The 230686-nt window shown below is 67.0% G+C and carries 213 protein-coding genes, 2 pseudogenes and 1 riboswitch (2 of these 216 running past the window's edge); of the genes and pseudogenes, 93 read left to right on the top strand and 122 right to left on the bottom strand.

Annotated features, from left to right (window positions below; all coding sequences use genetic code 11):
- Positions 1-3414: the 3' portion of a diguanylate cyclase domain-containing protein gene (locus G6N33_RS19365; RefSeq protein WP_101528537.1), read on the top strand. The gene continues 567 nt to the left of window position 1, outside the view; only the last 3414 of its 3981 coding nucleotides appear in the window; its start codon lies beyond the left edge, outside the window; its stop codon occupies positions 3412-3414.
- Positions 3415-3417: 3 nt separating this feature from the next.
- Here G6N33_RS19365 and G6N33_RS19360 read toward each other — a convergent pair whose 3' ends face one another.
- The 3 genes from G6N33_RS19360 to G6N33_RS19350 are packed head-to-tail and all read right to left on the bottom strand — an operon-like array spanning position 3418 to position 6469.
- Positions 3418-4461 (bottom strand): LLM class flavin-dependent oxidoreductase, encoded by a 1044-nt coding sequence (locus G6N33_RS19360; RefSeq protein ID WP_044507456.1) that lies wholly within the window; start codon positions 4459-4461, stop codon positions 3418-3420.
- A gap of 38 nt (positions 4462-4499) precedes the next feature.
- On the bottom strand, positions 4500-5630 hold the full coding sequence (locus tag G6N33_RS19355; RefSeq protein WP_044507457.1) for an FAD-binding protein: 1131 nt from the start codon (positions 5628-5630) through the stop codon (positions 4500-4502).
- Complete coding sequence (locus G6N33_RS19350) at positions 5627-6469, bottom strand: uracil-DNA glycosylase (protein ID WP_044507458.1); 843 nt, start codon at positions 6467-6469, stop codon at positions 5627-5629. Before G6N33_RS19350 ends, G6N33_RS19355 begins: the two co-directional genes overlap by 4 nt.
- A gap of 87 nt (positions 6470-6556) precedes the next feature.
- On the opposite strand from G6N33_RS19350, the gene G6N33_RS19345 reads away from it, so the two are divergent.
- From G6N33_RS19345 to G6N33_RS19330, 4 genes are all read left to right on the top strand, one after another.
- Entirely contained in the window at positions 6557-7804 is a 1248-nt protein-coding gene (locus G6N33_RS19345; RefSeq protein ID WP_044507459.1) for an MFS transporter, read from the top strand.
- Positions 7805-7819: 15 nt separating this feature from the next.
- Entirely contained in the window at positions 7820-9193 is a 1374-nt protein-coding gene (locus G6N33_RS19340; protein WP_044512184.1) for an FAD-binding oxidoreductase, read from the top strand.
- Positions 9194-9268: 75 nt separating this feature from the next.
- A complete protein-coding gene (locus G6N33_RS19335; RefSeq protein WP_163771597.1) occupies positions 9269-10513 on the top strand; it encodes a cytochrome P450 in 1245 nt (414 codons plus the stop codon).
- Entirely contained in the window at positions 10513-11094 is a 582-nt protein-coding gene (locus G6N33_RS19330) for a TetR/AcrR family transcriptional regulator (RefSeq protein WP_044507462.1), read from the top strand. The genes G6N33_RS19335 and G6N33_RS19330 overlap by 1 nt, the downstream gene beginning before the upstream one ends.
- Positions 11095-11117: 23 nt before the next feature.
- Here the strand turns inward: G6N33_RS19330 and G6N33_RS19325 are convergent, their stop codons facing one another.
- The 3 genes from G6N33_RS19325 to G6N33_RS19315 form a co-directional block, all read right to left on the bottom strand.
- Entirely contained in the window at positions 11118-11834 is a 717-nt protein-coding gene (locus tag G6N33_RS19325; RefSeq protein ID WP_044507464.1) for a siderophore-interacting protein, read from the bottom strand.
- Between the two features lie 64 nt (positions 11835-11898).
- A complete protein-coding gene (locus G6N33_RS19320; RefSeq protein ID WP_044507466.1) occupies positions 11899-13038 on the bottom strand; it encodes an acyltransferase family protein in 1140 nt (379 codons plus the stop codon).
- Positions 13035-14753 carry a DEAD/DEAH box helicase gene (locus G6N33_RS19315; RefSeq protein ID WP_044507467.1) on the bottom strand — a complete coding sequence of 573 codons (1719 nt, stop codon included), beginning with the start codon at positions 14751-14753 and terminating at the stop codon, positions 13035-13037. The genes G6N33_RS19320 and G6N33_RS19315 overlap by 4 nt, the downstream gene beginning before the upstream one ends.
- A gap of 319 nt (positions 14754-15072) precedes the next feature.
- Here G6N33_RS19315 and G6N33_RS19310 point away from each other — a divergent pair, with 319 nt between their 5' ends.
- Both G6N33_RS19310 and G6N33_RS19305 read left to right on the top strand, forming a co-directional pair.
- Positions 15073-15645, top strand: coding sequence for an LppP/LprE family lipoprotein (locus G6N33_RS19310; protein ID WP_044512186.1), 573 nt, complete (start codon positions 15073-15075; stop codon positions 15643-15645).
- A 56-nt stretch (positions 15646-15701) separates the two neighbouring features.
- On the top strand, positions 15702-19106 hold the full coding sequence (locus G6N33_RS19305; protein WP_044507469.1) for a TM0106 family RecB-like putative nuclease: 3405 nt from the start codon (positions 15702-15704) through the stop codon (positions 19104-19106).
- Positions 19107-19124: 18 nt separating this feature from the next.
- Here the strand turns inward: G6N33_RS19305 and G6N33_RS19300 are convergent, their stop codons facing one another.
- Positions 19125-21101, bottom strand: coding sequence for an MFS transporter (locus tag G6N33_RS19300; RefSeq protein WP_044507471.1), 1977 nt, complete (start codon positions 21099-21101; stop codon positions 19125-19127).
- 261 nt (positions 21102-21362) lie between these two features.
- Here G6N33_RS19300 and G6N33_RS19295 point away from each other — a divergent pair, with 261 nt between their 5' ends.
- The 4 genes from G6N33_RS19295 to G6N33_RS19280 all read left to right on the top strand — a co-directional run bounded on the left by G6N33_RS19295 (position 21363) and on the right by G6N33_RS19280 (position 28189).
- Entirely contained in the window at positions 21363-22151 is a 789-nt protein-coding gene (locus G6N33_RS19295) for a hypothetical protein (protein ID WP_044507472.1), read from the top strand.
- Between the two features lie 185 nt (positions 22152-22336).
- A complete protein-coding gene (locus G6N33_RS19290; protein WP_163771595.1) occupies positions 22337-26047 on the top strand; it encodes a multifunctional oxoglutarate decarboxylase/oxoglutarate dehydrogenase thiamine pyrophosphate-binding subunit/dihydrolipoyllysine-residue succinyltransferase subunit in 3711 nt (1236 codons plus the stop codon).
- Positions 26048-26410: 363 nt separating this feature from the next.
- On the top strand, positions 26411-27277 hold the full coding sequence (locus G6N33_RS19285) for an SDR family NAD(P)-dependent oxidoreductase (RefSeq protein WP_044507475.1): 867 nt from the start codon (positions 26411-26413) through the stop codon (positions 27275-27277).
- Between the two features lie 78 nt (positions 27278-27355).
- Complete coding sequence (locus G6N33_RS19280) at positions 27356-28189, top strand: SDR family NAD(P)-dependent oxidoreductase (protein WP_044507477.1); 834 nt, start codon at positions 27356-27358, stop codon at positions 28187-28189.
- 4 nt (positions 28190-28193) lie between these two features.
- Here G6N33_RS19280 and G6N33_RS19275 read toward each other — a convergent pair whose 3' ends face one another.
- Genes G6N33_RS19275 through G6N33_RS19265 form a run of 3 tightly spaced genes read right to left on the bottom strand, consistent with a single transcriptional unit; the run spans position 28194 to position 31262 of the window.
- Positions 28194-29066, bottom strand: coding sequence for a glycine betaine ABC transporter substrate-binding protein (locus G6N33_RS19275; protein ID WP_101528735.1), 873 nt, complete (start codon positions 29064-29066; stop codon positions 28194-28196).
- On the bottom strand, positions 29063-30235 hold the full coding sequence (locus G6N33_RS19270) for an NAD(P)-dependent malic enzyme (protein ID WP_044507479.1): 1173 nt from the start codon (positions 30233-30235) through the stop codon (positions 29063-29065). Before G6N33_RS19270 ends, G6N33_RS19275 begins: the two co-directional genes overlap by 4 nt.
- Before the next feature lie 37 nt (positions 30236-30272).
- The gene (locus G6N33_RS19265) at positions 30273-31262 is read right to left on the bottom strand and encodes a malate dehydrogenase (protein WP_044507481.1); all 990 of its coding nucleotides are present in this window, start codon (positions 31260-31262) and stop codon (positions 30273-30275) included.
- A gap of 251 nt (positions 31263-31513) precedes the next feature.
- On the opposite strand from G6N33_RS19265, the gene corA reads away from it, so the two are divergent.
- Entirely contained in the window at positions 31514-32614 is a 1101-nt protein-coding gene (corA, locus tag G6N33_RS19260; RefSeq protein WP_044507483.1) for a magnesium/cobalt transporter CorA, read from the top strand.
- A 7-nt stretch (positions 32615-32621) separates the two neighbouring features.
- Here the strand turns inward: corA and G6N33_RS19255 are convergent, their stop codons facing one another.
- From G6N33_RS19255 to G6N33_RS19230, 6 genes are all read right to left on the bottom strand, one after another.
- Positions 32622-33236, bottom strand: coding sequence for a suppressor of fused domain protein (locus G6N33_RS19255; protein ID WP_101528736.1), 615 nt, complete (start codon positions 33234-33236; stop codon positions 32622-32624).
- On the bottom strand, positions 33233-34414 hold the full coding sequence (locus G6N33_RS19250; RefSeq protein WP_044507489.1) for an ABC transporter ATP-binding protein: 1182 nt from the start codon (positions 34412-34414) through the stop codon (positions 33233-33235). Before G6N33_RS19250 ends, G6N33_RS19255 begins: the two co-directional genes overlap by 4 nt.
- 4 nt (positions 34415-34418) lie before the next feature.
- A complete protein-coding gene (locus G6N33_RS19245; RefSeq protein WP_044512189.1) occupies positions 34419-35252 on the bottom strand; it encodes a carbohydrate ABC transporter permease in 834 nt (277 codons plus the stop codon).
- The gene (locus G6N33_RS19240) at positions 35242-36165 is read right to left on the bottom strand and encodes a carbohydrate ABC transporter permease (RefSeq protein WP_044507491.1); all 924 of its coding nucleotides are present in this window, start codon (positions 36163-36165) and stop codon (positions 35242-35244) included. Before G6N33_RS19240 ends, G6N33_RS19245 begins: the two co-directional genes overlap by 11 nt.
- Positions 36162-37523: an extracellular solute-binding protein gene (locus G6N33_RS19235; RefSeq protein ID WP_101528737.1), complete on the bottom strand. Its 1362-nt coding sequence runs from the start codon at positions 37521-37523 to the stop codon at positions 36162-36164. Before G6N33_RS19235 ends, G6N33_RS19240 begins: the two co-directional genes overlap by 4 nt.
- 65 nt (positions 37524-37588) lie before the next feature.
- Positions 37589-38116, bottom strand: coding sequence for a general stress protein (locus tag G6N33_RS19230; protein WP_044507494.1), 528 nt, complete (start codon positions 38114-38116; stop codon positions 37589-37591).
- 76 nt (positions 38117-38192) lie between these two features.
- Here G6N33_RS19230 and G6N33_RS19225 point away from each other — a divergent pair.
- The 5 genes and pseudogenes from G6N33_RS19225 (at position 38193) to G6N33_RS19205 (ending at position 43371) form a co-directional block, all read left to right on the top strand.
- Positions 38193-38772, top strand: a pseudogene (locus tag G6N33_RS19225) (DUF4190 domain-containing protein).
- A gap of 59 nt (positions 38773-38831) precedes the next feature.
- Complete coding sequence (locus G6N33_RS19220) at positions 38832-40142, top strand: magnesium transporter MgtE N-terminal domain-containing protein (protein WP_044507498.1); 1311 nt, start codon at positions 38832-38834, stop codon at positions 40140-40142.
- Positions 40139-40644, top strand: a pseudogene (locus G6N33_RS19215) (DUF1003 domain-containing protein); the annotation flags it as partial. The gene G6N33_RS19220 and the pseudogene G6N33_RS19215, both read left to right, overlap by 4 nt.
- A 198-nt stretch (positions 40645-40842) precedes the next feature.
- Positions 40843-42168 (top strand): lytic transglycosylase domain-containing protein, encoded by a 1326-nt coding sequence (locus G6N33_RS19210; protein ID WP_163771593.1) that lies wholly within the window; start codon positions 40843-40845, stop codon positions 42166-42168.
- A 45-nt stretch (positions 42169-42213) separates the two neighbouring features.
- Positions 42214-43371, top strand: coding sequence for an Mrp/NBP35 family ATP-binding protein (locus G6N33_RS19205; RefSeq protein ID WP_101528264.1), 1158 nt, complete (start codon positions 42214-42216; stop codon positions 43369-43371).
- 16 nt (positions 43372-43387) lie between these two features.
- On the opposite strand, the gene tatB is transcribed toward G6N33_RS19205, so the two are convergent.
- From tatB to sigE, 4 genes are all read right to left on the bottom strand, one after another.
- The gene (tatB, locus tag G6N33_RS19200; RefSeq protein ID WP_044507505.1) at positions 43388-43777 is read right to left on the bottom strand and encodes a Sec-independent protein translocase protein TatB; all 390 of its coding nucleotides are present in this window, start codon (positions 43775-43777) and stop codon (positions 43388-43390) included.
- On the bottom strand, positions 43778-45304 hold the full coding sequence (gene htrA, locus G6N33_RS19195; RefSeq protein WP_044507506.1) for a serine protease HtrA: 1527 nt from the start codon (positions 45302-45304) through the stop codon (positions 43778-43780).
- Positions 45305-45461: 157 nt separating this feature from the next.
- On the bottom strand, positions 45462-45860 hold the full coding sequence (gene rseA, locus G6N33_RS19190; protein ID WP_044512190.1) for an anti-sigma E factor RseA: 399 nt from the start codon (positions 45858-45860) through the stop codon (positions 45462-45464).
- Between the two features lie 118 nt (positions 45861-45978).
- Positions 45979-46734 carry an RNA polymerase sigma factor SigE gene (gene sigE / locus G6N33_RS19185; protein ID WP_044507508.1) on the bottom strand — a complete coding sequence of 252 codons (756 nt, stop codon included), beginning with the start codon at positions 46732-46734 and terminating at the stop codon, positions 45979-45981.
- A 188-nt stretch (positions 46735-46922) separates the two neighbouring features.
- On the opposite strand from sigE, the gene G6N33_RS19180 reads away from it, so the two are divergent.
- From G6N33_RS19180 to G6N33_RS19160, 5 genes are all read left to right on the top strand, one after another.
- A complete protein-coding gene (locus G6N33_RS19180; protein ID WP_101528263.1) occupies positions 46923-47591 on the top strand; it encodes an O-methyltransferase in 669 nt (222 codons plus the stop codon).
- A gap of 111 nt (positions 47592-47702) precedes the next feature.
- Positions 47703-48341, top strand: a complete 639-nt coding sequence (locus tag G6N33_RS19175; protein WP_044507510.1) for a TetR/AcrR family transcriptional regulator — start codon at positions 47703-47705, stop codon at positions 48339-48341.
- Positions 48331-49251, top strand: coding sequence for an ABC transporter ATP-binding protein (locus tag G6N33_RS19170; RefSeq protein ID WP_044507511.1), 921 nt, complete (start codon positions 48331-48333; stop codon positions 49249-49251). Before G6N33_RS19175 ends, G6N33_RS19170 begins: the two co-directional genes overlap by 11 nt.
- Positions 49248-50882 carry an ABC transporter permease gene (locus G6N33_RS19165; RefSeq protein ID WP_179962642.1) on the top strand — a complete coding sequence of 545 codons (1635 nt, stop codon included), beginning with the start codon at positions 49248-49250 and terminating at the stop codon, positions 50880-50882. Before G6N33_RS19170 ends, G6N33_RS19165 begins: the two co-directional genes overlap by 4 nt.
- Positions 50879-51553 (top strand): methyltransferase family protein, encoded by a 675-nt coding sequence (locus tag G6N33_RS19160; protein WP_044507513.1) that lies wholly within the window; start codon positions 50879-50881, stop codon positions 51551-51553. Before G6N33_RS19165 ends, G6N33_RS19160 begins: the two co-directional genes overlap by 4 nt.
- A gap of 8 nt (positions 51554-51561) precedes the next feature.
- Here G6N33_RS19160 and glgC read toward each other — a convergent pair whose 3' ends face one another.
- On the bottom strand, positions 51562-52776 hold the full coding sequence (glgC, locus tag G6N33_RS19155) for a glucose-1-phosphate adenylyltransferase (RefSeq protein WP_044507515.1): 1215 nt from the start codon (positions 52774-52776) through the stop codon (positions 51562-51564).
- Between the two features lie 217 nt (positions 52777-52993).
- Between glgC and glgA the strand changes: the two genes are divergently transcribed.
- The gene (glgA, locus tag G6N33_RS19150; protein WP_044507517.1) at positions 52994-54157 is read left to right on the top strand and encodes a glycogen synthase; all 1164 of its coding nucleotides are present in this window, start codon (positions 52994-52996) and stop codon (positions 54155-54157) included.
- Positions 54158-54181: 24 nt separating this feature from the next.
- Here the strand turns inward: glgA and G6N33_RS19145 are convergent, their stop codons facing one another.
- The 7 genes from G6N33_RS19145 to G6N33_RS19115 form a co-directional block, all read right to left on the bottom strand.
- The gene (locus G6N33_RS19145) at positions 54182-54349 is read right to left on the bottom strand and encodes a DUF3117 domain-containing protein (protein ID WP_003406247.1); all 168 of its coding nucleotides are present in this window, start codon (positions 54347-54349) and stop codon (positions 54182-54184) included.
- 212 nt (positions 54350-54561) lie between these two features.
- Positions 54562-55140 (bottom strand): DNA-3-methyladenine glycosylase I, encoded by a 579-nt coding sequence (locus G6N33_RS19140; protein WP_044507519.1) that lies wholly within the window; start codon positions 55138-55140, stop codon positions 54562-54564.
- A complete protein-coding gene (locus G6N33_RS19135) occupies positions 55137-55490 on the bottom strand; it encodes a DivIVA domain-containing protein (protein ID WP_044507523.1) in 354 nt (117 codons plus the stop codon). The genes G6N33_RS19140 and G6N33_RS19135 overlap by 4 nt, the downstream gene beginning before the upstream one ends.
- Positions 55491-55550: 60 nt before the next feature.
- Entirely contained in the window at positions 55551-56543 is a 993-nt protein-coding gene (locus tag G6N33_RS19130; protein ID WP_044507525.1) for a glucosyl-3-phosphoglycerate synthase, read from the bottom strand.
- Positions 56540-57364: a dihydropteroate synthase gene (gene folP, locus G6N33_RS19125; RefSeq protein ID WP_101528275.1), complete on the bottom strand. Its 825-nt coding sequence runs from the start codon at positions 57362-57364 to the stop codon at positions 56540-56542. Before folP ends, G6N33_RS19130 begins: the two co-directional genes overlap by 4 nt.
- 181 nt (positions 57365-57545) lie before the next feature.
- A complete protein-coding gene (gene fadD6 / locus G6N33_RS19120; RefSeq protein WP_101528262.1) occupies positions 57546-59330 on the bottom strand; it encodes a long-chain-acyl-CoA synthetase FadD6 in 1785 nt (594 codons plus the stop codon).
- Between the two features lie 33 nt (positions 59331-59363).
- Complete coding sequence (locus G6N33_RS19115) at positions 59364-59927, bottom strand: TIGR00730 family Rossman fold protein (protein ID WP_044507529.1); 564 nt, start codon at positions 59925-59927, stop codon at positions 59364-59366.
- Between the two features lie 183 nt (positions 59928-60110).
- Here G6N33_RS19115 and G6N33_RS19110 point away from each other — a divergent pair, with 183 nt between their 5' ends.
- Positions 60111-62258, top strand: coding sequence for an AAA family ATPase (locus tag G6N33_RS19110; RefSeq protein ID WP_101528261.1), 2148 nt, complete (start codon positions 60111-60113; stop codon positions 62256-62258).
- Here G6N33_RS19110 and dapE read toward each other — a convergent pair.
- A complete protein-coding gene (gene dapE / locus G6N33_RS19105) occupies positions 62243-63319 on the bottom strand; it encodes a succinyl-diaminopimelate desuccinylase (protein WP_044507535.1) in 1077 nt (358 codons plus the stop codon). The two genes, G6N33_RS19110 and dapE, sit on opposite strands and share 16 nt — an antisense overlap.
- 38 nt (positions 63320-63357) lie before the next feature.
- Here dapE and dapD point away from each other — a divergent pair, with 38 nt between their 5' ends.
- A complete protein-coding gene (gene dapD / locus G6N33_RS19100) occupies positions 63358-64311 on the top strand; it encodes a 2,3,4,5-tetrahydropyridine-2,6-dicarboxylate N-succinyltransferase (RefSeq protein ID WP_101528260.1) in 954 nt (317 codons plus the stop codon).
- A 1-nt stretch (position 64312) separates the two neighbouring features.
- Here the strand turns inward: dapD and G6N33_RS19095 are convergent, their stop codons facing one another.
- The 4 genes from G6N33_RS19095 to G6N33_RS19080 form a co-directional block, all read right to left on the bottom strand.
- The gene (locus tag G6N33_RS19095; RefSeq protein WP_101528274.1) at positions 64313-65569 is read right to left on the bottom strand and encodes an MFS transporter; all 1257 of its coding nucleotides are present in this window, start codon (positions 65567-65569) and stop codon (positions 64313-64315) included.
- 226 nt (positions 65570-65795) lie between these two features.
- Positions 65796-67226, bottom strand: a complete 1431-nt coding sequence (locus tag G6N33_RS19090) for an acyl-CoA synthetase (RefSeq protein ID WP_044512195.1) — start codon at positions 67224-67226, stop codon at positions 65796-65798.
- Positions 67227-67263: 37 nt separating this feature from the next.
- Positions 67264-68172 carry an alpha/beta fold hydrolase gene (locus tag G6N33_RS19085; RefSeq protein ID WP_044507537.1) on the bottom strand — a complete coding sequence of 303 codons (909 nt, stop codon included), beginning with the start codon at positions 68170-68172 and terminating at the stop codon, positions 67264-67266.
- Between the two features lie 96 nt (positions 68173-68268).
- On the bottom strand, positions 68269-69762 hold the full coding sequence (locus G6N33_RS19080) for an aldehyde dehydrogenase family protein (protein WP_044507538.1): 1494 nt from the start codon (positions 69760-69762) through the stop codon (positions 68269-68271).
- Positions 69763-69932: 170 nt separating this feature from the next.
- On the opposite strand from G6N33_RS19080, the gene G6N33_RS19075 reads away from it, so the two are divergent.
- Genes G6N33_RS19075 through G6N33_RS19050 form a run of 6 tightly spaced genes read left to right on the top strand, consistent with a single transcriptional unit; the run spans position 69933 to position 73410 of the window.
- Positions 69933-70175 (top strand): hypothetical protein, encoded by a 243-nt coding sequence (locus G6N33_RS19075; RefSeq protein ID WP_101528259.1) that lies wholly within the window; start codon positions 69933-69935, stop codon positions 70173-70175.
- On the top strand, positions 70172-70723 hold the full coding sequence (locus G6N33_RS19070) for an FAS1-like dehydratase domain-containing protein (protein ID WP_044507540.1): 552 nt from the start codon (positions 70172-70174) through the stop codon (positions 70721-70723). The genes G6N33_RS19075 and G6N33_RS19070 overlap by 4 nt, the downstream gene beginning before the upstream one ends.
- Complete coding sequence (locus G6N33_RS19065; protein WP_044507541.1) at positions 70720-71142, top strand: Zn-ribbon domain-containing OB-fold protein; 423 nt, start codon at positions 70720-70722, stop codon at positions 71140-71142. The genes G6N33_RS19070 and G6N33_RS19065 overlap by 4 nt, the downstream gene beginning before the upstream one ends.
- Complete coding sequence (locus G6N33_RS19060; RefSeq protein ID WP_044507542.1) at positions 71142-71609, top strand: MaoC family dehydratase; 468 nt, start codon at positions 71142-71144, stop codon at positions 71607-71609. The genes G6N33_RS19065 and G6N33_RS19060 overlap by 1 nt, the downstream gene beginning before the upstream one ends.
- Positions 71606-72772, top strand: a complete 1167-nt coding sequence (locus G6N33_RS19055; protein WP_044507543.1) for a lipid-transfer protein — start codon at positions 71606-71608, stop codon at positions 72770-72772. The genes G6N33_RS19060 and G6N33_RS19055 overlap by 4 nt, the downstream gene beginning before the upstream one ends.
- 26 nt (positions 72773-72798) lie before the next feature.
- Positions 72799-73410 carry a TetR/AcrR family transcriptional regulator gene (locus G6N33_RS19050; protein ID WP_044507544.1) on the top strand — a complete coding sequence of 204 codons (612 nt, stop codon included), beginning with the start codon at positions 72799-72801 and terminating at the stop codon, positions 73408-73410.
- Between the two features lie 75 nt (positions 73411-73485).
- Here the strand turns inward: G6N33_RS19050 and G6N33_RS19045 are convergent, their stop codons facing one another.
- Positions 73486-74454 (bottom strand): proline dehydrogenase family protein, encoded by a 969-nt coding sequence (locus G6N33_RS19045; RefSeq protein WP_044507545.1) that lies wholly within the window; start codon positions 74452-74454, stop codon positions 73486-73488.
- A complete protein-coding gene (pruA, locus tag G6N33_RS19040) occupies positions 74454-76085 on the bottom strand; it encodes an L-glutamate gamma-semialdehyde dehydrogenase (protein ID WP_044507546.1) in 1632 nt (543 codons plus the stop codon). Before pruA ends, G6N33_RS19045 begins: the two co-directional genes overlap by 1 nt.
- A gap of 84 nt (positions 76086-76169) precedes the next feature.
- Between pruA and G6N33_RS19035 the strand changes: the two genes are divergently transcribed.
- The 6 genes from G6N33_RS19035 to G6N33_RS19010 all read left to right on the top strand — a co-directional run bounded on the left by G6N33_RS19035 (position 76170) and on the right by G6N33_RS19010 (position 83731).
- A complete protein-coding gene (locus G6N33_RS19035; protein ID WP_163771591.1) occupies positions 76170-77774 on the top strand; it encodes a PucR family transcriptional regulator in 1605 nt (534 codons plus the stop codon).
- 245 nt (positions 77775-78019) lie between these two features.
- Positions 78020-78823, top strand: a complete 804-nt coding sequence (gene stf0 / locus G6N33_RS19030) for a trehalose 2-sulfotransferase (RefSeq protein WP_044507547.1) — start codon at positions 78020-78022, stop codon at positions 78821-78823.
- Positions 78820-79734: a sulfate adenylyltransferase subunit CysD gene (gene cysD / locus G6N33_RS19025; protein WP_044507548.1), complete on the top strand. Its 915-nt coding sequence runs from the start codon at positions 78820-78822 to the stop codon at positions 79732-79734. The genes stf0 and cysD overlap by 4 nt, the downstream gene beginning before the upstream one ends.
- Positions 79734-81662: an adenylyl-sulfate kinase gene (gene cysC / locus G6N33_RS19020; RefSeq protein WP_081662040.1), complete on the top strand. Its 1929-nt coding sequence runs from the start codon at positions 79734-79736 to the stop codon at positions 81660-81662. The genes cysD and cysC overlap by 1 nt, the downstream gene beginning before the upstream one ends.
- Positions 81663-81838: 176 nt before the next feature.
- Positions 81839-82969, top strand: coding sequence for a YeiH family protein (locus G6N33_RS19015; RefSeq protein ID WP_044507550.1), 1131 nt, complete (start codon positions 81839-81841; stop codon positions 82967-82969).
- Between the two features lie 75 nt (positions 82970-83044).
- Positions 83045-83731, top strand: coding sequence for a GAP family protein (locus G6N33_RS19010; RefSeq protein ID WP_101528258.1), 687 nt, complete (start codon positions 83045-83047; stop codon positions 83729-83731).
- A gap of 2 nt (positions 83732-83733) precedes the next feature.
- Here the strand turns inward: G6N33_RS19010 and G6N33_RS19005 are convergent, their stop codons facing one another.
- Genes G6N33_RS19005 through fdxA form a run of 4 tightly spaced genes read right to left on the bottom strand, consistent with a single transcriptional unit; the run spans position 83734 to position 89001 of the window.
- Positions 83734-85020, bottom strand: a complete 1287-nt coding sequence (locus tag G6N33_RS19005) for an alpha/beta hydrolase (protein WP_101528257.1) — start codon at positions 85018-85020, stop codon at positions 83734-83736.
- Positions 85021-85067: 47 nt separating this feature from the next.
- Entirely contained in the window at positions 85068-87473 is a 2406-nt protein-coding gene (locus G6N33_RS19000; protein WP_408632736.1) for an amino acid permease, read from the bottom strand.
- 57 nt (positions 87474-87530) lie between these two features.
- Complete coding sequence (gene dapC, locus G6N33_RS18995) at positions 87531-88631, bottom strand: succinyldiaminopimelate transaminase (RefSeq protein WP_044507551.1); 1101 nt, start codon at positions 88629-88631, stop codon at positions 87531-87533.
- A gap of 43 nt (positions 88632-88674) precedes the next feature.
- Positions 88675-89001, bottom strand: coding sequence for a ferredoxin (fdxA, locus tag G6N33_RS18990; RefSeq protein ID WP_044507554.1), 327 nt, complete (start codon positions 88999-89001; stop codon positions 88675-88677).
- A gap of 441 nt (positions 89002-89442) precedes the next feature.
- Here fdxA and G6N33_RS18985 point away from each other — a divergent pair, with 441 nt between their 5' ends.
- On the top strand, positions 89443-89775 hold the full coding sequence (locus G6N33_RS18985) for a hemophore-related protein (RefSeq protein WP_044512203.1): 333 nt from the start codon (positions 89443-89445) through the stop codon (positions 89773-89775).
- Positions 89776-89778: 3 nt separating this feature from the next.
- Here G6N33_RS18985 and G6N33_RS18980 read toward each other — a convergent pair whose 3' ends face one another.
- From G6N33_RS18980 to mshB, 4 genes are all read right to left on the bottom strand, one after another.
- On the bottom strand, positions 89779-89976 hold the full coding sequence (locus tag G6N33_RS18980) for a hypothetical protein (RefSeq protein WP_044507561.1): 198 nt from the start codon (positions 89974-89976) through the stop codon (positions 89779-89781).
- 73 nt (positions 89977-90049) lie between these two features.
- Positions 90050-92704, bottom strand: a complete 2655-nt coding sequence (locus G6N33_RS18975; protein ID WP_101528272.1) for a bifunctional FO biosynthesis protein CofGH — start codon at positions 92702-92704, stop codon at positions 90050-90052.
- A gap of 84 nt (positions 92705-92788) precedes the next feature.
- Positions 92789-93247, bottom strand: a complete 459-nt coding sequence (locus tag G6N33_RS18970) for a DUF6113 family protein (protein ID WP_044507562.1) — start codon at positions 93245-93247, stop codon at positions 92789-92791.
- A gap of 92 nt (positions 93248-93339) precedes the next feature.
- A complete protein-coding gene (mshB, locus tag G6N33_RS18965) occupies positions 93340-94245 on the bottom strand; it encodes an N-acetyl-1-D-myo-inositol-2-amino-2-deoxy-alpha-D-glucopyranoside deacetylase (protein WP_101528256.1) in 906 nt (301 codons plus the stop codon).
- A 108-nt stretch (positions 94246-94353) separates the two neighbouring features.
- On the opposite strand from mshB, the gene G6N33_RS18960 reads away from it, so the two are divergent.
- Positions 94354-94977, top strand: coding sequence for a TetR/AcrR family transcriptional regulator (locus G6N33_RS18960; protein WP_044507564.1), 624 nt, complete (start codon positions 94354-94356; stop codon positions 94975-94977).
- On the opposite strand, the gene G6N33_RS18955 is transcribed toward G6N33_RS18960, so the two are convergent.
- The 5 genes from G6N33_RS18955 to G6N33_RS18935 all read right to left on the bottom strand — a co-directional run bounded on the left by G6N33_RS18955 (position 94974) and on the right by G6N33_RS18935 (position 101237).
- Entirely contained in the window at positions 94974-96887 is a 1914-nt protein-coding gene (locus G6N33_RS18955) for an ABC transporter family substrate-binding protein (RefSeq protein ID WP_044507566.1), read from the bottom strand. The genes G6N33_RS18960 and G6N33_RS18955 overlap by 4 nt on opposite strands.
- Before the next feature lie 61 nt (positions 96888-96948).
- A complete protein-coding gene (gene typA, locus G6N33_RS18950) occupies positions 96949-98835 on the bottom strand; it encodes a translational GTPase TypA (protein WP_044507568.1) in 1887 nt (628 codons plus the stop codon).
- Between the two features lie 115 nt (positions 98836-98950).
- A complete protein-coding gene (locus tag G6N33_RS18945) occupies positions 98951-99355 on the bottom strand; it encodes a (deoxy)nucleoside triphosphate pyrophosphohydrolase (protein WP_044507569.1) in 405 nt (134 codons plus the stop codon).
- Positions 99356-99361: 6 nt separating this feature from the next.
- Positions 99362-100294, bottom strand: a complete 933-nt coding sequence (locus G6N33_RS18940) for a TIGR03619 family F420-dependent LLM class oxidoreductase (protein WP_101528255.1) — start codon at positions 100292-100294, stop codon at positions 99362-99364.
- 76 nt (positions 100295-100370) lie between these two features.
- Positions 100371-101237 carry a cyclopropane mycolic acid synthase family methyltransferase gene (locus G6N33_RS18935; protein WP_044507570.1) on the bottom strand — a complete coding sequence of 289 codons (867 nt, stop codon included), beginning with the start codon at positions 101235-101237 and terminating at the stop codon, positions 100371-100373.
- Positions 101238-101402: 165 nt separating this feature from the next.
- Here G6N33_RS18935 and G6N33_RS18930 point away from each other — a divergent pair, with 165 nt between their 5' ends.
- The gene (locus G6N33_RS18930) at positions 101403-101687 is read left to right on the top strand and encodes a 4a-hydroxytetrahydrobiopterin dehydratase (RefSeq protein ID WP_044507571.1); all 285 of its coding nucleotides are present in this window, start codon (positions 101403-101405) and stop codon (positions 101685-101687) included.
- On the opposite strand, the gene G6N33_RS18925 is transcribed toward G6N33_RS18930, so the two are convergent.
- Positions 101684-102982, bottom strand: coding sequence for a mannosyltransferase (locus G6N33_RS18925; protein WP_044507573.1), 1299 nt, complete (start codon positions 102980-102982; stop codon positions 101684-101686). The genes G6N33_RS18930 and G6N33_RS18925 overlap by 4 nt on opposite strands.
- A 206-nt stretch (positions 102983-103188) precedes the next feature.
- On the opposite strand from G6N33_RS18925, the gene G6N33_RS18920 reads away from it, so the two are divergent.
- Together G6N33_RS18920 and G6N33_RS18915 are read left to right on the top strand one after the other, a co-directional pair.
- Positions 103189-103815, top strand: coding sequence for a hypothetical protein (locus G6N33_RS18920; RefSeq protein ID WP_084948794.1), 627 nt, complete (start codon positions 103189-103191; stop codon positions 103813-103815).
- Positions 103816-103880: 65 nt separating this feature from the next.
- Positions 103881-104960, top strand: a complete 1080-nt coding sequence (locus G6N33_RS18915) for an Rv1157c family protein (RefSeq protein WP_101528254.1) — start codon at positions 103881-103883, stop codon at positions 104958-104960.
- Between the two features lie 73 nt (positions 104961-105033).
- Here G6N33_RS18915 and G6N33_RS18910 read toward each other — a convergent pair whose 3' ends face one another.
- Entirely contained in the window at positions 105034-105180 is a 147-nt protein-coding gene (locus G6N33_RS18910; protein WP_007169078.1) for a hypothetical protein, read from the bottom strand.
- Positions 105181-105250: 70 nt separating this feature from the next.
- Positions 105251-105841 carry an HhH-GPD-type base excision DNA repair protein gene (locus G6N33_RS18905; RefSeq protein ID WP_044512207.1) on the bottom strand — a complete coding sequence of 197 codons (591 nt, stop codon included), beginning with the start codon at positions 105839-105841 and terminating at the stop codon, positions 105251-105253.
- A 102-nt stretch (positions 105842-105943) separates the two neighbouring features.
- Here G6N33_RS18905 and G6N33_RS18900 point away from each other — a divergent pair, with 102 nt between their 5' ends.
- Positions 105944-106471: a nuclear transport factor 2 family protein gene (locus G6N33_RS18900; protein ID WP_044512209.1), complete on the top strand. Its 528-nt coding sequence runs from the start codon at positions 105944-105946 to the stop codon at positions 106469-106471.
- A 36-nt stretch (positions 106472-106507) separates the two neighbouring features.
- Here G6N33_RS18900 and G6N33_RS18895 read toward each other — a convergent pair whose 3' ends face one another.
- Positions 106508-106702, bottom strand: a complete 195-nt coding sequence (locus G6N33_RS18895) for a DUF5302 domain-containing protein (protein WP_044507577.1) — start codon at positions 106700-106702, stop codon at positions 106508-106510.
- 18 nt (positions 106703-106720) lie between these two features.
- Positions 106721-107164 carry a PPOX class F420-dependent oxidoreductase gene (locus tag G6N33_RS18890; protein WP_044507578.1) on the bottom strand — a complete coding sequence of 148 codons (444 nt, stop codon included), beginning with the start codon at positions 107162-107164 and terminating at the stop codon, positions 106721-106723.
- 46 nt (positions 107165-107210) lie between these two features.
- On the opposite strand from G6N33_RS18890, the gene G6N33_RS18885 reads away from it, so the two are divergent.
- Together G6N33_RS18885 and G6N33_RS18880 are read left to right on the top strand one after the other, a co-directional pair.
- Positions 107211-107753, top strand: coding sequence for a DUF1697 domain-containing protein (locus G6N33_RS18885; RefSeq protein ID WP_044507580.1), 543 nt, complete (start codon positions 107211-107213; stop codon positions 107751-107753).
- 10 nt (positions 107754-107763) lie between these two features.
- Complete coding sequence (locus G6N33_RS18880; protein ID WP_044507581.1) at positions 107764-108600, top strand: class I SAM-dependent methyltransferase; 837 nt, start codon at positions 107764-107766, stop codon at positions 108598-108600.
- On the opposite strand, the gene G6N33_RS18875 is transcribed toward G6N33_RS18880, so the two are convergent.
- Positions 108597-108971: a GntR family transcriptional regulator gene (locus G6N33_RS18875; RefSeq protein ID WP_044507582.1), complete on the bottom strand. Its 375-nt coding sequence runs from the start codon at positions 108969-108971 to the stop codon at positions 108597-108599. The two genes, G6N33_RS18880 and G6N33_RS18875, sit on opposite strands and share 4 nt — an antisense overlap.
- Before the next feature lie 37 nt (positions 108972-109008).
- On the opposite strand from G6N33_RS18875, the gene G6N33_RS18870 reads away from it, so the two are divergent.
- Complete coding sequence (locus tag G6N33_RS18870) at positions 109009-109725, top strand: SIR2 family NAD-dependent protein deacylase (protein ID WP_044507583.1); 717 nt, start codon at positions 109009-109011, stop codon at positions 109723-109725.
- Positions 109726-109740: 15 nt separating this feature from the next.
- On the opposite strand, the gene G6N33_RS18865 is transcribed toward G6N33_RS18870, so the two are convergent.
- Positions 109741-110379 (bottom strand): class I SAM-dependent methyltransferase, encoded by a 639-nt coding sequence (locus tag G6N33_RS18865; RefSeq protein WP_044507584.1) that lies wholly within the window; start codon positions 110377-110379, stop codon positions 109741-109743.
- A 48-nt stretch (positions 110380-110427) separates the two neighbouring features.
- Positions 110428-112752: an MMPL family transporter gene (locus G6N33_RS18860; RefSeq protein ID WP_044507585.1), complete on the bottom strand. Its 2325-nt coding sequence runs from the start codon at positions 112750-112752 to the stop codon at positions 110428-110430.
- 303 nt (positions 112753-113055) lie between these two features.
- Here G6N33_RS18860 and G6N33_RS27770 point away from each other — a divergent pair, with 303 nt between their 5' ends.
- Positions 113056-113187, top strand: coding sequence for a hypothetical protein (locus tag G6N33_RS27770; RefSeq protein ID WP_101528271.1), 132 nt, complete (start codon positions 113056-113058; stop codon positions 113185-113187).
- Positions 113188-113343: 156 nt separating this feature from the next.
- Here G6N33_RS27770 and G6N33_RS18855 read toward each other — a convergent pair whose 3' ends face one another.
- Positions 113344-114108: a 3-hydroxyacyl-CoA dehydrogenase gene (locus G6N33_RS18855; RefSeq protein ID WP_044507587.1), complete on the bottom strand. Its 765-nt coding sequence runs from the start codon at positions 114106-114108 to the stop codon at positions 113344-113346.
- 44 nt (positions 114109-114152) lie between these two features.
- Entirely contained in the window at positions 114153-115235 is a 1083-nt protein-coding gene (locus G6N33_RS18850) for a CaiB/BaiF CoA transferase family protein (RefSeq protein WP_044512211.1), read from the bottom strand.
- Between the two features lie 112 nt (positions 115236-115347).
- On the opposite strand from G6N33_RS18850, the gene G6N33_RS18845 reads away from it, so the two are divergent.
- Positions 115348-116160, top strand: a complete 813-nt coding sequence (locus tag G6N33_RS18845; RefSeq protein ID WP_044507588.1) for an enoyl-CoA hydratase — start codon at positions 115348-115350, stop codon at positions 116158-116160.
- A 57-nt stretch (positions 116161-116217) separates the two neighbouring features.
- Positions 116218-117558, top strand: coding sequence for a DUF2867 domain-containing protein (locus tag G6N33_RS18840; RefSeq protein ID WP_044507590.1), 1341 nt, complete (start codon positions 116218-116220; stop codon positions 117556-117558).
- Here the strand turns inward: G6N33_RS18840 and G6N33_RS18835 are convergent.
- The gene (locus G6N33_RS18835) at positions 117555-118277 is read right to left on the bottom strand and encodes a CPBP family intramembrane glutamic endopeptidase (protein ID WP_044507592.1); all 723 of its coding nucleotides are present in this window, start codon (positions 118275-118277) and stop codon (positions 117555-117557) included. The genes G6N33_RS18840 and G6N33_RS18835 overlap by 4 nt on opposite strands.
- Positions 118274-119422, bottom strand: coding sequence for an NAD(P)H-binding protein (locus tag G6N33_RS18830; protein WP_101528253.1), 1149 nt, complete (start codon positions 119420-119422; stop codon positions 118274-118276). The genes G6N33_RS18835 and G6N33_RS18830 overlap by 4 nt, the downstream gene beginning before the upstream one ends.
- Before the next feature lie 80 nt (positions 119423-119502).
- On the opposite strand from G6N33_RS18830, the gene G6N33_RS18825 reads away from it, so the two are divergent.
- From G6N33_RS18825 to G6N33_RS18815, 3 genes are all read left to right on the top strand, one after another.
- Positions 119503-120600 carry a type III polyketide synthase gene (locus G6N33_RS18825; protein WP_044507596.1) on the top strand — a complete coding sequence of 366 codons (1098 nt, stop codon included), beginning with the start codon at positions 119503-119505 and terminating at the stop codon, positions 120598-120600.
- Positions 120601-120620: 20 nt separating this feature from the next.
- On the top strand, positions 120621-121121 hold the full coding sequence (locus tag G6N33_RS18820; protein WP_044507599.1) for an isoprenylcysteine carboxyl methyltransferase family protein: 501 nt from the start codon (positions 120621-120623) through the stop codon (positions 121119-121121).
- Positions 121122-121341: 220 nt separating this feature from the next.
- Positions 121342-122355 (top strand): NAD(P)/FAD-dependent oxidoreductase, encoded by a 1014-nt coding sequence (locus G6N33_RS18815; protein WP_101528251.1) that lies wholly within the window; start codon positions 121342-121344, stop codon positions 122353-122355.
- Between the two features lie 26 nt (positions 122356-122381).
- Here G6N33_RS18815 and G6N33_RS18810 read toward each other — a convergent pair whose 3' ends face one another.
- The 9 genes from G6N33_RS18810 to G6N33_RS18770 form a co-directional block, all read right to left on the bottom strand.
- Positions 122382-123185 (bottom strand): crotonase/enoyl-CoA hydratase family protein, encoded by an 804-nt coding sequence (locus tag G6N33_RS18810; protein ID WP_081662044.1) that lies wholly within the window; start codon positions 123183-123185, stop codon positions 122382-122384.
- Positions 123182-124330, bottom strand: a complete 1149-nt coding sequence (locus G6N33_RS18805) for a thiolase family protein (protein ID WP_044512218.1) — start codon at positions 124328-124330, stop codon at positions 123182-123184. Before G6N33_RS18805 ends, G6N33_RS18810 begins: the two co-directional genes overlap by 4 nt.
- A gap of 303 nt (positions 124331-124633) precedes the next feature.
- The gene (locus tag G6N33_RS18800) at positions 124634-126118 is read right to left on the bottom strand and encodes an aldehyde dehydrogenase family protein (protein WP_044507601.1); all 1485 of its coding nucleotides are present in this window, start codon (positions 126116-126118) and stop codon (positions 124634-124636) included.
- 145 nt (positions 126119-126263) lie between these two features.
- Positions 126264-127484, bottom strand: a complete 1221-nt coding sequence (locus tag G6N33_RS18795) for a cytochrome P450 (protein ID WP_044507603.1) — start codon at positions 127482-127484, stop codon at positions 126264-126266.
- A gap of 10 nt (positions 127485-127494) precedes the next feature.
- A complete protein-coding gene (locus G6N33_RS18790; protein WP_101528249.1) occupies positions 127495-128487 on the bottom strand; it encodes an SDR family NAD(P)-dependent oxidoreductase in 993 nt (330 codons plus the stop codon).
- The gene (locus tag G6N33_RS18785; protein ID WP_044507609.1) at positions 128480-129628 is read right to left on the bottom strand and encodes a spirocyclase AveC family protein; all 1149 of its coding nucleotides are present in this window, start codon (positions 129626-129628) and stop codon (positions 128480-128482) included. Before G6N33_RS18785 ends, G6N33_RS18790 begins: the two co-directional genes overlap by 8 nt.
- Positions 129628-130746, bottom strand: a complete 1119-nt coding sequence (locus G6N33_RS18780) for an ABC transporter substrate-binding protein (protein ID WP_044507611.1) — start codon at positions 130744-130746, stop codon at positions 129628-129630. Before G6N33_RS18780 ends, G6N33_RS18785 begins: the two co-directional genes overlap by 1 nt.
- 106 nt (positions 130747-130852) lie before the next feature.
- Positions 130853-131689 (bottom strand): CbbQ/NirQ/NorQ/GpvN family protein, encoded by an 837-nt coding sequence (locus tag G6N33_RS18775; RefSeq protein WP_044507613.1) that lies wholly within the window; start codon positions 131687-131689, stop codon positions 130853-130855.
- 137 nt (positions 131690-131826) lie between these two features.
- Positions 131827-133482, bottom strand: a complete 1656-nt coding sequence (locus G6N33_RS18770; RefSeq protein ID WP_101528270.1) for a nitric oxide reductase activation protein NorD — start codon at positions 133480-133482, stop codon at positions 131827-131829.
- Positions 133483-133768: 286 nt separating this feature from the next.
- Between G6N33_RS18770 and G6N33_RS18765 the strand changes: the two genes are divergently transcribed.
- From G6N33_RS18765 to G6N33_RS18750, 4 genes are all read left to right on the top strand, one after another.
- On the top strand, positions 133769-134923 hold the full coding sequence (locus G6N33_RS18765; RefSeq protein ID WP_044507616.1) for an acyl-CoA dehydrogenase family protein: 1155 nt from the start codon (positions 133769-133771) through the stop codon (positions 134921-134923).
- On the top strand, positions 134920-136029 hold the full coding sequence (locus G6N33_RS18760) for an acyl-CoA dehydrogenase family protein (protein WP_044507617.1): 1110 nt from the start codon (positions 134920-134922) through the stop codon (positions 136027-136029). Before G6N33_RS18765 ends, G6N33_RS18760 begins: the two co-directional genes overlap by 4 nt.
- Positions 136030-136173: 144 nt before the next feature.
- Entirely contained in the window at positions 136174-137475 is a 1302-nt protein-coding gene (locus tag G6N33_RS18755; protein WP_081662045.1) for a TetR/AcrR family transcriptional regulator, read from the top strand.
- A 97-nt stretch (positions 137476-137572) separates the two neighbouring features.
- The gene (locus G6N33_RS18750) at positions 137573-138415 is read left to right on the top strand and encodes an SDR family oxidoreductase (RefSeq protein ID WP_044507619.1); all 843 of its coding nucleotides are present in this window, start codon (positions 137573-137575) and stop codon (positions 138413-138415) included.
- A 62-nt stretch (positions 138416-138477) separates the two neighbouring features.
- Here the strand turns inward: G6N33_RS18750 and G6N33_RS18745 are convergent, their stop codons facing one another.
- Positions 138478-140034: a GMC family oxidoreductase N-terminal domain-containing protein gene (locus G6N33_RS18745; RefSeq protein WP_044512222.1), complete on the bottom strand. Its 1557-nt coding sequence runs from the start codon at positions 140032-140034 to the stop codon at positions 138478-138480.
- Between the two features lie 280 nt (positions 140035-140314).
- Positions 140315-141337, bottom strand: a complete 1023-nt coding sequence (locus G6N33_RS18740) for an AraC family transcriptional regulator (RefSeq protein WP_163771588.1) — start codon at positions 141335-141337, stop codon at positions 140315-140317.
- 240 nt (positions 141338-141577) lie between these two features.
- Here G6N33_RS18740 and G6N33_RS18735 point away from each other — a divergent pair, with 240 nt between their 5' ends.
- The 5 genes from G6N33_RS18735 to metE all read left to right on the top strand — a co-directional run bounded on the left by G6N33_RS18735 (position 141578) and on the right by metE (position 148100).
- Entirely contained in the window at positions 141578-142567 is a 990-nt protein-coding gene (locus G6N33_RS18735) for an aldo/keto reductase (RefSeq protein WP_231382662.1), read from the top strand.
- A 233-nt stretch (positions 142568-142800) separates the two neighbouring features.
- On the top strand, positions 142801-144072 hold the full coding sequence (locus G6N33_RS18730) for a TrpB-like pyridoxal phosphate-dependent enzyme (protein WP_231382445.1): 1272 nt from the start codon (positions 142801-142803) through the stop codon (positions 144070-144072).
- 100 nt (positions 144073-144172) lie between these two features.
- Positions 144173-144733, top strand: coding sequence for a TetR/AcrR family transcriptional regulator (locus G6N33_RS18725; RefSeq protein ID WP_044507625.1), 561 nt, complete (start codon positions 144173-144175; stop codon positions 144731-144733).
- 31 nt (positions 144734-144764) lie between these two features.
- A complete protein-coding gene (locus G6N33_RS18720) occupies positions 144765-145406 on the top strand; it encodes an NAD(P)H-binding protein (RefSeq protein WP_044507627.1) in 642 nt (213 codons plus the stop codon).
- A gap of 52 nt (positions 145407-145458) precedes the next feature.
- Positions 145459-145649, top strand: a riboswitch (cobalamin riboswitch).
- A 150-nt stretch (positions 145650-145799) separates the two neighbouring features.
- Complete coding sequence (gene metE, locus G6N33_RS18715; RefSeq protein ID WP_044507628.1) at positions 145800-148100, top strand: 5-methyltetrahydropteroyltriglutamate--homocysteine S-methyltransferase; 2301 nt, start codon at positions 145800-145802, stop codon at positions 148098-148100.
- Here metE and G6N33_RS18710 read toward each other — a convergent pair.
- Positions 148097-149881, bottom strand: a complete 1785-nt coding sequence (locus tag G6N33_RS18710; RefSeq protein ID WP_081662047.1) for a DUF3556 domain-containing protein — start codon at positions 149879-149881, stop codon at positions 148097-148099. The genes metE and G6N33_RS18710 overlap by 4 nt on opposite strands.
- 121 nt (positions 149882-150002) lie before the next feature.
- Between G6N33_RS18710 and G6N33_RS18705 the strand changes: the two genes are divergently transcribed.
- Entirely contained in the window at positions 150003-150224 is a 222-nt protein-coding gene (locus G6N33_RS18705) for a hypothetical protein (protein ID WP_044507630.1), read from the top strand.
- Here G6N33_RS18705 and G6N33_RS18700 read toward each other — a convergent pair.
- Genes G6N33_RS18700 through prpD form a run of 3 tightly spaced genes read right to left on the bottom strand, consistent with a single transcriptional unit; the run spans position 150221 to position 153704 of the window.
- Positions 150221-151363 carry a bifunctional 2-methylcitrate synthase/citrate synthase gene (locus G6N33_RS18700; RefSeq protein ID WP_101528247.1) on the bottom strand — a complete coding sequence of 381 codons (1143 nt, stop codon included), beginning with the start codon at positions 151361-151363 and terminating at the stop codon, positions 150221-150223. The genes G6N33_RS18705 and G6N33_RS18700 overlap by 4 nt on opposite strands.
- Positions 151345-152202, bottom strand: a complete 858-nt coding sequence (gene prpB, locus G6N33_RS18695) for a methylisocitrate lyase (RefSeq protein ID WP_044507634.1) — start codon at positions 152200-152202, stop codon at positions 151345-151347. The genes G6N33_RS18700 and prpB overlap by 19 nt, the downstream gene beginning before the upstream one ends.
- On the bottom strand, positions 152199-153704 hold the full coding sequence (gene prpD, locus G6N33_RS18690; RefSeq protein WP_044507636.1) for a 2-methylcitrate dehydratase PrpD: 1506 nt from the start codon (positions 153702-153704) through the stop codon (positions 152199-152201). Before prpD ends, prpB begins: the two co-directional genes overlap by 4 nt.
- 119 nt (positions 153705-153823) lie before the next feature.
- On the opposite strand from prpD, the gene G6N33_RS18685 reads away from it, so the two are divergent.
- From G6N33_RS18685 to G6N33_RS18675, 3 genes are all read left to right on the top strand, one after another.
- Complete coding sequence (locus G6N33_RS18685; RefSeq protein WP_044512225.1) at positions 153824-155248, top strand: short-chain fatty acyl-CoA regulator family protein; 1425 nt, start codon at positions 153824-153826, stop codon at positions 155246-155248.
- A 152-nt stretch (positions 155249-155400) separates the two neighbouring features.
- Positions 155401-156765 carry a flavin monoamine oxidase family protein gene (locus tag G6N33_RS18680; protein WP_044507638.1) on the top strand — a complete coding sequence of 455 codons (1365 nt, stop codon included), beginning with the start codon at positions 155401-155403 and terminating at the stop codon, positions 156763-156765.
- A gap of 158 nt (positions 156766-156923) precedes the next feature.
- Positions 156924-158285 (top strand): HNH endonuclease signature motif containing protein, encoded by a 1362-nt coding sequence (locus tag G6N33_RS18675; RefSeq protein ID WP_044507641.1) that lies wholly within the window; start codon positions 156924-156926, stop codon positions 158283-158285.
- Here the strand turns inward: G6N33_RS18675 and G6N33_RS18670 are convergent, their stop codons facing one another.
- Positions 158286-158798, bottom strand: a complete 513-nt coding sequence (locus tag G6N33_RS18670) for a DoxX family protein (protein ID WP_044507643.1) — start codon at positions 158796-158798, stop codon at positions 158286-158288.
- 139 nt (positions 158799-158937) lie between these two features.
- On the opposite strand from G6N33_RS18670, the gene G6N33_RS18665 reads away from it, so the two are divergent.
- Positions 158938-160560 (top strand): pyruvate, phosphate dikinase, encoded by a 1623-nt coding sequence (locus G6N33_RS18665; protein ID WP_101528269.1) that lies wholly within the window; start codon positions 158938-158940, stop codon positions 160558-160560.
- On the top strand, positions 160557-161171 hold the full coding sequence (locus G6N33_RS18660) for a helix-turn-helix domain-containing protein (protein ID WP_044507645.1): 615 nt from the start codon (positions 160557-160559) through the stop codon (positions 161169-161171). The genes G6N33_RS18665 and G6N33_RS18660 overlap by 4 nt, the downstream gene beginning before the upstream one ends.
- Position 161172: 1 nt before the next feature.
- Here the strand turns inward: G6N33_RS18660 and G6N33_RS18655 are convergent, their stop codons facing one another.
- From G6N33_RS18655 to G6N33_RS18645, 3 genes are all read right to left on the bottom strand, one after another.
- On the bottom strand, positions 161173-162414 hold the full coding sequence (locus G6N33_RS18655) for a WS/DGAT domain-containing protein (protein WP_101528268.1): 1242 nt from the start codon (positions 162412-162414) through the stop codon (positions 161173-161175).
- A gap of 16 nt (positions 162415-162430) precedes the next feature.
- A complete protein-coding gene (locus tag G6N33_RS18650) occupies positions 162431-163333 on the bottom strand; it encodes an alpha/beta fold hydrolase (RefSeq protein ID WP_044507648.1) in 903 nt (300 codons plus the stop codon).
- 157 nt (positions 163334-163490) lie between these two features.
- Complete coding sequence (locus tag G6N33_RS18645) at positions 163491-163982, bottom strand: VOC family protein (protein WP_044512229.1); 492 nt, start codon at positions 163980-163982, stop codon at positions 163491-163493.
- A 90-nt stretch (positions 163983-164072) separates the two neighbouring features.
- Between G6N33_RS18645 and G6N33_RS18640 the strand changes: the two genes are divergently transcribed.
- A complete protein-coding gene (locus G6N33_RS18640; protein WP_044507649.1) occupies positions 164073-164945 on the top strand; it encodes an alpha/beta fold hydrolase in 873 nt (290 codons plus the stop codon).
- On the opposite strand, the gene gnd is transcribed toward G6N33_RS18640, so the two are convergent.
- Positions 164938-165960 (bottom strand): phosphogluconate dehydrogenase (NAD(+)-dependent, decarboxylating), encoded by a 1023-nt coding sequence (gnd, locus tag G6N33_RS18635; RefSeq protein ID WP_044507653.1) that lies wholly within the window; start codon positions 165958-165960, stop codon positions 164938-164940. The genes G6N33_RS18640 and gnd overlap by 8 nt on opposite strands.
- Before the next feature lie 15 nt (positions 165961-165975).
- Positions 165976-167352, bottom strand: coding sequence for a glucose-6-phosphate dehydrogenase (locus G6N33_RS18630; RefSeq protein WP_456299200.1), 1377 nt, complete (start codon positions 167350-167352; stop codon positions 165976-165978).
- A gap of 201 nt (positions 167353-167553) precedes the next feature.
- Here G6N33_RS18630 and G6N33_RS18625 point away from each other — a divergent pair, with 201 nt between their 5' ends.
- Positions 167554-168336: an adenylate/guanylate cyclase domain-containing protein gene (locus tag G6N33_RS18625; protein ID WP_044512231.1), complete on the top strand. Its 783-nt coding sequence runs from the start codon at positions 167554-167556 to the stop codon at positions 168334-168336.
- On the opposite strand, the gene G6N33_RS27095 is transcribed toward G6N33_RS18625, so the two are convergent.
- Entirely contained in the window at positions 168333-168497 is a 165-nt protein-coding gene (locus tag G6N33_RS27095; RefSeq protein WP_101528244.1) for a hypothetical protein, read from the bottom strand. The two genes, G6N33_RS18625 and G6N33_RS27095, sit on opposite strands and share 4 nt — an antisense overlap.
- 131 nt (positions 168498-168628) lie before the next feature.
- On the opposite strand from G6N33_RS27095, the gene G6N33_RS18620 reads away from it, so the two are divergent.
- Positions 168629-169315, top strand: coding sequence for a hypothetical protein (locus G6N33_RS18620; protein WP_044507657.1), 687 nt, complete (start codon positions 168629-168631; stop codon positions 169313-169315).
- Here G6N33_RS18620 and G6N33_RS18615 read toward each other — a convergent pair.
- The 5 genes from G6N33_RS18615 to G6N33_RS18595 all read right to left on the bottom strand — a co-directional run bounded on the left by G6N33_RS18615 (position 169312) and on the right by G6N33_RS18595 (position 172053).
- Complete coding sequence (locus G6N33_RS18615) at positions 169312-169635, bottom strand: putative quinol monooxygenase (protein ID WP_044507659.1); 324 nt, start codon at positions 169633-169635, stop codon at positions 169312-169314. The genes G6N33_RS18620 and G6N33_RS18615 overlap by 4 nt on opposite strands.
- A 353-nt stretch (positions 169636-169988) precedes the next feature.
- On the bottom strand, positions 169989-170528 hold the full coding sequence (locus G6N33_RS18610; protein WP_179962641.1) for a peptidoglycan endopeptidase: 540 nt from the start codon (positions 170526-170528) through the stop codon (positions 169989-169991).
- Positions 170529-170657: 129 nt separating this feature from the next.
- The gene (locus tag G6N33_RS18605) at positions 170658-170960 is read right to left on the bottom strand and encodes a hypothetical protein (RefSeq protein ID WP_044507660.1); all 303 of its coding nucleotides are present in this window, start codon (positions 170958-170960) and stop codon (positions 170658-170660) included.
- 93 nt (positions 170961-171053) lie between these two features.
- Complete coding sequence (locus G6N33_RS18600; protein ID WP_044512235.1) at positions 171054-171605, bottom strand: VOC family protein; 552 nt, start codon at positions 171603-171605, stop codon at positions 171054-171056.
- 85 nt (positions 171606-171690) lie between these two features.
- The gene (locus G6N33_RS18595) at positions 171691-172053 is read right to left on the bottom strand and encodes a hypothetical protein (RefSeq protein ID WP_081662048.1); all 363 of its coding nucleotides are present in this window, start codon (positions 172051-172053) and stop codon (positions 171691-171693) included.
- Between the two features lie 131 nt (positions 172054-172184).
- Between G6N33_RS18595 and G6N33_RS18590 the strand changes: the two genes are divergently transcribed.
- Positions 172185-173075 (top strand): alpha/beta fold hydrolase, encoded by an 891-nt coding sequence (locus G6N33_RS18590; protein ID WP_044507661.1) that lies wholly within the window; start codon positions 172185-172187, stop codon positions 173073-173075.
- A gap of 11 nt (positions 173076-173086) precedes the next feature.
- Here the strand turns inward: G6N33_RS18590 and G6N33_RS18585 are convergent, their stop codons facing one another.
- Together G6N33_RS18585 and G6N33_RS18580 are read right to left on the bottom strand one after the other, a co-directional pair.
- A complete protein-coding gene (locus tag G6N33_RS18585; RefSeq protein WP_044507662.1) occupies positions 173087-173485 on the bottom strand; it encodes a VOC family protein in 399 nt (132 codons plus the stop codon).
- 147 nt (positions 173486-173632) lie between these two features.
- Entirely contained in the window at positions 173633-174061 is a 429-nt protein-coding gene (locus G6N33_RS18580) for a hypothetical protein (RefSeq protein WP_044507663.1), read from the bottom strand.
- A 216-nt stretch (positions 174062-174277) separates the two neighbouring features.
- Between G6N33_RS18580 and G6N33_RS18575 the strand changes: the two genes are divergently transcribed.
- Positions 174278-174916 carry a class I SAM-dependent methyltransferase gene (locus G6N33_RS18575; protein WP_044507665.1) on the top strand — a complete coding sequence of 213 codons (639 nt, stop codon included), beginning with the start codon at positions 174278-174280 and terminating at the stop codon, positions 174914-174916.
- Positions 174917-174946: 30 nt separating this feature from the next.
- On the opposite strand, the gene ychF is transcribed toward G6N33_RS18575, so the two are convergent.
- Positions 174947-176020: a redox-regulated ATPase YchF gene (gene ychF / locus G6N33_RS18570; protein ID WP_044507666.1), complete on the bottom strand. Its 1074-nt coding sequence runs from the start codon at positions 176018-176020 to the stop codon at positions 174947-174949.
- Between the two features lie 133 nt (positions 176021-176153).
- Here ychF and G6N33_RS18565 point away from each other — a divergent pair, with 133 nt between their 5' ends.
- The gene (locus tag G6N33_RS18565) at positions 176154-177383 is read left to right on the top strand and encodes a DUF6542 domain-containing protein (protein ID WP_044507667.1); all 1230 of its coding nucleotides are present in this window, start codon (positions 176154-176156) and stop codon (positions 177381-177383) included.
- An 18-nt stretch (positions 177384-177401) separates the two neighbouring features.
- Here the strand turns inward: G6N33_RS18565 and G6N33_RS18560 are convergent, their stop codons facing one another.
- The gene (locus G6N33_RS18560) at positions 177402-178400 is read right to left on the bottom strand and encodes a 4-hydroxy-3-methylbut-2-enyl diphosphate reductase (RefSeq protein WP_044507671.1); all 999 of its coding nucleotides are present in this window, start codon (positions 178398-178400) and stop codon (positions 177402-177404) included.
- Positions 178401-178489: 89 nt separating this feature from the next.
- Here G6N33_RS18560 and G6N33_RS18555 point away from each other — a divergent pair, with 89 nt between their 5' ends.
- The 5 genes from G6N33_RS18555 to G6N33_RS18535 all read left to right on the top strand — a co-directional run bounded on the left by G6N33_RS18555 (position 178490) and on the right by G6N33_RS18535 (position 182998).
- Entirely contained in the window at positions 178490-179080 is a 591-nt protein-coding gene (locus tag G6N33_RS18555; protein WP_044507672.1) for a lipid droplet-associated protein, read from the top strand.
- Positions 179077-180336 carry an exodeoxyribonuclease VII large subunit gene (xseA, locus tag G6N33_RS18550; RefSeq protein WP_044507673.1) on the top strand — a complete coding sequence of 420 codons (1260 nt, stop codon included), beginning with the start codon at positions 179077-179079 and terminating at the stop codon, positions 180334-180336. The genes G6N33_RS18555 and xseA overlap by 4 nt, the downstream gene beginning before the upstream one ends.
- Positions 180326-180586, top strand: coding sequence for an exodeoxyribonuclease VII small subunit (locus tag G6N33_RS18545; protein WP_044507674.1), 261 nt, complete (start codon positions 180326-180328; stop codon positions 180584-180586). The genes xseA and G6N33_RS18545 overlap by 11 nt, the downstream gene beginning before the upstream one ends.
- Before the next feature lie 62 nt (positions 180587-180648).
- A complete protein-coding gene (locus G6N33_RS18540; protein ID WP_044507675.1) occupies positions 180649-181758 on the top strand; it encodes a 3-beta-hydroxysteroid dehydrogenase in 1110 nt (369 codons plus the stop codon).
- Positions 181759-181831: 73 nt separating this feature from the next.
- Complete coding sequence (locus G6N33_RS18535) at positions 181832-182998, top strand: AI-2E family transporter (protein ID WP_044507676.1); 1167 nt, start codon at positions 181832-181834, stop codon at positions 182996-182998.
- Here the strand turns inward: G6N33_RS18535 and G6N33_RS18530 are convergent.
- The gene (locus G6N33_RS18530) at positions 182979-183776 is read right to left on the bottom strand and encodes a dienelactone hydrolase family protein (protein ID WP_044507677.1); all 798 of its coding nucleotides are present in this window, start codon (positions 183774-183776) and stop codon (positions 182979-182981) included. The genes G6N33_RS18535 and G6N33_RS18530 overlap by 20 nt on opposite strands.
- A 23-nt stretch (positions 183777-183799) precedes the next feature.
- Complete coding sequence (locus G6N33_RS18525) at positions 183800-184441, bottom strand: DUF4245 domain-containing protein (protein WP_231382664.1); 642 nt, start codon at positions 184439-184441, stop codon at positions 183800-183802.
- 116 nt (positions 184442-184557) lie between these two features.
- Between G6N33_RS18525 and glpX the strand changes: the two genes are divergently transcribed.
- From glpX to G6N33_RS18510, 3 genes are read left to right on the top strand one after another with little or no spacing between them, the layout of a single operon-like run.
- Positions 184558-185643 (top strand): class II fructose-bisphosphatase, encoded by a 1086-nt coding sequence (gene glpX / locus G6N33_RS18520; protein WP_101528243.1) that lies wholly within the window; start codon positions 184558-184560, stop codon positions 185641-185643.
- A 36-nt stretch (positions 185644-185679) separates the two neighbouring features.
- A complete protein-coding gene (locus tag G6N33_RS18515) occupies positions 185680-187083 on the top strand; it encodes a class II fumarate hydratase (protein ID WP_044507678.1) in 1404 nt (467 codons plus the stop codon).
- Positions 187084-187100: 17 nt separating this feature from the next.
- Positions 187101-188132, top strand: a complete 1032-nt coding sequence (locus G6N33_RS18510; RefSeq protein WP_081662051.1) for a hypothetical protein — start codon at positions 187101-187103, stop codon at positions 188130-188132.
- Positions 188133-188148: 16 nt separating this feature from the next.
- Here G6N33_RS18510 and G6N33_RS18505 read toward each other — a convergent pair whose 3' ends face one another.
- The 5 genes from G6N33_RS18505 to glyA form a co-directional block, all read right to left on the bottom strand.
- On the bottom strand, positions 188149-189615 hold the full coding sequence (locus tag G6N33_RS18505; protein ID WP_408632801.1) for an adenylate/guanylate cyclase domain-containing protein: 1467 nt from the start codon (positions 189613-189615) through the stop codon (positions 188149-188151).
- 120 nt (positions 189616-189735) lie between these two features.
- The gene (locus G6N33_RS18500) at positions 189736-190620 is read right to left on the bottom strand and encodes a polysaccharide deacetylase family protein (RefSeq protein WP_084948924.1); all 885 of its coding nucleotides are present in this window, start codon (positions 190618-190620) and stop codon (positions 189736-189738) included.
- 91 nt (positions 190621-190711) lie between these two features.
- The gene (locus tag G6N33_RS18495; RefSeq protein ID WP_044507681.1) at positions 190712-192013 is read right to left on the bottom strand and encodes a PhoH family protein; all 1302 of its coding nucleotides are present in this window, start codon (positions 192011-192013) and stop codon (positions 190712-190714) included.
- Between the two features lie 226 nt (positions 192014-192239).
- Positions 192240-193067, bottom strand: coding sequence for an acyl-ACP desaturase (locus tag G6N33_RS18490; protein ID WP_044507682.1), 828 nt, complete (start codon positions 193065-193067; stop codon positions 192240-192242).
- Between the two features lie 69 nt (positions 193068-193136).
- Complete coding sequence (glyA, locus tag G6N33_RS18485) at positions 193137-194426, bottom strand: serine hydroxymethyltransferase (protein ID WP_044507683.1); 1290 nt, start codon at positions 194424-194426, stop codon at positions 193137-193139.
- A gap of 114 nt (positions 194427-194540) precedes the next feature.
- Here glyA and coaA point away from each other — a divergent pair, with 114 nt between their 5' ends.
- On the top strand, positions 194541-195479 hold the full coding sequence (gene coaA, locus G6N33_RS18480; protein ID WP_044507684.1) for a type I pantothenate kinase: 939 nt from the start codon (positions 194541-194543) through the stop codon (positions 195477-195479).
- 29 nt (positions 195480-195508) lie between these two features.
- On the opposite strand, the gene G6N33_RS18475 is transcribed toward coaA, so the two are convergent.
- From G6N33_RS18475 to G6N33_RS18450, 6 genes are all read right to left on the bottom strand, one after another.
- On the bottom strand, positions 195509-195922 hold the full coding sequence (locus G6N33_RS18475) for a hypothetical protein (protein ID WP_044507685.1): 414 nt from the start codon (positions 195920-195922) through the stop codon (positions 195509-195511).
- A 157-nt stretch (positions 195923-196079) separates the two neighbouring features.
- The gene (locus tag G6N33_RS18470; RefSeq protein WP_163771581.1) at positions 196080-197168 is read right to left on the bottom strand and encodes a methyltransferase; all 1089 of its coding nucleotides are present in this window, start codon (positions 197166-197168) and stop codon (positions 196080-196082) included.
- A gap of 37 nt (positions 197169-197205) precedes the next feature.
- On the bottom strand, positions 197206-198294 hold the full coding sequence (locus G6N33_RS18465; RefSeq protein WP_163771579.1) for a methyltransferase: 1089 nt from the start codon (positions 198292-198294) through the stop codon (positions 197206-197208).
- Between the two features lie 28 nt (positions 198295-198322).
- Positions 198323-199411 carry a methyltransferase gene (locus tag G6N33_RS18460; RefSeq protein WP_044507686.1) on the bottom strand — a complete coding sequence of 363 codons (1089 nt, stop codon included), beginning with the start codon at positions 199409-199411 and terminating at the stop codon, positions 198323-198325.
- A gap of 170 nt (positions 199412-199581) precedes the next feature.
- Positions 199582-200973 carry a hypothetical protein gene (locus G6N33_RS18455; protein WP_044507690.1) on the bottom strand — a complete coding sequence of 464 codons (1392 nt, stop codon included), beginning with the start codon at positions 200971-200973 and terminating at the stop codon, positions 199582-199584.
- A 68-nt stretch (positions 200974-201041) separates the two neighbouring features.
- Entirely contained in the window at positions 201042-201830 is a 789-nt protein-coding gene (locus G6N33_RS18450) for a (2Z,6E)-farnesyl diphosphate synthase (protein WP_044507693.1), read from the bottom strand.
- A gap of 157 nt (positions 201831-201987) precedes the next feature.
- On the opposite strand from G6N33_RS18450, the gene trhA reads away from it, so the two are divergent.
- Positions 201988-202713: a PAQR family membrane homeostasis protein TrhA gene (trhA, locus tag G6N33_RS18445; RefSeq protein ID WP_044507694.1), complete on the top strand. Its 726-nt coding sequence runs from the start codon at positions 201988-201990 to the stop codon at positions 202711-202713.
- Between the two features lie 75 nt (positions 202714-202788).
- Here trhA and G6N33_RS18440 read toward each other — a convergent pair whose 3' ends face one another.
- The 3 genes from G6N33_RS18440 to mca are packed head-to-tail and all read right to left on the bottom strand — an operon-like array spanning position 202789 to position 205968.
- Positions 202789-204810: a thioredoxin domain-containing protein gene (locus G6N33_RS18440; RefSeq protein WP_101528741.1), complete on the bottom strand. Its 2022-nt coding sequence runs from the start codon at positions 204808-204810 to the stop codon at positions 202789-202791.
- Positions 204797-205099: a hypothetical protein gene (locus G6N33_RS18435; protein ID WP_044507697.1), complete on the bottom strand. Its 303-nt coding sequence runs from the start codon at positions 205097-205099 to the stop codon at positions 204797-204799. Before G6N33_RS18435 ends, G6N33_RS18440 begins: the two co-directional genes overlap by 14 nt.
- Positions 205096-205968 carry a mycothiol conjugate amidase Mca gene (gene mca / locus G6N33_RS18430; protein ID WP_101528740.1) on the bottom strand — a complete coding sequence of 291 codons (873 nt, stop codon included), beginning with the start codon at positions 205966-205968 and terminating at the stop codon, positions 205096-205098. Before mca ends, G6N33_RS18435 begins: the two co-directional genes overlap by 4 nt.
- Before the next feature lie 124 nt (positions 205969-206092).
- Here mca and G6N33_RS18425 point away from each other — a divergent pair, with 124 nt between their 5' ends.
- The gene (locus G6N33_RS18425; protein ID WP_101528742.1) at positions 206093-206554 is read left to right on the top strand and encodes a DUF4307 domain-containing protein; all 462 of its coding nucleotides are present in this window, start codon (positions 206093-206095) and stop codon (positions 206552-206554) included.
- 187 nt (positions 206555-206741) lie between these two features.
- Positions 206742-207236 carry a transcription elongation factor GreA gene (gene greA / locus G6N33_RS18420; protein WP_044507703.1) on the top strand — a complete coding sequence of 165 codons (495 nt, stop codon included), beginning with the start codon at positions 206742-206744 and terminating at the stop codon, positions 207234-207236.
- Between the two features lie 22 nt (positions 207237-207258).
- On the opposite strand, the gene G6N33_RS18415 is transcribed toward greA, so the two are convergent.
- The 4 genes from G6N33_RS18415 to G6N33_RS18400 all read right to left on the bottom strand — a co-directional run bounded on the left by G6N33_RS18415 (position 207259) and on the right by G6N33_RS18400 (position 211821).
- Positions 207259-208425: a cystathionine gamma-synthase gene (locus G6N33_RS18415; RefSeq protein ID WP_044507709.1), complete on the bottom strand. Its 1167-nt coding sequence runs from the start codon at positions 208423-208425 to the stop codon at positions 207259-207261.
- Between the two features lie 30 nt (positions 208426-208455).
- Positions 208456-209184 carry an RDD family protein gene (locus G6N33_RS18410; protein ID WP_044507710.1) on the bottom strand — a complete coding sequence of 243 codons (729 nt, stop codon included), beginning with the start codon at positions 209182-209184 and terminating at the stop codon, positions 208456-208458.
- Between the two features lie 85 nt (positions 209185-209269).
- A complete protein-coding gene (locus tag G6N33_RS18405) occupies positions 209270-210688 on the bottom strand; it encodes a cystathionine beta-synthase (RefSeq protein WP_044507711.1) in 1419 nt (472 codons plus the stop codon).
- Positions 210689-210753: 65 nt separating this feature from the next.
- Positions 210754-211821, bottom strand: coding sequence for an alpha/beta hydrolase (locus G6N33_RS18400; RefSeq protein WP_044507715.1), 1068 nt, complete (start codon positions 211819-211821; stop codon positions 210754-210756).
- A 233-nt stretch (positions 211822-212054) separates the two neighbouring features.
- Here G6N33_RS18400 and G6N33_RS18395 point away from each other — a divergent pair, with 233 nt between their 5' ends.
- Positions 212055-213014 (top strand): SGNH/GDSL hydrolase family protein, encoded by a 960-nt coding sequence (locus G6N33_RS18395; RefSeq protein ID WP_044507716.1) that lies wholly within the window; start codon positions 212055-212057, stop codon positions 213012-213014.
- A 93-nt stretch (positions 213015-213107) separates the two neighbouring features.
- Entirely contained in the window at positions 213108-214325 is a 1218-nt protein-coding gene (locus tag G6N33_RS18390) for an acetyl-CoA C-acetyltransferase (protein ID WP_044507717.1), read from the top strand.
- A gap of 160 nt (positions 214326-214485) precedes the next feature.
- Here the strand turns inward: G6N33_RS18390 and G6N33_RS18385 are convergent, their stop codons facing one another.
- Positions 214486-215346, bottom strand: a complete 861-nt coding sequence (locus G6N33_RS18385) for a Bax inhibitor-1/YccA family protein (RefSeq protein ID WP_044512244.1) — start codon at positions 215344-215346, stop codon at positions 214486-214488.
- 275 nt (positions 215347-215621) lie between these two features.
- Here G6N33_RS18385 and G6N33_RS18380 point away from each other — a divergent pair, with 275 nt between their 5' ends.
- Genes G6N33_RS18380 through G6N33_RS18370 form a run of 3 tightly spaced genes read left to right on the top strand, consistent with a single transcriptional unit; the run spans position 215622 to position 219245 of the window.
- On the top strand, positions 215622-216671 hold the full coding sequence (locus G6N33_RS18380) for an enoyl-CoA hydratase/isomerase family protein (protein WP_044507718.1): 1050 nt from the start codon (positions 215622-215624) through the stop codon (positions 216669-216671).
- A gap of 12 nt (positions 216672-216683) precedes the next feature.
- Complete coding sequence (locus G6N33_RS18375; protein WP_101528528.1) at positions 216684-217478, top strand: enoyl-CoA hydratase; 795 nt, start codon at positions 216684-216686, stop codon at positions 217476-217478.
- A gap of 9 nt (positions 217479-217487) precedes the next feature.
- Entirely contained in the window at positions 217488-219245 is a 1758-nt protein-coding gene (locus tag G6N33_RS18370) for an alpha/beta hydrolase (protein ID WP_044507722.1), read from the top strand.
- Here the strand turns inward: G6N33_RS18370 and G6N33_RS18365 are convergent.
- Together G6N33_RS18365 and G6N33_RS18360 are read right to left on the bottom strand one after the other, a co-directional pair.
- The gene (locus G6N33_RS18365; RefSeq protein WP_232069438.1) at positions 219140-219637 is read right to left on the bottom strand and encodes a rhodanese-like domain-containing protein; all 498 of its coding nucleotides are present in this window, start codon (positions 219635-219637) and stop codon (positions 219140-219142) included. The genes G6N33_RS18370 and G6N33_RS18365 overlap by 106 nt on opposite strands.
- Positions 219634-220233 carry a cysteine dioxygenase gene (locus G6N33_RS18360; protein ID WP_081662052.1) on the bottom strand — a complete coding sequence of 200 codons (600 nt, stop codon included), beginning with the start codon at positions 220231-220233 and terminating at the stop codon, positions 219634-219636. The genes G6N33_RS18365 and G6N33_RS18360 overlap by 4 nt, the downstream gene beginning before the upstream one ends.
- Positions 220234-220347: 114 nt before the next feature.
- Between G6N33_RS18360 and G6N33_RS18355 the strand changes: the two genes are divergently transcribed.
- Together G6N33_RS18355 and G6N33_RS18350 are read left to right on the top strand one after the other, a co-directional pair.
- Positions 220348-220803: a lipoprotein LpqV gene (locus G6N33_RS18355; protein WP_163771577.1), complete on the top strand. Its 456-nt coding sequence runs from the start codon at positions 220348-220350 to the stop codon at positions 220801-220803.
- 145 nt (positions 220804-220948) lie between these two features.
- The gene (locus G6N33_RS18350; protein ID WP_044507728.1) at positions 220949-221947 is read left to right on the top strand and encodes a patatin-like phospholipase family protein; all 999 of its coding nucleotides are present in this window, start codon (positions 220949-220951) and stop codon (positions 221945-221947) included.
- Here the strand turns inward: G6N33_RS18350 and G6N33_RS18345 are convergent, their stop codons facing one another.
- The 8 genes from G6N33_RS18345 to G6N33_RS18310 all read right to left on the bottom strand — a co-directional run bounded on the left by G6N33_RS18345 (position 221948) and on the right by G6N33_RS18310 (position 229908).
- Positions 221948-222817 (bottom strand): patatin-like phospholipase family protein, encoded by an 870-nt coding sequence (locus G6N33_RS18345; RefSeq protein WP_044507730.1) that lies wholly within the window; start codon positions 222815-222817, stop codon positions 221948-221950.
- A gap of 1 nt (position 222818) precedes the next feature.
- Positions 222819-223700 (bottom strand): class II glutamine amidotransferase, encoded by an 882-nt coding sequence (locus G6N33_RS18340; protein WP_044507731.1) that lies wholly within the window; start codon positions 223698-223700, stop codon positions 222819-222821.
- A gap of 46 nt (positions 223701-223746) precedes the next feature.
- Positions 223747-225378, bottom strand: a complete 1632-nt coding sequence (locus G6N33_RS18335; RefSeq protein WP_044507732.1) for a long-chain fatty acid--CoA ligase — start codon at positions 225376-225378, stop codon at positions 223747-223749.
- A gap of 123 nt (positions 225379-225501) precedes the next feature.
- A complete protein-coding gene (locus G6N33_RS18330; protein ID WP_044507733.1) occupies positions 225502-226611 on the bottom strand; it encodes a YncE family protein in 1110 nt (369 codons plus the stop codon).
- A 401-nt stretch (positions 226612-227012) separates the two neighbouring features.
- Positions 227013-227783 carry a DUF427 domain-containing protein gene (locus G6N33_RS18325; protein ID WP_044507734.1) on the bottom strand — a complete coding sequence of 257 codons (771 nt, stop codon included), beginning with the start codon at positions 227781-227783 and terminating at the stop codon, positions 227013-227015.
- Between the two features lie 3 nt (positions 227784-227786).
- Entirely contained in the window at positions 227787-228065 is a 279-nt protein-coding gene (locus G6N33_RS18320; RefSeq protein ID WP_044507736.1) for a DUF6295 family protein, read from the bottom strand.
- Between the two features lie 12 nt (positions 228066-228077).
- A complete protein-coding gene (locus G6N33_RS18315; protein ID WP_044512249.1) occupies positions 228078-228833 on the bottom strand; it encodes a dienelactone hydrolase family protein in 756 nt (251 codons plus the stop codon).
- A gap of 280 nt (positions 228834-229113) precedes the next feature.
- The gene (locus tag G6N33_RS18310; protein WP_044507737.1) at positions 229114-229908 is read right to left on the bottom strand and encodes a hypothetical protein; all 795 of its coding nucleotides are present in this window, start codon (positions 229906-229908) and stop codon (positions 229114-229116) included.
- Positions 229909-230013: 105 nt separating this feature from the next.
- Between G6N33_RS18310 and G6N33_RS18305 the strand changes: the two genes are divergently transcribed.
- A protein-coding gene (locus G6N33_RS18305) for a class I SAM-dependent methyltransferase (RefSeq protein ID WP_044507738.1) crosses the window boundary here: on the top strand, positions 230014-230686 show its 5' portion. It continues 548 nt past the right edge of the window; 673 of the gene's 1221 nt are visible here — the first part of the coding sequence; it begins with the start codon at positions 230014-230016; its stop codon lies off the right edge, out of view.

Raw genomic sequence — 230686 nt, 5'->3', positions numbered from 1 at the left:
ATGACGACGGCGATTCTGATGTTGTCGCGCGGGCAGCCTGGCGAGCGGCCGAGCCGGGCCCTGGTGGCCGGCGGCATCGCGACGATCAGCATCGCCGACATCACGATGGTGTTCGACACCGGGATAGGCAGTTACCACGTCAACGATCTGGGCGACCTGGGCCGGGTGGCCGGCCTGGCGATGATCGCGCTGGCCGCCCTGTCCAGCGTCAGTGAGCCCCCCGCCACCGATCCGGCTTCCCGAAGCGAGGTGCTGTCGCGCGCGCTGTTGTGGTTGCCCTACCTTCCGCTTTCACTGGCCGCGATCGTCGGCTGGCGCACGGTCGCCCGGGCCGAGCACGGGGTGCTGACGGCGCTGCTGGGCATCCTGGTCGCCTCGGTACTGGCCCGACAATTCATTGCGCTCGCCGAGAATCAGGATCTGCTGGCCGTGGTGGCACGCGAAGCGTTCCGGGACAGCCTGACCGGCCTGGCCAACCGTGCACATTTCCTGCATCGACTCGAAGAAGCCGTCGCGGCCCGGCAAGAAGAGGGCTATCCGATCGCCGTGTTATGCCTCGACCTCGACAACTTCAAAGCGGTCAACGACGGACTGGGCCACCCGGCCGGCGACGAACTCCTGATCCGGGTCGCCGGACGGCTCACCGCGGCGCTGCGCGACCGCGGGCTCATCGCGCGCCTGGGCGGCGACGAATTCGCGGTATTACTCGAGGGTTCGGTCGAGGAGTCCCAGGCGGCCGCGCACGACGTGCTCGAGGGTTTCCGCGCCCCGATCGTGATCGACGGCGTCCCCGTTGCCGTCCGACCGAGCATCGGTTTCACCGTCGCCACGGCCGGCTCGGCGTGCACCGTCGACCAGCTGCTGCGCCACGCAGACCTCGCGATGTACACCGCCAAACGCGAAGGCGGCCACTGCGTCCGTAGCTTCGTGCCCGATCTTCCGTTGTCGTATAGCTTTGCGCGCTCGACGGATACACCGGCACGTCCCGCACTCACCGACCGGGCCCACTGGTTGCCGATCTCGGCTGCCGCCTCGGGCTATCCGCCCTCGGTGCGGCCGACGAGCACCCCGGCACGGACCCCGCGGACCGAACCGCCGCAGGCCGCAACGCCCAGCCAGCAGCAGGACGCGGCCGGCGACACCCGCGAGTCGCCAATGCCGGTCCGCATCGCCTTGGTGTTGTTGACAGTGGCCGTGCTGGCTTTCACCGCGACCGCCTTGGCCGGGATCAACGCCAACGACGACACCCCCTTCACCAAGTGGTTTTATGCCGGCTTGGTCCTGGTCGCCGCCGGGTTGATCGTGGTGCGTGCATACCGAATCAGCGCCGACCGATGGACCTGGGCCCTGATCGCGGCCGCCATGACTTGTTCCGGCATCGGTGACGTGGTCTACACGCTGCGGGTACCGGCCGGGCAGTCCGCGTCGGTTGCCGACGCGGACTACCTTGCGTTCTATCCGTTCATCTACGCCGGCCTGGTTGTACTCCTGTACTCGCGCATGGCAGCCGTACCGATCCCGATCCGGCTCGATCCGTTGATCTGCGGCATGGCCGTCGCGGCGGTGGGCGTCGCGCTGCGCGCCGGGCCCTTCCGCGCGGTGGCCGCCCGCGCCCCCGAGACCGTCCCGGCTGGTTTCGGGTATCCGTGGAGCGATCTGATCCTGCTGACGCTGGCCGCCAGCATATTGCCAATAGTGGGTTGGCGCAATGAATTTCGTTTGCTCTTGATCGTTACGGGATTGCTCGGATTCGCAATCGCCCACACCGCCCAGCTGGTCGAGACCGCGGCCGGCGACTACCGAATGGGCACCATGCTGGATGCCCTATGGCCGGCCGCGGCGCTGCTGCTGGCGATGGCCAGCTGGGTGCCCGAATCGGTGCCAGCACCGAAGCTGCAACGCGGGGTTGGCTCCTATGCGGTACCCCTAGCGTGCGCCGTCGTCGCGCTGTGTGTTGCGGTGATTGACGAAAAGTCGCATTTGGCAACGATATTCGCGGCATTGAGTTTACTTGCCGCCGCGGTGCGATTCTCGCTGACGCTGCGCGATGCCAGCATGATCGCCGAGAACTACAAGCACGCCATGACCGACGAGCTGACAACCTTGCCCAACCGCCGTTCGTTGGCGACGGCGTTGACCTCGCTGGCCGAACCCGCGTCGCCGACGGATCACGAAACCGCGCACACGTCGTCGTCGTCACGCAAGGCGTTGCTGTTGATGAAGCTCTACGAGATTCAAGAGATCAGCGACGCACTCGGTCGCCGTTTCGGGGACGAGTTGTTGCGCCACATCGCCGAGCGCCTTGCCGCCAGCGTGCGTCAGGACGACCTGCTCGCCCGGGTGGGCGACGACGAGTTCGCCATCCTGCTGAGCGCTGGCTCCGACCTGATCGGCGCCCGCGCTCAGGCTGGTCGGCTGCTCGAAGCCCTGGGCGAACCGTTCGCGATGGATCCACTCACCGTCCGCGTCGATGCGCGTGTCGCCATTGCACTGTGCCCCGACCATTGCGAGGATCCGCAAGAACTCCTCAGCCGCGCCGAGGCGGCGATGCCGCACGCCAAGTCGGCGATGAGCAAGATTGCGGTGTATGACTCGGCGTTCGAGGTGTACCGCGATACCGACCCCAACCTCATCGAGGAGCTGCGCGCCGCACTGTTCGAGGGGGACCAGCCGACGCTGTACTACCAACCCAAGATCAACGGTGGCGACGGCAGTGTGCACAGTGTCGAAGCGTTGCTGCGCTGGCACCATCCCACCCGCGGCGTGCTGCTGCCAGAAGACTTCCTGCCCGCGGCCGAGCGCGCCGGGCTGATGCGCAAGATCGCCGACCGCACCCTCAAACTCGCGCTCGCACAGATCCAGTACTGGCGCGAGAGGGGCATCGTCTCGTCCGTCGCGGTAAACCTCGCCACCACGAACCTGCTGGACCTCGAGCTGGTCGACACCATCGAACGACTGCTGTGGGCCCGCGGTCTGCCCGCCAACGCGCTGATCGTGGAAATCACCGAAAGCGCGTTGGTCGATTCCGTGCGGTCCCGCAACACGGTGGCCGAACTGCAGCAACTCGGCGTCCGCGTCTCACTTGACGACTACGGAACCGGATGGTCGTCGCTGGCGCGGCTGCAGGACGTCTCGGTCGACGAGCTCAAACTCGACCGCATTTTCGTCGGCCGCCTGGCCCAGGACGCACGCTCGGTCGCCATTGTGCGCTCGACGGTCGCGCTGGCGGACAGCCTGGGCGCGGACTTGGTCGCCGAGGGCGTGGAGGACGACGTCACCTTGAACGCGCTGCACCGGTTCGGCTGCACCATCACCCAGGGATTCGTGCACAGCCCGGCGCTGCCGCCCAGCGAGCTCGAGCAATGGATCGCCGACCGAGCGACACGAACCGATCAGGCACACGTATCCGATTGAGCGTTAGAACAATTCCTTGGCCAGCAGCTCCAGCGTCGTGACCCGTCCCGGCGCGGTGGCCGGCTCGGTCCCTGTTCGGGCGGAGGCGACCGGGTTCACCATCACCTCGTCGACCTCGAGCCGCTCGGCGAGGCTGCGCACCTGGTCGGCCGCCTCGGCGGGGGTGCCGAGCACCGCACGCCGCAGCCCGCTTGCCACGATCTGTTCTTGCTGCGGCGTCAGCTCGGCGACCTGGGCCTCCTCCACCAACGGCACCGGCCCCAGCGGCGCACCGGTCCGCAGCCGCGCCATCATCTGCAGGTTCGGCAGCATCAAAGCCGTTGCCTCGTCGCGTGTTTCGGCCACCGTAGCGTTTACCGTCAAAAACGTGACGGGCTCAGGGGTCAGTGCGCTGGGCACGAACCGGGAGCGGTAGACCTCGAGCGCCTCTTCGGTTCCGTTGCCGGAGAAGTGATGTGCGAACACATAGGGCAACCCTTTGGCCGCAGCCAGATGCGCCGAATACAGCGACGAGCCCAGCAGCCACAGCCGCGGTTCGCCGGCCGCGGCCGGGGTGGCCTTGAGTCGGTAGTCGCCGGTGCGCAGCGGGATCGACACCCCGCGCGCGCTCATCAACGCGGCCACGTCGTCGAGGTACTCGGGAAAATTCTCGACGTCTCGATCCTGCTCGGCCGCCGAGCGGGCACCGCGCAGCGCGTACGACGTGACGGGATCGGATCCGGGTGCGCGGCCGATGCCAAGGTCGATGCGGCCGGGCGCGGCGGCTTCCAGCAATGCGAACTGCTCGGCGACCGCCAGCGGCGCGTGGTTGGGCAGCATCACGCCGCCGGATCCCAGTCGCAGTCGCGACGTCTGCGCGGCCAGGTAGGCCAGTACCACCGGCGGGCTGGTGGCCCCCACCGACGGCATGTTGTGGTGTTCGGCGACCCAGTAGCGGGTAAAGCCCAGCCGGTCGGCAGCCTGCGCCAGCTGCACGGTGGCCGCCAGCGCGTCTGCGCTCGATTGGTCGGTGCGCACCGGGACGAGGTCAAGGACGGAAAGACGCACGACCTGGACAACGCTCCCGGACGGGGGAACGTTCCCGATCAGTAGTTGCTGAGCGCGAGCGAGTTCACGATGGCCTCGAACTGCTCCTGGGAGATCGGCGCGCCGCCAGGAATGTTGTCGGTGGCCAGGAATTGGGTGCGCTCGGTGTAGCCGTGGAAGCGCTTGAAATAGTTCGTGAACGCCACGCCGTGGTCGACCCAGTCGCCCTGCGTCGCGCGTTTGAGTTCGCCGCCCAGGATGTAGGCGCCCAGCAGCGCGACGCTGGTGCCCTGGCCCGACAATGGCGAGCAGCAATACGCGGCATCACCCACCAACGCAACCCGGCCGATCGACCAGTGATCCATCACGATCTGGGCCATCTCGTCGAAGTAGAAGTCCGGCGCGCTGCGCATGAAGTTCAGCAGCTGCGGACGCACCCAGCCGTCGTCGGCCATCCGCTGCTCAACCTCGGCGTACTGCGCGTCAATATCGCGGTAGTCGATTCGCAGTTCGGTGTCCATGAACCCCAACATGGCGCGCGCCTCGGTGTTGTGCCGGGCGCTGTACACCCCGGCCATCGTGGTGTCGCCGTAGTGCCATTTCTGCCAGAAGTCCAGGTCCAGGAAGTTGGGCACCGTGAAGATCGCGGCGTACGTGCCCAACCTCTTGATGAACCGCTCCTCCGGACCGAAAACCAGCCGGCGCACGTTGGAGTGCAGGCCGTCGGCGCCGATCACCAAGTCGAAGCTGCGGGCCGGTGAGCGTTCGAAAGTGACGTCGACGGCGGCCCCGCGGTTGTCCAACCCGGCGATGGTGTCGTCGAAAAGGTACTCGGTGTCCGGCTGCGTTGCGCCGTAAAGCAATTCGACCAGGTCGTCGCGCAGCAGCTCGATGTCGGGACTGTCGATGGGACCGCCGGTGGGTGTCGACTCGGTGTCCCGGGAGAGCTCATTGCCGTCGCGGTCGACAACGGAAGACCCGCGGATGCCGGTCTTGCGGTCGGCGGCCGCACTCAGCAATCCCATCCGGTCGAGCACCGTCAGCGCCGGGCCGCGCACGTCGATCGCCTGCCCGCCCGGGCGCAGCCCCGGATGCCGCTCCACCACCGTGACCGAAAAGCCGTGCTTTCCAAGCCAATATGCCAATGTGGTACCGGCGACGCTGGCCCCGGAAATCAATATTTCGGTCACCGGATCCCTGCCAGCTTCTTCGCCTCAATGAAGATGTCGTCGAGCATTGCGGGCGTAAGCCTACCGGTGAACATGTTTTGCTGACTCGGGTGGTAGCACCCGAGCAGGCGCACACCGGACGGCAGCATGGCAACGATGCCGTGGCCGAACCGCGGCTTGGGCCCCGCCCGCAACGCTTGCATTTCCGGGGCCCCTTCCGGGGCGCCGGGTAGTCGCAGCGCGATCTGCCAGCCGAACCCGCCCAGCGCCACGACCACGCGGACGTGCTCGCGGACCAGCCGCCATTCGGATTCCAGCCACGGCCAGCAGGTGTCGCGTTCCACCGGGGTGGGCACGTTGGCCGGTGGCGCGCACCGAACCGGCGCGGAGATGCGAATCTGCTTGGTTCGCAAGCCGTCCGCGGCGTCCACGCTGGTCGGTTGGTTCACCAGCCCGGCTCGGTACAACGCGGCGTAGAGCTGGTCGCCGGACCGGTCACCGGTGAACATGCGTCCAGTTCGGTTGGCGCCGTGGGCCGCCGGCGCCAACCCCACGATGAAGATCCGCGGCCGCTGCGATCCCCAACCCGGTACCGGCCGGCCCCAATACGGTTGGTCGGCAAACGCGCGACGCTTGATGACGGCAACATCCTCACGCCAGGTGACCAGGCGGGGGCAGGCCCGGCACACGCTGACCACGGCATCCAGTTCCGGCACCGAACCGGCGGCCCCGGCCAGCGCCCGAACCTGCGCCGCGTCGGCCGCCGCGGCGGTCAGTGGCGTGGCCGGATCACCGGGCCACCCGCTGCCCGGGGGCACCGGTGACTCGAACGCGACGCCGGTGTTCGGATGAACAAGCACCTAGACATCCTGCATTCACCCTGCCGTGACGACGAAATTCGGTGGTTGCGGCCCCGCTTTTGCGGTTAGATTTCCCCGGCGATAGTCATGACACCTTCCAGCCGAGTTCCGACGCTACTGATCCTGTTCGCCACGCTGGCGGCGACGGCGGGTGCCGGCATTTCGTTGGTCGCCTTCCCCTGGTTGGCGCTGCAGCACCACGGCAACGCGCGCGACGCATCGATCGTGGCCGTCGCGATGACGCTGCCGCTGGTCGGATCCACCCTGATCGCGGGCACCGCCGTTGACTTCTTCGGGCGTCGCCGGGTTTCGCTGATCTCCGACACGCTGTCCGGCGCCGCCGTGGCCACCGTCCCCCTCCTCGGCTGGTGCATCGGCACAGACACGCTCAACGTCGCCGCGCTCGCGGCGCTGGCCTGCTGCTCGGCGGCCTTCGACCCGGCCGGGACCACCGCCCGCCAGTCGATGCTGCCCGAGGCATCGGCCCGCGCCGGCTGGTCGCTCGATCGCACCAACAGCGTCTACGAAGCCGTTCTGAACCTGGCCTACATCGTGGGACCTGGGATCGGCGGTCTGATGATCGCCGCGGTCGGCGGCGTCAACACGATGTGGCTGACGGCGGGCTGCTTCGGGTTGTCGTTCCTCGCGATCGGCGCACTGCGGCTCCAGGGCACCGACACGCCGCATCCCACCACCCGACCCGACGGGCTGGTGTCCGGCGTCGCCGAAGGCCTGCGATTCGTCTGGAACGTGCGGGTGCTGCGCACGCTCGGGCTGATCGACCTGGTGGTGACTGCCCTGTATCTGCCGATGGAAAGCGTGTTGTTTCCCAAGTACTTCAGCGACCATAACCAGCCCGCACAGTTGGGCTGGGCGCTCATGGCGCTGGGGATCGGCGGTGTGGTCGGTGCGCTGGGCTACGCCGCCCTGTCGAAGTACACCCGCAGGCGCACGGCGGTGCTGACCGCGACCCTCACCTTGGGCGCCGCCTCGGTGGGCATCGCGTTCCTGCCACCGCTGCGGGTGATCCTGGCGCTGTGTGCGGTGACCGGGTTGGTCTACGGGCCGATCCAGCCCATCTACAACTACGTAATGCAGACGCGGGCGCCGCAGCATCTGCGGGGCCGGGTTGTCGGGGTGATGACCGGGCTCACATTCGCCGCGGGCCCGGTGGGACTGTTGGTGGCCGGACCGCTCGCCGACACCGCCGGGCTGCGGGCGACGTTCCTGACGCTGGCGGTCCCCATCCTGCTGGTCGGCCTGGTCGCGTGCGGGCTGCCGTCGCTGCGCGAGCTCGACCGCGAAGCCGAGTTTGCTGAAGGTTCCGCACCGTAAAATCGGTCCGTGAGTATCACAGTCAACGCAGACATCTTGGCCGACCTGATCGCCAGCCTGCCCGAGGGGGTGGTGGTCACCGATCCGGCGATCACGGATGGCTACCGACACGATCGGGCCTTCGACCCCTCCGCGGGCACACCCCTCGCCGTGGTCCGGCCGCGCCGCACCGAAGAAGTACAGACGGTGATGCGTTGGGCCACTGCGCACAAGGTGCCCGTCGTGCCCCGGGGAGCCGGCACCGGCCTGTCCGGCGGAGCCACCGCGCTGGCGAACGGGATCGTGTTGTCGACGGAGAAGATGCGCGACATCACCGTCGATCCCGTCACCCGCACCGCGGTATGCCAGCCCGGCCTGCTCAACGCCGAGGTGAAGAAAGCGGTCGCCCAATACGGCCTGTGGTATCCGCCCGACCCGTCGTCGTACGAAATTTGCAGCATCGGCGGCAACATCGCGACCAACGCGGGCGGCATCTGCTGCGTAAAGTACGGCGTGACAACCGATTACGTGCTGGGCCTGCAGGTGGTGCTGGCCGACGGCACCGCCATTCGGCTGGGCGGCGCACGCCTTAAGGATGTCGCGGGGCTGAGCCTGACGAAGCTGTTCGTCGGCAGCGAAGGCACGCTGGGCATCGTCACGGAGGTGACGCTAAGGCTGCTGCCCGCCCAGAACACGTCCAGCGTCGTGGTGGCCACGTTCGCGTCGCTGGAAGCGGCGGTCGATGCGGTGCTCGGGGTCACCGCGCGGCTGCGACCGTCGATGCTGGAATTCATGGACCAGGTGTCGATCAATGCCGTCGAGGACACCCTGCGCATGGACCTCGACCGCAACGCCGCCGCGATGCTGGTGGCCGGCTCCGACGAGCGCGGCCGGACAGGCAACGAGGACGCCGAGCTGATCGCGGCTGTGTTCGCTGAGAACAAGGCAACGGACGTTTTCAGCACCAGCGATCCGGATGAGGGCGAGGCGTTCGTCGCCGCACGACGGTTCTGTATCCCCGCGGTCGAGGCCAAGGGTTCGCTGTTGCTCGAAGACGTCGGGGTGCCGTTGCCCGCCCTGGGCAGCCTGGTCACCGGAGTTGCGGACATTGCCGAACACCACGACCTGATGATCTCGGTGATCGCGCACGCGGGCGACGGCAACACGCACCCGTTGATCGTTTACGACGCAGCCGACGCCGAGATGACCGCGCGCGCCAACCTCGCGTTCGGCGAGATCATGCAGCTGGCTATCGGGTTGGGTGGCACGATCACCGGTGAACATGGGGTCGGCCGGCTGAAGCGGCCGTGGCTGGACGGTTATCTGGGACCCGACGTGATGATGCTGAATCAGCGCATCAAGCAGGCGCTCGACCCGCTGGGCATCCTCAACCCCGGGTCGGCGATCTAGTTCCCCAGGCGTTCGGCGGGCGCCCGCTGGCGATGGGCAGTTGACATCGTACGGTTGATGTCGTACCAATGAGACATGACTCCGGTTATGTCTCACAGCGCGCCGGTCATCTTCCGGCTGGCCACCGCCGAAACCTGGGCCGCACCATGGCCGATGTACCGCGCCCTGCGCGACCACGATCCGGTGCACCACGTGGTGCCCCCGAAGCATCCCGAGCACGATTACTACGTGCTGTCCCGGCACGCCGACGTGTGGTCGGCGGCCCGGGACCACGACACGTTCTCCTCGGCGCAGGGACTGACGGTCAACTACGGCGACTTGGAAATGATTGGGCTGCAAGATAATCCCCCATTCGTCATGCAGGATCCCCCGTCACACACCGAATTTCGTAAACTGGTCTCGCGCGGTTTCACGCCCCGCCAGGTCGAGGCGATCGAGCCCAGGGTCCGCCGGTTCGTCGTGCAGCGCATCGAGAAGCTGCGCGCCGACGGTGGCGGCGATATCGTGGCCGAGCTCTTCAAGCCGCTGCCTTCGATGGTGGTCGCCCATTACCTTGGTGTGCCCGAAGAGGATTGGGACCAATTCGACGGGTGGACCCAGGCCATCGTCGCGGCCAACACCGCCGACGGCGGCGTTGCGGGCGCGCCGGAAACCGCCGGTGACGCGGTCGGCACGATGATGGCCTACTTCACCGAGCTGATCCAGCGTCGGCGGACCTGCCCCGCCGACGACACCATCTCGCACCTGGTCGGCGCCGGAGTGGGCGGCACCGACAGCGACGTCTCCGGGACGCTATCGATTCTGGCATTCACCTTCACGATGGTCACCGGCGGCAACGACACCGTGACGGGCATGCTGGGCGGTTCGATGCCGCTGCTGCACGAGCGGCCCGACCAGCGAAAGCTGCTGGCGGACAATCCAGGACTGATCGGTGATGCGGTCGAGGAGCTGTTGCGGCTGACCTCGCCGGTGCAGGGACTGGCCCGCACTGCCACCCACGACGTGACGATCGGCGACACCACCATCGCGGCCGGTCGCCGAGTGCTGCTGCTGTACGGGTCGGCCAACCGCGACGAACGCCAATACGGACCGGACGCCGAGGAACTGAACGTCACCCGGCGTCCTCGCAACATCCTGACCTTCAGCCACGGCGCCCATCACTGCCTCGGCGCAGCCGCCGCCCGGATGCAGTCCCGCGTCGCGCTGACCGAATTACTGTCCCGCTGCCCGGATTTCGACGTGGACGAGAAGTCCGTCGTGTGGGCGGGCGGCAGCTATGTGCGCCGCCCGCTGTCGGTACCGATCACCGTGAACGCCTGATGCCAAGCAACGACTGGCTCGCCACGAGCCGCAGCGAAGCAGCTGTCGACCGAATCCTCGACGCGGCCGAACAGCTGTACACCCGGCGCGATTCCGATGCCATCGGTATGAATGAAATCGCAAGGGCTGCAGGCTGTTCCCGTGCGACACTGTACCGGTATTTCGACAACCGCGAGGCGCTGCGCACCGCGTACATACACCGGGAGACACGCCGGCTGGGCCGGGAGATCGCCGCGCGCACCGCCACCGTCGAGGACTCACGGGAACGACTGATCGAGAGCATTCTCGTCACTTTGGCGATGGTGCGGGATAGCCCCGCGCTGTCGTCCTGGTTCGCCGCCACTCGCCTCCCGGTCGCCGGTGAGCTGGCCGGAGAATCCGACGTGATCGCGGCGCTGGCCACGGCGTTCCTGCACTCGCTGGGGCCCGACGATCCCGCCCTGCTGCAACGCCGGGCCCGGTGGACGGTCCGGGTGATCATCTCGCTGCTGATGTTTCCGGGTCGCGACGCCGACGAGGAGCGGGCGATGATCGAGGAATTTCTCGTCCCGATCATCGCCCCGGCAAGCGCCCGCCGCTAGCTAGCGGCCATCCCCTCCGCGGTTCAGGCCACCCAATAGGCCTGCGCCTTAATGGATTTCCGTGGGATACCGAAGTCCTCCCGTAGTGCCCGGGCAACCGAGCGGGTAGTGCGACTGTCGCAGGCCACCCAGCCGAAATGGTCGCCGGCGTCGAAGGCAGCCGTCCGGACCGCATCCAGTAACCCCTGTCCGCCGTTCGTGCGCGGCACCCAGGTGATGTCGGCGCCCGGCGTCACCGGCAGGTCGCGGTCCTCCTCGCGAGCGGCCTCCAAGAACACGTGTGCCGGCGCATCATCGATTGCAGCGAGCAGCGAGTTGATCGCCGGCAACGACGCACAGTCCCCGACAACGACGTAGCCGGCCGGAGCTGGATCCGGTATCGCGAACCTGCTGCCCAATACCGTCGCCTCGACGGTGTCACCGGGTTGGGCCGCGGCCGCCCATCGCGATGCAATGCCGTCGTGCAGGGCGAACTCGACGCTGACGGTGTCGGCGGCCGGGTCGGGGTCAACCAGCGTGTAGCCACGCTGGTGCAGCTTGTCGCCGTCGGCGAACCACAATCGGATCCACATGGTCGGGTGCACATCGTGGTGTGCGAGCAGTCTGCCGGCCTGGAAATCGAGCCGCAGATAATGCGGGCCGATCTCGCGGCGGCCGGTGACGGTGAGCCGGTAATCCCCCGCGCCCATCAACCTCAGCACCGCTCCCGCCCAGCCCCGGGACGCCCGCTGTTCGCCCATCGCGCTGACACCTCCCTAGCCGTCCAATGAAGTTAGGTTAGGGTAACCTTTCTTGCGCTGTCAATCAGCCGGCGACTCGGGTGAAGCGGTGCAGTAACCACGCCGGCGGGATCGTCACCAGCAGCGTCGCGACGAACAAATACAGCATGGGACCCGTATAGACGTGGGCCCGAACGATGTACACCATGGCGAACTCCATGGTCACCAGATGGATCAGGAAGATCTCGTAGGAGATCTCGCCGAGCCACACCATCGGACGGCTGGCCAGCAGCTGCGCGTACCAACCGCGGTTCCCCAGTGCCAACGGCGCCACCGCCAGGGTGGCGATCACGGCGTAGAAGACGGTTTTGACGACCGCCTCCATCATCGAGGCCGGCGACGTCGTGGGTGCGCCCCCGATCGGGGTGGCGACGATGAAATAGCAGACGATGGCCAGGGGTATCGCCGCGAACGCGTAGCAGCGCACGTCCATCGCTTCCAACACCGCCAACAACATGCCGCCCAGAAACCAGGCCAGGTAGGTCGGCAGCCACAGCCGCGCGCCGTCGGGAAACCAGTGATCGGTGTGCACCAAGACCAGCCAAGCCGGACTGATCAGGGCGAGCGCCAGCACGGTGCCCACCACCCGGCGCGGCTCCCAGCGCCGTCGACTGATCAGCACGAGCAGCAGGTAGGCCAGGAAAGGCAGGACGAGGTAGAACGACGCCTCCACCGCCAGGCTCCACATCTGTGTCAGGCCCTGATGCAGGTACTTGCCGAGGTAACCGTCGGTGTAGATCTGCGTCAGGGTCAGATTGCGAACCAGACCGAGCCAGGAGTGTCCGGGATTCGGTCCGGCCTCGCGGAAGTGGTACAGGACATAGGCGAACAACACCGTGATGACATAGGCCGGCATGATGCGCCGAACCCGATGCCGCGCATAGCGACTCACCGACGGGGCGGGACCGCCCCGGACGGCCGCCTTCACCCAGGGACGAAACAACAGGAAGCCGGACAACACGAAGAAGATCGGCACGCCGATCTCCATCCGGGCGCCGACCAGGCCCCAGTAGCCGTGCGTGTACTTGCCGGTGGTGTAGGCCGCGTGGGTGCCGACCACGAGGATGGCGGCCACCGCGCGGATGCCCGTCAAGGAGGCCACCCTGTCGACGTGCGAGACCTGCTCGAGTCCGCCCTGGGCGTCCCGCTCGTCGGAGAGGGTCATTCGGCGTCTCTTCGGCGCGGTTTTGCACCGCCGCGCCGGGACTTGTCCGACGACTTGCCGGACCCGAGATCTGGCCGAAGGTCGATCAGGACGCCCGAGATGCGGGTGCGTTCGAGCTTTTTCAGCGTCGCGCGCGGCAACTTCGCGGGCAGCTCGACCAGCGAGAAATCCGGACCGATGGTGATGTGGCCGAAATCGCTGCGATGCAGTCCGCCTTCGTTGGCGATGGCGCCGACGATCGCCCCGGGCCCGATCTTGTGACGCTTGCCCACGGCAATCCGATAAGTCTGGAACGACCGTGTGCCCCTTGATTTTTCGGGTCGTTCCCGACGATCGCCATCGCGGTCGGGCAGCTCGCGGCGCCGAGGCGGCGGTTCGGGCGCCATCAGGAACTCTTCGCCGTCACGCGACTGCACCGCCAACGCGGCGGCGATGTCGGCCATCGGGACGTTGTGTTCGCGTTCGTAGTCCTGCACCAGCTTGCGGAACAGGTCAAGCCCCGGGCTGCCCAGCGCGCCGGTGATGGAGTCGGCGAATTTCGCCATCCGTTGCGCGTTGACGTCTTCGACGGTGGGCAATTCGGCTTCGGTCAGCGTTTGCCGCGTCGCCCTCTCGATCGCCTTGAGCAGATGGCGTTCCCGCGGGGAGACGAACAACACCGCGGTACCCGAACGACCGGCACGGCCGGTGCGCCCGATGCGGTGGACATACGACTCGGTGTCGTGCGGAATGTCGTAGTTGAGCACGTGCGATATGCGTTCGACATCCAGGCCCCGAGCCGCGACGTCAGTGGCGACCAAGATGTCGATGCCGCCGTCTCGCAGTGCGGCGATGGTGCGCTCGCGCTGCGCCTGCGCGATGTCTCCGTTGATGGCGGCCGCCGAAAACCCTCGTGCCCTGAGCTTTTCGGCGACTTCTTCGGTCGCCTGCTTGGTGCGGACGAAGATGATCATCGCCTCGAACGGCTCGACTTCCAGGATGCGGGTCAGTGCGTCCATCTTGCGTGGCCCGGCCACCTGAATGTAGCGCTGCGAAATGTTCTCGGCGGTAGCGGTTTTCGCCTTGGACGTGACCTCGAACGGGTCGTGCAGGTACTTGGCGCTCAGCTTGCGAATCGCCGGAGGCATGGTCGCCGAGAACAGGGCCACCTGTTTGTATTCCGGTGTTTCGGAAAGAATGCGCTCGACATCCTCGGCGAAACCCATGGCGAGCATCTCGTCGGCCTCGTCGAGCACCAGGTAGTCGACCCGAGACAGGTCGAGGGTGCCGCGTTCGAGGTGGTCGATGACGCGTCCGGGCGTGCCGACCACCACTTGGGCGCCGCGCCGCAGTCCGGCCAGTTGCACGGTGTAGGACGAGCCGCCGTAGATCGGCAGCACGTTGATCTGCGGGAGGTGGGCGCCGTAGCGTCCGAACGCCTCGGCGACCTGCAGGGCCAGCTCGCGGGTGGGCGCCAGCACCAAAGCCTGGGTCGCCTTGCTGGTCACGTCGATCTTGGACAGGATCGGGATCGCAAAGGCCGCGGTCTTGCCGGTTCCCGTCTGCGCCAGCCCTACGACGTCCGAGCCCGCCATCAGCGCTGGGATCGTCGCCCCCTGGATCCCGGTCGGCGATTCGTATCCGACGTCCGCGATGGCCCGCAAGACGCAGGGGTGGATCTGCAGGTCGGCAAACGACGTAGCGGCCGCGTCAGGCGAGCCGTCGGGGACTGTCATCGTGCATGCAGTTTAGTGGTGATCGCGAGCCCAGCGCAGCAGGGCGCAGCGGGTCACCACCATCGAGCCCAGTGGTGATCGCGAGCCCAGCGCAACAGGGCGCAGCGGGTCACCACCATCGAGCCCAGTGGTGACCGCGAGCCCAGCGCAGCAGGGCGCAGCGGGTCACCACCATCGAGCCCAGTGGTGATCGCGAGCCCAGCGCAGCAGGGCGCAGCGGGTCACCACCATCCAGCCCAGTGGTGATCGCGTGAATTGCCGCGCGGCACGCGGAGTGCCTGTCCCACCCGTGCGCGCCATCCCGGTACGGTGGCGCGATGTGTGGTGCCTACCCTGCCGTGCCGAGCCGCTGACCGCTGGCGTCCTGATCGCCATGACGTTGTCCGGCTGCGGTTCGGGGGACTCGACGGTCGCGAAGACACCCCAAGCCACGACGACGGCAACCGCGTCGATCACCGCTCCCGCCACACCCATCCCGGCCGCATCCCCGGCAACCAGCACACCGGCCGACCCGTGCGCGGTCAACCTGACCTCACCCACCATCGCCAAGGTGGTCTCCGACCTGCCGCGTGATCCGCGCAGCCAGCAGGCCTGGAACCCCGAGCCGCTAGCCGGCAATTACAACCAGTGCGCCCAGCTTTCGGCAGTGATCGTCAAGGCCAACACCAACGAAGCCAATCCGACCACCAGGGCGGTGCTGTTTCATCTCGGACAGTTCATCCCGCAGGGTGTGCCGGATACATACGGATTCAACGGCATCGACGTGTCGCAGACCACCGGCGACACGGTGGCGTTGACCTACCCCAGCGGGATCGCGGGGTTGAACAGCAGTGTGCGATTCCATTGGAACGGCAACTCCGTCGAGCTGATCGGCAATACCGCCGGCCGCTGACCGTGGGCACGCCGCGACGGGCCGCACTGTCGGTGCTCTCCCCTACAGTGGCTGCTGTGTTCGTCACCGGCGACAGCATCGTCTACAGCGCGTCGGACCTGGCCGCCGCGGCCCGATGCGAATACGCGCTGCTCCGGGAATTCGATGCGAAGCTCGGCTGGGGCCCTGCCGTCTCCGTGGAAGACGAACTGCTGGCCCGCACCGCCACGCTGGGTGACGAACACGAACACCGCGAACTGGACCGGCTGCGCGAGCAGTTCCCCGACGGCGTCGCGGTCATCGGGCGCCCGGCTTACACCCTCGCCGGGCTGACCGCCGCCGCCGCCGCGACGCGGCGTGCCATCGCCGACCGCGCACCGGTGGTGTACCAGGCCGCGATGTTCGACGGTCGCTTCGTCGGGTTCGCCGACTTCCTGGTCCGTGACGGTGAGCGGTACCGCCTCGTCGACACCAAGCTGGCCCGCTCCCCCAAAGTCACCGCGTTGTTGCAGCTGGCGGCCTACGCCGACGCGCTGACCAGCATGGGCGTGTCCGTCGCCGACGAAGCCGAACTGCGGCTCGGCGACGGCTCGGTGATGCGCTATCGCGTCGGCGACCTCATTCCCGTGTTCCGCTCCCAGCGCGCGCTTCTGCAGCGGCTGCTCGACGAACACTACGTCGGCGGCACGGCGGTGAGCTGGGACGACGTGGCGGTGCGGGCATGTTTTCGCTGCGCCTTGTGCACCGAACAAGTTCGAGCCACCGACGATCTCCTGATGGTCGCCGGCATGCGGATCAGCCAGCGCAACACGATCATCGACGCCGGGATTACCACGGTGGCCCAGCTTGCCGAGTACCGTGGACCGGTACCCGGCCTGGCCACCAGCGCGCTTGACAAGTTGATCGCTCAGGCGAGACTTCAAGTCCTGCAACGTGATACCGGCAGTCCTCAGTTCGAGATCGTCGATCCCCAGCCGCTAGCCCTGCTGCCGGAACCCGACCCGGGTGACCTGTTCTTCGATTTCGAGGGCGACCCGCTGTGGACCGCCGACGGCCACGACTGGGGTCTGGAATACCTGTTCGGCGTACTGGATGCCGACGCCAAATTCCAGCCGCTGTGGGCACACAACCGCGCGGACGAACGCAAGGCGCTGATCGACTTTTTGCGACTGGTGGCCAAGCGGCGCAAACGTCACCCGAACATGCACATCTACCACTACGCACCGTATGAGAAGACCGCCCTGCTCCGACTGGCCGGCCGCTACGGCATTGGGGAGGATCAGGTCGACGAGTTGCTGCGATGCGGGGTGCTGGTGGACCTATACCCGTTGGTGCGCAAGAGCATTCGAGTGGGCGCGGAGTCGTCTAGCCTCAAGGCGCTCGAACCGCTGTACATGGGGGCACAGCTGCGCGACGGCGATGTCACCACCGCCGCGGACTCGATCACCTCCTACGCCAAATACTGCGAGCTGCGCGCCGCGGGCCACATTGACGATGCGCGCACCGTGCTCAAGGATATCGAGGACTACAACCACTACGACTGTCGGTCGACGCGAGAACTGCGCAACTGGTTGCTGGTGCGCGCCTGGGAATCCGGCGTCACACCCATTGGCGCCCAACAGGTTCCCGACGGCAACACGGTCGACGACCACGACCAGCTGGCGACGCGGCTGGCCGCGTTCGCCGGTGACGCTGCGGTCGGCCAGCGCACGCCGGATCAGGTCGCGGTCGCGCTGGTGAGTGCGGCGCGCGGCTACCATCGCCGCGAGGACAAGCCCTTCTGGTGGGCACATTTCGATCGGCTGAACTTCCCGGTCGACGAATGGGCGGACAACACAGATGTTTTCGTAGCCGAGACAACCGCAGTGAGCGTCGACTGGCACACTCCTCCGCGTGCCCGCAAGCCGCAGCGACGAGTCACGTTGCACGGCGAACTGGCCCGCGGCGACCTGATGACGGAGGTGTTCGCGCTGTACGACCCGCCCGCCCCACCGAGCATGTGCGACAGCCCCGATCGGCGGGCTGCCGGCCGGGCCGCGGTGGTCGAGGTGGACGATCCCGCCGTGCCCGCCGAAGTCGTTATCGTGGAGCGAGTGGGCAGCGACGGCAACACCTTTCACCAACTGCCGTTCGCGCTGACGCCGGGGCCACCCATCGCCACGACCGCGCTGCGCGAGTCGATCGAATCGACCGCAGCCGCCGTGGCGGCCGGGCTGCCGCAACTACCCCGCACCGCGATCATCGACGTCCTGCTGCGCCGCGCACCGCGCACCCGCAGTCGCGGCGCGCTGCCACGCAGCTGCGACACCATCGCCGACATCACCACGGCGGTGCTCGATCTCGACTCGTCCTACCTGGCGGTGCACGGGCCGCCCGGAACCGGGAAGACCTACACCGCCGCGCACGTGATCACCCGCCTGGTCACCGAGCACAACTGGCGCATCGGTGTCGTCGCGCAGTCGCATGCGACGGTGGAGAACCTGCTGACCGCGGTGGTCGACGCCGGTCTGGAATCCGACCGGGTCGCAAAGAAGAAATACGACCACCGCGCGGCGCGCTGGCAGCAGATCGACAGCAGCGAGTACGGCGCGTTTATCTCCGCCTCGCCTGGCTGTGTAATCGGCGGCACTGCTTGGGATTTCGCAAATGCCACTCGGGTGACACCGGGCAGCCTGGATCTGCTCGTGATCGACGAGGCGGGCCAATTCTGTTTGGCCAACACCATTGCGGTGGCACCGGCGGCCGCGAACCTGCTGCTGCTCGGCGATCCGCAGCAGCTTCCGCAGGTGAGTCAGGGCACCCATCCCGAGCCGGTCGACACGTCGGCGCTCGACTGGCTGGTCGACGGCCAGCGCACCCTGCCCGACACGCGCGGATACTTCCTGGACCGCTCCTACCGAATGCATCCCGCGGTGTGCGCGGCGGTGTCCGAGCTGGCCTATGAAGGGCGGCTGCACTCCCACGACGAATGCACCGCCGCACGTCGGCTCGACGGATTCCAGCCCGGCGTACGGACGCTTTCCGTCAGGCACCAAGGCAATTCGATCGAAAGCCCCGAGGAGGCCGACGCGATCGTCGACCAGATCCGGCGACTGCTCGGATCGTACTGGACCGACGAGTACGGCACCAGGCCGCTGTCCGCCTCGGACGTGCTGGTGCTGGCGCCGTACAACGCCCAGGTGTCGCTGATACGCCGGCGGCTGACCGCCGCACGTCTGGACGCAGTCCGGGTCGGCACCGTGGACAAATTCCAAGGCGGGCAGGCACCGGTCGTCTTCATCTCCATGACGGCATCCTCGATCGAGGAAGTACCGCGCGGAATCGCCTTCCTACTCAACAGAAACAGGCTCAACGTGGCGGTCAGCAGGGCGCAGTACGCCGCGATCATCGTGCGCTCGGAGCTGCTCACCGAGTACCTGCCCACCACCCCCGACGGCCTGCTGGAGTTGGGCGCCTTCCTGAAGCTGACCGCCACCGATTGAGGGCGGCGCTGGTTCTGGCTACCTGCTGGCGTGGCGACCGTAGCTGGTGGAATCGTCGTCGGGGCCCCACGCGTGGTGCTGCCCGCCCCGCCCGCCGGGGCCCGATGAGTGAAATCCCATCGCGCCGTTGACCCGTCGCCCGGTGGCCATCCGATCGCCGCCGACGGCGGGGCCGGACAGATGCGGCGGCAGCTCGACGACGGGGCGCGCATGCGCGCCCCGATGGGCGCGGGAACCGTTGTAGGCGAAGGCCGTTGGGGTCGACGATGACAAGCCGTCGCCGGGGCGCCGGGGCGCGATCGGCCCACGGAGTGCGCTCGGCTGCAGGTCCGGCTCCCGGCACAGGATCAGTTCGACGTAGGCGTCATCGTCCTCGCCCTCGTCCTCCTCGCCATCGCCCTCGTCATCGCGGTCATGGCGATCGTCTGCCGGTGCTACCCCGCCGAACCCGGCCCGGGCCGCCAGCGCGGGCACAAACCCGAGCAAAAACAGTGCGGCCGCGATCCCGAACAGTGCGATGAACGCGGGCAGCAGCATCGATTGCGACATCGCGGCCGCGAACGGCTCGCGCACGAAGTCGGGCAGTTGCAACAGCGTCCCGCCGGTGTCCGCATCTTGCGACGTCGCGTACGGCGGCATCTGCGCACCGATCCGCCAGGTCATGAACGCGGCCATGGTGGCGCTGCCCAGCACCGCGCCGAGTTGGCGGACCTCGTTGTAAACCGCTGAGCCGGTGCCGGCCAGATCCGGCGGCAGATTACGGGTCGCGGTGGCCGTCAGCGGCGACCACACGAACGCCATGCCGACACCCACCGCGCCGAAGAGCAACACCAGCCGCCAGATCGGCGTGTCCGGCGACATGTCGAAGGAAAGCCACGTCAGCGCGATCGCGAGCACCGAGAAGCCGAACCCGATTACGGGCCGCGGGTGATAGCGGTCGACGATGCGCCCAACAAACGGCGCAAGCCCGCCGTTCGCGATAGCCATCGGGGCGATCAGCAGCGCCGAAAGCGTCGGCGACAGCCCGCACACCGACTGGGTATAGAAGGTCAGCGGCAGCATCATCGCCGTGGCCACGAAGGAGGTGACGGCGACGCCGACATTGCACAGACTGAAATCGCGGTCGGCGAACACCTCCAGCGGGATCAGCGGCTCCCGGGTGTTCATCGACTGCCAGTAGACGAACACCGAGAAGAATCCGGCACCGGCGACGATCGTCGCCCAGATCCACGGCTGCCAGTGCGCGGCCTGTCCCTGCTGCAGACCGAACACGATCAAGAACATGCCGACCCCGGACAGGCCGACGCCGACCAGATCCAACCGGTGCCCCTGCGTGGGTAGCGCAGGGACCAGCCGCGCCGCCAACACCAGCCCGAGGACGCCGATCGGGACGTTGACGAAAAAGATCCATTGCCAACCCAGTCCGTCCACCAGGACACCGCCGGCCAGCGGGCCCACCAGGCTGGCGACACCGGCGGTGGCCCCCCACAAGCTGACCGCCACACCGCGCCGCTCCGGCGGGAAGATGCGGGTGATGGTCGACAACGTCTGCGGTGTGAGCACCCCGGCGCCGATCCCTTGCACCACCCGGGCCGCGATCAGCATGCCCGCGCTGCCGGACAACCCACACCACAGCGAGGCGATGGTGAACACCACCAAGCCGATCAGATAAAGGTTCTTTGTGCCGAACCGGTCACCAAGCCGGCCCGCCACCAGCAACACCACGGCGTAGCCGAGCAGGTAGGCGCTCGTCACCCAGACGACCGCGTCGTACCCGATGTGCAGGTCGGCCATGATGGTCGGGTTCGCGATGGCAACGATGGTCGCATCGACCATGATCATGAAGAAGCCGATCATCATCGCCCATAGCGCGTGCCACGGATTCCCGCCGTTCACCAGGCCCGACAGGATGAACTTCCGGACCCCGACCCCCTCGGTACGAGTCGGGCCCGCGCGCCGGGCGTGCCCGGACGACCCGGGCCTGGCCGTGGTCATGCACTCACCTCGCTTCAGCGCCCGGTGGCCGGCCCGACCGTGAGCAGGCGAGCTACCGCACGCGCACAGTGTGTCCCCACCGCAACCGGCGACCGCCCGTGTCGCCACCGACCTGTGTTCAGCCCGCATTATTCCGGTGGGGCAGCTCGTTGCACACCACCGGGCCACCCGGGTCGGGGAGGCGGCGCGGCGATTACCGCCGCCCCACGTGCAGCAAACTGGCGTTAGCCTGGCAAGAACGGCAGTTGCAAGAGAGGCACTATGCGCGCGCGACGCAATCGATCAGTGATGAAAGCCCTCCGACGATCGGACCCGGCGCCGGATGCCGCGCCGTCCGGCGACTCCGGTCGCCCCAGGGCTTCCACCCGGGCGTTGGCGCGGGTGATCGAGCGCAGCGCGCATGTCCAGGGCCCGGTCGCGGAGGCCTATGTGGCCCGGTTGCGGCGCGCCTACCCCGGCGCGAGTCCCGCCGAGATCGTCACCCAGCTGGAAAAGCGGTACCTCGCGGCGTTGACCGCCAGCGGCGCGGCGGTGGGTTCGGCGGCGACATTCCCGGGCATCGGGACTGTGGCGGCGCTGTCCGCGGGCGCCGGCGAGACCGTGCTCTTCCTCGAGGCCACTGCGGTGTTCGTGCTGGCCAACGCCGTGATTTACGGCATTCCCGCCGATCACCGGGAGCGCCGCCGCGCGCTAGTGCTGTCGGTCCTGGTCGGTGACGACAGCAGGCGCGCCCTTGGCGAGCTGATCGGTCCCGGCCGCACCAACGGCGGCTGGCTGGCCGAGGGCATGGCCTCGCTGCCGCTGTCGACCCTGGGCCGAGTGAACACGCAGATGCTGAAGTACTTCGTCAAGCGCTATGCGGTGCGCCGGGGTGCGTTGATGTTCGGCAAGATGCTGCCGGTCGGCATCGGTGCCGCGATCGGCGGCGCCGGCAATCGCATCATCGGCAAAAAGATCGTCCGCAATGCCCGCCACGCGTTCGGGGCCCCGCCGTCCCGGTGGCCGAATACTTTGCTCGTGTTGCCGTCAGTTCACGAGGCCGGCCGGTAGCCGTCCGGCCGGTTACACCTTCTCGCTGGCGAAATGCCGACGAAGGGTTAGCCTTTATGGGGCGGCGAGGTTCATGCCGCCCCCGGTGTGAGGTACCTCGCTAACGGAGGTGCGCCAGACTCGCAGGCGCTGGGCAACGATGCTTACCAGCCTGCAGGACACGAGAATTGAGGCGAACAGCGGCCGTGAGCAACATGAGTTCACCGTTCGGGCAGAACGAGTGGCTGGTCGAGGAAATGTACCGCAAATTCCGCGACGACCCGTCGTCGGTGGATCCCAGCTGGCACGAGTTCCTCGTTGACTACAACCCCGAGTCGACGGCCGCTTCGGCGCCGCAGCCTTCCAGCCCCGGTGACGGACGTGCCGCCCCGCCCGCCGCAGCGGCCAAGCCCGTCGCGGTCGCCGAACCCGCAACCACCCCGGCCGCACCCGCGAGCACCGCTGCGGCGGCCAACGGCGCCGCGCCCGCCGCTACCCCTTCCACTAAGGCGCCCGCCCCGACGCCCGCCGAGGGCGACGAGCTGCAGGTGCTGCGCGGCGCCGCCGCCGCCGTCGTCAAGAACATGTCGGCATCCCTGGACGTGCCGACGGCTACCAGCGTCCGGGCCATTCCAGCCAAGCTGATGATCGACAACCGCATCGTCATCAACAACCAGCTCAAGCGCACCCGCGGCGGCAAGGTCTCCTTCACGCACCTGCTGGGCTACGCCCTGGTGCAGGCGGTCAAACAGTTCCCGAACATGAACCGCCACTACGCCGAGATCGACGGCAAACCGACCGCGATCACCCCGGCGCATACCAACCTCGGGCTGGCCATCGACCTGCAGGGCAAAGACGGCAAACGCTCCCTGGTGGTGGCCGGGATCAAAAAGTGCGAGACCATGCGGTTCGCGGAGTTCGTCTCCGCCTACGAGGACATCGTGCGCCGGGCCCGCGACGGAAAGTTGACCGCGGAAGACTTTGCCGGAGTGACGATTTCGTTGACGAACCCGGGCACCATCGGCACCGTGCACTCCGTGCCGCGGTTGATGGCCGGCCAAGGCGCGATCATCGGGGTCGGCGCGATGGAGTACCCGGCCGAATTCCAGGGCGCCAGCGAGGAACGCATCGCCGAGCTCGGCATCGGCAAATTGATCACCCTGACCTCCACCTACGACCACCGCATCATTCAGGGCGCGGAGTCCGGCGACTTCCTGCGCACCATCCACGAAATGCTGCTGTCGGACCACTTCTGGGACGAAATCTTCCGAGAGCTCGGCAACCCGTACCTGCCGGTGCGGTGGAGCACCGACAACCCTGACTCGATCGTCGACAAGAACGCTCGGGTGATGGAATTGATTGCGGCATACCGTAACCGCGGCCACCTGATGGCAGACATCGACCCGCTGCGCTTGGACGGCAACCGATTCCGCAGCCACCCGGATCTGGAAATCCTCAATCACGGCCTGACCCTGTGGGATTTGGACCGCGAATTCAAGGTCAACGGCTTCGCCGGCTGCCAGCACAAAAAGCTGCGCGACGTGCTGGGCTTGTTACGGGATGCCTACTGCCGCCACATCGGCGTCGAGTACACCCACATCCTCGAGCCTGAGCAGCAGCAGTGGCTCGAGGAGCGGATCGAGACCAAACACGTCAAACCGACTGTGGCAGAACAAAAATACATCCTCAGTCGACTGAACGCCGCCGAAGCCTTCGAGACCTTTCTACAGACCAAATACGTTGGGCAGAAGCGCTTCTCGCTGGAAGGCGCCGAAAGTGTCATCCCGATGATGGACGCGGCGATCGACCAGTGCGCCGAGCACGGCCTGGACGAAGTCGTCATCGCCATGCCGCATCGCGGCCGACTCAATGTGCTGGCCAACATCGTCGGCAAGCCCTACTCGCAGATCTTCTCCGAATTCGAGGGCAACCTCAATCCGTCGCAGGCCCACGGCTCCGGTGACGTCAAGTACCATCTCGGCGCCACGGGCGTGTACTTACAAATGTTCGGCGACAACGACATTCGTGTATCGCTGACGGCCAACCCGTCGCACCTCGAGGCCGTCGACCCGGTGCTGGAGGGATTGGTCCGGGCCAAGGAGGACCTGCTCGACAAGGGCGACGGCGAGGAAGGTTTCTCGGTGGTGCCGATGATGCTGCACGGCGACGCCGCCTTCGCCGGCCAGGGTGTGGTCGCCGAGACGCTGAACATGGCACTACTGCCGGGGTACCGCGTCGGTGGCACCATCCACGTGATCGTCAACAACCAGATCGGCTTCACCACCGCGCCGGAGTACTCCCGATCCAGTGAATACTGCACCGACGTCGCCAAGATGATCGGCGCACCGATCTTCCACGTCAACGGCGACGACCCCGAAGCCTGCACGTGGGTGGCCCGGCTGGCGGTGGACTTCCGGCAGAAATTCAAGAAGGACGTCGTCATCGACATGCTGTGCTACCGCCGCCGCGGGCACAACGAGGGCGACGACCCGTCGATGACCAACCCCTACATGTACGACGTCGTCGACACCAAGCGCGGCGCCCGCAAGAGCTACACCGAGGCCCTGATTGGCCGCGGTGACATCTCGATGAAGGAAGCCGAAGACGCGCTGCGCGACTACCAGGGCCAGCTGGAGCGGGTGTTCAACGAGGTCCGCGATCTGGAGAAACACGGCGTGCGACCCAGTGCGTCCGTGGAATCCGACCAGCTGGTGCCGGCGGGGCTGTCGACCGCCGTCGACAAGGCGCTGCTGGCGCGCATCGGCGACGCATTCCTGGCGGTGCCGGAGGGATTTTCGGTCCACCCGCGGGTGCTGCCCGTGCTCGAGAAGCGCCGGGAGATGGCCTACGAAGGCAAGATCGACTGGGCCTTCGGCGAGCTGTTGGCGCTGGGATCGCTGGTCGCCGAGGGCAAGCTGGTGCGGCTGTCCGGACAGGACACCCGGCGCGGCACGTTCTCGCAACGGCATGCGGTGATCATCGACCGCCACACCGGCAAGGAATTCACGCCGCTGCAGTTGTTGGCGACCAACCTGGACGGCAGCCCGACCGGGGGCAAGTTCCTGGTCTACGACTCGCCGCTGTCGGAGTACGCCGCGGTCGGCTTCGAATACGGCTACACCGTGGGCAACCCGGACGCGCTGGTGTTGTGGGAGGCGCAGTTCGGCGACTTCGTCAACGGCGCGCAGTCGATCATTGACGAGTTCATCAGCTCCGGCGAGGCCAAGTGGGGCCAGTTGTCCAACGTGGTGTTGCTGCTGCCACACGGCCACGAGGGACAGGGACCCGACCACACGTCAGGCCGGATCGAACGGTTCCTGCAACTGTGGGCGGAGGGATCGATGACGATCGCCATGCCGTCGACGCCGTCGAACTACTTCCACCTGCTGCGCCGGCACGCGCTGGACGGTATTCAGCGTCCCCTGATCGTCTTCACGCCGAAGTCGATGCTGCGCAACAAGGCGGCCGTCAGCGACATCCGGGACTTCACCGAGCTGAAGTTCCGCTCGGTGCTGGAAGAGCCCACCTACGAAGACGGCATCGGCGATCGCAGTACGGTCGGCCGCGTCCTGCTGACCAGCGGGAAACTGTATTACGAGCTGGCGGCACGCAAAGCCAAGGACAACCGCGACGACGTCGCGATCGTGCGCATCGAGCAGCTCGCGCCACTACCCAAGCGCCGGCTGGGCGAGACCCTGGACCGTTACCCGAACGCCCGCGAGTTCTTCTGGGTGCAGGAGGAACCAGCCAATCAGGGTGCGTGGCCGCGCTTCGGCCTGGAGCTGCCCGAGTTGCTGCCGGAGAAGTTGACCGGGATCAAGCGCATCTCGCGGCGGGCCATGTCGGCACCCTCCTCGGGCTCGTCCAAGGTGCACGCCGTCGAGCAGCAGGAGATACTCGATATCGCGTTCGGCTAGCCCGGCGACGGCGAGCGCCCCACGGCGCGAGCAAGGAGCCGGGCAATTGGCGCGAGCCCGGCGACGGCGAGCGCCCCACGGCGCGAGCAAGGAGCCGGGCAATTGGCGCGAGCCCGGCGACGGCGAGCGCCCCACGGCGCGAGCAAGGAGCCGGGCAATTGGCGCGAGCCCGGCGACGGCGAGCGCCCCACGGCGCGAGCAAGGAGCCGGGCAATTGGCGCGAGCCCGGCGACGGCGAGCGCCCCACGGCGCGAGCAAGGAGCCGGGCAATTGGCGCGAGCCCGGGCTTCGCTAGTCCACCCGCTGGACCGCAGCCGACACCGGCTAACCTCTCCGATGGGGCGGTCCTGAGAAAGGGTAGGCATGGACAAGTTCGCCGGTAAGGTCGCCGTGGTCACCGGAGCGGGCTCGGGTATCGGCCAGGCGCTGGCCCTCGCGCTTGCCCGCTCGGGCGCCAGCGTGGCTATCAGCGACGTCAACATCGACGGATTGGCGCAAACCGAGGAACAGCTGAAGGCCATCGGCGCACCGGTGAAGACCGATCGACTCGACGTCACCGAGCGGGAGGCCTTCCTGGCCTATGCCGACGCGGTCAACGAGCACTTCGGCAAGGTCAACCAGATCTACAACAATGCGGGACTCACGCATATCGGCACCATCGAGTACAGCCGCTTCAAGGACATCGAGCAGGTGATGGACGTCGACTTCTGGGGCGTCGTCAACGGCACCAAGGCCTTCCTCCCCCACCTGATCGCCTCCGGCGACGGCCACGTCATCAACATTTCCAGCGTGCTCGGCCTGATGTCGCTGCCCGGTCAGCCGGGTTACGTCGCCGCGAAGTTCGCCGTCCGCGGCTTCACCGAGGCGCTGCGCCAGGAGATGCAGGTGGCCGGGTATCCGGTCGGAGTAACCGTGGTGCACCCGGGCGGCATCAAGACCTCGTTCGGCACCAACGCCGAGATCGCCGAGGGCATGGGGCTCACCCAGGAAGAGATACTCGAGAACTTCGACCAGCAGGTCGCCAAGACCACCGCCGAGCAAGCCGCCCGCGCCATCCTGGCTGCCGTCGGCAAGAACAAGCCCCGGGTGCTGATCGGTACGGACGCGAGATCTGCCGACCTCATGGTGCGGGTGTTCGGCGGGCGATACGGCGAACTGCTGTTCGGCGGACCGTCGTTGCTGGGCCGGTTGGCACTGCGCGTGCGTTTGCTGCTCGCCCGTAAGCGCTGAGAAGAACCACCTGCAAATATCCGAGACCAGTGGTACCGGGTAATCTCGAGGCAATTGCAGAGTAAGGGGAGGGCGCACATGCAGGGATTCGCCGGCAAAGTCGCCGTGGTGACCGGCGCAGGTTCGGGCATCGGCCAGGCGCTGGCCGTCGAGCTGGCCCGCTCCGGTGCCAGCGTGGCTATCAGCGACGTCAACACCGAGGGACTGGCGCAAACCGAGGAACGACTGAAGGCCATCGGGGCGCCGGTGAAGGCCGATCGACTCGACGTGGCCGAGCGGGAGGCTTTCCTGGCCTACGCCGAGGCGGTCAACGAGCACTTCGGCAAGGTCAACCAGATCTACAACAACGCGGGTATCGCCTACACCGGTGACATCGAGGTCAGCCACTTCAAGGACATCGAGCGGGTCATGGACGTCGATTTCTGGGGCGTCGTCAACGGCACCAAGGCCTTCCTTCCGCACCTGATCGCCTCCGGCGACGGCCATGTGATCAACGTCTCGAGCGTGTTCGGGTTGTTTGCGGTGCCGAGCCAGGCCGCCTACAACGCGGCGAAATTCGCCGTCCGCGGCTTCACCGAAGCGCTACGCCAAGAGATGCAGGTGGCCCGTCACCCGGTGAAGGTCACCACGGTCCACCCGGGCGGCATCAAGACCGCAATCGCGCGCAACGCCACCGCCGCCGAGGGAATCGACGCCGCCGAACTGGCCAAGACGTTTGACAAGCGGATGGCGAGCACCACGCCCGAGCGGGCCGCCCAAGTCATCCTGGATGGGGTCCGCAAGAACAAGGCCCGGGTGCTGGTCGGCACCGACGCCAAAGTACTGGACGCGCTGGTGCGGCTGACCGGCCCGGGCTATCAGCGGCTGTTCAGCCCGGTCACCCACCGGGTCGCCGCACCGAAAAAGCGGTAGCGTTTCACCGCCCCAACGGGTGTTCGGCGAGCCAGCCCCCGGCGACCGCCTGCGGATCGGCGCCACCGGCGACCTGTCGGCGCATGTCGGCCAGAGCGGCGGTGTCCAGCACGCCCGCCACCTCGTTGATCGCCAGCACCTGACGATCGGTCAACACGTTGCGCCGATACAGCGGCACCACGTTCTGCGCCTGGATCAAGGCGGGCTTGCCGTCGGCGAGCGGGACCAGGTCGCCCGGCAGCGCCGGGTCGGCGGTGCTGGTCCATCCCGCGGTCAATTCCCCGGCCCGCAGCGCCGCGAACATCGTTGCGCCGTCCGGGAATTCGCGTGGAGCGGGCATCCGGCAAGTGCCGACGACCGACGGTGCCGGGTGGCCGGCGACGGCGCCGACGGTCAACCCGGCGCAGTGCTTGCCCAACGTGCTCAGATCCGCGCTGCGGTCCTGGCCGCCCCACGCCTTAGCGGTCGGTTGCGTCACCAGCAGCACAGGCTTGTCCTCGGCGGCCGTGGTGTAGTCGCCGGCGGCGATGCCCTCGGGAAGCGCCGCCACCATCGCGCGGTACACCTGGGCGTCGGACAGCGCGCTGGCGCCGGGCTGCAAGGCCTGCAGGGTCTGGCCGGTGAACGCGGGGGCGACGTCGAACGCACCCGAGCCCAGGCGTGCCATCGGGTCGTCCGCGGTTTCGGTCCGTGCCGCGAAACCGTACGACCGCAGCGCCGCGGCGTAGACGTCAGCCAGCAGCACCGACAAGGCGTCCTTCGGGGAGCCGACGACCACCTCGGGGGGACCACGGTGGCCACCGGAGCTGCAACCGGCGCAGCACCCGGCGGCGAGCAGGGCCGCGACCAGCAGCGCCGCCAGCCGGCCGACCTTCACGCCGGGTTGGCTGCGGCCCGCGCCACGGCCTGCGCCACCGCCGTGCCGACCCGCATGTCCAGCGGACTCGGCACGATCCGGTCCGGGGCGAGCTCGTCGCTGACGACGGAGAAGATCGCCTCGGCCGCGGCCACCATCATGTTCTCGGTGATCCGCCGCGCCCCGGCATCGAGCGCACCGCGGAAAACTCCGGGGAACGCCAGCACGTTGTTGATCTGGTTCGGGAAGTCGCTGCGGCCGGTGGCCACCACGGCGGCATGGCGGGCCGCGACGTCGGGATGAATTTCCGGGTCGGGGTTCGACAGCGCGAAGACGATGCTGTCCGGTGCCATTGTGGCGATGAGTTCCTCCGGCACGACGCCGGCCGACACCCCGAGAAACACGTCGGCTTCCTTGAGCGCCTCTACCATGCCGCCGGTCAGCCCGCGCGGATTGCTGCTGCGCGCAAGGTCGGTCTTGACGACGTTCATGCCGTCGCGGCCGGCGTGCAGAATGCCCTGCGAGTCGAGCACCGTGATGTCCGAAACGCCCATCGCCAGAAGCAGTTTCGAGCACGCCACGCCCGCGGCCCCGGCGCCGGACACGACCACCCGCAGCGACCCCATGTCGCGTCCGAGCACCTTGCTGGCGCCCATCAGCGCGGCCAGCACGACAATCGCGGTGCCGTGCTGGTCGTCATGCATGACCGGGCAGTCCAGCGCGTCGATCACGCGTCGTTCGATCTCGAAGCAGCGCGGCGCGGAGATGTCTTCCAGATTCACCGCGCCGAACGTCGGCCGCAGGCGCACCAGCGTTTCGACGATCTCGTCGGGATCCTTGGTGTCCAGCACGATCGGGATCGCATTGAGGTCGGCGAACTGCTTGAACAGCGCGCTCTTGCCCTCCATCACCGGCAGCGCCGCGGCCGGTCCGATATCGCCGAGACCCAGGACCGCACTGCCGTCGCTGACCACCGCCACCAGCCGATGCGCCCAGGTGTAGCGGTCGGCCAGGGTGTGGTCGGCGGCGATTGCCCGACTGACTTGCGCGACGCCCGGCGTGTAGGCGATCGACAGCGCACGCTGCGTGTCCAACGCCGCCTTCATATCGACCGAAAGCTTGCCACCTACGTGAGCCTCGAAGATCTCGTCGTCTCCGATGACTAACGGCGGTGGCACGATTCCGGACACGCGCCCAGGGTACTGACTATCGATTAGCGGGCCTAATTCAGATCAGCTTGAGCTCCGTGACCGCGTTGCGCTCGTCGACCAGCTCGGCGGTCGTCTTGTCGATGCGGCCGCGGGAGAACTCGTCGACCTGCAGACCTTGCACGATCGACCAGGTGCCGTCCTTGGTGGTCACCGGGAACGACGACACGATGCCCTCGGGCACGCCATAGGAGCCGTCGGAGAACACCGCCATCGACACCCAATCACCCTCCGGACTGCCCAGCAGCCAGTCGCGGGCGGCGTCGACGGTGGCCGACGCGGCCGAGGCGGCCGACGAAGCGCCGCGTGCATCGATGATCGCCGCGCCACGCTTGGCGACCGTCGGGATGAAATCGTTTTCGATCCAGTCCTGGTCGTTGACGACCTCGGCCGCGTTCTTGCCACCGATCTCCGCGTGGAAGATGTCGGGATACTGAGTGGCCGAGTGGTTACCCCAGATGGTCACCTTCTTGATGTCGGTGACCGTGGCGCCGGTCTTCTTGGCCAACTGCGAAATCGCCCGGTTGTGATCCAGGCGGGTCAGCGCGGAGAACCGCTCCTTGGGGATGTCGGGGGCATTGCTCAGCGCGATCAGCGCGTTGGTGTTGGCCGGGTTACCGGTCACTCCGATGCGGATGTCGTCGGAGGCGACCGCGTTGAGGGCCTTGCCCTGCGCGGTGAAGATCGCGCCGTTGGCCTCCAGCAGGTCGCTGCGCTCCATGCCCGGGCCGCGCGGGCGCGCACCGACCAGCAGGGCCAGGTTCACGCCGTCGAAGATTTTGTTGGCGTCCGCGCCGATCTCGACGCCGGACAACAGCGGGAACGCACAGTCGTCGAGTTCCATGACGACGCCCTCGAGCGCCTTGAGCGCCGGCTCGATCTCGAGCAGCCGCAGCTCGATCGGACGGTCGGGTCCCAGCAGCGAGCCGCTGGCCAGGCGGAACAACAGGCTGTAGCCGATCTGGCCGGCAGCGCCGGTGACGGCCACCTTGAGTGGACTTGCGCTCACGTCGATGTACTCCTATGGAGAAGGTCTTCAAAAATCGCGTCGCCCACGAAACTAGCGCACTCCCACCGCCCCGAATTCTTCGGTCCTGGCCACCAAAGGGGCCACCAAAGGGAGCCGCCGGGCATTCGTCGCCGTCGGCGCGGTGCCCGCCGCTGTCCCAGCACCGCGCCACGCTATTTCATGACCCGTTTGGCCAGCGCGCGTAGCATTGAGCACCGCTCCGCCACTTTTGGGCGTGACTGGAGGTTGAGGTGTTCGAGGGTTTCGACGCACTGCCCGAGGCGCTTCGAACGATCGCGCATGAGCCGCAGGCCAAACCCGCGGCGGAACCGCTTCCGCCGCACGTGGCCCTGGTCGACTGCGCGGTCTATGTGGAGGGCCAGCGGTTGCCCGGCACGTTCACCTATGAGGCCGCAGACAGCAAGGTGCACCAGATCCAGGCATTGGGGCACGAGGCGTTCGTCTGGGTCGGCTTGCACGAGCCCGGCGACGTCCAGATGAAGGAAGTGGCGGAGGTTTTCGGCTTACATCCGCTTGCCGTCGAGGACGCCGTCTGCGCCCACCAACGCCCCAAGCTGGAACGCTACGACGACACACTGGTGCTGGTGCTCAAGACGGTCAAATACGTGCCGCACGAATCCGTGGCCCTGGCGCGCGAAATCGTGCAAAGCGGCGAGGTGATGATCTTCGTCGGCAGGAACTTCGTGGTCACGGTGCGCCACGGTGAGCACAGCGGACTGGCCGACGTACGCAAGCGCATGGAAGCCGACGGTGAACAGCTGCGGCTGGGGCCCTTCGCGGTGATGCACGCGATCGCCGACTACGTCGTGGACCACTACCTCGAGGTGACCCGGCTGATGGAGGCCGACATCGACAGCATCGAGGAGGTGGCGTTCGCCCCCGGCCGCAAGATCGACGTCGAACCCATTTACCTGCTCAAGCGGGAGGTCGTGGAGTTACGCCGATGCGTCAATCCGTTGTCAGCCGCCTTCCACCGCATGCAGATCGAGAACAAAGACCTGATCTCCAAAGAGGTGCGGCGCTATCTGCGCGACGTCGGTGACCACCATTCCGAGGCCGCCGATCAGATTGCCAGTTACGACGACATGCTCAACTCGCTGGTTCAGGCGGCGTTGGCGCGAGTCGGCATGCAGCAGAACAACGATATGCGCAAAATGGCCGCCTGGGCCGGCATCTTGGCGGTGCCCACCATGGTCGCCGCCATCTACGGCATGAACTTTCACTTCATGCCGGAACTGGATTGGACGTGGGGCTACCCGGGCGTGATGGGCCTGATGACGGTGACCTGTCTGGTGCTGTACTTCCAATTCCGCAGGAACAACTGGCTCTAGCCGTTGCTCAGTTGGGTTGAGTGGCATGGCGATGCGGGTCCAGCACGTCGACGCCGTCGGTGCGCCAGGCCTCTCGCATCGCCTCGGCGCCCTTCAGCCGCACCCAGGCCGCTTCGGTCGCGGTGATCGGCGTCGCGGACAAAAACCTCACTGGCTCGCGCGGCGGCTCTAACGGGCATTCCGCAATGTCACTGGGGCCCAAGAGAACTGCCGTGAATGGCACCCGTTGCGACGGCGAAGACCACAGCGGCGAGCCGAGATCGATCAGCGCGTCCGGGCCCAGCACCAATCCGTCGACTGCCGGCGCAGCCGCGAGTACCGCCAGGCTGCGGGCAATCCCGGAGACCTCGCCGGGATTGCGCAGACACAGCGTCACTTCGGCGCGCGGGCCGCGGTGTGGGTCGACGACGATCTCGGTGGGATCGACCATCGGGTGGCGCGAGCAGCCCAGCGAGACGTAGTCGACCAGCGCGCCGGCGCCGTCCTGGCCGTCCCGGCGGAAGCGCAGCACCTCGATCGGCTCGGACCCCAGAAACGTCACACTGGCCGAATCTGGTTCACTCCATCCGCCGGCGAAGTGGTCGCGCAAGTGGGCCCGCACCCGGTCGAGGATCGGTGTCACTGTTGGCCGCACGCCCGGGGCGCGGTGAGGTTCGCACCGGTGTCGGCGTCGAACACCGCGAGTTTTGCGGTGTTGAAAGCCAATTCGATCGGCTGGCCGACGACGGCGCTGGATTCGGCGGGAACCCTTGCCACGAACTGGTTTTCGGCGACATCGGATTCGGCGGCCACCTCGTCGAGCCGGGCCGAATGCACGTCGGAGTTAGCGATGGTGAAGTACACATACTTGTCGGCCCCCAGTGATTCGATCAGGTCGACGGTGATCTGGAAGGTCGTCGACGTGATTCGCTGGTACCCGTCGAGGAGCGTGGCGTCCAGCAGGTGTTCGGGCCGCATCCCGACGATGACGTTGTCCGGTCTGGGATGCTGGGCCATCACCTGCTGGAGTTGCGGGCTGAGCATCACCTCGCCGAACGGCAACGTCAAGCCATTCGGCGTCAAGGTTGCGGGGAAGAAGTTCATCGGCGGGGACCCGATGAACCCGGCGACGAACAGGTTCGCCGGGCGCTCGTACAGCTCCTCCGGCGTGCCGATCTGCTGGGCCGCCCCGCCGTGCATCACCACCACCCGGTCACCCAGTGTCATCGCCTCGGTCTGGTCGTGCGTGACGTAGACGGTGGTAGTCCCCAGCCGGCGCTGCAGCCGGGCGATCTCACCGCGCATCTGCACCCGCAGCTTGGCGTCCAGGTTGGAAAGCGGCTCGTCCATCAGAAACGCCTTGGGCTGGCGCACGATCGCCCGCCCCATTGCTACGCGCTGCCGTTGTCCGCCTGACAGCTGGGAGGGCTTGCGCTCCAGAAGTTCGGACAGGTCAAGGATTTTGGCGGTCTCGGCAACCTTGCGCTCGATGTCGCTCTTCTTCATCTTCGCCAGCGTCAGCGGGAAAGCAATGTTCTGCCGAACGGTCATGTGCGGATAGAGCGCATAGGACTGGAACACCATCGCGATATCGCGATCCTTGGGTGCCTTTTCGTTGACTCGCTGGCCGCCGATGCGCAATTCACCCGACGAGATATCCTCAAGGCCGGCAATCATGTTCAGCGTCGTGGTCTTGCCGCAGCCGGATGGCCCGACCAGGATCAGGAATTCCCCGTCCGCGATGGTGAGGCTCAAGTCCCGCACCGCAGCGTGCCCGTCGGGGTAACTCTTGGTGACATGCTCCAGCACAATCTCGGCCATCGCGCTATCCCTTCACGGCGCCTGAGGTCAACCCGGCGACAATCCGTCGTTGGAAGATTAGAACAAACACGATGATCGGAACCGTGATCACGATGGCGCCGGCCGCGATCGACCCCGTCGGCTCCTCGAATTGCGAACTGCCGGGGAAGTTCGCGATCGCCACCGGAGCGGTGATCGCCGCTTTGGTGGCGGTCAGCGACAACGCCAACAGCAGATCGTTCCAGGCGAAGATGAAGACCAGGATCGCCGCGGTCACCAGGCCAGGTGCCGCCAGCGGGACGATCACCTTGCGGAAAGCCTGGCCCGGTGTCGCGCCGTCCATTTTCGCGGCTTTCTCCAGATCCCAGGGGATCTCCCGGAAGAACGCCGACAGGGTATACATGGCCAGCGGAAGCGCGAAGGTGATGTACGGCAGAATCAAGCCGGGCCAGGTGTCGAAAAGTCCTAGCCAGCGCTCGATTTCGAACAGCGGAGTGACCAGCGAGATGGCCGGGAACATGGTGATCAGCAGTGCGGAACCGACGAGCAGTCCCTTGCCGGGGAAGTGCAGCCGCGCAATGGCGTACGCCGCCATCGCGCCCAGCAGCACCGCGACCGCAGTGGCAATCAGCGCAATTCCGATGGAGTTGAGCAACGCCGAGGTGAAAAAGTCACCGCGGAAGATGCCGCGATAGTTCTCCAAGGTCACCGACGACGGAATCAGCTTGCCGTCCTTGACCGTTGACGTCGGTTTGAGCGACAGGCTGAGAATCCACAGCACCGGAAGCAGGGCGTAGACCACGACCAGGGCATCGATGGCCACCCACAGCGCGGCGCGGCGCGTCGGCTCAGCGTTCATCGGTGCCCCCACCCGGTTCGGGGACAAGCTGATGCGCGCCGAACACCTTGATGAACACGAGGGCGATGATGCCCACACACCCGAAGATCAGCACGCTGATAGCCGAGCCCAGGCCGACATCGAAGCCTTGAAACAGGTTGTCGTAGCCCAGCATCGACACCGAGCCGGTGCCGTTGGCCCCCTCGGTCAGCACGTAGATGTTGTCGAAGATGCGGAACGCGTCCAGCGTCCGGAACAGCAGCGCCACCACAACCGCTGGTTTGATGATCGGCAGCACGATGCGGGTCAGCCGCCGCCACGGTCCGGCTCCGTCCACCTGTGCAGCTTTGAGCAGATCCTGCGGGACCAACGCCAGCCCGGCCAGCAGCAGCAGCGACATGAACGGCGTCGTCTTCCAGACCTCGGCGAGGATGACGATACCCAACGATGGGATTTGTTGCGTCAGTGGGGCTTGAGGAAAAGGTGAGCCGTGCGGCAGCAGGTTGGCCAGGTAACCGGTGCCCGGCGTCCACGCGTAATACCAGCTGTAGGAAGCGACCACCGTGACGATTCCGTACGGGACCAACACCGCGGTGCGCACCAGGCCCCGGCCGATCAAGGTGTGGTGCATCACCAGCGCCAGCGCCAGGCCGAGCACGAATTCGACCGTCACGGAGACCACCGTGATGGCCGCCGTCACCGCCAGTGCCGTCCACCAGTAGCGGTCGGTCAGAACGGTCTGGTAGTTGCCCAAGCCGATGAACCGGGTGTCCTTCGGGGTGGCAAGGTTGTTGTGTTGCAAGCTCAGCCAGAGCGCATAGCCAATCGGGTACGCCGTCACAGCCAGCATCAACGTCGCCGCGGGCGCAACCAGAACAAACGCCAGCCGCTGCTCGGCTGGACGATTGCGGAGCCGCCCGCCGAACGCGGTCACGGCAACAATCCCTTGCCGTCGATGGCCCGCTGCACCTGTGTGGTGAGTTCGTCGGCGGTGCGCTCAGGGTCGATTTCGGTGATCGGGCTCAGCGTCGTCGCCAATCGAATCCCGACCGCTTGGTAGGCCGGTGTCGCCGGACGCACCGCGGCGTCGGTCAGCTGCCGGCGGATGATGGAGTGCATCGGGTATTTGGCCTGAAACTGTGGGTCGGAGTACAGCGAGGCACGCACCGCGGGTAGGCCGCCCTGGATCGAGATGTACTTCTGATTCTGCAGGCTGCGCAGGCATCTGATGGCTTCGAACGCCTCGGCCCGGTGCCGGCTCGTGCTCGCCACCGCGAGGTTCAGCCCACCGATGGTCACCTTCGCCGGCCGCCCCGGCGCCACGCCCGGGTAGGGCGCGAACCCGAAGACCCGTTGGCTGGCCTGGTAGGCGATGCGGAACTGTTCGTCATCGGGTGCGAAGGTGCCGTACTGGTTGATGCTGGCGGCCAACGCCGGATTCTCATTGAGCGGCAGAAACTTCACACCGCCCTTGACCGCATTCTCTAGCAGCGATGCCAGCACAAACGGCCAGTTGACTTCGAGCGCGGCCCTGCCCTGTTCGACGGCCAGCCGGGCCGTGCTCTCGTCGGTCCGGGTGATCGACGGGTCGGCTCCCGACGCGGTGGCCACCGTCTTCAGGATCCGCAGCGCGTTGACGGTGGCGGCCCGATGGGCGGCAGTGTCGGTCAGGGTCACGTGCCGCCCGTCTTCGGAGAGCACCTGGCCGCCGCCGCTGACCAGCAGCGTGTTGAACCACACCACCAGCCCCTCGCCCTGATTCGCCTGCACCGCGATCCAGCTGGGCTCCCCGGCGGCGTGCAACCCTGCCGCCGTCGCGACCATGCCATTCCAGTCGCTTGGCGGTTCAGGTATCAAATCTTTTCGGTACCAAAGCAATTGGGTGTTGGTCGTGATGGGCGCGGCGTACAGTTGGCGCTTCCAGCCTGCCGTCGCGAGCGGTCCTGGCAAGGTGTCGACGGTCGCGTCCGCCTCGGCTCGGCCGGCCGGGTCGTCCGACAGCGGCAGCACCCACCCCGCTTCGGCGAACTCGGCGGTCCAGATGACGTCCAGCGACATCACGTCCAGGGTGCGGTCGTGACCGGCCAATCGCCGGGCATACTGCAGCCGTTGCGCGCCGGGCGCTCTGGGCAGGCTGACGTGCGCAATGGTGAACCGCCCGCGGGCCTCCTGGCTACAGCGCCGGGCGACTTCGGCGAACGTCGCCCCGTCGGCGGCCGGGGTGTAGAAGCTGATCACCAGGCCACGGACACCCGAGCCGCAGGCGGTCAGCACCGACGCCGCGGCCACCATCGCCACCAAGACCGCGCCCACCGTGCGCGCGCCTCCGCGACGACTCAACACCAAATCAAGAGCCTTCAGATCGCCAGACGGGCAAGCAGATCTCGGGCCTTCTCCGCGTTCTGCGGATCGCACAGTACGTCGTAGCGGCCGGCCACCAATTGCATGGTCGAACTGAAATCCCTGGTACCGCGCGCCATTGCGTACGGGACCGCCGAGGTGATCAGGCCGAAGAACACGCCGGCAACCAGCCCGGTCACCAGCGCACCCCACGGGTTCGGGCTGAAGAAGCCCAGCACCAGGCCGATGAACAACCCGAGCCACGCACCGCTGAGCACTCCACCGCCGAGCACCTTGGGCCACGACAACCGGCCGGTGACCCGTTCAACTTGCATCAGATCCACGCCGACGATGGTCACCTGCTGCACCGGAAACTGCTGATCGGACAGATAGTCGACCGCGCGCTGCGCCTCGGCATAGGTGGGATAAGAGCCCACCGGCCAGCCCTTCGGCGGAGTCGGCAATTGCGGCACGGCCCGCCTGCCCGCGGCCGCGCCGCTGGGCGTCGCGCCGGGGACCTGGCCAGGCTGGAAAGGACTAGTCATCAGCGATCATTCTCCTCCGACGTGGCCGTGTTTTCACCCGGACCTCCCACCCTATCGAGGTCCGTCGCAGGCTAGGTTGAACACCATGACGGGTCCAGGCGGCGGCAGCGGCGACAGCGGCGACAACGCCGCGGACGCGCGCGCGACCGGCGGTCAGCACCCCGGCCAGCCGGGCTGGGCGGGGCCCTGGGATTCCCCGCCGCCCGCCGGGCCCGTGCCGCCCGGTTACCCCGGCGGCGAACAACCCGGCTACCTGGCCGACTACCCGCAGTTCACCCCGCCATTTGGCTACCAGCAGCCACCCGGCCCGCCAGGAGCACCGCCGCAATTCGGCAGCCCCCCAACCGGCTACGGTCCCCCCGCCGTATCCAGGCGGGTATTACCCGGCGCCGGGCTATCCGGCCGACTACTGGCCGTCCGAGGGCGTCGCGGCCGGAACCAACGGGCTAGCCATCGCATCGCTGATCGCCTCCTTCACCGGTCTGCTCTGCGGCATCGGCGGCATCGTCGGCATCGTGTTGGGCACCATCGCGCTCGATCAGATCAAGCGCACCCGCCAAGACGGGTACGGCATGGCCGTGGCGGGCATCGTGATCGGCGTCGCGACCCTCATCGTGGGCCTGATCGTGATGATCTTTGCGGTGCACTCCCATTAGGGCGGCTCGCCAGAGCCGGCGCGCTGCCATCGGGCAGCCGGCTGCCTAGGCTCAACTGCATGGCATCGGTCAACAGGGTGTACATCGCGCGGCTGGCGCGCATGTTGGTGTTGGGGCCCATGGGCGAGAACTTCGGGCGCATCCGCGATGTCGTAATCAGCATCAGCATCGTCCGCCAGCAACCGCGGGTGCTGGGACTCGTGGTGGATCTGGCGACCCGTCGCAGCATCTTCATCCCGATTCTGCGGGTGGCCGCGATCGAGCCCGACGCCGTGACACTGAACACCGGCAGTGTGTCGCTGCGCCACTTCGAGCAACGCCCGGGTGAGGTGCTGGCGATCGGCCAGATTCTCGACACCCAGGTCACGGTCAACGACCCCGAATTCCCGGAGTTGGCCGGGCGCGAAGTCGTCATCACCGATCTGGGCATCGAACAGTCCCGAACCCGCGACTGGATGGTGACCAGGATTGCGGTGCGCACCCACCGACGGCTGGGGCGGCGCGGGCCGGTGCATGTCGTCGACTGGCAGAGCGTGCATGGATTGACCCCGTCAGCCTTGGCGATGCCGGGCCAGGCAGTGGCGCAGCTGCTCAACCAGTTCGAGGGACGCCGGGCCGTCGACGTGGCCGACGCCATCCGCGGGCTGCCGGCCAAACGGCGTACCGAGGTGTTCCAGGCCCTGAGCGACGAGCGATTGGCCGACATCCTGCAGGAGCTGCCCGAGTCCGAGCAGGCCGACGCGCTGTCGCAGCTGGGCACCGAGCGCGCCGCCGATGTGCTCGAGGAAATGGATCCCGACGATGCGGCCGACCTGCTGGGTGAGCTCAACCCGACGGATGCCGAACTGTTGCTCGCCCGAATGGATCCCGGCGAATCCGCCCCGGTGCGAAGACTTTTGAAGCACTCGCCGGACACGGCGGGCGGGTTGATGACCTCCGATCCGGTGGTACTGACCGCGGACACCACGGTCGCCGAGGCGCTGGCGTTGGTCCGCAACCCCGACCTCACCCCGGCGCTGTCGTCGATGGTGTTCGTGACGCGTCCCCCGACCGCCACCCCCACCGGGCAGTACCTAGGCTGCGTGCCGTTGCAGCGGCTGCTGCGCGAACCGCCGAGCGAGCTGATCGGCGGCATCGTCGACAGTGACCTGCTCACCTTGGCCCCGGAGACCAGCCTGGCCGCGGTGACGCGCTACTTCGCCGCCTACAACCTGGTGTGCGGGCCCGTCGTCGACGCGGCCAAGCACCTGCTGGGTGCCGTCACCGTCGACGACCTGCTCGATCACCTGTTGCCGCACGACTGGCGCGCGGACGCCCACGAGCTCAACACCGCGGTCGGACGCGCCAACGCCACCGAGGGGGCTTCGTGAGCAGACCAACGGCACCGCGGCGGCTGTACACCCCCCGGACGTCGCGCGGAATTTCGTTGCGCCTGGACCCTGAAACGGTGGGGCAGAGCACCGAGGCCATCGCGCGCTTCTTCGGCACCGGGCGCTACCTGCTGATTCAGACCGTGGTGGTGGTGGTGTGGATCGCGATAAACCTGATCGCGGTCGAGTGGCGCTTCGATCCGTACCCGTTCATTCTGCTCAACCTGGCCTTCTCTACCCAGGCAGCGTATGCCGCGCCGCTGATTCTGTTGGCGCAGAACCGTCAGGAGAACCGGGACCGCGTCGCGCTCGAAGAGGACCGCCGTCGCGCCGCCCAGACCAAAGCCGACACGGAGTATCTGTCCCGCGAGCTGGCCGCCCTGCGGCTGGCCATCGGCGAGGTCGTCACCCGCGAATACCTGCGCGATGAGCTCGACGAACTGCGCGCCCTGCTGGCTGACCGCGACCTGCAGACCCCGGCCGGGGAGCCTCCCGCGCAGCGGTAGCGCCAAGTTGCCGGGCCCTTTTTGGGGGTGTTCGGGCCGCTTTGGGAGCAGTAAGGAATCCCCTTGAATACCGAATCCACCATTGCGCCACTCTGGTCACAAGAGTTATGTATGGTGATCTAGTTCACGAGGCTAAGCAGCGGTTCCGGCGGCTCACAAGGGCTTCCGATAGCCCAAATACTTAGGACGGTGGAGTGCGCGTAGGGGGTCGCTTGGGTGCTCACCCGGCCGTCGCGGCGGTGCGGAAGCGGCTGCTTCCCACATCTCGGGTACAGGCGTTCAGCGTGGCGGTGATCAGTCCGCTGGTTTTCGCCGGAGCCGTCAGCGCGACGCCCGAACCCACCCACGGTGCGAAGAGCCCGATCCCGTCGGTGCATGCGGTCATCACGCCGGTCGCTGCGGTCTCCCCGAGCGTTCCCGACCTGTCCGGCCCGGTCGTCATCGCGATCGACCGGGCGCCGACGGCGTTCCATGTCGCGGCCGGTGCCGTGTCGGCGCCGCCCCCGCCGATGGTGGTGAATACGCCTGGCGCACTGGGCATTCCGATGATGGCGCTGACCGCCTACCGCAATGCCGAGCAGAAGATGGCCGTGTCCGACCCGGGCTGCGGCGTCAGCTGGAACCTGTTGGCCGGCATCGGCCGGATCGAATCCGGGCATGCCGGCGGCGGTGCCGTCGACGCCCGCGGTACCGCGGTCACGCCGATCTACGGTCCGGCGCTGGACGGCACGTTGCCCGGCAACGAAGTCATCATCTCCAGCAGTGTCGGCAACCGCGTCACCTACGCGCGCGCCATGGGCCCCATGCAGTTCCTCCCCGGCACGTGGGCGCGCTACGCCTCCGACGGTGACGGCGACGGCCTGGCGGACCCGCAGAACCTGTTCGACTCGACCCTGACGGCGGCCCGTTACCTGTGCAGCGGCGGCCTGAACCTGCGCGACCCCGCTCAGGTCATGGCCGCGATCCTGCGCTACAACAACTCCACCGCCTACGCGCAGAACGTGTTGGGCTGGGCCGCGGCGTACGCCACCGGCGTCGTCCCGGTCGACCTACCGCCGATCACCGGACCGCCACCCCCGCTGGGCAACGCGCACGACGAACACCCCGAGGGGCTCGGCCCCGGCTTGCCGATCAACATGATCGGCCTGCCCCAGGACGATCCCATGGCCCGGATGCCGCTGATCGACCTGACCGGCCAGCCGCAAGCGGTCAGCCCCACCCAGCCGATGTTCCCCTGGATGGCCCCGCCGCCGCCGGTCACCGGCCCGACGCACGGCCACATGCCGGGATGCACCGTGATCTGCATAACCTCGCAGAACACCCCGCCGGCCGGACCGCAGCCGTTCGCGCCGTTCGCCCCGCCGCCGAACGCCGCCCCGCCGTGGGCGCCGTTCGCACCACCGCCACCTCCCCCAGCCGCTCCGCCCGCTCCGGCCGCGCCGGATCCGGTGGCCGGCCCGCCGGGTGCTCCGGCGCCGGCAAGCCCGCCCGCCGCGGGACTACCCGCCCCCGTCCGCTGACGCCAGCCGGCCGGGCGAACGTCGCGCCGCCTACACTCGGCGGTGATGTCTCGTCATGACTCCCCTGGTTCGCAAGCCGACCTGAACGCCGCTATCCGCGGCGCACTGGGCAAAGTGATCGATCCCGAATTGCGGCGTCCGATCACCGACCTCGGCATGGTCAAGAGCATCGACGCCAATCCCGACGGCAGCGTGCATGTCGGGATCTACCTGACCACCGCCAGCTGCCCCAAGAAGACCGAGATCAGCGACCGCGTTAGCCAAGCGGTCGCCGACGTTCCGGGGACCGGGGCGGTCACTGTCAGCCTGGACGTGATGAGCGACGAGCAGCGCACGGAACTGCGCAAGAAGCTGCGCGGCGATGCCGCCGAGCCGGTTATCCCCTTCGCCCAACCCAACTCGCTGACCCGGGTCTACGCCGTCGCGTCAGGCAAGGGCGGGGTCGGCAAGTCCAGCGTCACCGTCAACCTGGCCACCGCGATGGCCGCCCGCGGCCTGTCGGTCGGCGTGCTCGACGCCGACATCCACGGCCACTCCGTCCCACGCATGATGGGCACCACCGATCGGCCCACCCAAGTGGAATCGATGATCCTCCCGCCGATTGCGCACGAGGTGAAGGTCATCTCGATCGCGCAGTTCACCCAGGGCAATACGCCCGTGGTGTGGCGCGGCCCGATGCTGCACCGGGCGCTGCAGCAGTTCCTGGCCGACGTGTTCTGGGGCGATCTCGACGTGCTGCTGCTCGACTTGCCCCCGGGCACCGGCGACATCGCCATCTCGCTGGCGCAGCTGCTGCCCAATGCGGAGATCCTGGTCGTCACCACACCACAGTTGGCCGCGGCCGAGGTCGCCGAGCGGGCCGGCAGCATTGCGCTGCAAACCCGTCAGCGCGTCGTCGGCGTCGTTGAGAACATGTCCGGGCTGACCTTGCCGGACGGTTCCACCCTGCACGTGTTCGGCGAGGGCGGCGGCGCGCAGGTCGCCGAGCGGCTGTCCCGGGCAGTCGGCGCCGACGTGCCGTTGCTCGGTCAAATCCCGCTGGACCCCGCCCTGGTGGCGGCCGGCGATTCGGGTGTGCCGCTCGTACTCAGCGCCCCGGATTCGGCGGTGGGCAAGGAGTTACGCAGCGTGGCCGACAAGCTGTCGTCGCGCAAGCGCGGCTTGGCGGGCGTATCGCTGGGGCTCGACCCGAGTCGACGCTGATACCCGTTCCGGCCAATCAGGTCGCGTCGGTGTCGAACGGCGCCGGCCCGTGCTGCTGCACCGGCGGTTGCGGCGGTTGCGGTTGCGGCGCCGGGGTGCCGTTGACCGGCCGCTCGAAATTGCCGGTGAGGAACGAGTCGTCCCCGTCGAATAAATGCTTGGTCAGGGCGGCGCGCGGCGTCATCCCCCGCAGCGTCTGCAGTTCACTCAATGGCCCGCGCAGGTCGTCGAACTCGGGGCCGAGGTCCTGGCGCAGCTGGGTGGTCACCCCGCTGAGATAGTCCCGCGCCTGCCGCAGCGACGTCGACGTCCATCGGATCGCGCCCGGAAGGCGCTCCGGCCCCAGGATCACCAGCCCGACCACCACGAGGACGAGGATGTGCTCCCAGCTCAGGTTCCCGAACATCTAGCTGCTATCGGGATCGGGTCTGACGGTCAACGTGACGTTGCGGCCATCGCGGACCACCTCGACCGGAGCGTCCTGCCCGATGGTCAGCTGCCGGACGGCGACGACGAACTCGTCGGCGTCGGCGACCTTGCGGTTACCGACCTTGACGATGACGTCGTTTTCCAAAATGCCGCCCTTCTGCGCGGGGCTGCCCGCCTTGACGTTGGCCACCTGGGCTCCGGCCGCGATCGAGTTGCTCACCGACCGGGTGCTGACGCCCAGCGTCGGGTGCACGATCTTGCCGTCCTTGATCAGGGCCTGCGACACCGTCTTGACCTCGTTGATCGGGATCGCGAACCCGAGCCCACTTGCGCTGTCGGACAACGACTTTCCGGCGGTGTCGATGCCGATCACCTGGGAATTCATGTCGATCAACGGCCCGCCGGAGTTGCCGTGGTTGATTGACGCGTCGGTCTGCAAGGCGTCGATGACGGTGTCGGTGTCCGAGCCCTCCCCGGACAACGGCACCGGCCGGTGCAGCGCGCTAATGATGCCGTGCGTCACCGTGCTGCGTAGACCCAACGGCGCACCGGCGGCGATCACCTCGTCGCCGACGCGAACCTTGTCGGAGTCGCCGAGCTGCGCCACGCTCAGGTTGTCGACATTGTCGACCTTCAGGACGGCCAGATCCGTCTTGGGGTCACGGCCCACCAGGTTCGCGGGCACTTCCTTGCCGTCGTTGAACACCACGGTCGTCTTGAACTGGCTCGGATTGTTGGCGGCCTCGGAGATCACGTGATTGTTGGTAACGATGTAGCCGCGGCCGTCGACGACGACGCCGGAACCCTGCATGCCCTCCTGGTCACTCTTGGATTCGATCGTCACCACGGAGTTGGCGGTCGCGGCCGCGACCTTCGCGAAGCGCCCCGCCGGCAATTCGGCGTTGCCGTTCGTCGACAGCGTCACCTTGGAGGTGGTGAAAGCGTCCACGACTTCGGCCGTCTTGCGCCCGATCAGCCCGCCGACGGCGCCGATGAGCAAGGCGATGGCGAGCAACACCGCCAGGGCGAGGTAGGACACCTTCCTGCCGAACAGGACGTCGCGCACACCGAGCTTGCCGGTGAACCCCGCCGCCGTCTGCAGCGTGGCCGGTTCCACCGCCGGAGTTCCCAACGCCGCCGCGGCGCCGGGGTCGCGCCAGGGATCGTCCAACTCGTCCTGATCGAATCCGTTCTGCTCGGCGGCCAACGCGCCGGCGTCGACGGGATGGCGTTGCAGTGACTCGCCGCCGCCGTCGGGTCGGCTGAACGCTTCCTCGAGCACCGGGTCGCGGCGTTCGTCATGCGGTATGAAGTCGGCTTGCTCGCGGTACCTCTGGGGCCGGACCCGCTCGGCGACAAACGAGCCCTGGACTCCGGCGGGACGACCGAACGCTTGACGCGCGGCAGGGTCGACCGGTGGCCGGGAGACGGGGCGCGGCGCCAGGCGTTTGCCTCCGTTGTTGCCGCTTTCTTGCCCCTGGTCGGAGCCTTGGTCGGAGGTCACGTTACCCCTTTTGGATCCTCTGCTTGAGTGCTCGAGACAGGCCGCGCACCCGCTCCGTTTGCGAGGCCAGCAATAGGCACGGCGTTGTTGTGTCCACCCTAGTATCCACGGTTGCTGATCGGTCGCCTTGACGCCACGAGCCGGAGTGGTCGGACGGCTACCGGCGCTTACGCTGGTCGCGCGCGTCGCGGTCGAAGAAACGCTCAGCAGCCTGAGATGGCGTGTCGTCGGGCGGGTAGTGCGGGATCTGCGACAGCATGCCCAGCAGCGTGCTCGGGATGCGGATGGGGTGGGAGTCGTCGCGCAGCGCAGCCCGGGCCCGGCTCTGGTCCTCGACCTCGGCGGCACACTGCGGGCACAGCGAGAGGTGATGAGCGGCCCGCAGGTGTGCACTCATGCGCAGCTCGCCGTCGACAAACGCCGCAATCGCCTCGATGGACAGGTGCTCGGTCGACCCGAACTGGCGAGGGGCGCCCACCGGGGCGTCGCTCTGCGATGCAAACTGGGCGGGAAGCCAGGAGAACGCACGGCGGAACACATGTCCCCGGTCGGCCATCACCAGCTCCTTTCGCCGCCACGTACCCCTCGAATGTAGCGCGACAAGGTGCTGCGCACCTCCGTGCGTGCGACGAAATCGCACGATCATCGGGCCATGCGCCGTACCGCGAACCGGGTCACGCCGATTTGGCGTGGGTCTCCGGCGCCGAGTGCGCCGCCAGATAATCGCGCAAGGCCTGGCGGCCGCGGTGGATCCGGCTGCGCACGGTGCCCAGCTTGACGCCCAGGGTGGCACCGATTTCCTCGTAGGACAGACCTTCGATGTCGCACAGCACCACCGCGGCGCGGAACTCCGGCGGCAGCGAATCCAGGGCGGCTTGCAGATCCGGCCCGAGCCGGGCGTCGTGGTAGATCTGCTCGGGATTCGGCTCGTCGGCCGGCACCCGGTCGTAGTCCTCCGGCAACGCTTCCATCCGGATCCGGGCCCGGCGGCGCACCATGTCGAGGAACAGGTTGGTGGTGATGCGGTGCAGCCAGCCCTCGAAGGTTCCGGGCTGGTAGTTCTGGACCGACCGGAACACCCGGATGAACGTCTCCTGCGTCAAATCCTCGGCGTCCTGCTGGCTGCCCGAGAGCCGGTAAGCCAGGCGGTACACCCGGTCGGCATGCTGTCTCACCAACTCGTCCCAGGACGGCATCGTCGTCTTGTCGCCGGTCGCGTCGAATACGGCGGTGCCCTGTAATCCGTCGACGGGCTCGACCCATTCGTCGTCGGCGAACTCCTGAGCGTGAGACATGGTGCTGGGGCTTAGCAGAGTGGTGTTGATCGAATCCTCCGAACAAGTTGAGTTGTCAGCTATTGACAATTCGTCGTCTGCGGCAACACGTGGCTGCCAATCGGTATTCCCCACCCAACGTGCTGCACGTTCCATACGCTCACCGTCGCCTATCGGCGTATGCGCGATATAGGAGCAATCTGAGGTTTGGCTGAGAAACCTTTTCGTTACCTGCCGTAAGCAGCGGGTACCCACCCGGGCGTGACTTACGCCGCGTGGAGCGCGTCGGGCGTGTCGGAATCCGTCTGGCTCGGGCGCGCCATCGCATGGCATACGCTGCGGGCATGGACGGCAGCGACGAGGAAACCTCCGGCCAGACGGCGCCGAGCCGGGCCGAATCGCTCTCCGCGCATGCGGAGGGCTCGATATCCGAGGACGCGATCCTGGCCGCTGCCCGGGAACGTTCCGTCGACATCGGCGCCGGGGCGGTGACGCCCGCGGTCGGCGCGCTGCTGAGCATGCTGACCAAGCTGTCCGGCGGGAAGGCGGTCGCCGAGGTGGGGACCGGCGCCGGGGTCAGTGGTCTGTGGTTGCTGTCCGGGATGAGTGACGACGGCGTACTGACCACGATCGACATCGAGCCGGAGTATCTGCGACTGGCTAAGCAGGCCTTCTCCGAAGCCGGCATCGGCCCGTCGCGCACCCGGCTGATCAGCGGCCGCGCGCAGGAGGTGCTCACCCGCCTTGCCGACGAGTCCTATGACCTGGTGTTCATCGACGCCGACCCGATCGATCAGCCCGATTACGTCGTCGAGGGCGTGCGGCTGCTGCGGTCTGGCGGGGTCATCGTCGTGCACGGCGCCGCGCTCGGCGGGCGTGCCGGCGACCCGGCGGCGCGCGACGACGACGTGCTCGCGGTGCGCGAGGCGGCGCGCCTGATCGCCGAGGACGAGCGGTTGACGCCCGCGCTGGTGCCGCTGGGCGAGGGCGTGTTGGCGGCCGTCCGCGACTAGCCGTTTGCCACAGCCGGCCGGATACCTGCCGGACGTGATGCGATTTCTTTACCGATTCTTTGCGGTGTTTCCCCTTGACCGCCGGCTGAACGACCGTTTAATGTCCTGAACGTGCGTTCAACCGACCTGACGGCCGCCGCCCGCATCCGCGATGCGGCCATCGAGCAGTTCGGCCAGCACGGTTTCGGCGTCGGACTACGCGCCATCGCCGAGGCGGCCGGCGTCAGCGCGGCATTGGTGATCCATCACTTCGGCTCCAAAGCGGGCCTACGCAAGGCCTGCGAGGACTACATCGCCGAACAGATCTACAGCACCAAGTCAGAGGCGATGCGGTCCAACGACCCGGCCACCTGGTTCGCACGGATGGCCGAGATCGAGGACTACGCACCGCTGATGGCGTACCTGGTCCGCAGCATGCAGACCGGTGGCGAGCTGGCGAACACGCTGTGGCGCAGGCTGATCGACAACACGTACGACTATATGGAAGAGGGCGTCCGCGCCGGGACCATCAGGCCCAGCCGCGACCCACACGCCAGGGCGAAATACTTGGGCATCACCGGCGGCGGGGGCCTGTTGCTCTACATCCAAATGCACCCGACACCAACGGATCTGCGTGCCGTCCTGCGCGACTATGCCCAAGAAATGGTGCTGCCCGCCCTCGAGATCTACACCGAAGGCCTGATGACGGACCGCACCATGTACGACGCATTCCTTGCGGCCGACGATCAAGGAGAGTCTGATGAGAGTTGACAACGCCGTCCCCATCGAAATTCGTGGCCTCACCAAGAACTTCGGGGCGGTGCGCGCGCTGGACGGTCTCGACCTGACCGTGCGCCCCGGTGAAGTACACGGCTTCCTCGGCCCCAACGGGGCCGGTAAGTCCACCACCATCCGCATCCTGCTGGGCCTGGTGCGCGCCGACAGCGGCACCGTTAAGTTGCTGGGCGGTGACCCATGGACAGACGCGGTAGCACTGCACCGACAGATCGCTTATGTACCAGGCGATGTCACGCTCTGGCCGTCGCTGACCGGCGGTGAGACCATCGACCTACTGGCCCGCATGCGCGGCGGTATCGACGACGCGCGCCGTCGGGAACTCATCGAGCGCTTCGACCTGGATCCGACCAAGAAAGCCCGCACCTACTCCAAAGGCAACCGGCAAAAGGTATCGCTGATTTCGGCATTCTCCTCGCACGCCAGCCTGCTGCTGCTTGACGAGCCCAGTAGTGGCCTGGACCCATTGATGGAGAACGTCTTTCAGCAATGCGTTGCCGAAGCGCGCGACCGCGGCGCGACGGTCTTGCTGTCCAGCCATATCCTGGCCGAAACGGAAGCCCTGTGCCAGCGCGTGACCATCATCCGGGCCGGCAAGACCATCGAATCCGGAACGCTGGACTCGATGCGACACCTCAGCCGCACTTCCATCAGAGCCGAAATGACCGGTGATCCAGGCGATCTCACTCGCATCAAGGGAGTCGAAGACATCAGCGTCGACGGCAACACGCTACGCGCGCAGGTCGACAGCGAAAGCCTCGGCGAACTCATCCGCGTGCTGGGGGATGCCGGCGTGCGCAGCCTGGTCAGCCAGCCCCCCACCCTCGAAGAGCTCTTCTTGCGCCACTACGACACCGGGCGCGGCACAACGAAGGTCTCGGCATGATCGCCACCGCCATCCTTGACCGTCCGGACCACGCAGCGTCACAGGGCGTTTCGAACTTCACTGGCACCTTGAGGATGCTGCGGCTGTATCTGCGCCGCGACCGCGTCTCGCTGCCGTTGTGGATCCTGCTGCTCTCGTTGCCGCTGGCCACGGTCTACGTCGGCAGCATCGAGAAGGTCTACCCCACCCAGGCCGCCCGCGCCGGATTCGCGGCGTCGATCATGGCCAGTCCGGCTCAGCGCGCGCTGTACGGGCAGATCTACAACGACAGCCTGGGCGCGGTGGGGGTGTGGAAGGCCGGCATGTTTCACGTGCTGATCGCGGTGGCCGTCATTCTGACGGCGATCCGGCATACCCGCGCCGACGAGGAGAGCGGACGGACCGAGCTGGTGGACTCGACCGGCGTCGGACGGTACGCCAGCCTGACCGCGGCGCTGCTCCTGGCGTTCGGCGCCTCCCTCACCACCGGGGCCCTGGGTGCGGCCGGCCTGCTGGGCACCGACGTCCCGGCCGGCGGATCGCTGGCCTTCGGTGCCGCACTGGCGTGTTCGGGTCTGGTGTTCACGGCCGTGGCCGCGGTGACCGCACAGCTGTCGGCCAGTGCGCGCTTCGCCCGCGGCGCCGCCTTCGCCGTGCTGGCCGCCGCATTCACGCTGCGCGCCATGGGCGACGCCGGCTCCGGCGGGCTGTCCTGGCTCTCACCACTGGGGTGGTCGCTGCAGGTGCGGCCCTACGCGGGGGATCACTGGTGGGTGCTGTCGCTCCACCTGGCTACCGCGGCGGTCCTGACCGCTGTGGCGTACCGACTGCTCGCGGGCCGCGATGTCGGTGCCGGCCTCATCGCCGAGCGCGCCGGTCCGGCCACCGCCGCCGCCGGGTTGCGCAACGTGTTCGGCCTGGCCTGGCGCCTGGATCGCGGCGCGCTGCTGCTGTGGACGGTGGGGTTGTCCCTGTACGGCATGGTGATGGGCAGCGTGGCGCACGGCATCGGCGACGAGATTGGCAGCGGCATGGCCCGTGACATCGTCGCGCGGATGGGCGGCACCACCGCGCTGGAAGAAGCCTTCCTGGCGGTGGCGTTCGCGATGATGGGCATGGTGGCCGCCGCGTTCGCCGTCTCGCTCGCCCTGCGACTGCATCAAGAGGAATCCAGCCTGCGGGCCGAGACCACCCTGGCCGGGGCTGTTGCGCGGACCCGTTGGCTGGCAAGCCATCTGGTCGGCGCCCTGCTCGGCTCCGCGGCGGCAATGCTGATCGCCGGAGCGCTGGGCGGTCTGCTTTACGGCATGGCCGCCGGCGCCGTCGGATCCAAGATGGTCATGGTGATCGGCACCGCGGCGGTCCAGCTGCCGGCCGTCTGGCTGGGCTCGGCGGTCACCATCGCGTTGTGGGGCCTGGCGCCACGCTTCGCGCCGGTGACCTGGGGCGTGCTGATCGGGTTCATCGCCTTGTACCTGATCGGTTCGTTGGCGGGCTTCGGCCAATGGGTGCTCGATCTGGAGCCCTTTGCGCACGTGCCTCGCGTCGGCGCAGGTTTCACCGCCGTGCCACTGCTGTGGCTCACAACTATCGATGCCGCGCTGATCATATTGGGCGCCATGGCATTCCGGCGGCGGGACCTACGATCATGAACACCGGTATCAAGGCCGCGTCGTCGTCGATGTTCGGACTGATCGTCCTGGGCGTGCTGCTCTTCCTGCCGGCCGGAACGCTCAACTATTGGCAGGCGTGGGTTTTCGTCGCTACCACGCTGGCGGCGACGATCCTGCCCACCCTCTACATCGCCAGGACCAACCCGGCCGCGTTGCAGCGCCGCATGCATGCCGGCCCGAAGGCGGAGACCAGAGGCATCCAGAAGATCGCGATCGTCGGCGCAATGCTGGCAATCCTGCTGATGTTGACGTTCAGCGCATACGACCATCGGATGGGCTGGTCGCATCCTCCCAGCTGGGTATGCCTGCTCGGCGATCTGCTGGTGGCTTGCGGACTGGGGATCGCGATGTTGGTGATCATCCAAAACGGTTATGCCGCGGCCACGGTGACGGTCGAGACCGGCCAGCACGTCGTCTCCGGTGGTCTGTACAAGGTCGTCCGGCACCCGATGTACGTCGGCAACGTGGTCATGATGATCGGTGTTCCGCTGGCCCTGGGCTCGTACTGGGGATTGTTGCTGGTCCTCCCGGGAATTGTGGTGCTCGTCGTGCGGATCCGCGACGAAGAGCAGCTGCTCGCCGAGCAACTGACCGGATATCGCGAGTACACGCAGCGGGTGCGCTACCGGTTGCTGCCCTACGTCTGGTAGCCGCGCGGCTAGACCCAGACGCCCTTGCCCACCGCGACCACGCCCCCGGCGCTGATCGCAAAACGCTCCCGGTCCCGCTCCAGATCCACGCCGACCATCTCGCCCGGCCCGATGACGACGTTCTTGTCCAGGATCGCGTGGCGTACCACCGCGCCGCGGCCGACCCGGGCGCCGGGCATGATCACGCTGCCTTCGACGATCGCCCCGTCGTCGACCACCACATTCGACGACAGCACCGAATTGCGCACCGAGGCCGCCGAGATGATGCTGCCGGCACCGACCACAGACTCCTGGGCGGAGCCGCCGTTGACGAACTTCGCCGGCGCCAGGTTCTCCGTCGCGCCGCGAATCGGCCAGCGCCGGTTGTACAGGTTGAACACCGGGTGCACCGACACCAGATCCATGTGTGCGTCGTAGAACGCGTCCAGCGTCCCCACGTCACGCCAGTAGGCGCGGTCCCGGTCGGTGGCGCCGGGCACCTCGTTGTCGCTGAAGTCGTAGACGGCGGCCATTCCGTCGGCCACCAACCGCGGGATGATGTCGCCGCCCATGTCGTGATCGGAGTGATCGTCGTCGGCGTCGGCGCGAATGGCGTCGATGAGCACCTTGGTGGTGAAGATGTAGTTGCCCATCGATACGAAGGTCGTCTCCGGGTCATCCGGAGTGCCCGGCGGCTTCAGCGGCTTCTCGACGAAGTTGCGGATCCGCCCGGACTCGTCGGAATCGATGCAGCCGAATGCGCTGGCGTCGGCGCGCGGCACCCGGATTCCGGCCACCGTCGCCCCCGCCCCGCTGTCGATGTGGAACTGGACCATCTGCTCGGGATCCATCCGGTACACGTGGTCGGCACCGAAAACCACTATGTAGTCCGGATCTTCGTCGTAGATCAGGTTCAGTGACTGGTAGATCGCGTCCGCGGAGCCGGTGTACCAGCGCGGCCCGAGGCGCTGCTGCGCCGGCACCGGGGTGATGTACTCACCGGCCAGACCGGACAGCCGCCAGTTCTGCGAAATATGGCGGTCCAGCGAATGCGACTTGTATTGCGTGAGAACACAGATCCGCAAGTATCGGGCGTTGACGAGGTTGGACAAGACGAAGTCGATCAGGCGGTAGGCGCCGCCGAAGGGAACTGCGGGCTTGGCCCGGTCCGCGGTCAGCGGATACAGCCGCTTACCCTCACCGCCGGCCAGGACGATACCCAGCACGTGTGGTGCTTCCCTCATGGCTCCAAACCTATCGGCCGTCGCGAACCGCTGCCAGGGGCAATCCCCCCGGCCGCCGTTCTGACGGGCTGTCCGTCAACGTATTTGGCAAACTCGGCGCGCCGCCTCTCACCGTAATCGGTGATGGTGGGAGACGCGCGGCCAGCGGCCCGAGTTGTCCGGCCGCTTTTCCGATCCGATTCGCGGCCGGTGCCGGCTGCGAACTACGGTGCGGAGTATGCGGGTGGCGATGATGACGCGGGAGTACCCACCGGACGTCTACGGCGGAGCCGGCGTACACGTGACCGAGCTGGTCGCCCAACTGCGCCGGCTGTGCACGGTCGACGTGCATTGCATGGGTGAACCGCGGCCGGGCGCGATCGCCCATCAGCCCGACCCGCGTCTGCAGAACGCCAACGCGGCGTTGAGCACGCTGTCGACCGATCTGGTGATGGCCGACGCCGCAGCTGAAGCGACGGTGGTGCATTCGCATACCTGGTACACCGGCATGGCCGGACACCTGACCGCGCTGCTCTACGACATCCCGCACGTGCTGACCGCGCACTCGCTGGAACCGCTGCGGCCGTGGAAGGCCGAGCAACTCGGCGGCGGCTACCGGGTGTCGACGTGGGTGGAGCGCACCGCGGTGCTAGCCGCCGATGCCGTCATCGCGGTGAGCGCCGGCATGCGCGAGGACGTGCTACGCGTCTACCCCACCCTGGATCCCAGCCAGGTCCACGTCATCCGCAACGGGGTGGACACCGACGTGTGGTATCCGGCTGGAGCGGCCGACACCGGGTCGGTGCTGGCCGAGCTCGGCGTCGACCCCAACCGGCCAATGGTGGCATTCGTCGGACGGATCACCCGGCAGAAGGGGGTGGGCCACCTGGTGGCCGCCGCCCATCGGTTCAGCCCGGAGGTGCAACTGGTGTTGTGCGCCGGCGCTCCCGACACCCCGGAGATCGCCGAGGAGGTCCGCTCTGCCGTGGCCGAGCTGGCCCGGGTGCGCAGCGGCGTGTTCTGGATCCGGGAAATGCTTCCGATCGCGGAGCTACGCGAAATACTTTCGGCTGCGACGGTTTTCGTGTGTTCCTCGGTCTACGAACCGTTGGGAATCGTGAATTTGGAGGCGATGGCGTGCGGCACCGCGGTGGTGGCCTCCGACGTCGGTGGCATACCGGAGGTCGTCGTGGACGGCACCACCGGTTCGTTGGTGCATTACGACGCCGACGACCCGACCGGATACCAGGCGGGATTGGCCCGAGCTGTCAACGAACTCATCGCGGATCCCGGGAAGGCCGACCGCTACGGGCGCGCCGGGCGCCAGCGGTGCATCGAGGAATTCTCCTGGGCGCACGTCGCCGAACAGACGCTGGAGACGTACCGGAAAGTGTCGGCGTAGCGTCGCACCCGCGGCGCGTGGGGCTTAGCTCGTGACACCCTTGAGCTCGTCGCCCAGGGCGGCGGCTTCGTCGGGTGTCAGCTCGACGACGAGACGACCACCACCTTCCAGTGGTACCCGCATTACGATGCCGCGCCCCTCCTTGGTCGCTTCCAGAGGACCGTCTCCGGTCCGGGGCTTCATCGCCGCCATCGAGTGCTCCCTCCAGATTCGAGATGACCCGTCCTCGCGAGCTTGGTCGGCGGCGAGCTAGCCCCGCCAGCGGATTTCCAGCCATACCCGACATTGAACTGCCAAATCACCCCTCCATTGTTCCCTATTAGTGTCACTAAATGCACAAGACCCGTCCCTACGGCCCTCCGCGGGTCCCGGGGAGGGCTGGCGGTGTCCGGTGCCGCGGGTCCTTACCGCGGCACCGGGACCCAGCAATCGCGGACGTGGTCGTCCACCATCCCCGTCGCCTGCATCAGCGCATAGGCGGTGGTGGGGCCTACGAAGCGGAATCCGCGCCGCTTGAGTTCCTTGGCCATGGCCTGGGATTCGGCGCTGGCGGATGGGATTTCCGATCCGTCAACCGGGCGGGATCGCGGCGGGGGTGCAAACGACCACAGCAGGTCGGACAGATCGTCCGGCGCGCCCAGTTCCGCGGCCGCCCGCGCATTGGCGATCGTCGCGTCGATCTTGGCCCGGTTGCGCACGATGCCCGGATCAGCCAGCAGCCGCTGGACGTCCGCGTCGGTGAAGCGGGCCACCTTGTCGATCTCGAACCCGCAGAACGCGCGCCGGAAGTTCTCCCGTTTGCGCAGGATGGTCAGCCACGATAGGCCGCTTTGGAAGGCCTCCAAGCTCATCCGCTCGAACAGCGCCACCCCGCCGCGCAATGGGCGGCCCCACTCCTGGTCGTGGTAGTCGCGGTACAGCTCGAAATCGGGCCCGGGCCGGCCCACCGCCCAGCCGCAGCGAATCAGTCCGTCCTCGCTCACGCCGGATCCCCACCCCCGGCGTCCTTGTGCTGCGCTGGTTCGCCCGCGTCGCTGCCGGCGTCGGAAGCGGCACTGACGGCGGCGAGCTGACCGCGCAGCGCCTCGAGCTCGCGGGCCAGCCGGTCCAGCACCCAGTCCACCTCGCTGGTCTTGTAGCCGCGCAGTACCTGGGTGAACTTGACCGCGTCCACATCGCTGCCGGTGACGCCGTAGGCCGGCAGCACGGTGGCCGTGGTGCCGCGAGGTAGCGGCGGCAACTGTTCGCCGCGTCCGAACAGCAGGCTCGCCGCGCCGAACAGCACGATGGCGACCAGCACCAACACCACGAGGTAGAGCAAAACCAACGCCACGGCATCGATAGTGCCCTATCCCACCGACACCCGGCGCTCGGTGTGGCCGCACCGGAGGGCTCAGCGTGGCCTGAGCACCTTCATCGGCGGCCGGTCCGCCAGCGACACCGGCGAGGTGCGCTGCGTATAGCTCGGGCCGTCGGGGCCGTCGGGCCCGGCGGCGAAGAACTGCGTCAGCCCTACCCCGGAGTCGGGAATGCCGCAGCGCGAGAGCAGTGTCGCGATGACCTGGCGGCTCATCGCGCCCAGCTCGGCCAACGGCCGGTTGCGATGCGCCCGCACGCCTAGGTTGACCTGGGCGATCGCGTCGAGTCCCAGCCGGTCGAAGGTGTCGATCAGCAGACCGATCTCCACGCCGTAGCCGGGGGCGAACGGCAGTGAGCTCAGCAGTTCCCGGCTGGCGGCGTATTCGCCGCCCAGCGGTTGCAGGACGCAGCCGAGTTCGGGGCGCAGCGCGGCCAACAACGGCCGGGCCACCAGCTCGGTGACCCGGCCGCCACCGCTGGCCGCCTCGCCGGTGCCTCCCGTCGCGCCGGCGGACAGCGGCCGCCGGTAGAAGCTCTTGACCAGATGAATGCCGTCGCCGGTGAGCAGCGGGCCGAGCAGCCACGGCACGAACATCGGATGCGGGTTGATCAAGTCGGAGTCGACGAACACGACGATGTCGCCGCTGGTGGCGGCCAACGAGCGCCACAGCGCCTCCCCCTTCCCGGGGCGGGGCGGCACTCCGGGCAGCGCCTGTTCGCGGCTGACGACCCGGGCACCGGCGGCGATGGCACGAATTTCGGTCTCGTCGGTCGACCCGGAGTCCAACACGATCAGCTCGTCGACCAGCTCGTCCAGCAGCGGCGAAATGCTGGCGACGACCGAGGCGATGGTTTCTTCTTCGTTGAGTGCCGGGAGCACCACCGAGACCGTCCGGCCGCCTTTTGCGGCTTCCAGCTCGGGCACCGTCCAGGTGGGGCGGGTCCAGCTACGGCTGGCCAGCCACTGCCGCGCGGCGGCGACCTCGTTGCCGGTCAGCTCGCCGGCGAACAGCTCCGATGCGGTCATGCCAGCCCCCTCACCGTCCGGGCCGGCGGACGGGTCCCCTGAATCGAGGCGACCATTTCCAGCACGCGTCGGGTCGCGGCGACCTCGTGCACCCGGAATACCCGCACCCCGGCGGCGGCCGCCAACGCGGTGGCGGCCAGCGTGCCCTCGAGCCGTTCGGTCAGTTCCACACCCAGAGTCTCCCCGACGAAGTCCTTGTTGCTCAAAGCCATCAGCACGGGCCACCCGGTATTAACAAGTTCGTCCACGTGCCGCAACAACATCAACCCGTGGAAAGTGTTCTTGCCGAAATCGTGTGCCGGGTCGATCAGCACCCGATCGGGGGCCACCCCGGCCGCTACGGCGCGGTCGGCGGCACCGGTGAGCTGACGGATCGCGTCGTCGACCACACCCCGGGTGGTCGTACCGTAGCGAACCCGGAACGGACGCGTGCGCGGCTGGGCGCCGCCGGTATGCGAACACACCAGACCCACACCCAGCTCGGCCGCCACCTCCGCCAGGGCCGGATCGATGCCCGCCCAGGTGTCGTTGATCAGGTCCGCACCCGCCGCGCAGGCCAGCCTGGCGACTTCGGAGCGCCAGGTATCGACGCTGATCAGCTGGTCCGGGTAGGTGTCGCGGAGCCATTCGATGAATGGCACCAGCCGGGCGATCTCCATGTCGGGGTCGACGTTTTCGCCCGGGCCGGCCTTGACACCGCCGACGTCGATGATGTCGGCGCCGTCCTGCACGGCGCGGTGCGCGGCACCCCGGGCCGCCTCGTCGCCGAACGTCGCGCCCTTGTCGTAGAACGAGTCGGGCGTGCGGTTGATGATTGCCATGACCAGCGCGCGATCCGCGGCGACCGGCCGGCCGCACAGGGTTGTCTGCACTCGTCCATAGTGCCGGGTCACCGCACCGGGCGCGGCCCGGGGACGTCGTCGAGTGTTACGCCAGGGCTCGTTGCTGCGGCGTGTCGACGCCCGCACGGCACAACCGACGCCGCCAGCGCACACCCGGCGTTCAGCCTCGGGGTCGCTTGCCGGCCGCTACCTCGCTCGGGTAGTCGTCGTAGTACGGCACGTAGCCCTCGTCACGACCGGCCAACACGTACAACGGGTCCTGCACGTCGGAGCCGTAGGCCTGCTCACGCAGTTCCACCTTGCGGCTCTTGAAGGTCGTGGTGTACTCCAAGGTCTTGACCACCCGCACGAACAGCGGCAGCGCGTAGGCGGGCAGCTGGTCGTACACCGCGCGGGCCAACGACTTGCCGTCGAACTGCGCGCCCTCGCGCAGCTGCACCGCGGCCATCCCGGCACGGCCGCCGGTGTTGGGGATCTCCACCCCGAACACCGTGCACTCCTCGACCGAATTGTCGGACGCCACCGCCGCCTCGACCTGGGTGGTGGCGACGTTCTCGCCCTTCCAGCGGAAGGTGTCACCGAGGCGGTCAACGAACGCGGCGTGCCTCATGCCCTGCGGGCTCATCACGTCGCCGGAGTTGAAATAGCAGTCACCCTCACGAAAAGCGTTGCGCACCAACTTCTTTTCGCTCGCCGACTTGTCGGTGTAGCCGTCGAACGGCTGCAGCCGGTTGACCGGGCTGAGCAGCAGCCCGGGCTTGCCGGGCGGCACCCGCCGCACCCGGCCGTTGTCGTCGCGGACCGGATCTCCGGTGTCGGGGTCGTATTCCACGTACACCAACGGCATCGGCGCGATGCCTGTCGACCCGGGCACGTTGAAGATGTTGATGAAGGCCGTGTTGCCTTCGCTGGAGGCGTAGAACTCACACACCCGCGCGATGCCGAAGCGTTCGGTGAAGTCTCGCCAGATTTCCGGGCGCAGCCCGTTGCCGGCGATCACCCGCACCTGGTGTTTGCGGTCGGTGTCCTTGGGTGGCTGATTGAGCAGATACCGGCAGATCTCGCCGATGTAGATGAAGGCGGTGGCCCGACTTTGGATCACCTCGTCCCAGAACCGGGACGCCGAAAACGACTTGCCCAGCGCCAGGGTCGCCCCGGAGTTGATCACCGACGACAGCGCCACCGTCAGCGCGTTGTTGTGGTACAGCGGTAGACAGCTGTATAGGGTGTCCGCGCTCTTGAGCCGGAGCCCGAGCCCGCCGAACGCGCCGAGCGCCTTGAGCCAGCGCTGGTGCGTCATCACGCTGGCCTTGGGGAAGCCGGTGGTACCCGACGTGAAGATGTAGAAGGCGGTGTCACGGGCCTGGACGGCGGCCACCGAGTCGGGGTTGGTGGCGGGCGCGCCGACGGCGAAGCGCTCGAGGTCTTCGATGGTCAGCGTCGCCGCGGTTGCCGTCGAGCCGGACTCGGTGACGGCGCTGACCAGGTCGGTCTCCGCGATCAGCACCTTGGCGTCGAGCAGCCCCAGGCTGTGGGCCAGCACCTCGCCGCGCTGATGGTAGTTGAGCATGCCGGCGACGGCGCCGCATTTGACCGCGGCCAGCATCGCCAGCACCGTGTTGGGCGAATTGCGCAGCATGATCGCGACGACGTCGCCGTGGCCGACGCCGCGCGAGGCCAAGACGGCGGCGTACCGGTTGGCGGCGGCGTTGGCGTCGCGGTAGGTCAGCTGCTGGTCGCCAAACCGCACGAACACGCGGTCACCGAAGCGGGCCGCGCGGTCCTGGAACACGCTGCCGATCGACTTCCTCGAGTTCGGCTGAGCGAGTAAACCGGTTACCGCGCCGCGCACGATCACCGGCAGGTCGGCCAGCACGTCGGGCAGCCCGGACGCGATATCGGTCAGGCCGACGGGTTTGCGCGCTCCCCGAGCGTGATCGGACATTGCTTCCTCGATTCCCCTGGACGCATGCCGACCTCAGCGAGGGGCGCACGCCTCGATTGCGGCACCCACCTTATCGACCAGCACCAGCCGGTCGATTGCTGCCTGCGAGATGTAGCCGCTGTCGAGCAACCCGTTCAGCCACAGCCACAGACCCTCGTAATGCCCCCACGGATCGAGCAGCACCACCGGTTTGTCGTGCATACCCAGATAGCCTGTCGTCCACGCGTCGAACAACTCGTCGAGGGTGCCGATGCCGCCAGGCAACACGATGAACGCGTCGGAGCGGTCTTCCATGATGCGTTTACGGTCGCGCATGGTGTCGGTGACGATCAACTCGTCGGCCATCCTGTCGGCGAGTTCTCGGCGCACCAGCTGTTCGGGGATGACGCCGACGGTGCGGCCGCCGCGGGCCCGCGCCGCACTCGCCACCGCCCCCATCGCCGATACGTGGCCGCCGCCCCACACCAGCGTCCAGCCGCGCTCGGCTATCGCTTCGCCGAGTTCGCCAGACACGTCAAGCAATTCGGGATGTGTCGGCCCGGACGCGCAGTACACGCATACCGACCATTCGCCTGCTGTATCGCCTTCGGGGCGCATAACCGTCAAGGTAGACCAAAGCCGACGCGACTGTGCACCGATGGGCCGACACACCGGCTCGACGTCGGCTTGACGTCGACTTGACGTTGGCTTGACGTCGACTTGCCAATGGCTTGACGTCGACTTGCCAATGTCCGCCAATCCGTCCCGCAATAAAAGACGTCCCGCAATAAAATTCGGACGATGCCGATTCGATGGAACGTCCCGCAGCACGCGTCCACGCTGGAACAGCTGGAGGCCGCTCTGGCCGACGGAGTGCGCACGGGCGCGGTCGTGCTGGGGCCGGACGGGGTCGGCAAGTCGACGTTGGCGCGGCTGGCCGCCGAACATTATTCGAGTGCGCGCCCGTCGACGTTCATTCGCTGGGTCACCGGCACACCGACCGAGCGAGTGGTTCCGTTCGGCGCCTTCAGCCATGTCGTGGATATCGCCGACATCGGCAAGCCGGCCGCGTTGTTGCGCGCTGCCCGGGCGTCGCTGAGCCGCGACCGCCAAGGCGATCTGCTGCTGATCGTCGACGACGCCCACGATCTGGACATCCTGTCGGCCACGCTGGTTTACCAATTGGCGCTTGCCGGCACCGCTCGGATGGTCGTTACCGCACGCGCGGACGCGGCACCCGACGCCATCGCGGCGCTGTGGACCGACGGTCTGCTGGACCGCATCGACGTCGACGCGCCCGGTGCGGCAACCACCACCGCCGAGGTCGACACGTTCATCGCCGAGTTGCCCGCCGCGGCGCGGGCGGTGCTCGACTATCTGGCCGTCGAGGAGCCGTTATCGCTGGCCGACCTCACCGCGCTGGCCGGCGACGGTGCCGTCGCCGAGGCCCAGGACTGGGGTGCGGCCGAAACCCGGGTGCGCGACGAACACTCCGACGAACCGGTGGTCTACACCGCACATCCGTTGTTCGCCGAGCGCGCCCGCGCGGCGCTGGGCGCCGACGGCGCCCGGCAGCGCCGCACCGAAGTCGTCCGGCTGCGGTCAAAGCATCCGCCGCAGCATCTCAGCGACCGGCTCCGGCTGGCATCCGTTGCGTTGGACAGCGATGCGCCGCAGCCGGTGGCCGAAGTCGTCGACGCGGCGCAGCAGGCGCTGCGGCTCGGCGATCTGCCCCTGGGTGAGCGACTCGCGCGCGCGGCGCTGGAGCGGTCCTCGGACGCTCCAGCGTTGGGGGCTCGGCTGGCGCTGGCGAATTCCCTTGCTTTCCAGGGCCGTGGCCGCGAGGCCGAGGCGCTGCTGGCAGCGGTCGACCCCGCGACGCTGTCCGATACCGACCTGATGGCCTGGACCCTGCTGCGGGCCGCTAATCAGTTCTTCATGCTCAGCGAACCGGAGCGGGCCACCGCGTTTTTGCAAACCATCCGCAACCGGGTGCCCGATGTCGGTCCACGGCTCACCCTCGACGCGCTCAGCGCCACCTTCGCAATGAACGCGGGCAACATCGAGCGGGCAGTCGAGATCGCGCGCACGGTGCTGGCCGCGCCCGCCGCCGACGATCAGGCGGTGGCCTGGGCGGCCAGTGCGGCCACGCTGTGTTCGGCGCGGCAGGGTCGCTTCGCCGACGTCGCGCCGCTGGCGCGGCGGGCCCAGGGCGCCGAGCACCCCGGGCTGCTGCGGTTCACCGTCGGCCTGGGCGAGACCACGATGCTGTTGATGACCGGTCGTCTGGACGCCGCGACCGAACTGGCCCAGCAGTTCACCGATTTCGCCGAGTTGCAGCAACCGGGCCGGGCAATCGGCGAAGTGCTGCTGGCGAACACGTTGATCGCCGCGGGCCGGTCCGCCGATGCCGCCGCCTTGCTCGGGCCGGCCGCCGCCGCCTTGGAGCGCACCGGCTATTCGTGGGGACCGCTGTCGCTGATGCTGCTGGCCACCGCACTGGCCCAACAGGGCGACATCGCCAGCTCGGCAAAAGCGTTGAGTCGAGCCGAATCTCGACATGGCACCAAGTCGGCGTTGTTCAGCCCGGAGTTGGGTGTGGCGCGGGCGTGGCGGCTGGCCGCCGGACGGGACACGCACGGCGCGGTGGCCGCGGCCCGCGACGCCGCCCGGATGGCCGAACGCCGCGGGCAGTCGGCCGTGGCGCTGCGGGTCTGGCACGAGGCGGTCCGGCTCGGAGACCCCCGTGCGGCTGATCCACTGGCCCGTCTATGCAGCGAAATTAACTGCGCGGCAGGAGGACTCGCCCTCTCACACGCGCAAGCACTGGCCGCCGGCGACGACGCGGCATTGCGCCGGGTGGCCGAGGAGCTGACCGCGGCCGGTATGCATGCGGCAGCCGCCGATGCCGCCGCGCAGGCCGAGCAGCGCGCTCAGCCGGCCAGGTAGGGCCGCAGCATTGCCACGGCGTCGGTGATCGCCGCCGCCGGCACCCGCTCATCGCGCCGGTGCGCCAGGTTGGGGTCGCCGGGACCGAAGTTGACCGCCGGGATGCCCAACGCGGCGAACCGGGCCACGTCCGTCCAGCCGTATTTGGCCCGCACGTTCCCGCCCGCGGCCTCGACCAGGGCTTTGGCCGCCGGCTGCGACAGGCCGGGCAACGCGCCAGCGGCGCAGTCGGTCTGCTCGATGTGCACGTCAATCCCGTCGAAGACCTCGCGCACATGTCGCAGTGCCTCGGCGGGCGAGCGGTCGGGAGCGAACCGGTAGTTGACGGTGACCGAGGCGGCGTCGGGGATGACGTTGCCGGCCACCCCGCCGTCGACACGCACCGCCGACAGTCCTTCGCGGTAGCGGCAACCGTCGATATCGACGGTTCGTGCCGGGTACTCGGCCAGCCGATTGAGTACCGCGCCCAGTTTGTGAATTGCGTTGTCCCCCAACCAAGATCGCGCCGAGTGGGCACGAGTCCCGGTGGCGCTGACCGCGACCCGCAACGTGCCCTGGCAACCGGCTTCGATATAGCCGGCAGTGGGTTCGCCCAGGATGGCGACGTCGGCGGCTAACCACTCCGGCAGTTCGCGCTCGATGCGGCCCAGTCCGTTTGCGGCCGCTTCGATTTCCTCGCAGTCGTAGAGCACCAACGTCAGGTCGTGGGCGGGTTCGGTCACCGTGGCGGCCAGATGCAGGAACACCGCGTCGCCGGATTTCATGTCCGCGGTGCCGCAGCCGTACACCACATCGCCGTCGGCATCGGTCAAGCGACGGCTGGGCAGGTTGTCGGCTGCCGGGACGGTGTCCAGATGCCCGGCCAGCAGCACCCGGGTCGGCAGATTGCGTCGGGTGCGTGCCAACACGGCATCACCGTTGCGGATGATTTCGAAATCGGATGTCTGCGCCCGAAGCGCGGCCTCGACCTCGTCCGCGATGCGCTTTTCGTGTCGTGACTCGCTGGGGATGTCGACCAGCGCCGCGGTCAACTCGATCGGATCCCCACGCAAGTCCAGCACACAGCCAGCCTAATCGCCGGTAAGGCAGATGCCGTAACCTGACCGCCGTGACTGGAGCTGCAGGCATCGGATTGGCGACGCACGCCTCCGACGGATCGATCCTCGATACATGGTTTCCCGCACCGGAACTCACCGAGTCGGACACCAGCGGCACGTCGCGGCTCGCGCTGTCCGACGTGCCGCCGGAATTGGCCGCGCTGGTGGGCAGGGACGACGACCGCAACACCGAGACGGTGGCCGTGCGCACGGTCATCGGAAGCCTGGACGACGTCGCCGCCGACGCGTACGACGCCTACCTGCGGCTGCATTTGCTGTCTCACCGCTTGGTCGCGCCGCATGGGCTCAATGCCGGCGGCTTGTTCGGGATCTTGACCAACGTGGTGTGGACCAATCACGGACCGTGTGCCATCGAGGGGTTCGAGGCGGTTCGCGCGCGGCTGCGGCGCAAGGCACCGGTGACGGTCTACGGCATCGACAAGTTCCCGCGGATGGTCGACTACGTGCTGCCCAGCGGGGTCCGCATCGCCGACGCCGACCGGGTACGCCTCGGCGCTCACCTGGCGGCGGGCACCACCGTGATGCACGAGGGCTTCGTCAACTACAACGCCGGCACCCTGGGCGCGTCGATGGTAGAAGGCCGCATCTCGGCCGGCGTGGTGGTCGGCGACGGTTCCGACGTCGGCGGCGGCGCCTCGATCATGGGCACCCTGTCCGGCGGTGGCACCGAGGTGATTTCGATCGGTAAGCGGTGCCTGCTCGGCGCCAACGCGGGCCTGGGCATCTCGCTGGGCGACGACTGCGTCGTCGAAGCCGGCTTGTACGTGACGGCAGGCACGAAAGTCCTTACTCCCGAAGGCAAAACGATGAAGGCGGTCGAGTTCTCCGGGGGCAACAATCTCTTGTTCCGGCGCAACTCCGTGAGCGGGGCGGTGGAAGTGGTGGCGCGCGGCGGTCAGGGCATCGCCCTCAACGAGGACTTGCACGCCAACTGATCTACAGCTTGGCGCCGTGCGTTTCCGGCAGCAGGTAAGTGCAGATCACACCCGTCAGTGTCAGTGCCGCGAGCATGACACCCACCGACCAGCTGCCGTAGCTCGCGACCAGCGTTCCGGCGAGCAGTGGCGGCAACGCCCCACCGAGCACCCCGGCCAGGTTGATCGCCAGCGCCGAGCCGCTGTAGCGGTAGCGGGTCGCGAAGAGTTCGGGAATGAACGCCCCGGTGGGTCCGCTGCCAATTCCGGCCAGGGCGAACATGCCGACGATGGCGAGCACATACAGAATCGGCTTTCCGGTGTCGATCAGCGGGAGCACCACGAACGACCACGGCACGCAGGCCGACCAGCCGATCAGCATCATCCGCCGGCGCCCGAAGCGATCGCACAGCATCGCGGAGGTGACGACGGCGATGAGGCTTACCAGGCCACTCAGCACGCCGACGGTCCAGATGAAGTTACGGGTGTAGCCCAGGTGCGAATGGGCGTACATGGCGAAATACGTGTTGCCCAGGTAGCACAACGACATCCCGCCCAACACGGCGCCCGCGGCCAGGAAGATCTCCCGGCCCTGCAGCCGCAGCGCCTCGGCCAGCGGAGCTCTGGGCACCAAGTCGCGGGCCTTCTCATCGGCGAAAACCGGTGTCTCGTCGATGTTGAGCCGCACGTACAACGCCAACGCGATCAGTAGCCCGCTGATCAGGAACGGCACCCGCCAACCCCATTGCAGGAAAGCAGGACTGTACTCGCCGATCGTGGCGCTGACGGCCAGGAAGGTCAGGCTGCTCATGATGCCGGCGACGCCGCCGCCCAGCAGGGTGAACATGCCGTACCGGCCGCGCCGGCCGCCGGGCGCGTACTCGGCGCTCAGTAATGCCGACCCGGCCCATTCGCCGCCGACCGCAAACCCCTGCAGCAACCGCAGGCCCATCAAAATCAACGGCGCGGCCATCCCGATGGATGAGGTGCTGGGCACCAGGCCCACGCCGACGGTCGCCACCGCCATCAGCAGCAGCGTGAAAATCAGTGTCTTCTTGCGGCCCAGCCGGTCGCCGAAATGCCCGAAAACAGCGGCGCCGACCGGGCGGGAGAGAAACGCGGTGGCAAACGTTCCCAGCGAAGCGACCATGGCCACGCCCGGGGTGAGGTTCGGGAAGAACACCGCCGGAAACACCAGCGCCGCCGCGGTGCCGTAGATCAGGAAGTCGTAGAACTCGATCGCCGAGCCGACCAGACACGAGACCGCCACCCGTGCCATCGGGGCGGTCCGGGGCTCGTCGGTGATCGTCGCCGCACCGGTCGCGGTGCGGTTCGACTCGTACGTGTCCATCCAACGAAACTATGCGAAGCCGCGAACCCTCGCTTGCAGGAAAACCTGGCAATGTCCTGCATATCGGGTGAAGTCCCAGATCACCAGCCAAGTTGTGACGTGTTGGTCACCTTATCGGCATATCTGGTTTGCGTTGCGGATACCGGAAAGCCGCTCACCCTTCGGTTAGCAGCTGCTTCTTGACGACCTTGCCCATCGCGTTGCGCGGCAACGCGTCCACCAGCCGCACTTCCCGCGGCCGCTTGTGTACCGAAAGGTCTTGGGCGACATAGTTGATCAGCTCGTCGGTGTCGAGGTCGGACGAGCCGACGATATAGGCGACGATGCGCTGGCCCAGATCGTCGTCGGGAACGCCGACGACCGCCGCCTCCTGCACGCCCGGGTGCCCGAGCAACGACGTCTCGATTTCACCGGCGCCGATGCGGTATCCGCCGGACTTGATCAAGTCGACCGATTCGCGGCCCACGATGCGATGCATGCCCCCGCCGTCGATGACCGCGACGTCGCCGGTGCGATACCAGCCGTCGGCGTCCAACACCTCGGCGGTGGCCTCCGGCCGGTTCAGGTACCCGTCGAACAGGGTCGCACCGCGCACCTGAAGCTTCCCCACCGTTTCACCGTCGTGCGGAACGGGGTCACCGGCGTCGTCGAGCAAGCGCGTCTGCACTCCGGATAGCGGGAAGCCGACCCAGCCCGGCCGGCGTTCACCGTCGGCCCGGGTGGACACCGTGATCAATGACTCCGATGCACCGTAGCGTTCGATGGGCCGGTGCCCGGTCAGCGCTTCGAGCCGGTCGAAGACCGGCACCGGCAGCGCCGCGCTTCCGGATACCAGCAGCCGGGCCGGCCGCAACGCCTCGGCAGCGGCCTGATCCGCGACCACCCGTGACCACACCGTCGGCACCGCGAAGAACAGCGTGCCGCCGGACTCCGCGCGGGCTTGCGCGTAGCCGGCCGGTGTCGGTCGTCCGGTGTGCACGAAGCGGTTTCCGATCCGCAAGGACCCGAGCAGGCCGAGCACCAAGCCGTGGATGTGGAACAGCGGCAATCCGTGCACCAACACGTCGTCGGACGTCCACTGCCACGCTTCGGCCAGCGCATCCAGGTCGGCGGCGATCGCGCGCCGGCTCACCACGACGCCCTTGGGCAAGCCCGTGGTCCCCGACGTGTAGATGATCATCGCGGTCGACTCGGGCGCCGGCTCGGGGTAACGGTGCCAGGACCGCGCATGCACGCGCACCGGGATGTGCGGCAGGTCTTCGTCCGCCGAGTCTTGCGGCGGCTCGGGTCCGAGCCACACCTTCGCGCCGGAGTCGGTCAGCATGTGCCGGCGTTCGGCCGCGCCCACGTCCGAGGGCACCGGGACGAAGGGCACACCGGCGATCAGGCAGCCGGCCACCGCCAGCACGGTCGCCACCGACGGGGTGGCCAAGATCGCGACCCGCTGCGCGCCCGCGACACGCTCGGCTACCGACGTCGCACCACCGAGCAGGTCGCTGCGGCTCAGGGTGGTGCCATCGATCTTGATCGCGTCGGGGATATCCGTGGCGTTGACAGCGGCGGGGTTAAGGGATTCCAGCAGCACGGTGAGCACGTTACCGACCCGCGTTGAACAGCGGCGCTTACCCCCGTTCGTCCCAGATCTTCATTAGGGCGGCCAGGATTTCTTCCCCGCGACCCAACCCCGCCAGATGACTTTCCCCAGGTAGAACGAATAATTCGGCGTCGGGCAGGCGCGAGACCGCATGCTGACCATGCGCGAATGGGACGATGTGGTCCTTGTCGCCATGCCACCAGTGGACCGGGACCTTGACCTCGTCGAGTCCGAATCCCCAGTCCCGGGTGAACAAGATCACGTCGTTGAACGGGGCCGCGAGCTGTTTGCGGCTCCCGTTCAACAGATCGTCGAGGAACATGGCGCTGAACTCGGGCCGGGTCAGCAGGCGCCGGTCGGCCTCGGGCGAGATGGCCGCATAGAGGTACAACGCCGTGCTCGCGACCGGACGGATGGCCCGGACCACCAGGCTCGCACCGATGCGCAGCGGGTCACCGCCGAGTTGCAGCAGCGGCGCCACCCGCTTGCCCAGATTCATCAGTCCGCTGGCGATGCCTTCGTCGCCGACGAAGGGCGCCACGCCGCCGAGCACCCCGGCCGCCACGACGCGATCCGGGAGCGCCGCCGCCGCGGCGAGCGCGTACGGACCGCCGCCGGACAGGCCGATGACCGCCATCCGGTCGATGCCGAGGGTGTCGGCAATTGTCCGCAGGTCGTCGGCGAACGCCCGGATGTTCTCGTAGCGATGCGGTGTGGAGGAGCCGATTCCGGGCCGGTCCAGGCCGATCAGCCGGATCCGGCGTTCCTCGGCGTAGACGCGGGCCTCGGTGGGAATCTGCCGACGGGCGCCCGGCGTGCCATGCAGCCAGAACACCGCGCGGCCCTGCGGGTCGCCGAATTCGGCGAAGCCGATCTGGCGGTCTTCACCGACCGCAACGTTTCCTTCTAGCTTGGGACGGGCGATCTCGAAGACCATCTCAGCAGCTTGACATGTGACGTGCCGATTACGAAATGCGCACACACCCCGACGTCAGGCCTCGACGTCACGCGTGTAGCACCCGCGCGGGTCTCGTCACGCGGGCATCCCGATGGCCTTCGGCTCCATGTACCCGATGGCCTTCGGCTCCATGTACTGGTGCAGTCCGCCGATGCCGCCGCCCTCGCGGCCGAACCCGCTGAGTTTGAAGCCGCCGAACGGCGCATTGCCGGGTCCGATGCCGTTGACCGCGATCTGGCCGGTCCGGATCCGCCGGGCCACACCCAGAGCGCGGTCCACATCGCCGCCCCACACCGCACCGGATAGGCCGTACTGGGAATTGTTCGCGATGGCCACCGCATCGTCGTCGTCGCGATAGCCCAACACGGTCAGCACCGGTCCGAACACTTCCTCCTGCGCGATCACCGAATCCGGTTGCACCGCAGTCAGAATCGTCGGCTCGAAGTAGTAGCCGACGTCCAGACCGGCGGGACGCCGGCCCCCGGTCGCCAGCGTCGCCCCGTCATCGAGCGCGCGGGACACGTGAGCTTCGACGCGATCGCGTTGCACGGCACTGATCAGCGGGCCCATCTGCACATCCGGATCGGTGGGGTCGCCGACTGTGACCTCGCGGGCCAGCGCCACCAGCCGGTCGACGACGTCGTCGTGCTTGGACGCCGGCAGCAGCAACCGGCTCTGCAGGATGCACGCCTGCCCGGCATGTAGCGAGCAGCAGTCGAAGAGCATCTTCTTCAGCATCTCGTCGGTGATCTCGGCGTCGTCGAGGATGATGCTGGCCGACTTGCCGCCGCACTCGAGCAGGATGCGCTTCATCGTGACGCCCGCGGCGGACATGACCTGGCAGCCGACCGCCGAACTGCCGGTGAAGCTCACCATATCGACGCGCGGATCGGTGGTGAGCAGCTTGGCCGCATCCACACCCGAGGGCGTGACCACGTTGACGACACCCGCTGGTATGTCGGTGTATTCGTCGATGATCCGCGCCAGGGCCAACCCCGCCAGCGGCGTCAGCGGTGAGGGTTTGAGCACCACGGTATTGCCCGCGGCCAGCGCGTTGTTCAGCTTCATCACGTTGAGGCAGTGCGGGAAGTTCCACGGCGTCAGGATCGACACCACCCCCAGCGGTTCGTGGCGCAGCAGCGTTGTGCCGACCCCAATTCCGGTGACGGGCTGATCGGTGAGCTGGGTGGTCAGCTGGGCCGCGTGCATGGACATGTAGGCGGCGCCGTCGATCTGCATGATGCGTTCGTTGGCGATGCAACCCCACTCCAGCTGGGAGAGCGCGAAGAACTCGTCGGCGTGCTGCAGCAGTGCCCCGCCGAGCGCAGTGAGGCAACCCGCGCGGTCCTGCAGGCTCATCGACGGCCACGGACCGGCATCGAAGGCGCGCCGCGCCGCCGCGATCGCCTCGCCGACTTGGTCGACGCTCGCGTCGGGTGCGGACGCGATCGCTCGCTCGGTGGCCGGGGAAATGTCGTCGTAGCGACCGCCTTGCGGCGCTACCCAGCTGCCGTCGATGTAGAGCTGGTAGGTGTCGACGAGAGTCCCGCGGGTTTGTAGCTCGGTCATCTGCTTCCTCACCCGACGTCGGTCACCTGCTCAATCAGTGTTCACCGCGCTCATGGTGGCGTCAATCACTGGTCTGGCTATATCCGCGGCGGTAAGGCGGTGATACGCAGTTATTGACACAGCAGCCGGCCCGGGAGTAAACACGACGTCGCAGGACACATGGCGGCAAAATGTCTGATCCGGACGGATGGTGGATCCTGTCGATCGCTAGGGAGGCGTTTGCCGTGCAGACTCATCCACCGCTGCGCGTTATTGCGCGCCATCGCGCCGGTGTGCTGCCAAAGTATGAAGACATTCCCTTCGGCGCCAACGAGATTCAGCGTGACACGATCGCCGCGGCCGGGCTGGGTATGGCACGCGACCTCAGTGCGCCACGCCGAGACGACGACAAGTCAGGAGGATCCAGCCAGTGACCGACCTGGATAGCGAGTTTCACGCCAAGCTGCGCGGGCTTGTCGGCCACCCCACCGGAGGCAGCGGGAAGCCCAGCATCGCACCGGATCCGGTCAACCAGCCGATGATCCGGCACTGGGCCTACGCGCTCAACGACATGAACCCGGTCTACCTGGACCCTGAGTTCGCCGAGGCGTCCCGCTTCGGGGGGATCGTGTCACCGCCGGTGATGTTGCAAACCTGGACCATGCCGTCGCCGAAGCTGGAGGGCATCAGGGAGCGCGGCGGCGCACCGATGGAAATCACCAACAACCCGACGGCGTTCCTCGACGAAGCCGGGTACAGCAGCACGGTGGCGACCAACTCGGAATTCGAGATTGAACGTTATCCGCGGCTAGGTGACGTGATCAGCTCGACGTCGGTGTTCGAGTCAGTCTCCGAGGAGAAGAAGACTGCACTGGGCGCTGGGTTCTTCCTGACCTGGCTTATTACCTACACCGATCAGCACGGTGAGGTGCTGGGGCGCCAGCGATTCCGGGTCCTGCGGTTCAAACCGGAAAACTCATGACCGCCCGCCTGGCACCCGCGATCACCCCGGACACCGAATTCTTCTGGAACGGGCTGCGCGAACACAAGCTGCTGATCCAGCGCTGCACGGGATGCCGGACGCTGCGCAACCCGGCGCGGCCGATGTGCCCGAGCTGTCGTTCGCTGGCGTGGGAGGCCGTCGAATCGTCCGGCCGCGGCACGGTTTACAGCTACGTGCTGCCGCATGAACCCAAGTTCCCGTTCTTCGAGTACCCCTACATCGTGGCGCTGGTGGAGCTGGCCGAAGGCGTGCGGCTGGTGTCCAACCTGTGCGAGACGGACCCGGCGGACGTCACCGTCGGGATGGCGGTCGAGGTCTTCTATCAAGAATTCGACAATGATCTGGTGCTGCACCAGTTCCGGCCGAGCAGCAGCGCCTACCTTGAAGAAGGAAACTGATGACGACAACCGCGAACCGCACTAGGACCCTGCCATGGGCGGAGATCAACGTCGGTGACGAGGTCACCGCACTCGAAATCCCAATCACCACAACGATGATCGTGGCCGGCGCGATCGCCTCACGCGACTTCATGCCGGTACATCACGACCGCGACTACGCCAACAAGCAGGGCTCGCCCAACCTGTTCATGAACATCCTGACCACCAACGGGTACTGCGTTCGGTTCCTCACCGACTGGGCCGGACCCGAGGCGATGGTCAAGAAGCTGTCGATTCGCCTCGGCGTGCCCTGCTTTCCCGACGATCCGCTGCGCTTCACGGGCAGCGTGACCGCCAAGAGCGAGGGCACTGGCGGCGAGAACTTCGTCGAAGTGACCTTCACGGGTTCCAACAGTCTGGGTGATCATGTCTCCGGCACCGCCATCCTCAGCCTGCTCGACGAGCCCTCTCCAGGCGGGCACGCATGAGTCGCCTTCCGGGCAGCTGCGCGATCGTCGGAATCGGGCAGACGGAGTTCTCCAAGGAATCCGGGCGCAGCGAACTGCAATTGGCGTGTGAGTCGGTCAGTGCCGCGCTCGACGACGCGGGCTTGTCACCGGCCGACGTGGACGGCATGGTCACCTTCACGATGGATTCCAGCGACGAGATCGACATCGCCCGCAATGTCGGCATCGGCGATTTGAGCTTCTTCTCCCGCGTGCATCACGGCGGCGGTGCGGCGGCCGGCACCGTGGTTCATGCGGCCATGGCCGTCGCGACCGGCGTCGCCGATGTGGTGGTGTGCTGGCGGGCGTTCAACGAACGTTCCGGGTTTCGGTTCGGCGGCAGCGGCCGCAGCATGACCGAGACGCCGCTGTTCATGGCGCACTACGCGCCGTTCGGATTGCTCACTCCCGCAGCGTGGGTCGCGATGCACGCGCAGCGGTACATGTCGACCTACGGCGTCGGTAACGAGGACTTCGGCCGCATCGCGGTCGTCGACCGCAAGCACGCCGCCACCAACCCCGATGCGTGGTTCTATCAGCGGCCGATCACCCTGGAGGACCACCAGAACTCGCGGTGGATCGTCGAACCCGTGCTGCGCCTGCTTGATTGCTGTCAGGAAAGCGACGGCGGGGTGGCGCTGGTGGTGACCAGCGCCGAGCGTGCCCGTGATCTGCGGCAGCCGCCGGCGGTCATCACCGCCGCCGCGCAGGGGGCCGCGGCCAACGGCGAGATGATGACGAGTTACTACCGCGACGACATCACCGGGCTCCCGGAAATGGGTGTGGTCGCCGATCGGCTTTGGCGCGACTCAGGTCTCAAGCCCCAGGACATCCAAACCGCGTTCATCTACGATCATTTCACGCCGTTCGTGTTCACCCAGCTCGAAGAGCTGGGGTTCTGCGGACGGGGCGAGGCCAAGGACTTCGCCACCGTCGAGCGGCTGTCGCTGGGTGGGGAGTTGCCGATCAATACCAACGGCGGCCTGCTCGGCGAGGCTTACATCCACGGCATGAACGGCATCACCGAGGGCGTGCGCCAGATCCGTGGCACGTCGTACAACCAGGTCGACGACGTCGAACACGTGTTGGTCACCTCGGGCACCGGCGTGCCGACCAGCGGGCTGATCCTCGCGCCCGCGGACTAGATGAGCCGGAGGGGAGCGTTGGTGCCATGACCGCCCAGCACGCCGCGCTGGCCGACACCCGCGAGCTCATCGTCGAATCGGCGTTCGCGTGTTTCGGCAGGCAGGGTTTGCAGAAGGCGACGATCGTCGACATCGCCAAGCGGGCCGGGGTGTCGCGCAGCACCATCTACGAGTACTTCCGCGACAAGGCCGCCATCGTCGAGGCCTGCGCCGAGCATGCCTCGCAGCGGTTCTATCGCGAGATGACCAAGGCGATGGACCGGGGCGGCAGCCTCGAGGAGAAGTTGTGTTCGGCGGCGGTGTTCGTAACCCAGGCACGCCGGGTCATCTCCTCGGAGAAGTACTTCGACGAAGACGCGATCAGCCTGCTGCTGACCAAGGACGCCGCGGTGTTGCTGGGCGAATGTGTGGACTTTCTGTCGCCGTATCTATCCGCGGCCAAGCTGACTGGGGAAGTCCGCAAGGATCTCGACGTCGAGGCGGCCGGCGAGTGGTTCGCCCGAATATTGTTCTCGTTGTTCAGCACACCGTCGTCGACCCTGGATATGGACGACCCCGACGTCGTCGCCGAGTTTGTCCGCGCGCATGCGGTGCGCGGCTTTGCCGCGTCGGGTGTGAATCCTCGGCGTCGAGTGTGAATCCCCGGCGGGGTCGCTCGGCGTGTCGGCGCCCTGCCGTAGCGTTGAAAGCCGCGGATTCACACGCGCCGTCGGTCAGTGGCCGCGTTGGGCGAGCGCCCGCAGAAAAAACGTGAGATTGGCCGGCCGTTCGGCGAGCCGACGCATGAAATACCCGTACCACTGCGTGCCGAACGGCACGTAGACCCGCATCTGGTTGTCCAGACCGGCCAACCGGCGCTGCTCGTCGTCGCGGATGCCGTGCAGCATCTGATACTCGAAATCTGCTGTGCCGCGGCCTGATTCGGATGCGATCGTAGGCACGGCGCCGATGATCACCGGGTCGTGGGAGGCCACCATCGGGTACCCCGACCCGGCCATCAGCTCGCGCAGGCAGGCAAGGTAGGACTCAGTGACCTGGTGGGCCCCACGATAGGCCACCGACGCCGGCTCGTCGTAGGCGCCCTTGCACAGCCGGATTCGGGCCCCCGACGCCGCGAATTCCCGGCAGTCGGCCAAGGTGCGCCGCAGGTAGGCCTGCAAAACCGTGCCTAGCCAAGGGAATTCGGTGCGCAGGTCACGAACGATGGACAGCGTCGAATCGGTCGTGGTGTGGTTCTCGGCGTCCACCGTCACCCAGATCCCGGTACGCCCGGCGGCCTCGCAGATCGTCCAGGCGTTCTCTCGCGCGATCTTGGCGCCGTCGCGTGACAGCGCCTGCCCGATGGCGGACAACTTCACCGAGACTTCCAGCGGATGCACCGCCCCGCCGGCGGGCTCAGCCGTGTCGGCCAGCCGGTCGATCAACTCCAGATACGTCCGCACCGCCGCCGTGGCGTCGTCGGCGCTCTCGACATCCTCGCCCAGATAGTCGATGCTGACATAGCGGCCCGACGCACGTAGCGCGGCAACACTTTCCATAGCGGAGTCGATCGTCTCCCCGGGCACGAAGCGGTGCACCACCTGCCTGGTCACCGACAGCCCCTCGGCGGCGCGGCGCAACCCGTCGCGCCGGCTCGCGGCAATGATTGCCGGCCGCAACGTGTGGGCGAAGACCCCCGCCATTAGTCGGACCCCATGTGCGGGTAGGTGTACTGGGTGGCCGGGACGAAGGTCTCCTTGATGGTCCGGGCCGACGTCCAGCGCAACATGTTCAGCACCGATCCGGCCTTGTCGTTGGTGCCCGAGCCGCGCGAGCCCCCGAACGGCTGGCGGCCGACGACCGCTCCGGTCGGCTTGTCGTTGACGTAGAAGTTACCGGCCGCGAACCGCAACCGTTCCTGGGCGGTCAGCACGGCCCGACGGTCGTCGGCGATCACCGCACCGGTCAGCGCGTAGGGCGACCCGGTGTCGATCACGTCGAGGATGCGTTCGTAGTGGTCGTCGGGATAGATGTGCACCGACAACAGCGGCCCGAAGTACTCGGTGCAGAACGCTTCGTCGGTCGGGTCGTCGGACAGCAGCACGGTCGGCCGCACGAAATAGCCGACGCTGTCGTCATACTCGCCGCCCACCGCGATGGTGACCCCGGCCGCGCCTTTGGCCCGCTCGATGGCGTTGACGTTCTTGGTGAAGGCGCGACGGTCGATCAGCGCGCCACCATAGTTGGTGAAATCGGTGACGTCGCCGTAGCTCAGCCCGGCCGCCGCGCCCAGGAAGTCGTCGCCCATGTGCTGCCACACCGAATGCGGAACGAACGCCCGGGATGCGGCCGAGCATTTCTGACCCTGATAGTCGAAGGCGCCGCGAATCAGGGCGGTACACAACACATCCGGGCGTGCCGAGGTGTGGGCGACCACGAAGTCTTTGCCACCCGTCTCGCCGACCAGGCGCGGATAGCTATGGTAGCGGCCGATATTGGTGCCCACCTGCTGCCACAGATGCTGGAAGGTGGCCGTTGACCCGGTGAAGTGGATGCCGGCCAGTCGCGGGTCGGCCAGCACCACCTCGGAGACCGCGAAGCCGTCGCCGGTGACCAGGTTGATCACGCCGGGCGGCAGTCCGGCGGCCTCGAGCAGCTGCATGGTCAGATACGCCGACAGCGTCTGGGTGATCGACGGCTTCCACACCACGGTGTTGCCCATCAGCGCGGGTGCCGTCGGCAGATTGCCGGCGATCGAGGTGAAGTTGAACGGCGTGATCGCGTAGACGAAGCCGTCCAGCGGGCGGTACTCGCTGCGGTTCCACTCCCCCGGCCCGCTGATCGGCTGCTGGGCCAGGATCTGGCGGGCGAAGGCGACGTTGAAACGCCAGAAGTCGACTTGTTCGCAGGGCGAGTCGATCTCGGCCTGGTAGGCCGACTTGGACTGGCCGAGCATCGTCGCGGCCGCGATCTTCTCCCGCCACGGGCCGGCCAGCAGGTCGGCGGCGCGCAGGAACACCGCCGCGCGCTCGTCGAACGGCAGCGCCGCCCAGTCGTGTTTGGCGGCCATCGCCGCCTCGACGGCCGCGGCCGCGTCGGCGTTCCCGGCGTTGGTCAGGGTGCCCAGCGTCGCGGCGTGCCGGTGCGGTTGGACGACGTCGATGCGCGCACCGTCGCCCATGCGGTGTTTACCGCCAATCACGTGCGGCAGGTCGATCGGATGGCCGGCTAGTGCGGCAAGCTCGGTGCGCAGCCGGGAACGTTCCGGCGAGTGGGGGGCGTAGTCATGGACCGGCTCGTTGGCCGGCAGGGGTACCTGGCTGATGGCGTCCATGTTGTTCAGGATCCTCGCGATGGGTATCCCAACTGTTGGCTTATCGGACAAACTGTCCACCGGCAGATAGTAAGATCGGACAACATGCGGGTGCCTGGGGTCGGACTCGGCCAATTGTTGCTGGCGCTCGATACGACGCTGGTCAGCCTGGTCCCGGACGGTTGGGCCCCACGCGGCCTGGATCTGCCGGTGCGCTCGGCGGCGCTGATCGATTCCGACGACGTCCGGCTCGGCTTGGCCGCCGCGGCAAGCTCGGCCGACGTCTTCTTCCTGCTGGGCGTCGGCGACGCCGAGGCGCTGCGGTGGATCGACAAGCAGGCGCAGGATCGGGTGCCCGTGGCGATCTTCGCCAAGAAGCCGGCCGAGGCGTTGGTGGCCAAGGCCGCCGCGGTCGGGACGGCGGTGGTCGCGGTGGAGCCGCAGGCCCGGTGGGAGCGGCTCTATCAGTTGGTCAATCACGTTTTGGAGCACCATGGCGACCGAACCGACCCGACGGAGGATTCCGGAACCGATCTGTTCGGCCTGGCGCAGTCGCTGGCCGACCGCATCCACGGCATGGTCAGCATCGAAAACGCTCAGTCGCATGTGCTTGCCTACTCGGCCTCCAACGACGAAGCTGACGAGCTGCGCCGGCTGTCCATCCTGGGCCGGGCCGGACCGGCTGAGCATCTAACGTGGATCAACCAGTGGGGCATCTTCGACGCGCTGCGGGCTGGTGGCGAGGTGGTACACATCGACGCGCGCCCCGAATTGGGGTTGCGCCCGCGCCTGGCGATCGGCATTCACCATCCCTCGACCGGCGCGCGCCGAATGCCGGAGTTCGTCGGCACCATCTGGGTGCAGCAGGGATCGCAGCCGTTGGCCGACGACGCCGAGGAGATCCTGCGTGGCGCGGCGGTCCTGGCCGCCCGCATCATGTCCCGGCTCGCCGCCCGGCCGTCGACACACGCGCGGCGCGTCCAACAACTCCTCGGCCTGACCGACGGCGACCCCGCCGACGTCGGCGCGATCACTCGCGAGCTGGGCCTGCCCGCCGACCGCGGCGCCACCCTGATCGGCTATGCCACCACCGACGCCCAACCCGGGCATACCCGGCTCGCCGATGTGATCGCATTGAGCGCCAGCGCTTTTCGTCCGGACGCACAGGTAGCCTCGCAGGCCTCGCGCACTTATGTCTTGCTGCCACAGACCTCGACAGCCCGGTCGGTGACGTCGTGGGTGCGCGGCACGATCGGCGCGCTGCGCACCGAACTCGGTGTCGAGCTGCGGGCGGTGATCGCGGTACCGGCCGACGGCCTGGCGGGTGTCGCGGCGGCGCGCGCCGAGGTCGATCGCGTGCTGGACAGCGCTGCGCGACATCCGGTTTCGATCGGCCGGGTAACCTCGCTGGCGGAGGCGCGAACCACCGTCTTGCTCGACGAAATAGTCACCCTGATCGGCTCGGACGAACGGTTGGTCGATCCGCGGCTCGGCGAGCTGCGGGCGCGTGATCCGGTGCTGGTCGAGACCCTACGGGCGTACCTGGACAGTTTCGGCGACGTCGGCCTGGCCGCCGCATGGTTGCAGGTGCATCCCAACACGGTTCGCTACCGGGTGCGCCGTATCGAGAAATTGTTGGCTGCCTCACTGGCCGATCCCGAAGTGCGACTGCTGTTCTCGCTGGGCTTACGGGTTCTCGACGACGACTAGCGGTGCCTGCCAAAAATCCTGTGCCGCGCCCGGGTTTGACCGGTGCGGCAAACGGGCACTCGGCGATGCGCAGTGTGAGGCCTGCGGGAGCAAATCCAGGATGAGGAGCGGTCAATGATTTCCAGGATAGGCGCTGACGTCTGCGCGGCTGTGTCGGGCCGCTGAACACAGCAAACCGACTTTGGAATCATCGTGAACGTAATTGCTCGTGTTGCACCGCATTTCCGGCCGGTTAGTCTGCGGTAGTGACTCACCGTCCGTCGTCGTATCTGGTGCTGGCTTCCCAGCGCAGCGGCAGCACATTGCTCGTCGAATCGCTGCGGGCGACCGGCGTCGCCGGCGAGCCGCAGGAGTTCTTCCAATACCTGCCCGGCACCAGCCAGGCCCCGCAGCCCCGCGAGTGGTTCGCCGGGGTCGAGGACGAGTCGATCCTGCAGCTGCTCGATCCCCTCGATGCGGGAAAGCCCGACCTGGCACCCGCCGAGATCTGGCGCGACTACATCCGCACCGTCGGCCGGACGCCCAACGGTGTCTGGGGTGGCAAATTGATGTGGAATCAGACGCCGCTGCTGTTGAATCGCGCGAGCGAACTGCCGAACCGGTCGGGCGAGGGACTGCTGGCCGCCATCCGCGACGTCGTCGGTGAGGAGCCGCTGTTCATCCACATCCACCGGCCCGACGTCGTCTCGCAGGCGGTGTCGTTCTGGCGTGCGGTGCAGACCCGGGTCTGGCGGGGCCGGCCCGATCCGGCCCGCGATGCGCGCGCCACCTACCACGCCGGTGCCATCGCGCACGTGGTCACGATGCTGCGCGAGCAGGAGAAGGGCTGGCAGAGCTGGTTCGCCGCGGAAGACGTCAAACCGATGGAAGTCCCGTATCCGGTGTTGTGGCGCAACCTCACCGAGGTGGTGGGCACCATTCTCGAGACGTTGGGCCTCGATCCACGGCTGGCCCCGCGGCCGGTGCTGGAACGTCAAGCCGACAAACGTTCCGACGAATGGGTGGACCGGTATCGGGCCGACGCCGAGAAAGAGGGATTACCGACATGACCGCCACCCAGACCCGCCGCGTCGACGAATTGCGGCTGCTGGAAGCAGAAGCGGTGCACATCATTCGCGAGGTGGTCGCCGAGCTGGAACGGCCCGTCCTGCTGTTTTCCGCGGGCAAGGACTCGATTGTGTTACTTCGCTTGGCGGAGAAAGCCTTTCGGCCGCTACCACTGCCGTTTCCGGTGCTGCACGTGGACACCGGCCACAACTTCGACGAGGTCATCGAGTTTCGCGACCGCAGAGTCACCGGCCAGGGTCACAAGCTGATCGTCGCCTCGGTGCAGGAGTCGATCGACAACGGCCGGGTGCCCGACCCCGGCCCCAACGCCTCGCGTAACCGGGCGCAGACCCGCACCCTGCTCGACGCGCTCGAGGCCGGCGGCTTCGACGCGGCGTTCGGTGGTGCGCGTCGCGACGAGGAACGGGCCCGCGCCAAGGAACGCATCCTGAGCTTCCGCGACGAGTTCGGCCAGTGGGATCCCCGTGCGCAGCGCCCGGAGCCCTGGTCGCTGTACAACGGCCGGATCAAGAAGGGTGAACAGGTCCGGGTGTTCCCGCTGAGCAACTGGACCGAACTGGACGTGTGGCGTTACATCGAGCTGGAAGACCTTGAAATACCGTCGATTTACTACGCGCACGAGCGTGAGGTGTTCGAACGCGACGGAATCCTGCTGGCCGTCTCGCAATACGCCGGCCCGCAGGACGGTGAAACCGCGGCGACGCAGTGGGTGCGCTACCGCACCGTCGGCGACCTCACCATCACCGGGGCGGTGCGGTCCCGGGCGACCGACATTGAAGGCGTGATCCGCGAAATCTCGGCGGCCACGGTGTCCGAGCGCGGCGAGACGCGGGCGGACGACCGGACCTCGGCCGCGGCCATGGAAGACCGCAAGCGAGAGGGGTACTTCTGATGACCGGCACCGAGCAGGCGGCTTCGCATGCCGCCCCAAAGACGTTGCCGCCCAGGGGTTTGACCCGCCAGCTGCTGCGGATCGCAACGGCCGGCTCCGTCGACGACGGGAAAAGCACCCTGATCGGACGGTTGCTGCACGATACCGACAGCCTGCCGTTGGACCACCTGGAAGCGGTCACCGACGAGGAAGGCGTCGCCGACCTGGCGGCGTTGTCCGACGGGCTGCGCGCCGAACGTGAACAGGGCATCACCATCGACGTTGCCTACCGATTCTTCTCCACCCAAACCCGAAGCTACATCCTGGCCGATACCCCCGGTCACGAGCGCTACACCCGCAACATGTTCACCGGCGCCTCCAACGCGCACGTGGCCATCCTGCTGGTGGACGCCCGCGCCGGGGTGTTGCGGCAGACCCGCCGCCATGCCCGCATTGCAAAGCTGTTGGGCATCAAGCACTTTGTCGCCGCGGTCAACAAGATCGATCTGGTCGACTTCGACGAGTCGAAATTTGCCGAAGTACAACAGCAGGTGCAGACATTGGCGGCGCGGTTGGGTGAAATCGACATCACGGTGATTCCGCTCGCGGCCAAGCTGGGCGACAACGTCGTGCATCGCTCCGAGCGCACACCGTGGTACCGCGGACCCACGCTGCTGGACTACCTCGAAAGCGTCGAGCTAGCCGCCCCGCAGGCCGAGCCGGCACGGCTGCGGCTGCCCGTGCAATGGGTTTCGCGGCCCACCGCCGACACCCGCCGCCGCTACACCGGGCGGCTGGCCGCGGGCACGCTGTCCGTCGGCGATCCGGTGATCTCGCTGCCCTCGGGCACCCGCTCGACGGTGACAACGCTGGACACCCTCGACGACGAACGCACCACAGCTGTTGCGCCGCTGTCAGTTTCGATCGAGCTGGCCGACGACATCGACGTCGGCCGGGGCGATGTGCTGGTCAGCGGGGCCGACGACGCCGTCCTGCCGGTGCTGGCCCGCGAACTCGACGCAACCGTGTGCTGGTTCGTCGACGCCCCGCTGCGGGCCGGCGATCGGTTGGCGCTCAAACAGACCACCAACACCGTGCGGGCCACCGTGCAGGAGCTACACAGCCGGCTGGACCCCGAAACGCTCGAAGAGTTAGATCAGCCAGTTGACCTGGCGCTCAACGACATCGGCACCCTCACCCTGCGAACCAGCAGCGTCGTCATCGCCGACAGCTACACCGACAACCGCGACAGCGGCGCGTTCATTCTGATCGACGAGACGACCAACGACACCGTCGGCGCCGGAACCATCATCGAGGCCCGTGAGGTGAAGCCGGGCAGCCATGCCCGCACCGACATCCGCTGGCATCCGTCGGCGTTGGACCGTGCCCACCGCTGGCAGGCCACCGGGCAGCCGGGCGCCACGATCTGGTTCACTGGGCTGCCCGCATCGGGGAAGTCGACGGTCGCGGTGGCCGTCGAGCGTGCACTCGTCGAGTCCGGCCGGGTGGCCTATCTGCTTGACGGCGACAACTTGCGCCACGGCTTGTCTGACGATCTTGGCTTCTCCCCCGGTGACCGCACCGAAAACATCCGGCGCGTCGGTCATTTGACTCGCCTGCTGGCCGACGCTGGCGTGGTCGCGCTGGCATCGCTCGTCTCGCCGCTGAAGTCCGACCGCGAGATCGCCCGCGAGCTCAACGACGCCGCCAAGCTGCCCTTCATCGAGGTGCACGTGGCGACCTCGTTGGAAGAATGCGAACGGCGCGACCCGAAGGGCCTCTACGCGCGGGCCCGCAGCGGCGAATTGAAGGGACTCACCGGCGTCGACGCGCCCTACGAGCCGCCCGAGGACGCCGACCTGGTGATCGACACCACCGGTGCCGACCTCGACGACCTGGTCGCGCAGGTCATCGAGCTGCTCAATCAGCGCAGCCCGCGCCGCACCTAGATTCACCGCGATCCAATAACTTGGCCGCCGGCGCCGTGCGGGCAACCATGCGTGCGTGACTGATTGGCGCGAGCGGCTCGGCTCGGTGTCGGTGGACTGGTGGGCGACGCTGGTCGCCGGTGCGATCGCCGCGTTGGCGGTGGCCGACGCGCTGCCGAAGATTCCGTGGTGACGCCGTGAGTACCACCAAAGCCGAACCCGAAGAGGTCCTGGACGAACCGGCATTCACCAGCCGGCAACCGCTGGAATACCTGCCCGGCGTCGTGTTGCTGATCGCGGTCGGGCTGCTGGGCAAATACACCCAGATCTGGTGGAACACGCTGGCCAAGCATGAGCACTGGCGGGTGCCCGACATCGAATACGTGTTGTGGGCCATCGTGATTGGGCTCGTGATTGGGCTGCTCATCACCAACACCGTCGGACTGCACCGAATTTTCCGCCCGGGTGTGCAGACCTACGAGTTCTGGCTCAAGGTCGGCATCGTGGTCTTGGGCGCGCGATTCGTGCTGGGCGACATCGCCAAGCTCGGCGCCATCAGCCTGGTTCAGATTCTGGTGGACATGACGATCGCGGGCACCGTCATCATCGTCGTCGCGCGGGCCCTCGGGTTGTCCGGCAAACTGGGCTCGCTGTTGGCGATCGGCACCTCGATCTGTGGGGTTTCGGCGATCGTGGCCGCCAAGGGCGCCATCCGGGCCCGCAACTCCGACGTCAGCTACGCGATCGCGGCCATCCTGGCCTTGGGCGCCGTGTCGTTGTTCGTGTTGCCGCCGTTGGGACACGCGATCGGACTGACCGACCATGAATTCGGTTTGTGGGCGGGCCTGTCGGTGGACAACACCGCCGAGACAACCGCGACCGGTTATCTGTATTCCGATCAGGCCGGCAAGATCGCGGTCCTGGTCAAGTCGACCCGCAACGCGCTGATCGGGTTCGTGGTGCTGGCCTTCGCACTGTACTGGGCCGCCCGCGGGCAGGCCGACGAAATCGCGGCCGGCGCACCAGCCAAGGCCGCGTTCGTTTGGCAGCAGTTCCCCAAGTTCGTGCTCGGGTTTCTTGCGGTGTCTGCCATCGCCACCGCGGGCTGGCTCACCAAGGGGCAAACCGCCAATCTGGCGAACGTGTCGAAATGGGCCTTCCTGCTCACCTTCGCTGGCGTCGGTCTCAACACCGACTTCCGCCAAATCGCGCGCACCGGATGGCGCCCGCTCGTCGTTGCTGTCCTCGGCCTGACCGTGGTCGCGACCGTCTCCCTCGGCATTGTGTTGCTGACATCGCGTGTATTCCATTGGGGCGTAACCAGCTAGCTGCAAAGGGCTTCACAAGCTTCAGCGGGCCCGAGGCGCCCGCCGGCCGGCCGGGCGGTAACGTGGACGACCGGTATGTGGATCACCCTGCTGCTCATGGCCGTTGCCATGAGCGTCGAGCCATTCCGGATCGGCATGACGGTGTTGATGCTCAACCGCCCCCGGCCAGTGCTGCAGCTGTCCGCATTCCTGTGCGGCGGATTCGCGATGGGTATGACTGTGGGCTTGGCCGTGGTGTTCGGTCTGCAGCGCCGACTGCTCGATTCGTCGCACATCACCTTGCCCAAACTGCAGATCCTGATCGGTGCGATGGCCCTACTGGTCGCGGTCGTGCTGAGCGCGCAGGTCTGGTGGCGGGGCAAGGTCGGGGAGCGCCGGGAAGCCGACCGACTCGACCTGCGTGAGCAGCACGGCTTGGGCAAGTTTTCCCGACGGCTGCTGCATGGGCGGTCGCTGTGGGTGGCCGGTGCGGCCGGTCTAGGGATTGCGCTGCCGTCCGTCGATTACCTGGCTGCGCTGGCCGCCATCGTCGCCTCGGGTACCGCGGCCATGACGCGGCTCGGCGCGCTGGTGATGTTCCACGTAGTCGCGTTCGCGCTGGTGGAGATCCCGCTGCTGGCCTACCTGATGGCGCCCCGGCAGACCCGCGCCGGCATGGTTGCACTGCAGATCTGGATCCGCTCGCGCCGGCGCGTCGAGGTGGCCGGCGCGCTGGCCGCCGCTGGTTGTCTTCTGCTCTTTGTCGGAACGCGCAGCCTATGACGCTACGGTGTCACTGTCCCGGTCGCGGCGGCCATCGTCGACCTCGGGTGCAGCGGCCCGCGGCGCACATACATTTCGGCCAGGAACTGTTCGACCGCGACCGCGGCGTGCGCCGCGCGGGCGGATCCGAAGATATCGAACGCATGCTGCGCCCAAGGCAATTCGGCGTACACGACCGGCTGTTGGCTGACCTCGCGCAGCCGCCCCACAAAACTACGGGCCTGCTCGATCGGAACCAGCGTGTCATTGGTTCCGTGCAGCAGGAAAAACGGCGGGGCGTCCGGGCGGACGTAGGTGATCGGTGACGCGGCGCGGAACGGGTCGGCGATCTCGGTGCGACTGACCTTGAACACATTCTTGGCAACCATGGCCGCCATCAACGGGTGCACCGCGGAGCCGGTGGCGTTGAAGTCGTAGACGCCGTAGAACGGCACCGCGACGTCCACGCGGGTATCGGCGTCTTCGAACCCCGGTTGAAACTGCGGATCGTTGGGGGTCAGCGCGGCCAACGCGGTCAGGTGCCCGCCAGCCGAACCACCGGTGATCGCAAGCCACTCCGGATCACCGCCGTACTCCGCGATGTGCTCCTTCGTCCACGCGATCGCACGTTTGACGTCGACAATCTGGTCGGGCCAGGTGGACCGGGGGCTGAGCCGGTAGTTGATCGCGACGCAGATCCAGCCCAGTTCGGCCAGATGGCTCATCAGCGGATGTGCTTGGCCGCGTTTGTTTCCGACCATCCAGGCGCCGCCGGGGACCTGGAGCAGCACCGGCGCCCGGCCATTGCGGTCGAGGTCGGGCCGACGCCAGATGTCCAGCTGGTTGCGCGAACCGCACTCCCCGTAACTGATATCGCCGTCGTGGGCGTAGTCCCGGTAGATGCGCAGCATCCGCGCCGCGCCGGGCTTCTTCGCCGTCGCGCCGCCCGGCGCCGGGCGCTTCCACAGATCACCCGATTCCCGCCGCCGGTCGGCGCCCAAGCCGGCGTCCAGCGCCGCCGTCAGCGGCTCGTTGGCCTGGTGCCCGAAATGCCGCAGACCCAGCAGGCCCAGCCACGACACCGCCGACAGCAGCCAGGTGAATTTCAGTGTCCGCGCGGGCAACCGGCGCGACAGCGCGGCCAGCGTGGTGAATTGGACGCCGAGCGACTGCATCGGTAACTCCGACGCCACGACGCCGTAGGCGAACGAGAAAGCCGAGCCGTATCCGCCCTTGCCCAACGGCCGATACCCGTTTGCGGTGAAGGCCAGACCCACTATGGACGCCAGCACGGCTCCCAGTCGCTTCACTGCTGTCCTCCCCACGAACGCCGGTACAACTGTCTTCACGTTAACGGTCAGCTTTTGCTGCCCTCTGCCGGGCCGGGCCTGCCGGCCCGGGCTGGGTCTTCGACGATGTGGTACATCGGGTCGACCATCGTCATCGGCCGGTTGCCGCTCTGCTTGGGCTTGCCGGTGATGCGCAACAGCTGACCGGGCTGGATGTCGGCCCCGCCGTGGCCGGACCGGAAGATCACTTCGATCTCACCGCTGTGGTCACCGACGAGAACCGTGCGCAGGGTGCGCCTGCCCTTGGTGGTGTCCTCCACTTCGTTGACGCGTCCTTCGAACGTCGCGCGGCGTCCCGGTATCAGGCCCGTCACGGTGAGTACCGACCGAGACGGGTCGGGGTGCTCGTAGGCATCGACCTCCTGGTCCTCGCCGCGCGTCACCCATTCACCGAGTCGTTCGAGCTCGCGGATGATGCGTTGTTCGAACCGTTCCGGGTAGGCCTCTTCGATGCGGGTTTGAACGTCGTAGGGAACGATCGTGGCCGCCGCATCGGGAATCATGCTGACCGCCCGGGCGATCTTGTCCGCGGTGCGGTCGTGCAGCAGCCGGCCCACCAACGGGTTGTAGGTACGCCGGGGTAGCAGCGCGGTCACGTTGGTGTCCCGATGCTCGTCGCGCGCTTTGGCGATGAACAGTTGCGCGGCCCGGATGATGCGCCGGTCCGGGCAGTCCACCACCCGCAGCCGGGTGTCGAGTTCGAAGTGGTCCCACCGCTTGCGGATCTGCGTGGCCAGTGCCGCGTCGACCATGAAGTGCACCGCGATCATCTCGTCGGCCCGCAATCCCTTGCCATACCGCAGCGCTTCGATCACGGCGAGATCGACCGAGTTGACGAACACGAAAACTTTGTGCCGCGCGTACTTCACCAGATCGGGGCGGTCGGTGCGGAACATCTCCAGAATCGCTGCCTCGGCCCGATATTCGCGGTTCAACCGGATCAGCAGAAATACCAGGATGGGAAAGACCACCACGACCAGCCAGGCACCCTCGGTGAACTTCGCGACCGCGAAGATGCCGACCACGATCGTGGACAGGATTCCCGCCGACAGATTGATGGCCAGCCGGCCTCGCCAGCCGGCCTCGCGATGTGTCAGATGGTGTTTGGTCATGCCGTAACCGGCCATGGAGAATCCGGTGAACACGCCGATCGCATAGAACGGGACCAGCGCGTTGACCGAGCCGCCGGTGGCCAGCAACAGAACTACCGACAAGGCGGTGAGCGTGATGATCCCGTTCGAAAACACCAGGCGGTGACCGCGTTTCATCAACTGCCGGGGCAGAAACCGGTCTTCGGCGACGAAGCTTGCCAGCGCCGGGAACCCGTTGAAACTGGTGTTCGCCCCGGTGAACAGGATGGCCGCCGTCGCCGTCTGCACCAGGATGTAAAAGATGTTGCCGACGGTCCCGCCGCCGAACACCGCGCGGGCTATCTGCGACAGCACCGAGGGATATTCGCTCCGGTACGGCGTGGCGTGGGTCTCATAAGCCAGGTAGGCGACCCCGGCCAGTAACAGTCCGAGGACCGTCGCCATCGTGGTCAGTACGCGACGAGCATTGCGGCCCTGTGGTTTCCGGAACACATCGACGGTATTGGAGATGGCTTCGACGCCGGTCAGGGATGACCCGCCGTTGGCGAACGAGCGCAGCAGCGTCAACACCGTCGCACCCATCACGAGACCGTCGGCCTTGTGCACGGGCACCGTTCCGGGCAGGTGCGCGGGATCGTAGACGGGCAGATCGCCCGCGAGCGCGCGCACGACGCCGACGATGATCGTCAGGCCGACCATGACGATGAAGAAGTAGGTGGCCAGCGCGAACGGCAGTCCCGCTTCCTTCAGCCCGCGCAGATTCAAAAAGCAGATGATCAGCACCACCCCGACCGTGATCTGCAGACTGTGCGGCCCCAGCGACGGGATCGCCGACACCACCGCCACCGTGCCGGCCGCCGACTGCACAGCGACCGTGACCACGTAGTCGATCAACAGCGCTGCGGCCGCGACCTGGGCCACGCGCGGTCCGAAATTCTCCCGGGCCACGATGTAGGACCCGCCGGCCCGGGTGTAGGTCATCACAACCTGCCGGTACGACGCGGCGACCAGCACCAGGATCAGCAGGATGACGCCGGTGATCGGCAACAGCAGCGCAAACGCGGCCAGGCCCGCCGCGGGCAGTAGTTCGATCAGGATCTGCTCGGGACCGTACGCCGTCGACGAGATGGCGTCGGGTGAAAGGGCGCCCAGCGCAACGGGATTCGACAGCCGTTCGGCCCGCAAGTTCTCGGTGATCAGCGGCTTGCCCAGGAAGACCCGCTTGGCTACGTCCTCGATGGACAGTGGAAGGCGCAGCTTGCTGGCCGAAGTTGTCACGACATCGTTCCTCACCCCGAGCGGTTGGGTAATGCTGCGATGCATTCTGCCGCGTCGTCGGGATGCGGCGGATCGATGGGCGCATCGATGCCGATTTCTCGATCAGGATGCGGGCGAGGCGGTGAGCCGCTGCACTGCGGCGTCGATCCGTTCGTCGGTGGCGGTCAACGCCACCCGGACGTGGTGCCCGCCGCGCGGGCCGTAGAACTCACCCGGTGCCACCAGGATGCCTCGGTCCGCCAACCACCCGACGGTGTCGCGGGACGGCTCGCCGCGGGTGGCCCACAGGTACAGCCCCGCCTCGGAATCGTCGATCGTGAAACCCGCGGCGCACAGCGCCGGGGCCAGCGCCGCCCGCCGCCGGGCGTAGCATTCGCGCTGCACCTTTTCGTGATCGTCATCGTCCAGCGCGGCGACCATGGCGGCCTGCACCGGTGTCGGCACGATCATGCCGGCGTGTTTGCGCACAGCCAGCAGTTCGGCGATCAGGTCGGCGTCGCCGCAGACGAAGCCGGCCCGATATCCCGCCAGCGATGAGCTTTTCGACAGCGAATGGATGGCGAGCAATCCGGTGTGGTCGCCGTCGCAGACCTCGGGATGCAACACCGACAACGGCTCGGCATCCCACCCCAGCCCCAGGTAGCACTCGTCGGACGCCACCACCACGCCACGTTCGCGTGCCCATCCGACCACCTTGCGCAGGTGATCGACGCCCAACACCCGTCCGGTTGGGTTGCTCGGCGAGTTCAGGTACACCAATGCCGGGGACCGGGGCCCCAGCTGTGTCAGCGAGTCGGCGCGAACCACCTGCGCCCGCGCGAGCCGGGCCCCGACGTCGTAGGTGGGATACGCCAACTCGGGAACGGCGACCAGGTCGGCGGGCCCGAGACCCAGCAGCGTCGGGAGCCAAGCGATCAGTTCCTTGGAACCGATCACCGGCAACACGGCGGACTCGGCCACCCCGGTGATGCCGAAGCGTCGACGCAGGGCCGCAACCGCCGATGCACGCAGCTCGGATGTGCCGGCGGTGGCGGGATAGCCGGGGGCGAAGGCGGCGGCGGCCAGCGCCTCCTGGATTACCGGCGCAACAGGGTCAACCGGAGTGCCGATGGACAGATCGACGACGCCATCGGAATGCCTTGCGGCCGCGGCTTTGGCCTCAGCCAAGGTGTCCCAGGGAAACTCCGGCAGGAAAGCCGACACGGCAGTCCGGCCCCCCGCGGGCTCCTGCTGCACTGGTTCCCCCTCAGTCTCCTTCGCCCTGCGGCGGCAGATCCTTGACCGCTTGAGGATCATTCTCGGTCATCCCGACCTTGGCCGCACCCCCCGGCGAGCCGAGCTCGGCGAAAAAGTCGGCGTTGATCTGGGTGTACTGGCTCCACTGGTCGGGCACGTCGTCTTCGTAGTAGATCGCCTCGACGGGGCACACGGGCTCGCAGGCGCCGCAGTCCACACATTCGTCCGGATGGATGTACAGCATCCGCGCGCCCTCATAAATGCAGTCAACCGGGCATTCTTCGATACACGCCTTGTCCTTGATGTCGACGCAGGGTTCGGCGATCGTGTACGTCACGGACGTCTCCTCAACGTTGTGTCGATGTACTGCTCATGTGGGCTGCTGATTGCCTCGCCGCGGCGCCTTGGGCGGCCATAAGCAAAGCTTTCGGTTACTGATACTAGACGTTGCACATACACGTCAACTACCGGGCACGCCCGGACTCGGCGGACTTTCGGTACGGGCAGTCTCGCAGCCATGTCCGTCCTCGTACCCGGTATCCGAACCCGCCACGCGACCGCCCGGCGACGTTCCCGCCGGCGAGTGCGCCCGTGTGACGAACATCACCCTGCCGTTTGTTCGCCGGCGGTCACATTTTGCGCCGGATTTCCGAATAACGGTGAAAGCAAAGAACGCCCGCGGCGGCTGGTAATCTCGTCCCAGACGGCAGCCGGTAGTGCAGATCACGTAGCCGTCGTTGGCGTTGCAATAACTTTCCGGGGAAGGTGTCCAAGCATGATGACGCTGTCGTTGAGCAAACTGGCAGCCGCGGTCGGCGGCGCGGCGGTGGCGTTGAGCGCCGCGGCGGGGGTTGCCTCGGCAGACCCCCTGGATCCGATCATCAACACGACCTGCAACTACGGGCAGGTGATCGCCGCACTCAACGCGAATGACCCGGCAACTGCGCAGCAGTTGAACGAGTCGCCGTTCGCGCAGAACTACATTCGCCAGTTCCTGGCCGCACCGCCGCCCAAGCGCCAGCAGATGGCTGCCCAGATTCAGGGCATGCCGGCGGCCGCGAAGTACTTCAACACGATCCAGCAAGTCGCGGTCGTCTGTAACAACTACTGAGTCTCAGTAACCACTAAGCAGTAGCCGCAGCCGGCCCAGGGCTTCCGGGTCGGCGCGGCTGCAGATCCGCGACGGATTCGCCGGTCCGACCGGTGCGTCCATCCGAATGCTGCTGCGGTCGGCGCGCGCGTCGATGACGACGTCGTCGGTGTCCGCAGACATGGCGTCGGCCGCGGCGACAAGCTCGGTCAGCGTGGCCATCCGCACCGGTCGCCGTCGATGGTGCGGCCGCTGACTGCGTTCACGGCCGTCGATATACCCGCGGCGCGGCAGGTTACGCGGCGAGCGGGCTGTAGTCGGTGGTCCGCTGCCGCGCCGGGCGGCCGATGGCCTCGGCAATGGCGACCAATTCCGAGACCGTTTTGGCCGAGCCGTGTTCGGAGCCGGCCATCCGCGAGATGGTCTCCTCCATCAACGTCCCACCCAGGTCGTTGGCGCCACCGTTGAGCATCACCTGGGTACGTTCGACACCGAGCTTGACCCAGCTGGTCTGGATCTGGGAAATGCGGCCGTGCAGCATGATTCGCGCCAGGGCGTGGACCGCCCGGTTGTCGCGGTGGGTCGGCCCCGGCCGGGCCGCGCCGGCCAGATACAGCGGCGAGCTTTGATGCACGAAAGGCAGCGGCACGAACTCGGTGAATCCTCCGGTGCGGTCCTGGATTTCGCGCAACACGTTCAGGTGGCCGACCCAATGCCGCGGACTGTCGACGTGTCCGTACATCATCGTCGACGACGATCGCAGGCCCACCTCGTGTGCGGTGGTGACGATCTCGATCCACATCGAGGTCGGCAGTTTGCCCTTGGTCAGCACCCAGCGCACTTCGTCGTCGAGGATTTCGGCCGCGGTGCCCGGGATGGTCCCCAGCCCGGCCTCGCGCAGGCTGATCAGCCATTCGCGAACGGAAAGGCCGCTCTTGGTCACCCCGTTGGCGATCTCCATCGGCGAAAACGCATGCACGTGCATCGAGGGCACCCGGTTCTTGACCGCGCGCACCAGGTCGGCGTAGCCGGTGACGGGCAACTCGGGGTCGATCCCACCCTGCATACACACTTCGGTCGCGCCCTGCACGTGTGCCTCCCAGGCTCGGTCGGCGACCTCCTGGGCGGACAGCGAGTACGCGTCGGCGTCGCCCTTGCGCTGCGCGAACGCACAGAACCGGCATCCGGTGTAGCAGATGTTGGTGAAGTTGATGTTGCGGTTCACCACGAACGTCACATCGTCGCCGACGGCGTCCCGGCGCAGAGAATCCGCCAGTGCGGCAACGGCTTCCAGGGCCGGTCCGTCGGCGGTGGCCAGTGCCAGGTATTCGTCGTCGCTGCAGCCGGCCGGGTCGCGCTCGGCGGAGCGCAACGCGGCCAGCACATCGGTGTCGATCCGTTCGGGAGCGTTACTGTCCCTGACAGCCAGCTCACGCACATGCGCGCGGATGGATTCCCAGTCGCCGAATGCGCTGTCGAGGTCGCTGCGCGCTTCGGAGTTGCGCCCCTCGGTGTCGATCGCGGCGTTGAGGTCCACCCGGCCCGACGACTCCGCGTCGTCGGGCTCCTGCCACGGCAGCCCCGTGGGGTTGACGTCGCGCGCCAGGCCTGTCGCGGGGTCGGCCAGTGCCACAACGTGACCGCGCACCCGCGGATCGATCCACGCGGCCCCGGCCTGGATGTATTTGGGCTGGGCAGTCAACCGCTGCACCAGATCGAATCCGGCTTCGGAAGTGATCGCGTCGAGCTCATCCAAAGCCGGCCAGGGCCGTTCGGGGTTGACATGATCGGGCGTCAACGGTGAAACGCCGCCCCAATCATCGACTCCCGCGGCCAATAGCGCCAGGCATTCCTGACGTGACACCAGATTCGGCGGCGCCTGAATCCGCATGTCGGGGCCGAGTACCAGTCGTGCGACGGCGATGGTCGCCAGGTAGTCCTCGATACCGGCGTCGGGAACGCCGGCCATCGCGGTGTGCTGCTTGGCCCGGAAATTCTGCACAATGACTTCTTGAACGTGGCCAAATTCCTTGTGCGACTTGCGAATCGCGTGCAGCGTGTCGGCGCGTTCGGCCAACGTCTCGCCGATGCCGACCAGCAGGCCGGTGGTAAAGGGAATCGACAACCGGCCCGCGTCGGTCAGCGAGCGCAGCCGCACCGCCGGGTCTTTGTCCGGACTGCCGTAGTGCGCAAGCCCTTTCGTTTCGAAGAGCCGTCGCGACGTCGTTTCGAGCATCATGCCCATCGACGGCGCCACCGGCTTGAGCAGCGACATCTCCGACCAGCTCATCACGCCCGGATTCAGGTGCGGCAACAGGCCGGTCTCCTCCAGCACCCGGATCGACATCGCGCGCACATAGGACAGCGTCGAGTCGTAGCCGCGCTCGCTGAGCCACTCGCGGGCCTCCGGCCAGCGGTCCTCCGGTCTGTCGCCGAGGGTGAACAATGCTTCCTTGCAACCCAGTTCGCCGCCCCGACGGGCGATGTCAAGGATCTCGTCGGGCTCCAGGTACATCCCGGCGCCCCGGGCGCGCAGCTTGCCCGGGACGGTGACGAAGGTGCAGTAATGGCAGTTGTCCCGGCACAGGTGGGTCACTGGGATGAACACCTTGCGCGAATACGTGATCGGCAGCCGGCCCTGCGGCCCGCGCCGGCCCGCAGACTGCAGACCGGCGTCGCGCACCCGTGCCGCGCTCGCGCACAAGTCGGCAAGGTCGTCGCCGCGGGCAGTCATCGCCACGGCCGCCTCGTCGACGTTGAGTGCGACGCCGTCGCGGGCCCGGCGCAGCACGCGCCGTAGTGCAGACGCGCCGACCTTCGGCACAGAGTCGCTGGCCTTCGGAAAGACGGGATTCGGCAGAACAGTGGGCTCCTCGCCCGGAGGCCTCGGTGTCACTGGCACCTTGGTGTAACTTCCCCGCGATCGAATTTCATCCGGATGTCCCAACATCTGCGTTTCGGCAACCATAGCGATGCTGTACGAAAACAGTAGCGCCGGTCGTCGCTTTCACTCCCTCATGCGCCCCAAGAAGCCTTAGCGGACGCCGCGCCGCAGCATGACCAGGACGGGCGGCGTCACGCCCAGGGCGATCAGCAGTAACGCGCCGTAAGCCAGCAGGCCCCTACCTCCCAGGATGATGTCGTCGGCGGGTCCACCCATGCTCAGCACCGCCACGGTCAGTAACCACGTCCACAGCGGCAACGCCGCCCCGCGCGCCGTGCTGGTCCACCGCGCGGCCGCCCAGACCAGGGCAGCGTTGACCAGGCCACTGATCAGGCCGCTGATCGGAAAGGGAACGGTGCCGATATAGGAAGGCAGCAGGAGGGCCCCGGCTAGTGCGGATAACACCCCGTCCACCGCCAAGAGAGCCAACACCACGACGCGAATTGCTGGGTCTGTCGTGCCGACGTCCTCGACGGGTGCGGTACGCGGCTTGGTTTCGGTCAGGTCGGGACGCTGTCGACGTTGGACAGGATGGAGCCGATAACCCACTGCAGGCTGTCCAGCCGGTCCTGCCAGTGCTGCAGGTTAGGGTCCAGGTCGGGGTCCATGAAAAATCCTTCCGTGGCTGCCTTCTTGGCAGCCTACTCCGCGTCCCACCCGTCAAAATCCAGTCCCGCGAGCAGGTCCGTCTCCCAGCCGCGGCCATCGCGGAGCCCCGCGGAACCGGCGACGAGCACGTAGTGTTCGTCGCCCAGAATCGGCAACGCCAGGTTGTTGGACAAGGCGAAAGCCCTTCTCGTCGGCCCGAGCACGACCTGCGTGGCGTGCGCGGCCAGCGCCGCCACCTTGGCGGCCAACGCCTCGGGTGTCCCCGTCACGACGGCATCGATTTTCTCGTCTGGGTAGCCGAAGTCGAAGTCCTGCGGCGGCGGGATCGTCCACTGCGGCAGCAGATCCTCGGGCCCTAGCGCCTGCCAGCCGGCCACGAAGGCGGCGGCGGCCAGCACCGTCCAGTAGAACTTCGGCACGGCCCAGGGCTGCCCGGGGTAGGCGGTGGATCCCGCCGCGGCGGCGACCGCCGCCGTGGTGATGGTGTGGGCGTGGATGTGGTCGGGGTGGCCGTATCCGCCGTTGGGGTCGTAGGTGACGACGACGTGGGGGCGTTGCTCGCGAATGAGCGCGACCAGCGCGCCGACGGCCTCGTGTTCGTCGGCATCGACGAACCGCTGGCGACGCCGCGCCTCGGTGCCCGCCATGCCGGAGTCTCGCCAGCGCCCCGCCCCGCCCAAATAAACAGGTTCGTCGACACCCAACGCCTGTAGCGCCGAGGTCAGTTCACCGATCCGGTAGCCGCCCAGCTGGTCGGCGTGATCGACCGCAAGCCCGGCCCAGCGCTCGCCGATCACCTCCCCCTCTTCGCCGAGCGTGCAGGTGATGACACTCACCTGCGCCCCGCGGGCGGTGTAATGGGCGATGGTGGCGCCGTTGCTGAGGCTTTCGTCGTCGGGGTGCGCGTGCACGAACAACAGCCGCGGAGTGTCGGGCATGGACGCACTCTATCCCCCACCCGAGATCGCGCACCCGAGCCGGCGACCTCGGCCGGTGGGGCGGACGATTGCCGCACCAATAGGAACGCCGACGGCTACTATCGAGAAATGTCGCAAGCCACCCAGGCAGTGTCGGGCTCGGTTCGGAGCCGCCGGCGAGGCGAGGTCCTCGAGCGGGCGCTCTACGAGGCCACGCTGGCCGAGCTGACCGAGGTGGGCTACGGCGGGCTGACGATGGAAGGAATCGCCGCGCGCGCCCAGACCGGCAAGGCGGCGTTGTACCGGCGCTGGTGCAGCAAACACGACCTGGTGCATGCCGCCCTGGTTTTCGCGCTGCCGCCGGTACCCGAGCCGCGGTCCGGCCGGTCGCCGCGCGAGGCCTTGCTCACGGTGTTCACCGCGCACCGCGACGTGCTAGCCGGCAAAACGGCGTTCCCCGGGCTGGACATCGTTCACCAGCTGCTGCACGAACCCGAGATGCGCGCGATCTTCGCCGACGCGGTGGTGGGGCCCCGGCTGAAGCTGATCGATTCCATCCTGCAGGCCGCCGTCGAGGCCGGTGACCTCGATCCGGCCACCCTGACGCCGCTGACCCCCCGCATCGGCCCGGCACTGATCAACCAGCATTTCCTGCTGGCCGGTGAACCGCCGAACCGACGCGAGCTGGCGATGATCGTCGACACCGTCATTCCGCCCCGCGGGTCGGCGCCACCTGGCGACGGCGCGAGCTAGGGCCCGGTCTTCACCCACTGCCCGGCATCGCCGACGATGCCGACCGGGACCGCACCGGAGAGGCTGACGTTCTGCACGCTGGGACCCGCGCCGACGATCGTGGTGTCCTGCAGGATGGGCAGCACGGTCGACATGTTCCACAATCGCGGCTCCACCGCCGTGATCACTTCGTTGATGCTCTTGGTGCCGTTGAGGGCGGCATCGATGTTGGACTGAATGCTGCGATCGCAGATCCCGGTCAGGTTCGACGGCGCCTGCACCAAAGCACCCGGGTCGGGCGGCCGACTGGGCGCTGTGGACGTCGACGTGGACGCGGGCGTGGCCGTGGGTGTCGTCGACGTGCTGACCGACGGGGACGGCGTCGTCGAGCCGGCGGGGGTGGTGGTCGGCGTACTGGTGGTCGGGACGGTGGTCGCCTGCAGGGCGGGACAGCCGAAACGCGAGGCCAACAACGTCGCCAGGTTGCCGCCGGCCTCATGCCAGCCGACGATCGCGTCCACCTGATTGTTGGTCAGCGCGTCGCGGTACAACGTCACGGGGTCCAGCGCGGAGACCGACGCGGCGATGCCGACATTGCGCAACTGGTCGGCGGCGGTATTGGCAACCGCGACCGAGGTGGGGTCGTTGGACGCCACCCCGATGATCAACGTCAACTGCTTGCCGTCCTTGCTGATGCGGCCGCGGGTCACCTCCGGCGGTCCGGCGTTGGGGGTGGGGGGCTCGGGTGTCGGTGACACCGACGCGCTGGTTTCGATCTGGTAGCCCGCCGCCGAGAACAACGCCAGCGCGGCCTGCTTGCTCATCGCCGGCGGCGCGGTCGGTTCGTAACCGGGATCGCTCGGGGACCGGATCTGGGCCTGGTCCAGCGAGATGGTGTTGTCACTGCCGGCGCCCACCGCCGCGAGCAGGTCGACGTCGAGTAGTCCCAAAATTCCCTTACGCACCCCGGCGTCGCTGAGCTTGGGCTGGTTGGCCCGCAGCGTGAGCTGCATGACCCGCGGCGCCATGATCCGCGCGGTCCGGACCTCGGGAATCGCCGACAGCTGAGCGAACGCCGCCGAGCCGCCGTGCACCTGGGCCACCTGCGTGTCGCCGTTGCGTACCGAGTCGGCCAGGGCCGCCGGCGCGCCCGCCCGCCGGAACAGGATCAGAGACGGCTTGGCGGGTGACCCCCAGTAGCGGTCATTGCGCGCGATCAGGATCTCGTCGCGCTGCGGGTCGATGTTCTCCACTCGGAATTGCCCGCCGGTGACCGTCAGGGACCGGACCAGACCGGCCGCGAACCCGCCCGGGACGTCCTTGACGATGTGGGCCGGCAGCAGGTTGCTGAACAGTTCCTTCCACGCCGGATACTGCTGGGCGAAGGTGACGACGGCCTGCTTGCCGCCCTCGAGTGACTGCACGCCGGTGATCAGGTCGTAGCCCGCCGGGTCGACCACACCGGGCTGGGTGACCATCTGATGCCACAGGTACCAGAAGTCGTCCGCACCGATCGGCGCGTTGTCGGTCCATTGCGCCTCGGGTCGGATCTTGTAGGTCACCGTGAACGGGTTCTGGTTGGTCACCTCGGCGGACACCAGCAGCGTCGGGTCCATCTCCCACCGGGATCCCGTCGGCGTGGTGGGGTCGGGCACCGGCCGGAACGCACTGGGCAGCACCAGGGCGCTGATCGCGGCGTTGACCGGCGACAGATCCGAGAGCAGATGCGGGTTGAACCCAGCACCGATCGAGTCGATGCCCACGATGATCTGTGTTACCCGCTGCGGCGGGGGCGGCGCGCTGTGCGGGGTATCGGTGCTCTGCGGCGCCGGCGGCGGGCTGACGGTGCAAGCGGCCAGGGTAAGGCCCGCCACGGTGAGCAGCACGCCGGCCACCAGAAAGAAGTGGCGGGCCCGGTGCAGCACGACCATCAGGGTATCGACCGCCTGCCCAGCGGCTCGGTGAATCCTGCGGGCGATGGGCAACAAGGAGCTAGCCCCGGGCCTTGGCTCTCGCTTTGCTGCGGGCCCGGGCCGTGGCGGCTAACTCGACCTTGCGTACCCGCACGATCTCCGGGGTCACCTCGACGCACTCGTCGGCCGCGCAGAACTCCATGGCTCCCTCCAGGTCGAGTTCGAGCGGCTTGGCGAGGGTCTCGATCACGTCGGCGGTCGAGGACCGCATGTTGGTCAGCTTCTTTTCCCGGGTGACGTTGATGTCGAGGTCCTCCGGGCGCGGGTTGATCCCGACGACCATGCCTTCGTAGGTGTCCTGGCCCGGCTGGACGAAAAACTGGCCGCGATCGGCGAGCTGGATCATGGCGAACGGCGTGATGGTGCCGCTGCGGTCGGACACCAGCGAGCCGGTGTGGCGGGCGCGGATCTCCCCCGCCCACGGCCGGTAGCCGTCGAACACCGCGTTGGCGATGCCGGTGCCGCGGGTGAGGGTCAGGAAATCGGTGCGGAAGCCGATCAGCCCGCGGCTGGGCACGATGAAATCCATCCGGACCCAGCCGGCAGCGTGGTTAGCCATTTCTTCCATGCGGCCCTTGCGGCCGGCCATCAACTGGGTGATGGCGCCCACGAACTCCTCCGGGCAGTCGATCGTCATCGCCTCGAACGGCTCGTGCAGCTTGCCGTCGATGGTCTTGGTGACCACCTGGGGCTTACCGACCGTGAGTTCGAAGCCCTCCCGTCGCATCTGTTCGACCAGCACGGCCAACGCGAGCTCCCCGCGCCCCTGCACCTCCCAGGCGTCGGGCCGGCCGATATCGACCACCCGGATCGACACGTTGCCCACCAATTCCTGGTCGAGGCGGTTGCGGACCATGCGCGCGGTCAGCTTGTGGCCGGACACCTTGCCCGCCAGCGGTGAGGTGTTGGTGCCGACGGTGACCGAGATCGCCGGCTCGTCGACGGTGATGCGCGGCAGCGCGTGCGCGTGTTCCGGATCGGCCAGGGTGTCGCCGATCATGATCTCGGGAATCCCCGCGACCGCCACGATGTCACCGGCCACCGCGACGTCCGTCGGGCGGCGGTCGACGCCTTCGGTGGCGAGCAGCTCGGTGATCTTGGCGCTGGTGATCACCGGTACGCCGGCCACCTCCCGCATCCACGCCACCTGCTGCCCCTTGCGCAGCTTGCCGTTGTAAACGCGGATCAGGGCGAGTCGGCCGAGGAACGCGGACGCGTCCAGGTTGGTGACCAATGCCTGCAGCGGAGCCCCCGCATCACCCGAGGGCGCAGGGATGTGCTCCATCAGCACGTCGAACAGCGGGTCGAGGTTGTCGCCGGCGGGGATCTCGCCGTCGGCGGGCTGTTCGGTGCTCGCGATCCCCGCGCGCCCCGATGCGTACAGCGTCGGCAGACCCAGTGCGTGTTCGGCCGCCTTGGCGGCTTCGGCGTCGAGGTCGGACGCCACGTCGAGCAGCAGATCGTGGCTGGCGTCGACCACCTCGCCGATGCGCGCGTCCGGCCGGTCGGTCTTGTTGACGACGAGAATCACCGGCAGATGCGCCTGTAGCGCCTTGCGCAACACGAACCGGGTCTGCGGCAACGGTCCCTCGGACGCGTCGACCAAGAGCAGCACGCCGTCGACCATGGACAGCCCGCGCTCAACCTCACCGCCGAAGTCGGCGTGGCCAGGGGTGTCGATGACGTTGATCACTGTCACCGTGCCGTCCGGATGGTGGCGGTGTACCGCGGTGTTCTTGGCCAGGATCGTGATGCCCTTTTCGCGTTCCAGGTCGCCGCTGTCCATGACGCGTTCTTGCAGCTCACCACGCTCGTGTAGCGCTCCGGATTGGCGCAGCATCGCGTCGACGAGGGTCGTCTTACCGTGGTCGACGTGAGCAACGATGGCGACATTGCGGAATGGCACGTCGGTGATTGTGGCAGCGGCGGGCTCTGGTTGGCCAACCGGCAGCTCACCGCGGCACGACAGTCGATGCCGCGATCCGGATCCGGCGCGCGGCCGGCGCCTGGTCTGCGGACCCTCAGCAGCCAGCGGTGAGAGCTTCGGTCAGCGCGGCGAGCCATTCCCGGTCGGCGGGCACCCACTCGACCGCGGGCAATTCAGCCGCGGTGACCCACCGCAGCGCCCCGTGGTCATGCGGATGCGGTTCGCCGGCGACCAGGCGAACCCGGTAGGCCCGCAGCGTCGTTGTCGCATTCAGCGCGACGTCGTCGCCCAGCCGCTCACCGACCAGCACGTCACCGGCCTCGACGCCCAACTCCTCGGCCAGCTCGCGAGCCAACGCCGCGCGCTCGGTCTCCCCGGGGGCAACCTTGCCGCCGGGAAGTTCCCAGCGGCCGGCCAACTGCGGCGGACGCAGCCGTTGCGCCAACAGCACGGTGCCGCCGTTGAGTACAGCTGCGGCAACGACGATCTGGGTGGGCACGTCCGCTCAGCCGTCCACCGCGGCGCGCACGGCGTCGACGAGGTCGCACAAGGTGCGCTCGCCCGTCCCGAACCGCGCCGGCCAGTGCGCCAACCTCAGGTCCGTCGCACCGGCCTTCGCCAGTGCCGCGGCAGCCGCGGCGACAGCGGCCAGGTCGGGCCGGTCGTCGGGGCCGCCGGTCACCCGAAGCGAACCGGCCACCCCGAACCCGTGCGGGTCGCCCCCGGCCCGCTCGACCGCGGCGCGCATCCGCCCAATGCCATCGGCAAGGTCGCGGGCGTCCTGACCCCAAGGGATCCAACACTTTCCGAAGCGCGCAAGCCGGCGAGCGACCGCGCGATTGACCGTTCCACTGACCCAGATCGGCACGCCACCCGGCTGAACCGGTTTGGGCATTTGATGGATCCGGTCGAAAGTCAGCGACGGCGAGGAGTAGCTGACCTCGTTTTCCCGCCACAGCCGCGTGCACACGTCCAGCGTTTGATCCAACATGGCGCCGCGCTTGTCGAAGTCGACTCCGACCACGTCGTATTCTTCGCGCTGCCACCCGACCCCCACCCCGAGATCGACCCGACCGCCGGACAAAACATCAAGTGTGGCAACGGTTTTCGCAAGAACCGCGGCCGGGCGCAGCGCCGCGAGCAGGATGTTGGTGCCCAGGCGGATGCGTTCGGTGCGCGCCGCGAGGTAGGTCAGCACCGTCAGCGGTTCCAGCCAGGGACCGTCCGGGCCGGTCGGTTGGCGACCGCCGGTGGTGCCCCCGAGGCGGGGATCGGCGTACGCGTCCATATTCGTCCCGAACGCGATGTGTTCCGAGACCAGCAGGCGGTCGAACCCGCAGCGCTCCAGCAGCTGCGCCCACCCCGTGAGGTACTCCCAATCGACCTGCGCTTCGGCCGAAAACGAGGGGATGCTCATGGAGAGCTGTATCGAGGCCATTCGGCAGGTTAACCGATCGGCACCGACGCGCCCGCGACCCGACAGCCCCCCGAGAGCCCCGGACAGCGAGAGGTCCCTACTTGCGCAGGGTGAACTGGTTCACGTCGATGTAGCCGGCGCGGAACGCCCGGGCACAACCGGTCAGGTACCGCATGTAGCGCTCGTAGACCTCTTCGGACTGAATCCTGATGGCCTCATCGCGACGGGCCTGCAACGCGTCGGCCCACAGGTCCAGTGTCCTGGCGTAGTGCAGCCGCAGCGACTGCCGGCGGGCCAGGTTGAAACCCATCTTCGAGGCGTGGAACTCCACCATCTCGATCGCCGGCAGCTGGCCGCCGGGGAAGATCTCGCGGGCGATGAAGTCGTTGAAGCTGGTCTGCTCCTCGGTCATCGGCAGGCCGCGCTCGAGAATCTGCGGCGCCGTCAACATGGTGATCGTGTGCAGCATCATCACGCCGTCGTCGGGCAGGGTTCGGTAGGCCATGCCGAAAAAGTCGTCGTAGCGGTCGTAGCCGAAGTGCTCGAACGCCCCGATGGAGACGATCCGGTCGGCGGGCTCGTCGAATTGTTCCCAGCCCTGCAACAACACTCGCCTGCTGCGGGTGGTGTCCATCGCGTCGAACAGTCGCTGAACGTGCGCGGCCTGGTGTTGGGACAACGTCAAGCCGACGACGTTGACGTCGTACTTCTCGATTGCGCGACGCGCGGTCCCGCCCCAGCCGCATCCGACGTCCAGCAGTGTCATGCCGGGCCGCAGGCCCAACTTGCCCAACGAGAGGTCCATCTTGCGCAGCTGCGCCTCTTCGAGGGTGATGTTCTGCAGCCGATCGAAGTAGGCGCAGCTGTAGGTCATCGTCGGATCGAGGAACAGCCGGAAGAAGTCGTCCGATAAGTCGTAATGGGCTTGTACGTCCTCGAAGTGCGGCGTCAGATTTTCGGTCATGGCGGCTTCGTGCCTCCCTGCGCTGCGGGGCCAATCTAGTGAGTCACGAGCTGGCCATCCCCCTAGTTCAACGCCGTTTTCCCGAACGCGGCGGCGTCAAACTGTCCGGCCTCAAAGCGTAACGTGGCTACCGTCAGAATTCTCGTCCAGAAAGGTTTGCTACCCATGGTCGTGCTGACGGATGAACAAGTGGACGCCGCCCTGCCCGGCCTTGACGGCTGGGAGCGCAGCGACGGCGCGTTGCGCCGCTCGATCAAGTTCGACAGCTTCTTGGACGGCATCGACGCGGTGCGCCGAGTAGGCGAGCACGCCGAGCGCAAGGATCATCACCCTGATATCGATATCCGTTGGCGGACAGTGACTTTCGCACTCGTCACGCACTCCGAGGGCGGTATCACGAAGAACGACATCGAGATGGCCCGCGACATCAACGGGATCGTCGGGGGCTAGCCCAGCGACGGGGCGGCGCGGGTGCCTGAATCGCGCGACGGCACCGGATCGGGCGCGACGCCACGCCTGCCCGAGACGGCGATGACAACTAGTGTTGCCATTGCTGCGACCGTGTAAGCCAGCCCCGCCCAGGCCAGATACCAGGGCCGGCCGATCTGCCAGATGCTCGGCTGCGCGAACAGCAGCAGCCACGGCACGCCGACCAGCGTGAGTGCCAGCCAGCTCCAGCCCGTGATCCGCGCGCCGGGATGCTCCCGCAACGGGCCATGCAGCAGCCACATCATCAACGGCACCAGCCACACCCAATGGTGGGTCCAGGAAATCGGTGACATCAGCAGCCCGAACATCTCGACGACGAGCAACTTGCCGAGCCGGTCCGTCGACCCCAGGGCACGCCACGCCAGGACGGCCAGGACCGCCGTGACGGCGATGGCGGCCAGCACCGGCGCCGAGAAGCCGGCGTCGTGGCCAAGGATCCGGGAGATGGCGCCGCGCCAGGATTGATTGATCGACGTGGCGATCGGGCCGACTCGATGGGCGTCCCCGAGCAGCGCGGTGAAGTAGTACCGGGTCTGATCGCCGACCACCAATGCCGACAGTCCGACGGTCAACAGGAAGACGACGGCCGAAAACGCAGCGGCGGCGAACCGCCGCACGCCGATCAGGTAGACGCCGACGATGGCGGGCGTCAACTTGATCCCCGACGCCACGCCCACCAGTAACCCCGACAACCACCACCGCGAGGTATAGACCGCGTAGAGCACGGCCACCATCAGAAAGACGTTGATCTGGCCGTAGTCGAAGTTGTTGCGCAGCGGCTCGATCCAGATGGCGATCGCCGTCCAGGCCATCGCGACACGCCGGCTGCCGCCGTCCGGAACGCCGAGCAGGCGCTGAGTGAGGCGCACCGAGCCGTACAGCGCGGCGATCATCGCGACCTGCCAGCAGAACCCGGCGAGGCCGAACGGCAGCCAGTGCATGGGGTAGAACACGATCGCCGCGAACGGCGGATAGGTGAAGGGCAGCGGGAAGTCCGGCGTGTGCTCTGTGTACACGTAGCTGTACAGGGTGCCGGGATGGTCCAGTGCCGCCGCGCCGCCCAGGTATACGTGCAGGTCGACGAAGTTTGCGCCGTTGGGTCCCAGGTAGGTCAGGCCGAGCCGGGCAGCGACACTCACGACCAGCAACACCGGCGCGACGATATTCATCGAACTCGCCAGCCGCCGGGAGACGGATGCCGCCGCAGCGGCCCACGTGGTGTCTATCCGCCCGACTTTAGCGACCGCGCCGACCACCGTGCGCTGCCCGTCATGGCGCCCGCGGGCCGGTGACCGCCGCCTTTACCGTCCGTCGCGGTTCGTCGGCGTTCCGGCAACCCTGCGGTCACCGCCACCGCTCGTATCGGTAACGATCAAATAAATGCCACACGTGTCACTTGAGTCCCACCAGCATCAAAGTAGCTTCGGGATCCGTCACCTGTTGTCGATCCCTTGGGGGAGCAATGCCAACCATCTGGACTTTCGCGAAGGCCGCCGCCGTTGTCGTCGGTTCGTCTGCCGCCCTACTGACGGGCGGTATCGCCCACGCCGACCCGGCGCCAATTCCCGACCCCGTGCAGAACATCCCGCAGCAGTTGATCGCTTCGGCGGCAAACGCCCCGCAGATTCTGCAGAACCTCGCGACCGCCCTCGGCGCCCAGCCGCCGGCCGCACCGGCCGCCCCCGGCATCACCTTCCCGGGCATGGCCTCGGCCGCTCAGGCGCCGGCGGCGTCCGCCCCCGCGGGTGTGCCGTCCATTCCCGGACTGACCCCGGCCCCGGCCACGCCGACCGCTCCGACCGCGGCCAGCCCGACCATTCCCGGGCTGAGCTCGATTCCGGGGTTGGGCCAGTCGGCACCGGCAGCAGCCGCGCCCGCCGCTCCGGCGTCGACTCCGCAGGTGGCCAACGTCAACATGCCGGCGCTGCCCGGCCTACCGCTCAACGTGCCGCCGAAGCTGTCGCTTCCGGGCGACCTGACGGCCCTGGCCACGGGCGCCGTCCCGGGGGCACCGGCCGCCGCCACCCCGGCGGCACCGGTCGCGCCGTCGGCGGCGACACCGCCGTCGCTGCTCTCCGCCCTGCCCTGAGCACTCCACTAACCGCCAAACCCAACTACTAAACGGCTAACCCACTACCGAAGGACGAGGACATCGTGGAAAGCACCTGGAACCTGTCCAAAGGTTTGGCCGCTGTTGTCGTGGCATCGGCTGCCGCGTTCGGGCTGAGCCCGAACGCGGCAGCCGACCCGGCGGCGCCGCTGCCGACACCGCCACCACCCGATTCCGCTCAGCAACTTCCGGGCCTGCCCGCGTTATCGCAGCTGAGCCCCATCATTCAGCAGGCGGCCGGCAACCCCGGCCAAGCGACCCAGCTGTTGATGGCGGCCGCGCAGGCGTTCACCCACAACCCGTCGGCGCCCACCGAATCGAAGAACGTGGCGGCGTCGGTCAATCAGTTCGTGCAGGAACCCGGCGCCCCGATTCCCGGCGCGGCGGCCCCGGCGCCGCAGGCCGCGCCCACCGAGCATGTGCCCGGGGCCGGCATCGTGCCGGGCGCCGAAGCACACCTGCCCACCGGCATCGACCCGGCCCACGCCGCGGGTCCGGCCCCGATCGCCGCTCCCCCGGCCGGCACACCGCACGCGCCCGCACCGGGGGCCGCGCCGGGTCCCGCTCCCGGCGCCGTCCCGGCCGCCGCACCCGCCCCAGAGGCCGCAGCCGTACCCGCCCCAGAGGCCGCAGCGGTGCCCGGCCCGGCGCCCGCGCCCAGTCCGGGCCCGGCGCCGGGCGCGGCCCCTGCCGCAGCTCCCGGTTTCGGTCCTAATGCCCCGATTACGCAGGACTTCATGTATCCCTCGATCGGCAGCAATTGCCTTGCGGATGGCAGCAGTTCGATCGCCACCGCGCTCTCGGTCGCCGGACCGGCCGCGATTCCGCTGCCCGGTCCCCAACCCGGCCAGACCGCCTACGTGTTCACCGCGGTCGGCACCCCCGGGCCGGCGGCGGAGCAAAAGCTACCGCTGAATGTCACGTGGGTGAACCTGACCACGGGCAAGTCTGGCACCGTCACGCTCAAACCGCGGACCGACATCAACCCGGACGGTCCGACGACATTGACCGGGATCGCCGACACCGGCTCGGGCAGCATCATGTCGACGATCTTCGGACAGGTCACGACCAAAGAGAAGCAGTGCCAGTTCCTGCCCACCATCGGCTCGACCGTGGTGCCCTAACAACCAACCAACACCTGCCCCGGTGCGAGCGCGCGTGTCACCGCACGACACGCGCGCTCGCCTTGTTCCGGAGCTAATAGGCCATGAACAGAATCGCGTCGCGGTCGTACTCCAGCCCCGGGTGCACGCTGGCCAGGTGAGCCTGGGTCAGCTCGACCAGCTCATCCTCGTCTTTTCCGACGATGGCTTCTCCGCACGGACAGGTCAGGTGTGTCTTCATTGCCGCCCTTCCCTTCTGGTGACCTACTACTGGGCCGTCTAGTGCCGTCTAGTGCCGTCTCGTCAAGCGCCTACTGGGCCGATCTGGCGGATTTGTCCGACTTGGCCTGGGCCTTCAACTGCTTCTTGTAGGAACGCACTTGCCCCATCGATTCGGCGTCGACGATATCGGCGACGGAAAGGTGCGTGCCCTCCTTCCCGAACTGGCCGGCCGCCGCGCGCCAGCCCTTCGGGGTGACGCCGTACTGCTTGCCCAGCAGCGCCAAAAAGATCTGCGCCTTGACGTCGCCGAAGCCGGGTAACCCCTTGATTCGGCGCAGCAGCTCCTCGCCGTCGGGGTTACCGGCGGTCCACAATCCCGCGGCGTCGCCGTCGTAGCGGTCCACAATGATTTGAGCCAGCGTCTGGATCCGCTTGGCCATCGAACCCGGAAAGCGATGGATCGCAGGCTTTTCCGAGCACAACGCGGCGAACTTGTCGGGATCGTAGTCGGCGATCTCGACCGCGCCAAAGCTGCCCATCCGGTCGGCGATCTTCTTCGGTCCGGAAAAGGCGGTCTCAAAGGGCACCTGCTGATCCAAGACCATCCCGATCAGCAGGGCCAGCGGGTCGCGCGATAGCAGCGCGTCGGCCTCGGGTTCTTGGGCGAGCCACAGTTTCACTGTCGTGTTCACTGTCCAGGACCTTCCTTTCGGCGCACGCCTGAGACCGACGACCTATGTGTTCGACACACTACTCACCAGCAACGACCGAGTTATCGTGGCCTGGTGGTGGATGAGGCCCGGTTGGCGCTGATGCTGGCCCGCGACGAATTGCACGCGCTTGTCACCGCCTATTGCCGGGCCGTCGACCGCGCCGATTACGCTGCGCTGCGCGACCTGTACCACCCCGAGGCGACCGACGCGCACGGCGAGTTCTCGGCGGGCGGCGTCGAGCAATTCATCACGCAATTGCAGGCGGCGCAACCGTATGTGCGTGTCTCCCAACACAACATCACCACGACCAACTTCGAGATCGACGGCGAGGCTGCCCGCGGCGAAATCTACTGCCTGGTTTTCCACACCTTCGCCGGTCCCGAACACGACATCGACGTCCTGATCGGCGGCCGCTACCTCGACGAGTACGCGCGGCACGACGGTCGCTGGAAGTTTCACCGGCGCACCATCGTCGCGGATTGGGCCTATCAGAATGACCCCTCGCTGGTGAACTTCGCCCATCCCAGCACCCGAGGCACCCTGCGTGGTCAACCCGGCCAAGACGACCCGTCAGTCGGTCTGTTCACCCGAACTTAGACGACGGAAAGCCCTGTCCCACAATAGCTTTGACGACTAGCCGCTCTTGCGGCGGAACTCCCGACGGCCGCCACCCGCCGCGCCGTGCGCCCGCGACTGCTTGCCGCCCCCATCCTTGTGTTCGGATCCCCCAGATGTCTTGGACATCTTGCGCTCCAGGGCTTCGCGAAACTTGCGCTTGTTCTCGTCCTCTGCCCCCACAGCGTCCTGCTTGGAGTTCGACTCGGCCATAGCGGCAGCTTAGCCCGATTACCGCTTGCCCGGCGGCATGCCATACAGATGAGAGATCGGCAACGTCAGCAGCACTCGCCGGTCGGTGACCATCGCCTGCCGGAACTCATCCCAGTCCGGATGCTCACCGGCGATGTTGCGATACAAGGCAATCAGGGCTTCGACGGTGTCGTCGTCGGGCGCCGCGGCCGGTGCGGTCAGTTCGGCTGTCCCCTCGGCGACGGCATACGACCAGCCGTCGTCGGAATCGACCAGCAGCGAGGCCCGCGGATCGCGGCGCAGATTGCGGGTCTTGGCCCGCGGCTCGGTGATCGACACCCGGATCACCAACTCTCGCGGATCGAAGTGGTAGCTCACGTTCGATAGTTGCGGCCGCCCGTCGCGCTTGATCGTGGCCAGCACGCCGAGCGAATTTCCCTTGATCAGTGCTAGCAGCTTGTCATCGAAGACTTGGCGTCCCATCCCCAAAGACTACGTCTGTCTGGTATCGATCTGCTCCAATCGGGTTATGGCCAGCTATGCGGTGTTGTTACGGGGCGTCAACGTCGGCGGCGTCAATGTGAAGATGGCCGACGTGGCGACCGCCCTGACCGACGCCGGGTTCACCGCTGTGCGCACCATCTTGGCGAGTGGGAACGTGCTGCTCGAGTCGTCCGCCACGGCCGCGGTCGTGCGCAAGAACGCCGAAGCCGCTCTCCGGGAAAACCTCGGCTACGACGCCTGGGTGCTGGTCTACGACACCGGCACGGTGCGCGCCATCGTCGACGCGTACCCGTTCAAGCCGGAGGTCGACGGGTATCAGTCCTACGTCACCTTCGTCGCCGAGCCCGCAGTGCTCGACGAACTGTGCGCGCTGGCCGATGGGGCCGGCGCCGACGAGAAGATCAGCCCGGGCGAAGGCGTCGTCTACTGGCAAGTCCCCAAGGGCGCCACCCTGGACAGCACGATCGGCAAGACGATGGGCAAGCCGAGGTACAAGTCGTCCACGACGACCCGCAACCTGCGCACCCTGACCAAACTTTTGCTGATCTGCGACCGCGACGGTGGGTAGGGTTTCGGCGATGACCCCTGCCCAAGATCGCCGCAAGGAGAAGGTCTGCATCGGCGGCATTCCCGAGACCGCGTTGTTGACGCTGAATTCGCGGGCCCGGGAGGCAGCCCGCCCCGATCGCCTCCTCGACGATCCGATGGCGATCCGGCTTGCGGGGGCCATCGATTACGACTTCGGGAAGTTCGGCCGCACGCATCAAGACATCGCGTTGCGCGCGCGCCTCTTCGACGCTCAGACGCTGGCCTACCTGTCTGAACATCCGACCGCCACGGTGGTGGCCCTGGCCGAGGGCTTGCAAACCAGCGTCTACCGGTTGCACGCGGCGTTACCGGATGGCCGATTTCGTTGGCTGACAGTCGATTTGCCCGAGATCATCGAGCTGCGGACCCGGCTGCTGCCACCCGCACCGCGCGTGACCCTGCGCGCCCAGTCGGTGCTGGACTACAGCTGGACGGAGGCGGTCGACCCCGCCGGCGGCGTCTTCGTCACCGCAGAGGGGTTGCTGATGTATCTGCAACCCGAGCAGTCGTTGGCGTTGATCGCCCAGTGCGCCAAGGCTTTTCCCGGCGGTCGGATGATCTTCGATCTGCCCCCGGTCTGGATGCCCAAGGTAAGCAAGTCCGGGGTACGGGCCTCGACCCGGTACAAGGGTCCGCCGATGCCGTTTGCCCTGTCCACCGCGCAGGCGGCCGATCTGGTCAACACCGTGCCAGGTGTTCGCGCGGTTCACGATCTGCGGCTGCCGCCGGGACGCGGTCGCGCGTTGAACGTCGCCGTGTCCATGCTTTACCGCGTGCCGGCGCTCGCCCCGCTGCGGCCGTGCCTGACGCTGCTGGAATTCGACTAGCGCTCGGCAGGGTCGGGCACCGCCTCGACGTAGCGCAGCGCGTCGGCCTTGGTCAGGCCGAGCCCATGGGCGACGTGCACGTACTCGCGGGCCGCGGCCGCCATCGCGGCGTCGGTCGGATCGTAACGGGCGATGAAAGTGCCGAAGCGGCCCCGGGTTTCGACAATCGCGGCGGTTTCCAGCTCGCGATAGGCGCGCGCGACGGTGTTGACGGCCACGCCCAGTTGACCGGCCAGCTCGCGGACGGTCGGCAATCGGGTGCCGGGCGGCAACGCCCCTTCCCGGACGCCTTCGATGACCTGCGTCCGGAGCTGATCGAACAACGGCCGGCCTGCCTTCAGGTCGACGCGCAGCCATTCGCCCAGCTCCACGTATCCAGTATTACTCCACCACCGCTATGTTGGTGACATGCGAGTCGCGGTGCTCAGCGGGGCGGGAATCTCCGCGGAAAGCGGAGTGCCGACATTTCGCGACGACAAAAACGGGCTGTGGGCGCGGTTCGATCCCTACGAGCTGTCCAGCACGCAAGGTTGGCGGGACAACCCCGAGCGGGTGTGGGGCTGGTACTTGTGGCGGCACTATCTGGTGGCCAACGTTGCCCCCAACGACGGCCACCGGGCCATCGCCGCCTGGGAGGATTACGCCGATGTCAGCGTCATCACCCAGAACGTCGACGACCTGCACGAGCGGGCGGGCAGCACCGCGGTACATCATCTGCACGGCAGTCTCTTCGAGTTCCGTTGCGCGAGTTGTGATTTGCCCTATACCGAGACACTGCCCCTGATGCCCGAACCGGCACTGGAGGTGCAGCCGCCGCGCTGCGGCCACTGCGGCGGGCTGATCCGGCCCGACATCGTGTGGTTCGGTGAGCAGCTGCCCGAGGGGCCCTGGCATCAGGCGGTCGAGGCGACCCAGTCTGCCGACGTGATGGTGGTGGTCGGGACCTCGGCGATCGTCTACCCGGCGGCGGGCCTGGCCGACCTTGCCCTCTCCCGCGGCACCGCGGTGATCGAGGTCAACCCCGAGCCCACGCCGTTGTCCGCGAACGCGACCATCAGCATCCGCGAATCGGCGAGTCAGGCGTTGCCCGGGCTGCTGCGCCGGCTCCCCGCCCTGCTGAAGTAGCCGCCGCCGGTCCGGCTACGGTCTGCGCGCGCGGCCCAACAACAGCTCCGATACCGGCATCGGCGACCAGGCCGGCAGCGTCCACTCCCGCCGGGACGTCAGCACCTCGAAGCCGGCGTCGCGGATTGCGCGTTCGGTGTCGCGATGGGTGTGGCAATTACCGAGAAACCGCGGCCACACGGTGGCGTCGGCGAACCGCTGCAGCCGGCCCCGCAGGCCGGCGCTGGCCACATGTTCGAGGTAGCGCAACTCGCCGTCCCGGCGCAGCAACGTGTACAGATGCCGCAGCACCAGCACCGGATCCTGCACGGAGCACAGCACCAGCGAGCAGACAACCGCATCGAAGGGCTCGTCGGCGCTGAACTGCTCCACGGTCTGGTTGGTCAGGACGATCGGGACGGGCGCCGCCGCGGCGGCCACCCGCGCCCGCGCGGCCAGTCGCGACTCGGGCTCCATGGCCACGACCTGCCGGACGGCCTGCGGATAGTTAAGGAAGTTGGTGCCGATTCCGGCGCCGACCTCGAGCACCCGGCCCGACAAGCCGGCCAGGTTCTCGCGGCGCAGCGCCCGCACCGCCTCGGTTTCGTGGCTGGCTACGATCGGCCACACCCGCGCGAAGAACCGGTTGTCGAGCGTCGCTGTTGCTGTCGTCATCCCACCCTCCGACTCAAACGGGCCCACTATAAGGCCGTGAGCCGATCCTCAACCCCCGATTTTCGTCACCGATTCGCTCACCGGATGACCGTTGTGCTGCACCGGGATGGGCGGCTCGGGGACCGGCGCGGGTTCAGCGGGCCCCTCGCTGATGCCGAATCGCTCGTGCAACCACATCAGCGGCCGGGGCGCCCACCAGTTCCACCGGCCCATCACATGCATGAACGCCGGGACCAGGACCATCCGCACCAGGGTCGCGTCCGCGAACACCGCCAGCGTCAGACCCAGCCCGAACATCCGCATGAACGACACATGCGCGGCGATCAGCGCGGCGAACGACATCGACATCACCAGCGCGGCCGCGGTGATGACTCGGCCGGTGCGGGCCACGCCATGCGCCACCGCCTCGTCGTTGGCCGCGTGGGCCGCCTTGGCGGTCGACAGGGTCGGCCGGTACTGCAGCCAGTACTCCCGGATCCGGGAGATCAGGAACACTTCGTAGTCCATCGACAAGCCGAACGCGATGCAGAACAACAGCACCGGCATGTTGGCGACCAAGGTGCCGCTGGGCGTCGTCCCCAGCGCGCCCAGATGGCCATCCTGGAAAATCCATACCAGCGCCCCGAACGCCGCCGTCAGCGATAAGACGTTGCACATCAACGCCTTCACGGGCAGTACCACGCTGCCGGTCAGCAGGAACAGCAACACGAAGGTGATCGCGGCCATCACGCCTAGCACCGTCGGCAGCCGGTCGGTCACCGCGTCGACACTGTCCCGGTTGACCTGCGCGACGCCGGCCATCTCGACCGCGCGGCCCGCGGGCCCGGGCACCTGATGCAACCGTTTGAGCTGGACGTCGGACGCCGTGGAAAACAGTGGCGCCGAACTGTTGACGGTCAAAAACGCGCTGCCGTCGGCCAATCCGGCGGCGGCCGCGGGCGGCCCGACCCGGTTACCGTTGACGAACGTTGCGCTCGGTGCCGAGACCGCCGACACGTCGGGCACCCGCGACAGGCCGGCGGCGTAGGTGTCGAGGTCGGCCGGGCTGACGCCGCGCGCGTCCGGGATGACGATCGGTACCGAGGTGGCCGAATCGTGCGCGAAGTTGGTACGCAGCTGGTCGCCGACCTGATGTGACGACGACGACTGCGGCAGCACCCGATCATCGGGGAAGCCCCAGGTCACCTGGAGGAACGGAGCTCCGAGCAGCAACAGCAACGCGATGACGGCCGCCCCGATCGGCAGCCAGCGACGCATGACGAACTTGCTGGACCGGTACCAGAACAGCTGCTCGACCGGCTTGTGGCCGGGCTCGGGTCGGCGCACGATGCGCCGCACCAGCTTGCGCGCGTCCAGCGCGTCCAGTCGCGGCCCCAGCAGCACGATCGCGGCCGGGGTGATCACGATCGACGCAATCGCGACGAATGCGACGGTCGCAACGCCGGCGTAGGCGAAGGATTTGAGGAAGTACATCGGGAACAGCACCGTCGCCGACATCGACAGCGCGACCGTCACGGCGGAGAACAGCACCGTGCGCCCCGAGGTCGCCATGGTCCGGATCAGCGCCTCCTCCCGGTCGCTGCCCTCGGCCAGCTCGTCGCGGTAGCGGCTGACGATCAACAGGGTGTAGTCGATCGCCAACGCCAGGCCCATCGCGGTGCTCAGGTTGAGCGCGAAGATCGACACTTCGGCGGTATAGGTGACCAGCCGCAGCACCGACATCGAGCCGACGACGGCGAGCGCGCCAAGTGCCATCGGCAACGCCGCGGCAACCAGCCCGCCGAAGACCCAGATGAGCACCAGGAAGCTGAGCGGCAGCGCGATCATCTCCATTACCAGCAAATCGGCCTGGTTTTGGGTGTTGATCTGGGCGTACTGCATCGCCGATCCACCGGCGCGCACCGTCACGCCGTCGCGATCGTGAACGAAGCGATCCGCCAGGGTTTGGGCGTTGTTCTGCGCGTTGGTCTCCCCGCCCTTGAGGTTGACCACGATCAGGCCGGACTTGCCGTCTTTGCTGATCAGATCGGCGGCGGCGGCCGCCGGGGCGGTCCACGGCGAGGACACGTTGTAGACCAACGGCGAATGCGTCAGCTCGTTCACGAGGTCGCCGCCGACCTTGCGGGCCTGGTCGCTGCGGGCTCCTTGGGGCGCGGTCACCAGGATCAACATTTGCTGCCCGCTCTGCCCGAACTTGTCGGTCAGCGCCGTGATAGCCCGCGCGGATTCCGAGTTGGGATCTTGGAAGCCGCCGGGCGCCAGGCGCTGGGCGACCGGGAGGCCGAAGATCGCCGCGGCGACGAACACCAGGATCCCGACCGCGATGATGCGACGCGGTGCGGCGATGGCCAACCGAGCGATCCTTGGCAGCATCTATGCTTCCTCCCCCGGTCGCGGTCCCGCGGGGCGCGCACCATATTCGCGGTAACCTAGACCCGGTAAGTGACAGGTGTCAAACAACTCCTCTTGGTGGTACGGCGCAGGACCCGGTCTGGTTCGACGGGGTTTCAAACCCGTGAAGATTAAGAGTCCGGCTAGAAAATCAAGCGCTATATAAGCTGCTCACGACCCGAAAATGGGTGCCGACCGCCGAGAACCCTACTCGCGAGTAAATTGCCACAATTTTCCGAATCGTGACTCAATGAATCCTTAATGGTTGCTCTTAGGCTCAGTGTCATGTGGATCGACGACTTCAGCGCAGACGTCATCAAGGTTGACTTCGAGGCCCTCTACCACGGCGACGTGCTGGTGGAAGGCGAGACCTCCGAGCAGCTTGAAGACTGGCACCCGCTTCCCAACGCGAGCTGATCATCATGAGCTTGCTCGCCCGGCTACTGATGGCCGAACCCTCAGTCTCACGTTGGTTCCACCGATCGCATTGATCTTGTTAGCACACAGAAACCCCCGCCGTGGCGGGGGTTTCTGTGTGCTCGGGCTCTTCGTTTTGAGTGGCTAATCGGCCCGTCAGCGCGGGGCCATCCGGATGGCGCCGTCGAGGCGGATCACCTCGCCGTTGAGCATGGGGTTCTCCACGATGTGCACGGCCAGGGCACCGTACTCGTCGGGGTCGCCGAGCCGGGCGGGGTGCGGGACCTGCTTGCCCAGCGACGCCTGCGCCTCCTCGGGCAGCGAGCCCAGCAGCGGCGTCTTGAACAATCCGGGCGCGATGGTCACTACGCGAATCAGCTCGCGGGACAGGTCGCGGGCGATGGGTAGTGTCATTCCGACGACACCACCCTTGGATGCGGAGTAGGCGGCCTGGCCGATCTGACCTTCGAAGGCCGCCACGGAGGCGGTGTTGATGATGACACCGCGTTCCGGGCTGGTTTCGGGACCGATCGGTTGGGTCTTGGCGATCCGTTCGGCGGCCAGCCGTAGCACGTTGAAGGTGCCGATCAGGTTGACATTGACGACCTTCTTGAAGCCGTCCAGCGGAAACGGGCCGTCCTTGGACAGCGTTTTGATGGCGTTACCGATCCCGGCGCAGTTGACGTTGATCCGCAGCGGGCCCATCGCCTCCGCCGTGTCCAGGGCTTTGCCGACGGCGGCCTCATCGGTAACGTCGGCTTGGCAAAAGCGGGCACGCTCACCGAGCTCGCGGACCGCTTCCTCGCCGCGCAGGTCGATGACCACGACCTGGGCACCGCGATCGAGCAGCCGCTTGGTCGTGGCCAAACCCAGCCCCGAGGCACCCCCGGTGACGACGGCGACGGCGTCTTTGATCTCCATGCAGGTCCTTTCGTCGTATTGCCGACCAACTTGTTGGTTGGGAACTATACCCAGTCGTTGAGCACGTCCGCGGCGTCGGTCACCGGTGCCGCGGGCCGTGGTGTGTCCGGGGCGGTGCGGGAGAACCGCGGCGCCGGTCGTGGCTGCAGACCGCCGTCCACGTCGTAGAAGGTGTTGCGCTCGGTGATGTGGGGCTCGGTGTGGACCTCGCCAAACGCCAGCACCGGGGTCACGCACGCGTCGGAGTCGGCAAACACCTTGGCCCAGTGATCGCGGTCCTGACTGGCGAACTTCTCGGTCAGTACGGCGCGCAGCTCGGGCCAGCGGCTGACGTCGTTCTGTCCGGGCAGGTCGGCCCCGTCCAGACCCAGCCCGGCCAGCATGGCGGCGTAGAACTGCGGCTCGATGGCGCCGACCGCGACATGGCGCCCGTCGGCGCACTCGTAGGTGTCGTAGTAGGGCGCGCCGCCGTCGAGCAGGTTGGTGCCGCGCGCGTCCGTCCACATTCCGGAGGCCCGCATCTGCCACATCATTTGGACCAGCACGCTCGAGCCGTCGACCATCGCCGCGTCGACGACCTGCCCCTTGCCGGAGCTCTGCCGTTCCCACAGCGCCGACAGGATGCCGAGCAGCAGGAACATCGAACCGCCGCCGAAATCGCCGACCAGGTTCAGCGGCGGGACCGGCCGTTCGTTCACCCGACCGATGGCGTGCAGGATGCCGTTCAGCGAGATGTAGTTGATGTCGTGGCCCGCCTGCTGGCTGCGCGGACCGGTCTGGCCCCAGCCGGTCATCCGTGCGTAGACCAACCGGTCGTTGATCTTGGCGCAGTCCTCGGGTCCCAGACCCAACCGCTCGGTGACGCCGGGGCGGTAGCCCTCGATCAGTACATCGGCCTTGGCGATCAACTTGAGCACGAGTTCGCGCCCTTCGTCGGACTTCAGGTCGGCGGTCACCACTCGCCGGTTGCGCATCATGGCGTCCTTGGCGACGCCGTCAGGACCTTTGGCGGGCCGGTCGATGCGCACCACGTCCGCACCCAGATCTCCCAGAATCATGGCGGCGTGCGGCCCCGGCCCGATGCCGGCCAGTTCCACTACCCGAAGCCCCTTGAGCGGTCCGGCCATGATGCCCACCAACCTTCCGTCTGCGCTGACGCGTGCGAACCCTTTGGCATCTTCGCAGCCGAGCTCGGCGGCCGCGCAGCCCGGTCGCCCAACCGGTGGTTAGGGTGAGGCCATGCCGGAATCGACGCTCGACTTCCCGACTTCCACCGCCGACCTGGCGGTCAACCTGTCCGACGGCGTGCTGTCGGTGACCATCAACCGGCCGGACAGTCTGAACTCGCTCACCGCTCCGGTGATCGCCGGGCTTGCCGACACGATGGAAAGCGCGGCCACCGACCCGCGCGTGCAAGTGGTGCGGTTGGGCGGCGCCGGCCGCGGGTTCTGCTCTGGGGCAGGGATCAGCGCCGACGACATGTCCGGCGGCGGCGGTGTTCCGCCGGACGAGATCATTGTGGAAGTCAACCGGCTGATCCGCGCCATCACCGCGCTGCCGCACCCGGTGGTCGCCGTCGTGCAGGGACCAGCCGCGGGTGTCGGCGTTTCCATCGCCTTGGCCTGCGACATCGTATTGGCTTCGGAGACAGCATTTTTCATGCTTGCCTTCACCAAGATCGGACTGATGCCCGACGGCGGCGCCTCGGCGTTGGTCGCGGCGGCGATCGGCCGGATCCGCGCGATGCGGATGGCGCTGCTGGCCGAACGGCTCTCGGCGGCCGAGGCGTTCGCCGCAGGCCTGGTTACCGCGGTCTACCCGGCCGAGGACTTCGACGCCCACGTGGACAAGGTGATTTCGACGTTGCTTCGCGGCCCGGTCGTGGCGTTCGCCAAGACTAAGGATGCGATCAATGCGGCCACCCTGGCTGAGCTCGATGCCACGCTGGACCGTGAGTATCGAGGGCAGTCGATCTTGTTGCGATCGGCCGACTTACGGGAAGGCGCAACGGCGTTCCAGGAGCGCCGCGCGCCGAACTTCACCGATCGCTAGACGCTTAGTCGCCGCCGAAGCGGCAATCCTTCCTGACGTCAGTCGAGGGAGGCAACGATGAACGAACCGCTGCGCTGCCTGGTGACCGGGGCGACCGGCTACATCGGCGCCCGCCTGGTGCCGCGGCTGCTCGACGAAGGCCACCGCGTGCGAACACTGGCCCGTACGCCGAGCAAGCTGGCGGAGGTGCCCTGGCGCGAGCAGGTGGAGGTAGCCCGCGGGGATCTCAGCAACGTCGATTCGTTGATCGAGGCCTGCCACGGGATGGACGTCGTGTACTACCTGGTCCATTCGATGGGAACATCGAAGGATTTCACCGAGGAGGAGCGCCGCTCGGTCCGCAACGTCGTGACGGCAGCGCGACGCACCGGGGTCCGGCGGATCGTGTACCTAAGCGGGCTGCATCCGCAGGGCCGCGCCCTGTCGCCCCATCTGGCGTCGCGCAAGGCGGTGGGCGAGGCGCTCCTCGAATCGGGAATCGAGACGGTGGTGCTGCAGGCCGGTGTGGTCATCGGGTCGGGATCGGCGTCGTTCGAAATGATCCGCCACCTGACCGACCGGCTGCCGGTGATGACCACACCGAAGTGGGTGCACAATCGGATCCAGCCCATCGCGGTGCGCGACGTGCTCTACTACCTCGTCGCCGCGGCAACGGCTCCGGTGCCCTCGTCGCGGACCTGGGATATCGGCGGTCCCGACGTGCTGGAGTACGGCGACATGATGCGGGTTTACGCCGAAGTCGCGGGCCTGCACCGACGTTACCTGTTCGTGCTGCCGTTTTTGACGCCGTCAATCGCCAGCCTGTGGGTGGGGACGGTGACCCCGATCCCGTCCGGCTTGGCCCGACCGCTGATTGAATCGCTGGAATGCGATGCGGTGATGGGCAATTCGGACATCGACACCATCATCACGCCGCCGCCGGAAGGTCTCACCCCCTACCGCCGAGCCGTGTCGCTGTCGCTCAACCGGGCGGCGCGCGGGCTGCCCGACGCCAGCTGGGCATCGTCGCATGCCGAACCGGCCGAGCCACTGCCCAGCGACCCGGCCTGGGCGGGTGGGGTCGTCTACACCGACGTGCGAACGGCGACAACCGCCGCGACACCCGAGGATGTCTGGGCCGCAGCAGAACACGCCGCGTCGAGCAACGGTCGCTGGACCGTGGCGGAGCGGGAGCCCGGGACCCGGCTGCGGCTGCGCTCCCGATTCCGCACCCGCGGGACCGCCTGGCTGGAGATGACGGTCACGCCGCAGGACGGCGGCGGCAGCAGGTACACGCAGCGGGCGATCTTCGTACCGGCCGGCGTGCGCGGGCGGCTCTACTGGCTTATCGCCCGGCCGCTGCACACCGTCGCGTTGGCGACCCTGGTGCGCAACGTCGTCGGGGCGGCCCAGAGCTAGACGCCGAACATCGGCGGCAACACCAACACCATGATCAGACCCCAGAAGAAGTGGGTCAGCGCCGGCGCTAGGACGCCCCCGCTGGCGCGGCGCTCCAAAGCGCAGATCGTGCCGAGGATGATCGCGGCGAAGCCGAGCATCGGATTGCCGCTGGCCAGAGTCACGGCGAGGTACAGCAGGGTCGAGATCGTCAATGGCGCGAACCGGCCCAGCGCGGTGTACAGGGCGCCACGGAAGAACAGTTCCTCGGCGACGCCGTTGATCAGGGTGATCAACACGACCAGCCAAAACGATCCGTGGTGGGCGTACTGCAGCACCCGGGTGATCAGTGCCGCGACGGCGGGAATCTGGCGGGCGATCAGTCCGCCGACGACGAACACACCGCCCAGACCCAGGCCGATCAGCGTGCCGCTGATCACCGGCCGCTGATTACGGCCACGCCAGCAGATACCGCCCAGATGCAGCGGACCGGAGCAGAACGCGCCGACGACCCACACCGCGGCCAGCACCAGGGTGAGCCAGTAGAAACTCGATTCGCCGGGCAGACGCCGCAACGAGTAGCCGAGCACCGCCGCGCCAGCTACCAAAGTAATCGCGACGACGACGCGCCGCCGCCGCACCAGCGACGGCGGTTCATGGTGTGGCACAGCAACATTGGTGACGGCTTGACGCAGCTCGGAGAACACACTGGTGTGGTACGGGCTGGCCTGCTGGCTCATGCCGGACGGACCTTCGGGGTCAGGGTGAGCAGGATGTCCAGGCTGGTTCGCACGGCTCCGGCTAGCGGGCCCGGAACACTGTTGACCAGCTTCAGGGTGGGCCGGGCGATGGGCGGTGTGATGGCCCTGGCCAGCCGGCGGATCCGCAGGGCGTCCCCGCCTGCCCAAGCGGGGTCGGTGTCGGCGAGATCGTGGGGGTCGGCCAGCTCGTTGACCGGCCGCGGCCGGCCGCGCGCCGCCCCGGCCAAGGCCAGCGAGATGGCGTCCTCGACACCCAGCAGGCCGCCGGGCGGGTCGGGCACCCGTTCGCGCAGCCCGGCGGCCGACGCCAGCATTGGATGATCGAGCGACTCCACCAGGTCGCCGGCCAGCCCGGGCGGCACCGGCAAGGCAAGCCCGGTGATCAGCGACGCCAACGAGGTGTCGACGCGACCGACCGGCAGCGAGGCGTGCCACCGGCCAGAGACCCGCGCATACGCCTTGAGTAGGTCCCGGTAGGACGTGGTGTCCGGACCGGCGATGTCGTAGGCCCCCGCCGGGACGAGTTCGGGATCTGCCGCGGCGACCAGATAGTGCAGCGCATCCCGGATCGAGATCGGGTCGATCGGGTTTTCCATCCAGCTCGGGGCCGGGATCAGCGGGAATCGGTCACCGACGTAGCGCATCATCTCGAACGACGTGGACCCGGCGCCGATGATCACGGCCGCGCCCAGCCACACCAGCTCCGGGCCGTCGGGGATGGTCAGCGCCTCGGCAACCTCGGCGCGGCTGGCCAAATGATCGGAGAGTGCCTCGTCAGCGGGCACGAACCCGCCCAGGTAGACGATGCGTCGCACCCCGGCGTCCCGGGCGGCCGCCGCGACATTGGCGGCCGCGGCCCGGTCTGCCTCCCTGAAGTCCGGCTGCCCGATGGCGTGGACCAGGTAATACACCACGTCGACCGGGCCAGCAGCGTCCATCGCCGCCTGCGCCGACGCCGGATCCGATGCGTCCAGGCGCACCGGAGCGACGTCGTCGAACCAACCGAACCGATTGAGCCGCTTCGGGTTTCGGCTCGCCGTCACCACCTGGTGTTGGTGTTCCAGCAGTTCCGCGACCAGTCTCGATCCCACGTAGCCCGTCGCGCCGGTGACCAAAATCCGCATACATCTGACCCTAGCCCGCAGCACCGCGCCTAAACCGGGATGGGTTGAACCAATTGAGTTAGGGCACCGTAACTAAGTTCATGAACGAAAAAACAGGGGGAAATGCCACGCGCGTGGGCTTTACGACCACGGCCAGCGAGGATCCAACAATCGCAGCAGTATCTGTGCAGTTTCCGCAGCACTACCATCCGCAGGAAGAACTGATCGACCGACTGAGTGGCGTTATGGGGGAACACTTTCGACGCTTTGCGCTGTCGGCCGGTGTCGAGCATCGGCATCTGGCGATCTCGATGGACCGGATGGAGCAGCTGACCGGTTTCAGCGAGGCGAACGAGGCCTATATCGAGGTCGCACTGGAATTGGGCGAGCGGGCGTTGCGCGCCGCGCTCGATCAGGCCAATGTCAGGCCCGAAGACGTGGACATCGTGTTTTCGACGACGGTCACCGGGCTCGCGGTCCCGTCGCTGGAGGCACGGCTGGCGCACCGGGTGGGGCTGCGCCAGGACGTCAAGCGCATCCCCATGTTCGGTCTGGGTTGCGTTGCGGGGGCGGCCGGAGTCGCCCGGGTGCACGACTACTTGAGGGCGTTCCCCGACCATGTCGCGGTGTTGCTGGCGGTCGAACTGTGCACGCTGACGATTCAACGTAACGACCATTCGGTGGCCAATACGGTCGCTACCAGCCTGTTCGGCGACGGCGCCGGCGCGGTTGTCATCAAGGGTGCCAATTACTCGGAAACCACCAGCGGTCCCCGGGTGCTGGATACGCGCAGCCGGATGTATCCAGACACCCAGGGCGTCATGGGCTGGGATATCGGCAGCGACGGCTTCAAGATCGTGTTGTCCGCCGATGTGGTCAACGTCGCCAAGCAATACCTGGGCGACGACGTCCGCAAGTTCCTCGCCGATCACGGTTTGACGCCCTCGGACATCTCGACATGGGTCTGCCACCCGGGCGGTCCGGCGGTCATCGAGGCAGTGGAAGAAGAGCTCGAGTTGCCGGCCGACGCTCTCGATCACACGCGAAACTCGTTGCGGCTCAACGGGAACCTGTCGTCAGTATCGGTCCTGGACGTGCTTCGGGCGAACGTGGCCGAACCGCCGGCCCCGGGCTCGCTCGGCCTGATGATCGCGATGGGTCCGGGTTTCTGCTCCGAACTCGTGCTGTTGAAGTGGTAGCACTGGTACAGACTGTAGACATGTACTACCTGCTGATCCTGGTTGTCGGGCTGGAGCGCATAGTCGAGCTGGTGCTGTCCAACCGCAACGCCGAGTGGTCTTTTGCCCAGGGCGCCAGGGAATTTGGGCGACCGCACTACGTCGTGATGGTCGTCATCCACAGTGCCCTGCTGGTCGGCTGTGTGGTCGAACCGCTGGCACTGCACCGGCCGTTCCTGCCCTGGCTGGGCTGGCCGATGCTCGCGGTGGCGGCGCTGAGTCAGGTGCTGCGCTGGTGGTGCATCGGCACGCTGGGTCGGCGGTGGAACACCCGGGTGATCGTGTTGCCGGAGGCGCCCCTGGTGCGGCGGGGGCCCTACCGGTTTCTTCACCACCCGAACTATGTTGCGGTGGTGGCCGAAGGGTTCGCGCTGCCGCTGATCCACACCGCGTGGCTAACCGCGGCCACGTTCACCGTCGCCAACGCGATTTTGCTCAGTGTGCGCATCCGGGTGGAAAATTCCGCGCTGGGATACACATGAGCAGCCGCGCCGTCGACGATGCAGAGCAGAGCGATGAGGAGGAACGGCGCTCATGTCCGGCCGCGCCGTCGACGATGCAGAGCAAAGCGATGAGGAGGAACGGCGCTCATGTCCGGCCGCGCCGTCGACGATGCAGAGCAAAGCGATGAGGAGGAGCGGCGCTCATGTCCGGCCGCGCCGTCGACGATGCAGAGCAAAGCGATGAGGAGGAGCGGCGCTCATGTCCTATGACGCCGACCTGCTGATCGTCGGTGGCGGCCCCGGCGGCCTGGCGACCGCCCTGCAGGCGCGCCGGCACGGGCTGTCAGTGATCGTGGTCGAGCCGCGCGCGGACCCGATCGACAAGGCGTGCGGAGAGGGCCTGATGCCCGGCGGTCTGGCCGAACTCACCTCGCTCGGGGTCGATCCGGTCGGCATGCCGTTCCGCGGCATCGCCTATGTCAGCGAGCAGCGCCGCGCCGAGGCGCTGTTTCGCACCGGGTCGGGCCGCGGGGTGCGTCGCACCACCCTGCACGCGGCCATGCAGGCCCGCGCCAAAGAGCAAGACACCGAATGGATTCGGGCCAAGGTGACCGACGTGCAGCAGGACGCACACGGCGTCACCGCCGCCGGGGTGCGGGCGAGGTACCTGGTGGGCGCCGATGGGCTGCACTCGGCGGTCCGGCGCGCGGTCGGCATCAAGGCGACCGCCGGAACGCCGCGACGCTACGGCGTGCGTTGGCATTTCACGGTGCCGCCGTGGTCGGAGTTCGTCGAGGTCTATTGGTCGCGGCTGGGTGAGGCGTACGTGACGCCGGTGGAACCCGACCTGGTGGGGGTGGCGATCCTGTCGCAGGGCCGGCCCGACCTGGCGTGGTTCCCACGGCTGAGCCGGCATCTGGCGGGCGCCGGCCGCGGGCACGCGCGCGGCTGCGGCCCGTTGCGCCAGGTGGTGTCGCGCCGGGTCGCCGGGCGGGTGCTGCTGGTCGGTGATGCGGCGGGCTATGAGGACGCGCTGACCGGTGAGGGCGTCAGCCTCGCCGTCAAGCAGGCCGGCGCGGTGGTGAACGCCATCGTCAACGAGACGCCGGCGGCCTACGAGAAGGCGTGGCACCGGGTGACCCGCAATTACCGGTTACTCACGCGGGCGGTGGTGCTGGCGAGCACACCGCGGGCGACGCGGGGGGCCATCGTGCCGGCCTGCCAGCGAGTGCCCGGGATGTTTCGCGTCGGGGTCAATCTCCTGGGACGCTAGATCGATGGTGGCGACCCGCCACGCCGCTAACGCGCCTTCCAGACCGGTTCCCGCTTTTCGGCGAACGCCAACGGTCCTTCCTTGGCGTCCTCGGATCTCATCAAGGTCCCCATCTCGGTGGCGGTGCGGCGCCAGCCTGCCTCGTCGCCGGTGAGCAGTCCGTCGTCGACACCGTAGGCGATGCGCTTGCTGGCCTGCACCGACAACGGCGCGTTCACCGTGATGCGCGCCGCCAACACCAGCGCCGCGTCGAGCACGGAGCCTTCCTTGACGACCTGGTTCACCAGGCCCCACTCCCAGGCGTCGGATGCCGTCATCGGCTCACCGGTCAACAGCAGTTCCATCGCCACTTTTCGGGGCAGCTGCTCGACGATGCGGAACACCCCGCCGGCGGCCGCGATCAGCCCGCGTTTGACCTCGGGCAGACCGAATTGGGCTGCCTCGTGCGCGACGACCAGGTCGCTGGCCAGCGCTAGCTCGGTGCCACCGCCCAGCGCGGTGCCGTTGACCGCGGCGATGGTGGGCTTGTCGATGAAGTGACTGACGTATCCGGCGAAGCCCCACTCCCCGTGGTCGGGGTGATAGATGTTCTCCCGGCGCGAGATCGCCTTGAGATCGGCTCCGGCGCAAAACGATTTGTCGCCCGAACCGGTGAGCACCACCGCCCGCACGTCGGGGTCGTGTTGTGCTTCTTCGAGCGCATCCCCGACGCCGATGCTGACCGCGGCGTTGATCGCGTTGCGCGCCTCGGGCCGGTTGATGGTAATGACCATCACGTTGCCCCGGCGTTCCACCAACACCGCGGCCGCGGCGCCATTCCCGTCTGTCACAGCAGCTCCACGATGGTGGCGTTGGCCTGACCGCCGCCCTCGCACATCGTCTGCAGGCCGTAGCGAATTCCCTTGTCCCGCATGTGGTATAGCAGGGTAGTCATGATGCGCGCCCCGGAGCCGCCGAGCGGGTGGCCCAGCGCGATCGCGCCACCGTTGGGGTTGAGCTTGTTCTCGTCGGCGCCGATGTCCTTCAGCCACGCCAGCGGAACCGGCGCGAATGCCTCGTTGACCTCGTAGGCGCCGATGTCGTCGATGGACAACCCGGAGCGCTTCAGCACCTTCTGGGTGGCCGGGATCGGGGCGGTGAGCATGATGACCGGGTCGGCTCCGGCCAGGGTAGCGGTGTGCACCTTGGCAATTGGCTTGAGCCCCAAGTCTTTCGCCTTGTCCGCGGACATGAACAACAGGGCAGCCGCGCCGTCGGAGATCTGCGAGGAGTTGCCGGCGTGGATCACGCCGTCTTCCTTGAAGGCGGGCTTGAGGGAGGCCATCTTTTCCATCGGCGTACCGCGCCGGATGCCCTCGTCCTTGCGCACGACGTTACCGTCGTGGTCCTTAATGCCGACGATCTGGTCGTCGAACGCACCGGAATCCTGTGCGGCGGCGGCTTTTTCGTGCGAGTCGAGGGAGAACTGGTCGAGCGTGGTGCGGTCGAAGCCCCACTGTTCGGCGATCATCTCGGCCCCGAGGCCCTGGTTGGGGATCTGGCGGTCGTAGCGGTCCAGGAACGCCTCCGGGTAGGGTCGGCCGCCGTTGGCCAGCGACGCGCCCATCGGGGTCCGCGACATCGACTCGACACCGCCGGCGACGACGACGTCGTAGTGCCCGGCGACCACGCCGGCGGCGGCGAAGTGGATGGACTGCTGGCTGGATCCGCACTGGCGGTCGACGGTCACGCCCGGGACGCTCTCCGGCCAGCCCGCGGTCAGCAGGGCGGTGCGGCCAATGTCGAGAGCTTGCTCGCCGGCCTGCATCACGCAGCCCCAGATGACGTCGTCAACGATTTCGGGGTCGACGCCGGTCCGGGTGACCAGCCCGTTGAGAACCTGTGCGGACAGCTCGGCGGGGTGCACCCCGGACAGACCCCCATTGCGCTTGCCGATGGGTGAGCGCACGGCCTCAACGATGACGGCTTCGGGCATGGTGATGTCTCCTTTGACTCCGGTGTTGCGTTCGATTGTCAACCAAGAGGTTGGCAGGGCAGGGGGTGGGGTCGGTTGACCCCCGCGCGGACTCGAACCACACCGGTCACATCCGTCTCTCGTCCGACCCGACACACGGTCTGCGATCCGATAGCGCCGGTGATATTGCTCGCGTCAGTCGACAGGCCGAAGACGGCCATCATCAGGGCCGCCACCGGTCCAGGCAGCTGCCCACCACGCGCCAGCCCGGAAAACCGAGCGGCTATCCCTGGTTCAGTGACGGCGGCGCAGACCAGCCGCCGGCTAGACCGCGGGGTAGGCCACGGACTTGATCTCGGTGTACTGGTCGAATCCGGCGACACCGTTCTGGCGTCCCACACCGCTCTCCTTGTAACCCCCGAACGGGGTGTCGGCACCGTAGGGGGCACCGCCGTTGACGCCCATGAAGCCGGCCTTGATCCGGCGGGTCACCGACAGCGCACGCTCCAGGGAACCGGCAAACACGTTGCCCGCCAACCCGTACACGCTGTCGTTGGCGATTCGGATCGCGTCCTCCTCGTCGTCGAACGGAATCACCGACAGCACCGGGCCGAAGATCTCCTCCTGCGCGATCGTCATCTTGTTGTCGACGTTGACGAAAAGCGTTGGCCGGACGTAATACCCCTTGTCGAAGCCGGTCGGGGCGTCGGGACCACCGACCAACGCGGTGGCACCCTCCTCGACACCCTTGCGGATGTAGCCCATCACCCGGTCGTACTGCCGCTGCGAGATCACCGGGCCACACAGCGTGGCGGGGTCCTGCGGGTCGCCGCACGTGACGTTGTCGTAGATGTTCTTGAGGATCTCCACGCCCTCGTCGTAGCGGGATCGCGGCAACAGCAGCCGCGTCGGGTTCGCGCAACCCTGGCCGGCGTGCATGCACGGCGCGATGCCAACCATGCAGGCCGTGCCGAAGTCGGCATCCTCGAGCACGATGGTGGCCGATTTGCCGCCGAGCTCTAGGAACAACCGCTTCATGGTGGCGGCGCCCTTCTCCATGATCCGCTTGCCGACCACCGTAGAGCCGGTGAACGAAATCAGGTCAACCTTTGGCGACAGCGTCAGCTCTTCACCCACGAAATGATCCGAGGCGGTGACGACATTGACGACACCGGCTGGAATGTCGGTCTTTTCGGCAATCAGCCGACCCAGCCGCGTTGCGTTGAACGGCGTGTTGGGTGCCGGCTTCAGCACCACGGTGTTGCCGGTGCCCAGGGCCTGGCCCAGCTTGTTGAGGGTGACTTCGAAGGGGAAGTTCCACGGCACGATCGCGCCGACCACGCCGACGGGCTCGCGCCACACCTTGCGCGTGGTCAGCGTGCCGGTCAGGCTGATCACCTTGTCCCCCAGGTCCGTCTCCCAGGCGTACTCGTCGATCAGCCGCGCGGGGTACTTCAGGCCGTCCTCCAGCGGAGCGTCGAGTTGGGGTCCGAACGTGATGGCCCTGGGCGAGCCGACCTCCAGGATCAACTCCTCGCGCAGCTCCTCCTTCTCCTCTTCGATCGCATCGTGCAGCTGCAGCAGGCAGCGCTTGCGCAGCTCCTTGTTGGTCGACCAGTCGGTCTCGTCGAAGGCCCGCCGGGCGGCGTCGATCGCCCGGTGCATGTCCTCCTTGGACGCGTCGGCGACCTCACCGAGCTGCTCCTCGGTGGCCGGGTTGATGTTGGTGAAGGTGCCGGCCTGGCCGTCGACGAGCTTGCCGTCGATCATCATCTTCGGCTCGAACCGGACCTTTACAGTGTCAGCCATATCTGTTCAGCTCTCCTGACAATCGATCTGTTGTTACTCGTCCCTGCGGAGAGCCTTACTGGAAACTAGCCGATTGACAACCCTGCTCCGCCCACGAGGCCCTTGACGTGCGATTACCGCACGCCGGATCGGCGCCGGCGGCGGACTATCGCTGGGCATCGAACAGCACCGGGACCGATGTCGGCGACCGGAACACCTGCCCGCGGATGTGCGGGTCGTCCCCGTCGGGATCCAGCCGCAGATTCGGCAGCCGGTCCAACAACAGGTTGATCGCGGTGCGCATCTCGAGGCGCGCCAGATGCATGCCGAGGCAGACGTGCACGCCGTGCCCCCAGCCCAGATTCGCCTTGGCCGGTCGGTGGATGTTGAACGTGTCCGGATCGGCCCAGCGGTCCTCTTGGCGGTTCGCCGAACCCAGCATTGGCATCACCGTCGCCCCGGCCGGAATCGGCACGCCGCCAAGTTCGGTGTCGCGGGTGGCCACCCGGGTGATGGTCAGCAGGGGCGGTTCCCATCGCACCCCTTCCTCGATGACCTGCGGCAGCAGCGAGCGGTCCGCGCGGACGGCGTCCAACTGCGCGGGGTCCGACAGCAACCCGAGCAGCAGGCTGCCCAGCGCCCGATACGTCGTCTCCACGCCCGCCGGCAGCAGTAGCCGCAGGAACGAGAAAATCTCTTCGTCGGCGAGCTTGCCCCCGTCGATCTCGGCGGCGCCGAGCGCGGAGATCAAATCGTCCTTGGGCTCGGCGCGGCGGGCCTGCAGTATCGGGGCGAAATAGGCACCCAGGGCTGCCGAGGCCGCCAGCCCCCGTTCGGGATTCATCAACCAGCTCAGCAGCGAGATCGACCACCGCTGGAACTGCGGGTAATCCTGCTCCGGCAGGCCCAACAACCCGGCGATGATCTGGCTCGGGTAGTCGAAGGTGAACTCCTTGACCAGATCCGCCTTGCCGTTAGGGGCGAACTTGTCGATCAAGCTGTTGGCCACCCGGCCTACCAGCTCGTCCTGCCAACGGGCTAATGACTTCTGCGAGAATGCTTTTGACACCAGCGAGCGCAGCCTACCGTGAAACGGTTCGTCCATACCGAGCATCACGCGCTCCCCCAGCACCGGTCCGAACGCGGCGATCACCGCCGACGAGGAGAACGTTTCGTTGTCGCGCAGCATCTGCTGGACGTCCTCGTAGCGATACACGATGAACATCGGCAACGATTCCTCGTGCGGCAGCGCGCCCGAGGTCTCCAGTCGTTGCACCGGTTCCTCGCGGCGCAGTCGGGCCAGTTCGGTGTACGGGTCGCGTACGTCACCGGAGATGGCGTCGTCGAATGCGCCGAAGTCCTCCAGGTCGTCGAAAAGCTGTTCCATGCTTAACCTCTCAGTCCCCTTTACTGCCCTGCTGCCGCCGCGCCGCCAGTACGGCCAGGCGCTGCAGCACCGGCTGCGGAAGAACACGTGCGGCCAGTACCATCGCCTTTTGAGCGGTCGTCAGCGGCCACGCTCCGTCGCGCATCGATCCCTGCCTGGGTATGCCCAGCACCGTCCGCGACATGTGGTGCATTCCGGCGGCCGGCAGCAAGCGGTTGACCGCTAGCAGCATGGCCGCATCCGGCCCGACCCCGCGGCGCCGGAACGGCGCCTCGTCGCCTAGCGCCTTCACCAAACCGTCGGTGAATCGCTCGGGTGGCCGGGCCATCTTCATCGCGAATCGGCCGCGACTGTTCATGGTGGTGTGCAGCCGCGCGTATGGTCCCTCGAAGTTTCGATCGTCGATAGTGCCTGCGTCGGTGATGATTTCGGTGTCGTAAGTGCCCGACACCAAGATGGTGACACCGAGGCCGAACGGGGCGATCTCGCAAGCCAACGATTCACCCCAGCGCTCCATCGCGCCTTTGGCGGCCGAATAGGGCGCGGTGCCCGGTTGCCCGCGCACCCCGGCCGTGCTCGCGACGAGCACGATCCGGCCCTCACCCGCCGCCCGCATGGACGGCAACAGCGCCTTGGTGAGTTCGACCGGGCCGAAGACGCTGGTGGCGAACATCTTCTGCCACAGTGCCGGGTCGGTCTCTTCGACCATCCCGGCCGCGGATATTCCAGCGTTGTGTACCACGGCGTACGGCGCGCCGGCCGCTTCCCCGATCGCCTTGGCCGCCGCCGTGATCGACGCCGGGTCCAGCAGGTCGAGCTGCACGCCGACCAGCCTGTCGTCGTTCTCGGCGGCCCCCACGGCCCGCCGCAGCGCTGGCATCCCCTGCTCGGGCGTGCGCATCGCGGCGACCACGCGCCACCCCTCGCGATACAGCCGCACCGCCGAGGCGAACCCCAACCCGCGGGAGGCACCGGTGATGACCACGGCGCGCGGCTCAGCCATGCGCGCTCGCGTTGTGGTCCGGTACGGCGCAGGGGCCCTCACCGGGCGGCGGAGCCTCGACATGGGGCCGGCCGTTGGGTTCCCCGCTCGCCCAGGTCGACCAGATGCCGACCGAGTATGGCCCGAGCGCACCGGCCCTCTCGTAATACCCTTGCGGATCATAGACTTTAGCTTCCGGATAGGGCCACGGGCAAGCGACCGAGGTGGCCGCGTGGCTGACCTTGATGACCCAGAACCAGGCGCCGTAAGCGAAATACGACACGTTGATGATTGCGAACATCACCAGGAAGGTGCCCAGCACCGGGCGGCCGGGGAAAATCTTGGCTTTGGCGGCCAGCTTTTCGGCCACCGATTTACCGGTGTCGTCGCGGTAACACAGGATCGCCGCGGGCACCATCACGAAGGTGACCGAGAACGACTCCCAGATCAACGGGAATTGGAATGTGGTGCCGGTGAAGACCGAACCCCAGGGAATGACCTGAGAGTAGATGTACATCCCCATGTGGACCAGCTGGATCTCCAGCCACGCGTCGAAGACGAAGCCGATGGCACACGTCAGGGCACCTAGGCTGATCAGCGGGTGTCGCGAGACGAAGCTTTCGGGGCCGTATTTGGCCTGTAGTTTGCGCAGGATCCAGACCGCCGGGAAGTACGGCCCGAAATAGAAAGTGACGTAACCGAATACGACGAACGGTTCGACTGTCGGCGACAGCGACACCAACGGCCAGGACTCCGGCCAGTGAATGAGGTCGGGGTTGTACACCGCGAACGGCGCCCAGTTCATGATCGGGTCCTGCCACACGATCAGGGTGGTGCACAAGAACATCAGCATTACCGGGCTGCCCGGGTTGCGCCGCCAGCCGCGGATGAACACGACGATCAGCACCAGCAGCATGATCACGGTCGAGATGTGCAGGAAGCTGATGTAATCCAGCCCGAAGATGAACCGCACCGGACGCGGGCGACCCTGCACATTCGGGTTTGCCACCCGCGGACCAAGGGCGACACGGCAATTCGCGATGAACAAGAGCGCGAACGCCGCCAGAGCGGCGCCGGCGATCCAGCCGCCCCAGCCGCGCTTGGTACCGGGTTGCGTGGACCTTTCGGCCAGCTTCGGGGGTAGCGATTGATCCGTGGACATCAGTCTTCCGTTCCGAAGCGATCCACCAGGTGCGAATTGACGCCGTCGGCGTCGAGGGTGCGGGCCACCAGGTAGCCAGCGCCCATCCAGGCCCGCCGGGTCCACTTGCCGAACGACACTCGGGTGCCGGGGGCCCCGGACGCGGCGGGCATCATCTTGACCCGCTCCAGCGCCTCCTTGACCCCGCGCGGACTCAACGGGTGGGCGTCGGTAAACGCACGCACCAAGGTCGCGGCGACATCGCGGTTGACCACCGTCACGCAGAATTCGGGGCGACTGCCGTCGTACTTCTGCGCGTAGGCATCGAGGAAATCCTGGCCGGTCCGGTTCGCCTCGTCGTACTGGTCGACCCCAGTCCAGCCCATGAAGGCGTTCCACATGATCGGGTTCACCCAGGCGTTCTGGAAGGCGGTGGTGGTGAAGCGGGGCGGGTCCCAGCCGACGGCTTCCAGGGCGGGGTTGACGAAGACGATGCCGAACCCGAATCCCAGGTGCACGATGGCTTCCGCCTTGGCTTCGTGCAGCGTGCGGACGGCCTCGTTGACGTCTTGCGCGGTCTGGGCGATCGCTGCCTCGGCCACGATTCGAATTCCCTTGCGGCGACAGGCACTTCGGAGATTCTTCAGGTAAGTCTCGCCGATCAGGCTCTGTTCGACCAGCACCCCGATTTCGGCGAGTCCGCGTTTGGCAATCAGGTCCGCGATGAAGATCGGCTCGTCGGTCATGGATCCCTGCGGAAAGGCGAATGTCCACTCGCCCAGCCAGTCGTCGGTGCCGGTGACGCTGATCGCGGGCACCTTGAACCGTTCCTCGATCGCTTCGCGTAACGGCACGCAGTTGTCGGTGATGTTAGGACCGAAGACCACCAAGCAGCCCTCGTCGACGAGCTCGCCGTAGGCATCGATTACGGCCTTGACCGAACCCTTGGGCAGACCCTCCACCTCGCGGTAGATCATCTGCACGGCCCGGTCCATCAGACCGTTGGCTAGCGCCTCTTCGAAGATCAGGTCGAAGGTCTGGGTGAACGAGGCGAATAGATCTTCGGGGAACCCCGGCGGGAGCTTGAAGTCCATCAGGTAGCCGACCTTGATCGGCTCGGCGGTGCTTTCGTAGGACATCTGACCTCCCGGACGACACGCGTATTCGGACTGCTCCGCGACTGACCTAATATTTGTTCAGGACGATGCTCAGACGGTATCCGCGGCGGTGTAGAGCGTCAATCCTCTATCCGCCTGCGCCCAGGTAAACCTCGACCATCTCGTTCAACGCCCGCCCGACCGCCACGTCGTCGGTGAGCGGTCCCGCGATCGCCGCTCGGGCCGCCTCGTGCATCCTCAGGCCCTCGGCCACCAACCTGCCCGCGGCGATCAGGACGCGGGTCGACGCGACCTCCCGCAGGCCGCCGGTTTCCAGTCGGCGGATAGCCTGGCCGAAGCGCACCAGTTCAGCCGCGGTGGCGGCGTCCACGCCCGATTCGTGCCTCACGATTATTTCTTCGACATCGGCTGGGGGAAAAGAGAATTCGATCGCGACCATCCGCTGTCGGGTGGAATCCTTGAGGTCCTTGAGCACGCTTTGGTATCCGGGGTTGTAAGACACCACCAGACCGAAGCCCGGTGCGGCGTCCAGCGTGACGCCGAGACGTTCGATCGGCAGCTGCCGCCGGTGGTCGGCGAGCGGATGCAATACCACGGTGGTGTCCTGGCGCGCCTCCACCACTTCGTCGAGGTAGCAGATCGCGCCTTCGCGCACCGCCCGGGTAAGCGGACCGTCCACCCAGACCGTCTCATCGCCGCGCAGTAGGTACCGCCCGACCAGGTCCGCGGTGGTGAGGTCGTCATGGCAGGACACGGTGACCAGCGGCCGGCCCAGATCGTGGGCCATCGCTTCGACGAACCGGGTCTTGCCGCAGCCCGTCGGGCCCTTCAGCACCAGCGCCAGACCTTGGCGGTAGGCCGCCTTGAAGATCGCCTCTTCGCTGCCGATCTCCTGGTAATAGGGCCGTGCCCCGCTGTCGGGCGCCGTGCCGTTACGGCAAGCGACCCCGGACTCGCTCGTCATGGCGTCCCTTCTCACGATTTCTTGGAGCCTAACCCGGAACAGATGTTTGTTTCAAGTATGGCCGTGGCCGGAGTACGGTCTCGCTGCCGACGCGCCAACTACATTCGGAGACAGGGTATCCGCGCGGCGCAGCGCCGTCAGGCGCTCATCCTTCGCCGCGCCTCCGCGGCGCGCAAAGCGGATTGAAACAGCGGTCCGACCACGCCGGCGAGTTGATCCGGGCGGGCGATCGTCGCGTGCGCGGCGCTGCCGAACGCCCGGCGCAGCGCGGCCGCGTCGGTGCCCGCGCCGACCGTCAGGCACACGCAGCCGGTCCCCCGCCGCCGCGCCTCGGTCAACGCGCGGCGGGCATCCGCGGCGCCATATGCCCGCTCGTATCCGTGGTCGTAGGCGAGGCCATCCGACAGCACCACCAGCAACCGCCGCGACGTACCGCCGCGGCTTTCCAACACCGACGCGCCGTGCCGGATCGCCGCGCCGAGGCGGGAGTAGGCACCGGGCTGCAAGCTGTTCAACCGCCTGATGATGTGGGCGTCGAGATGGTCGTCGAAGCGCTTCACCGGCACCATGGTCACGGCCCCGCGCCCCTGCGAGTAGTAGGCATACAGCGCCACCCGGTCACCCAGGTCGTGCAGGGCAACACTGAGGCTGGCGACCACCGCACGCTGTTGTTCGTGCACCGTGCGCCCGACCGTTCCGCGCTCGGCCGCCGAACCCGACACGTCGAGCAACAACAGCACCGACAAGTCCCGGCGGCGTCGCAGGCTGTCCAGGTACACCGCCTCGTCGGGCGCCGATCCGGCCCGCACCTCGACGCGCGCCTCGACCGCGGCGTCGACGTCGATGTCGTCGCCCTGCGACTGCCGGTGCCGACGGTGCAGCCCCATCCCGAGCCGAGACAGCGGCCGCCGCAGCCCGATGGCGTCGTCGATCGCCCCAGTAGCGGTTTGTTGAACGGTGGGCTCGACTTCCCGCACCGTGCACCAGGCCGGCCGGTAGCGCTTGCGCGCCGCGTCCCACTCCGGATACCGCACGCCGTCTGTCGCGGTGTTGCCATCGTCGATGTCCTCCGCCGAGAGCGAGGCCAGCGACGAGACGGCATCCGTGCCATGGCTGCCCGAGTTCGTCCGATGGGTGGGAGCATCCGCCCCGGGCGGCCCCCCGCCGCGACCGGTCTTGCGCGCCGAGGACAGCATCTTCGCCAGCCACTTGCCGATGAAGCCACCGCCACCGACCGGACTGGTGAACAAATCGGGGTCGTCGGAATCGTCGGCCTCGCTGTGGTCGAGCTCCGCCAGTTCGGATGCGCCGCTTCGCCGCGGCACATGCCCGGCGTTGTCCGCGTCGCTTTGTTCGGCCCGTCGGGTGCACGCGGCCATCACCTTGGCCGGGCGGATCACCCCGAACTCCGGCACCGGGTCCTGCAGCGTCGCCCTAGCGGCGGCGATGCGCAGCGACATGCCGGGCGAATCGCTGCGGTTCGCCGTCTCGCTGTCACCCAGTGTCGCCAAAATGCTTGGTAACAAAGTGGCATTGGCAACCAGCGCCCGGTGGCCTTCCACGGCCAGGTAACGCTTGGCCAGTTTGGGGTGCCGCACCAGGGAGGCCACGACGTCCGGGCTCAGACTGCCGGCCTCGATCAACGATGCCTGCACGGCCACCTCTTTGAGGGCGCCAAGCTGCGACCGGCCGGCCGTGTCGACGTGGATCGTGTGTCCATCCGTCCACGCCAGTTCACCCGGTGGGGCGTCCACGACTGCGACCGGCCGCCCCGCCAGCGCGGAGGCGAACATGCTTAGGGCCTGCAACCGCTCGGGGCAGGCGTCGCCCGCCGTCTTCACCCCTCCGCTATGTTGACCAAATATCTGTTCCACCGTAGAGTCCGGCTGCACTGCAGTCAATGAATCCGGAACTGATGACGAGGGGATTCACCCACCAGGTGGCGGTGGTGGCCGGGCGGGCTTGCTGTCCGATGCGCGGTGTCAGCGCGATACCGGGCGACTGATGTGTTGACCGACAAAATCCGCCACCGTAGAGTCCGGCTAAACCGCAGCCGGTGACGACCAGAGTCAAGGAAAAGTGGACTTCTCTTATCCAGCGGAAGTGGAACAGTTCCGGGCCGAACTGCGCGACTGGCTGTCCGCCAACCTGACCGATGAGCTGATCGCCGCCCGCCGGCCCTCCGGACGCGACGACGCCGGCTTCGAGATGCTTCGAGGGTGGAACCGGACCATGTCCGACGCCGGCTGGGCTGCCGTCTCCTGGCCCCGCGAATACGGCGGTCGCGGAGCCACCGTCCTCGAACAGCTGGTGTACACCGAGGAGACCACACGCGCCCGTGCCCCCATGCCACTCAACGTGATTGGCATGAACAACATCGCTCCCGCGATCATGCAGTACGGCACCGAAGACCAGAAGAAGACGCTGCTTCCTCGAATGATGCGCGCCGACGACATCTGGTGCCAGGGCATGTCGGAGCCAGAGGCGGGATCCGATCTCGCCGCGCTGCGCACCCGTGCGCTGCGGGACGCTGACGGTTTCGTCGTCAACGGCCAGAAGATCTGGACGTCGCTCGGGCACCGGGCGCATTGGTGCCAGTTGTACGTGCGCACCGATCCCGACGCCCCAAAGCACCAGGGCATCTCCTGCCTGATCGTCGACATGGCGCTCCCCGGCATCGAGGTACGTCCGCTCGTCACGCTCAACGGCGACACCGATTTCGCCGAGGTGTTCTTTCACGATGTGCGCGTCCCGGTCGACGCACTACTGGGACCGTACAATGGCGGCTGGCAGGTGGCCACCACCACGCTCAGCCACGAACGGGCCGGGGCCGCAAGGCTATACGCCGAAATGCAGGTGCGGCTGGAGGAACTGGTGGACGACCTCGCGGCACACACCGACGCGCTCGCCGATCCGGTGACGCTGCGCCGCCTGGGCGAAATCGCGTTGCGTATCAAGTATCTCGAGGTACTGTGCCAGCGGTCGATTTCGGCGGCGCTGCACGGCGACTCGCAAAGGGCGGCCTTCGCATCGGCCAGCCTGGCCAAGACGGTCTGGGGTGAGATCGGACAAGACCTGGCGGCCTTGGCCTTCGACGTGCTGGGGACCCGCGGCGGCAATGCCGCCTGGGCCACCTACCGCCTCACGTCGCGGTCGCTGACCATCGCGGGCGGAACCACGCAGATCAACAAGAACATCACCGCCCAACGGGTACTCGGACTGCCGCGCAGATGAACCTCGAACTCGACGACGAACAGCTCGCCCTGCGCGACACCACGCGGCGCTTTCTCGCCGACAAAGCGCCGATCGCCGGCCACGTCCGCGCCCTGCTCGACGACCCCGCCGGGGTCGATGGCACGGTCTGGCGTGGTTTGGCCGACCTCGGCACCACCGGACTGCTGGTACCCGAAGAACACGGCGGCGCTGGGATGACGCTGGTCGAAGCCGGCGTCGTCGCAGAGGAGCTCGGCGCGGCCCTTCATCCGGGACCCTGGTTGTCGACCGCGGTCGCGGCACCGCGAGCGCTGACCCGACTCTGCGAAAAGGATGTCGCCGCACCGCTTTTAGCCGGTATCGCGGACGGCACGACGATCGCCGCCGTCGGCTTCCTGGACCGGGTGACCGTCAGCGCCGAGGTGGCCAACGATGGCGTCGTGCTGCGCGGTGAGCTCTGCGGTGTGTCCGATGTGGCGGCGGCCGGCACGCTGTTGGTCCTCGGCGACGACCCGGCCGCGTTGTACGCCGTGGACACCGACGCCCCCGGATTCACCGCCCAGCCTGAACCGGGGATTGACCAGACCCGCAAACGGTTTCGCGTCTCACTCGCCCGCACACCTGCGCAGCGGCTGACCGGGGCAGGGCCGTTAGACGTCAGGCCGGTGATCGATGACGTCCTGATCGCCACGGCCGCCGACGCGCTGGGTGCGGCTCGAGCCGTCATGGGCCTTGCCGTCGAATACGCAAAGGTCCGAAAGCAATTCGGCCAGCCCATCGGATCGTTCCAGGCGATCCAGCATCTGTGCGTCGACATGTACGAGACGGTCGAGCTGGCCCGCAGCGGAGTGATCCACGCCCTCTGGGCGGCCGACGCCGAGCCGGACGCCGAGCGGCACCTGGCGGCGCTGCGGGCCAAGGCGTTCTCCGGGCGGCTGGCCAGTGTGGGCGACAACGCCATCCAGGTGTTCGGCGGCGTCGGCTACACCTGGGAACACGATGCCCACCTTTACCTCAAGCGCCTGCTGAGCTGGAGCGAATTGCTCGGCGGACCGGACCCGTATCTGACCGAACTCGGTGTGCGCCTGAGCAACAGAGGCTGGAACGGCCCCGGGCTTGGGATTTAGACTGCAACGGTCGCCGCTTGCAGCACATTTGGGCCGGCTTCCGGTCGGCAATCTGATAGCCTCTACCAAAGATTTGGTTCGGCAGGGAGGGCGCATGCGTAGGTTTCCCCGGTCGCACTCCTCCCATTATGCGCACCGCTAGCCATGGCCAAACCCCTGGCTAAGGGCAGCCGCGCGACCAGTCGCTTGGATCAGGCCGGCAGCGACGACTTCGGAACCCGGCGTAGCGAAATCCTGGAGACCGCGGCGTCGTTGATCGCATCGTCGGGTTTGCGAACCTCCCTGCAGGAGATCGCCGACGCAGCGGGCATCTTGCCGGGCAGCCTGTATCACCATTTCGAATCCAAGGAAGCGATCCTGGTCGAACTGATCCGCCGCTATCAGGACGATCTCGACCGTATCGGGCAGCAGGCCAAGGCGCGGCTGGACGACGCCGATTCGCTGCCGGCCGCCGAGCAAATCATCGAGCTGGGGTCCGCGATCGCCCAGTGCGCGGTGAAACATCGAGCCGCGCTGCAGATGTCTTTCTACGAGGGGCCCAGCGCGGATCCCGAACTGATGACGTTGACCCGCCGGCAACCCTCGGCGATCCACGAGGCCATGGTGCAGACGTTGCGTGCCGGGCGCTGGAGTGGCTACATCAAACCCGACATCGACCTTCCGACGCTGGCCGATCGCATCTGCCAGACCATGCTGCAGGTCGGCCTGGACGTGATGCGGCACAACTCCCCCGCCGACCAGGTGGCCGCGCTGCTGTGCCGGATCATCTTGCGGGGGTTGGCGGCGCGACCGCCGGCCGACTCGCCGCTGGATCGCTCGAGCGCCTTCGCGGCGGCCAGCGCCGTGATCGAGTCGTGGGCCGACGACAGCGGCGCGGATCCCCTCGACAAGGCCTCCCACGTCCGGGCGGTCGCCCGGGCCGAGTTCGGCCGCAAAGGATACGAGGCGACCACGATCCGCGACATCGCCTCGGCGGCGAATCTCGGCACCGGCACCGTCTACCGGGTGATTGGATCCAAGGACGAACTGCTCGATTCGATCATGGCGTCGTTCGGCCAGAAGGTCGAAGCGGGATGGGTCAGCGTGCTGCGCTCGGATGCCACCCCCATCGCGAAGCTGGACGCACTGAGCTGGATCAACGTCAATGCGCTGGACCGATTTTCCGACGAGTTCCGCATCCAGCTCGCGTGGATGCGACAGTCGCCACCGACGGCGAACCCGGGCTGGTCGTATCCCACCCGGCTGCGGCAAATGAAATCGCTGCTGTCGGAAGGAATCCGCTCCGGCGAGATCCGGGTCGACGCTCCTTCCACCGCGATGCTGGCCCGCTGTGTGATCGGGCTGCAGTGGATCCCGGAGAACATTCTGCGTGACGTCGGGAAACGTGCGGCCCTGGTGCACACCCGCGACACCGTATTGCGCGGCGCAGCCGTCCGCGGCAAGTAAATCGCGCTCACTCCGCCCCGGTATTGAACCAAATAACTGTTACCCATACAGTTGAGCGGTTAGAACCGCGTTGGCATTATCCGAGAAGGGGATTTCCATGACCATTGTCGATCGGTTGCGCTACGACGGCAAGCGCGCTCTCGTTGTCGGTGGCGCGACCGGTATGGGCGCCGCCGCGGCCAAGTCGGCGGCCGAGCTCGGCGCCGAAGTCATCGTGATGGACTATGCACCGGTGGCCTACGACGTCGCCAAGGCGATTCAGGTCGACCTGCGCGACACCGCGTCGATCGACGCCGCCATCGAGCAGCTGGACGGTCCGGTCCACGCCGTGTTCTCGGCGGCCGGCATCGCCGAGGGCACCACCGACTTGATGGCGATCAACTTCCTCGGCCACCGCCACCTGATCGAGCGGCTGCTGGAGAACAATCAGCTGCCGTCCGGATCGGCGATCTGTTTCATCTCCTCGGTCGCCGGCATGGGCTGGGAAAACGACCTCGATTTGTTGAACGAGTTCCTGGCAACGCCGGACTTCGCGTCGGCCCAGGAATGGGTCACGGCGCACGCCGCCGAAGGCATCATCCACTACGGCTTCTCCAAGAAGGTCGTCAACGCCTACGTGGCCACCCAGGGCTATCCCCTGCTCAAGAAGGGCATCCGGATCAATGCGATCTGCCCGGGTCCCACCGACACCCCGCTGGCCCAGTCCAACGCCGACCTGTGGCTGACCTTCGCCCAGGACTACCGCGACGAGACCGGCTCCAAGGTGCACACGCCGGAGCAGATGGGCGACGTGATGGCGTTTCTGAATAGCGCCGCCGCCTTCGGCATCAACGGGATCACGCTGCTGGTCGATTATGGCCACACAATGGCGTCGGTCACCAACGCCTACCCGCCGGGCAAGCCGATCATCGACATCATCATGGGCAAGGTGAAGCTCTAGGTCGCGAGCAAGCGTTCGGGAGGTGGCGCAGCACCCGCCGCTCAGCGTCCGAATCCCTGCCCTTAGAGGGCGTGCTCGTGTCGCAGTATCTGGCCGGCGCGCTCTCCGATGACCACACACGGGGCCATGGTGTTTCCCGTGGTGACCCGTGGCATGATCGAGCCGTCGGCGATCCGAAGACCCTGTATCCCATAGACTTTCAGCGATCCGTCGACCACCGACATGGTGTCAAGACCCATCTTCGCCGTGCACGTCTGGTGGTGGTACGTCGTGACGTCGTTGCGGATATAGCACCGTAGTTCGGCATCGTCGAGATTGCCCGGCATGACTTCCCGCTCGCTGAACGGACGAAGGGCGGAGGCATTGCCGATGTCGCGGCATAGTTTGATACCGGCGACCGCCGCTCTGAGGTCCGCTGGATCAGACATGAGGCCGGCGTTAATTCGCACGGGGTCTGAAGGATTGGGTCCGGTCAAAGTGATGTGGCCGCGGCTTTTCGGCCGCACCACCGCGCCATACATGGTCCATCCCGCCTCGGGTAGGCCGAATCTGTCCGCGTTCTCCGCGCTCGAAAACGGAAATTCAAGGTGATAGAGCTGAAGATCCGGACTGCCCAGCCCGGAATCGCTCGTGGAAAAGAAGGTCACGTCGCCACCGCTGTTACCCCAGGGCAGCGGATCTCGGCTCTTCCAGACAGCGGAGAACCCGGGGTGGTCCTGCAGGTTGTGGCCGACACCGGGCAGGTGCTGCACGACGGGGATGCCATGGGATCGCAAGTGCGTCTGGTCACCGATACCCGACTGCATGAGCACCTTCGGGGTATGAATCGCTCCCAGCGATAGCACCACCTCCGATCCCGCGCCGATGCGGCGCAACTCGCCGCGGTGGAAAATTTCCACTCCCGTCGCCCGCATCGCGTGGAAAGTCACCCGGGTGACCAAAGCGCCGGTCAGAACCGTCACGTTGGGGCGATCCATCAGCGGGAACAAGTACGATCGAAAAATCGACGCACGCCGCCCGTTGCGGATGCATAAATCGACTAGCGAGGCACCGCCGTCGCCTTCCATCAGGCTGCCGTTTTGACTTGCAAAGGCCGCAATCCCAAGCGATTCGGCAGCCGCCAGCCCGGCGCAAGCGATCGGGCTGGGGCCGGTCGCGGGTTGGACATAGACAAGTCCACCCGTGCCGCGATGCTCCGGATCGGGAGCACCATGCCAATCTTCGATCTCACGATAAATCGCGAGGACCGAATCATAGCTCCACTGCTCATCTTTGGCCTCGGACGCGAAGTAGTCCCAGTCGCTTCTGTGACCGCGAGCCCATACCATGACGTTGATGCTCGAGCCCCCGCCTAAGACCTTTCCCATCGCATAGGGGATCGCTCGCCCATTGAGGTGACAGCTCGGTTCCGCGGTGAAGTTCCAGTCGCGCTCGCTGCCCAGATTCGCCAGCCACATGTGCGGTTGCATGACCTCGGGTCCCTCGTCGGGGCCACCGGCTTCGAGCACCAACACACTTACGGCGGGATTTTCGGCCAGGCGTCGGGCAACCACCGAGCCGCTGGAACCGGATCCGCAGACGATGAAGTCGTATTGCGCCTTCAACTCCGCACCAAGCAGTTGCTGATTACGGTTGACTCGATTGACGAATTCGGCTGCAAGGTCTTCGCCTGTGTTACTTGATGTCATCTCGCATCTCGTCCTCTTCGCGCACCAGGGATTGCGCGTTGTGTCTGAGGTTGCGCCGCGGCGTCTGGCTCGGCCGGTCTGCACAACCGTGCTTCGGCTTCATGGTTACCCGGTCCCGTGCGTGCCCGGTACCGCGGAATCGTTATCGCGCGTTTGCCGGCTATCCGAGCGCGTTATCCGGATGAGCCGAAACCTGGTGCCGCCCAGCCGGTCAGATACGACTGGCACGCAATGTCTGGTGCGGCGTCTCCCCGTACATTGCCCGGTACGCAGCGGCGAAACGACCGAGATGACCAAATCCCCAGCGATACGCAATGGTGCCGACGCCGGTTGCAGACGGATCGGCGGCGCGCAGATCAGCGTGCGCGCGACGGAGCCGGACCAGCCGGAGATAAGCCATGGGCGACATTCCCACGTGACGGCGGAAGCCCTCCTGCAGGGCGCGTACGCTGACGTGGCATTCGAGCGCCAGTCGGGAAGTTGTCAGTGCCGATTGCGGCGCGCTTTCGATGAGGTCCATCGCCGCGCGCACGACCGCCGCCCGAACCGGCCGCACCGACGATGCCAGGGCCTCACGATGAGGGTGGTCGGCGACTAGCAGCAGCCCGTAAATCACGCTTTCCACCAGTCGCTCCATGACGGCCGGATGCCGCATGGGATGCTCAGGGCACGCGAGTTCACGGTTGAGCCAGAACAACTGACTTGCCCAGCTTCGTCGCGCACCATCCGATGTCGGCAACGTCATGGCGAATTCCACGGACGAGCGCACCGGATGACCCAGCAGCGTCGCCAGTGCCGTATCTACGGCGAATTGATCGATCCTGACTCCCAGGTGCCGGCTACCACCGGGCCAGCGCGTCACGGTCATCGCGGCATCGGGCCCATAGATCGAAGCGCGTCTTGGAGTCGAAACTAGCTTCTGGCCAAGGTATTTCGATTCGAGTCGGCCGTTGATGGGAAGGTGGACGTAGTAACTGTCGCGCCCCTGGGCGAAGTGCAGTGACACATCGCTGTCGTACGTCAGGTCGGCCAGCGTGATGGGCCCGGCGTGTATCAGGCGCTGAGTGAAGCCGAACGCGCTGCGCGGGCCGAGGAACCGCAGCGTGTGCGGGTGAAACGCGGATTCACACCGGTCTATCGCCGCCTCCGGTGACTGGGTGCGAAACCAGCCAGTCGGTTCGTCATCGAGAGCTACCGCTGCCATCATTTCCCCATTCCCGGCGATCGCGTCCACGTTCCCGCACCACATCGCCAACACATCGACAATACCCAGCCGCGCGTATCGCCGGCACAGCTGCCACACAGGCGGTACCCCACCAACTCACCCCACCTTGAGAATCGGAGAGTTCTCCGGTAACTTATCACCCAACGATTCGGAGAACTCTCCGCTAATGCAATCAGGAGGAACAGGACTTTGCAATACCGCAAACTAGGCAGTTCGGGACTGGACGTATCCCCCATCGCGATTGGCGCGATGACCTACGGCGATCCGCACCGTGGCCACCCCATCTGGTCGCTGCCCGAAGACCAAGCTCGTCCACTGATCAGACATGCCCTCGAATCCGGAATCAACTTTTTCGACACCGCGAACATGTACTCGCAGGGCAGCAGCGAAGAGATCCTTGGACGCGCCCTGCACGACTTCGCCGACCGTGACGAGGTGGTGATCGCGACGAAACTGAGACACCCGATGCGCCCAGGACCAAATGGGAAGGGGTTGAGCCGCAAGGCGATTATGACCGAGATCGATCATTCGCTACGCCGGCTCGGTACCGACTACATCGACCTGTACCAGATACACCGCAACGATCACTGCACCCCATTGGGGGAGACACTCGAAGCACTTCACGACCTGGTGAAGGCCGGCAAGGTTCGCTATCTCGGGGCATCGTCCATGCCGGCCTGGGAGTTCGCCAAGGCCCTTCATCTGCAGCAGACCCACAATTGGGCGAGATTCATCTCGATGCAGGATCACTACAATCTGCTGGCTCGCGAGGAGGAACGGGAGATGATCCCGCTGTGCCTCGATGAGGGCGTCGGAACGATTGTTTGGAGTCCGTTGGCGCGCGGAAGGCTGGCGCGATCCTGGGAGGACGCCAAGGCCACCCCGCGATCGTCCAATGACGGGTTTGCCGACATGCTCTATCGCACGGCCGATGAGTCGTCCGACAAAGCCATCATCGACGCGGTCGGCGCAGTTGCCGCGGCGCGCGGTGTCAGCCGGGCCCAAGTGGCACTCGCCTGGCTGCATAGCAAACCCGTAGTGACAGCACCCATTGTCGGAGCAAGCAACGTCGGGCAAATCGACCAAGCTGTCGCCTCCCTCGAGATCGACCTCACCGACACCGAAGTGCAGGCGTTGGAAGCCGCGTATACGCCACGTTACGACTTCCAGGGCATCTCGGATGATGCTCAGCTGCAAGAGATTATCGCGCGGATACCCCAGTTATCCGCGGCCGGTTAGCGATTCGCAACCGTCCGGACCGCTGCGCCGGGACAGGTAAACCACGCACACGACATGCCGCGCGGCTCACCGTGGTTGACGGCCCGGCGTCGAAACCGGTCCGCACCCCGTTGCGGAATACGTTCGGCCCGGTTGGTGATCCGTCGAGTGATCCCATGCCCCTGCCGGCTGCGCTCTCACGCCTTCACTCGAGAGGAGACAACTCGTTGCGTTATGTGTTGAAACCTGAACAGATGCCCTCCGCATGGTTCAATGTCCTGTCCTGCCTACCTGCACCGCTCGCAGCACCGCGGCATCCGATCCTCGAACGCGAAGTCGACCCCGCAGATCTCGCTGAGTTGTTTCCCGCCGCCCTGATCGACCAAGAGACGTCCGCCGAAAGCTGGATAGATATGCCGGGTCCAGTGCTCGACATCTTAAGGCTATGGCGTCCAACGCCATTGGTGCGAGCCAGACGGCTCGAACGGTGTCTGGACACGCCGGCCCGGATCTACTTCAAGGACGAGTCGGTATCGCCTGCCGGCTCACACAAGTCGAATACTGCCGTCGCCCAGGCGTACTACAACAAGGCGGAAGGCATTCGGCGGATCACCACCGAGACCGGTGCCGGACAGTGGGGCAGCGCCCTGTCGATGGCGTGCCAACTGCTCGGCTTGGATTGTCACGTCTTTATGGTCGCCGCATCACACCGGCAGAAGCCGTACCGCCGCATCCTGATGGAGACATGGGGTGCCGAGGTGATTGCAAGTCCGTCTGCGACCACCGACGCAGGGCGCGCGGTCAGGCAACAGCATCCGGACAGCCCCGGTTCCCTGGGGATCGCGATCAGTGAAGCCGTCGAAGAGGCGTTATTGCGTCCGGATACGCACTATGCGCTCGGATCCGTGCTGAACCACGTGCTGTTGCATCAGACGGTCATTGGGCTGGAGGCCAAGCAGCAACTGGAGCTCGCGGGTGAGACGGATCCGGATGTCATCGTCGCGGCGTGCGGCGGGGGCTCGAATTTCGCCGGCCTCGCCCTGCCGTTTCTGCAACCGCACGCCCCCGAAGCGAACAGGCCTCGCCTAATAGCGGTCGAACCGCAGTCCTGTCCGTCGCTGACAGAAGGCATGTTGCGGTACGACTCCGGTGACAGCGCCGGTCTCACGCCGCGACTGTGGATGCACACGATCGGACGTGACTTCATTCCGCCGGCCACCCACGCCGGGGGCTTGCGCTACCACGGTGCGGCGCCGATCGTGTCCAATCTTGTGCAACACCACTGGATTGAAGCGGTTGCCTACCCGCAGGCCTCCGTGCTCGAGGCGGCCGTGCGGTTCGCACGCGCCGAAGGCATGATCCCGGCGCCGGAGACCGCGCATGCTATTCGGGGCGTAATCGACACCGCGCTGGCCGCGCGACGTACGCAGCAGCAGACCGTCATCCTGTTCAACTATTCCGGCCATGGCCTACTCGACTTGGCCGCCTACGACGACTACTTTCACGACCGTCTGCCCGACGAATGATGGCACAAGCCGGCAAGCATGGTGATCGAACCGGAATGATCTCCACTTATGCTCGACACGGCAGCGCAGCGTTTCCGGCGACCAAAGGAGGTGTCGACCTGTGGCGGACGAGGCCGACACGCGCATCCGCGCCGACGCCCTACGTAACCGAGAGCACATCATTGAAGTGGCGCACGACGCCTTCACGGAGTCGGGAGCGACCTCACTCAACGAGATCGCCAAACGCGCGGGCGTCGGGGCGGGAACCCTATATCGCCACTTCCCCACCCGCGAAGCGTTGGTCCTGGCGGTATACCGGCACGACGTCCAACGACTCGTGGGATCGGTCCCCAAACTGCTGCGGTCTCGCGCGCCGTTGGAGGCGTTCCGCTTGTGGTTTCTCAACCTCGCCGACTATGTCCGTCTCAAACACGGTTTGGGCGACGCACTCAACAGTGCGGCGCTGCAGCATGCGATCGACGAAACGTACGCACCCGTTGTCGCCGCGGTCGGTCAGCTGCTCGATGCCTGCAAGACCGACGGCTCGCTGCGGCCCGACCTCGACCCCGCTGATGTACTGCTGCTGATGAGTTTTCTGTGGCGGGTCGGCGAAGGGGCAGCGGGAAAGCGGCAAGCCAAACGAATCATGGACCTCGCCATCGAGGGACTGCGAGCTAGCTGACCCGGCCGCCGCAACGCGTACCGTCGGACACATGGCACGGATCATCGTCATCGGCGGCCACGGCAAGGTCGCCCTGCAGCTGGCTCGCATCCTGACCGACCGTAATGACCAGGTGAGCTCCGTCTTCCGCAATCCCGATCACTCCGACGACGTCGCCGCCACCGGCGCCGAGCCGGTGGTGGCCGACATCGAACAGCTCGACACCGACGCGCTGGCCGACCTGCTGGCCGGGCATGACGCGGTCGTCTTCGCGGCCGGGGCCGGGGGCGGCAACCCGGCGCGGACCTACGCCGTCGACCGGGACGCGGCGGTCCGGGTTATCGCCGCCGCCGCGCAGGCCGGCGTCACGCGGTTTGTGATGGTGTCCTACTTCGGCGCTGGGCCGGATCACGGTGTGCCACAGGATAACCCGTTCTTCGCCTACGCCGAGGCCAAGGCCGCCGCGGATGCTCATCTGCGCGACAGTGACCTGGATTGGACGATTCTGGGTCCCGGCCGGCTGACGCTGGAGCCGCCGACGGGCGAGATTGTGCTCGGAGAAGGAAAGGGCGAGGTGTCCCGGGCCGACGTCGCGCTCGTTGCCGCCGCGGCGCTGGCCGACGATTCGACCATCCGGCGGACCATCGAATTCAACAACGGCGACATCCCGATCGCACAGGCGGTGGCGGGCTGACTAAACTGCATCGCGCAGCTGGTCTGCACGCGCCGCGCCCGCGGCGCGGGCATCGAGCGAGGCAAAGGTTGGTCGCGCTTCGCGAGAGGGAACCCGGTGAGAATCCGGGACTGTCCCGCAACGGTATGCAGGAACGACCGCCGTCACAAGCACTGGTCGAGATGACTGGGAAGCGACGGCCAGTAGGAGCGCCCCCGGGTGCGCGCCTGCGAGTCCGGAGACCTGCCAGTTGTGCCGGGCGCGCCGCGCCCGGCGGCTCATCGCCTCGAGGAATGGGCGTTTGGCTGCACCCGTTGGCGGGTTAGTACCTCTACGAAGATGGGGTGCGCTCCGCTACGGATCGGCTGCACGTCCGCCGGCGGTGACCACCACGCCGATCGAAGGACGAATATTGTGACCGCTCAAGCATTCACCGCCACGGTTGTCGGCTCGCCGCGCATTGGACCGAAACGCGAACTCAAGCGCGCGACCGAAGGCTACTGGGCCGGACGCACCAGCCGGGCCGACCTGGAAAACGTGGCCGCAGCGCTGCGCCGCGACACCTGGAAGGGGCTGGTCGATGCCGGCCTGGACTCGGTGCCGGTCAACACCTTTTCCTACTACGACCAGGTGCTCGACACCGCGGTCATGCTGGGCGCGTTGCCGGCCCGGGCCGCGCAGGTCCCCGATGATCTGGATCGCTACTTCGCCGCCGCGCGCGGCAACCAAGATGTCGCACCGCTGGAAATGACCAAATGGTTCGACACCAACTATCACTACATCGTTCCCGAGATCGAACCGGCAACGAAGTTCACGCTGAACCCAGACAAGGTGCTCTCCGAACTGAAAGAGGCTCTCGACCAAGGGATTCCCGCGCGCCCGGTCGTCATCGGGCCTATCACGTTCCTGTTGCTGAGCAAGGCCGTCAATGATGTTCGGGGTGGCGGCGCACCGATCGAGCGCTTGCAGGAGCTGGTGGGCATCTATTCCGAGCTGCTGTCGCTGCTCGCAGACCCGTCTGTTGGAGGTGCGCAGTGGGTGCAAATCGATGAGCCGGCCTTGGTCACCGACATCTCTCCCGATGCGCCCGCGCTGGCCGAAGCGGTCTACAACGCGCTCGGCAGGGTCAGCAATCGGCCCGCCATCTACGTCGCCACGTACTTCGGCGATCCGGGCGATTCGCTGGCCGCGCTGGCCCGTACCCCCGTCGAGGCGATCGGTGTCGATCTCGTGTACGGGGCGGACACCGCGGTCGCGGGGGTGCCCGAGCTCGCCAGCAAGACGCTGGTGGCCGGTGTCGTCGACGGGCGCAATATCTGGCGTACCGATCTCGAAGCGGCGCTGGGCAAGCTTGCGGTGCTGCGGGATTCGGTGGCCCACGTCGCGGTCTCGACATCCTGTTCGACCCTGCATGTGCCCTACTCGCTGCAGCCCGAGACCGGGCTCGACGATGCGCTGCGCAGCTGGCTGGCGTTTGGGCAGGAGAAGGTCGGCGAGGTGGTGACGCTGGCCCGCGCCCTGCACCAGGGGCGCGACACCTTGTCAAAGGAGATCGCCGACGAGATCGCGGCCTCCAACGCGGCGGTGGCCTCGCGCCGGAAGGACCCTCGGCTGCACGACGATGAGCTGCGGGCCCGGATCGACTCGATCCTCGCCTCCGGCACGCACCGCGGTGACGCGGCGCAACGCCGCGCCAACCAAGACGAACGCCTGCACCTGCCGCCGCTGCCGACCACCACGATCGGATCCTTCCCGCAAACGGTCGAGATCCGTAAGGCTCGCGCCGCTCTGGTCGCCGGCGACATCGACGAGACCGAGTACGACCGCAGGATGAAGCAGGAGATCGCCGACGTCATCAAGCTGCAAGAGGAGCTCGGACTCGACGTGCTGGTGCACGGGGAGCCCGAACGCAACGACATGGTGCAGTACTTCGCCGAGCAACTGGACGGCTTTTTCGCGACCAAGAACGGCTGGGTGCAGTCTTACGGCAGCCGCTGTGTGCGGCCGCCGGTGCTGTACGGCGACGTGATGCGCCGGCATCCGATGACGGTGCAGTGGGCTCAGTACGCGCAGTCGCTGACCGACAAACCGGTCAAGGGCATGTTGACCGGGCCGGTGACAATCCTGGCCTGGTCGTTCGTCCGCGACGACCAGCCGCTGGCTGACACCGCGCATCAGGTCGCCCTGGCGATTCGCGAGGAGACGGTGGATTTGGAGGCCGCCGGCATCGCGGTCATCCAGGTCGACGAGCCGGCGCTGCGCGAGCTGTTGCCGCTGCGCCGGTCCGACCAAGAGGAGTATTTGCGTTGGGCTGTCGGATCTTTCCGGTTGGCCACCTCCGGCGTCGCCGACTCCACCCAAATCCACACGCACCTGTGCTACTCGGAATTCGGCGACGTGATCGGCGCGATCGCCGACCTGGACGCCGACGTGACGTCCATCGAGGCGGCCCGCTCACACATGGAGGTGCTGGACGACCTGAACGCGGTCGGCTTCGCCAACAGCGTGGGCCCGGGCGTCTACGACATCCATTCCCCGCGGGTGCCCAGCACCTCGGAAATGGCCGAGTCATTGCGCGCCGCGCTGCGGGCGGTGCCCGCCGAACGGCTGTGGGTCAACCCCGACTGCGGGCTGAAGACCCGCAACCCCGACGAGGTGAAGGCGTCGCTGCACAACATGGTCGCCGCCGCCCGGGAGGTCCGCGCGGGCGCCTAGTCCTCGCGCGCCTCTTCGCGTGCGTCGTCGACGGAAGTGGAGGGTGAGGGCTGCGCACCGGTGTCCGTCAGCACCTGGACCGGCACGTCGTCGGCCCAGGGCTGGCGGGTCACCATGTCGGCGACCTTGACGATGCCCCGCTCGAATTCGCCGGTCGCGGCGTCCACCAGCCGGTAGGTCTGGGTCTGCTTGTGGATCGGCTGCGCGTCAAGTAGCACCACCCGCACCTCGCCGGACAGAAAGCCGCAGCGCTGCTGCATTGCGGCGATCAGCTGCTCGTTGTGCATATGTCCGTCGCCGAAGTTCCACCCGACGGCGGTGCTACAGATCCGCTCACCGTCGGTGATGACGTAATCGTCCTCGTTCTGGCCGGCCATCGCCCGGTGTGCCAACGTGAATAGCGCCCGACCGTGAGTGTTCATGGCGCGGAACGCATATCCGAGATACATCGGGATCTGCGCGCGTTCCTTGCCGTATACCCGCTCCAGCTGGGCCGCCGGCATGCTGGCGATCGAGACGATGTTGTGGTTGATCTTCTTGTCCGCCGACGGCTTGATGCACCACAGCGTGGTGTCCCAGTTGCCCGCGTAGTACCGCATGCCGGATAGAAATGAGATCTTGCGGGGAAACAGGTTGCCCAAGATTACGATTCCCGCGAGCAACGAGATGAAAATCGCCACCGGCACCGGGTTTTTCAGCGCGGTCAGCCCGGTATGGACGTGCCCGACGAACAGCGCGAGTACGCCGAAGATCATGAACACGTTCCACTCCAGCGGCACACCCATCGGGATGGCGGTCAGGATGCCCAAGTGGAAGATCACCATGACGGTCGCCGCCACGGCCGTCGGCCAGCCGCCGTGCGAGACGAACAGCGCGATGGGCACGCACATTTCGACGAATGTGCTCACGTGGGCGAACACCCGCGATAACCGCCCCGGCCGCAGATCGTCAGGGAAATTTTCGAAGAACAGTCGCTTGATGAATCGGGGCCGAAAGACCGGGTTGTTGGACATCATCGTCGACATCACGAACGGAAAGTGCTTGTTCAGTTTGGATGTCGCCGCACCGATCCAGATGACCATGAACACCAGCTTGGCGGCAACGATCGTGTCGACACCGCCGAACAGGAACGTCAGCGCCAGCGACGCGTACACCTCGCCCCGAGCGGCCAGGAAGATCACCTTGTCCCGCAGCCCGAGCACACCGAGCACGACCAGTATCAGCACGATCCGCCAGGTGGGGATCATCCCGACCTGGCTACCCAGCTCCGGCACCGGGCCAGTGCCGTCGGCGAACAGCGTGAGGAAGAGCAACAACAGCAGCAGCCCGTAGAGCGCGCAGTCGAGCAGGGTGCGGGCGGTGCCCCGGGTCCCCGGCACGCGATTCGGCCAGGGGGGCAATCGGATGGTGTCGGGCCGCAGCCAATACAGGATCGAACCCAACGGCGGCCTGATGCGGTTGTTCAGCGGCCCGAAGCCACAACCCAGCCCGACGACTTCGAACAGCATCGTGTAGAGCACGACCTTCTCGAACACGATCGGCTCGGCGTACCACGACGTGACGTGGGTGAAAGCCAAGCCGCGGGTGGTGGGTACCGCCAACAACCACGCGAACAGGATGTAGAGCAGAATCTTGCCGACGTAGAACAGGTGCAGCACGACCGGCGTTCCGAAGCCGACCTCGGCCCAGTGCTGTGCCATCGGCCGGATTTTTTCGCCGCGGGACAGCTTGCTCCACTCGTCGATGTCGACCTGCGGCAGTTCGGGTTGGAGAAATCCCATGGTTCCACAGACTAGAACGCGTTCTAGGGTGGCGCGCTGGGGATCGGAGTTGACATCCTTTGCTCGCAGTTTCCCGGCCGGATAGCGTGAGCTTTCGGTACCTGCTTAAGGAGATGTCACCATGAGCAGATTCTGGGCCCTCGGCGCTGCCGCGGCGCTGGCGACCTTGGCCGCCGGCTGGCTCGGCGGCGGAACCGCGTACGGCGAGGCTCCCGTGCCGGGCGACCCCTGCCCGACCCTGCACGCCACCACTGACGACGCCAACGGCCGGACGATGTGGTGCAACCCGACCATGACCGGCGACCACAGCCTGGTTTGGCAGTACGGCGGACCCGCGAACTAGCTGGTTCGGCGCAACGTCAAGGTCCGCTGCTCACGCCCGGAGTAGGCACTCAGCGGCCGAATCAACGCGTTCGATGCCGCCTGCTCCATGATGTGGGCGGTCCACCCGGTGATCCGGCTCATCACGAAGATCGGGGTGAAGCAGCCGATGTCAAATCCCATCAGGTGATAGGCCGGACCGGTCGGAAAGTCAAGATTGGGCTTGATGGCGGTGGCCGCGAACATCTCGGCTTCCAGGATGTTGTACATGTCCAGCCAGCGCTGCCCGTCGCGGACGGCGGCGACGCGGGCCAGCGCGGCCTTCATCGTCGGCACGCGGGAGTCACCGTTCTTGTAGACCCGATGCCCAAAGCCCATGATTTTCTCTTTACGAGTAAGTTTGTCGCGCAACCAGTCCCGCGCATTGAGCGGGTCGCCGATCTCGATCATGTCGCGCATCACCGCCTCGTTGGCACCGCCGTGCAGCGTGCCTTTCAGCGCGCCGATGGCGGCGGTGACCGCGCTGTAGATGTCGGACCGCGTCGAGGTCACCACCCGCGCGGCGAAGGTCGACGCGTTGAAACCGTGTTCGGCGTACAGGATCATCGACTGCTCAAATGCCGAGACGACCTCGGGCTCGGGCACCTCCCCGAAGCACATCCGCAGAAAATTCTCGGCGTATCCCAGGCTGCTGTGCGGCGGGATGGGTTCCAGGCCGCGGCGGCGGCGCATGTCGATCGCGACGATGGTGGGCAGCACCGCGAGCATGCGCAGCGATTTGGCGCGGTTCGCCGCGTCGTTGTCCTCGTCGGGATCCTCGGCGCCCAAGAAGCTGATGGCGGTGCGGACCACGTCCATCGGGTGGCAGTTATCCGGGAGCTTGGTCAACAACGACAGCATTGACCGATCCACCCGCCGGCTCGCCCGCTCGCGCTGACTGAACAGGGCGAGCTCAGAGTCGGTCGGTAGTTCACCGCGCCAGAGCAGGAAGGCGACCTGTTCGAAGTTGCAGTGGGCGGCCAGGTCTTGTACCGGATAGCCGCGATAGGTCAGCGAATTGGTCTCCGGCACCACCTTGGAAATGGCGGTGGTGTCCACCACCACGCCGGCCAGGCCCTTGCGGATATCAGTGGTCGGTGCGGTCACGGTGTTACCTCCCAGACGTCGTAGCCCAGCAACTGGTACAGCCGGCTGCGGTGCTGCATCCGATCGAGAAGATCGGATTGCGTTCCAGTTGTGTTGATTTCGTGCAGCCCTGCTTCGACGGCGTACATGGCCAGCCGCAGGGTGGTCACCGGATAGATGACGACGTTGTAACCGAGGTCGGCCAGTTGGCTCGCGCTCAGCAACGGCGACTTACCGAACTCGGTCATGTTGGCCAGCAGCGGAACGTCGACGGCGGCCCGGAACGCCTCGAAATCAGCTATCTCCCTGAGGGCCTCGGTGAAGATCATGTCGGCCCCGGCGTCGGCATAGGCACGAGCGCGGTCGATCGCGGCGGGCAACCCCTCGATCGCGGCCGCATCGGTGCGGGCGCAGATAACGAAATCCGGGTCGCGGCGCGCGGACAGCGCCGCGCGCAACCGTTGCACCATCTCGCCGGTCGAGACGACGGCCTTGCCGTCGAGGTGGCCGCACCGCTTGGGGTTGACCTGGTCCTCCAGATGGCAGCCGGCCAGCCCGGCGTCTTCCAGCACCGTCACCGTGCGCGCAGCGTTGACCGGTGCACCGAATCCCGTGTCCGCGTCGATCAGCGTCGGCAGCTCGGTGGCGGCGGCGATCTGAGCGCCACGGTCGGCGACCTCGGTCAGCGTCGTCAAGCCGATGTCGGGCAACCCGAGATCGGCCGATAGCGCGGCCCCGGACACATAGACTCCCTCGAACCTCGCCTGCGCGACGGCCTTGGCCACCAGTGGCGAGAATGCGCCCGGAAAGCGCTGCAGGCGACCGGAATTCAGCCCGGCCCGCAGCGTCGCACGCTTGTCAGCCGCGTTCGTCATCCGAAGATCCCGGACGCAATCACCGGCGCCTTGTCCAGCACCCGTGGCTCGACCAAGAGATTCAGCTCCCCCACGGCACCGCCCTCGAGGTCGGCAAGGGTGTCGACGGTGCTCAGGAACCGTTGTTGTTCGGCGGGTTCCACGACGTCCGCCGCCAGCTCGGTGAACTTGCGCACGTACTGTTCGCGCGCGAACGGCCGCGCTCCCAGCGGATGAGCGTCGGCCACCGCCAGTTCCCCGGAGATCACCTCGCCACTCTTGAGCGTCACCTCCGCGCGGGCCCCAAATGCCTTCTCCGCTGGATCATTCGAGTGGTAGCGACGAGTCCATTCCGGATCCTCGACGGTGCGGATCTTCTGCCAGAGCTCGATGGTGTCCGGCCGGTGTGCCCGCTCGGGGGCATAGGACCGCTCGTGGTGCCAGCAGCCGTCCTGCAGCGCGACCGCGAAGATGTAGGGCAGCGAATGGTCCAGTGTTTCACGGGAGGCGTCGGGGTCGAATTTCTGCGGGTCGCCTGAACCCGTTCCGATCACCACGTGGGTGTGGTGGCTGGTGTGCAGCACGATCGTGGCGATCTGCTCGAGATCGTCGATCCGCTCGCGTAACCGCCGCGCCAGGTCGATCGGCGCCTGGCTTTGGTATTCGGCGGAATGCTCCTTGGTGTAGCTGTCCAGGATCGCGCGCTTGGGTTCCCCAGGCGCGGGCAGCGGCACCTGGTACGTGCGGTCCGGCCCGCCGAGAAGCCAGGCGATGACGCCGTCCTCACCCTCCCAAATCGGTGCCGGCGCACCCTCACCGCGCATGGCGCGGTCGACGGCCTCGATCGCGACTTTGCCGGCAAAGGCAGGTGCGAACGCTTTCCAGCTCGAGATCAGCCCTTTGCGCGATTGGCGGGTGCTGGTGGTGAGATGCAGAGCCTGGCCGACGGCCTGGTAGATGGTGTCCTCGTCCAGCCCGAGCATCGTCCCGAGGCCGGCGGCCACCGACGGACCCAGGTGCGCGACGTGGTCGATCTTGTGTTCGTGTAGGCAGATTCCCTTGGCCAGATCGATCTGGATCTCGTACGCCGTGACCAGACCACGGATCAGGTCGCCGCCCGGTATGCCGAGCTGCTGGGCGACCGCGACGAGCGGCGGAATGTTGTCGCCGGGGTGCGCGTACTCCGCGGCCAGAAAGGTGTCGTGGAAGTCGAGTTCACGTACGCCGACGCCGTTGGCCCATGCCGCCCATTCCATCGAGTAGCCGCCCGGCACGCCGAAAACCCGTGCGCCCCGCCGCACCGGATGCGCCAGCGCCTGCGCGCGAGCCGCTGTCACGGGTCGCCGCGTCACTGCCGCGGCGCTCACGGCGGCGTTGTCGATGATCCGGTTGCACACCATTTCCGCCGTGTCGGGGTCGACCGGAACCGGATCGGTGGCGACCTCCGCGATCTTGGCGGCTAGCTGCTCGCTGCGGGGGAAGTCGTCGGCGCTACGCCGGGTCCGAACCTCAATGATGCGCATAAGACGCACGGTACGCAGCGTTGGTATCCGGGTAAACGGCCTAAACAGGCGTAATTCTGCGTCCTTATCCGGACGGTTTTGCGAATCTTGCGAAAGGCACTGGGCGTACCGTAGTGCAGGTGGCGAAGACGTTCGCCGGTGCACGGCTACGACGGCTGCGTGAGGAGCACGGGCTCACGCAAGTGGCGCTGGCGCGCGCCCTGAACCTGTCGACCAGTTACGTCAATCAATTGGAAAACGATCAGCGCCCAATCACCGTGCCGGTGCTGCTGTCGCTCACCGAGCGCTTCGACCTACCGACCCAGTACTTCGCGCCGGACTCCGATGCCCGGCTGGTCGCGGACCTGCGGGAGATCTTCGTCGATGGGCCGGCGACCGCGGGGCAGATCGAGGAGCTGGTTGCCCGGATGCCGCAGGTCGGCCAAACGCTGGTCAACCTGCACCGCCGGTTGCACGACGCCACGGCCGACCTGGAAGCGCTGCACGGCCGGGCCACCGCGGACGTCGCCGCGCCGCCACCGCAACCGATGCCCTTCGAGGAGGTCCGTGACTTCTTCTACGACCGTAAGAATTACGTCGCCGAGCTGGATCTCGCGGCCGAAGCGATGTTCGACGAGAACGGTTTGCAGACCGGCGGACTGGATCGTCAGCTGGCCGGTCTGCTTGACGACCAGCTCGGCGTGACCGTGCTGATCGACGACGGGAAAGTGTTGTCCGTCAACGCCAAACGCGTTTTCGAAATCGAATCGAAGACCCTGTACCTGGCGCGGTGGTTACATGCCGGCCAACGTGCGTTTCAGTTGGCAACCCAGATCGCGTTGCTCACCCAGACCGAGCTGATCACCGACATCCTCGCCGGCGACGATCAGCTCAGCGACGAGGCACGCAGCGTGGCGCGAATCGGCCTAGCCAACTACTTCGCCGGCGCCCTATTGTTGCCCTACCAGAACTTCCTGACGGCCGCCGAGGCCGCGCGCTACGACATCGATCTGTTGGCAAGGCATTTCGAGGTGGGCTTCGAAACCGTCTGCCATCGACTTTCCACCCTGCAACGTCCGGGTGCACGCGGCGTGCCGTTCATCTTCGTCCGGGCCGACAGCGCGGGAAATATCTCTAAACGTCAGTCCGCCACCGCATTTCACTTCTCCCGGGTCGGGGGCAACTGTCCGCTGTGGGTGGTCCATCATGCCTTCTCCCGGCCCGGACAGTTTCTCACGCAAATCGCCGAAATGCCGGACGGGCGAACCTATTTCTGGCTGTCGCGGACCACAACCACGGAGGCCGGCCGCTACCTCGGGCCGGCCAAGAGCTTCGCCATCGGCTTGGGCTGCGACGTGGCGCATGCCGAAAAGTTGATCTATTCGGCGGGGATCGACGTGCACGACGCCGAGGCCGTGGTGCCGATCGGCGCCGGCTGCAAGATCTGCGACCGGCCGGCATGCCGGCAGCGCGCCTTCCCGTATCTGGGCCGTCCGGTGCGGGTGGACCCGCATTCCAGTACCGATCTGCCCTACCCGCCCGCAATCGGCGTCGAGCGCCGGTGAAATACCCATTCCCTGAACGGTTTTAATTTGCAGTGCCGTCAAAAGGTGTCGCCGGTTCGGCTGCGCCGTGGTGAGATCGGCCGAAGCGGTGTTGCCACCACATATTCGGTGTAGTTTGCTGCTGGACACACACTTGCGGACAAGGAGCCCTCATGGCGGACGTCGATTATTGCGTGGTCGGGGCCGGGTTCGCGGGTCTGACAGCCGCGTACCGGTTACACCAGGGCGGCCACTCGGTGGCCTTGCTGGAAGCGCGGGACCGGGTGGGTGGTCGCACCTTCACGGTCACCCGCGACGACGGGGTGTGGATCGACCGCGGCGGCGCGTGGATCGGGCCGGGCCAGGACCGGATCCATGCGTTGATGAATGAGTTCGGCGTACCGGAGTACAAGCAGCACAACGACGGCGACGCGATGATGGTGGTCGGCGGCAAGAAGCACCGCTATGGCGGCACCATCCCGTGGACCGTGAGCCCATGGGCGGTCGCCAACCTCGGCGTCGGATTGGCGGCCATCGAAAAGATGTGCAAGACAATTCCGCGCGAAGCCCCGTGGGAGGCGAAGAAGGCCCACGAGTGGGACCGCATCAGCATCGGGCAATGGATCGAAAAGAACACGATATCCAAGGAAGCCGCCGAGATGCTGGACATGGCCTTCGCCGGCCTCTACACCTCTGCGGCATCGGAGACCTCGTTGCTGTGGGGTTTGCTGCAGACGGCCTCCGCGGGCGGGCTCACCTTCGCGATTTCGGGCAAGGGCGGATCTCAGGATGCTCGCCCGGTCGGCGGCATGGGCGCCATTCACCGCCCGATGGTGGAAGCACTCGGCGACGCGCTGCACCTGTCGCAGCCGGTCCGGCAGATCGCCCAGGACACCGACGGAGTGACGGTCAGCGCCGCGGGCCTGACGGTGCGGGCACATCGGGTCATCGTCGCCATCCCGCTGGCGATCGCCACCTCAATCCATTACGAGCCGATGCTCCCGGTCGACCGCGCATTTTTGCACCAGCGCGTGCCGAGCGGCGCTGTGATCAAGACGTCGATCTTCTACGACGAGCCGTTCTGGCGTGCCGACGGATTCTCCGGCCAGTCCGCGGGGCCGAACTCCCCGGCCACCCTGACCATCGATGCCTGCACCGACACCGCGGACCCGGGCATCATGTGCGTCATCACCGAGGGACCCGCGGCACGCCGGCTGACCCGCCTCGACGAGGCCGAGCGCAGAGCACTGGTCATCGGCGAACTCGTCGACCGATTCGGCAGCAGAGCCAACGCGCCGCGCGAATTCCACGAGCAGAATTGGACGGTCGATCGTTACTCCGGTGGCGGGATGATCGGCCACACTCCCACCGGTGTGCTGACCGAATACGGCTACACGTTGCGAGAGCCGTGCGGCCGCATCCACTGGGCCGGCACCGAAAGCTCGGCCGTGATGTGTGGATGGATCGACGGCGCCGTCCGGTCCGGGGAGCGCGCCGCGTCCGAGGTGATCGCCGCCGAAACCGTCGCGGTGGCCTAGCGGGCCTAGCGCGAAATCACTTGTGCCACTGTCGTTTCACTGGTCACGGGATAGTTGTGTGTCTGACGCTCCTATTGATGTCGAGGGGTGTTTTAGGCCGCTGCTAGCCCGGTCTCCTGAACAGAATCCATGTCGGTGGGTAGCGATATCATTCGAACATGTGTTCGACAGATCGCGAGGGGATCGAGGCGGACTTTGACGCGTTGCGCGCCGCCGTCTCGCGCATTCAAGCGCATTCCTATGGGGCGCTGACCACCCCGGAATGCTTTGGGCTGTTGGAGATCCTCGAACACCAGACCCGTCGGCTGCAGGCGCCCGGTCACCAGCTGATCAACCGGATCGGCCATCAGGCCACCGCCGACGAAATGGGCGGAAAGCTCTCTCACGCCTTGTCGGAGCGATTGCATGTCAGCCGCGCCGAGTCGGCGCGCCGGGTTGCCGAGGCCGGCGATCTGGGGCCGCGCCAGGCACTCACCGGCGAACCCTTGCAGCCGCGGTTGACCGCCACCGCCGCGGCCCAGAGCCAGGGTGCCATCGGCGCCGGCCACGTCGCGGTGATCCGCCAGTTCTTCGGCCAACTGCCGCACTGGGTGGACGTCGAGACCCAAGCGCTGGCCGAACGACAGCTGGCTCACCACGCGACGCAGTTCCGACCCGAGCAGGTACGGCGACTCGCCGACCGGCTCGCCCTGTGCCTGAACCCCGACGGCACCTTCACCGACGTTGATCGGGCCCGCCGGCGTGGACTGACATTGGGCAAGCAGGACATCGACGGCATGTCGCGGCTCAGCGGCTGGCTGACCCCGGAAACACGGGCCAGTGTCGAGGCGGTGCTGGCGAAGCTGGCCGCGCCCGGGATGTGCAACCCCGACGACCCCACGCCCGTCGTCGACGGCGCACCGCCCGAGCAGGCCATCCAGCGTGACTCCCGCTCGGCGAGCCAACGCAACCACGACGGGCTGAATGCCGCGCTACGCGCGGTGCTGGCCAGCGGCGAACTCGGGCAACACAACGGACTCCCGGCCACCATCATCGTCAGCACCACGCTGCGCGAACTGGAATCCGGGACCGGCAGCGCCGTCACCGGCGGCGGCACCCAACTGCCGATGAGCGATGTCATCCGGCTGGCCAGTCACGCCCATCACTACCTGGCTGTGTTCGACAAGGGCCGCGCGATAGCACTGCGGCACGCCAACCGACTGGCCTCGCCCGGCCAACGAATTGTGCTGCACGCCAAGGACCGTGGCTGCTCGGCGCCCGGCTGCGACGTTCCCGGCTACCTTTGTGAAGTCCACCACGTCGACGACTACTCCGCCTGCCGCGAAACCAACATGGACAACCTGACCTTCGTCTGCGGAACGCACCATCGACTGGTCAAGCCCGGTGGCTGGCGCACCCGCAAACGCGCCAACGGCGATACCGAGTGGATCCCGCCGCCACATCTTGACCGAGGCCAACGGCGGACCAACAGCTTCCACCACCCCGAGGAGTTGCTCAGCGGCGACGACGACGATCCGTGATCAACTGGCTTGCTGGGCCGGCGGCCGGTAGAAGATCAGCAACAGGCCGAGGCCGCCCGCGAGGCCGAGCGCGAGCGCGATCAGCAGCCCGTTCCAGCCGATCAGCGGGTTGTTGATGCCGAAGATCAGCCAGTCCAGGCTCAGCCGGCCGGGTCCCAGCGTGGCCACCGCGACCGCGCTGACCGCCAGGACCAGGTTGTACTCCCAGCCTTCCTTGACGATGAAGAAGCCGTTGCGGCGATGCACCGTCCACGCGGCAACCAGCATCAAAGCGACAAAGCCGGCGGCCGGAATCGGGGTCAACAGCCCGGCGGCCAGCCCCAGCCCCGCGGCGATTTCGGTGGTAGCGGCCACCGTGGCATGGAACTTCCCCGGCTTCATGCCGATGCTCTCGAACCACCGCGCGGTACCCGGAATCCGGCCGCCGCCGAAGAATTTGTTGTAGCCGTGTGCGGCCAATGTCACGCCCAACACCAGCCGCAGGATCAGTAATCCGACGTCATAGGGAGTCATACGTGCAAACCTAGATCATCGGGCGGCCGGGTTTGCAGCAACCGTGAGCCGCGGCGCCCCCAGGGCGGTGTGGGAACATAACGGCATTCCCGCATTTGCCGAAACCAGCCGGATCAGGAGGGGGTGGACCACGGCGCGTATCGCACGAGGCAATGGCACCCCACAGCACGATGCAGCCACCTCCACCGACCACACCGTGGTGTTGCTGAACGGCGACGCGGACCATCCGCGGGAGCTTTTGGGCAATAAGGGCCACGGCATCGAGGTCATGCGGCGGCACAGGTTGCCGGTGCCGCCCGCGTTCTGCATCACCACCGAAGTGGGCGCGCGGTACCTGGACAACCCCGCTGCCACTCTGGACGCGGTCTGGGACGAGGTGTTGCGCCGGATGCGGTGGCTGGAGGCCGAGACCTCCCGCACGTTCGGCCGCGGGCCGCGGCCGCTGCTGGTCAGCGTGCGCTCGGGGGCGAACCTGTCGATGCCGGGGATGATGGACACGATCCTGAATGTGGGCAGCAACGAGGCCGTCGACCAAGCGCTGTCCGCAGCCGGATCCGCACAGTTCGCCCGCGACACCAGGTCGCGATTCACCAGTATGTATCGGCGCATCGTGGGATCGCAGTCGGTACCCGCCGACCCGTACGCGCAGCTACGGGCGGCCGTGGAGGCCGTATTCGCCTCGTGGAATTCGCCGCGCGCCATCGCCTACCGCGATCACTACGGACTCGACGACCGAGGTGGCACCGCGGTAATCGTACAAGCCATGGTGTTCGGCAACCACGGGCCCAATTCCGGTGCCGGAGCGTTCTTTTCACGCAACCCCATCACCGGGGCCAACGAGCCGTTCGGGGAATGGCTGCCCGGCGGACAGGGCGACGACGTCGTCTCCGGGCTGGTCAACGTCGAACCGATCACCGCGCTTGGCGATGAGCAACCGGCCGTCTACGCCGAGCTGATGGACGCCGCGCGCACCCTCGAGCGCCTCGGCTCCGACGTTCAGGAGATCGAGTTCACCGTCGAAGACGGCAAGCTCTGGCTGCTGCAGACCCGCTCGGCCGAGCGGTCGGCGCAGGCGGCGGTGCGACTGGCACTGCAATTGCGGCACGAGGGACTGATCGAGCCGGCGGAAACTCTGCGCCGGGTAACCCCGGCACACGTCGAGGCCCTGCTGCGACCGACCCTACAACCCGAAACGCGGTTGGCCGCCCCGCTTTTGGCGCAAGGCTTGCCCGCCTGCCCCGGCGTCGCGTCGGGCACGGCCTACACGGAAGTGGACGAAGCGCTGGCCGCCGCGGACCGAGGTGAGCAGGTCATCCTGGTACGCAACCACACCCGGCCCGAGGACGTGCTCGGCATGCTCGCCGCGCAGGGCATCGTCACCGAGGTGGGAGGAGCGGCCAGTCATGCGGCGGTGGTCAGCCGTGAACTCGGCCGAGTCGCGGTGGTGGGCTGCGGCCATGGCGTCGCCGCCACCCTCGCGGGCCGACAGATCACCGTCGACGGCTGCGAAGGCGAAGTGCGCGAAGGCAATCTGATCCCGTCCTCGTGGTCGGAGAATGACACTCCCGAGTTACGTGAGCTCGCCGACATCGCACGGCGGGTCAGCCCGCTGCGGGCGCACGCCGAGGGCGACTACCCCAGGCTGGGCAACACCTCCGACGACGCGGTACACGCCGCCCTGGACGCAGGTCATACCGACGTGCTGTCGGACTCGCCGCTGATCGCCATGCTGGCCGCGCTGCGGCTGCGGGGCGCACCGTGACGGAATTGGCCGTGCTGCAAGCGGTTCGACTCAAGGGCCGGGCGTCGCCGGCTGATCTGGCCGCCACCCTGGGTGCCGACGTCGCCACCGTCACCCGGGTCACTAACGAGCTGACCGCGGCGGGCCTGCTGCTCGACGGGGCGACGTTGCGAATCAGTCCCGACGGGCGTGACCGGCTGGCCGCGTTGCTCGCCCAAGAACGCGACGGTATCGACCCGGACGCGATCGCCGCGGCCTATGACGACTTCCGGAGTGTGAATGCGGATTTCAAGGCGGTGGTTACCGCCTGGCAACTCAAGGGCGGCCAGGGCGGTCCCGCCAACCCGCACGACGACGCCGAGTACGACGCCGCGGTGCTGGCCCGTCTCGACGCGGTGCACGCTCGGGTGCTGCCCATCGTCGAGACCGTCGCCGCCCAACTCCCTCGCCTGAGCGCCTACTCGACGAAATTGGTTGCAGCCCTGGAAAAGGTCAAGTCCGGCGACACTTCCTGGCTGACCCGGCCGCTGGCCGACTCCTACCACACCGTGTGGTTCGAATGGCACGAGGAGTTGATCGGCGCCGCCGGGCTCACCCGCGAGGAAGCGGCACGGTGCGGCGATGCGCAGTAGGTCATAGCGCACCGGCCAGCAACTCGACGTAGGCATCGATGTCGCCGACGGCCGACTCCGCAGAGTGGACGCTGATTGCGATGGTCTCACCGATACCGTGCACCCCGTGCGTCAGGCCCATGGCCGGCGATAGTGCCGGGTACCCGGCCGTGAGGACCACCCGGGCATCCCCGAAGCGCAGATCGGCGGGGCCGCGGTTGACGCTGGATAGCACGGTGTTGCCGAGCACTTCGGTGGGACGGGCGTCGGCGTCGAATTGCGATATGCCCCAACGTAATAGCGGGGCGGGTACCGCGGCGAAAGCCCGGCTGGCAGTATGGGCGGCCGGGTGTTCGAAGCGGCGCCGCGCATTGGTCAGGTCAGTGCGGATGCGCGCCATCCGCGCGTCCCGGGCAAGCTGCGGGTACAGTCCGACCACGGCGTTGCCGAAATGGTTATTGGCCTGCCGTACACCGGGTTTGACCATCGGCACCTCGGCTCCCAACGACGGTGCCGCGTCGCCCAGCAGCCTCGACAACGCGGTCGACACGGCGGCGAGTGCCCCGATGGTGACGGTCGGTCCGCGCAACTGCGCGCGGTGCCGCACCAGCGTGCGCACCGAGCGGGCACCCCGCGGGCGGGTGTTGGTGGCGACCGGCGGCCGGGAGCCGACCCCGGCCGCCAGCAGGCCCGCGCGTGTGTCGCGGGTCAGTGCGTGGTGGGCATGCGCCGCCTGCACCGCGCGCCAACCGAAACAGCCCGGCCGCGGCCGCGGCACAGCGGGCACCGGCACCGCCCGCCCGAACAGCCAGGACGCCATCGCCGTCCCCCGAGCACCGTCGGCCAGGGCGTGCGGCACCTGCAGCACCGCGACGGCCCCCGGACCCTCAACACCGGGGATGCCGAGCACCGGGGTGAACACGTGCAGCAGCCACGACCTGCGGCGCAGGTCCAGCTGCTGGTCGGCAAGACCGGCCACTCCTATCAAGCAACCGGCCCAGGTGCGGTCGGGCAGGTCGTGGTAGATCACCTGTTCGGCGGTCACCGGCGCGGGCACCCATTGCGGATATGTCAGCGAGCATCCGTCGTGGACGCGCACAGCCAGGGCGGGACAGGCCGCGGCCCGGCCGAGCAGCTGGGCGGCGGCCCGGTCCAGGTCGGCGGGTTCGCCGTCGAAGGCGTAGAGCAGGAACTCGTCGCTGGGGATTTTGGCCGACATCCAGTAGAACTGGGCATCGACGGCCGCCATTCGCCGCCCCGACACGACGCGAGCCACGGCGTCAACCGGGTGAGCCGACGAATGCCAGCACCCGTTCGGCGACCTTCTCGGGCTGTTCTAGCTGCAGGAAATGGCCGGCATGGTCGATGATCGCCACGTCGCTTCCGGCGGGCAGCACCTTGGCCGTCCAGTGCGCAAACGCCGAGGTCATGCAGCCGTCGTCGCGGCCGTGCAGGTACAGGCTGGGCAGGATGGGCGCCTCGGTCCACCGCTCGTTCAGGTCGGCATATCGCTGCGGCGGCGTGGTGTTGCGCAGCGTGGCCCGGTAGGTGCCCAGCGCCGCCCGCCAGCTCTCCGGTGTTCCAATCGCGGCGTCGACGTGGCGCAGGTCCTCGTCGACGCCGCGATATCCCGGCGACCAGCGCCGCCATAGCCGCGGCAGCATCCAGCGCGCGGAACGCTCTGGTAGCAAGGGCAATTGGAAGTAGAACAGGTACCAGCTGCGCACCAACTGGCGCGGCAGCAACCGGGCCAGCCGGCCCCGCTCGCTGACCTGGCCCCGGAAGGCGGCCGCGACCGGCACCGACATGATCACCGCCTTGGTGAATGGACTGTTGGGTAACGCGGCCAGGCCGGTGGCCGCCAGCGCACCCCAGTCATGACCGATCACGACGTCGCGGTCGGTTCCGCCGGCGGCCGTCCGGACCCGCAGCGCGTCGTCCATGATGGCCCCGACGTGGTAGCTCCCGTCGTCCGGGATCGACGACGGCGCATACCCACGCATGAACGGCGCAATCACCCGCCACCCCGCCTTGGCGAGCAGGGGCGCCATCTTGCGCCAGCCGTAGGCGGTGTCGGGGAAGCCGTGCAGGCACAAAGCGATTGGGCCGTCGGGCGGGCCCCAAGTCAGCGCCTTGATGTCGCCGGGCGGCCCCGGCACGTCGATCCACCGCGGCTCGGTCATCGGGGGGACACCTGAGCATCGCCGGCCATATCCACTCCTGTTCCCCGCGTCCGCAGGGACCAACCTAACGCGTGTGACCGCGGACCGCACCGACCGACGCCAGCGCGTTGGTCTGGCGAGCTTTGTCGCCCTGGCGTCGATTTCGGCGACTCATCGATCACCCCTCGGGGCCGCCGAGCGTCCCGTCTGCGGCCCGCTCCAGGTCGGCGACGATGATCTTGCGCATGCCGTGCATAGCGCGGGTGGCAGCCGTCGCGCGCGCCGGATCGGGATGGTTTACCAGCTCATAGAGGCGTTGCGGGACGACCTGCCAGCTCAGGCCGTAGCGGTCCTTGCACCAGCCGCACTGGGATTCCGTTCCGCCGTCGGTCAGCCGGTCCCAGTAGTAGTCCACCTCGTCCTGGTCCTTGCAGTCGATCGTGAACGACACCGCCTCGCTGAAGGAAAAGTACGGGCCGCCATTGATCCCGATAAATCGGGTGCCGTCGAGCACGAAGGTGCCCGACAACACCGTGCCGGGCTCGCCGGGGCCGGCGTCGGTACAGCGGTTGTACTCCTCGATCCGCGAATTGGGGAACACCGAGGTGTAAAACGTCGCCGCTTCCTCCAGGTTGTGGTCGAACCACAGCGAGGGCGTGATCGATGGCACGGGCATCTCCTTCGGTCGGGTTAGCTTGATAGACCCCGGCAACCGACGGAACTCATCGGGGAGCTCGGACGGCTCTGTAACGTCAGGTCGATGAGCACGGTGAGTAGCGGCCCCCAGACGGTCAGCTTCGCGGGCGCGGGCGGTATCGGGCTGGTTGCTGACGAATGGAACCGCGACGCGGCGCCCGCGGATCGTCCGACGATTCTGATGCTGCACGGCGGTGGTCAAAACCGGTTTTCCTGGAAGAACACCGGCCAGTTCCTGGCCGACGAGGGCTACCACGTCATCGCGCTCGATAGCCGTGGGCACGGCGACAGCGACCGGGCGCCGGATGCGGATTACGCGATCGAAACCCTGCAGGCCGACGTCTTGCACGTGCTGCGGGCCATCGGTCGACCGGTGGTGTTGATCGGCGCCAGCATGGGTGGTCTGACCGGCATCCTGGTCGCCGAGTCCGCGGGACCGGACACAGTGACCGGATTGGTGCTCGTCGACGTGGTGCCGCGGTACGAGAAGAACGGCAGCGCCCGCATCCGTGACTTCATGTTGACCAACCTGCACGGCTTCGCCTCGCTCGAAGAAGCCGCCGACGCGGTCTCGGCGTATTTGCCGCACCGCAGTAAACCACGCAGCCCCGAGGGACTGAAGAAGAATCTGCGGCTGCGCGACGGACGGTGGTACTGGCACTGGGACCCGGCGTTCATGACCGCGCCCGGCGACGACCCGGAGCTGCGGACGGACAATTTCGAGCGGGCCGCGTCGCAACTGCGGATCCCGATTCTGTTGATCCGCGGCAAGCTCTCCGATGTCGTCAGCCCCGAAGGAGTTCAACACTTCCTGGATACCGTGCCGCGCGCCGAATTCGTCGAGCTGTCGCACGCCGGGCACACCGCGGCCGGTGACGACAACGACGCCTTCACCGACGCCGTGGTGGACTTCGTCCGGCGGCTGACCGTTAGTTAGCCGGTTTCTCCGCGTGCCCGCCGAACTGCTTGCGCATCGCCGACAGCGCCTTGTTCGCGAAGTCGTCGAGGTCGCGGGACGCGAAGCGGGACTGCAGCGCCGTCGTCAGCACCGGTGCGGGAACGCCCTCGTCGATTGCGGCGATCGCGGTCCAACGCCCCTCCCCGGAATCGGAAACCCGCCCGGAGAACTCGTGCAGGTCCGGCGATTCGCGCAGCGCGCTCGCGGTCAGGTCCAGCAGCCAGGAGCCGATGACGCTGCCCCGCCGCCACACCTCGGCCACGTCGGGAATGTCGATGTCGTAGCGGTAGCACTCGGGGTTGGACAGCGGCGCGGTTTCGGCATCCCCCTTGACGACGCGGTTGCCGACGTCGGCGTTGCGCAGAATATTGAGCCCCTCGGCTAGCGAGGCCATCATCCCGTACTCGATTCCGTTGTGCACCATCTTGACGAAGTGCCCGGCCCCGGACGGGCCGCAGTACAGATAGCCGTTCTCGGCCTGGCCGACCTCGCCGTCGCGACCCGGAGTCCGCGGCGCCGCGTCCACACCGGGCGCGATGGTGGCGAACAGCGGCTCGGCGTGGGCGAAGGATTCCTGGTGACCGCCGATCATCAGGCAGTAGCCACGCTCCCGGCCCCACACGCCGCCGCTGGTGCCACAGTCCAAGAGGTGAATCCCCTTCTCCGCCAGCAATTTAGAGTGCCGCATGTCGTCGCGGTAGTAGGAGTTGCCGCCGTCGATCACGATGTCGCCGGGGTCCAGCGTCGTGGCGAGTTCTTCGATCACCGACGTGGTGATGTCGCCCGCGGGCACCATCACCCACACGACGCGCGGGGTGGTCATCTTCTCCGCCAACTCGGCGACCGAGAACGCCCCCGTCATCCCCGCTTCGGCGGCCAGCGTCTTGACGACGTTCTCGTCGTGGTCGTACACGATGCCCTCGTGTCCGCCGCTGACCACGCGGCGGATGATGTTGGCGCCCATCCGGCCCAGGCCGATCATTCCCAGCTGCATTTGTCTCCGGTCTCCTTACTGTGCGGCGTTCGTGTTCGTCGGCATCCACGGCTCCTGCCAACGGCGGCGACCGGGCAATAGCGACTGCGCGGACTCGGGCCCCCAGGATCCCGGCTCGTAGGGATGGATGTCACTTGGTTTGTCCAGCAAAGGCGCAACGATGCGCCACGTTTCCTCGATGCTGTCCTCTCGCGCAAACAACTGGTGGTCGCCGGCCAGCGCGGCCTGAAACAGCAGTTCATAAGGCCGCTCTGCTTCGCCCAGATCGGTGGCGAATTCGGAATCCAGATGAACGTCCCGAAATGCGTCGCCAACCTGAGCGGATATCTGCAAGCGCATCCCGGGGTCCGGGTCGATGCGCAACACCAGCTGGTTGGGTTCGGCCGGCCCCTTGTGGTTGAGGAACGCCAGCCGGGGGACCCGATGCAAGAACAGCCGAACCTCGGTTACCCTCTCCGCCAACGCTTTTCCCGCCCGCAGGAAGATCGGCACGCCGGACCAACGCCAGTTGTCGATCTCGGTCCGCAGCGCGATGAACGTCTCGGTCTTCGAGTCTTTGGCCACACCCGGCACGTCGGTGTAGCCACGGTACTGACCTCGCACGCAGTGCCCGGGATTCACCGCCGGCATGGCCCGAAAAACCTCGTACTTCTTGTCGTTGAGGTCGTCGCCGCTGTGGCCGACCGGCGGTTCCATCGCCACCAGCGCGAGCACCTGCAGCAGGTGATTCTGCACGACGTCGCGCAGCGTGCCGACCGCGTCGTAGAACTTGCCGCGGTCCTCCACACCGAAGTCCTCAGCCATCGTGATGTGGATCTGCGACACGCTCTGACGATCCCACAACGAGGCCAGCGCCTGGTTGGCGAACCGCAAGCATTCGAGTTCCACCACCGGCTGTTTGCCCAGGAAGTGGTCCACCCGCAGGATCTGGTCTTCCTCCAGCACCGCCCGCAGCCGCCCGTTCAACTCGCGCGCCGACTGCAGGTCGTGGCCGAACGGCTTCTCCACGGCAACGTGCGCCCGTCCCAGCAGACCCGCCCGCCCGAGGTTTTCCACGATCGGCGCGAACAACGAGGGCGGCATTTCCAGGTAGTACAGCGGCCGGTAGTCCGACCCGATGGTCTCGGCCAGCGTGTCGTACAGGGTGCTGTCGGTGACGTCGCCGTGCACGTAACTCAGTCGTCCGGCGAACCGCTTGAACACTGTGTCGTCGATCTTTTCGCCGGCGTCGGCGATGGCCTTGTGCGCGCGCTCGACGAGTTGGTCCACCGTGATGTCGTCGCTGGCTACACCCAGGACCGGGCAGTCCAGCAAGCCGCGGTATTCCAACCGGTAAAGGGCCCGAAACGTCATCTTGCGAGCCAGGTCCCCGGTGATCCCGAAGATCACCATGAGATTCGACGAACGCCCACCGTCTTCGGCCAAGACCGAACCTCCCAAAAATCACCTGATCGGTTTCTTGAGATTCACTATCCCCGAGGCGTCCATCATCAACCCTAGACACTGCCTATAGGCCCGACAACCTGAGCCAATGGTGGGCTTTGCGAGGATGCCTGTGTGGGCGACGCGCTGCATATCGCGGTTTACACGTTGATGGGGATCGTCGTGGTCGAGGCCGGCGCGCTCGCGGTGCTGTGGCGGTTGCTGGTCCGTAGCCAGGCGGAGGCCGAGGAGTTGAGGCAGCGTGCCGACACACGAAACTGGCTGATCTCCGGCGGCCGCGAGGCCGTCAAGACGGTGTGGAACACGGCGAACGTCATGCGCAAGGAGGGCTTCGGCGCGGCGGTGCGCGGATCGATCGAAGAACTTGCCGACTGGGCTGAGGTCGAGCGGCCCGACCTGGCCCGGGTCACGCCGGACGGCCGGGTGGTGATTCTGTTCTCTGACATCGAGGAATCCACGGCGCTCAACGAACGCATCGGCGACCGTGCGTGGGTCAAGCTGATCGCCTCGCACGACAAGCTCGTCTCCGGTTTGGTCAAGCGCCATTGCGGCCATGTGGTCAAGAGTCAGGGCGACGGTTTCATGATCGCCTTCTCCCGTCCCGAGCAGGCGGTGCGCTGCGCCGCCGACCTGCAGAACGCGCTGCGCAGGGATGCAAAGCGTAAGCGGCACAACGCTATTCGAGTTCGAATCGGCATCCACATGGGGCGTTCGGTGCGCCGCGGCGATGACCTATTCGGTCGCAACGTCGCCATGGCCGCGCGGGTTGCTGCGCAGGCGGTTGGCGGCGAGATTTTGGTCAGCAAACCGGTGCGCGACGCGCTGAGCGATCGCGCCGACGTCACGTTCGACGACGGGCGCGACGTCGAGTTGAAGGGGTTTTCGGGCCGCCATCGGTTGTTCGCGGTGGCTGCCGACCCGGGCCCGGGCTAAGGGCCCTGCCCATTGGACTCGGCCAATCGCTGATGCAGCCTGGCGCGAATTTCGTCGGGAGTGTAGGCACGCCGTTTGCGTTGGTCGCGGACCACCAGCGCACCGCCGGCGACGACACCGGCAACGCCGGCCAGCCCGATCCACTTCCAAATGCTGCGCATAATTGACACGCTATTACCGCTATGGACATTTGCCGCAACGAGGTCGCCCGGAGCCACGTACTGTCCACCACTGAAAAGTGCTTACTCGATGACCGATGCGTATCGAAATCCTCTGTGCTGAACGGACTTACATGCTGACATTGGAACAAGCGCTGAATGAAACGCGCACCGGCGACCTCTGGCTGTTTCGCGGCGGGTCCGGACCGGATCGCGCTATTCAGACCCTGACCAACAGCCCGGTGAACCACGTCGGGATGACGGTGGCCATCGACGACCTGCCGCCACTGATCTGGCATGCCGAGCTGGGCGACAAGCTCGTCGACTTGTGGACCGGCACCAATCACCGTGGCGTGCAACTCAACGACCTGCATCAAGCCGTCCTGCAGTGGGCGCAGCGCTACCACCAGCGATGCTGGCTGCGTCAGCTGACGCCGCATCCCACCCGCGAGCAGGAGAACACGCTACTGCGGGTGATCGCGCGCATGGACGGGACCGCGTTCCCCACGACCGCTCGGCTGACCGGCCGATGGTTGCGCGGTCGGCTGCCGACCGCCTACGACTGGATACAAGGAATTCCCTTCGTAGACAAGAAAGTTCGCGAATCCACGCAACGCCGCAAGCAACGACAGCGCCTCGGCCTGGAAACCGCATACTGCGCGGAGACGGTGGCCATCACCTACGAGGAGATGGGGTTGCTGAAAACCGAGAAGTACTCGAACTACTTTGACCCGGGCTCGTTTTGGAGCGGCGACACCCTGCCGCTGGCGCCCGGGTACGTGTTGGGCGAGGAAATCGAGGTTGCGGTGGGCTTAAGCTAGCCGACCCGCATCTCGCCCATCTCCGACCAGCCGGTGGCGTCGATCGTCTGACTGATGATTTTGGGGGTGGACTGCAGCGCCGGCGGCAGCTCTTCCAGCGCCTGCTTGAAGTGCTCGCTGGTGACGTGGACGCGGCCGGCATCGCCGTCGCGGAAGCCCTCGACCAAGACGTACTCGGCGGGGTTTTCCAGGCTGCGCGACCACTCGAACCACAGGTTGCCCTCCTCGGCGCGGGTGGCCGCGGTGAAGGAGGCGACCAGGTCCGGCCAGCGGTCGGTCCACTCCGGTTTGGTCTCGAACTTGACGACGATGAAGATCATCCGCTCCCCGCTCGTACTCGCAGCCCAGTGCATTCCGTCGCCCGACTATCGCGGGCAGCGACAGGATATACGGCGCCCCGGGCGGGTGGCGGCTCGCCGGAACAGGAGTGAAATCCCGGTTTTGACGGACTAAATCTTTTGCTATCCGACAGCAAAGTCCGCCCAGACATCTCAATAGACAGCTGGGCGGACTTCGCTCATGATTGTGCGCAAATCTCATTTACGCCCCCGGCGGGTTGTGACGAATCCCACACCAGCCGCCGCATCGCGACTACTTCACTCCCAGGGTCGGACAAATGCCAGCAGAGAAATCAAGATTGATCGTGCTATTTGTTGTCGACACGTCGTAATTCTTAGGGGTGCGGAATTGCGGGGTCACCGGGCGGTGACAATTCTGGAGCCGGCGCCGGCGCCGGTACGACCGAATCGACCAAGACGAGCGGCGCGTCCGGCGGCGGCGGAGGCGCGTCCGGCGGCGGCGGAGGCGCGTCCGGCGGCGGCAGCTGCGGACCCTCCCCCTCCGGCGGCATCGGCAAGAACATATGGTGGGTGAATCCGGGCTGGTAGGCGCCGGCACCACCGATGCGCACCCCGCCGCGTTCACCACTGGATACCGGGGTTCCGTCCGGCAGCGTCACCGCGGTGTGGCCCCCGTTCCAGCCAACAACCAACGCGTTGGGGGCCGTTCCATATTGGAAGCCGCGTGCCAACAAGGCGGATTCTTCGTTTCCAGTATTAAATCGATTCCCGAATACCGGACGGTCGGTTGCGGCATTTACAACCCATGAAACAAGTCCAGAGCAATCGGTACCGGCGGGGGAATCTCCACCCGGAATATAAGGCGTCCCTGAGACTTGGTTGATCAGCGACACCAATGTTTCGAGAACAAACATGCGCAGGGACACTAGCAACTCATCGTTAGCGATCCAAACTTTGTGGTCCGCATCACGTGTAAATTACATAATGACCTGTGCCGCACTTGGCGCAAATAAGTAACAGGAATGCATATTTCACAAAACGGTTCAGCCGTCGTCGCGGCCTGGTTCGCCCTCGATCATCTGGCGGTCCACGTCAGCCTGCTCCCGGCGGGCTCGCGCCGCCTCACGATCGACGCGTTCGTCGACGCGTCGTAGGCGCTCGCGTTCCCGCTCGGCCGCCGTCCCTTCCCGTTCGTCGGCGAGCTTCTCGCGCTTGTCCGCCTCGAGCTCACGCTCGTCGGCAATCCGGTCGCGCTGGTCGGCCACTTTGTCCCGACGGCGGAGCAGGAACTCACGTCGTTCGAGTTGGGACTCCCACAGCTCGAGGTCTTCCTCGCGCTTGTTCATCGCCGCGGCTCGGGCATCGGGTTCTCCAGGCGTCGGGGTGCCGTCGTTACGGACCACGCCTCACTGTAGCCCGGCGAGCGCCGCGCGGGCCGCTTACCGATGCGGCAACGTCCGCCGCGCCTGCAGCAGCACCCCAGGTACCGTGCGCGCCAGATCCGCCCGGCCGCTGGCGAAACCGCGGATTGCGCGATAAAAATCCCAAAGTTGGAGTGGTGTAGGGACTTTCGGAATCCACGCCAGTTCCCAATGAATGCCGTTCACCGGGTCGTCGAAGAACACGGCGTAGTAGCCCGGCCAATATTGCGGGTACCGCTTTGGTGCGTCGGTCACCGGGATGTCGCGATCGATCAGGAAATCCGTATGAAAACGGTCGACCTCTGTTCGGCTGCGCGCCCACAGCGCAATGTGGTTGATTCCCACCGCCTGGTCGCTGTGTGTCAATTTCTTGCCGGTACGCGCCGGTTGTACGCCGATGTAGCTGTGCGGGTTGACGTTTCGCGTCATGTAGTACACCGACTGGTATTCCATGTTCATCGAGGAGAAACTGCTGTACCCCAGCCAGCCGAACAATGCGTCGTAGAAGGCGATCGAGCGGTCGTAGTCGAGCACCGCGAACTCCACGTGACTCACGCCGCGCCAGCGCATCATGCCTCCCCCACGAAGCCGATTACTACCGACGGTAGTACTGGAGGTGGTGAATGTGAAGCGACAATCGGAAACCCGCGTGGCGTCAGACCGGAGTCCATATCCCGTTGTTGAAGAACCCCCACCCGCCCCTTGTCGGGTTCCACATCAGATGCGCCTGCGGCGCCCAGGCCGGTGCTGGGGGCGGCGGCGGTGCCCACGGCGGCGGCGGACCCCACGGTCCCCACCCGGCCGGCGCCGGGCCTTGCCAGTCGTGGCATTGATTCCAGTCCCAGTGATAGTCGGTGCCCCAGGCCGGATCCCATTGCTGACCAGGGCACCAGTGGTTGGCGGGGACGGGAATCGGGGCGGCACCGGCAATCTCGCCGCTCAGTCCGCAGGCGGCCAGGGCCAGCCAGCCCGCCGCCACCGTGCGGGCCCACAGTCTCTTCTGCTTTACCGTCGCCATCTCCTCACAATGGTCGGCTCGCGCCGTCACCGCCAGTCTCCAACCCCCATGCCGTCATCCGGTTTGGCATAGTGCGAGACGCCACCCTGCCAGTGGTGTGAACGTTGCCAGCGGATTGCCGAGGAGGCGAGGTGCTCAGCGAAGGCAGTCTGTCGATCGGCCACCGGACCGTCACCTACCTCGAGGCCGGCGACCCCAGTGGACCGCTTGTGCTCCACAACCACGGCGGCCCGTCGAGTCGGCTGGAAGCGAGGCTGTTCGATACGGCCGCCACGATCAACGGTCTGCGATTCGTGTGCGCGGACCGGCCGGGCATCGGCGCGTCCGATCCCCAGCCTGGCCGCAGCTTCAAGTCGTGGGCCGACGATCTGCTGCAGCTGGCCGACTCCTTCGCCGCGCAGCGTTTCGCCGTGACCGGCTGGTCTGAGGGCGGCCCTTTTGCCCTGGCCGCCGCCGCGTACCTCGACCCCATGCGGCTGGTCCACGTGGCATCGATCGGTGGCGCCAGCTACGGCACATTCGGGGCCAATTGGGCCGCGCAGTATCAAAGTCGCGTGGACGCCCTCGGTGGACGCCTTGCGCTTGGCTTTCGCCCCGGACTCAAGCTGATGTACTGGCTGCTAGGCGCGACTGCGCAACACTTCGAGCACCAGTTCGCGAACTCGATCATCAAATCGGTGAACGCGGCCGACCGCGCGGTGCTGGACGACGACGAGGTCATGATGTCGTTCCTGGCAACCTGCCGCGAGTGCTTTCGACATGGTTCGGCAGGACTCGTCGTCGACGCCACGCTTCTCTACCAAGCGTGGCCGTTCGACCTGACCCAGGTGCGGCGGCCGATTCACTTCTGGCAGGGCAGCTCCGACACCCTCGTACCCGAGGTCATCAACAAATCCGTCGCTGACAGCACCCCGGAAGCCATCTGGCACCCGATCACCGACGGTGGGCACTTCATTGCCGTCAGTCACGCCGCGGAAATTCTTGCTGCGGTCGCGAAGGACCTTGCGTCACAATCGGATTGACACCGGATCGGTCATACACCGAACTTCGCGCGTGCCTCGACAGTGACCGGCGTGAAGAGGTTGACCAGATTGCCGTCCGGGTCGCGGAACAGCAGTGCCCGGTTGCCCCAGGGCATGGTCGTCGGCTCGGTTACGATCTGGGCGACCTGACCGCGGAGCCGTTGATAGTCGGCGTCGACGTCATCGACGATGAACTCGATGATCGCGCTGCGGTTGGCCGCCGGTTCGGCCGATCCCCGACCGAACAGCGCAACGGTCTTGTCGCTGCCGATGGCCAACACCCCAACCGGCGTCGGGATCTCGGCGAACAACTCGTTGCCCCACACCGCCGAGACGCCGGTGACCATCTCGTAAAAGGCGACGAGGCGCGGGACGTCAGCGGTGATGATGCGGGTTGAGACGAATTTCACGGTTCTCCGTTCGCGTGCCGTGACGCTGCTACCCACAGCGTCTAGTACCGCGATGCTAGAGACCCCCACCGACAACCGAAGAAGGCGAGAGTTCGGGTCGGCACCTAGACGTTGAACCGGAATTCGACCACGTCGCCGTTCACCGATTTACTGCTGTCCCTCCAACAGATGGGCGTACGGGTCCGCCTCGGCTCCGACCGATTCCGGCATCGGATAGTACGTCTTGATGAGCAGGTTGCCGTCGTCGTCCCACGCGAAGGTCTCGATACTGTATGCAACTCCAAGGTTCGGCTCCTTGCCGAAGTGGTTCTCGCACACCCATGCCATCTCGTTCCCATTGACCTGAACCGTAATCATCTTGATCTTGAGGATCGACTGAAACATGTCGAAGGCATCCGACGTGGCGGCTGCGAACCCCTGTTTCTCCTCGGTGCCGACCGGGTCGAACATGCGGACCTCGCCGGGACAGATGGTGCGCCATGACGCCACCCACTCGTCCTTCTTTCCCGCGTTCCACAGATCGGCGTGCTTGGACGCGTGCGCTAAGCGAGCCTCCCGGCTCGGAACCTTGCTCATCTCTGCCCCATCGCCCTTCCATCAGCGTGATGGTCACGATAGCTGGACACCTGTCCAGCCGGAAGGGCCTATGCCTTGGCTTTCGATGTAGACGTTGTTTCAAAGCGGAACTCGACTACGTCGCCGTCGGCCCCGAAATCATCGCGCAGTCGCCAGCCTTCCCTGAGTTGGTGTCGTAGTCGCGCTGTTTCGGCAGGGGTGCCCTACCGTGGGGGGATGGGCGTTCGGGATTCCGTCATGGCGGGTGTTGCGAAGCAACTCGGCCATCCGAGCGGTCTACGCGGACGCCTCGTTGGTGCCGCGCTCAACCGGGGCAACCGACGTTTGATCCAAAGCGCCGCCCAGGCGCTCCAACCAGAAGAAGCATCAGCGGTGGCCGACGTCGGATTCGGTGGCGGAGTGGGGTTGAAATTTCTACTCGACAGTGTGGGTCCGACGGGCAGTGTTCACGGTATTGAAGTGTCGGAGACGATGCTTAGCCAGGCCGCCGGACGGTATCGATCAGACATCGAAAATGGGCGGCTGTCTTTGCATTCCGCGTCCATGACGCAGCTTCCCTTCGCCGATAAGGCATTGGACGGGGTCATGACGGTCAACACCATCTACTTCGTCGCCGAGCTCGGCAGAGCATTCCGAGAACTCGCCAGGGTGATAAACAGCCGGGGTCGACTGGTCATCGGATTGGCCGACCCCGAAGTGATGGCAAAACTGCCGTTCACTGGACACGGGTTCCAGCTGCGTCCGGTGCTGGACGTCATCGACACGTTGCGCAGCACCGGCCTTTCAGTCGAACACCGGCGGATCAGTGACGACGCCAACGCACCCCATCTGCTGTTCGCCCAGGCCGTCACGTGAGGGTGCTCGAAGAACGCGCTCTACTTCGACTTAGACGTTGAACCGGAATTCGACCACGTCGCCGTCGGCCATCACGTAGTCCTTGCCCTCCATGCGAACCTTGCCTGCCGCCTTGGCCGCCGCCATCGACCCGGCGTTCACCAGGTCGTCGAAGGACACGATCTCGGCCTTGATGAAGCCCTTCTCGAAGTCGGTGTGGATCACACCGGCGGCCTTGGGTGCGGTGTCGCCCTGGTGAATCACCCACGCCCGCGCCTCTTTTGGGCCCGCGGTCAGGTAGGTCTGCAGCTTGAGCGTATGAAAACCGGCGCGCGCCAACGCATCCAGACCACGTTCCGTCTGCCCGATCGACTCGAGCAATTCCGCCGCCGACTCATCGTCCAGCTCTTGCAGCTCGGCCTCGATCTTCGCGTCGAGGAACACCGCGTCGGCCGGCGCGACCATCGCGCGCAGCTCGGCCTTGCGGGCCTCGTCGGTCAGCACCGACTCGTCGGAGTTGAACACATAAAGGAACGGCTTGGTGGTCATCAGGTTCAACTCGCGCAGCAGCGATGCGTCGACACCGGCCGCGAACAGCGTCTTGCCCGAATCCAGCACCGCCTGGGCAGCGACGGCCGCCTCGTGCACAGGCTTGCGGTCCTTATTGTTGCGGGCTTCCTTCTCCAGCCGCGGAATCGCCTTTTCTAAGGTCTGCATGTCGGCGAGGATCAGCTCCGTCTCGATCACCTCGATGTCCGAGCGTGGATCGACCTTGCCGTCGACATGCACCACGTCGTCGTCGGCGAACACCCGCACCACCTGACAGATCGCGTCGCACTCGCGGATGTTGGCCAGAAACTTGTTGCCCAACCCCGCGCCCTCCGAGGCGCCTTTCACGATTCCGGCGATGTCGACGAACGTCACCGGCGCCGGCACGATCCGCTCGGAACCGAACAGCTCGGCCAGCTTGTCCAGGCGCGGGTCGGGCAGCGCGACGACGCCTTCGTTCGGTTCGATGGTGGCGAACGGATAGTTCGCCGCCACCACGTTGTTACGGGTCAGGGCGTTGAACAGAGTCGACTTGCCGACATTGGGCAGGCCCACGATTCCCAGGCTCAGGCTCACGGGGAACCAAGTTTAGGGCTCCGCGCCGCGGTCGGGGGCTGGCGGACCGTTCCGTGTGCGCCGACGTGCCACGCCCGGCATACCTAACAAGCTATTTACGGGCGTTTGGGGTCATTCCCGGTACGGTCTACATGTGTCAGCGCAGCGGGGTACCTCGGCAGTAGAAGCTGCCCATCGCTCGGCCCATCCCAACATTCCGGGCGTGCCGTGGTGGATCGCCTTGCTCATCGCCGTGACCGGCACCGCCATCGGCTACGGCATCGACTCCGGTGCCGGGCACAAGGAGCTGACCGGCGTCTTCGGCTGCCTCTATATAGCGGGGTGCGTGGCGGCGGTGTTGGCCGTGCGCCAGGACGGCCTGTTCACCGCGGTTATCCAGCCCCCGCTGATCCTGTTCTGCGCCGTGCCCGGCGCCTACTGGCTATTCCACGGCGGCAAGATCGGCAGCATCAAGGACCTGCTGATCAACTGCGGCTACCCGCTGATCGAGCGGTTCCCGCTGATGCTGGGTACCGCGGCCGGAGTGCTGTTGATCGGCCTGATCAGGTGGTACTTCGCCGCGTCACAGCGGACGGCCGCCACAAACACCGCAGACACCGCAAACACCAAGTCCGGCAAAGCCGCAACAGCCGGTGCCGCGACCGTGGCAGGCTCGTCGTTGTTTCGGGCCGTCAGCGCCAAATTGAACTCGCTGCTCGGCGTCGCGTCGCCCGAGGAAGAAGACGAGGGCCAGGACGCCGAGTCCGCGGACTCCACCCGCCAGCCCGCGCGTGGCACCACGACATCCCGCCGCCCGGCGCGCGGCAACCGATCCGCCACCGCCAGGAGCCGATCTCGGCACTCCCGCCCGTCGCCGGAGGACGATTACGATTCCGCAGGTGAGCCGCCGCGCCGTCGGCGCCAACCACCTCGCGACGTCGATCCCGCCGACCCGCCGCGCCGGTCGACGCGGCGCCGTCCCCGACCACAAGACGAGCCGGACCCGCGCGCGCAATCACCGCGGGATAGCCGGCGCGACCCACGTGACCCACGCCCCAGACGCAGTCCGTACGACCGACCCGCCCCCCGGACCAGCCGTTTCGACGACCCCGATCGGTACGAACCGCCGATCTCGCGGGATTCCTACCGCCGCTACCAGTCCTACGACCCGTACGACTCCTACCAGCGAGCCCCCGAACCCCGACGCCGGCCCGCCGCCAACGGCTCGAACGGCGCAGATTCGACGCACCACCCAATCTCGCAGGTCCGCTACCGCGGATCGGGCCCCTCAGGGGAGTACCAGGCAGACCGCCGCGGTCGGCCACGGGCCAGCGGCCGGTCGCAGGGACGGCCACCGGCGGATTCGTGGGAATACGACGCCTAGCCCGGTATGGTCTGACGCCTACAGCAGCGAGCGGATCTCGCGCGGCAGCGCGAACACCAGCGTCTCCTGCGCGGTCGTCACTGGTTGCACCACGTCGAAGCCAAATTCGGCCAGCCGCTCCAGCACGCCGCGCACCAGCACCTCGGGGACGGACGCTCCGGAGGTGACCCCGACCGTCCGCACCCCCGCCAGCCATGCCGGATCGATGTCGTCGGCCCAGTCGACCAGGTGGGCGGCCGCCGCGCCGCCGCCCCGGGCGACCTCGACCAGCCGCACCGAATTCGAGGAATTGCGCGATCCGACGACGATCACCAGCTCGCACTCCGGTGCCATCGCCTTGACCGCCACCTGCCGGTTCTGGGTCGCGTAGCAGATGTCGTCGCTCGGCGGGTCCTGCAATTTGGGGAACCGCTGCCGGAGCCGCTCGACGATCTCCATGGTCTCGTCGACCGACAGCGTGGTCTGCGACAACCACACCACCTTGTCCTCGTCGCGGACCGTGACGTTGTCCACCGCGGACACGCCGTCGACCAGTTGCACGTGCTCGGGCGCCTCGCCGGCCGTCCCGATGACTTCTTCGTGACCCTGGTGGCCGATTAGCAGGATGTCGTAGTCGTTACGGGCGAATCGCCGCGCCTCGTTGTGCACCTTGGTCACCAACGGGCAGGTCGCGTCGATGGTATGCAGGTTGCGTGCGGCGGCTGCCGCGTGCACCGTGGGCGCCACGCCGTGCGCCGAGAACACCACGATGGCCCCCTCGGGCACCTGATCGGTCTCCTCAACGAACACCGCGCCGGCCTTTTCCAGCGTGTCGACGACGTGCCGGTTGTGCACGATCTCGTGCCGCACGTAGACCGGCGCGCCGTGCTTCTGCAGCGCACGCTCGACCGTCTCGACGGCCCGATCCACACCCGCGCAATAACCACGCGGCTCCGCCAGCAGCACTCGCTTGCGGGCCGGATCGGTGGCTACCGAGCTGGATGCGCCGGGAATCCCCATGTCAACAGTCGGCGGCATGGCATCCAGGGTACGTTCTGCCGACACGGCGTTGCCAGCTCGCGGCGCTGGGGTTGGCGTTCGCCGGTGCTTAGGGCAGGCTGGGACGCATGGCTACGGCACCGTATGGAGTTCGGCTTCTGGTCGGCGCGGCGACAGTCGCAGTCGAGGAAACGTTGAGACTGCCGAAGACGATTCTGATGTACCCGATGACGGTAGCCAGTCAGGCGGCGCACCTGGTAATGCGGTTTCAGCAAAACCTGGCGGAGCTGGTGATCAAGGGCGATTCGACCCTGGAATCGATCTTTCCGCCGAAGGACGAGAAGCCGGATTGGGCGACGTTCGACGAGGACGCCGACGACACCGACGACGTGACCGGCGGCACCCCCGAATTGCCCGACGGCGCCGGGGGCGATCGCCGAGCCGAGGGGCGGTTCGCGTTGTATTCGGTCGCCGACGCCGCGGTGGATGCCGGCGCACCGGCCACGGCCGGCCGGCCCACCAAATCGTCGGTCCCCGAACCGTCGGTGGCGGCCGAACTCGACTACCCGGCACTGACGCTGGCCCAGCTGCGCGCCCGCGTGCAGTCGCTGGGCGTGGACGAGCTCGAAGCCCTGCTCGCCTACGAACAGGCCACCAAGGCCCGTGCCCCGTTTCAGACGTTGCTGGCCAACAGGATCACCCGCGCGACCGCCAAGTGACGCGAGCGGCGAATTCGGAGCCGAACTCGGCTGAGAACCCGTTCCCGGTTCGTGCCGTCGCGATCCGGGTCGCGGGCTGGATCGACCGGCTGGGCACGGTGTGGGTCGAAGGACAGCTGGCCCAGATCAACATTCGCGCCGACTCCAAAACCGTGTTCATGGTGCTGCGCGACCCGGCCGCCGACATGTCGCTTACCGTGACGTGCCCACGCGACCTGGTACACAATGCGCCGGTGAAGCTGGTGGAAGGCACGCAGGTGGTGGTCTGCGGCAAGCCTTCGTTCTACACCGGTCGTGGCACATTCTCGTTGCGGCTGTCCGAGATTCGCGCTGTGGGCGTCGGTGAACTACTGGCCCGCATCGACCGGTTGCGCCGGCTGCTCGACGCCGAAGGCCTCTTCGACCCGCGGCTCAAGAGGCCAATCCCGTTCCTACCGAACATGATTGGGCTGATAACCGGCCGAGCCAGCGCCGCCGAACGCGACGTGACGACGGTGGCCGGCGCCCGCTGGCCCGCGGTGCGTTTCGCCATCCGCAACACCGCCGTCCAGGGGCCCAATGCCGTCACCCAAATCGTCGAGGCACTAAAGGAACTCGACCGCGATCCGGCCGTGGACGTGATCGTGTTGGCCCGTGGCGGCGGTAGCGTCGAGGATCTGCTGCCGTTCTCCGACGAGACGCTGTGCCGCGCGATCGCGGCCTGCCGTACCCCGGTGATCAGCGCGGTGGGCCACGAACCGGACAATCCGCTCAGCGACCTGGTCGCCGACCTACGTGCGGCCACCCCCACCGACGCGGCCAAGAAGATGGTCCCCGACACCGCCGCGGAGCAACAGCTGCTGCGCGATCTGCGCCGGCGCAGCGCGCAGGCGTTGCGCAACTGGGTGTCCCGCGAACAGCGTGCGCTGGCCCAGCTGCGCAGCCGTCCCGTGCTGGCCGAACCGCTGACCGCGTTGACCGCCCGCGCCGAGGAAATTCACCGCGCCCGCGCGGCAGTGCGCCGCGACATCATCCGGCTGGTCGCCGCCGAATCCGAACGCGTCGGCCACCTGTCCGCGCGGCTGGCCACGCTGGGCCCCGCGGCTACGCTGGCCCGCGGCTACGCCGTGGTGCAGACGGTGCCGGCGGGCGGCTCCGCCGAGCCGATGCGCGTGCTGCGCTCCGTGGACGACGCACCGCCCGGCACCCGGCTGCGGGTCCGGGTTTCCGACGGCGCCGTAGCGGCGACGAGTGAAGGGCTGACCGATGGTCACTGAAGACAGCGGCGGTACGGCCGGCGGCAAGAGCGATGCGGTTACACCCATTAGTCAGCTCGGCTATGAAGCGTGCCGGGACGAGCTCATTGAGGTCGTGCGCACGCTGGAGCAGGGCGGACTGGACCTCGATGCGTCGCTTAAGCTTTGGGAACGAGGCGAAGAACTGGCCAGACGCTGTGAAGAGCACTTAGCTGGGGCACGCAAACGCGTCGAGGACGCGCTGGCGGCCGGCCACGGCGACGACGCCTGAACTGGGCGGTACCCAGAAACCAGCCCGCGTCACTGCTTGCAGAACTGGAACGTGTTTTAGTTATCCTTTCCCGCATGGGTGATGCATCGCTGACGACCGAACTGGGTCGCGTCCTGGTTACCGGTGGCTCCGGGTTTGTCGGCGCCAACCTGGTGACCACCCTGCTCGACCACGGTTACTCGGTACGCTCCTTCGACCGGGCGCCCTCGCCACTTCCCGCGCATCCGCAATTGGAAGTGCTGCAGGCAGACATCACCGACAAGGCCGTCTGCGTGCAGGCGGTCGACGGGATCGACACCGTGTTCCACACCGCGGCGATCATCGATCTGATGGGCGGCGCGTCGGTGACCGACGAATACCGTCAGCGCAGCTTCGCGATCAACGTCGGCGGTACTCAGAATCTGGTGGAGGCCGGCCGCGCCGCCGGCGTGCAGCGATTCGTCTACACGTCCTCCAACAGCGTCGTGATGGGCGGCCATAACATCGTCGGCGGCGACGAGACCATGCCCTACACCACGCGCTTCAACGACCTCTACACCGAAACCAAGGTGATCGCCGAGCGATACGTGCTGTCCCAGAACGGTGTTGACGGCATGCTGACGTGCGCGATCCGGCCCAGCGGTATCTGGGGTCGCGGCGACCAGACCATGTTCCGCAAGCTGTTCGAAAGCGTGATCGCCGGACATGTCAAGGTACTGATCGGCCGCAAGTCGGCGCGGCTGGATAACTCGTACGTGCACAACCTGATTCACGGCTTCCTGCTGGCCGCCCAACACCTGGTGCCCGGCGGCACCGCGCCCGGACAGGCGTACTTCATCAACGATGCCGAGCCGATCAATATGTTCGAGTTCGCCCGGCCGGTGGTGGAAGCCTGCGGGCAGCCCTGGCCCCGCATCCGCGTGAACGGACCGATCGTGCGCGCGGCCATGACCGGATGGCAGCGCCTGCACTTCCGGTTCGGCATCCCGGCGCCGCTGCTGGAACCCCTGGCGGTCGAGCGGTTGTACCTGGACAACTTCTTCTCCATCGCCAAGGCGACCCGCGATCTCGGCTACCAGCCCCTGTTCACCACCGAGAAAGCCCTCACCGAGTGCCTGTCGTACTACGTGGAGCTGTACCACCAGATGGAACGCGAAGCATTGGCGGCCAAGGCCACCCGGCGTTCGCGCTAGCAGCGGGCGGCCGCTGCCGTAAACCGCCGGAGCGGGCTAAGGTTCAGCTCAACGGCGACGCGGAGGGCGGCGGATGAACACCGAATTCACGCTCACACAAAAGCGCGCCCTCGCGGTTTTCACGATGATCGCGCTGCTATTCGGCGTTTACTTCCTGCGCGACTTCTTCGTGCTCATCGTGGTGGCCGCTGTCGGGGCGTATCTGTTCACGCCGCTGTTCAACCGGTTCAGCCGGCGTCTGAGCACTGGGCTGGCGGCGGCCTGCACCCTGTTGTCGGCCCTAGCGATGGTCATCGTGCCGGTCGGCCTCCTGGTGGTGCTGGCCGTCGTCCAGATTTCTCGCATGCTGAGCAGCATTTCCGACTGGGTCAAGACCACCGACCCCAGTGAGGTCGGCGGCAAAGTGCTGCAACTCGCCAACGACGTGCTGGCCCGAATACCCTTCCTGCACATCACCGTAACCCCCGAAATGCTGCGCAAGGCGATGGTCGGCGTGGCGCAGCACGCCGGTCAATGGCTGCTGCAATTCTTGCAGGGCGCCGCCGGAGGACTCGCCGCTGCGGTCACGTACGGGATCATTTTCGTGTATGTGTTCCTGGCATTGTTGGTGCACCGCGAAAGGTTACGGACGCTGCTCGGCCAGCTCAATCCACTCGGCGCCGAAGTCACCGAGCTGTATCTGCGCAAGACGGGCGCCATGGTGCGCGGCACCGTGTTCGGCCAGTTCGTCATCGCGTTATGCCAGGGGGTGGCCGGCGCCGCATCGATCTACATCGCCGGGTTTCACCACGGCTTCTTCATTTTCGCGATTCTGCTGACGGCGCTGTCGATCATCCCGTTGGGCGGCGGCATCGTGACGATCCCATTCGGCATCGGAATGATCTTCTACGGCAACATCTTCGGCGGCTTGTTCGTCGTTGGGTGGCATCTGCTGGTGGTGACCAACATCGACAACTTCCTGCGTCCGGTGCTGGTGCCGCGCGATGCCCGGCTCAATTCCGCGCTGATGCTGCTGTCGGTGTTCGCCGGCATTGCCATGTTTGGTCCGTGGGGCATCGTGATCGGGCCGGTGCTGATGATCCTGATCGTCACCACCATCGACGTCTACCTGGCGGTCTACCAGGGTGTCGAGCTGGTCGACCCGGATAGCGAACCGCCGGCCCGGCGTGGCTGGCTGCCGCGCCGCAAATCGAAGTCCCGACCCGGGACCGATTCCGACGTTAAGTCAGCCGCGCAGTAAGGAATTCGACGACCCGCTTGCGAGCCTCATACGCGGGGTGGCCGTCGATCTCGCGAACCTCGTCGGTGAGCACCGAGTGCGCCATCTTGGCGAAACCGTGTTCGTTGCCTGGGCGGGAATCGATCTCGACCACCTCGAACGCGTCGCCGAGCCGTTGCTTGAGCGCGGTGAAACGCTCACGCGGTGACATCCAGTCCTCGCTGAAGCGCAAGCCCATGGCGCACAGCCCGTCGTTGGTGGTGCGCTCCGCGACCGTGGCCATCTCGGGCTCACTGAGCCCGGTGTCGCTGCGGCGCGTCCGGCCGAGCGGCAACGGCACCGACGGTTGGCTGAGCACCGGAGCCAGCACGCTGTCGTCGACCGCGGCGGCCAGCGCGAAGCCCCCGGTGAAGCACTGGCCGATCACGCCGACCCCCTTGCCCGGTGTCGACGCGTTGAGGTCGCGGGCCAGCGCCCGCAGGAACAACGACACCGGCCGCGGCTTGTTCGTCGCGAATGCAGCGAATTCCCTTGCCACACAAGCCCGCGCAATCGTCGCCGCCGTGTAGCCGACCGTCACTTCCTTGCCGGGCACCCCGAACAGCGACGGCATCGCGACCGTGAACCCGTTGTCCACCAGGTGGTTTCCCAGGGCCAGCACGCCGGGATGAATCCCCGGTATCTCGGGAATCAGTACCACGCCGGGGCCGGTTCCCCTGCGGTAGACGTCGTGGGTGTAGGCGCCTGCGGTGAATGGTGTCGCCGTCCATCCGGTGAGATCCGCTGCGGGTGCCGTCACGACTCGCTCCTATCCGCCGTCAGCTAATGGCTTGCCAGGGGTGCCTGCGACTGGATCGCCGCCGCCAGCGTACGAAACTGGTCGGTGGTTCCGGCGCCGGTGATCGCGATCTGGGTGGCGCCGCCGGGGCTGGTCAGCCTGGTCGTCCAGACCGGTTCGGCGTCGGCCCCGCGGTCGCCGGTGCCGCGGTAGGTGACCCAGTTGGTGCCCGCGACGTCGACGGTTCCGGTGGGGTACGCCGACGCGTGGATCGACCCGACCAGCTTGTCTTCGTCGGCGTTGCTTTGGGTCAGGCTCAGATACATTCCGGTCGGGCTGAGGTATCCCACCGTCGAGGTCGCCGCGTGGACGCGCTGCCCACCCGAGGTTCGCCCGCCCTCGATGCCGCCGCGGCTGCCCGAGTTGGGCTGCCAGCCCGCCGGCAATGCAGGCAGCCGGATCGGGAATCCCAGCGTCTGGGCGTCCGCCCGCAACGCCGCCGCCGCGTCGTACGACGGAATTGTGCCCTTGTTGGCGCCGGTGGGCTGGAATGAGCACATCCCCACCATGCCCGCCAGCAGGATGCACCCGATGACCAGCGGAGCCAGCGACCAGAACATGTCGCGACCGTCCTGCAGCAGCCGGGCTTTAGCGGGCCGGGCCGCGGGCGCGGGCTCCCCGGCCAGCTCGGCTGGGGTACCGCAGGGCTGTTCCTCGGTCACCCCACGAGTATCCCAGCCCACCGTCACCAGCCACAGCCCAGCTCCAGTCGACCGATCCGCTTCTGGGAGAATCAGCAACCATGACAGCATCGGGCGGATCTGGTTCGTCGTCGGCCGCGACCACGGGCCCCGACGCGCAGGGACGTGTGCGTCGCGAGGCCCCGGACCGGAACCTGGCCCTGGAGCTGGTACGGGTCACCGAGGCGGGCGCGATGGCGGCCGGCCGCTGGGTGGGTCGGGGCGACAAGGAAGGCGGCGACGGCGCGGCGGTCGACGCGATACGTGAACTGGTCAACTCCGTGTCCATGCGGGGGGTCGTCGTCATCGGCGAGGGCGAAAAAGACGAAGCGCCCATGCTCTACAACGGCGAAGAGGTCGGCAACGGCGATGGTCCGGACTGCGACTTCGCCGTCGACCCCGTCGACGGAACCACGTTGATGAGCAAGGGCATGCCCAACGCCATCTCGGTGCTGGCGGTCGCCGATCGGGGGGCGATGTTCGACCCGTCGGCGGTGTTCTACATGAACAAGATCGCCGTCGGACCCGAGGCCGCACATGTGCTGGACATCACCGCGCCCATCGCCGACAACATCCGCGCGGTCGCCAAGGTCAAGGGCCTGTCGGTGCGGGACATGACTGTCTGCATATTGGACCGGCCGCGGCACGCTCAGCTGATCGAAGAAACCCGCACCACCGGGGCACGCATCCGGCTCATCACCGACGGCGATGTCGCTGGGGCGATCTCCGCGTGTCGGCCCGACTCGGGCACCGACATGCTGGCCGGGATCGGCGGCACCCCAGAGGGCATCATCGCCGCGGCGGCGATCCGCTGTATGGGTGGGGCGATTCAGGCCCAGCTGGCACCCAAGGACGAGGCCGAGCGGCGCAAGGCCCTGGATGCGGGCTACGACCTGGACCAGATCCTGACCACCGAAGATCTCGTGTCCGGGGACAACGTCTTTTTCTGCGCGACCGGGGTCACCAACGGTGACCTGCTCAAGGGGGTGCAGTACTACCCCGGCGGCTGTACGACGCAATCGATCGTGATGCGGTCGAAGTCGGGCACCGTCCGGATGATCGACGCCTATCACCGGCTTTCGAAACTCAACGAATACTCCGCGATCGACTTCACCGGCGACAGCAGCGCCGCCTATCCGCTGCCGTAACCGCGACAGCAACCCCCGACGAAGAGGAACCGATTCATGGCCGACAGCGCCGAATATCGCATCGAACACGACACCATGGGCGAAGTCCGGGTGCCGGTAAAAGCGTTGTGGCGAGCGCAAACTCAGCGCGCCGTGGAGAACTTCCCGATCTCGGGCCGGGGGCTCGAACGCACCCAGATTCGCGCGCTGGGATTGCTCAAAGGCGCCTGCGCGCAGGTGAACAAGGACCTCGGGCTGCTGGCGCCGGAAAAGGCCGACGCCATCATCGCCGCGGCCGCCGAGATCGCCGACGGCGCCCATGACGACCAATTCCCGATCGACGTCTTCCAGACCGGGTCGGGCACCAGCTCCAACATGAACACCAACGAGGTGATCGCCTCCATCGCGGCCAGAAACGGCGTAACCGTGCATCCCAACGACGACGTCAACATGTCGCAGTCGTCCAACGACACCTTCCCCACCGCCACTCACATCGCCGCCACCGAAGCCGCCGTGCGCCACCTGATCCCGGCACTGGAGGAGCTGCACGAGGCGCTGGCCGACAAGGCCACCGAGTGGCACACCGTGGTCAAGTCCGGCCGTACCCACCTGATGGATGCCGTCCCGGTGACGCTGGGCCAGGAGTTCAGCGGGTATGCCCGCCAGATCGAGGCCGGGATCGAGCGGGTGCGCGCCACGCTGCCGCGGCTGGGCGAGCTGGCGATCGGCGGAACCGCGGTGGGCACCGGGCTCAACGCCCCCGACGGCTTCGGCGCCAAGGTGGTCGAGGCGCTGGTCTCCTCGACCGGGCTGTCCGAACTACGCACGGCGACAAACTCTTTCGAGGCGCAGGCAGCGCGTGACGGCCTGGTGGAGGCCTCCGGCGCACTGCGCACCATCGCGGTGTCGCTGACCAAGATCGCCAACGACATCCGGTGGATGGGATCCGGCCCGCTGACCGGCCTGGCCGAGATCCAGCTGCCGGACCTGCAGCCGGGCAGCTCCATCATGCCGGGCAAAGTCAATCCCGTTCTGCCGGAGGCCGTTACGCAGGTTGCCGCGCAGGTCATCGGCAACGACGCCGCCGTTGCCGTGGGCGGCCTGTCGGGTGCGTTCGAGCTGAACGTGTACATCCCGATGATGGCCCGCAACATCCTGGAGTCGTTCAAGCTGCTGACCAACGTGTCGCGGTTGTTCGCCCAGCGCTGCATCGTCGGGCTGTCGGCCAACGTCGAGCACTTACGCGAGCTTGCCGAGTCGTCGCCGTCCATCGTGACTCCGCTGAACTCGGCGATCGGTTACGAGGAAGCCGCCGCCGTGGCCAAGCAAGCGCTCAAGGAGAAGAAGACGATTCGCCAGGCGGTCATCGACCGCGGCCTAATCGGTGACAAGCTGTCAATCGAGGAGCTGGATCGCCGGCTCGACGTGCTGGCCATGGCCAAGGTCAAACCGGCCAACTAGGTGGGGGTGGTTCGGCAATGACGGTTCCTCCGAGCGGACCGTACGGTCAAGACCCGTACGGAGCGAATCCGTATGGGCAGCATCCCTATTGGGGTGGGCAGCCGCAAAGCGGCCCGCAGGGAGGCCCGCCGCCGTACCCCCCGGGCGGCTCGTATCCGGGGCCGCCCAGTGGCGGGTACCCTTACCCGCCGACCGGTCCGTTCACCAATCCCGCGGGTGGGATGGACCCCTCGGCGCCCGGCTACCCGGGTCAACCGTTCGGTCAACCGGGGCCGCAGTTTCCACCCGGCTGGCCACCCGGGTCCTACCCGCCGGGGCCACCGCCGAACGGACCGCGCTCGAACATGCCGTGGTTGATCGTCGCCGGCATCGCCGTGTTGGGCGTCATCGCACTGGTGGTGATCTTGGTGCTCAGCCTCAACAGCGGACCCTCATCCCCCAGCGCGGCCCCCACCGGCACCCCGTCTTCGACCCTCGCGCCGACGTCGGATCCGAGTGGTTCCGGGCAGACCGCCTCCGACTGCACGCCCAACGTGTCCGGGGGCGAGACGCCCGCGGGCGGCGCGCCGATTGCGGCGGGCAAGTTGTCATTCCCGGCCAACGCGGCCCCCGGATGGATGCCGTTCTCAGACGACCAGACGCCGAATCTCATTGGCGCGGTGGGTGTTGCGCAGGAAGTGCCCGGCGCCAACCAGTGGGTGATGCAGGCCGAGGTTGCCGTGACGAATTTCGTCCCGAGCATGGACGTCGCCGCGCAGGCGTCGAAATTGATGAACTGCGTGGCGGTAGGCCCCGGTTACTCCAACGCCTCACCGACGCTGGGCCCGCTCAAGAAGTCGTCCACGACGGTTGACGGCGTCAAGGCCGCCCGGGTGGAAGCCGACGTCACCATTGCCGACCCGGCTCGAAATGTGAAGGGCGACTCGGTGGTCATCATCGCGGTCGACACCAAGCCGGTCACCATTTTCCTGGGCGCGACGCCGATCGGTGACACCGCCTCGGCCGGACTGCTCAACCAGGTGATCGGGTCGCTGAAGGTCTCGAAATAACAGTTTGATTCGCACGCTAGGCGAGACGTGCGGGCGCCGAGACGTGCGTCGTTTCCGAGCGCCCGCGCAGCACGGTGGAATAGCACTCGGCCCAGTGTGCGGCCTCCGCGGCGTCGGCACGCTCAATGGCCGCCGCCGAACACAGGATGCGGCGATCCGAGGTCTTGGCGAGGTCCGCCAGCCGCGCGGCCTCGTTGACAGCATCGCCGATAACCGTGTATTCATAGCGGTTTTCGGCGCCGATATTGCCGGCGAAGACGCGGCCCGCCGACACGCCGACACCGAAATCGACCACTGGCAGCCGGCGCAGCTCGGTGCCCAGCGTGCGTGCCGTGGCCAGTGCCGCCGAGGCCGGCTCGCTGGTCCGCAACGGGGCCCCGAAAATGGCCAGCGCGGCGTCGCCGGCGAACTTGTTGATTAGGCCGCCATGCTCGTCGACGGCCTCGACCACGATCCGAAAGAAGTCGTTGAGCACGTCGGCAACCTCTTGCGGCGGAAGGCTTTCCGCCAGCTGAGTCGAGCCCACCAGATCGATGAACAGCACCGCGGCCTCGACGACATCCCCCGACAGCGAGGCGCCCTCTTCGATAGCGCGTTGGGCGACGTCGGCGCCGACGTATCGACCGAACAGGTCGCGCAGCCGGTCACGCTCGGCCAGGCCGGCCACCATCCGGTTGAATCCCGTTTGCAGACGCCCGATTTGGGATCGCTCGTAAGCGCCGACCGACGCGTCGATGTGGCCGCGTTCGACCTGCGCCATCGCGTCGACGACTTCGCCGATCGGATCGGAGATGGAGCGCGACGTCAGGATCATGGTGGGCAAGCCGAGCAGTAGCGCGGCCAGCGACACCACCAGGATCGGCACGTCCAACGAGGCGGACTTGTCGATCAGCCAGCCGTAGGAGCGCAGCACCACCAGGGTGGCGATCCCGCCGATGGGCAGCGCGCTGACCAAGAACCACAGCATGACCAGCCGCGCGAACACCCCCGGCACCGCCAGCCGCGGCTCCTGGCCGCGCGTCGCGGCGCCCATGACGGGCCGCAGGGTCCGCTGGGCGAGCAGCATTCCGGTGCCCGCGGCAGCAGGCCCGCCCAGCAGCACCCCCAGCACCAGCGGCAACAGCAACGCCGCGCCGCCGCGGAGATTGACCAGTACGAAGATCCCGCCGGCCACACCCCAGGCCGTCAGCAAGATGCCCGTCTGGCGGCCGGCCAGCCGCATCACGGCTTCCCGTTGCGCGGTGCTCGGTTCCTGGCCGGCGGCATACCACCGCACCGTCGGCGCGAGGCTGAACGCGCCGGCCACCGCGACGCCGACGATCCCGAGCACCACCAGCACCGCCACGATGGCCGTGTCCTTTGCCCCGAACACAACGCTGGTGGCCGCGGAGGTGTGGCCGCGCAGCGGAATCAGGATGGCAGCGACATCGATGACGGCGATGACGTAGGCCAGGGCGAGGTCGATTGCGTACTCGATCAACAGCCTGCGAGCCGACTTGCGCCGCGGCTCGCCGGATGTCGGGTCCGAGTCCCGCGGTTCACGCGTGGCCCGAGCCCGCAGCCAGTCCGCCTTGATCACCTGCTCAAGGTAGCTGCACCCGCGCTAGGCGCCATTGTTCGGTCCGCCCGAGTTCTGCCCCGGGATGTCGGTGATCGGGAAATTCGGCATCGGCTTGGGTGAGGGGGTATTGGGCAACGTCGGGATGTCCTCGGGCGGAATGTCGTGCAAGTCATTGGCCGGTGGCCCATTTTCCCGGCTCCCGTAGCTGCTGCCGGGGGCGCGCGGGCCGAGAAGTTCGCTGACCGTCACCAGCCGGTAGCCGTTGGCCTTGAGCACCGGGATGAACTGGTACACCAAGTCAACGGTGCTCGAGTAGGTGTTGTGGAACAACACCACAGACCCGGGTTTGATGTAGGTCATCAACATGTACCGGGTGGCCGCGGTGTTCGAGTCGTTCGCCCAATCGAACGGGATTACATCCCACAAGATTTCGGCTAGGCCGTAGCGGGCGGCGGTCTGTCGCACCTCGGGTGTGGACAGTCCGCCGGCCGGCCGGTACAGCGTCGGGGTCCGCCCGGTGGCGGCGTTGATCGCGTCGTTGGCCTTGGTGAACTGCGCGGCGATGTCCTCCGGCGGGATCGTCGCCATGTTGGGGTGTTCCCAGGTGTGACTCCCGATCTCCATGCCGGCGTCGGCGATGCGTTTGGCGCCGGCCGGGTTGGCGGCCACCTTGTTGCCGATCAGGAAGAAGGTGGCCTTGGCGTCCGGGATACCACTGTCTTTCAGGATCTGCAGCAGCCGCTCGTCGAACGGGCCCGGCCCGTCGTCGAACGTCAACGCGACGCACTTGACCACCGAGCAACTCAGGTTGTCCGCGCGGGTCACGTGTCCGGTCAGACCGCCGATGACCAGCACAGCACCGGCGGCCACGACGCCGAACACGGTCCGCCAGTAGCGCCACGCCTGGTTGTCGGGTCGTTTCGGCACGGGAAAAGCCTACCCACCGCGAGACTGCAACCAGCGACGCATTTCGCGAGTAGGACCGTAGCGGAATACAGTTTCGCGAGCGGGCGAGCGGTCAGTGCGGGCCGGCGATCTCCTCGAGCATCTCGGTGACCAGCGCCGCAATCGGCGAACGCTCGCTGCGCAACAGCGTGATGTGCGCAAACAGGGGGTGACCCTTGAGCTTCTCGATCACCGCCGCGACACCGTCATGCCGGCCGACCCGCAGGTTGTCGCGCTGGGCGATGTCGTGGGTCAGCACCACTCGCGATCCGGTGCCCAGTCGCGACAGCACCGTGAGCAGCACATTGCGCTCCAGCGATTGCGCCTCGTCGACGATGACGAACGAGTCATGCAGCGAGCGCCCCCGGATGTGGGTCAACGGCAGCACCTCGAGCATCCCCCGGGATAGCACCTCTTCCAGCACGGCGGGGCTGGCCAGGCCTTCCAGTGTGTCGAAGACCGCCTGCGCCCAGGGGCCCATCTTTTCGCTCTCGCTGCCGGGCAGGTAGCCCAGCTCCTGCCCGCCGACGGCGTACAGCGGGCGGAACACCACGACCTTGCGCTGCGTGCGACGTTCCAGCACCGCCTCGAGACCGGCACACAGGGCCAACGCCGACTTACCCGTACCGGCCTTACCGCCCAGCGACACGATGCCCACCGACTCGTCGAGCAGCAGGTCGAGTGCCACCCGTTGCTCGGCCGAGCGGCCGCGCAGCCCGAACACCTCGCGGTCGCCGCGAACCAGCTGGACACGCTTGGCCGCCGTCACCCGGCCCAAGGCGTGCGAGCTGCCGCCCAGCAGCCGAATCCCGGTGTGGCAAGGCAAGTCTCGAGCCTCGACCAGATCGATCTCGCCGTCGGCGAACAACGCGTCGATATCCTCGGCGGCCGTCTCGATCTCCTGCATTCCCGACCAGCCGGAGGCCACGACATCCTGCGCGTGATACTCGTCGGCGGCCAAACCCACCGCGGCGGCCTTGACTCGCAACGGAATGTCCTTGCTCACCAAGGTGACTCGCTTACCCTCGGCGGCCAGGTTGGCCGCGCAGCTCAGGATCCGGGAGTCGTTGCTGTCGGTGCGGAATCCGGCGGGCAGCACGGTCGGGTCGGTGTGGTTGAGCTCGACGTGTAGCGAACCACCTTGCGTCCCAACGGGAATGGGCTGATCTAGGCGACCGTGCTCCAGTCGGAGATCATCGAACAGACGCAGCGCTTGACGGGCGAACCAGCCCAGCTCATGATGATGGCGTTTGGCCTCCAGTTCGCTGATCACCACCAACGGGACCACCACCTCGTGCTCGGCGAACCTGCTGCATGCCCAAGGATCGGACAGCAGCACGGAGGTGTCGATCACGTAGGTCCGGATATCGGTCACGAAGCGCTCCTCGTGCGGGATGAGCCCGCGCGGACCCGCACAGGCATGTCGGCGGGAACTGCGACACGAGGACCGGGGCCGGCCCTTCCGTTGGATGACGGGAAGTGCCGCCCTGGCAGCTGAACATGACGCTGGCCATCGAGGATGACGCTACTCCCGAGAGCGCTGCACCGCCGCGCAGACGCGCCGACGCCGGGATACCGACGGCCGCCGAAGGCGGCGGGCGTCAGTCGACGACGAACTGCCGTAGCTGCGGCTCGTCAGCGACGCCCCAGGCCTTGATCCGGTCGGAGATCGCCTGGCGCAGGTCCTCGGGACCGAAAATTCCGGCAGCAGCGACGTTTTGCACCTTGTCCTGATATGCCTGGATGTCGGCGCCGACCACCTGGAGTTCCGACGCGCGGGCGGCGATCGCGCCGATCGTCTCGTCGCGGGTGTACTCGAGGCAATGGGCGACGAGGTTGGCGAAGAACTCCTCGTGGCGCACCTCGTCGCGCGAGATCCGGTCGATCAGTCCGGCCAGGATGGGCTCCTCGAGCTGGGCGGCCAGGTTGCGGGTGAAGACCGCGTGGGTGCGTTCGGTGAGCGCCATGTGCACCAGGGTCTCGATTTGCGAGTAGTGGTCGGCGCGGTAACCCTGCATCACGTACTGGACGCGCGCCTCCTCATTGGCGGTGGGGTCGACCTCGCGGGTAACCACTAGGTATTCGCGCAGCGCGATGGCGTGCAGATGCTCCTCGGCGGTCCAGCGACCGATCCAGCGCCCCCACCAGTCCTCGAGAATGAAGTGCTCGACGAACTCGCGGTGATGAGCGGCCAGGTCGTCCTTGATCAGCAGGAGAATTTCGCAGGCGTCGGTGAGGGGCCGGGGCAGCGTCATGCTGGACGGATCCCAGTCCCGCCCGCCGAGAAATGCGAAGTTCTCGCCGCGGTCGAACGGCACGTAGTCGTGGGCGAACCAGATGTCCTCGGTGTTGAGGTGGCGGTCCATATTGGCCTCGACGACCGGCTCGAGTTCCAGGGTGAGCGCATTAGCTACAGGTTTCTGTGCCATGCGGTAACTGTAACCCGTAGACACAGGTGAAATAAACCGGGGTCGCGCGTGTCGCGGCCCTCGGTGCCGTCAGCGACCGACTAGCGCCCAGTCCTCGAGACCGTCGTAGAGCGGGAAGTCGCGCGCCAGCGTGGTGACCCGTTGCCGCAGCCCCGAGATTTGCCCTTCGGAGGCCGCGGTACCGGCGGCCAGCGCGGTGGCGATGACATCGGCGACCTCGGCGAACTCCGCGTCGCCGAAACCGCGGGTGGCCAGGGCGGGCGTCCCGATCCGCAGACCCGAGGTAACCATCGGCGGCCGCGGGTCGTTAGGGACGGCGTTGCGATTGACCGTGATGCCAACCTCGTGCAGCAAATCCTCGGCTGCCTGCCCGTCCAGCGGCGAATTGCGCAGATCGACCAACACCAAGTGGACGTCGGTGCCGCCGCTGACCACTGAGACGCCGGCCTTGGCCACATCGGCCGCCAGCAGCCGGTCCGCCAGGATCCGCGCACCCGACAGCGTGCGCTGCTGGCGCTCGGCGAACTCCGGGGTGCTGGCGATCTTCAGCGCGACCGCCTTACCCGCGATCACGTGCATCAGCGGCCCGCCCTGCTGGCCCGGGAACACCGCCGAATTGACGGCCTTGGCGTATTCCTGCTTGCCCAAGATCATTCCCGAGCGGCCGCCGCCCAGCGTCTTGTGGATGGTGGTCGACACGACATCGGCGTGCGGCACCGGCGAGGGGTGCAGCCCCGCGGCGACCAGGCCCGCGAAGTGCGCCATGTCCACCCAGAGCTTGGCGTCGACCTCGTCGGCGATCGAGCGGAACGCCGCGAAGTCCAGGACCCTCGGATAGGCCGACCAGCCGGCGATGATGACCTTCGGACGGAACTCGAGCGCCTTGGCGCGCACCACGTCCATGTCGACCAGATGCGACGTCGGGTCGACGCCGTAGAAGCCGTTCTCGTAGAGCTTGCCGGAGAAGTTGAGCTTCATACCGTGGGTCAGATGCCCGCCGTTGGCCAGGTCCAGGCCCAGCAGCCGCTCGCCGGGCGACATCAGGGCGTGCAGCACCGCCGCGTTGGCCTGCGCCCCGGAATGTGGCTGCACGTTGGCGAAGTCTGCGCCGAACAGTGCCTTTGCCCGATCGCGGGCGATGTTTTCCACCACGTCGACGTGCTCGCAACCGCCGTAGTAGCGCCGACCGGGCAGGCCTTCGGCGTACTTGTTGGTCAGCACGCTGCCCTGCGCCTGCAGCACCGAGCGCGGCACGAAGTTCTCCGACGCGATCATTTCCAGGGTGTCGCGCTGACGGCCCAGCTCTTTGCCGAGCAGCTCGGCGATGTCCGGGTCCACCTCGGCGAGCGGTGCGGACATCACGGAAGCGGATACGCGGGCATCAGGTGCAGCAGTCACAGCCGTCAGTCTATCGAGCGGTGGTTTATCCAGCCCAGCCGTGTGGCCTGCGGTCGTCCCTGCCACACTGGCACTATGCCCCGGCTGAGCGAGCCGAGCCCTTATGTGGAGTTCGACCGAAAGCAGTGGCGCGCGTTGCGCATGTCGACGCCGCTGGCCCTCACGGAAGAGGAACTCGTCGGCCTGCGTGGGCTCGGCGAGCAGATCGACCTGCTCGAGGTCGAGGAGGTCTATCTGCCGCTGGCCCGGCTGATTCATCTCCAGGTGGCGGCCCGGCAACGATTGTTCGCCGCCACCGCGGAGTTCCTCGGTGAGCCGCAGCAGAATCCCGACCGACCCGTCCCGTTCATCATCGGGGTGGCCGGCAGCGTGGCGGTCGGGAAGTCGACCACCGCGCGCGTGCTGCAGGCGTTGCTGGCGCGCTGGGATCACCATCCGCGCGTCGACCTGGTCACCACCGACGGTTTCCTTTACCCGAATTCGGAGCTAGACCGACGAAACTTGATGCACCGCAAAGGTTTTCCGGAGAGCTACAACCGTCGGGCGCTGATGCGATTCGTCACATCGGTCAAGTCGGGTTCCGACTACGCGTGTGCACCGGTGTATTCACACTTGCGCTACGACATCATTCCCGGGGCCAAACACGTCGTCCGGCACCCGGACATCTTGATTTTGGAAGGTCTCAACGTGTTGCAGACAGGTCCGACCCTGATGGTGTCGGACCTGTTCGACTTTTCCTTGTATGTCGACGCTCGAATCGAAGACATCGAACAGTGGTATATCTCGCGGTTCTTGGCCATGCGCGGCACGGCCTTCGCCGATCCGGAATCGCACTTCCACCACTACTCCGCTCTCAACGACACCAAGGCCATAGCCGCCGCCCGCGAGATCTGGCGGTCCATCAACCGGCCGAACCTGGTGGAGAACATCCTGCCCACCCGTCCGCGCGCGACGCTGGTGCTGCGCAAGGACGCCGACCACTCCATCAACCGCCTGCGGCTACGCAAGCTGTGATGCACGGGCCCGCCCCGGCGGAAACGGGACTACGCGCGCAACCTGCGCACTCCCAAGTACTGCAGCCACGCGAGGGCGGCAGTTACCAGGCCAAGGGCCACGGCCATGCCCACTCCGATCGCGGTCATGGGTAGCGCCTGCACCGCCCCGAAAGCGAGCAGCGTCAACACCAGGTTGACCACCACGACGCCCACCCCCACGCTGCGTAGATCTTCCAGCCCGGTCAGGCCGTAGACCGCCAGGCCGTAGCACACGAAGACGGCGCCGAGGATGAAGTGCAGATTGGAACCGAGCCCGGTCAGCGACGCGAGCGGATCGGCGAAGAAGGCGACGGCCACACCGCATAGCCCCGTCAACGTGGCGTCCACGCGCATGGCGAACCGCAGCAACGAGTCGGTGGCGTCGTAGAGGCGCATGTTTGGTATGCCGGTGACAGCGGACATGTGGTTACTCCTTGCGATGACTGATGGTGTCGAACTGGATTTCAGCGTGCCGCCCGCGCACTGCCGTATCGACGCACGGCGCTGCCAGCTGCTGCCACGATCTAAGTGACCAGGCATTTTGTCCGCTCATCCCGCGCCGCGTGTGACCGAATTCGCATCAGAGAGCGATCGCTTCGACGACGCTGTACGGCGAGGCCGTCGACACCACTTCGGTCATCCGGAAGCCGGCCTCGCGCAGCAATTGCCGGTATCCGTCGGCGGTGCGCTCGCGGGCGTCGAATTCGACGAGCACTTCCAGGTCGAGCAGCTTCCCCAAGTGGTCGCGATCGTGTTCGGGCAGAACCATTTCGACCAGCAGCACGTGCTTGCCGATCCCCGCCGCGCGACGCACGTTGCGCAGAATCTGCAGCGCTTGGTCGTCGGCCCAGTCGTGAATGATGTGCTTGAGAACATAGACATCACCACCCTCGGTGATCGAATCGAAGAACGACCCGGCAACCACCCGCACCCGGTCGGCCACCCCGTGCTGCTTGAGCAGCGCCGGCGCGTCGGCCACCACATGAGGCTGGTCGAACAGGATCCCCCGCGCGTGCGGCGTCGCATTCAGGATCGCGGCCAACAACCGACCATGCCCACCGGCAACATCGACGATCGTCGAAAAACGACTGAAGTCATAACTCGCGACGACCGGCGGGATGGCAACCTCGGACGTGCTCGTCATCGCCACGTTGAAGATCTCGTCGTAGTCCCCGTCTTCGGCCAGGTATTCGAAAATCGGTTTACCGCGCAGCGCCGGAACGACGGAACGACGGGTACGGATCGCGGTGGTGAGGTGGCTCCAATGTTCGCGATGCTGGGCGGCACCGAGAAACCGGGCAGCGCCGCGCATCGAAATTTCGGCATCGCTGCGCAGCGTGTCACCGAGCCGGTTGAGGGCGTAGCGCCCGTCGCGGATGCGACGGAAAACGCCTCGCCCAATCAACACTCGCATCAGCCGGCTCACGCCGTCGGTGTCCGCGTCGACCGCAGCGGCCAACTCGTCTGCCCACAACGGCCCGTCCACCAGCGCGTCGGCGATGCCCAGATCGGCCGCGGCGGTAATGGCCTGCGCCGCCCAGCCCTGCGACACCAATTCCATCATCACGGCGGGCGGCGGAGCCATCCGCTGGTGCAGCCGAGCGACGTGATGACGGGCACAGTCGAGAGCCCGAGCGACTTCAAGTGTCCGAATGTTGGGCGAAAACACAAGCACTCCTAGGTGATAGGTAATTTTCTCCGCGGGCCTAAATGGCGACCGCCTCGACAATGCGGTACGCGGAAGCCGTTTTCACCACCCTCGTCAGGCGGAAGCCGGCGCCATCGAGCAGCAGGTCGTACTCGGCGACGGTGCGCTCGCGGGCGTCGCATTCCATCAACATTTGCAGGTCCAGCCAATTGCTCAAGTGGTCGCGATCGTGTTCGGGCAGAACCATTTCGACCAGCAGCACGTGCTTGCCGATCCCCGCCGCGCGACGCACGTTGCGCAGAATCTGCAGCGCTTGGTCGTCGGCCCAGTCGTGAATGATGTGCTTGAGAACATAGACATCACCACCCTCGGTGATCGAATCGAAGAACGACCCGGCAACCACCCGCACCCGGTCGGCCACCCCGTGCTGCTTGAGCAGCGCCGGCGCGTCGGCCACCACATGAGGCTGGTCGAACAGGATCCCCCGCGCGTGCGGCGTCGCATTCAGGATCGCGGCCAACAACCGACCATGCCCACCGGCAACATCGACGATCGTCGAAAAACGACTGAAGTCATAACTCGCGATCACCGGCGGCACCGCCAGCTCGGACATGTTGGTCATGGCGACGTTGAAGATCTCGTCGAGTTCCTTTTCCTCGGCCAGGTATTCGAAAATCGGCTTGCCGCGGAGGTGGGAAACGACAGCACGTCCGGTACGCAGTGCGGTGCCGCAATGGTTCCAGTGCTCCCGATGCTGCGGGGCACCAATGTATCGAGCCATGCCCCGCACCGAGGTCGCACTGTCGCTGCGCAGCGTGTGGCCCAGCGGGTTGAGCGCGAAGCGCCCGTCACGCAGTTGCCGAAAGACACCGCGGCCGACCAGAGCACGCAATAGCCGGCGGACGGCGTCCGCATCGGCGTTGGCCGCGGTGGCCAACTCGTCGGCCGACAACGGTCCGTCCGCCAGCGCGTCGGCGATGCCCAAATCAACCGCACCGGTGATCGCTTGCGCCACCCAGGCATTCGTGATCATTTCCAACATGGCGTCCTGTGGCGGAGCCATGCGTTGGTGCAGCCGACCGACGTGATGCCGGGCGAAACCGACAACGTGGGCCAGTTGGACAGGTGAGAGTTTCAACGAACGCATAAGCCCCCCTCGGCATCAGCGCATCGACCTAGACGGACACCGCTTCGACGATGCCGATCGGCGAGACTGTTTCGACGACCCCAGTCATCCGGAATCCGGCGAGCTGGAGCAGTCGGCCGTATTGTCCGGCGGTGCGTTCGCGGGCGCCGGCCGCAACGTGCATCCCCAGGTCCATCCAGTGACCGGGAAACTCCCGGTCATGCTTCGGAATGACGAATTCAACTAGCAACAACTGCTTTCCGGGTCCAGCCGCCTTGCGGACGTTGCGCAGAATCTGCACGGCTTCGTCGTCGGGCCAGTCGTGGATGATGTGTTTGAGGACATAGGCATCGCCGCCGTCGGCCACCGTCTCGAAGAAGGAACCTTCGACGAGCTTCACCCGGTCGGCCACCCGATGTTGCTCGAGCAATGGGAAGGCCCCCGCAATCACGTGCGGTTGATCGAACAGGATGCCGCGGGATTGCGGTGCGGCGTTTAGGATTGCGGCCAAGAACCGACCGTGTCCACCCGCCACGTCGACAATCGTCGAATAGCGGTTGAAATCGTAGGCGGCGATGATCGGTGGAATCGCCAATTCGGACATGCTCGTCATGGCCTCATTGAAGATCTCACTGAACTCCGGTTGCTCGGACATGAACTCGAAATACGTTTTGCCGCGCAGGTCCTCGACCGCAGACCGACCGGTGCGAATGGAGTTGGTGACATGGCTCCAGTGCTCTCGATCCTGCGGCGACCCCAGAAACCGGGCCAACGCGCGCAGCGACGACGTGTTGTCACTGCGCAGCGTCTCCGCCAACGGGGTGAGGTCGTAGCGCCCGTCACGGCGACGACGGAAAATGCCTCGAGTGATCAGCGCCCGCATCAGGCGGCTGAGGGTATCGGCGTCGGCGTCGACCGCGACGGCCAACTCGTCGGCCGTCATCGGTGACTTGGCCAGCGCATCGGCAATGCCGAGGTCAGCCGCGGCCGTAATGGACTGTGCCGCCCACGCATCCATGATCATTTCCATCATCGCCACCGGCGGCGGCACCATACGCCGGTGCAGCTGGCCGATGCGGTAGCGCATCTTCTCATAGGCTCGCGCCAGCTGTGCGGACGGAAGGGTTGGCGAAAACATAAGTCCCCCTGGCATATCGGATAGCACGCCGCGGACCGGGTGCCCGCGCATTTCGTATTCGTTGCCAGCTCAACCGAAGATGGGTCGCATTGCCATTACAACCGGGGTTGTCAGCCAAATTACGCCGGTCCCTGTACGCAAACGGCAAAGTTTTCGACCACTCGGCGGCGCTAGTCGCTGGAAACAGTCACCCGCCCACGCAGATCGGCCGCAATCAGGCGGGCCGCCGCGTTCTGCCAGTTGTGCAACGAACGCTGTGGGACCTCGGTGACGAACCACTGCCAGGCCCGCCGTGCGGTGGGATCCAGACCCGAAGCCGTCGCGTTCTGCGCGTACGCGCGCACCCCGACGACGTACGGGAAATACAGCGAGTTGTAGTGCCGCCACTCTTCAGTGGTACCGAAGTCGCCGCCGTCACGCGGTTTGAGCCGCGAAATGCCTTCGGCAAGTAGCGCTTTGAGTTCATTGGCCCGCTCGACCGGCTGATCGGGCGCTCCCCGCGCCGTCAACCGTGCGCTGATCACCGGCAGCGCGGTCAACGGGCTGGCCACCAACTTGGTGAGGTCGCCGTAGTGGCCCAGCGCCCGGCGGGTGAGCCTGACGAAGGTTTCGTCGTCGATGTCGTCCAGCGGATATTCCGATCGAAGCGGCAGCGCCGCGCCGGTGTGCCGCAGCGTGGCCCGATCCGCTTGCAAGGCAGGAGATTTCGCGAACGCCAGCCGGTCGAGCAGGCCGGCCAGCGGATCGGCCAGTACCTGCACCGCCAGCGCGATCGCCACAATGGTGAACAGCAGCACGGTCAGCGCGGTCTGCGTCGACGGTGCATCGCGGGTCAACCGCAGACCGATCAGCACCTGACCGGCGAACAACACCGTCACCACGGCCGAGCCCGCGAAAGAGCGCCGCATGTCCGCCCGCAGCGCCTGGCCCTCGTCGAACGCATCCCAGACCGCCACCGCCACCCCCAGCAGCAACACGTCGAATCCGGTCGACGCCAGGGCCAGCCAGCTCGGCACCAGGCCCAGCGGAATGATCAGGATGGCGTTGCCCAGGGCGAAGAACAGCGTCGCGATCACGGCGATTCCCAGGCCGCTGCGGCCCACCGGCACCGGCCGGGCCGACCGGCGCATCAGCAATGCGGCCATCGCACCGAGGGTGGACACCGAGATCACCGCGAACATCAGCAGATGGCCGGGTCGCAACGGACCGTCGACGCTGCCGGCGATCGCGGCGGCGACCAGGGTCAGCGCCGCGACGCCGGCGACGAGCAGCAGCTCCCGGGTGCGGACGCGCCAGCGATCAGCCGGCCCGGACAGCTCGACCAGCACCGCGAACCAGGCCACGCTGGGGATGGCGACCAGATAGATCTCGATGCGGCTGAGCAGCCCGGCATGAGTGTGCACCGGCGTCGTGGTGCGCACCGCGTCCAGCGCCACCACCAGTGCGAAACCACACAGCCCGATCGCCGCCAGCACCAGCACCGGCTTACGCGGGTCACGGGACAGCAGATACAACCCGAGCCAACCGCTCAACGCGAACACCACAGCCGACAACGCAGCCATCTACTCAGTGTGGCATGCGTCGGACCTGGCGCTTAAGGCCGTTCGCCGACCGGGCCGTGGCACCCCGGCTACTTGCCGTGCCGGCGATCCCGCTGGCTGTAGTCGCGCAGCGCGCGCAGAAAATCGACACGACGGAACGCGGGCCAATGCGTCTCGCAGAACCACATCTCCGAGTACGCGCTCTGCCACAGCAAGAATCCGGACAGGCGTTGCTCGCCCGACGTGCGGATGACCAGATCGGGGTCCGGTTGCCCGGAGGTGTAGAGATTTTCGGAGATGGCCTCGACCGTCACCGACTCGACCAGCTCGTCGGCGGTCGCGCCGTTAGCGAGTTCCTTGCTCAACAGTGCGCGCACTGCCCCGACGATTTCCTGCCGCCCGCCGTAGCCGACCGCGACGTTGACGTGGAAGGGCGCGGCGCTGGGCGTCGACTCGACGGCCTCGCGCAACCGGCGGGCCGGCTCGTCGCCAAGCAGTTCCAGGTCGCCCACCGTGCGCACGCTCCAGCGGTTGGCCGGGGCGCAGATCTCCTCCACGACGTCGGTGATGACCTCGATCAGGCCGGCCAGCTCGTCGGGATCGCGCTGCAGGTTTTCGGTGGACAGCAAATAGACGGTGGTCATCTCGACGCCCGCTTCCTGACACCAGCGCAGCATCTCGGCGATCTTGGCCGCGCCCATCCGGTAGCCGTAGCTGACGTCGTCGTATCCCGCGTCACGCGCCCAGCGCCGGTTCCCGTCGCACAACACCGCGATATGCCGTGGCAGCTGGGACTTCGAGGCGGCCAGGCCCTGCCTGAGCCGCAGCTCGTAGACGCGATACAACGGCTCTTTGAGCCGCGGCGGGACGATCTCCACGAACGTCCACCCTACTGTGAGCCGGCGCCCATTCCCGGCGGAATTCCGCAGCATGTCACCGCGCCCGACACCACGGTCCGCCCGGCGGTGCGAGCTAATGTTTATCGAAGTAGGCACCGGCAATTTCGACCGTCATCGGACGAAAGCATCAGGAGACATGAGTCAGACCACGACGGAGCAGCCCGAACCTCAAGGACTCACCGCCAATGCGGCACATCAACTGGTCGAGGGTGTCGCCCGGGTACTGACCAAGCCGCGGTTCCGCGGCTGGATCCACGTCTATTCGGCGGCCACCGCCGTATTCGCCGGCGCCTCGCTGGTCGCGGTGTCGTGGGCGGTGGGGTCCACCCGCGCCGGCTTGGCGACGCTGCTGTATACCGCGGCCACCATCGTGATGTTCTCCGTCAGCGCCACCTATCACCGCAAGCACTGGAAATCCGCGACCGCCCAGAAGTGGATGAAGCGGGCCGACCACTCGATGATCTTCGTGTTCATCGCGGGCAGCTACACACCGTTTGCGCTGTTGGCCCTCTCCCCGCAGGACGGGCACGTGGTGCTGTCGATTGTGTGGGGCGGAGCGGCGGCCGGGATTCTGCTCAAGATGCTCTGGCCAACCGCGCCGCGGTGGGTCGGTGTGCCGCTGTACATCCTGCTCGGGTGGGTCGCGGTCTGGTACACCGGCGAGATCCTGCACAACGCCGGGGTGGCAGCCATGGTGCTGCTGTTCGTCGGCGGCGCGCTGTACAGCATCGGCGGCATTCTCTACGCGCTGCGCTGGCCCGACCCATGGCCGACGACATTCGGCTACCACGAGTTCTTCCATGCCTGCACCGCGATCGCGGCGATCTGCCACTACATCGCGATGTGGTTCGTGGTCTTCTGATCCACACTCGCGAGACTGCAACTAGCGACGGCACTACTCGCGAAACGCGTCGGGGAATACAGTTTCGCGGCGGTGTTAGGAGTGCACACCCAACGCGGCGGCCAGGTCGGCCGACCGAGTGACCGGTAGATCGCAGAGCCGGCCCCGGCACACGTAGGCGGCGTCGGCGCCGTTCACCCGGTCCCGCCCGACCAGCAGCGTCGAGGAGTCCATCGTCCCGCCCACCACGATCGCTCCGCCGGGAGCCAGCCGGCGCGCGTCGGCCAACAGCACCGACCGCGCGGAGTCGCAGACGACCGCGATCTGCAGCGGGCCGCGCACCGCCGCCTCGGCCACGGCCAGCCAGTGCCCGGCCGACGCCGGGGCCCGCGCCAGCAGCAGGGCGTGCGCGCCGAGGGTCTGCAGCGCCGCCGTCAGATACCGCGGCGCTGTGGCGCCGTCGACCAGGTGCGCCGCGGTCAGCAGCGCTTCGGTGATCGTTGCAGCACCCGACGGTGTCGCCCCGTCCAGCGGGTCGGCGGGCCGCAGCACCAGCTGTTCGGCATCGTCGGCGGTGTCATACCAACGTCCGGACTGCTGCGCATCGGTGAAATGCTCGCAGGCGGTGTCGAGAAGCTCGACCGCCGCCGATAGCCAGCTGTCCTCGACGGTCAGCTGGTAGAGCGCCAGCAGGCCGGTGGCCAGCATCGCGTAGTCCTCCAGGATGCCGGCGCTGTCGCCGACCACCCCGCCGAGGCTGGCTCGCCGCAACCGGCCGTCGACCCAGTGCACGTCGAGCACCGCCGTCGCGCAGTGCCGCGCCACGCGGGCGAGCTCGGGGTCGTCGAGCGCCACGCTGGCCTCGGCCAGGGCGGTGATCGCCAGACCATTCCAAGACGTGACGACCTTGTCGTCGCGGCCCGGCTGCGTCCGAGTCAGCCGGGCCGCCAGCAGCGCGGTCCGGACCCGCTCGAGCCGGTCCTGATCGGCAGGGTCGTTGGGCAGTTGCAGCACCGACATCCCCTGTTCGAACGTGCCGGGCTCGGTGACCGCGAAAACCGCTGCGGCCCAACGACCGTCGACGGGTCCGAGTACCTCGGTCAACTGTTCGGGAGTCCAGACGTAACTGGCGCCTTCGCGGCCGCCGGCGTCCGCGTCCAGCGACGACGTGAACATAGCGCCGTCGGCCAGCTCGTCGAGCAAAAATCGCGCGGTCTGCCCCGCGACCCGGCGCGCCAGCTGATCTCCGGTACGCCGAGCCCAGTGTGCATAGGCGCGTAACAGCAGCGCGTTGTCATACAGCATCTTCTCGAAATGCGGTACCACCCAAGCATTGTCGACGCTATAACGGGCGAATCCGCCGGCGAGTTGGTCATAGAGGCCACCGCGGGCCATAGCACTGCCGGTGCGCGCGACGGCCTGCAGCGACGACACCGAGCCGGTGCGCTCGTAGTGGCGCAGCAACGCTTCGAGCATCGCCGACGGCGGGAATTTGGGTGCCCCGCCGAAGCCGCCGTGCACCGTGTCCAGACCGCCCAGCACGGTGGCAACCGCATGATCACACAATCCCGGATCGATGCCGGGGCCCGCGCCGGCCGCGCCCGGAAACGCTCCGGTCATCTTGCGCAGCTCGCCGGCGATCTGGTCGGATGCCTCCTCGACTTCGCCGCGGCGGCCGCGCCAGGTCTCGGTGACCGCGGAAAGTAATTGCAGGAAACCGTCTTTCGGATAGTAGGTGCCGCAGAAGAAGGGCCGCCCGTCCGGCGTCAGAAAGCATGTCATCGGCCAGCCGCCGTGCCCGGTGAGGGCAATGGTGGCATTCATGTAGACCGCGTCGATGTCGGGGCGTTCCTCGCGGTCGACCTTGACGCAGACGAAGTTCGCATTCATCGCGGCGGCCACCTCGTCGTCCTCGAACGATTCATGGGCCATCACGTGACACCAATGGCAAGCCGCGTAGCCGATCGAGAGCAGGATCGGTACGTCGCGCGCGGCCGCCTCGGCCATCGCCTGCGGCGTCCACTGCTGCCAGTGCACCGGATTGTCGGCGTGCTGACGCAGATAGGGGCTGGTGGCCAGCCCCAGGGTGTTGGTCCCGGCGGATTCAGCCGGGCTCATCACCGGATCCCGACGGCCGCCTCGATCCGTTCGCCGGCCCCGAGGTTTCGTCGGGGGGAGGGACGACCGGGTCGGTGCCCTCGTCGGCGGCCTGATCGGGTTCGGGATGGGTGGGGTCGAAGGACTCGGGCACCTTTTTCAGCTGCCGGTTCATCGAGCGCAGCAGGAACAAAGTGGCGATCAACAGCAGCACGACGACCAGCAGGCCGATCGGACTGGCCTTGCCGAAATCGGGCCCGGTGTTACGCGGCGGGCCGTCGGCGAGCACCGTCAATAGCGCATGGCTCACTGGCGGTCCTCGATTCCGGCGAACAGGTCGTCCTCGGGCAACCGAACCGGAACGCGGGACCGGGCCAATTCGAATTCCTCGGTCGGCCAGAGCCGTTGCTGCCAGGCGATCGGGGCGGCGAAGAATTCGGCGTTGGGATCGATCTGCGTAGCGTGCGCGCGCAGCGCATCGTCGCGCTGGCTGAAGTACTGTGAACATTCCACCCGGGTGGTCACCCGCTTGTCGAACGGATCGTGCTCCGGCTTCCAGTACTCCAGCCACCGGCCGAACGGGCCCTCCTCGCCACGCTTGGCGAATTCGTCCTGCAGCAGCTGCATCCGCTGGCGCAAAAACCCGTGCACGTAGTACAGCTTGGACACCGCCCACGGCTCACCGGCATCCGGGAAGCGGGCGAAGTCGGCGGCCGCTTCGTACGCTCCGACCGAAACCTGGTGGCAGCGAATGTGATCCGGATGCGGGTAGCCACCGTTCTCGTCGTAGGTGACGACCACGTGCGGCCGGAACTCGCGGACCACCCGCACCAGGGCCTCGACGGGCTGCTCCAGGGGCACCAGCGCGAAGCACCCCTCCGGCAGCGGCGGCGGCGGATCTCCCTTGGGCAGGCCGGAATCGATGAAGCCGAGCCAGGTGTGCTCGACGCCGAGAATTTCGGCGGCCTTGGCCATCTCGTCCCGGCGAATTTCGGCGATGTGCTCCTTGACGTCGGGCAGGTCCATCGCCGGATTGAGGATGTCGCCGCGCTCACCTCCGGTGAGCGTGACAACCAGCACGCGATGCCCCTCGTCGGCATAGCGGGCCAGAGTGGCCGCGCCCTTGCTGGACTCGTCGTCGGGGTGGGCGTGCACCGCCATCAACCGCAGTTCGCTCACGTGTCCCCTTGTCGGATCCGCTGGTCTCCCCCGAGCCTATAAGGACCATATAATTCCAGTTCTTCGATGTTGCATGCGCTCGGCCGCCCGGCCGGCAGCAGACCAGTCCCCGGTGAACCTCCCCATGAACCCGACTTCCATCCCGCGTCCGGAATCCCGCTACGGACGTTCGCGACTATCCCGCGTGTCCCGACGCCGGTTGGCCATCGGGCTCGGTGTGCTGGTGCTCGCGGCCGGCATCGGCATCGCGATCGTCGGCTACCAGCACCTGGGCACCAGCGCCGTCTCCGGGTCGCTGGCCGGCTACGCGGTCCTGGACGAGGAAACGGCGTCAGTAACGATCAGCGTGACGCGATCTGATCCGTCGCGGCCGGTGGAGTGCATCGTGCGGGTGCGCGCCAAAGACGGCCGCGAAACCGGCCGACGGGAAGTGCTCGTCCCGCCGTCCGAGCAGGCAACAGTGCAGGTGACGACCACGGTGAAGTCGTCGGCGCCACCGGCGATGGCCGACATCTACGGGTGCGGCACCGACGTCCCCGGTTACCTGCGGCCCGCCCGATCGGTCACAAATGTGGATCCCAAATGACGTCATCGGCAGTTTCCACGGTGGTAACATGGATGAATGCACGGTTCCAGCTGGGACCGTGTATTGCTGCATTAGCGGCCGTGAGCAAAACGGGGCGGCAGCACGGGGCGGAACCCAGGCACTCCCATCGGCGGAGTTCACAGACTTACGCAGTTACGCGGAGCAACAGGACGAGGAGCACGACGAGATGACGGACACTCAGGTGACCTGGCTGACCCAGGAGTCACATGACCGGCTCAAGGCCGAACTCGATCAGCTCATTGCGAACCGCCCGGTGATCGCGGCGGAGATCAACGACCGCCGCGAGGAGGGCGACCTGCGCGAGAACGGCGGCTACCACGCTGCCCGCGAGGAGCAGGGCCAGCAGGAGGCCCGCATCCGCCAGCTGCAGGACCTGCTCAACAACGCCAAGGTCGGCGAGGCGCCCAAGCAGTCCGGCGTCGCGCTGCCCGGTTCGGTGGTGAAGGTCTACTACAACGGCGACAAGTCCGACACCGAGACCTTCCTGATCGCTACCCGCCAGGAGGGCGTCAAGGACGGCAAGCTCGAGGTGTACTCGCCGAACTCACCGCTGGGCGGCGCGCTGATCGACGCCAAAGAGGGTGAGACCCGCACCTACACCGTGCCCAACGGCAACACCGTCGAGGTCACGCTGGTGAGCGCGGAGCCCTACCACGAATAGTTCCGCGGCGAGCTAGCCCGAACTAGCCCAGGGCTTGGTCGAGGTCGGCGAGCAAGTCGGCGACGTCCTCAATACCGACCGACAGCCGCACCAGGTCGTCCGGTACTTCCAATTGCGACCCCGCCGTCGACGCGTGCGTCATGGCGCTGGGATGTTCGATCAACGACTCGACCCCGCCGAGCGACTCGGCCAGGATGAACACCGTGGTGGCAGCACAAAGCTTTTCGGCTGCGGCGCGCCCGCCACGCATCCGCACCGAGACCATGCCGCCGAAACCGCTCATCTGCCGCGCGGCTACGTCGTGTCCGGGATGGCTGGGCAGACCCGGATACAGCACCGTGCCGACCGCGGGATGCCCGGCCAGGAATTCGGCTACGGCCAAAGCGTTTTCGCTGTGCCGCTGCATCCGCAGCACCAGTGTCTTCAGGCCGCGCATGGTGAGGTAGGCGTCGAACGGGCCCGGCACCCCACCGGCCCCGTTCTGCAGGAAACCAAACGCGTCGTCGAGCGCCTTGTCGTTGGTGACCAGCGCGCCGCCCACCACATCCGAGTGCCCGCCGATGTACTTGGTGGTCGAGTGCAGCACCACATCGGCGCCCAGCAGCAACGCCTGCTGCAGCGCCGGTGAGGCAAAGGTGCTGTCCACCAGTACCTTCGCCCCGTTCTGCTGGCCGATTTCGGCAATGGCCGCGATGTCGGCGATGGACAACAACGGATTCGTCGGCGTTTCCACCCAGATCAGCCGGGTGCGCGGCGTGATCGCCGCCCGCACCGCATCGAGCTCGGACAACGCGGCCGGTGTGTAATCGAGGTTCCACTGGGTGAACACCTTGTCGATCAACCGGAATGTGCCGCCGTAGGCGTCATTGGGGATGACTAGGTGATCGCCCGGGCGCAGCATCGCGCGCAGGGCGCAGTCGGTGGCGGCCATACCGGAGCTGAACGCGCGGGCGAACGCGCCGCCTTCCACCGCCGCCAGGGACGCCTCCAGCGCGGCCCGGGTCGGGTTGCCGGTGCGCGCGTATTCGAATCCGCCGCGCAGCCCGCCCACACCGTCCTGGGCGAAGGTGCTGCTGGCATAGATCGGCGTGTTCACCGCCCCGGTTGCCGGATCCGGGTGGTAGCCGGCATGGATGGCTTTGGTGGCCAGCCCGTTGATTCCGTCGCGGCCGTGCGGGTTTTGCGTCATCGACGACCAGCCTAGAGCGCGGCAGGCTGATTAGGTCGGCAGGACCACCGTGGTCATGATCTTGTCGGCCAGCGTCTGCCGTTTGGCATCCCACAGCGGGAACAGGAACCCGATGAAGCAGATGATCGCGTCGACCAGGTGGGCCAAATCGCGCACCACGGACAACCCGAATCCGATTGGCTGGCCGGTGGTTTCGCTGACCACCTTGATATTCATCACTGTCTTACCCAGGCTCGAACCCGTGGTGCCCTGCCGGTAGCCGCGGTTCCACACCCAGTAGGCCAGACCGACCAGCGTAGCCAGCCATTGCGCCAACTGTCCGATCATCGAGGGTTGGCTAGCGCAGTACTGGCTGACGTCGTATTGGGTGATGTTGGTGACGCAGGTGGACTGCTGGGTGAGGTACATGATGCCGCTGCCGATGCCCTGCACGACCAGGTAGGGCAGGTAGTCGATGAGCAGGGCCAGCACCCGGGTGACCCAGGGCGTGTAGGACTCGGTAGGCAGGGTCCGGATCGCCGGTCCGGGCGGCGGCGGTGCATAGCCCCCGGACGACGGCGGCGGGGGCGGGTAGGAGCCGCCACCCGGTGGCGGCGGGGGTGGATAAGAGCCGCCGGCCGGTGGTGGCGGCGGTGGCGGGTTGGAGGCGCCCGGCGCCGAGGGAGAAGGCTCGTAGCCGCCCGCGGGCGGCTCGTGATCGCCAGACGGTTCCGGCGAGGGGGAAAGCGGTGGTTGATCGGTCGGCGGTTGATCGGTCATCGGGCAACCTTCCACTGCGGTTTAGCCGAGCTGGCCGCATTACAGTACCTGAGCGGCGTCGGCCGCGGCGGCCGCAACGACGTCGTCAACGCCGCCCAGATTGCGTGCGGGGCCCGTCCGACAGGAAGCCCAAAAGGTCGTATCGCGTGATGACCCCGACGGGTTTTCCTTCCTCGACGACCATCAGCGCGTCCTTGTCACGCAGCGCCTTCCCGGCGACGCCGACCAGCTCGCCGGCGCCGATCATCGGCAGTGAGGGGCTCATGTGCTCGGAGACGGCGTCGGCCAGCTTGGCCCGGCCCTCGAAGACGGCCGAGAGCAGTTCCCGCTCGGACACACTGCCGGCGACTTCGCCGGCCATCACCGGCGGCTCGGCACCCACCACCGGCATCTGCGAGACGCCGTACTCCCGCAGAATGCCGATAGCGTCGCGCACCGTCTCCGACGGGTGGGTATGCACCAGGTCGGGCAGGGCACCGGACTTGCCGCGCAGCACGTCCCCGACCGTGGGCTGCTCGGTCGAGCCGTCCAGCCGGGTCCGCAGGAAGCCGTACGACGACATCCACGCGTCGTTGAAGATCTTCGACATGTAGCCGCGGCCGCCGTCCGGCAACAACACCACGACCAGGGCGTCGGGTCCGGCTTCCTCGGCCACCTTCGCCGCCGCGACCACGGCCATGCCACACGAGCCGCCGACCAGCATCGCCTCCTCACGGGCCAGCCTGCGGGTCATGTCGAACGAGTCGGAGTCCGACACCGCGATAATTTGATCCGGCACCGTCGGGTCGTAGGCCGCGGGCCAGAAATCCTCGCCGACGCCCTCGACCAGATAGGGCCGGCCGCTGCCCCCGGAATACACCGAGCCCTCCGGGTCCGCGCCGATGATGCGCACCGGTCCCTCCGGCCGTGCAGCCGACACCTCTTTGAGGTAACGGCCGGCGCCGCTGATAGTCCCGCCGGTGCCGATGCCCGCGACGAAGTGGGTGATTTTGCCGTCGGTGTCGGCCCAAACCTCGGGACCGGTCGTGGCGTAGTGGCTGGCGGGACCCTCCGGGTTGGCGTACTGGTCTGGCTTCCAGGCGCCGTCGATCTCCTTAACCAGCCGATCCGAGACGCTGTAGTAGCTGTCCGGGTGCTCCGGGGGGACCGCGGTCGGGCACACCACCACTTCGGCCCCGTAAGCGATCAGCACATTGCGCTTGTCCTCACTGACCTTGTCCGGGCAGACGAAAACGCATTTGTAGCCGCGATGCTGGGCCACCAGGGCCAGGCCGACGCCGGTGTTGCCGGAGGTGGGTTCGACGATGGTGCCGCCCGGCTTGAGCAGGCCGCTGGCTTCGGCAGCGTCGATCATCTTGACCGCGATGCGGTCCTTGGAGCTGCCGCCTGGATTGAGGTATTCGATCTTTGCCGCAACAGTGCCGGCGCCGGCGGGGATGACGGAGTTCAACCGGACCAGGGGGGTGCCGCCGATGAGCTCACTGATGTGTTGCGCAATTCGCATGTGTTCATGGTCTCAGGCGTTTTCGGGGCGCGCACACCGCCTGTGATGCCGGCCGGCAGTCGCGGCTAGCCGGTGGCTTCGCGGATGTATTCACCGATCTGGCGTAGCGAACGCACGGCCTCGGGTACCAGCGGCGCCGTCAACTGGAAGTCGTGTACCTGGCCGGGCCACACCCGCACCTCGGCCGGAACGCCGACGGCAGCCAGCCTGCTGGCGGCCAACTGGGCGTCATGCAGCAACACCTCGGATCCGGAAACGTGAATCAGCGTGCGCGGCAGGCCGGGCTTGATGTGCTCCAGCGGTTCGTAGATCTCCTCGGCCCTGCCGTCGACAATGTTCTTGCGCGCCGCGCTGGCGACCAGTTCATCCAGCGCATCAAAAGCCTTGGCAGTAAACATCGCATCGGTCTTAATGTTGGGATGCGTCTGCTTGCATTCCTTTGCCAACTGCAGCAGCGGTGAGATCGCCACCAGCGCCGCCGGCTCCTCGCCTTCCTCCTGCAGTCGCTGCGCGAGGGACAGCGCGAGATACCCGCCCGCGGAATCGCCGGCAAGCACGATCTGATCCGGTTGGTAGCCGCGCCGACGCAACCAGCGGTAGCCGTCGTGGCAGTCCTGCAGCGCCATGCCGATCGAATGCTTGGGCAGCAGCCGGTAGTTGACGATGAGAACGGGCGCGTCGGCAAAGGTCGAGATGGCTTCGACCACGCGCCCGTGGGAGTTCGCTCCGCAGGTCAGGAACGCACCGCCGTGAAAGTAGAGCACGATGCGCCGGGTGCCGTCGGCGGGCAGGACACCGGGCGCGCGCACCAGTTGGGCGCCGGAGTTCGGCAGCTTCACCGTCTGGCGCACGGTCGCGGAAGCCGGCAACAGGGCCCGGGCCGCGAAGTCGATCAGCCCCCACGGCCACGGCAAGGTCGGGGCGTGGCTGCCCGCAGCCAATATCGGCCGGATGGTGGCGCGAGACGCCAAAGCGGCCACTCGTGCCTGCACACTGGGGCCGGATTCGAGGACCTCGACCGGCGCGCCGTCGCTCACGGCAAACTTGCGCGCCGCGGCTCTCCGCGACTTGAGCACGTCTTTTAGGTAGGTGGTGTTCCGGGGCGAGCCGGAAACCTTGCTCGGTGCGGTCATGCTCGACACTCCTACGCCCTTGTAGTGCGATTCAGCATGTGTACGAGCAAGCCGAGCGCTCAGTTCATTTCGATGCACCGAGTCGTTCAGCCAACCCGTCGAAAATCAGCTTCGCAGCCATTGCCTACTGCAACGTTTAAAGAGTCTGATTTGATACCACATCTGGTTCACACCGTGACCACATTGTTCGTCGGGCGACCGCGCAAACATGACAGCCGATCTAAACTGATTTGGTGAGCATCAGGGCGCCACGTCGTTCGACCATCGCCCTGGCCACGGCGGGGGCACTCGCGTCGACCGGGACTGCCTATCTGGGCGCGCGTAACCTGCTGGTCGGCCAGGCCACGCATGCGCGCACCATCATTCCGAAGTCGTGGGACATCCCACCCCGCGCCGACGGGGTGTACAGCCCGGGCGGCGGTGAGGTCCAGCGGTGGCAGCGCGGCATGTCCGCGGATCTGCACTTCATGATCTTCGGCGACTCGACCGCCACCGGCTACGGCTGCGCGAGCGCCGAAGAGGTGCCCGGCGTGCTGATCGCACGCGGGCTCGCCGAACAAACCGGCAAGCGAATTCGGTTGAGCACCAAGGCAATTGTCGGGGCCACCTCGAGGGGTGTGAGCGGCCAGGTCGACGCCATGTTCGTGGCCGGCGCACCCCCGGACGCCGCGGTGGTGATGATCGGCGCCAACGACGTCACCGCCTTGAACGGGATCAGCCAGTCCGCGCGACGCCTCGGCACGACGGTGCGCAAGTTGACGTCCCGCGGCGCCGTGGTGGTCGTGGGCACCTGCCCGGACCTCGGGGTCATCACCGCGATCCCGCAGCCGCTGCGCTCGCTGGCACATGCCCGCACCACCCAGCTGGCGCGGGCCCAGGCCGCAGCGGTGCGGGCCTCCGGCGGTGTGCCGGTGCCGCTGGCGCAGCTGCTGGCGCCCCAGTTCCGAACCACCCCCGAGCTGATGTTCTCCGCCGACGGCTTCCACCCGTCCCCCACGGCCTACGGCCTGGCCGCGGCGCAGTTGCTGGTTGCGCTGTGCGACGCCCTCGGTGTCGAGGTCAACAGCCCGGTGCTCAACCTGGCGGCGCGCGCCGCGACACCGATGGTCAGCGGCGGCCACACGCCGCTGAGCGCCATGTCACGCCTGTGGCGGCGCCCGGCGCCCAGTTCGGCCGCCCCATCGTCGAACTGACCGAACGGCACGGTTAGATTTGCGGTAGCCCGTCGGGGTGGGTGTGCTACCCGTCCAGCGCGCGTGCCCACATCGCAGTGAAGGGAAATCGTCATGCCCGAAGCAGTTGTCGTCTCCGCCGCCCGTTCACCGATCGGTCGCGCCATGAAGGGCTCGCTGGTCAACATGCGTCCTGACGACCTGACCGTCCAAATCGTGCGCGCCGCGCTCGACAAGGTGCCCGCGCTGAATCCGCACCAGATCGACGACCTGATCCTGGGCTGCGGCCAGCCGGGCGGCGAGTCCGGATTCAACCTGGCGCGCGTCGTCGCCGTCGAATTGGGCTACGACTTCCTGCCCGGCACCACCGTCAACCGGTACTGCTCGTCGTCGCTGCAGACCTCGCGGATGGCGTTCCACGCGATCAAGGCGGGCGAGGGCGACGTGTTCATCTCCGCGGGGGTGGAAACCGTGTCGCGCTTCGCCAAGGGCAGTGCCGACTCGTGGCCGGACACCAAAAACCCGCTGTTCAACGAAGCCCAGGAGCGGTCGCAGACCGCGGCTGGCGGCGCCGAGGAGTGGCACGACCCGCGCGCCGACGGCAACCTCCCCGACGTATACATCGCGATGGGTCAGACGGCCGAGAACGTCGCATTGCTGACCGGCATCAGCCGCGAGGACCAGGACCGTTGGGGCGTGCGCAGCCAGAACCGCGCCGAGGAGGCGATCAAGAGCGGGTTCTTCGAGCGTGAAATCACCCCGGTGACGCTGCCCGACGGCACCACGGTGAGCACCGATGACGGCCCGCGTCCCGGCACCACATACGAGAAGATCAGCGAGCTCAAGCCGGTGTTCCGGCCCAACGGCACCGTGACCGCCGGCAACGCCTGCCCCCTCAACGACGGCGCCGCGGCGCTGGTGATCATGAGCGACACCAAGGCCAAGGAGCTGGGCCTGACGCCGCTGGCCCGCATCGTGTCCACGGGCGTCAGCGGCCTGTCCCCGGAGATCATGGGGTTGGGCCCGATCGAGGCGTCCAAGCAGGCGCTGGCCCGGGCCGGCATGTCGATCAACGACATCGACCTCTATGAGATCAACGAGGCGTTCGCGGTCCAGGTGTTGGGCTCCGCCCGCGAGTTGGGGCTCGACGAGGACAAGTTGAACGTCTCCGGTGGCGCGATCGCCCTGGGCCATCCGTTCGGCATGACCGGTGCCCGCATCGCCACCACGTTGATCAACAACCTGCAGACCCACGACAAGACGTTCGGTCTGGAGACCATGTGCGTCGGCGGCGGCCAGGGCATGGCCATGATCTTCGAGCGGCTCAGCTAACGCCGATTGCGTGTGCGTTCCGGGCGTTCGGTGTTCGCCCGGGGCGCCGACACGCCGGGTGAGGCCGCCCTGTATCCACACTAGTCGCGGCACCCGGGATTGCCGGATGCACGCAAAAGCCGGCGCGCCCGTGGGCACGCCGGCTTTTGCGTCTAGCGGGCTAGCGGTCGCCCTGGAAGTAGCTGAGCAGACGCAGGATTTCGAGGTACAGCCAGACCAGGGTCACGGTCAGGCCCAACGCGATACCCCACGCCGCCTTCTCCGGCGCGCCCGCCCGGATCATCTGGTCGGCCGCGTCGAAGTCGATCAAGAAGCTGAACGCCGCGATCCCGATCATGACCAGCGAGAAGATGATCGCCACCGTGCCGCCGCTGCGCAGGCCCAGGCCCTCGCCGCCGCCGACACCGAACATTGCCAACACGAAGTTGCCGAGCATCAGGAATACCGCGCCGAACAGGGCGGCGACCACCATGCGGGTGAACTTCGGGGTCACTCGGATGGCGCCGGTCTTGTAGACGACGAGCATGCCGAAGAACACACCGAGCGTGCCGAGGATGGCCTCGCCGATCATCGCTCCGGCGTTGACCGCACGGCCACTGCCGACCGAGACCTGGAATGTGAGCAGCAAGGAGATGGCACCGAGCGCCAGTCCTTCAAGGACGGCGTAGCTCAGCACGATCCCCGGGTTGTCCTGCTTGCGGCCGAACGTGGCGATCAGCACCAACACCAAACCGCCGATGGCGCCGATGAAGGTCAGCGGCGCGGCCAGCGCGGGGTTGTTGGCCGCCAGGAAGAACGAAACCACCGCGGAGGTCATCAACACAGCCAGCGTGATGCCGGTCTTGGTGACGACGTCGTCGATGGTCAGCGGACGGGAGGCCTTCGCCTCCTGATACGGAGCCGGGTAAGGGCTGGACTGGTAATAGCCCTGCTGCAGCGGGGCCGCGGCAGTGCCGAACTGCGCATATCCGCCGCTTTGCTTGGGCAGCGAACGAAATACCGGGTTGCTGGTCTCCCGCACCGTCGGTTCCTCTCCTAAGACTGTGGCTTCGAGCTGTGCGAACACCTACTCAACGATCAGCCGTTTTCCCGAGTTCCCAGCGGAGCTGGTGTTCTTCAGCGTATCTCCGGGTTCGGCCGCTGTCGCCGGCTCATACATAATCCTTACCCGCGAGTGTTGCTCCCGTAGTCACGCTCTAGATTGCTGAGCAAGGCCTGCGGGAGCGGCGAGCCGCCCTGCGGGCAGGGATTCCGGCAAAGGGAGGCTCCGGCGTGGCAGGAGGCGTGACAGCAGGCGTGACCGACGGGTCCGGCGGCGAGACCGCGGAGATTTTGACCCGTGTCGACAACGGCATCGGCCTGATCACGCTGAACCGCCCGAAGGCGATCAACTCGCTCACCCAGTCGATGGTCGAGACGCTGCGCCCGCTGCTGGCCCGTTGGGAAGACGACGACGCGGTGCGCGCGGTTGTGCTCTGCGGGGCCGGCGAGCGCGGGCTGTGTGCCGGCGGCGACGTGGTCGCCGTCTACCACAGCGCGCGCCGGGATGGCGTCGAGGTCCGCAAATTCTGGCGGGAGGAATACCTGCTCAACGCTCAGATTGGCCGGTATGCCAAGCCGTATGTGGCGTTGATGGATGGCATCGTGATGGGCGGCGGCGTCGGTGTCAGCGCGCACGCCAGCGTCCGGGTGGTGACCGAAACCTCGAAGATCGCGATGCCCGAGGTGGGCATCGGGTTCGTTCCCGACGTCGGCGGCGCCTACCTGCTGTCCCGGGCGCCCGGAGCGCTGGGGCTGTACGCCGCCTTGACCGGGGCACCGTTCTCCGGGGCCGACGCCATCGCGCTGGGCTTCGCCGACCACTTCGTACCGCATGACCAACTCGGCGCATTCACCACGAAGATCATCGACGATGGGATCGACGGGGCACTGGCCGTCCACGCCGTCGAACCGCCGGCCAGTGAGCTTGCTGCGCAACAGCATTGGATCGACGAGTGCTTTGCTGGTGAGACCGTCGAGGACATCATCGCCGCGCTGCGCGCTCACGATGTGAGTGCGGCACACGACGCCGCCGAGCTGATTGCCTCCCGCTCCCCCATCGCTGTGTCGGTGACGCTACAGGCGATACGCCGGGCCGCGAAGATGGAAACGCTGGAAGACGTTCTGGTGCAGGACTATCGGCTGTCCTCGGCCGCTGCGCGCTCACACGATCTGGTAGAAGGAATTCGGGCGCAGATCATCGACAAGGATCGCGATCCGAAGTGGTCGCCGCCGAACCTTGCCGCGGTCACCGCGGCCGACATCGACGCGTACTTTGCGCCGGTCGACGACGACTTAAGTTTCTAGAAAGGCGGTTCGGTGAGCGAGACAACCAGCGAGACAAGCTACGAAACCATCCTGGTCGAGCGTGATCAGCGGGTCGGCATCATCACGCTGAACCGGCCGCAAGCGCTCAACGCGCTCAATACCCAGGTGATGAACGAAGTCACCAGTGCGGCGACACAATTCGATCGGGACCCGGGAATCGGCGCGATCATCATCACCGGCTCGGCCCGAGCATTCGCCGCCGGGGCCGACATCAAGGAGATGGCCGGCCTGACATTCGCCGATGCGTTCGGCGCCGACTTCTTCGCCGCCTGGCACAGATTGGCCGAGGTCCGCACCCCGACGATTGCCGCGGTCGCGGGGCACGCGCTTGGCGGGGGCTGCGAGCTCGCGATGATGTGCGACCTGTTGATCGCGGCCGACACCGCAAAGTTCGGCCAGCCCGAGATCAAACTCGGCGTGCTGCCCGGAATGGGTGGCTCCCAGCGGCTTACCCGGGCCATCGGCAAGGCCAAGGCGATGGACCTGATCCTGACCGGCCGCACGATCGGGGCCGAGGAAGCCGAACGCAGCGGCCTGGTTTCACGGGTGGTGCCGGCCGACGACCTGCTGACCGAGGCGAAGGCGGTCGCGACCACCATTTCGCAGATGTCGCTGTCGGCGGCCCGGATGGCCAAAGAAGCCGTCAACCGCGCCTTCGAATCCACCCTGGCTGAGGGGCTGCTCTACGAACGTCGGCTGTTCCATTCGACTTTCGCGACCGCCGATCAGTCCGAGGGTATGACGGCCTTCGTCGAGAAGCGCGCCCCCAATTTCACCCACCGCTAAACTACCTTCGTGACCGAAGCGGGTTCGGCGACCGGCACGCACGGCGACTCAGACGTCGGCGTGGCGACCAAAGCCGAAGCGGTCCCGGACATTCTCACGGCCGATGAGGCCGAAGACGTGACGGACATTGCGACAAAGCCGTTTTGGGTTCGCCACTACACCTTCACCGGCACCACGGTCGGGCTGATCTTCATCTGGTTCTCGATGACGCCGTCCCTGCTCCCGCGCGGCGCGCTGTTCCAAGGGCTGGTCAGCGGCATCTCCGGTGCCATCGGCTACGGGCTGGGCGTTTTCTCCGTCTGGCTGGTCCGGTACATGCGCTCCAAGGAATCCAGCCCACCACCTCCGCGCTGGGCATGGAAGGTGCTGATGCCGATCGGCGCGGTCGGCATGGTGCTGATGGCGATCTGGTTCCACGTCTGGCAAGACGACGTGCGCGACCTGATGGGCGTCGAACACCTCAAGTGGTACGACTATCCGATCGCGGCCGGATTGTCGATCATCGTGCTGTTCACCATTGTCGAGATTGGGCAGGCCATCCGCATCCTGTTCAGTTTCCTTGTGCGGCAACTGGATCGGATTGCACCGTTCCGCGTCTCGGCCACCATCGTGGTGACCCTGCTGGTAGTGCTGAGCATCGCGCTGCTCAATGGTGTGGTCATCAAGTTCGCGATGCGCACGATGAACAACACGTTCGCCGCGGTCAACAACGAAATGAACCCGGATACCCGTCCCCCGAGCACGCCGCTGCAATCCGGCGGCCCGCAGTCGCTGGTGTCGTGGGAATCCCTGGGCCACCAGGGCCGCATCTTCGTCAACGGCGGCCCCAAAATCGATGACCTCACCCGCTTCAACGGCGCGCCCGCCACCCCACCGATCCGCGCCTACGCCGGACTCAATTCCGCCGACGGCATCACGGCGACCGCCGAGCTGGCCGCGCGCGAACTGCAGCGAGCCGGCGGGCTGCAACGCGCCGTCGTGGCCGTCGCCACCACCACCGGAACGGGTTGGATCAACGAAGCGGAAGCCTCGGCGCTGGAATACATGTACAACGGCAACACCGCGATCGTCAGCATGCAGTACTCGTTCCTACCGAGTTGGCTGTCCTTCCTGGTGGACAAGGAGAACGCGCGGCACGCCGGGCAGGCGCTGTTCGAGGCCGTCGACAAACTGGTGCGGCAGCTGCCCGAGGCGCAGCGGCCCAAACTCGTTGTGTTCGGCGAGAGCCTGGGGTCGTTCGGCGGCGAGGCGCCGTTCATGAGCCTCAACAACGTGTTGGCCCGCACCGACGGCGCGCTGTTCAGCGGACCGACATTCAACAACACAATTTGGAAGGACCTGACCTCCACCCGCGACGCCGGGTCACCGGAGTGGCTGCCCATCTATAACGACGGCAGCAATGCCCGGTTCGTCGCTCGGCCAAGCAATTTGGATCGCCCTAGGAAGCCGTGGGGTACGCCGCGGGTGGTGTATCTGCAGCACGCCTCCGACCCCATCGCGTGGTGGACGCCCGATCTGCTGTTCGCCAAGCCGGATTGGCTGCGCGAACGGCGGGGCTATGACGTGCTGCCGCAGACGCGGTGGATTCCGGTGGTGACATTTCTGCAGGTGTCCGCGGATATGGCCGTGGCCGTGGATGTGCCCGACGGGCACGGTCACCGCTACGTCGCCGACGTGGCCGACGGCTGGGCCGCGGTGCTGTCGCCACCGGGCTGGACGCCGGAGAAGACCGCACGGCTGCGCCCGTTGCTCCATGCCAACGACTGAGTAGCGGCGAGCTGGGCGAGTTCGGTGAGCACCCCGACCTCGGCCAGCGCCCGGTAGCCGCCAACGACGTCGGTGGCGCGGTGCAGACCGATGTCCAGCAGCGCGGCCGCGGCCAGGCTCGAGGTGTAGCCCTCCGAGCACAGGATCACCCATTCGACATCGTCGCCGACGGCCTGCGGCAGCCGGGCATCGCTGGTCGGGTCGCAGCGCCATTCCAGGACGTTGCGCTCGACGACCAGGGCACCCGGTACCTCGCCCTCACTGCTTCGCTGCGCGTGCGGCCGGATGTCGACGAGCACCGCCCCACCTCGGACCGCGTCGGGAACCTCGGCGGCCGGCAACCGACACAAACGACGCCGGGCGGACCTCAGGACCACGTCGATCCGGCTCACCGCGCACCCTCCGGTTGGTCGGTCAGTTCGGTGCGTCGGCGACGCAGCCGGTTGCGGCCGGTGACTTCGTAGTAGGACATCGCGCTCAGCGGCGGTGAGTACGCGTGCACGCTCAGCGTCGGTGCCGCCGGCGCACCGATCGTCGGCGCGGATCCGGACAGCGGCCTGGGGACGGGCCGGGGCGCCCACACCACGTCGTGCACCCAGCCCAGTGGAAACCCGGCCTGATCCCCGGCATCCAGCCGGCGGCGACGCAGTTTGCTTCCGTCCCAACGGAATTCGTTGAGCGAGCCGGACACGACGGTCAGCGCACCCAGCGACCCGCCGTGGTCGTGCAGTTCGGTCGCGTGACCGGGCACCCAGCTGATCAACCAGACGTCCAGTTCGTCGTCGCCGTGGATGCGGGCGTACCAGCGCTGCGACTCCGGAATGCCCCCGGCGGGCAGCAGGTGATCGCAGCGTCCGCTGAGCACGTCGTCGGCGGCCTGGTCGGTGGCGTGCAGCAGGTCAGGCACTCGCAACGCCGTGGGCCCGGCCGAGGGCGACGCGGAGGTGGGTGGACGCAACACGGCAGAGCGGGCGACAGGGAAAGACATGTGAGAACGCTCCAGGGAGACGGATCGGACAAGCAGCGGCGCGTCAGGGCCGACAACACTCGCAAAATCCGAAGAGCTCCATCACGGCAGCCAGTGTTGCATAGATTGAGTGCTGTGCGGTGGCGCAGCGATCGCCCCCTGCGGTGGGGCGCCCTGATAGTGGCGGCCGGTTGTGCGGTGTCGCCCGGCGTCGCGGGATGCTCGTCCGGCGGTGCGCCCGGCGGCAAAACCACGTCGTCGCCGACGCGAACGTCGCCGGGACCGACCGGCCCGGCACCGGCTCCTGTCGGAGCGGTCGGCCTGTCCCCCGCCGGCGTGACCACTCGGGTCGACGTCCCCGCGGAGTCGACCGAAGAGGAGTACTACCAGGCCTGTCACGCCGCGAAGGTGTGGATGGACGCTCATCACAGGCCCGGTGAATCCCTGTTCGAGCCGTACCTGGCGATGCTGCAGACCACATCGACGAGCACGGCGGGCACCTGGAACACGCGGTGGTCGGACCTGACGCCGGCGCGGCAGGCGGCGGTGATCACCGCCGTGCGCGCGGCCGCCGACAACGAGTGCGATTAGCGGCGGAAGCGCTTGCTCCGCGGCTCGCCGCAGTTGCGATCACGGGTGAAAAAACTGCCACCCCGGCCCGGCGCGGGCCCTCATCACCCGGCAAAATGTAGGGGTGTCCGGCGAAACCGTTGCGCGTCGTTCCGCACCGACCCGGGTGGCGCTGGCACTGGGTAGCGGGGGCGCGCGCGGCTATGCGCACATCGGAGTGATCGAGGCGCTGCGGGCCCGCGGCTTCGAGATCGTGGGAATCACCGGCTCCTCGATGGGGGCGATGATCGGCGGCCTGCAGGCCGCCGGACGGCTCGACGAGTTCGCCGACTGGGCCAAGTCGCTGACGCAACGGACCATCCTGCGGCTGCTTGACCCGTCGATCACCGCGGCCGGGGTGATGCGCGCCGAGAAGATCCTGGAAGCGGTGCGCGACATCCTCGGCGAGGTCACCATCGACGAACTGCCGATTCCCTACACCGCGGTCGCCACCGATCTGCTGGCCGGCAAGTCGGTGTGGTTTCAGCACGGCCCGCTCGACGAGGCGATCCGGGCGTCCATCGCAATCCCGGGGGTGATCGCTCCGCACGAGGTCGGCGGCCGCCTGCTCGCCGACGGCGGCATCCTGGATCCGCTGCCGATGGCCCCGCTCGCCGCGGTCAACGCCGATCTGACGATCGCGGTGGGCGTCAGCGGTAGCGAGGTGATCGGCAAGCGCGAGCCGGAGTCCGGCGCTACCGCCGACTTCCTGAACCGGATGGTGCGCAGCACGTCCGCGCTGCTCGACGCCGCGGCGGTGCGCTCGCTTCTCGACCGGCCAACCGCGCGCGCCGTGCTGAGCCGGTTCGGCGCGGACACCTGGTCCGACGAGGAGTCGGCATCCGGCCAACACGATGCCGTCGACGAGGCGCTCGAGGTCCCGAAGCTGGGCAGCTTCGAGGTGATGTACCGGGCATTCGACATCGCCCAGTCCGCCCTCACGCGTCACATGCTGTCGGCCTACCCGCCGGATCTGTTGATTGAAGTACCGCGCTCGACGTGCCGGAGCCTGGATTTCCACCGGGCCGCAGAGGTGATCGACATTGGCCGGGTCCTGGCCGACCGGGCGCTGGCCGCACTCGAGGCCACGACCGAGGATCCCGTGCCGCCCGCCATCGAGGGCTGATCAGACACCCAGGAATCGGGCGAGGGCCGGTGCCTCGCGACGGCCCTGCTGCCGGCCGGCTTCGGCCGAGTCGACCCGGCAGCGCGGGTCTAACGGGTTGGGCCCGAACGCCTTGCGCGAACCGGTATCGGCGAACACGGCAAAGGCCCGGCCTTCGAACGACGCGATCTCGGCGGCAGGCCCGGCACCGAAGGCCGACGGCGCGTCGGCGGCCGCGGGCACCAGCACGACGACCGCGTCGCAGTCCCGCGCGACACCCACGTTGACCGAGCTGGCCACCCCGCCGTCCATGTACCGCCGGCCACCGATCGTCACCGGCGGCCACGCACCCGGCACCGCGCAACTGGCTGCCACCGCATCGACGAGCGAGACCCCGGATGCGGCGTCGAAGACCACCAATTCTCCGGTGGCGGTGTCGATCGCGGTGATGCGCAGCGCGCGTTGCGGCCACTCGTGGGACGGCAAGCGGTCCTCGATCACGCGTCGGCGGATCGCCTCGGGAACGGTGGCGGTGCTTAGCGCGACCGCGCCGATGCGCTGCATCTGCTGGGGTGTCCGGGGTTGCGACTCATCGTAGGGTCCGCCCAGGGCGGTCAGGAACAGTTCGGTGATGGTGTCGACGTCGACGCCGGAATCGATTTCACTCGAGGTCTCGCCGACCTGCCGATCGAACAACGTCTCCAGAGTGCTGCCGCTGCCAAGCTGAGCAGCGACCGCCGAACCCGCCGACGTTCCGATCAGCACGTCGGCGTCCAGCAGCAGCCGCGCCGCGGCGGGCGACTCGTCCGCGATTCCCCGCAAAATACCTGTCTCCCAAGCAATTCCGGCTATCCCACCGCCGCCCAGCACGAGCGCTCGTCTGGTGGTCACCTCACAGCTTCCGGGTGTTCGCCAGCGCGTGTTGCGCATCTTCGACGGGCACGCTGAGATCCTCCCGGCGCAGCAGATACCGCGGCGGGTCCGGCAGGATCATCGTGCGGCTGATCTGCAGGTCACCGTCGACGTGCACCAGCTCGCCGGGGTGCAACAACCGCCAGCGCGGGTCGTCGTTCATCGGCTCGGTGGCCAACACCACCGAGGCGCGGTCGCACAGCGCGGCGGACTGTGCGTGTATTCGCTTGGTACGCATGTCGAATTGCGGGTCGACCCCGTCGGTACGCCGATCCAGCAGGCAAAGCTGATGAGTGCCGGGATAACGCAGCGCCCAGATGTCCGTGGCCGTGCTCAGCAACACGTTGACCGCATAGATCGGCACATTGGCCGCTAGCCAGGTCATCGCCTCGGTAACGCCCGCCGAGACGTCGCCACCCGCCGCGCGAATCGAGCCGGTGATCAATGCGAACACCCGCTCGGAGTCCGTCTGCCCCAAAACCAAATCGTCGGTTCCGATTTCGTGCAACCGCGCGTCGAGGACATCGAGTCCCTCGAGCACACCGTTGTGCGCGAAAATCCGACCGTCCTGCAGGAACGGGTGGGTGTTGCGGATGTCCAGCGCTCCCGTCGTCGCGTAGCGCACATGCGCGACGAACGTCGTTCCGGTCGCGCGGTGCGCCTCGGTCGCGAAGTCGCCGTCCTGCCACGCGGCGATCGGTTCCTTGTACAGCTGCGGTCGGCCATCGGTGTCGAACACACCCAGGCCGGTGCCGTCGGGGTTGCGCCGGCTCTGTTCGGACAGGCTGTCGGGCGCGTCCAGCAGCCAGAAGGTCGCGGTACACGCGTGCGTCCCGGCGTGCAGGCCAAAGAGTCGACACATGGGCTCGACCGTACCGAATGCGCTGATCGCTCAGCGCGCCACGGTTTCAGTCGCGCGCCTCGATGACCTGGTAGGCGTTGTCCGCATACCGGGCGCGGATCGTCTTCTTGTCGTACTTGCCCACGCTGGTGAGCGGGACCTCATCGGCAAAGGCCCACCGTTCGGGAAGCCACCACCGAACGACTTTGTCGGACAGGAACTTTCGAAGTTCGCTGGCGCTCACCGACGCACCCTCGTTGCGGACCACCAGGGCCAGCGGCCGTTCCTGCCAGCGCTCGTCGGGCACTCCGACCACCGCCGCCCTGAGGACGTCGGGGTGGCCGATCAAGCAGTTCTCCAGCTCGACCGAGGAGATCCACTCACCGCCGGATTTGATGACGTCCTTGGCCCGGTCGGTCAGCGTGACGAAGCCCTGCTCGTCGATGCGGCCGACATCGCCGGTGCGCAGCCAGCCGGAATCGAACTTGGCGGCGTCGTGCCCCCGGTAGTAGGCGCCGGTGATCCACGGCCCGCGCACCTCCACCTCGCCGACCGCCTGGCCGTCGTTGGGCAACACGGTGCCGTCGTCGGCGACGATCCGCATTTCCACACCGCATATCGGTTGGCCCTGCGTTCCGCGGATGGCCCAGTGCTGGTCCTGCGGAGTGTCCACCGGCGGCCAGGCCAGGGTGGCCAACGGCGACGTCTCGGTCATCCCCCACAGCTGCCGGATCTGGACGTCGTACTTGTCCTCGAAGGTCTGCATCATCGACACCGGAACGGCCGACCCGCCGCAGGCGACCTGGCGCAGCGACGAAATATCGTGGTCGGGATCCCTTTCCAGATGGTGCATTACGTCGTTCCAGATGGTCGGCACGGCGCCGGCCAGGGTGGGCCGCCATTTCTCGATCATGTCGATCAGCGATCGGGCGTCGAGGTGACGATCGGGCAACACCTGGGCGGCGCCAGCCATCGCGGCGGCGAAGGGCAACCCCCAAGCGTTGGCGTGAAACATCGGCACGATCGACAGCACCCGGTCGCAGGCGCCGACCCCGATGCCGTTGCTGCTACACGCGGCCATGGCATGAAGGAAGGTCGAACGATGGCTGTAGACAACACCTTTGGGATTGCCGGTGGTGCCACTGGTGTAACACATGGCGGCGGCGGAGGTTTCCTCGATGCGTGGCCAGTCGAAGTCGGTCGGCTCACCGTCGAGGAACTCCGCGTAGCGAAGCACCGTCTTGCCCGATTCCTGCAGCGGCGCCGTGTCGCCGTCACCGACCGCGATCACCGTGTGCACCGTCTTGAGTTCGGGCAGGACCGGCGCCAGCAGCTTGGCCAGCGACATGTCGACCAGCACGACCTGGTCCTCGGCCTCGTTGGCGACGAAGGTGATCTGCTCGGGGAACAACCGGATGTTGAGCGTGTGCAGCACCGCGCCCATCGAGGGCACCGCGAGGTAGGCCGCCAGGTGTTCGGCGTTGTTCCACATGAACGTCGCGATCCGCTCGTCGCCGGTGACGCCGAGGCGGCGCAACCCGTTTGCCAATTGCGCGGCCTGCTGCCCGAGTTCGCGGTACGTGGTATGCCGGTAGCCGTCGTCGGTAGCGGTGGTGACGGTTCGGGCGCCGTGCACGCCGCAGCTGTGCCGCATGATCGCGGTGATCGTCAGCGGAAAGTCCTGCATTGTGCTGTCCATCGAGCTACCGCCTTACCGTCTCGGCGCTACACATCCCATGGTCGGTCGGGGCGAATGGTATCGCCGCACTACCGCATGAGAACCGGATTCCCCCGACAAGGCGCGTTGTATCAACAAACGGCGTCAGGCGAACACCGGCTGGTGTGATATCAGGTCGGGCACCAGCAAGGCGGCCCGCCACGGCTCGCTGTCGGACGCGGCGCCGGCCAGCGCCAATGGGGCCTTGGCGGGCACCGGCGTGACGGTGACAACGCCGGAGTAGTCGGCGATGTAGAGCCGAGTACCGTCCGGGCTTTCCACCGCGCAGGACGGTCGCGTCCCGGCGCCCAGCGTGGCGAGGATGTCGTAGCTCAGCGTGCACAGCACGGCGACGTTGTCGTCGCTGACCAGGTAGGCGCGGTCGCCGTCGGCGGATAACGTCATCCGGGTCAAAAAGCCGCCGGTCTCGCCGACCTTGCGGGTGGAGCTGATTGTGTTGGTCCGGGTGTCGACGACGTCGATCACGACACCCACCGCGGGCGCGCAACTGGCCACGTAAGCCAGGGCACCACTGGGGCTCAGCGCGACATCGCGCACCGGCAATCCGATCTCGACCGTGTCGATCACCCGTGGGCCGGCCTGCGTCGAGGCGATCACCACGAGCCGGCCGCCGGCGGGCCCGTTGGTTGCGACGTAGGCCCGGCTTCCGTCGGGGCTGACGCACACGCACTCGGTGGTGGTCCCCGGGGTACGGCCCGCGACGTCGATGGTGCGGACGTGGCCGGTTGCGGTGTCCAGCACGGCCACGTCGGCGGCGCGCGCACCATTGCGGCTGGCGTACACGTACCGTCCCGCGGCATCGGCGGCCAGGTCGCTCACGCTCATTGTCACCGGATGCGTCTGAACCACCATGCCGGTGTCTGTGTCAATGACCTGGATGGAGTCGTAGGCCGCGGAGCTCATTGCCACCCCGCTGACGTATGCCCGGCTGGAGGCACCGCCGACCGCGATGGCGAACGGCTCGGCCACCCCCTCGACCGTGTCGACCACGCGGAAGGTGTCGGTATCGACCACCGAGACGCTGTCGTCTGCATAGTTGGTCACCAATAGCCGGCGGCCGTCGGGGCGCAACGCCATGCCGCTGATCGGTCCGTGGTGGACCGCGATTCCCACCGCCACCGGTGTCGTGTCTTTAGTCATGCCCTCAGTCGTGCCCCTGTCGCGGGCGGCCTGCCGGCCGTTCGGTTCGCTCACGTTCGCACCGCCTTAGCTGTCGTTCGGGTCATCGCCGGTCATACCGGTGCACGCGCATTGCGACGCCGTCGGCTGGGATAACCGCGTTTCAGCACCCGAAATACGCTGATCTGCACAAATTTTACCGGCCGAATTCCGGTGAAAATGCAGGAAATTCGGCACTGTCGGCGAAATCACCGCGCGGCCTCAGTATCCGCTCAGGTGCCAGTTGCCAAGTATATACACACCACCTACCCAGCTAACCCAGTCAGCCCACTTTACAAGCTATTTCGTCATTGTCAGCTAATCTTTGGCGCTGCGAGACCGACGATGTCGGATAAGAATTTATTAGAAATGTGCGCTAAAAGAGGCAAACGTCACATTTGGCCCAGCCGATGCGCCCCACCGATTAGCTGAGCCGATTAGCTGAACTGCGTCGTGGGCCGGGCGAGAGTTTGTCCATCGACGGTCAGGTCGAGCTTTTCGTTGTAGAAGGCCACCAGGCCCGCGATCTGGCTGACCGCCGGCAGCGGGTAGTGATAGGTCCAGGCGAGGTCGGTGTGCACCGTGTCGCCGACCCGCACCGACCAGTAGCCCGACGTTGCTCCCTTGTACGGGCATTGGGTCTGGGTATCGCTGGGTTCCAAGTGCTCGAAGACGACGTCGGTGGGGTCGATGTAATACCTTGTGGGTAAACCGGTTTCGAAGACCAACACCGGTGAGCGGGTATCGGCCAGCACGACACCGTCGCATTCCACCCGGACGTGGCGACGCGAGCGCAGCGCGTCGACCCGCGAATAGGGGTTACGCGGGTGCACGTAGATCGGCTCGTCCTCCTCGAACCAGCGCAGCGCACCCCATTCGAAACGCACGGTGCCCGCCACCGGGCTATCGCTATCGGCATCGAACACCCGCGCCGCCGAGGGGTGCGTCTGGCCCGACCCGACCAGTGCGTGCAACCGCGACGGTCCGAATTGCACTGTCTGCGCGTGGTTTTCGTCGTGCAGAAACTCGGGCCGCACGTCGGCCAGCGGGATGTAATACGCGGGGTAGTAAGGGATTTCCCACACGTAGCGAGCCGCGGTGGTGTCGAAGACCAGCTCGTCGCCGAGGAAGCCCCGCACCCGGCGCGGCGCGGGCTCGACCCTGCCCCGCGCCGCAGCCGGCTGCGGATAGTCAGCCTCGGACGTCATGGCTCAGACCAGCTGATTTTTCGAGGTGATACCGGCGGGAGATTGCGAAATCGCTTGGCGGATGGCGTCAGCCAGCGCCAGTGCGCTTTCCTCGGTGAGTTCGAGCGCTACCCGCGCCCCGGGCCCCAGCTCCGGATTGATCACGTCGATGTTGACGGTATGGGCATAGGGCGCATGGACGGGATGGTCGACGTAGACCGTTGCGCGGTCCGCGCCGAACCAGCCCGCCGGGCCCTTGCCGCTGCCGTCGATCTCTACGTGTGCGGTCAGATGCGTGCACATGGCTTGGCAGACCTAGCCTTTCAGATGGGTGGCGAAGAAGTCGTCGATCCGGGCCCAACCGTCGAGTGCGGCCTCCACCCGATACACCGGGCGGTCGACCGAGAAGAACGCGTGGCCCGCGCCGTCGTACGAATGAAACTCGTGCTCTTTACCCAGCTTGGTCAGCTCCGCGTCCAGCGTGGCAACCGCGGACGGGTTGGGGAACTTGTCGTCGACCCCGAACAGGCCCAGCAGCGGGCAGCTCAATTTCGGCGCCAGGTGCAGAATCGGCTTGATGGCCGCCGGCACGCCCTCCGGCGGGTTTTCGACGATGTAGCCCCCGTAACAGTCCACCGCAGCATCCAGCTCCAGCGAGCACGCCGCCAGGAACGCGTGCCGGCCGCCCGAGCAGTGCCCGATGACGCCGAACTTGCCATTGGCGCCAGGCAGCGACCGCAGGTGCTCGATCGCGCCCGCGACGTCACCGACGAGCCGCTCGTCCGGCACCCCGCCCGCCGCGCGGGCCGCCGCGGCCGCGTCGTCGGGTGCGGCACCCGGGGCTTCGCGGAAGTACAAGTTCGGCGCCACCGCGTAAAAACCGTTGACGGCGAATCGCCGGACGAACTCCTTCGTTTCGCGGTCGTAGCCGGGCATGTGATGAATGAAGACGACGCCGCCGCGTGAACCTTCGGCGAGCGGCTGCGCGAGGTAGGCCTCGATCTGGTCGCCGCCGTGACCGGTGATGGTGACCGTCTCCGCGCGAATGGCATCTGGGCTGACCGCGTTCATCGGCATGCTCCTTGCTTGTGGGGGCGTGGTGCGGGGCTTGGTGCGGGGCTTGGCCCCGACGGCACCAACGTAGTCAAAACTGCGCGCGGACGGCCCGGGCCGTGGTGCCCACCGGCGTGACCGCGGCTCGGCGCAAAGCGTGGCGGCCGACTGGAATCCTCGTCGCGGCGAGGGATAACGCCGTCCCGCCGTCTCAACTGTTGAGACCACCGGTACGCCGACGCGACGGCGAACCAGGTCTGACAACGGTGTTTGTCGCACCGCCGGCGATGTCCGCGGCCTAACGCTTCTTGTCGCGAACCTTGTAGGTCGACGGCCAGGATTTTCGTGATTCGTCACCGGTCAGCGGCGTGCCCTTGCCGCCAACCTTGACGCTGTAGGCCTCCTTGCCGGGACCCACTTCGCGGTTCGCGTGTTCCTGGGCCAGGAAATACAGCTCGTCGATGGTCGCTTCGTCGTAGGCGACGAACGACGTTTCTCGTTCCAGATCGTCGATGCCGGCGAGCATCCGGCCGGGCACCCACTTCGAAGCCAGCGCCGCCAGACCCAGCAGCGAATACGGGATGACCCAGTAGCAGACGAACAACAGCGGCGTCTTTGTGTCCAGGATGGTAGCCTCCCGGCCGCCGAAAGATTCCAGAATTGGCGGGATGGTCGAGGACACCGTCATGCCGGCGAACGCCGCAATCCAGATCCAGGACAAGACGTCGGTGATTCGCCGGAACAGCTCGGTGTTGACGACATCCGGGGGCTGCTCCGCGGCGGCGATCTCCCGCACGAACGACTTGCCCACCAGCTGGCCGACCAGCGCTACGAGAAAGATGCCGGCCGCGCTGAGCGGCTGGATCCACCGGTGCATGAACGATTCGCTGAGCGTGAAGGTCAGGATCGTCAGCACGGCGAACGTCGCTACCGCCCCGATCTCCAGCGCGCCCCCCGATTTGCCGATCAGGCGCGCGATCAGGGCCGCGGCGACGGCGATCGCAAACGCGACAACCACCGCCGTCTTGAACGGAACATTGCCGACCAGCACCCAATAGATAAGCCACGGCGCAAACCCAAACAGCATGCCCACGATGGGCCAGTGTATTGAGTGGCGATTTTTACCCGGGACGCCCCGCCGCATTGCCCGTGTTGCGATCCTGCGGCGGTCGGGCAAACCCACTACATTGCCTCTGTAGTGAACGACGACCCACGCGACGACCCACGCAACGACGTTGTCTCCCGGCAATACGATCGGTGGCAATACCCGCCTCCCATCAGTGATCTCGAGCTCTACTCGAAGACCAACTGGGAGTGGTTCGATCCGTACCGGGCGCACCGGGTGCTGTGGCCGGACCGGGACTACCGCCCGGATCTGGACATCCTGATCGCGGGGTGCGGCGCCAACCAGGCGGCGGTGTTCGCCTTCACGAACCGCTCGGCCAAGGTGGTGGCCGTCGACGTCAGCCAAGCGGCGCTGGACCATCAGCGATATCTCAAGGACAAGCACGGCCTGCAGAACCTGGAGTTGCACCTGCTCCCGATCGAGGAGGTGTCGGCGCTGGGGCGAGACTTCGACCTGATCGTGTCCACCGGCGTCCTGCATCACCTGGCCGATCCGCTGACCGGCCTGCGCGCACTCGCGGGTTGCGTGCGCCGCGACGGTGCGATCGGGGCGATGCTCTATGCGAAGTACGGCCGGATCGGGGTCGAACTGCTTGAGTCGACCTTTCGTGACCTGGGGCTTTCGCAGGACGAGGCGTCAGTGCAGGCGGTCAAAAACATCATCGCGATGCTGCCTGCGGATCATCCCGTCCGCAGTTATTTGAAGGTGGCTCGCGATTTGCAAACCGACGGCGCGCTCGTCGACA

Source organism: Mycobacterium simiae (assembly GCF_010727605.1).
In the GTDB taxonomy this organism is placed as follows: domain Bacteria; phylum Actinomycetota; class Actinomycetes; order Mycobacteriales; family Mycobacteriaceae; genus Mycobacterium; species Mycobacterium simiae.
The sequence above is the reverse complement of the archived record's forward strand: the minus strand, read 5'-3'. Positions and strand labels throughout refer to the sequence as shown.

Bases quoted from the DNA above. Each gene is read 5' to 3' on its own strand.
- G6N33_RS18955 (WP_044507566.1), bottom strand. From the start codon at position 96,887: ATGGTCGTGCTGCACCGGGCCCGCCACTTCTTTCTGGTGGCCGGCGTG.
- G6N33_RS18650 (WP_044507648.1), bottom strand. From the start codon at position 163,333: ATGACCGAGCCGCGGTGGATCGACGTGCCGGGGCCGCCCGGCGACATC.
- G6N33_RS19320 (WP_044507466.1), bottom strand. From the start codon at position 13,038: ATGACCCTCTCCGACGAGCGGGACGCCCAGGGCGGACTCGAGCAGGTC.
- G6N33_RS18335 (WP_044507732.1), bottom strand. From the start codon at position 225,378: ATGGACAGCACAATGCAGGACTTTCCGCTGACGATCACCGCGATCATG.
- G6N33_RS18595 (WP_081662048.1), bottom strand. From the start codon at position 172,053: ATGGCGACGGTAAAGCAGAAGAGACTGTGGGCCCGCACGGTGGCGGCG.
- G6N33_RS18600 (WP_044512235.1), bottom strand. From the start codon at position 171,605: ATGCGCTGGCGCGGCGTGAGTCACGTGGAGTTCGCGGTGCTCGACTAC.
- G6N33_RS18930 (WP_044507571.1), top strand. From the start codon at position 101,403: ATGGTCGTGCTGACGGATGAACAAGTGGACGCCGCCCTGCCCGGCCTT.
- fadD6 (WP_101528262.1), bottom strand. From the start codon at position 59,330: ATGTCCGATCACGCTCGGGGAGCGCGCAAACCCGTCGGCCTGACCGAT.
- G6N33_RS19045 (WP_044507545.1), bottom strand. From the start codon at position 74,454: ATGGCGGGGGTCTTCGCCCACACGTTGCGGCCGGCAATCATTGCCGCG.
- prpD (WP_044507636.1), bottom strand. From the start codon at position 153,704: ATGCGCATCATTGAGGTTCGGACCCGGCGTAGCGCCGACGACTTCCCC.
- G6N33_RS19170 (WP_044507511.1), top strand. From the start codon at position 48,331: ATGAGAGTTGACAACGCCGTCCCCATCGAAATTCGTGGCCTCACCAAG.
- G6N33_RS19065 (WP_044507541.1), top strand. From the start codon at position 70,720: ATGACCGCCCGCCTGGCACCCGCGATCACCCCGGACACCGAATTCTTC.
- G6N33_RS19060 (WP_044507542.1), top strand. From the start codon at position 71,142: ATGACGACAACCGCGAACCGCACTAGGACCCTGCCATGGGCGGAGATC.
- G6N33_RS18760 (WP_044507617.1), top strand. From the start codon at position 134,920: ATGAACCTCGAACTCGACGACGAACAGCTCGCCCTGCGCGACACCACG.
- G6N33_RS18400 (WP_044507715.1), bottom strand. From the start codon at position 211,821: ATGACCGCACCGAGCAAGGTTTCCGGCTCGCCCCGGAACACCACCTAC.
- G6N33_RS18405 (WP_044507711.1), bottom strand. From the start codon at position 210,688: ATGCGAATTGCGCAACACATCAGTGAGCTCATCGGCGGCACCCCCCTG.
- G6N33_RS18720 (WP_044507627.1), top strand. From the start codon at position 144,765: ATGGCACGGATCATCGTCATCGGCGGCCACGGCAAGGTCGCCCTGCAG.
- G6N33_RS18490 (WP_044507682.1), bottom strand. From the start codon at position 193,067: ATGGCACAGAAACCTGTAGCTAATGCGCTCACCCTGGAACTCGAGCCG.
- G6N33_RS18830 (WP_101528253.1), bottom strand. From the start codon at position 119,422: ATGCGGATTTTGGTCACCGGCGCGACGGGCTACGTGGGATCGAGACTG.
- G6N33_RS19000 (WP_408632736.1), bottom strand. From the start codon at position 87,473: ATGCATCGCAGCATTACCCAACCGCTCGGGGTGAGGAACGATGTCGTG.
- G6N33_RS18675 (WP_044507641.1), top strand. From the start codon at position 156,924: ATGTGTTCGACAGATCGCGAGGGGATCGAGGCGGACTTTGACGCGTTG.
- rseA (WP_044512190.1), bottom strand. From the start codon at position 45,860: ATGGCCGACCGGGGACATGTGTTCCGCCGTGCGTTCTCCTGGCTTCCC.
- prpB (WP_044507634.1), bottom strand. From the start codon at position 152,202: ATGACGAACGCGGCTGACAAGCGTGCGACGCTGCGGGCCGGGCTGAAT.
- G6N33_RS18680 (WP_044507638.1), top strand. From the start codon at position 155,401: ATGGCGGACGTCGATTATTGCGTGGTCGGGGCCGGGTTCGCGGGTCTG.
- G6N33_RS19220 (WP_044507498.1), top strand. From the start codon at position 38,832: ATGGCATCGGTCAACAGGGTGTACATCGCGCGGCTGGCGCGCATGTTG.
- G6N33_RS18640 (WP_044507649.1), top strand. From the start codon at position 164,073: ATGAGCACGGTGAGTAGCGGCCCCCAGACGGTCAGCTTCGCGGGCGCG.
- G6N33_RS27095 (WP_101528244.1), bottom strand. From the start codon at position 168,497: ATGCGCAGCATTTGGAAGTGGATCGGGCTGGCCGGCGTTGCCGGTGTC.
- G6N33_RS19345 (WP_044507459.1), top strand. From the start codon at position 6,557: ATGACACCTTCCAGCCGAGTTCCGACGCTACTGATCCTGTTCGCCACG.
- cysC (WP_081662040.1), top strand. From the start codon at position 79,734: ATGACCGGCACCGAGCAGGCGGCTTCGCATGCCGCCCCAAAGACGTTG.
- G6N33_RS18390 (WP_044507717.1), top strand. From the start codon at position 213,108: ATGCCCGAAGCAGTTGTCGTCTCCGCCGCCCGTTCACCGATCGGTCGC.
- G6N33_RS18710 (WP_081662047.1), bottom strand. From the start codon at position 149,881: ATGGGATTTCTCCAACCCGAACTGCCGCAGGTCGACATCGACGAGTGG.
- G6N33_RS18325 (WP_044507734.1), bottom strand. From the start codon at position 227,783: ATGACGTCCGAGGCTGACTATCCGCAGCCGGCTGCGGCGCGGGGCAGG.
- G6N33_RS27770 (WP_101528271.1), top strand. From the start codon at position 113,056: ATGTGGATCGACGACTTCAGCGCAGACGTCATCAAGGTTGACTTCGAG.
- G6N33_RS18895 (WP_044507577.1), bottom strand. From the start codon at position 106,702: ATGGCCGAGTCGAACTCCAAGCAGGACGCTGTGGGGGCAGAGGACGAG.
- G6N33_RS19235 (WP_101528737.1), bottom strand. From the start codon at position 37,523: ATGGTGGCCGCGGCGTCGGTGCTGACCGCCTGCGGCTCGGGTGTCCGT.
- G6N33_RS18320 (WP_044507736.1), bottom strand. From the start codon at position 228,065: ATGTGCACGCATCTGACCGCACACGTAGAGATCGACGGCAGCGGCAAG.
- G6N33_RS18340 (WP_044507731.1), bottom strand. From the start codon at position 223,700: ATGTGTCGACTCTTTGGCCTGCACGCCGGGACGCACGCGTGTACCGCG.
- G6N33_RS18880 (WP_044507581.1), top strand. From the start codon at position 107,764: ATGACCCCTGCCCAAGATCGCCGCAAGGAGAAGGTCTGCATCGGCGGC.
- G6N33_RS19205 (WP_101528264.1), top strand. From the start codon at position 42,214: ATGTCTCGTCATGACTCCCCTGGTTCGCAAGCCGACCTGAACGCCGCT.
- G6N33_RS19300 (WP_044507471.1), bottom strand. From the start codon at position 21,101: ATGACCACGGCCAGGCCCGGGTCGTCCGGGCACGCCCGGCGCGCGGGC.
- G6N33_RS19325 (WP_044507464.1), bottom strand. From the start codon at position 11,834: ATGGGCGAACAGCGGGCGTCCCGGGGCTGGGCGGGAGCGGTGCTGAGG.
- G6N33_RS18890 (WP_044507578.1), bottom strand. From the start codon at position 107,164: ATGGGACGCCAAGTCTTCGATGACAAGCTGCTAGCACTGATCAAGGGA.
- G6N33_RS19110 (WP_101528261.1), top strand. From the start codon at position 60,111: ATGCCGATTCGATGGAACGTCCCGCAGCACGCGTCCACGCTGGAACAG.
- G6N33_RS18910 (WP_007169078.1), bottom strand. From the start codon at position 105,180: ATGAAGACACACCTGACCTGTCCGTGCGGAGAAGCCATCGTCGGAAAA.
- tatB (WP_044507505.1), bottom strand. From the start codon at position 43,777: ATGTTCGGGAACCTGAGCTGGGAGCACATCCTCGTCCTCGTGGTGGTC.
- G6N33_RS19095 (WP_101528274.1), bottom strand. From the start codon at position 65,569: ATGGCACGGGTGGCGGTCTCGTGTCTGGTCGGCTCGGCGATCGAGTTC.
- G6N33_RS18920 (WP_084948794.1), top strand. From the start codon at position 103,189: ATGCCAACCATCTGGACTTTCGCGAAGGCCGCCGCCGTTGTCGTCGGT.
- G6N33_RS19245 (WP_044512189.1), bottom strand. From the start codon at position 35,252: ATGAACGCTGAGCCGACGCGCCGCGCCGCGCTGTGGGTGGCCATCGAT.
- G6N33_RS18460 (WP_044507686.1), bottom strand. From the start codon at position 199,411: ATGTTTTCGCCAACCCTTCCGTCCGCACAGCTGGCGCGAGCCTATGAG.
- G6N33_RS18805 (WP_044512218.1), bottom strand. From the start codon at position 124,330: ATGCCCGAAGCCGTCATCGTTGAGGCCGTGCGCTCACCCATCGGCAAG.
- G6N33_RS19085 (WP_044507537.1), bottom strand. From the start codon at position 68,172: ATGGTCTTCGAGATCGCCCGTCCCAAGCTAGAAGGAAACGTTGCGGTC.
- G6N33_RS18980 (WP_044507561.1), bottom strand. From the start codon at position 89,976: ATGGCCACGCTGACCGAGCTTGTCGCCGCGGCCGACGCCATGTCTGCG.
- G6N33_RS19180 (WP_101528263.1), top strand. From the start codon at position 46,923: ATGGACGGCAGCGACGAGGAAACCTCCGGCCAGACGGCGCCGAGCCGG.
- G6N33_RS19285 (WP_044507475.1), top strand. From the start codon at position 26,411: ATGGACAAGTTCGCCGGTAAGGTCGCCGTGGTCACCGGAGCGGGCTCG.
- G6N33_RS19335 (WP_163771597.1), top strand. From the start codon at position 9,269: ATGACTCCGGTTATGTCTCACAGCGCGCCGGTCATCTTCCGGCTGGCC.
- G6N33_RS18835 (WP_044507592.1), bottom strand. From the start codon at position 118,277: ATGAGCCAGCAGGCCAGCCCGTACCACACCAGTGTGTTCTCCGAGCTG.
- glgC (WP_044507515.1), bottom strand. From the start codon at position 52,776: ATGAGGGAAGCACCACACGTGCTGGGTATCGTCCTGGCCGGCGGTGAG.
- G6N33_RS19295 (WP_044507472.1), top strand. From the start codon at position 21,363: ATGCGCGCGCGACGCAATCGATCAGTGATGAAAGCCCTCCGACGATCG.
- G6N33_RS18750 (WP_044507619.1), top strand. From the start codon at position 137,573: ATGACCATTGTCGATCGGTTGCGCTACGACGGCAAGCGCGCTCTCGTT.
- G6N33_RS18440 (WP_101528741.1), bottom strand. From the start codon at position 204,810: ATGAGCCCGGCTGAATCCGCCGGGACCAACACCCTGGGGCTGGCCACC.
- G6N33_RS18535 (WP_044507676.1), top strand. From the start codon at position 181,832: ATGAACACCGAATTCACGCTCACACAAAAGCGCGCCCTCGCGGTTTTC.
- G6N33_RS18820 (WP_044507599.1), top strand. From the start codon at position 120,621: ATGTACTACCTGCTGATCCTGGTTGTCGGGCTGGAGCGCATAGTCGAG.
- G6N33_RS19080 (WP_044507538.1), bottom strand. From the start codon at position 69,762: ATGACCGAGCTACAAACCCGCGGGACTCTCGTCGACACCTACCAGCTC.
- G6N33_RS18885 (WP_044507580.1), top strand. From the start codon at position 107,211: ATGGCCAGCTATGCGGTGTTGTTACGGGGCGTCAACGTCGGCGGCGTC.
- greA (WP_044507703.1), top strand. From the start codon at position 206,742: ATGACGGACACTCAGGTGACCTGGCTGACCCAGGAGTCACATGACCGG.
- G6N33_RS19230 (WP_044507494.1), bottom strand. From the start codon at position 38,116: ATGACTAGTCCTTTCCAGCCTGGCCAGGTCCCCGGCGCGACGCCCAGC.
- G6N33_RS18755 (WP_081662045.1), top strand. From the start codon at position 136,174: ATGGCCAAACCCCTGGCTAAGGGCAGCCGCGCGACCAGTCGCTTGGAT.
- G6N33_RS18735 (WP_231382662.1), top strand. From the start codon at position 141,578: ATGACCTACGGCGATCCGCACCGTGGCCACCCCATCTGGTCGCTGCCC.
- folP (WP_101528275.1), bottom strand. From the start codon at position 57,364: ATGGCAATCATCAACCGCACGCCCGACTCGTTCTACGACAAGGGCGCG.
- G6N33_RS19055 (WP_044507543.1), top strand. From the start codon at position 71,606: ATGAGTCGCCTTCCGGGCAGCTGCGCGATCGTCGGAATCGGGCAGACG.
- G6N33_RS18360 (WP_081662052.1), bottom strand. From the start codon at position 220,233: ATGTCTTTCCCTGTCGCCCGCTCTGCCGTGTTGCGTCCACCCACCTCC.
- G6N33_RS18780 (WP_044507611.1), bottom strand. From the start codon at position 130,746: ATGTCCTACGAAAGCACCGCCGAGCCGATCAAGGTCGGCTACCTGATG.
- G6N33_RS18775 (WP_044507613.1), bottom strand. From the start codon at position 131,689: ATGACGAGCGAGTCCGGGGTCGCTTGCCGTAACGGCACGGCGCCCGAC.
- G6N33_RS18455 (WP_044507690.1), bottom strand. From the start codon at position 200,973: ATGGCTGCGTTGTCGGCTGTGGTGTTCGCGTTGAGCGGTTGGCTCGGG.
- G6N33_RS19035 (WP_163771591.1), top strand. From the start codon at position 76,170: ATGCGGGTGCCTGGGGTCGGACTCGGCCAATTGTTGCTGGCGCTCGAT.
- G6N33_RS19050 (WP_044507544.1), top strand. From the start codon at position 72,799: ATGACCGCCCAGCACGCCGCGCTGGCCGACACCCGCGAGCTCATCGTC.
- G6N33_RS18575 (WP_044507665.1), top strand. From the start codon at position 174,278: ATGGGCGTTCGGGATTCCGTCATGGCGGGTGTTGCGAAGCAACTCGGC.
- G6N33_RS18985 (WP_044512203.1), top strand. From the start codon at position 89,443: ATGACGCTGTCGTTGAGCAAACTGGCAGCCGCGGTCGGCGGCGCGGCG.
- G6N33_RS18615 (WP_044507659.1), bottom strand. From the start codon at position 169,635: ATGATCTTCATCGTCGTCAAGTTCGAGACCAAACCGGAGTGGACCGAC.
- G6N33_RS18730 (WP_231382445.1), top strand. From the start codon at position 142,801: ATGCCCTCCGCATGGTTCAATGTCCTGTCCTGCCTACCTGCACCGCTC.
- G6N33_RS18960 (WP_044507564.1), top strand. From the start codon at position 94,354: ATGTCGCAAGCCACCCAGGCAGTGTCGGGCTCGGTTCGGAGCCGCCGG.
- G6N33_RS19315 (WP_044507467.1), bottom strand. From the start codon at position 14,753: ATGACAGTCCCCGACGGCTCGCCTGACGCGGCCGCTACGTCGTTTGCC.
- G6N33_RS19145 (WP_003406247.1), bottom strand. From the start codon at position 54,349: ATGGCGGCGATGAAGCCCCGGACCGGAGACGGTCCTCTGGAAGCGACC.
- G6N33_RS18770 (WP_101528270.1), bottom strand. From the start codon at position 133,482: ATGTTCGCCTCCGCGCTGGCGGGGCGGCCGGTCGCAGTCGTGGACGCC.
- G6N33_RS18975 (WP_101528272.1), bottom strand. From the start codon at position 92,704: ATGTTGGGACATCCGGATGAAATTCGATCGCGGGGAAGTTACACCAAG.
- G6N33_RS18935 (WP_044507570.1), bottom strand. From the start codon at position 101,237: ATGACCGAAAATCTGACGCCGCACTTCGAGGACGTACAAGCCCATTAC.
- G6N33_RS19165 (WP_179962642.1), top strand. From the start codon at position 49,248: ATGATCGCCACCGCCATCCTTGACCGTCCGGACCACGCAGCGTCACAG.
- glgA (WP_044507517.1), top strand. From the start codon at position 52,994: ATGCGGGTGGCGATGATGACGCGGGAGTACCCACCGGACGTCTACGGC.
- G6N33_RS18790 (WP_101528249.1), bottom strand. From the start codon at position 128,487: ATGGCTGAGCCGCGCGCCGTGGTCATCACCGGTGCCTCCCGCGGGTTG.
- G6N33_RS18795 (WP_044507603.1), bottom strand. From the start codon at position 127,484: ATGGAACAGCTTTTCGACGACCTGGAGGACTTCGGCGCATTCGACGAC.
- glyA (WP_044507683.1), bottom strand. From the start codon at position 194,426: ATGTCCGCACCGCTCGCCGAGGTGGACCCGGACATCGCCGAGCTGCTC.
- G6N33_RS19115 (WP_044507529.1), bottom strand. From the start codon at position 59,927: ATGCGCCCCGAAGGCGATACAGCAGGCGAATGGTCGGTATGCGTGTAC.
- G6N33_RS18545 (WP_044507674.1), top strand. From the start codon at position 180,326: ATGGTCACTGAAGACAGCGGCGGTACGGCCGGCGGCAAGAGCGATGCG.
- G6N33_RS19010 (WP_101528258.1), top strand. From the start codon at position 83,045: ATGTGGATCACCCTGCTGCTCATGGCCGTTGCCATGAGCGTCGAGCCA.
- trhA (WP_044507694.1), top strand. From the start codon at position 201,988: ATGAGTCAGACCACGACGGAGCAGCCCGAACCTCAAGGACTCACCGCC.
- G6N33_RS18560 (WP_044507671.1), bottom strand. From the start codon at position 178,400: ATGCCGCCGACTGTTGACATGGGGATTCCCGGCGCATCCAGCTCGGTA.
- G6N33_RS19280 (WP_044507477.1), top strand. From the start codon at position 27,356: ATGCAGGGATTCGCCGGCAAAGTCGCCGTGGTGACCGGCGCAGGTTCG.
- G6N33_RS18860 (WP_044507585.1), bottom strand. From the start codon at position 112,752: ATGCTGCCAAGGATCGCTCGGTTGGCCATCGCCGCACCGCGTCGCATC.
- G6N33_RS18515 (WP_044507678.1), top strand. From the start codon at position 185,680: ATGGCCGACAGCGCCGAATATCGCATCGAACACGACACCATGGGCGAA.
- G6N33_RS18410 (WP_044507710.1), bottom strand. From the start codon at position 209,184: ATGACCGATCAACCGCCGACCGATCAACCACCGCTTTCCCCCTCGCCG.
- G6N33_RS18840 (WP_044507590.1), top strand. From the start codon at position 116,218: ATGAACGAACCGCTGCGCTGCCTGGTGACCGGGGCGACCGGCTACATC.
- G6N33_RS18620 (WP_044507657.1), top strand. From the start codon at position 168,629: ATGCTGACATTGGAACAAGCGCTGAATGAAACGCGCACCGGCGACCTC.
- G6N33_RS18865 (WP_044507584.1), bottom strand. From the start codon at position 110,379: ATGACGACAGCAACAGCGACGCTCGACAACCGGTTCTTCGCGCGGGTG.
- coaA (WP_044507684.1), top strand. From the start codon at position 194,541: ATGCCCCGGCTGAGCGAGCCGAGCCCTTATGTGGAGTTCGACCGAAAG.
- G6N33_RS18625 (WP_044512231.1), top strand. From the start codon at position 167,554: ATGGGGATCGTCGTGGTCGAGGCCGGCGCGCTCGCGGTGCTGTGGCGG.
- sigE (WP_044507508.1), bottom strand. From the start codon at position 46,734: ATGGAACGTGCAGCACGTTGGGTGGGGAATACCGATTGGCAGCCACGT.
- cysD (WP_044507548.1), top strand. From the start codon at position 78,820: ATGACCGCCACCCAGACCCGCCGCGTCGACGAATTGCGGCTGCTGGAA.
- G6N33_RS18465 (WP_163771579.1), bottom strand. From the start codon at position 198,294: ATGCGTTCGTTGAAACTCTCACCTGTCCAACTGGCCCACGTTGTCGGT.
- pruA (WP_044507546.1), bottom strand. From the start codon at position 76,085: ATGGACGCCATCAGCCAGGTACCCCTGCCGGCCAACGAGCCGGTCCAT.
- G6N33_RS18825 (WP_044507596.1), top strand. From the start codon at position 119,503: ATGAACGAAAAAACAGGGGGAAATGCCACGCGCGTGGGCTTTACGACC.
- mshB (WP_101528256.1), bottom strand. From the start codon at position 94,245: ATGCCCGACACTCCGCGGCTGTTGTTCGTGCACGCGCACCCCGACGAC.
- G6N33_RS19330 (WP_044507462.1), top strand. From the start codon at position 10,513: ATGCCAAGCAACGACTGGCTCGCCACGAGCCGCAGCGAAGCAGCTGTC.
- G6N33_RS18705 (WP_044507630.1), top strand. From the start codon at position 150,003: ATGAGCAGATTCTGGGCCCTCGGCGCTGCCGCGGCGCTGGCGACCTTG.
- G6N33_RS18845 (WP_044507588.1), top strand. From the start codon at position 115,348: ATGCCGGAATCGACGCTCGACTTCCCGACTTCCACCGCCGACCTGGCG.
- G6N33_RS18800 (WP_044507601.1), bottom strand. From the start codon at position 126,118: ATGGCTGACACTGTAAAGGTCCGGTTCGAGCCGAAGATGATGATCGAC.
- G6N33_RS18670 (WP_044507643.1), bottom strand. From the start codon at position 158,798: ATGACTCCCTATGACGTCGGATTACTGATCCTGCGGCTGGTGTTGGGC.
- G6N33_RS18610 (WP_179962641.1), bottom strand. From the start codon at position 170,528: ATGTTTGTTCTCGAAACATTGGTGTCGCTGATCAACCAAGTCTCAGGG.
- G6N33_RS18315 (WP_044512249.1), bottom strand. From the start codon at position 228,833: ATGAACGCGGTCAGCCCAGATGCCATTCGCGCGGAGACGGTCACCATC.
- G6N33_RS18855 (WP_044507587.1), bottom strand. From the start codon at position 114,108: ATGGAGATCAAAGACGCCGTCGCCGTCGTCACCGGGGGTGCCTCGGGG.
- G6N33_RS18475 (WP_044507685.1), bottom strand. From the start codon at position 195,922: ATGTCCGCTGTCACCGGCATACCAAACATGCGCCTCTACGACGCCACC.
- glpX (WP_101528243.1), top strand. From the start codon at position 184,558: ATGACAGCATCGGGCGGATCTGGTTCGTCGTCGGCCGCGACCACGGGC.
- G6N33_RS18605 (WP_044507660.1), bottom strand. From the start codon at position 170,960: ATGAACAAGCGCGAGGAAGACCTCGAGCTGTGGGAGTCCCAACTCGAA.
- G6N33_RS18815 (WP_101528251.1), top strand. From the start codon at position 121,342: ATGTCCTATGACGCCGACCTGCTGATCGTCGGTGGCGGCCCCGGCGGC.
- G6N33_RS18785 (WP_044507609.1), bottom strand. From the start codon at position 129,628: ATGTCCACGGATCAATCGCTACCCCCGAAGCTGGCCGAAAGGTCCACG.
- G6N33_RS19130 (WP_044507525.1), bottom strand. From the start codon at position 56,543: ATGACCGCATCGGAGCTGTTCGCCGGCGAGCTGACCGGCAACGAGGTC.
- G6N33_RS18425 (WP_101528742.1), top strand. From the start codon at position 206,093: ATGAACCCGACTTCCATCCCGCGTCCGGAATCCCGCTACGGACGTTCG.
- G6N33_RS18555 (WP_044507672.1), top strand. From the start codon at position 178,490: ATGGCTACGGCACCGTATGGAGTTCGGCTTCTGGTCGGCGCGGCGACA.
- G6N33_RS19160 (WP_044507513.1), top strand. From the start codon at position 50,879: ATGAACACCGGTATCAAGGCCGCGTCGTCGTCGATGTTCGGACTGATC.
- G6N33_RS18510 (WP_081662051.1), top strand. From the start codon at position 187,101: ATGACGGTTCCTCCGAGCGGACCGTACGGTCAAGACCCGTACGGAGCG.
- G6N33_RS19075 (WP_101528259.1), top strand. From the start codon at position 69,933: ATGTCTGATCCGGACGGATGGTGGATCCTGTCGATCGCTAGGGAGGCG.
- G6N33_RS18850 (WP_044512211.1), bottom strand. From the start codon at position 115,235: ATGGCCGGACCGCTCAAGGGGCTTCGGGTAGTGGAACTGGCCGGCATC.
- G6N33_RS18630 (WP_456299200.1), bottom strand. From the start codon at position 167,352: ATGGTGATCTTCGGGATCACCGGGGACCTGGCTCGCAAGATGACGTTT.
- G6N33_RS18940 (WP_101528255.1), bottom strand. From the start codon at position 100,294: ATGGCCTCGATACAGCTCTCCATGAGCATCCCCTCGTTTTCGGCCGAA.
- G6N33_RS18415 (WP_044507709.1), bottom strand. From the start codon at position 208,425: ATGACGCAAAACCCGCACGGCCGCGACGGAATCAACGGGCTGGCCACC.
- G6N33_RS19250 (WP_044507489.1), bottom strand. From the start codon at position 34,414: ATGGCCGAGATTGTGCTGGAGCATGTCACCAAGAGTTACCCCGACGGG.
- G6N33_RS18580 (WP_044507663.1), bottom strand. From the start codon at position 174,061: ATGAGCAAGGTTCCGAGCCGGGAGGCTCGCTTAGCGCACGCGTCCAAG.
- gnd (WP_044507653.1), bottom strand. From the start codon at position 165,960: ATGCAGCTGGGAATGATCGGCCTGGGCCGGATGGGCGCCAACATCATC.
- G6N33_RS18870 (WP_044507583.1), top strand. From the start codon at position 109,009: ATGCGAGTCGCGGTGCTCAGCGGGGCGGGAATCTCCGCGGAAAGCGGA.